Origin of the sequence: Sphingomonas caseinilytica (assembly GCF_023516455.1) — a bacterium.
Lineage (GTDB): Bacteria > Pseudomonadota > Alphaproteobacteria > Sphingomonadales > Sphingomonadaceae > Sphingomicrobium > Sphingomicrobium caseinilyticum.
Map to the genome: position 1 here is coordinate 1 of NZ_JAMGBA010000003.1, position 193,081 is coordinate 193,081.

Below are 193,081 nucleotides of genomic sequence, written 5' to 3' on the forward strand. Positions count from 1 at the left end.
ATCAATTCGCGACAAGGAAATCGCAGCGTCCACTTTCCACTCATTCCGGTCACTAGCGTCTGAGTACGATCGAGCGTCGCAACCTGGCCGATAGCGGACTGTCCGCTTTCGGGTTGGCGACGTGCCATTCCTGCCATTCGTTCAGATTGGCTTCGAAAGGCTACATCCGCCCCTTTTCGAACGGTTGTGTTACTCGTTCTGGAAAGGCAGAGCCTTGCGGCCGACTGCCAAAGTCTAGGCTCGGTTTGAAAAAACGCGGTTCGTGTGGCTAGCTGACGTTCAAGGAAACCAGTTGCCCATTTGATCGTTTGTCCGGACCGAATTGGAACCAAAGGATAACCGAAGGATAACCGAAGGATTATGTCCGCTCGCATACTTATCGTTGAGGATGAAATGCTGGTCGCTCTCGAGCTTGAATGCATTCTGGGCGACCTCGGCCATCATCCGATCGGAATCGTTCCCGATCTGGAGTCCGCGAACGCGTTTTTCGAAGAATCAATCGACTTGGCTCTGGTCGACCTAAATCTTCGCGACGGACTTACGGGCCCTGAGATCGGCCAACGGCTGGGCGCACGGGGTGTAACCGTCGTGTTCATCACTGCAAATCCACGGCTGCTAGGTCAGGGGTTAGCAGGAGCAATTGGCGTGATCGCGAAGCCGACAGATGAGGGAACGGTGAAGGCAGCCGTCGATTATGCCCTTGGCGTGCGCGACGGCCGGCAAGTTACTCCTCCACGCGGCCTCAAGCTTTTTGGTTGATCAGCGCGCAAGCCTGCTGAGCAACACGCGTACCTCAACGGCGAGGCCCTCAGGCTTCCAGTTGCGTTCGAGGCTTCCACCAAGCTGCTGGACGATGCTGAGTTCGGTAAGCTTGGTGCCGAATCCGGTCCTGCTTGGTGGACCGTGGATTCTGGGTCCGCCTGCCTCCAGCCATGACAGCACCAGTTCGTCGCCATTAATAGCAGCGACCAGCTTCACCGTTCCGTTAGAAGTAGAAAGCGCACCATATTTTGATGCGTTTGTAGCAAGCTCATGAATCAAAAGGCCGATCGGCGTTGCTCCGCGATCGTCGATCGAAACATTGTCACCGGCAATCAAGATTCGTCCATCAGCCAGTGCTGGGTAGGGCGACAGAATCTCGCGCAGGATACCTTGGAGAGTTTCAGGCAGATCGCGCGGTGCCGAATGCTCGCTATGTGGGCGCACAAATTCATGCGCCCTCCCCAACGCGGCAATCCTTTGCTGGAGCGACGCCGCAAATTGTTTTTGTCCCGAGTCGCTGCGAGCCGACATTCCAATAAGTCCACCGATGACGGCAAAAATATTCTTGATTCGGTGGCTCAGTTCACGACTTAGGATTTCATTCTGGGCCGCGTATTCCTTGGCATCATGGATATCGGTGCAGGTTCCTATCCATCTGACGATCTTTCCATCATCGTCGTGCATCGGAAGGGCCCGCCCCAGTGTCCACCGGTATTCACCGGTGTGATGACGGAGGCGATATTCAATTTCATATGGCTTTCCGGTTTTCAGGCTTTCGCGCCAAATCGTCCAAGCACGTTCTTGGTCATCGGGATGGAACATTCCGTTCCATGCCTCGCCGTCGGTTGAGCCCGCGGGAGCACCGGTAAATTCGTACCAGCGGGAATTGTAATAGTCATGATAGCCATCCGGAAGGGTCGACCAGACCATATGCGGCAGCGCATCTGCAAGAGTGCGGAATGCTGCATCACTCTCTCGAAGTGCATTCTGTGCGCTGACGAGCTCGGCTTCTATTTTCTTGATGGGAATCCTAACCTCCGGGAACCAGTTATAGCGGGACTTCAACGCTGGAAGCCGCCTCGCCAGTTGCCTCCGCAACTGCCGCTAGCAATTCGTCGATCCTGAAGGGCTTACGTAGTATTTTTCCATCCTTCCCGATCGCTCGCTCTATGGCGTCGGTGTTCGCATACCCGCTGGCGAGCACTACCGGCAGGTTGGGACAAAGTTCCCGGGCCTGTTTTGCTACTTCGGCTCCGTTCATTCCTGGCATAGCAAAATCTACAACAAGCACATCCGGTCTGGAGGAGAGGAGTTGGTTCAGTCCGCTGGGGCCATCTGCAGCGGTAACGACCTCGTATCCGAGCGAATTTAGTGCGCTAGAAACGATGCTCCGCAAGTCCTCGTCGTCATCGATCAGCAGAACTAGTCCGCCCTTGGAAGGTCCTTTATGGGCGGCAGTGTTTTCGTGCAGATGCCTCGTCGCAGCTTGGTCTGTAGCAGGGAAGAACACTCGCACGGTGGTGCCGCGTCCCAACTTGCTATCAATCCTGACAGTGCCACCCGACTGACGCGCACTTCCGTAAACTTGCGCAAGTCCGAGGCCAGTGCCCTTGCCAACAGGCTTGGTTGTAAAGAACGGGTCCAAGGCTTTCCTAAGCGTGTCCTCGTCCATACCTTGGCCAGTATCTCTGATGGTTAGTTCGATGTACTTGCCCGGCTCCAATTCCGGGTCTGCGGCAATGTGTTGAACAGCCGTACCGATAAAGAGCTGCCCCCCCTCGGGCATCGCATCCCGGGCATTTAGGGCAAGATTAAGCACCGTCATCTCCACCTGGGTGGCATCGGCAAGCACTGCTACCGGCTCCGGGTTGAGAGCCAGATCCAATTCGATGAGCGGCCCCAAGGTGCGCGCGAGAAGGTCTTCAATCTTCTCGATAACGTCGCAGACGAACAACGGCGTCAGTTCAATCCGCTGAGTCCGCGAGAAGGCCAGCAATTGCGACGTAAGCTTAGCGCCACGTTTGGCTGCCTGGATCCCGGCTTCGGCAAACCGGCTTACGCGCTCTGGGTCGTCTCCCCGCCGACGGATCATATCGAATGCGGCGACAACAGCTCCGAGCACATTGTTGAAATCGTGGGCAAGCCCTGAGACGAGCTGCCCCACGGCCTCCATCTTCTGGCTTTGCCGTAGCGCTTCTTCAGCGTCTCTTAGGCGTTCCAGGTCGCGGATCCGGTCGGTTACGTCATAGACGAATTGGTAGGCAGCGATCACACGACCATCTTCGTCTCGAAGAGAGTTATACTTCATCTCATAGTGGCGGCGATCAAGTGCGGGATCACCGAACGCAGCGATCTCGGTGAATTCCTCTCCAGCGAGGGCTCGTGACCATACGCTCTCCACGGCCGAACGATGCTCAGGCTTGTCCGCAAGGAGTGCCAGCATATTGTCGCCGACTTTCGGCCGAATGCCGAAGATGCGTTCGAACTCGTCTGCGGATGCCTTGTTGATCGCCAGGAAATTGAACTCAGGGTCGGCCATCTGAACGAAGGCGTCAGTGCTTTCGACAATGTCGGCATAGACCTGCTTGTCGGCCAGAGCCTGTGCTACGCGTTGTTCGAGCGTTAGATTCTCGTCGGCCACGCGTCGTTGTGCAATCACCTTCTCGGTCGTTTCCGCAACTGCGCAGAACATGCCGGCAATCTGGCCATCGTCGCCACGAACAGGAGAGTAGGAAAAGGTGAACCAGGTTTGCTCGTCAAAGCCTTTGCGGTTCATGACGAGCGGCAGGTCCTCCAGCCATGTTGCCTCACCTTGCAACGCGCGATGGGCCAACGGACCTACGTCGGACCAAATTTCCTTCCATATGACTTCGAAGCGGCTCCCCATTGCTTGCGGGTGCTTCGCTCCCAGGATCACGGCGTAGGCATCATTGTAGAGGAAGCCCAGTTCTGGCCCCCACGCCACAAACATCGGGAACTTCGATCCGAGCATCAGCGCTACGACCGATCGTAGCGACTGCGGCCAGTTGCATGGAGGGCCAAGCGGTGAGCGAGACCAGTCAAGCGAGCGCATCAAGGCGCCGGTTTCGCCACCATCCGACAGAAAGGCGGGGGTTTCGCTGGCCTTATCTGGGGTTTGATCGAGCAACCTACGCTTCTACCTAGTCGTCTTTGTCCAATGGGCGAAGTTTTCGCACCAAAACTTTAACGACGCCCCCACGGCGTGCAAGCTGATTACCACGACAAAAGCAGTAGCTTCGGACAGGGCGGAATACCGGCGGCTGGCGTACGAGTATGTGCACTTAAGACATGTCGAATGACGACACCAACTTCCCATTTCGCGCCAGTCTAGATTGCGCTCTCCGCCAAAACCGAAGCTCCGACAGTAGCACAAAAATCTGGCTTGCGGCTCGTTTTGGCCGAAAGCGGACCGTCCGCTTTCGGGTCCGCCAGGCGCTAATCCGGCCGTTCGTTCATAATGAGAGCGGACGACTGAATCCGACCCACGGCGGTCATTAAGTACTATTTCATCGCCGGGACCGGAATTTCCCCGGTGTACGGCGATGCCTAAGTTGCGCTTGATGCCTGTCCGTTCGCCGGCCGCAACTCCGGCGGATGCGATCAAGGATGCGCCAGGTGTCGCAATTGTCGGTGCAGCTAAGATTGGCCCATGTACTCGTCGCGTGTGCATTCTTGTGTGCCGGCGTACCTGCACTCGGGCAATCGATAACGCCGCTGCCGTTGCCGCCGGACCAGCCGGTATCGCGGCAAGGCGTGACCGATGAGGAGACGCAAGCCGCTGCTGGCAACGATGTACCAGACACGGATGTCACTCCAGATGCGGGAGAGCCACCGAAGAAGAAAAGCTTCATCAAGCGCTATTTCGTCGACGAAGAGGACGGCAAGGTCGACTTTTCCAACTTCCTGGCGAAGGGGGGTTTCATCCCCCTGCCAATCATCATCACCGAACCGGTGGTCGACGGAGGATTTGGCCTGGCCGCGGTGTTCCTGACGGTTCCGAAGGACAATCCCAATCGCGTCAGGCGGCGCATCGGCGCCGCGTTCAAGACAGGGAATGGTTCAACCGGCGGGGGCTATTTCGAGGCGGGCTATGCCTTTGATGGGCGGCTGAACTATCGCGTCGGGATTGGGCGCGGAAACTTCAGGCTGGAAGCCTTCCCAGCGTTCGCTCCGAACGGCATCAAATATACCAACCGCTATAAATATGGCATCCTTGGATCGGCGCTGTGGAGCATCGGCGATCAAGGCTGGTCCGCCGGTCCGGTGTTCGACTTCCGCAAGCTGAGCTCCGGCCTCGAAATTGCCGGCGTGCCGGAAGGCATCGCTAGGGACTTCAACAACACGCTGACGACGGGCGCATTGGGGTTCGGGGTTCATTTCGACGGCCGTAACAATTCGCTCACGCCCACCAACGGCATCAACACCTTTGTCGAAGGTAAATTCAATCGCGGCGCGTTCGGCAGCGACCGAGACTATGAGGAATATGACGCCCATTTCTATGGCTTCTCACGCTTTGGGTCATCTCTGCACGGGAGCCTGAAGCTGGAATTTGACGGGATCCGCGGCGACTATCCGTCCTACTTCGCGCCGGCGATCACGCTGCGCGGGGTCCAGGCTATCCGTTACCAGGGGCAAAATGTTGTGAGCACGGAGGCCGAACTGGCCTGGCAGCTGAGCAATCGCTGGACGTTGCTCGCTTTCGGAGGCGTCGGCGCGACGGATGCGGGAAGCCGACGAATTTTCAAGGATTCAGGCCTGATCGCGGCCGGTGGGGCTGGCTTCCGCTATCGACTGGCGCGAAAGCTTGGCCTGGATGTGGGTATTGATATTGCTTACGGTCCGGGCGGCAGGGTTTTCTACATACAGTTTGGCCATGCCTGGGCGCTGCGCATGGATTGATTGACGGGCATCCTAATGATCGCTTTCGACCCATTGCGGTCATTCCTCTGCTGCGGCCTCACCACAAAGGGAATCTATAGTCTGCACCCAATTTTTGATGGGAAGCGCGATGCGGAAGCGCGCACCCGGGCCGGTGTCGCGTTCCTCCACGCAGATAGTGCCGTGATGGCCTTCGACGATCGACTTGCAAATCGAAAGACCAAGGCCGAGCCCTGTCTCCTCGGTCGTGAACAAGGGCTCGAAGATCATTCCCGCGATGGCCGGCTCGATTCCTGGCCCATTGTCCTCGACGACAAGTGTCCAGCCTTCGGCCCCCGCCGTCGTGCTCACGCGCACGCGCCGCGGTCGATCGCTGACCCGTTGTAGCGCGCGCCCGGCGTTCTGGACGAGGTTCATGATCAATTGCTCGATCTGCAACCGGTCGCCCTGAAGGCATGTCCCCTTCTTATCCAGATGCAACTCGCAATGGACGCCCATCGAGCTCAGATCGCGCCGTGCGAGCACCACCACCTTGCTGACGATCTCGTTGAGCTCCAGCGATTTCATTGCCGCCGGCACGCGTCGTGCCTGCGCTCTGAGGCTCGCGACCAGCTCGAACGCATCGTCGACCGCGACGCGTAGTTGTTGGATCGAGGTGATCGCCTCATCCAGTTGCGACGGATCGCGCTCAAGCCAGCTCAGGGCGGCGGCGGCGTGCAATCGGATGGACGCCAAAGGCTGACCGATCTCGTGGACGATTGATCCGGCGAGCTGGCCGATGACCGACAATTTGGCAGCCGTAGCCAACTCCGCGCGGGCAGCGCTTGCCGCATTGCGTGCCTCTTCCCGCTCCTGGGTCAGGCGCTGCGTGAGCGACAGACTTTCGCACAGCATCGCCAGGTCCTGCTCGATCAGATCCCTGAACTGGATGAGAAGACGTTCGAATATCTGGCCGAAATGGTTGGGTTTGGTGTCGAGCGCGCAAAGCGTGCCGAACGGGCGTCCATCGGGCCAGTGAATGGGAAAGCCGAGATACGCGATCATCCCGAACTTGACGTCGGGATTGTCCTTCCAAAGCTCGTCGGCAAGGGCGTCCGCGACGAGCAATCGGTCTCCGGTGCACACGACCGTTTCGCAGTAAAGCCCTGACTCGGCCAAGTGCTCGGAATCGCCGACATGATAGGGATGGCTGCCCCCGCTGCTTGCCACTGCAACTTCGATTTTTTCGTCGCGCACGTGCATGATCAGGCCGGCAGGAACCCCGAGCAACACCGCAATCGTATCGACGACGCACTGCCATTTGGCAGCTACCTCTTCGGGCAGGCACTCCGGGAAACCCTCGAAAAAGCGCACCGCTCCTGCACCGGACGGGCCGTAATCTGGACGTGCAAATGTCTCGTCTGTCATTTTCCGTCCCCCGCGCGAATTGTCCGGCGCACCCCCATGGCGACTCAATGATCCTCGACGCCAAGCGTACGATTTGATCGACTGCCCAGCTTCATCTTCAGTGACACAATATTGGGGATGACGCCAAGCGCCCAAAGCCAGGCATCGAATTTCCGCCTAGTTCGGGATATTCATGCAAGGTCCGATTTCCACCCATTGCGGTCATGACCGCTTCCGACCCATTGCGGTCATTGGCGTTGAGTGGAACAATCACAGTGTAGATGTGACGCGTACGACTGGTCGTAATCCGTTTCTCCGCGAAGATAGGGGGAATAGCCATGTTTCGTGGTTTGCAACTGTTTGTCCTGGCGTTGCTGACATGGGGTGCGGCTGCACAGTCCCAGTCTATCAAAGCAGCTGACCGATATCTGTTCGTTTGGGTGGGGGACCCCGCAAAAACCGGCAACGACTTCCTGGTAGTCGTGGACGCCGATCCGGCTTCTCCGACCTACGGCAAGTTAGTGACCGGTATCGGCACTGATCAGAAAAGCTCGAAAGCCCATCATTCCGAATATGAAATGCCGGCCAGCGGAATGCTGTTTGCTAATGATCATGACGCCAATCGCACCTTGATCATGGATCTGCGCAATCCGCGTCAGCCTCGCCAGGCCGGCGCCTTCACGAGCCTTGGCGGATACAGCATGCCACATAGCTTCGTTCGCCTGCCCAACGGCAACGTGTTGGCGACCTTCCAATATCCCGATCACGGCGGCCACATGGCTATGGGCGGGAAGACCGGCGGGCTGGTGGAGATCGATGATTCCGGCAAGATGGTGCGGTCGGCGAGCAATGCCGACCCGGCGTTCGCGGATGAGGGGCTGCTGCCTTACGGCCTCGCGGTCCTGCCGAAGATCGACCGGGTGATCGTCACCAATTCGCCGATGCGCGACGATTTCCTGCTGACCAGCAACACCTATCAATTGTTCCGCCTGTCGGACCTCAAACTGCTGGGGACGCACAGGCTGGATCCAGGGCCCCGGCTCAATGGGCATATCTCTCCCGAGGAGCCGCGGATCGGAGCCGACGGGGTGGCCTATGTCCACACCCTGTCATGCGGAGTGCAGCGGGTGACTGGCATGGAAGGCCCGGCGCCCAAGGCGAAGCTGGTTTACCAATACCCGGGAAGCTGGTGCGGCGTGCCGACCATCGTCGGGCAATATATGGTGCAGAGCGTCCCCGACATCCACGGCTTCATCGTCCTCGATATTACCGACGGAGACCGACCGGTGGAGGTCTCGCGACTGGTCATGGGCTCAGATTTTGCCCCGCACTGGACAGCCTGGGACCCGAAGTCGCGGCGCCTGGCCGTTACGCCCGAAAAGCCGGGCCAGCGGATGTATTTGCTCAAGCTCGATGAGAAGAGCGGCGCGCTGACGATAGACGAAGCCTTTCGCGGGCCGGATGGCCAGGCCGGATTCAGTTTTGCCAAGCAGTCATGGCCGCACGGCTGGACTGGCGAAGGCGCGCCGCATGGAGCGGTGTTCTCGCGCTGATCACGCCGCCTGCGCCCTTCGAACGGAGCATTAAGAACGGCTCGGCCACAATGTTTCCACCCATACCGGTCATGGCCGAAACCAACCCATTGCGGTCATTAGCCCGCAGCGCCAAAAGGGCCGCGCCGGGTCGGAATAACAAGGTCACAGTAATGAACGATGCCCGTCTTGTATGCTTGCTCTCAATACTGGCAATTAGCTCTGAGCCAGCCCTGGCGCAGTTTCAATCTTCATCGGCACCTCCGATTGTAGCTGCTCCTGCGCCAGTGTTCCCAATCTACTTCGATGCCGGACGGGCGGATATGCCCGTGCAGCAGCTCCCGATGCTCCGTGAAGCCGTGGGCGGGGCCAAACGTCAGTCTGGGGCCGCGCTTGTCCTTTGTTACCGTTTCGGCGCGGATAGAGCAGACGTCCGGCTAATGAACGAACGAATGAAGAGTGTGGCGAGTGCGCTGAAACAGCAGGGTGCCGCCGTTGTATTCAAGGGAAGCCATGCCCTGTGTCAGACGATGTCCAGTAGGTCGGGTCGACCGCAGGCGAGTGTCCAGATACACCCCATTTCGCCAATAGGTTGAGCCTTCACGAGCGGCCGCTTTCGACCCATTGCGGACACTGGCTAACCCCGTAATTATATTCCGGGGGTAGAACGATGATCTTCAAGCGCGCTGTTGCGAAGCTTCGAGCCCAAGATTGGACCGCAATCGCTATTGAACTGGTGATCGTCACAGTCGGCGTGCTTATAGCACTCGCCGCGCAGCAATGGGCCGAAGACCGCAGTTGGAACGACAAGGTCGAAGCGACCAGGACGGCACTTCGCTTTGAGCTGGCCGAGCATTACGACTATGCAGTCGAGTATCGCGTGATCTACCCCTGCCTGCAGGCGCAAATTTACCGACTGCGGGACCGTGTCCTCGCCAGCGGTTCGACGCTGGACCCGGCACCGCTATATTCTGAAGAAGATGGCTCCCATTACGTGTTCCGGATGCCGGGAAAGAACTACCCGACAGACGCATGGGAGGCGGCTGTCAGCGACGGCACAATCCGAAGCTTCGACCCGGCATTGCGGCGTCAACTCGCCGGCCACTACACGCAGCTGCCGGAGATGGCAGCGATGCTAGCCGAAGTCGAGGCAAACGAGCCCGCATTTGTCGCACTGGCTCACCGACTGCCGCTCGATCCCGCAGTCCGATACTCGATCATCAAGGACATCGAACGAGTTCGCGGCCGCTTCGAATATCTGGATATGGTTCACGGCCAACTGATCGAGAATATCGAAAAGGCTGGAATGCTTCCAACGCCAGAAAATGCAGAGAGGGTAACTAAGCGCTACGGGACTTACAGGTTTTGCAAGGCGCATGGCCTGCCAATGCGGTCCTTTAAAGACGCAATGCAGGCAGTGCCGAACTAATCTGCTCTAATGACCGCTTTCCACCCATTGCGGTCATCAGATCGCTCCGATGGTGGCCATCTGTTGCTATCCAGCAAGCGCCGGCCGAGAGCCCGATGCCGATGCACCTTTGCGGAAGGGCGGCCGGCTACCATAGGTCAAATAGCGCCACAGCCATTCGACCGGACCGAAGTGGAAATGCCTGAGCCAGATCGGGCTGACGACAATCTGCACCGCCCAGACAATAAGTACGATGAAATAAAGCTCGTACCGTTCGAATTTTCCCCAATAGCCAAGCAGCACGAAGATGGTCAGCGCGACGGCCGAATGCGTCAGGTAATTCGTCAGCGCCATCCGCCCGACGGCGGCCATGGACGTCCTGAACAAGGTAAAAATGCCGGACTTGAGGAACAGCCCAAGCAGGCCAAGATGCCCGGTAGTTTGTGCCAGCCGCGCGAAATCATAGGTGATTTCGGCCTGGTGCCTGGCAAGGCCCGAGAAACCGTGGCTCATTAGCCAATTGGCCTCGTAGATGTTGAGCGGCATGCCGATCGCATAACCGCCCACCATCATCGCTAAATAGGTTCTTGTCCTTGCCTCAAGAGTCAGAACGCCCAGCTTGAACAAGGCCATGCCGATCATCATCATCCCAAAAATGTCGAAGAAATATCGGTATGCGCCCCAGGACTCGGCCTTCGCGATCCAGGGTGCCCGGGCTTGCAATGCGCTGAAGTAACCAGCCTGATTTTTCTGTTTCGCTTTGGCGACCATGGCCGGCGAAGGACCGCCGCGCGATTCATCTTTCCACTCTTCGATTGATTTCCTCTGATCGTCCGTCCGCTTGGCGGCCGGCACGCTTTGGGCGGCGAGAGCGCGTTTGTAGAGATCGAGCGAATTGTAGGTATCAAGTCCGCTCCAGGCTGCGCCGAGGACGAAGGACGCTACGCCAAGAGCAAGCAATTTCTTTCCGGGCAAGTTGCGGAAGGCAAACAGGAACAGGGCCGTCAGCCCATAGAAATAGAGAATGTCTCCGCCCCACAGCAGAATCCACGCATTGAACAGGCCAAAGGCGATGAGCCACAGATTGCGCCGGAAATAGGCATCGGTGGAATCGGGCCGGCTAGTGAAAAGGATGACGCCCGCTCCGAACAGGATCGAAAACAAGGCCCGCTGCGTACCTTCGAAGGTCACGTTGACGACGAACCATGTCCAAAGGTTGATCCCCGTGTCGCCTCCCATGATTCTTGGGTTGTCGTAGGCAGGGCCCATGCCCATGCCGACTATGTTCATGATGAGGATCCCGAAAAGTGCACAGCCTCGAATGAAGTCGAGGGACTCAAGGCGCGCGCTAGTTGGCGCGGCAGCAGCTTTGACCATGGATCGACCCCCTTATGGGATCCGATATCCGCTCATTTGGGACGGTTGAAAATTTATCTTTAGATAGCTGCCGTGTACTGCAGGCCAGCCGTTAATGGCCGTTATCGGACAGGCCGCTTGCGGGCCGCCAGGACCTTAATTCTGCCGTTCGTTCAGACCGGCGACGAATGACTGCATCCGGCCCAAAGCGGCCGACAGCAACTGCTTTCCACGGCCACGAGGTTTATCGCCTCGAATCCAGTTTGAGAGATTTCGCGATTGTCGACCACGGAACGAATTTGAAGTTTTGATTCTCGACCGGAAGCATGTTGCGCCCGTCCTGTGCGATCATGGCGCCTTGCTCGAAGCCGGGGCCCAAGTTTGCACTCGACACATCGAGGCCGTCCGTTTCGGAAATGCCGTCGATGCCCTTTGCCGGGTCAGCGACGACAGAGAATGAGCCGACATAAGCGTTATCTCCCTCGCGGCGATAAACCGCGTAGCTGTTGTTGCCTTGACTCGAGACGATCAGATAGCCACGCCCGCTGCCAAGATCGTAGAGGCCGACGCCTTCCATATCGTCCTTGAGCTTCGGATTGTCGGTGACCTTGTCGACGGAGACAGGGACGGCGGTCTTCACGGGATCGGCCGTCACTCGCCAAAGTCCGATGTCCTCTTCGGCAACATAGAGTGTGCTGTTTGCGTCATCGACGACGCACCCTTCGGTCTGGCTGCTGAACTTGATGTCGCGCACTTGCTTCGCTTGGACCTTTCCGGATCGCGTGGGAACCAGTTCCCATTGGCGGACCAGGCCGTCCGGATCGCTGATGAACACATAGGTCCGCCCACGCTTGCTGCGATACATGCACTGGCCGTAGGGATCTGACAGGCCGGTCGGTTGGATGCCGTCCGCGATGCTGGAAAGCGATCCGGTCGCAGTATCGAGCGAATAGATGGCGATTGCCTTGTTGGTTCGGTCGCTGGCCGTCACCAGGACGATATCGCGCCCGGCAAGCCGGTAGCCGGTTCTGAGATCGACATTGTTCATCTTGCCGTCGGCGGCGAAGAAGCGAGACTTGCCCTGCATGTCGTAAACATGAAGTCCACCCTGCTTGTCGGTGCCGATCACCCAGCTTGCGGCGGGATTCTCAGGATTGGCCCAGATCGCTGGATCGTCGGCCGCGTCGGCAGCGCTGGTTACTGGGTCGGACTCGATTGTGGGATGCACGATTGGAAATGTTGGTGCGACTGAAACGGTCAGCGGTTGCGGCGAACCGGCGCCGACGCCAATCGCTTGAGCGATCTTGGTGAACGGAATGACTTTGTAGTTCGACCCGTCTTCATCACCGACGACCAGAGCGCCCTGGCTGGATCCAACTGCCGAGCTTGTTGCGAACAGGCCGCCAGGTTCGCCGACCGCCTCTCCCGCCGACGAAATCGTCAATGCGCCGACATAGGCATCGTCCTTGGCATGATCGTAAACATAAAGCTGACCCGCCGATGCGTTGGAAGCGATCAGCCACCTGGCTCCTTCGCCGCCGTCGTAAAGTGCGAGTCCGCCGACTTCTTCGGTAATTTTGCCGAGCCGAACCGCGTCGACCAGTGTCGGTAGAATTTCGGTTTCAGGCTCCGCATTGAAGCGCCAGATCCCGACCGCTTGTTCCGCGACGTAAAGCTGGCCGGTCGTATCGTCGGCGACGCAATGCTCGACGGTGGAAGCCACATGGAGCCGCCGCATCAGCTTGGCATCCACGCGGCCGGCCGAGGGTTCGAACAGCAGATATTGGTCGATCTCACCCCCGTCGCCCAGCGCGAACGCGTAGAGGGAGCCGTCCTGGCTGCTAAGATAGAGGCATGCACCTTCAACTGCGATGCCAAGCGGAACCGGCCGCGCGCTAATTTCCGTGAGAGCGCCGCCCTGGGATCGATAAAAGCGAAGGCTGTTACTAGCGGCATCCGCGGCGAGCAGGACTGGAGAAGAACCAAGCCCCGGCAGCGCGCCATAACGCACATCGACACTAACCGCTTCGCCAGCGGGAGCAGAGCCAGTGCGCTTGCCCGAGCTGTCATAAATTTCGAGTCCAGCAAGCTCGGCCGTGCCGACAATCGATGCATTCTGGCCATCAGAAACGACCACCGCACGGTTCGAGCCGCCCTGCTGGGTCGCGACGGTGCTCGATGCGTCGACGGATGGAACGGCGGGTGCGTTTTGCGCCGCGACTCCAGTTCCCAAAAAGGCGATTCCGGCGATCCCGGCAAGTCCCACCCCAACCCGCATTTTGGCCGTCTCCGGTCTGTCACAGATGCCAGATAGCTAATCGCGACGACTTCGCCGTGCAAGGACAATTCCAAAATAGTTGCATTCTGGAATTTTCTGTTCAATCATGAATTTTGTCGTCACCAGAAGAAGTGAGGACAAGGGGGAGAGACTATGATGCGCAAGCTGCAAACTCTGCAGGTGCTTCTCTTTTCGACTGCCTTTCTCGCTGCCCAAACAGCGATGGCTCAACAAGCGCCGGAGCAGTCGAGTACGCCCGATCAGGAACCCGCCGCCGAAACGGCCGCGGAAGGCGATGCGAAGGTCGAAGGACAGCCAGCGGTTCCAACCAGCGAAGGCCTGGAGACAACCGATGACCGATCGCTGAGCGACATCGTCGTGGTAGGCTCGCGAATCTACCGCAATCGTACCGACACCATCGCTCCGGAGCTGACGTTCGGTCAGGAGTTCTTCCAGAAATTCGAGCCGACGTCGGTCGGCGACTCGCTGAAGCGCGTGCCCGGCGTCGCCTTCGGCAGCGACATTGGCGAATATGACGCGCCGGCTCTTCGCGGCCTCGGCGCCGGCTTCACCCAGATCCTGGTAAATGGCCGGCCGATCCCGGGCGGCGGTAACGACCGTTCGGTTTTCGTGGACCGCATTCCCGCTGAAATTATCGACCGCATTGAAATCATTCGATCGCCAACCGCGGACCTCGACAGCCAGGGCATCGGCGGCACCATCAACATTATCCTGAAGGACGGCGCGAGCCTGCCGCCGGGTATCATTACCCGCGCGGCCCTTCTCTATTACCCTGACGACAATACCATCAAGGGATCTGGAGCGGTCTCGTGGTCGGGGCGGAATGCGGCCGAAACCGTGGCATGGTCGCTGACTGTCGATGCACAGCAGCGCTACAATCCGAAACTCACGCGCGAAGAGGTGTTCGACGACAACTCGCCAGGATTCGAAGACAGTGAGAATGGACTGGACCTATTCAAGCCATTCGATCGGGACGGCTCGGTCGCGGTTGAACGCACCGAAGAACTCGACACCCGCAGAAGCTTCGACCTTTCGCTGAATGGCGACATCACTTTCGTGCTCGGCGAGCAAAGCAAGCTGCGCTTCGATGGCTTCCTGATCCGAACGCGTCGTACCGATACCGAACAGACGCTGGGACTGGAGCGCCCGGAGAATGATGATGAGGATCCGGTCTTCGATGAGGGCTGGGAAATCGATGCGACCGAGGTTGCGAAGGAGCCGTGGCGGCAGCTGAACTTCGGGCTTTCGGGACTGTATGAAACCAAGTGGGGCAACGGCATGAGCGCCGAAGCCCAGCTTCGCTACTCGCAGTTCGACGAGGAAAGCTCCAATAATACATATGAGATCGATGACGACCCGTTCGACCTGGACACGTTGGACGCTGAAGACCTTGAATTGACGGATGACGCCGAACTCTTCGAGATCGATGCGCTTGACGTGAACGACAAGGAATTCTCGGGTGACGCCGCGATCAAGAAGGATTGGGGCAATTGGAGCCTGAAGGGCGGCATCGCCGGCAAGATCAAGCGGCGCACATTCGGCCAAACGATCGGCGAGGACCTCAACGACGACGAAGACGCGTCGATCGTCGAGAGCCGGTTCAAATATAACGAAAGCCGACTCGATGGCTTCGCGCTGGCGGAATTCAAGTTCGGCGGCGGAGCAAAGCTTCAGACGGGTGTTCGCGCCGAATATACCAAATCAAAACAGAAGATCCGGCAGGATCTGACGGAAGCCGACGAGGAAAAGGCTTCGGCGAACGAGTTCCACCTCAATCCGTCGATCCACTTCCAGATTCCGTTCGGTAACGGGCCGCAGTTCAGGGCCAGCCTGGCCAAGACTGTCCGCCGGCCGAATGTGGATCAGGTGGTCCCGTTCCGCCTGACTGATGATCCCGAGGACAATGACGTTACGATCGGCAACCCGGACCTGAAATTCGAAACCTCCTGGGGCGTCGACATCGGGCTTGAACAGCGACTGCCGCGAGGCGTCGTCGGCCTGAACTTCTTCTACCGTAAGGTTCGCGACCTGATCTCGTTGGTGAATACGGGCGTACCTGTCTTCCCAGACGAAGATCCTGACAGCGACGAAGGCCGCGCCCGCATCTACAGCTTCGACAATGTCGGCAATGGCAAAGTCTATGGCCTTGAATTCGACTTGTCGGCACCGCTTGATTTTATCGGGATGCCTAACACGGGCCTGTTCGCCAACTACACCCGGATCTGGTCCGAGCGAACCGAACCCAACACCGGACAGGAAGTGCGGTTCGATGGGCAGCCCAAATATGTCTATAACTTCGGCCTGACCCAGGAAATTCCGAGCTGGGGGATGTCCGCAGGATTCAGTTTCCGCAAGCAGGGGCAGGCGACCAGCACCTTCTTCGGCGAAGAGGAATTCCAGAAGTATGAGGGTAACCTCGAAGCCTATGTCGAGAAGCGCTTTGGCAGCAATTTCGTGATGCGCCTCAGCGCCAACAACCTGCTCGATGCGCGAAGCCTGCAGTGGGAGAAGAACTACGACGGCGATACGGGCCTCGAGATCATCGAGAACCAGCAGAACGGCGACGTCGACAATTTCGAGGTCGAGCATGAGGAGACTTCGCCTCAGGTCATGCTGACCGCTCGACTAGTCTTCTGATCGGGTAAGCAGGCCAACATCATGCGAAGTAGCGTTATGAGCGGAGAAGTGAAATGAACGTACTTCTCCGCTCGTTCGCGACTGGCGCCGAGGCTCCCCGTATCGAGCAGCAATCGGAAATCGATCGACTTTTCCGGCGCAACCGGATCCGCGTGATGCTGGCTATCACGATCGGCTACGGTCTCATCTACATGTGCCGGCTTGCGATCGGCGTGGTGAAGAAGCCCTTGATCGATCAGGGCATCTTTACGCCGACCGAGCTTGGGACGATCGGCTCCGCGCTCTTCTACACATATGCGCTGGGGAAGCTCACCAACGGCTTCCTTGCCGATCACGCCAATGCGCGACGCTTCCTGACGGCAGCGTTTCTGCTCACTGCGATTTGCAATCTCTTCATGGGGTTCACGACTACGGTCCTGGCCGCGACAATCATTTGGGGGCTTAACGGCTGGTTCCAAAGCTTCGGCGCTCCTGGAGGTGTCGTGGCGATGACCGCCTGGTTTTCGAACAAGGAGCGGGGCCGGGCCTATGGCGTTTGGAGCACGGCGCATTCCATCGGCGAAGGCCTCACCTTCCTGGTGGTTGGCGGACTGGTTTCTTATCTCGGCTGGCAATGGGGCTATTGGGGCCCGGGCCTGATCGGCATCGTCACGGCCATTGGCGTGTTTGCGTTGATGCAGGACCGTCCGCAAACGCTTGGCCTTCCATCGGTCAACGAATGGAAGAAGGACCAGTATACGGAAACGAGCGAAAGCAGCGCCAGGAGCACGCTCGCTCTCCAATTCTCGATCCTGAAGATACCGGCGATCTGGGTGCTCGCCCTCGCCAGCGCCACAACCTACATCACCCGCTACGGCATCAACAGCTGGGGCATCCTCTATCTGCAGGAGGCCCGCGGCTATTCGCTTCCCATGGCCGGAACGCTTCTGATGATCAGCACCCTGGCGGGCATTGCCGGCGCGGTGGCGTTCGGTTTCACATCCGACAAACTGTTCAACGCGCGGCGTCCACCCGCCAACCTGCTGTTCGCAATCCTTGAGCTGCTAGGGCTTGCGATCATCTTCTTCGGCCCGACGAATACGCCGATGCTGATTGTCGGCATGCTGCTGTTTGGCATGGGCCTCACCGGTCTGGTAACCTCGCTCGGCGGGCTCTTCGGCGTCGATATCGCTCCCAAACGCGCGGCGGGCGCGGCGATGGGGGTAGTCGGCATCTTCAGCTACATCGGGGCTGCGATACAGGAGCAAGTTTCCGGCATCCTGATCGACCAGAATATGGCGATCGCAGGCGACGATCGCATCTATGACTTCGGGCCGGTCATCTGGTTCTGGATCGGCTCATCCGTCGTCTCGATGCTGCTTGCAGCAAGCCTCTGGCGGACCCGGCTCCGCGACTAAAACATGATTGGAAGGGCTAATCTGATGCGCGGCTATCTGTTGGGCGCGACCCTGTTCCTGGCCGGTTGCGCAAGCACGCCACCTGGCGCGGTTTCGCCACAAGGATCGCGGCCCTACGCGATGCTGCTGTTCGGAGATCACGGCTACGATCTAGATTACCTCGAAGCGGACGAGCGCAAGCCGCCCCTAACGCTTGAACAGGCGATCGCCGTCGAGCGCGAAGAATGGGCCGAGGACAAGCGGCCGCCCGCCGAATTCGCGCCATCTGCGATGATCCAGCTGCCCGATACCGGGGGTTATGTCGCCGCGAGTGGAATGATGCCGGTCGCAAAGGCGATGCGCAGCTACTGCCAGACTGCGCAATGCGATTCCGCCGTCATGCTCGGCGACAATATCTATCCCAATGGCCCGACGAGCGGCGCGGACGGCATCAGCGATGCCAAGCGCTTCAACGAGATCCTGCTAGAACCTTATAAAGATTTCGGGAGCATCGCACCCGACTTCCGGATCTACGCAACGCTCGGAAATCATGATTGGCGGACCTCGCGGGAGGCTGCGCTATCCGAAGTCCGCTATCTCGAAACGACCAAGCCCTTTTACATGGACGGGATCTTCTATCGGGTCAGTCCTCCGGGCCGACCCGACGTCGAGATCTTCGTGCTGGACACCGAAGTGCTGCTGGCCAACGAAAAGGTTTACGAAGCCGAGCTGGCGGATGACGGAAGCGAACTTCCGGGCACCACGCTCGAAGAGCCCGAGCCGTGGACAAAGCCGCAAAATGAGGGCGAGCGGAACATGGTCGCCTGGCTGGAACAGTCGCTTCGGCAATCGACCGCTCGGTGGAAAATCGTGATGGCACATCACCCCATCTGGTCCTCGGCAGGAAGCAAGTTCCAGCAGGCCCGTGTCCTTCGGCGCCTGATCCTGCCGACGATGTGCAAATATGCCGACATGTTTTTGGCGGGCCACGAACATACGCTTGAGCTTCATACCGACAGCTGCGCGGCCGCTGTGCCCGGCAGCAACCTTCCGCCACTGCCGCAGATAGTGTCAGGCGCGGCGGCGAAGCAGCGGCCGGTCAACAGCGCATTCATGGCTCACCAGGCCCGCAACAATCCGGAGTTGAAGACCAGCTACGCCAAGGGCCTGATCTGGGGATATGTCCACCTGACGATGGACGGCGACCAGGCAACCGCGCGCGTCTTCACCACGCCGAACGATGGCAGCGGCGCCAACGTGCTAGAAGCCACCGAACATTACGCGCGCCGGACAGGTATCCTGCCTCACTAGCCCTCGTCCGCTCCAAACGCTCGGCGGATGCTTAGCGTAAATATCGGGTCGGTGTTGATCCGCCTGGTTTCGATCGATTCCAGGACGTCAAACGTTCTCAGCCCGTCATATTTGTCACGCTGATCAGTCAGCTCGTCCCATGCGACGTTCTCGACTTCAGCACGGATCCGCCAGTCGGACGTCGGCCGAAACTCGACATGCACCCCTAGCGCCGTGCCGGTCCGTTCGCGCCGAACCTCGTCGAAGCGAAATTCGTGCTCCTTCTCGGACAGCGTCGCGTCCACTCCCCAGCTCCACCGCCCACCGGGAAGGTCGTGCGTGAAGCGAAGCTCGCCCTCAAACGGCTTGTCTTCCGAAATGGTGCGTTTCTCTCCGGTAATGGGATCGGTCACGCGGCTTTTCAGGAAGGTAAGATCAGCCCGAATTTCCATTCCGCTGAGGCCGATCTGATCCAGCGGCGCAGTAAGCTCGGCGCGCAAGCTTGTCCGCTTGCCTCGACCGATGTTGCCCACCGCATCGAACAGTTCGCCATCGCTTTCGACGACGACGCGGTCGATGACATCGTCGATCCGCTCGCGGCGGAATGTCAGGATGAAGGAGCCACCATCCCAGAAGCGTTGTTCGAACAACGTCGAGAAAGACCAGGTGGTAGGCGGCGTCAACGACGGCGCGCCCGCCACCACATCGTCCCGATCAAGCTCGACCGACGCAACGAAATCCTCAAAATCGAGCTGGGCGGCCTCCCTTTCCAACGTGGCCTGGATCCTCGTTCGACGGTTGTCCCATGACAGCCGAATCCGCGGTTTCCAGAACAGGAAGTCATCGTCTTGCGATGCATCCCCGGTGGACCGAATCGCGGAATATTCCGCACGCAGACTGGTCTCCAACGCCAGGCTCTTACTGGCTTGCCACGTTGCGCCAATCGCCGCCTCGGCGCGACGTTCGCTAACATCGACGTCCGATCCGGTAATTGGGATCGGTACGCCATCGCTGCTCAGTTCTGCGTCGCCGGTCAGCCTGTTGAGAGCCCCCTCGATGCTGCCGAAGTACTGCAGGCTTCCGCCCTCGTGGCGATATTCGGCCCGGGCCAGCGTTTCGCTGCTGCGTGTGCTCTCGGAGAATAGCTCATCCTCCTCCTCGGCATCGGCATCGAGCCATTCCGTCCGTTGGGTCACGAGGGCTTCCAGTTCGCCCTGGCCCAATGAGCGTTGATATTGGACGCCGATTTCGGCGCTCCATATTCTTTCCCGCTCCGGCGCTTCGACCTCGATCCCGTCCTCGGTAGAGCGAATCTTCTCGCGCGTTACGGCGCGAGCCCCGCTGAGATTGGTAACCAACTCCCCGTCGCCCAGCGTCAGGTCGTGCTCGACGCTCGCCGATAGCGTCCGCACATATTCTCTCTCGTCGCGGCCGATGACTCGCTCGACGGCCCCGTCTGGATCAGTTTCGACGATCTCGCCGGAACCAGAGTCTTCATCAATTTCCGTGGCAAGCTCGATCGCGGCGTCCAGGCGGCTACGGGTTCCGTCGCGCGAATATTCGACCCGCCCGTCTGGCTGGATACCGATTTCGTCGGCAGCGCTAATCCCGCCGAGGACAGAGCCTGAACTCGCCACCTGTTGACGCCGCACCACGTTGGCAACCAGATCAAACCCGCCGGTCGCAGCACCCTTCTTCCCGCCGCGGATCAGTTCGATCCGAAGTACCGAAGCTGCGGGAATGCGTTTCAGCATTTGCTCCAGGCTGTCCTGCTTTCCTGACGGCGTCCGGCCGTCGAAAAGGACGTTGCCGCGCGATCCGGTGTAGCCGCGAACTTCCTCGTCCACTTCGATCAGTTCGAACCCCGGCAGCTTTCGAACCATGTCGTAGGCATCGGCGGGCTTTGACGATGCAAAGAAGTCGGGCGTGAACACCTGCGTCCCAGCGGTCTCCGGAGCTTGCGCATGGAGTGCGCCACAAATCGCGACAGACAAAAGGAACAGGTATGCTTTGGGCGTAGCGCCGAGCTTAGCCATCTACCGGAGCGATCGCGTCGACCAACTCGGAATGAAGCTGCGGGACCGAAGCAAGTACGGTCCCATTGTCGAGAACCAGGGGTTGTCCGAGCGTATCAGTTACGATGCCGCCTGCCTCTTCGACGATGACTACGCCGGCTGCGATATCCCACGCGTTTATGCTTTGCTCCCAATAAGCATCGAACCGACCGCAGGCGACGTACGCCATATCGACCGCTGCCGCCCCAAGCCTGCGAATGCCGGAAACGATCGGCGTCAATCGCGCCATTTCTGCGGCAAATTGTTCGTGTCGCGGTTTACTCGCGAAGGGAATTCCGACGCCCAGGACCGCTTCGATCATTTGCTGTCGAGAGGAAATGTGGATTGGCTGGTCGTTGAGATAGGCTCCTTGGCCCCGCTCGGCCCAGAAGGTCTCATCCAGAAGCGGGATATGGGTCACCCCGGCGACTGCCCGGCCATTGGTGGCGAGTGCGATGTTCACCGCGAACAATGGCAGGCCGATGAGAAAATTCGTCGTGCCGTCGAGAGGATCGACAATCCAGACATTGTCGGGATCGTCACCCGCAACCAGCCCACCCTCTTCGCCGAGGAAACCGTATTCCGGACGGAATGAAGACAACCTTTCGCGAACGGTTTGCTCGGCGCGCAAATCCGCCTCGCTGAACATGTCGTCCAGGCCTTGCTTATGCTGAACCTGCAGCTGGGCAATGTTGGCGAAGTCGCGCTTCAGCCCTTCGCCGGCTGCGAAGGCCGCATCCAGCATCGCTGCAATGAGGGGTGAACGGTCAGCCATGCTACTTGCGCACGATCCAGTCGTGCGTCGGATCGTTACGGAAGATCCAATGGCGATCGGGCCCCGCCATGACGTTGAGATAGTAAAGGTCATAACCGTGCGGCGCGCCGGCGGGATGATAGCCGCGCGGGACCATCACCACGTCGCCGTCCTCAACGGAAATCGTCTCGTCGATTGAGCGATCGTCGGTATAGACGCGCTGGACTGCAAAGCCCTGCGGCGGATTGAGGCGGTGATAGTAGGTCTCCTCAAGCGCGGTTTCCTCGCCTTCGGTTGCGGTATCATGCTTGTGCGGCGGATAACTCGACCAATGCCCGCCGGGAGTAATTACCTCGACGACCAGCAGGCTTTCCGCAGGCTCAGTCTCAGGCAGGACATTTCGGACGAAACGCTGGTTGGTTCCCTGGCCCCTGACTTCACGGCTCATCCGCGCCGGATCGATCAGTCGCGGCTCGCCTCGGCCTTGCCCGGGGGCCGAGCCGATCGCGAGTTCGACGGGCGTTTCTGCGGTAACCTCAAACGGGACGCCCGCCGGGACATAGACCGCGGCCGGCGGGATATCGTCGAACACGCTTTCGCGCGTTCCTGCCCGTTCGAGCACCAGTTCACCGGCGCGGACAGACGCCGTTCCGGCAAGGATGACGAGGCATGCTTCGCGGTCCGGCGCGCCTCCATCGTGCCGCTGGCCCGGTTCCAGTTTCACGACCTGGAACCCGACGTGCGACCAGCCCGCGGACTCCGGGGTTACCTCGAGAACAGAGCCATCGGCCGCGGGTGCATGTGGTCTGACACGGAGCGTCATTGGACCGCCTCCAATCTTGCGAACCGGGCGTGCGTGCGGAGCGTACCCAGTCCGATCTTTGCATAGGCCCGCGGATCAGCAATCGCTGGATCCTGCTCTGCCTCTACGATCACCCAACCTGCATAGCTCATCTTTGCAAGGGCATCGAACAGGGGCTGGAAATCGAGGTTGCCGTCACCCGGGACAGTGAACATCCCTTGAAGCACTCCATCAAGAAAACTGTTCCCGCCGCTCAAAACGGATTCGAATATGCTTCGGCGAACGTCCTTGCAGTGGACATGTGCAATGCGTTGTGGGAACCGCTTCATAATCGAGACTGCATTGATCCCGCCGAGGGCGGCGTGGCCCGTATCTAGCGTAAGGCCTACCGTTTGACCCGTAACCTGCAGGAAGCGGTCCAACTCCGCGCCGCTTTCAATCACAGTCCCCAGATGATGGTGATATGCAAGACGTAGGCCCTGCCCTTCGACGAAATCAGCGACCCTGGTCATCCGTTCGCCAAAGACCTTCCATTGGTCGTCACTCAGGTCAGGCGATTGGTTGAGCGAGCGGTTCCGGTCACCGTGGATGGCGTTGCTGGTCTCCGCGATGATGAACACATTGCAGTCTTGCGACTGGAGCAGGTCGAGGTGACGCCGCAGCGCTTCGATTTCGGCATCCGCATCTCGCACCAATAGGTTCGAGCTGTACCAGCCGCCGACCAGCGCGAGCCCATATTTGTTCAGAAGTGCCCGAAGTTCCTGAGGCTCGCGCGGAAACTTGCCGCCCAGCTCCACGCCGGCGAACCCAACTTCCTGGATGTCCCGAAGCACATTTTCCAACGGCGTGTCTCCGCCGAGCTCGGGCATATCATCGTTGATCCATGCAATCGGGCTGACGCCAAAGCGGATGGTCACCGCCGTACCTTTCCAATCTGCTCATCATAGGATTTGCGCGCTTCCGCCACGCTCGCGCGCTTCGACACCTCGGCCACCGCAACGTCCCACCAGGCGCCGCCGGCTTCAGTGCTCCGTTCGGGATCGGTTTCGATCACGACCACATAGGTCTGGTCGGCCGCAAGGGCGCGCCCCAAAGCCGCTTCGAGTTCGGCAAGAGAAGCAGCCTTCTCCGCAATCGCGCCCAATGCCTTGGCGTGCGCGACAAAATCGATCCGCGACGTTGCAGGCAAGAGATTATTGAAGCGCTCGCCGGTGGTAGTCTGTTGCAAGCGATTGATGCACCCGAAACCCAGATTGTCGAGTACGACGATGATGAGCTTCGCGCCCATCATGACCGATGTCGCGATCTCGGAATTGAGCATGAGGTAGCTTCCGTCGCCCAGCATGACGACGACTTCGCGGTCCGGTGCGGCGAGCTTTACGCCAAGTCCACCGGCAATTTCGTAGCCCATGCAGGAATAACCATATTCCAGATGATAGCCGTCGCTGGCCTTTGAGCGCCAAAGCTTATGCAATTCGCCCGGAAGGCCGCCGGCGGCACCGACGACGATGGCGGTATCGGGGACTGTTCGCCAAACGGAGCCAATGACCTGGGCATCGGACGGAAGCTTCTCGTTCCCGGCCGCGGTTGCTACATCCCAAGCCGCATTCCAGTCCTCGACCGCGGAAGCATGGCGATTGCGGACCTGCGACCGCCACTCTCCAAGCTCCTCCGACAGTGCGTCGAGCGCCAGCTTGGCGTCCGCTACCAGTGCGAATGCACCCCGCTTGTGAGCATCGTGAGGCGATACGTTGATCTGGACCAAGGTCGCCCGAGGATTCTCGAAAAGAGTCCAGGAGCCGGTCGTGAAGTCCTGCAGCCTTGTCCCGATCCCGATGACAAGTTCTGCTTCGGCAGCGGCAGCGTTTGCGGCGCTGGAACCCGTGACGCCGATGCTTCCGAGCGACTGCGGATGATCCCACGGCAAGCTGCCCTTGCCGGCTTGGGTCTCGGCAACCGGTATCCCGAATGCGGAAGCGAAGCTCGCCAGCTCGTCGGATGCGATGGAATAGTGGACGCCGCCACCGGCGATCAGCAGCGGTGCCGCCGACTGCCTGATCGCGTCCGCCAGCCGCCTGATATCCTGACGCTCCGGAGCTGCCCGGCGAATGCGCCAGACGCGTCGTTGGAAGAAGCTGTCGGGATAATCGAACGCTTCCGCCTGCACGTCCTGGCAAAAGGCGAGGGTCGCCGGTCCGCAGCTTACCGGATCGAGCATGATTGCAAGCGCACGCGGAAGAGCATCGAGCAGCTGCTCCGGCCTGACAATCCTGTCGAAATAGCGAGAAACGGGACGGAAGCTGTCGTTCGCCGACACCGTGCCGTCGCCGAAATCCTCGACTTGCTGAAGCACCGGATCAGGCCTTCGGCTGGCGTAGACGTCGCCCGGCAAGAATAGCACGGGTAGCCGGTTTACATGGGCGAGCGCGGCGGCCGTGACCATGTTGGTCGCACCGGGTCCGATCGACGACGTGCAGATCATCGCCCGTCGCCGCCGCATCTGCTTGGCGTAAGCAATCGCGGCGTGTGCCATCGCCTGCTCATTATGCGCGCGGTAGGTCGGCAGCAGGTCCTGGACGTCGGTCAGAGCCTCGCCCAGGCCGGCAACATTTCCATGCCCGAAAATTGCCCAGACCCCGGCAAAATAGGGGGCTTCCGCTCCATCCAATTCGACATATTGGTTCGCCAGATAGCGGACGCATGCCTGAGCTGCCGTGAGCCGGATCGTGCTCATTGCCCAGCCCCGCTTTCGGCCCGCGCCGAACGCCACCCCTCTACAAGTGCCGAAAGCCTCGATGCCATCGTGCTTATCGCTTCTTCGTCGTCGATCCGGTCGGATAGCCAGTCCGTCGCGACGTCGTGGAATATGGAGCGTCCGACTGCAAACCCTTTGATCAACGGAAACCGGGCGGCAGCATTGAACGATGCAATGAGATCCGGGATCGGTGCCGAGAGCCCGAGCATCAAAATTCCTCGGCACAGAGGATCTCGATCCTCAATTACGCGAACAATATTGGCCCATGCCGACTGATCGCTGGACGGTTCCAGCTTCCACCAGTCCGGGCGAATGCCGATGTCGTAAAGCCGGTCGAGTGCGCGCGCGGTTGTCTCTTCATCTACCGTCAGATGCGATGGCGGGATGATTTCCAGCAGCAGTTCGTGCCCGGTTCGCCGGCAGGCGGAATAGAGGCGGAGCAACTGTCGTTCCTGTCGTTCCTTCAGTTCCGGCGGATCGTCCGGATGATAGCTCGCCAGGCATTTGACGACATGCGTCAGCGGCCAGCTATTGAGCTCCATGCCTACGTCGTCATCGCCTTCAAATTCCAACGGGCGCGACCGTGGCGTTTCGATTGGCCGTCCGATCCAATAATTACGATCGGCCAACTCCGCTAGGACGCTAAATCCGAACCGATCGTCGATCAGCATTCCGAACCTCGGGTCCCCCCCGGCGACACGGTCCAATGCACTCAGCGCCAGCTGCTTGAACTGGCTGACGCGCTCGTCCGAGCAGCCCAAGTCGCGGATCAGCTCTTCGAACTGGCTGCGATGGTCGATCGCCAGCACTGACAATTCGCCATAATGATTCAGCCGCGTCGTTGCCCAATGCAGGTGCTCCAGGTCGCGATCTTCACGAACCCGGAATGGAATGTCGGTCCGGCCAAGAAAGCTGTCGAGCTCCGCTTTCGTCGGCATTGCCGGAGCGCAGCCGTGGCGGGAAACGACGATCGCGCCGCAGGCATTGGCGAGCCGGCAGCATTCCTCGACGGGTGCGTTGCGAAGCCACCCGGACAGGAAGCCCGCCATGAACGCGTCGCCGGCGCCGAGTACATTGAATACCTCGACGGGGAGGCCCTGGACCAACAATCCATCTTCGACTTCCGACGGAATTTCTCCCAGGAAGGCGACGCAGCCTTCGGCCCCCAGCTTGCAAACCAGTAGCGCATCCGTAGTGCGCCTAACGGCCCGAATTGCACTGATCGTATCGTCGTTCCCGCCAAGGATGCGCATTTCCTCTTCGGTGCCGACGACAAGATCGCAATAGGGCAGGATAGACTGCAGCCGCTCCGAAACCGCGTTCGAAGCGACATAGCGGTTCTCACCAAGGTCTTTCCCGGTGAGCCCCCACAGTACGGGTCGATAGTCGACGTCGAATACCACTTTCCCGCCGCTGCTCTTGGCGAATTCGATTGCTTTCAACGATGCTTCGAACACCGAAACGGTCGACAGGTGCGTCCCGTTGACGAGAACGGCTCCGGCGCACGTTACAAGCCGTTCGTCGATGTCACCGATATCGATCGCCATGTCCGCGCAGTTTTCCCGGTAGAAGATCAGCGGGAACTGCTCCCGGTCTCGAATGCCCAGGATGACGAGCGCGGTCAGCCTTTCGGGGTCAGCGCCAACGGCACTGACGTCGACGCCTTCGCGTACAAGCTGCTCGGTAATGAAGCGCCCCATGTGGTCGGCACCGACACGGGTGATGAGCGCGCTCTTCAGTCCAAGCCTGGCCACGCCGATTGCCGTGTTGGTCGGGCTTCCGCCAACATATTTGGCGAACGAGCCCATGTCCTCAAGCCGTCCTCCGGCTTGCTGCCCGTAAAGGTCGACGCTCGATCGGCCAATGGCAACCAGGTCCAGCGATTTGGTCAAAGTCGTCAGACGCCCCTATCTGCTCCTTTGAAACAACTATTCCAACATTGGAATTTCCGCAATGAGCATTTCACTTTTTGCGGGCAACCTTTCGGCTGCCCTCGGCTTCGAACGCAAATCCGATCACAACCGCCTGCGCCAGGCACATCGAGGCAGCAAGCGACCGAAAGCTGCGGACTTCTGAATCATGCACTTGGAGGGCGATGTCGGCCGCCTTGGCGATCGGGCTAACGCGGCTATCGCTAATCGAAAGGATCTTCGCGCCATTGCGCGTCGCAATCTCGGTCAGCTCGACCGTCTCCGGCGCATAAGGATGGAAGCTGACGGCGATTAGAAGGTCCCTGTCATCGATCGTGTTGGCCTGTGGCCGGGCTAGGCCTCCGACGCCGTCGATGAATTGGACATGCTTGCCGAGCTGCTGAAGCGAGTAGGCCAGATAGGCGGAAATCGGAAAGGCGCGCCGGAACCCCGCGACATGGACCACGGCCGCGTTTGCGATGAGGTCGACCGCACCGCGCATTTCCTTCTCGCTGACCGTCTCGCTGAGGTTCTGGAGTGCGAGAATATTTCCTTCGACGAATTCGGTCAGGAGGCCTTCGCCCGCCGCGGTCCGGCTGACCGACTCGCTGAAACGGCGGACGCGCTCCCCATAACCAATGGCGTTGTTGGCCGAGAGCAGGCCGTCGCGGAACAGCCGTTGCATCTGGCTGGCGCCGGAAAAACCGAACGCCTGGGCGAAACGGACGATTGCAGAAGGTTGCACGCCGCAGCGCTCCGCGATCACCGCAAGCGTTTCGAGCGCGAGCTCATTTGGCTCGTCCAGGACATAGCGCGCGACTTGCTTCAGGCGCTTGCTAAGCCCGTCATAGTCTTTCAGCAGCAGAGTTCGGAACTCTTCCGCGGTTGCAGGCGGCTTGCGGATCTTGTTTCCCATTTTCCCTCGCTAGCGTTCTGGAATATTCATTCTCACCGTGGAAATCAAAAGCCATTTACGGCAATTCCAAAATTGGTATTTGTGGGAACAATCATTCCAACTCAGGCGACGGGCTAATGAAGGTACATAATGTGGCACTGGTCGGCGCCGGGCGCATGGGCGGACTCCATGCGCGTAATCTCGCCGCCAGTCCGCGCTTTCGGTTAGCGGCGATTGCCGACCACAGCGGGGAATTGGCCGGCAGCCTCGCCGACGAGCTGGGTTCGACAGCCGCAACCTATGAAGAGATTCTCGGCGACGATAGCATTGTGGCAGTGGTGGTCGCGAGTTCGACCAGCTCGCACCTCGAAAATGTTCTTCTCGCTGTGGGCGCTGGGAAATCCGTATTCTGCGAGAAACCGCTTTCGCTTGACGCCGATGCGTTGGCTGAGGCGCTGCCCCAGATTGAGCAATCTTCGAGACCAGTCTTCATCGCTTTCAATCGCCGCTTCGATCCGCATCTCACGGCCCTGAAGGCGCAATTTTCGGCCGGCTCGATCGGAAATCTCGAGACGCTTCACATCATCAACCACGACCCGGCGTCGCCACGGCTAGATTTCATTCCGCGAAGCGGTGGGTTGTTCAAGGATTTCACCATCCACGACTTCGACACGGCCCGGTGGCTCGTCGGGGAAGAATTCGTGGAACTCTACGCGGCGGGCGCCTGTCTAATCGATCCCAAGATCGGAGAGCTTGGCGACATCGATACCGCGAAGCTGATTCTAAGGAGCGCAAGCGGGGTGCTCTGCCTGATCAGCAACAGCCGGCGGACCGGCTATGGCTACGACCAGAGAGTCGAGCTGTTCGGGTCGAAAGGCGCCCTGCGCGTCGGCAATGTCGCCGGTTCCACGGTTTCGACATTTGATGAAGGCGGGGGGCATGGAGCGGCGTTCCCCTATTCCTTCGCCGAACGCTACGCCGAGGCGTATCGCGCCGAGCTCGATCATTTCGCTGATGTCCTGGACGGTGGCGCCGCGCCGTCGACAGGGCCGCGCGACACGCTTCGCGCACTGCACCTTGCGGACGCCGCGGAACGATCGTTCAGGGCCGGGGCTCCTGTCATGCTCCAGGGGGATTGAGCAGTGCATAATATCGCCGTCATCGGTGCCGGCCGCATCGGACGCATCCATGCTTCCAACGCCAAGACCGATCCGCGGATCGATCTCAAATATGTCGTGGATCCGATCGCCAGCTCGGCCGACGATCTGGCATCTTCGACGGGCGCTAAGGTTGCAGGCCTCGGAGAGGTGCTCGCAGACCCGGATGTGAGCGGCGTGGTCGTCGCCAGTTCGACGGACACCCACCTCGAATTCAGCGTGGCCGCCACAGCCGCGGGCAAGGCGGTATTTTGCGAAAAGCCGATCGATCTCGACCTGTCCAAGGCACGCGCCGCTGCCACCGCACTCGGCAGCGACGACGCCAGGCTGTTCCTGGGCTTCAATCGCCGCTTCGATCATAATTTCCGGCAGCTGCGCGATCGCATCCACTCCGGCGAAATGGGCGCATTGGAAACGTTGCACATCATCAGTCACGACCCGTCGCCGCCACCGATCGACTACGTCCGCGTGTCGGGAGGGATGTTCAAGGACATGACCATCCATGACTTCGACATGGCCAGATGGCTGCTGGGCGAAGATCCCGTAGAGGTCTATGCGGCAGCGACATCCGTCGTGGACCCGGCGATCGGCGAGGCCGGCGATGTGGATACGGCGAAAATTCTGCTTCGAACGCAAAGCGGCAAGATCTGCGTCATCAGCAACAGTCGCAGAAGCGGTTATGGCTATGATCAACGGATCGAGGCTTTCTGCGCCAAGGGGCTGCTGCGCGCCGGCAATGTGCTGTCTTCCACCGTCGAGGTCTGGGGCGAGTTCGGCTCGCAGACCGACGCGCTGCAGAACTTCTTCCTCGACCGGTATGCCGGCGCCTACCGGTCGGAGATGTCCCATTTCGCGGACATATTGGACGGCGCGACACCGGCGGTCGGATACCAGGACGGCATTTCCGCCCTCGCTATCGCCGAAGCGGCCATGGAAAGCCATTTGGGATCGAAGGCCGTCGCCATCCGCTATTAATCGGCGAGCCGTGCGGGCGAGCTAGGCCGAAACCGATCCGCTCATCAGCGCCTGCAATTCATCGGCCGTCACTTCACTCTTCGCCCGGCTGTCCAATGTTCGCCCCCGGTTGAGGACCGTGAATCGGTCTCCGACCTGAAGCGCGTGGCGTACATTGTGAGTGATGAAGACGACGCCCAGCCCCCGCGATCGAACCTCGTCTATGCATTTGAGGACCATCGCGGTCTGGGTGACACCTAGAGCTGACGTGGGCTCGTCGAGTATTAGGACCCGGGCGCCGAAATAGACCGCCCTGGCGATCGCAACGCATTGCCGTTCCCCGCCTGAAAGCGTGCCCACGGGCCGGCCGGGATCCCGAAGCGTGATCCCCATCCGTTTCATTTCATCGCGCGTGACATCCGCCGCCCGGTCGCCATCGAGCATTCGTATTGGGCCAAGGCGTTTGATCGGTTCACGACCGAGGAAGAAATTGCGGGCGACCGACATCAGCGGAATCATCGCGAGGTCCTGGAACACGGTAGCAATACCGCGGTCGAGCGCGTCACGGGGATCCCGGAATAAGGCTGGCTCGCCGTCGACAAACAGCCCGCCTTCGGACGGCTGGTGCACCCCGGACAATATCTTGATCAAGGTTGACTTGCCGGCGCCATTGTCGCCGAGCAGGCAGTGAACCTCGCCCGGTCCGACATCGAACGACACCCCGGAAAGCGCAATGACGGAGCCAAAGCGCTTGGCGACGTCGCGGGCGGAAATAAGCGGCCCGGAGCTCACGATCTTTCTCCGGCCACGCGCTTGCGGACGTAATTGTTGAACAGCACCGCCATCAGCAGCATCGCACCGAGGAAGACCTGGTACCAATCCTGGTCGATGCGGGTGTAGGTGAGGCCGATTACGACCATTCCGAATATGATCGCGCCAAAGAAAGCGCCCACGACCGATCCGAATCCCCCGGTAAGCAGGCAGCCGCCGATCACTGCGGCGATGATCGCTTCAAACTCCTTCTGAAAGCCGCGCCGCGCATCCGTCGAGCCGGAATCCAATACCGTAAGTATGGCTACAAGCGCCGCGCAGCAGGCCGTGACGATGAACAAAATGGCCTTGACGTCTGCAACCGGCACACCGGAGTTGCGCGCGGCTTCAGCGTCGCCGCCCGATGCCAATATCCAGTTCCCAAACCGAGTTCGGGCAAGGACGAAGGCGCCGATCGCCGCCACCGCCGCGAACCACAATAGCTCGATGGGAATTCCGGATACGTCGCCCGTAAACAGCGGAAGAAGCGAGCTGCCGGTCACGGACTCGCGAATGCCCCGCAACTGGGTCGAACCGCCGGTTGCCCATTTGAGGCCGACCAAACTTAAGCCCCGCAACATGAACAGCAGCGCGAGCGTGACGATGAAGGACGGCAGGCCCGTCTTCAACACGATCTGGGCATTGAGGGCACCGATGGAGATGGCGAAGGCAAAGGTGAGCAGGATGGCGACTGCAAGTGGCGCCTGCCATACGACCAGGATGGCTCCGAAGACGAAGCCGGCGAATGCCACCATCGACCCGATCGAAAGATCGAACTCACCGGAGATCATCAGAAGTGCGGCGCCAACCGCAAGGATGCCCAGCTGAGCGGCCGGGCTCATCACGTTCATCAGGCCCGCCGCCGTGAACATCGCTGGATCGGCGGTGAAAAGGAAGAAGAGGGTGACGACGAGAAGTCCGCCGACTGCTCCCAGCTCTGGTCGTTTGACCAGCTCAAGAAAGCGTTGTGCTGGCGGTGGCTGAGCCTCGGGCTCTTCTGCGCCGCCCATCAACGGATCGCCTGCTTGGAAAGCTCCAGCACCTTGGGTGCATCCGCGCGAGTGACGAAGCGCGGGCCGCTTTCGATCAGCCGGTTGGCCGGCATCAGGCCGTAGCGGACGTTGTTGGTAAGCAGCACGGTGCTCAGATAGCCCTGGAGAAAGGCTTGCGGGTCAACTGCGAACGTGGCCTCTCCGCGACCGAGCGCTTCAAGAAAGCCGGGCGAAAGGTCGAACGACGCGATCTTGACGGGTCGTTGCGCCTCCCGCACCGCCTCGACTGCAGGATCCCCGGCCAGCGGAGCGCTAAGCGTGACAAGCGCATCGATCGCTCGATCCCCTGCCAGTACCGCAGCGATTTTCGATCTGATTTCCTGATACTCGTTGGATGTCGGGAGGACAGAGACAGGGCCGGCAAAACCGTCCTTCACTCCCCTGCAGCGAGCATCAAGAGCAGTGTTGCCGACTTCATGATTGACGCAGGCGACTTTCCTGGCCCCCACCTGCTTCAACCGCTCGCCAACGCGCTTCCCGGTCTCATATTCGTCCTGGCCGATATGGATCAAGGACCCAAGTCCAGCTGCTACGTCGGATCCGGAATTGATCGATACGACTGGAATCCCTGATTGCACTGCCGCACGGATGGAAGGTCCAAGCGCCTCGGCGTCCGGGATGGTGACAATAATACCCGCCGGATGCTGATTTGTGGCCGACTGGATGAGTTCGGCCATGCGAATCATGTCGAATGTCTCCGGAGCCCGATATTCGAGCCCGACCCCCATTTGCCGGGCCGCTTCTTCGGCTCCGTTCCGGACGATATTCCAATAGGGATCCGCAGCTTGCCCATGAGAGATCATCACGATCCGTTCGTTACCCGAACCGTCGTCATGACTTGCCGTCGGCGACGCACTTTTGAATGCAGTAATGCCGAGCATCACGCCAAGTATTAATGCGACGCACGCTGCCCAGAGGAGTTTGAGCTCTGGTGACATTCTCGTCCTCCTTGGCCGCCATGCGCCCGCGCCCAACCGTGCCGACTTCAGGCTGCCTCCGCAATAGGTGTCGAAAGGCGCGAACTCGCAGCTAATGACAGTAATGGGTCGAAACCTGCCATTGGCCTGCAACATGAACCAACGGCAGCATTAGGGAATCCGCGCAAACCAGCTGGACGCCCAATTTGGGCGCAAAGCTGCCATAAACGGACAGTCTGCAAACGGCCAAATGAGGCCGGCGCCCGTACGAGATGAGCGCCGGCCGGGTAGTCACACTTCGGTGGCCTCAGCCAAGCTGAGCGCGTCTTCAACCTCCACTCCCAGATACCGGACAGTGGTCTCGATCTTCGAGTGCCCAAGCAGAATCTGCACTGCTCGCAGATTGCCGGTTTGCTTGTAGATCAGAGCAGCCTTGGTCCGTCGAAGCGAGTGGGTTCCGTAGTCTTCCTTCCGAAGCCCAATGCCACTGACCCACTCTTCAACCAGCCTCGAGTATTGGCGCGTACTCAGATGATCGAGGCGATCGACGCGGCTCGGGAAGACGTAGTTTTCCAGCGAGCCGCCACGCCGTTCCAGCCATGCGAGTAAGCTTGCACGGACGGGTTCGAGCAGCTCGAACTGAACCGGCCGTTTCGTCTTCTGCTGGATGACCATAGCGCGATTTCGAACGCGACCGCCCGATACGAGATCACCGATGCGGACCTTCACCAGATCGCAGCCGCGAAGTTTGCTATCGATCGCTAGGTCGAAGAGCGCCCGGTCTCGCAGTCGATGCTCCCGATCGAGCATGAAGCGGATCTCCCAGATCTCCTTGGGTTTGAGCGGCCGCTTGGCTCCAAGCTTCTTTCCCGCGTTCCACGCTGGTCCTTGCTCAACTGGGTCGTATGACGAGTGTCCCATCGTCGTTCTCCGTTGGCCGGAATTGGCCTGCGGAAAAACGAGCTGCACGACCACATCTGGCCGCTTTCGACTCAAAGCGGACATTAGGAGGCTGGGTCAGGGAACTGGCTACCTGATATTGTCTGCCAGCCCCTCGAGGAGGCCGACCTTTTCCAGGGTCGCGAGAAATTCCGCGACTTCCTCAACCGGAACCGAAGCGATGGTTGCGGACAGGAAGTCCCGGATATCCTGGACATTGCGGGTCCCGTCGACCAGGTTTAACGCCTCGTAGGCGAAGCTTGCCGTGTCGCCCGGACCTTCCCGGTCGAGCAGGGCAGGCCGCGGCAGGCCCTTCCCTTGTAGCTGGTCGTCCAGCCATGAGTAGCCGAAGCCAGTCATCGGGCCCTTCGGACTGGCTTTTCGCCGGTAGATCAAAGCCCCCGACCCTTGCGCAGCCGCCGCCGGAGCGATGGCCGCTCCGGCCATCCCGGTGCCATTTGCCGGTTGAAGTCCAAATCGCGATAGCGACTGCGCTTCGGAGACGTCAGCATTTTGAGAGTAACGCTCGACCAGGGCGGCGTCCGCAGGCGCCATGGCAGCTGTCTTGCGCAGTTCGGCGGCGTGGCGATCCAGCCGTTCCGCATGCATCATCCGATCAAGCAAGGGGACGTCGTTCTGGCCGAGGTTAGCAAGATACCATCCGGCACTAGCGCCGATGAAGATCGCTCGTTTGAGTTTGGTCGGGTCGAGATTCTCGGGAACGTCTCGCTGGGTGTGGATGAAGCGATCCGGCCAGTCGGCCAAGTAGATGACCGGGATGCGCCAACTGCTCTCGGCCCAGACGGTATGATCGCTGCCTTCGGTAAAGCCGCCGACTTTCGCCTGCAGTGGCCGCTTGCTTCCCTCGGAATCGAGCAGGGGCCAGTCGGCAGCGCCGGTATCCGCGTAGGCCAGCGACTGGCCGTTGACCCACCTGGCGATCGCAAAGGCTACGTCGTCCACAAAGCTCGGGAGGCTGGGAGGCGAGCCTTCGACACGGAGGATCGACTTTGTCTTTTCCGTATCGCCCCCGATCATGTCGAGGTGGATCGTGGCGAGCGTACGGCTGGCAAACTCAGGCCGCGCATTGAGCAACGAGATCGTGCATTCCACCTCGCATGGCCAGATGAAGCGGATCGTCCGTTCCGGCTTGGGTAACTTCCCTTCTGCAATCAGGCGGTTCAGGACCCGGGCGATTTCCAGTTCACCGGCACAGCCGCTGGCATTGTCGTTGGCGCCCGGCGATGGATGATCGAGGTGGCAGGAAAAGACGATCTCGTGCGCGCGGTCCTTGCCGGGAATGACAGCGGTGGGAATGAGATAGGATCCCGGCGACCTCCCAGCCTCGACGCGGGCACGCAGCCGTACCTGCTGTCCGTGGCGGAGGCGTTCCTGCCATTCATGCGCACGGGCCGGCGACACCATGAATGCGAAAGCCGGGTTCTCCCAAGTGTCGAGGTGTCCCCAGCGGATGAGGCTCTTATCTTCACCCCACCAGCCCTGTTTCTGGTTCTGGGCCCACGAGACGATTCCGGCAGCGCCATATCTATTTACCGCCAATCCGGCCACCGCTTCAGGCTGGGCCGAGACCAGGACCAGCTTTCCGCGAACGCTCTTGCCCGCATAATCCGCCTCGGTCGTACCCGTGCCGACGTCGACCAGGTCGCCACTGGCACTTCCGCTGATGCTGTCCTGGGCCAGGGTGATCGGCTGATCATTCCACGAGGCAATCCGCTCCGCGTCGGCCCAGGCGTCGCCGTTGCGACGTTGTTCCCAAAGCTCGGCAAAGCTGGCGTTCCATGCAGGCCGCGCGCGCTGCGTTCCGTAGAAGGTCTTACCGTCGGCTGGCAGGGCGATGATTTCGACCTCTTCCAGACCGTAGCCGCGAAGCCGGTCGCGGATTAGCTCGGCGGCTTGGCGATAGCCTTCGGACCCGCGCATTCGGTGACGGAGTGACAGGGACTGAACGGTCCGCTTGGCAGCCGTCCCCGAAGCTTCGGATGAGATCATCGATGCGGAAGCGGCGTCGATTAGCGGAGGCCGTTGCCGAGCAGTTGCAGGTGCCGCCATCAACGATCCAGCAAGCAGAAGCAGTTGGCGCAGCATCGACCTATCCCCCCAGTTCGCCACAACGTTAGGCTGAGCCCGGAGCGATGGCCAGCAATGTCCGCTTTCGACCCATTCCTGCCATTAGCGTTGCCAGATTGGGGCGGCAGACTGCCGCTAGCGTGGACCCAATGGGTTGGGTCGATTGAGTGATGCCCTTCAGCCTTGACCCGACACTGGGACGCGGTCGCCACCGATGAGAAGGTCGATCAACTTCTTGACGGATTCGATCAGTTCACTGTCAGTTCGATCAACGATCGCCGTATTCGCCATCATGCCGACAGCAAAAATCCTCAGGATCTCTGCCGCCTGGGTGGCATCTTTTGGTGATGGCCCTTCGGACGCTGAAGCAAGTCGCCGGAGGGCCATGGCAATCGACTGATCGAGGTCCCGCAGATTCGTTTGGAAGGTCGACCGGAGCTCAGGATGGGACAGGCTGTAGGTCCAGGCTTCCAATTCAAACCTGGAAGCTGAAACGTCTCCGTCGTGTTGAAAAGGCATAAGTCGACCAATCAGCTCATCGACCGTTTCAACCTGCGGAGAACTGCGGATTAGCTCGCCCTGCTCTCGTGCAATGGCGAGAATCAGATCGTCCTTGGACTCGAAATAGCCGTAGAAGTTGCCCTTGCTCACACCGGCTTCGGCGCAAATTTGATCCACCGACACATTGATCCCATCGCGATTGAAAGCGCAGTGAGCTGCTTTCAATATCTGCATGCGGCGCTTGGCAGCCGTCTCCGGGCGAATTTTGGGCATCGCCCTATGCTTAGAGGGCCGAGCGTTCCTTGCAATCCGCCGATTGACAAAATGACTAGTTAGTTCATTTTGTGATTCTGACAGGGGAGGGATTGCATGCAGAAGCCAACCGTTTCGTCCGTGGCAAGATTCATGGGGCGGTCGATCTTTTTGGGATCGATGGCAGCTTCGGCAGCATTTGCGCAGGATGCGCCAGCGACCGCCGAAGTTGAAAATGCCGATATCGTTGTGACCGCCACAAAGAGGGCGGAACCGGTTCGCGACATTTCCGCTTCGGTGACAGCTTTCGACGAGGCGTCGCTCGAGAACATCGGTGCTCGCAGCTTTGTAGATTATCTGACGCGGACGCCCGGCGTCGTCTTCAACCAGACGGTACCCGGCAACTCCACGGCCATCATCCGCGGCGTGGCCACCACCACCGGAATTGCGCAGGCTCAGGGCACGACGGGCTATTTCATCAACGACGTTCCCATGACCGAACCGTTCTACTCGGGCGGAATACCGGACCTCGATACGTTCGATGTCGATAATGTCGCGGTTCTGCGTGGCCCACAGGGTACGTTGTTCGGATCTGCTTCCCTCGGCGGTGCAATCAACTACCAGGCCCGCCGGCCCGACCTCAACTCAGTCGACGTACACGTTCGCGGCACTCTTGAGACGGTGGCCCACGGCGACGAAGGCTACTCGGCCAATGCAATGGTCAATGTGCCGATTGTGAATGACGCGTTGGCAGTGCGGGGTGTGCTTAGCCATCGCAGCATTGCTGGATTTGTCGACAACATCGGAACCGATGATGACAATTCAAATCGGACAACCATCAACGGTGGGCGAGTCCAGGTTACGATGAAGCCAGCGGATGGCACAGACCTGAATTATCTCTTCCTGCGTCAGGTCGAAAAGACGCGTGATGCCGGGGGCGTCGAGCCTGAACTGGGCACCTTCGAAAAGAGCACGCTAATCGCGGAGCCGTTCCGCTACGAAACCAACATTCACAACCTGAGGCTCGACCAGGACCTTGGGTTTGCGACGCTCATCGCAACTGCAACCCATCGGAAGAAGGAATTCTCGGGAACGCAGGATTTCTCTACCTTTGCCGGCGGTGCCCTATTGGACTTTGCACCAATCGCGTTTCTTGAGCCCGGAAAGATCAAAGGCGACTCGTTTGAAGTGCGCCTCGCATCACCCGTGGGAGAGCGGTTCGAGTATATTGTCGGCCTGTTCCACGATCGAACCTCTGAAAAGATCAGCAATGTGCTCGATGCTCCAGCTGCGGCCGGCGTCTTCGGGTCTTCTGTGCTGCTGGAAGCGCTGGTCGACATTGATGCAAAAGAAAGCGCCGTGTTCGGCGAAGGCAGTTTCCGGGTCTCGGATGCGTTCAAGATCACGGCTGGCGGACGATTGTTCCACACGGAGCTGGACTCCACCACCACCACTGGAGCTGGCCCATTCACCGGGCCGGTAACGACCGTTGAAGAGGGCGGTTCAAGCGAAACCGGATTTTCACCCAAGCTCGCGCTGACCTGGACGCCAAACGATGATGTGATGGTCTATGGCCTTGTATCGAAGGGCTTCCGCTTTGGTGGACCCAACATCGCCAACGACCCAGTCTTTGAAATTCCGAGCCAGTTCGATTCCGACTCTCTCTGGAATTATGAGCTTGGAACCCGCCTTACCCTGGCAGATGGCAAGCTCCTCCTGGACGGCACAATCTACTGGGTGAACTGGTCGGACATCCAGGTCACGCAAAGAAGCCCGAGCGGGTTCACCTACACGGCAAATGCCGGCAAGGCTCGGAATCGGGGTTTCGAAGCCGGGCTAACTTGGCGGCCGATCCGCGATCTCACAGTGCAAAGCTCTGTCACCTATCTAGATGGTGAACTGAGGCGCGATTTCGTCACCGGCGCCGTCGTCATCCCGGAGGGAACCACTCTTCCTGGAGCTTCCAAATGGCAGACCGCGACTTCCATTTCGTACAATGCCCGCCAAGCCAAATACGCACCACTCTTGTCGCTGAGCCATCGCTACGTCTCAAAGGCGCCGGGCGAACTTACTCCATCGCCTCAGACGCAGGGCGGGTATAATCTGTTTGATGCGCGAGCTGGTGCGACACTTGGCCATTTCGAGGCCACCCTGTTCCTTGAAAATATCGGAGACGTTCGTGGCATCTCGCAAGCCACCTTGGGTCTCGTGCGTGGGCCGATCGACTATTACGTCCGGCCGCGCACCTTCGGTCTGACGCTGGATTATCGCCTCTAATGAGAAGCGCGGTAATAGCCGCATTCGCGGCACTGCTTTTTGCTGCGCCGGCTTCTGCAAAGGACACCGCCTGCACGTCCGCAGCGATCGGCGGCGACAGCTACTGCCAGCTGAAGTCCGTCCGGCTTCACTACATCGACCATGGCGGTCAGGGTCCGGTCGTGATCTTGTTGGCGGGCTTGGGAAGCTCGGCCCATGTCTTCGATGAATTCGGACCGCTGCTGCGACAGGGGCACCGTGTTATCGCCGTCACGCGTCGTGGCTATGGCCAATCCAGCGATGCATCGAATGGTGACTATTCGAACGGGGCCTTAGTCGGCGACCTGCTCGAACTGATGGATCACCTGGGGATCCAGCGAGCCTCATTCGTTGGCCACAGCCTTGCCGGCGGCGAGCTAGCGACGCTTGGATCAAAGCACCCTGAGCGCGTCGATCGCTTGGTCTACATCGACGCCGCCTATGATCGTTCGGAAGTGCCATCGTTGATGGCTGCCCTGCCTCCGTCAGCATCGCCTTCGCCAACCGCACTCGCCACCGTCGCTTCATTTGCCGAATGGCGTCAGCAGGCGCTCGGAGTTCGCAGTAAGGCGGTCGTTGCTGATGTCGCTGCAACCATGCAGCAGGGACCCAAGAGCGTCGCTCCGAGGACGGATCAGAAAACAGCGGGTGCGGCTTTGGCCGGAGATATTGCCGCCAAGGCCAAGTGGGAGGAGATCGCCGCCCCTTCGCTTGCCTTCTACACTTCCAAGGACGTGGCAGAGCAGGTTCCACCCGAAGCGAGCGCCGAACAGCGGCAGGCGTTCATCGATTACTCTGTAAAGGCACTGCGACCGTGGATGCTTCGCCAGCAAGCCGAATTCCTGTCACGCCGGCAGTGCGGAGCGGCGTTGGAAGTGCCTCGGAGCACACATCACCTATTTCTCGAGCGCCCCGCATGGTTGGCAGCAAACATCCTGGCATTTCTTGCCAGCACCAAGCCATGCGAAAGCGTTTTCAAAACTGTTGATCCGGTGCGCTAGCCGCCGCCTTTCTAGTGGCAGCTTTCCACCCACTGCGGTCATTGGGGATTGCCGGGATGCAGGTGGCGTTTCAGCAAAAGCTCACATCTTGCTCATGACGTTGCCTTGCCGCTCATGCACGATGTGTCCTCAACAACCGGAGACGCACGGATGTGGGGCAAGTCGGCGCGAATCGCCTATCGCCTAGGTGTCGGAGCAGCGCTGGCGGCTTCCATCCTGCAGGTCTGGATGAACCTTGCGGTGGGCATCGTCGGCAGCAACGACAATCCGGTCAACCAGGGCTTCTTCGGCGTCGTCGCGACAGCGGCGGCGTGCGCCTTCGTCGCCCAACTCCGGCCCGACGGCATGGCGCGTGCCATGTTTGCGGTCGCCGGCGTGCAGCTGCTGTTGGCCATAGCCGTAGCCACCGCGCCCTCGACCGCGTCGGATCCGATGGGTGCAACAGGTGTCCTGAAGCTAAGCGGCTTCTTCGTGCTGCTCTGGCTGATCGCCGCCGCCCTCTTCCACCGAAGCGCGCGGTCGGAGGCGGCAAGTGCGGACCTTTTGCGCGAACTGCCCTAATGGCTGCTTTCCACCCATTCCGGCCATCGGACAGGAACAAGCGGACGCCAGCAAAATCCCGCTGTTGGACCGTTCGGGAGTAGTTCCGAAATTCTTTTTGGAGCGTTCAAAGGATTTGCCGGGCTGTCGCGTCTTAGGATCGGGCGGCAGCTATTCGCCTGCGGAGGAGTTTCCCATGAACATTCGGAAGTATTGCGTAATATTTGCCGCAGCGGCCGCGATTGGCCACGCTTCGCTGGCCTTGGCCCAACAGGCTCCGACAGCCAGCATTTCGGAAATGGCGAGCACGCCGTTGGTTCGCGTGAACATCGGGGAATCGTTGAGAACTCCTCCAGACGAGGCGAGCATGACGGTTGGCACGCAGGCCAAAGCGTCGACGGCAACCGAAGCGGTCGCGGCCAATAAGGTAAAGACTGAAAAGCTACTTGCGACCATTCGCGCTGCAGGCATTCGCGAGCGCGACATCCAGACTCAGGGCATTCAATTGCAACCGGACTATCGCTGGGACAACGAACCCGGTGGGCGTGGACGGCAGACTCTGATCGGTTACGTCGCGAGCAATTCGGTGCAGATCAAAACGCGCAACATCGACACGCTAACGTCCTTACTTGATGCGCTCACGACGGCCGGGGCCGATACTGTCTACGGACCAAATTTCGCAATTGCCGATCCCGGTCCGCTGCGTCGTGAGGCCCGTGTTCGTGCCATGGCGCGGGGCCAGGCAGAGGCGTTGGAATATGCACGCAACAACGATTACTCCAGCGTTCGGCTTCTGTCGGTCGAGGAAGGTGTTTCCTATCGAGGTATCGAAGTGATTGTCACCGGATCGCGGGTAAGCAACGCCTCGGCGCCTCCACCGCCGCCTCCACCGCCAGCACCTGAGCGCGATGGCGGCATTGTGGCTCCAGGTCAGTTGGAAACCGGCGTAACCCTAAACCTGCTCTACCGGATGGAACGCTAGGGCCGCGTGGTTGGTGAATTGATCTTGCGCCGACATTGTCCGCTATGGGTGGAAAGCGGACATTGCACTTCGCATTGATTCAGAATCTTTCAACAACTTGGCTTCCAGGATGCTCGAATGGAAAGTCCAGAGCCAAAAGAGGCCAATCAGGTCCGCTAGTTGCTGAGCGTCCAGTCTAAGTAGGAAACGGGCATCTCTTAGCTCCTGTCCGTCTCCATGTGCAGCCGATGTTTCGCTGCGGCGAGCATTTCCCGGAAGCGAGGAACATCGCGGATCGGATCGAAGTCTGGATCGGCGTCGAGGTGCCGCAGCTGCATCTTGCTGTCCACCCTGTCGAAATACGGGCCGAGAATTTCCAGGGCCGCCTCGCGATCTTCTATTGCGGTCACGAAGGCGCAGGCGAGGTTGTACCTCATCGCCTGATTGTCGGGATCTACGAGTAGAGCTCGTCGCGCCCAGTCGCGCGCGCGGTCACGCTCACCAAGATATGCCAGCGCGCTGCTCCCCCACGCCAGCTCCACGGCGTGCGACGGGTCATAAGCGATAGCACGCTCCGCGCGCCGAACGCACATGCTGGCTGCCTCTCGGAGCTTCTCGTCGTTTCCAAGCGCTTGGTAGCAGCTCATTAGCATGCCAGCGCTCGACGTATCGGTTTCCATCATCGATGCCGCCTTTTCGAAGAACGGAATCGCTTCGCTGTGACGGCCGTGCCGGTACAAGAATGCCGCCATTTCGCGATTGGCTTCCCAGGATTCAGGTGCAAGCTCGAGTGCTGAGCGGATGTGCCGCTCCGCTTCCCTGGATAGCCCTTCGTCCTCGAGATACCGGCCTTTGACGCAATGCGCCTCTGGTAAGTTGGGATTGAGCGCAAGCGCGCGCTCCGCCGCCGGCAAGGCGTCATCCTCGGTACCATGCCAAAATCTAAGGAGCGCCTGGGCCAATGCCATCAGCGCCCACGCCTGGGCGTAGTTCGGATCCAGCGTTGTTGCCTCACGGCATAGCCGGACGATCAACCGGTGGCGCGCAGGGTCAGTGAACCCTCCGGTAACCCACTGCTGTCTCGCCATAAGATAAAGGCTGTAGGCGTCGACGTTTGCCGTCCCACGATCTTCGATCGCCTCTCTTTCCTGTGGAAGGAGCCGAAGCTGCAGCGCGTCGACAATCGCCTTGGACATTTCGTCCTGAATTTCGAAAACGTCGGTAAGGTCCCGGTCGAAGCGATCGGCCCACAGATGCTTGCCCGTCAACCCATCGATCAGCTGGGCATTAATTCGAATACGATTGCCCGCCTTGCGCACGCTGCCTTCAAGGACGTGAGTGACCTTGAGCAACTTGGCCACCTCCTTTACATCCGGATTTTGACCCTTGAAGCCGAACGCCGTGTTGCGCGCGACGACATCGAGCGCGGAAATTTTCGACAAGTCCGTCGTGATGTCCTCGCTGATCCCGTCGCTGAAATATTCCTGCTCGGGATCGCCGCTCATGTTAGAGAAGGGCAGAACGCAAATCGACAATTTGGACTGCGCCATTCCCACAGCAGGCTGGGTGGAAAGTCCGGCATGCTCGGTTACGCAGATGCGTCCGATCGCATCCAATACTCTGTCGAGCTCTGCCGGACGGCCATTACCGTTCCAGAAGCCCAAGTCGATCGAATGAAACTGACGAAAGCCGAGTGGCGGCTTGGCAGATCGGATCGCGACGGGAACCAGACGGTCGGAGTCACGACCCTCCGCCGCTTCGTCCTGGACCCAGGCTGACTCAACCGACGCTGCGGACCAGAGCACGACGACCGCTTCCGCATTCTTCAGGGCGCGGTCTATTTCCTTTGCAAAACGCGAGCCGCCATGAAGGCGGTCATCCCACCAGACGTCATGGCCGGCTTGGGCAATGAGATCCGCGAGCCGCCTTGCTGCATCCGCGTCATCTCGAGCATAGCTCAAAAAGATCCGTGACACGGTTCCTCCCGCTCGGCTGATGTAGTTTGCGCTGATCGACCGCGACGTTCAAGCGGGACGACAAGAATGAAACTGACTACCGGTGCTTGCGCCTAGCTGCCTAATTTGCGGGGGCGGCCGGACTGGATTGATAATCGGGCGATCGGCCATTCATTGTAGTGAAGTTCTGCAAGGCCGATTTGGCACGCTCGCGGTCGATCACCAGCGCCGCTGTCTGTGTAATCAGGTTCACCAGCATGAGGTCGCGGGCGGTCGGTTCGCGCGGCTCGCGATGATACATGCCGAAAGTGCCTAAGACCTTGCGTCCGCACGTAAGGATGGGGATCGACCAGCAAGCGCGAAGACCGTACGCAAGCGGTAGGTGCTTGAAATCCGCCCAGAGCGGGTCTGTTTCGATGTCGGAAACGAATACGGCCGCACCGAGATATGCCGCGGTGCCGCACGAACCCCTGCAGTCGCCGATCGCCGCACCGTCTAATATGGCGCTGTATTCGGGAGGCAGACTGGGTGCTGCGCCGACGCGCAGGTGCACTTCGTCTGGGTCCAGCAGCAGGATAGAGCCAAGAACGCCTGTGCACGAGGTCGATTCGACCATGCGAATGAGCTCAGAAAGTGTCGATTCGAGCGGAGCGTCGGCAATCGCCAATTCCAAGACTTTATTGTGCGCCATTCGAAGCGTGTCGTTCCGCGGATCCTCGGTAAAATTGCTTCCGTGGATGAAAATGCTTGGTGCCTGACCCTCTGACGAGGCCAATGGCTGGAAAACAAAGTCAACCAACACCCTTTCTGTCGATCCGTCCGCTCGCTCTACAGTGAACGACATGCCGTGGCCGACGAATGCCTGGCCCGAGCGCGCGACTCCGTCGAGAATCTTGTCGATGCCCTGCTGTTCATAGTCCGGAAGAGCATCGGCGAGGCTTTTGCCAACTTGGGCGCGTTTCCCGACAAGATCGATGAACGCATTATTGGCGGATACGATCTTGTGATCGATGCCTTCGAGCACAGCCATTAACGATGGCGATCGCTGGAACAGCAGTTCCAGCCCTTGCTGCCCGGCGCGACCTGCGGACATTTCGACCAACATAAAGTCGTTAATACAACAATGCCGCTCCCCCGTCACATCCGATTGGTTTTGCGCCGGACACCCTAAAGACTGCAGAGGGTGGAAAGCGGCTGCTCAGCAACATCAGACTGGAGACCGGTCTTTTCTAGTTCCTGCTCGCTGCTACAATCGAGCATGGGGGGACCGATGCTGCGGAAGCTTAGCAAAGGACAGCGACGTAATATCGCCCATTGGGCCATGGAGTTCGTGGTGGTCGTGGCCGGCGTGCTTCTCGCGCTTTGGCTTCAACAAAAGGTCACAGACGCCAACAACCGAAGCGCTGCGCTAGTCTCGGAGGCGGCCATCCGGGACGAGCTAGATAACAATCTCATGATCTTGGTCATGCAGAATGTGGTGGCGGACTGCCGCCGCGAGCGCCTGGAAGTAATCGAAGGTATGCTTGAAGGTCACTCGCCCAGTCGCGTCATACCTGGCCCGTTGTTCATGACTGCACCCGCGGTGCCGAAGCATCCCACTGTTTACGGATTCTTCGCCCTTGACGTAAGCGACACCGCTTGGCGAGCTGCGATTGCGAACGGCTCTGTGAACTCAATGGAGCCGGAGCGGTACAGGTCTATCGCAGACATCTATTCAACTTTCGACCAGGTGCGGCAGGCGCTCGCAACCGATCGTGAAGCGGGCAATACGTTGCAGATCCTCTCCTACCAAGCGACGTTGACGCCGGAACTGCGCGGGCAGCTCACCAAGTCGTACTTCACTGCACGATCAAACCTTGGCCTTCTTACGGAGGGTATTTCCGCAACGGGCGTCGCCGAACAAATGCGCTCTTTGGGCTGGAACGACAGGGAACGTCTGGACGAGCTAATCGGCAAGGCGAAAGGAGACATGAAAGGCTTTGGCTTCACCCTCAAACCATGTGCAAAACCGTTCGTGAATCCATTTCTTCAGCAACAATCGTGACAGCGTAGTTTGCGACATTAATCGTAATATCTGCTTTGGGTTGAAAGCTGCCATAAGGGGACGGTCCGCTTCCGGCCAGGTTGCGACGCTCGATCATTCTCGGATGCTATTGACCGGAATGGGTAGGAAGCGGACGTCGGTTGGCCGGCTTCGAGCCTGATCGACACCTCGGTGCAGAGGAATAAAGCAGGAGTTTCAGGAGGCGCCTTCACGCCAAATGATTCCCGTGCGCCAGATCTCGGCGCAATTTTCTATCGGTGTCGCGTCACCAACTATTGCGTCGGAAGTCCGTGGCTCGATCCCAAGTCGTCCGGCAGCCTGTTCGATGGCTTCGGCCTGAACCCGCAGGCGGCGCAATTGCGAGCGGACTTGTACCCCTACGTCACGGACGGTCGCCCGATCCGCCGGCGATGGTGTCCCGAGGTCCGGATCGAGCAGCGCAAACCGTTCCCAGTCTTGTCGCATTTCGCGATAGCTATCCACAATCGCATTGGATGCGGATGAAATGCCCGCATAAGTGTCCACAGTGCGCGCGCTGTATCGGCTGCGGAAGGAGCGATCGACGTCGGGCGACAGTTCTCCCACAGTATATCCAAGGAAGCGCGGAGGGTTGATCTCGTCGGGGCTCAGTTGCCCCTCGGAAGATGCCTTGCGGATTACCTGGCTGACCCGCTCTTCAAGACACGGGGTGGCGGCCAACCATACCCGCGCATTCTGGCGCGCTCGACCGATCTCAAAACGGATTCGCTCATTTTCCTCGCGGATTGCTCGATCCTCCGCCCGATCGCTGAGCCAACTGGCCAATGCCTGGGCGGTGAACACGCCGGCCACCACGACGACAAATTCGAACAGGAACAGCCGCGTCGTAACCTTGCCACGCCCACTGCCCCACCAAAGACGCACCGCCTGGAACATGGCCCCCTCCACCGCTTCGGTGCCGTGCACGATAGCGATTACTGGCTTGTGGGAAAGTATGGCTTGGCGCGCGAGGCGGGGGCTGGCAGGAGGCCCTCGCTTCGCCTAGCGTGATTTGGGGGGAAGCATGATCCTCAAACGGCTACGGGCGGAAGCGGAGCGCCAGAACTGGTTCGGGGTGGCAGTGGACCTCGTCATCCTCATCCTTGGCGTGTTCCTGGGCATTCAGGTCAACAATTGGAACCAGGCGCGGCTCGACCGCGCTGAAGGCCGTGAATATCGTGATCGGCTCTACTTCGACCTCGAATCCGACCAGCGCGATATTGCTTTCCGCATCCAGTACTACGGCCAGGTCCTGGCGCACGCGCGAGCTGCACTGGCCGCGCTCGACAGGCCGGTCAGCGACGATCCCGGCGCGTTCATCATCCACGCCTATGAAGCCAGCAACCACATCCCCCAGGCGATCCGCCATTTCACCTATGACGAGGTCGTCGCGTCCGGGAAGGCGGAGTTCCTCGGCGACCGAATGCTTCGGGAGCGCATCGCCAACTATTATGTCGGCCAGGCGACCATGCAGCGCCTGTTCGACAATGTTCCGCCCTATCGGGAAACGATCCGGTCCGTGCTTCCGTTCTCTGCCCAGGCGCAAGTGCTTAAAGACTGTCCGGAGGTTCTTCAGACGGACAAATTTGGGAGCGTCACGCCGAGACTTTCCGATCGCTGCACGTCGACCATGGACCCGCGATCCGCCGAACGCATCGCCACCGAGGTGCGGGCAATCCCGAACCTAAAGTGGGCTCTCAATCGTGTTATTGCGGACCTCGACCAGAAGATCTGGAATGCGCGCCAACTATCGAGAGAAGCAGAGCGGCTAAAGGGTCAAATTCGCGAGGCAGGGTGAGGTCAAAGCGCCCGATGTCTGCGATTGATGGAAAGCGGTCGTTGGGCAGATTGCCGAAAGTGCGTATATTGGCACGGTGGCGGAACGAACTCCATCGCTTGGGCAGTTTTTCGAGCAGCACCGAGGTTTGCTCGGCGAGTTTGCGTTTGAACTAATCATTGTTTTCGTCGGCGTGACCGCTGCGTTCGCGCTCGAGAATTTCCGAGAAGCTCGGCAGGAGGCCTCATATTATCGAACGATGATTGGCGGGCTTCGGGCAAGCCTCGCTGACTCGGCTACGCATGGTGCTGAAATAAACAAGCGGATCACGATCCTCCTTCGCGATTTCGACGAGGCAAGAAAGCGTGGCGAGACACCGCCCCCCCCGGTCTATCGCGAGGGTGGCGGCGAGCGCCCACCGACCAGAGCCTGGGACGGCATTGTGGCGACGGGCGCGACACGTTCGCTCGATCCAGTGGTCTTTTTCCGGCTCGCGAGATTTTACAGCCGCGCGGACTCCTTCGGGGAACGTTACCTGCGTTACAACGCGTTCAGCGAGGAGCGGGTGCTCCCACATCTCGGCAATGCAGCTGCGTTTTATGACGGTGGCCAGTTGCGGCCGGAATATGCGGCATATGTGGATCGGCTTCGCGATCTTCAGCGCGAGGGCCAGGCCATGGTTGCCGAGGCCGCAACCCTTCGTGACTCCCTGCCGCGCTAATGTCCGCAATGGGTGGAAAGCGGTCATTAGGTGCCAATAGTGCTTCAGCTATTCGGCAACGCGCCTTCCGCAATGCGCCGCTCGGCATCCGTAAATGGGGCGCCTTCAGACGGCGTGCACTCCATGCCGAGTTCAGCAGCGAGAACCGCGCACATTCGAATGGCATCGTCCGCCAAGCGCAGCCGATATCGATCCCAAACAACGTGATTACGGACACTCTCGACGACACGGCTTTGGAAGCCATGATCACCACACAAAGCTTGGCGATCGAACGTAACGATCGATGGTTCCCGGGCCGAAGGGTCGTAGGCCAATGACCGTCGAGGGTCATCAAGTTGCACTGGAAGAACCATCGCCGAACGGAAAAAGCTAGTTTGGTCTTGAACCCATTTGAGCCTCGAATGGAACTTGGCCACCGCGTCTCGTACACTGGTCGAGCCGACATCCGCGAGACCACCGGCTCCAACAATCTCATCGTAAACCGAAGTTTGAACCGTGACCGAACGATACATGTTCGATGTCTCAACGGCCGCCCATTTTTCTACCGCCGGGCAGGACTTCCCCTTGGTCAGCTCCGTGGCAAAATCCATCTCAAGCTGCATCATAGCTGCGTTTGGTTGCCGGTTTCGCAGCTCGGTCACGTTGACCCGAGCCTCTTCAAACAGTCTCTTTAGCGTGTTTCGCTGCTCGTTCCTGAAATGCACCCATTCCACAGCCTGCTGCGCACCGAGAGCGATTAAAACACCGAGGACGATGACGCCGACTTCGCCGGCAAACTCGCGCCAGCCACGCAAAGGTTGCGGAAAGTGGACCTTCATGATGCGTCCCCCATTCCGGGAAGCTATCACACGCTCTTATGTCCGCAATGGGCGCAAAGCGGACATCTATGCCTGGCAATTCCAAATCAGCAATTCAGTTCAGTTGAACCAACCGAACCCTGCAGATCAAAGCCAGCCGCAAGAGATAAGATGCTGATTTATTGAGAAGAAAATGGTGGGCGTGGCAAGGATTGAACTTGCGACCCCTGCGATGTCAACACGCGTGATAGGTGCAAAAACGGCCGCTTTTCGGACTATTTGACATTTTAAAACGCCAAAAGTGCAGCAAATTCGCCCGATTCGAGCTTCAATTGCACGGGAATTGCACGGGAATCTACACACAGAGGCTTTATGTTGAGTCCGGCTCAACACCTCGCTGCCGATGACTAACGCTTCGCCCCCTTCTGATAGGCTCCAGCGACTAATTCATCGAAGGTCCTCATGGGATCGCATCCGAGCGCGATGACATAGTCGACAAACTCGAAAATATTCAGCCGACGGCGGCCGGCCTCGATATCGGTGACTGCTGAATGGCTCCACCCTAATGCCCGCGCAACCTCAACTTGCGTGAGGCCAGCGGCTTCCCGACGCGATCGCAACTGTATGCCAAGTGGCACAAAGCGTGCGGACGGCTCTGTCCTAGCCACGACGGATCAACCCTGTCGCGTCGTTGCGAAAAGGACAGCTTGCAAAATGTCGGAATTTCCGACAGAGGAGCTTCATGACCAATAAAGCCAGCAAGTCGCCCCGCGCCACTGAATTCGTCCAACTACCTAAAACGACGCTCATTGGGCCTACGCTTCAGTTCACGCACCTTCCGCCAGAACTAGCACTGCTGGAAGCGCCGGCGAACGTGACCTTAGGTCCAATCGCACGGAAGAAGCCGTGCACATAAGAAATGAACTCTTGGGATGCCGAAAACAACCTCTGGAGGCCCGTACGGTCTAGCGAATGGGAAAACGGAACAACCTTAAGAGCGTGGAAATTCAGGCGGATCGAGCGCACCGAATTTGTGCAGCTCTAGAGGCCTCAATTGCCAAATTTCAAAGGCTCCACGGCGACATGGAAAACTTGCTTCGTCGAGTTAACTCTTCGCTCGATGCATATGACGAAAGGATGCGTCGTCCGAACATCCCAACCCCCATTAGCGCAAGGCAGGTCACCCGTTCTCGTGCAGCGCCGGCAGATTCGACGGTCGCGTTGGCGCACGCACGAAGGGCGAGCGGCCGTGCTCAGTCAAAAAGCTAGCTCCGTTTCGACACAGAAGACGCTCGGTGAAGGCTAACTCTGGAGACGGCCCTTGAGATCATCGACGGAAATTCCTCCGGCGCGATGAAGCATCCGGTGACAATTGGAGCAAACGGCAGCGAGATCCTCTAGTTTGGTCTTAGCACCAGGCTGTAGCTGTGAGACTGGAATCTTGTGATGGGCTTCAATGAAATGGTGCCCGATTTCTCCGTAAGTAGTCGCAAAATCGAAAGCACAAATCGAACAAGCGTACGACGTAAGCTGTTGCTTGAAGCGGTCGATGAGAGACCTCGAACGTTCGCGCCGCAGATGCGTCCGGAGGGTGGCGGCCCCTTCTTCCGCCATGTAAGCTTCGGCTGAGTCCGCGATGCCGTCCTCATTGGCGGGATTGAGTGGGTCCATCGCTCTCAGTCCCCAGACGCCGCCACCGATCCCGTGGACGCTGTAAAAGAGGTCTCGCTTCCCCTTCCAGTTGTTAGAGTCCGACGAGCATTCTTGGATACGGGCTCTGACGCTTTGCAGCAGACTGTCGGGGTGAGGACCGGGAAACAGTCTTCTAACTTCTTCCGCTATTTCGGCAGGCCGTGCCTGCCCGCCTAAGCTGTGCAAGGCGGCAACCACCGTCTCAAAACGCGATAACGTCACGGTATTATATTTCATTTTTTCTCCGCCATGCAGTTTGACACAAATGCGGCCTTTTGCATTTATCGCTTTTCGGGGGAGCGAAAATGCTTGGGGACCTTGTAAAAGACTTCGGAGAAAAACGTGCCGAGTACGCACGCCGAAGCAAGACTTATGATGAAGAAACCATAGAAATTCCGCTCCGCTCTACAAGAGAGGCGGACGGGTGGTCAGTGCAGCGGGAGAACAAAAACTCTCTACGCATGCGACGGCCAAAACGCTTCGACGAGGTGCTCGAAAACCGTTTCTGGAATATCCTTTATCGTTTCGGATATTCGGAACTTAACAAGGGTCGGAATTTCCGGGTTGTTGTCGGTAAGGGTGAGGAAGCCACCGAGAAACAGGTCGACGTATTTGCGAAAGACGATGAAACGGTCGTCATTGCTGAGTGCAAGGCCTGCAAGCTGCCGACGAAAAGGTCCCTGCTTAAGGACTTGAACGAGTTCGCCGGCCTGATGAAGCCAATGGCGGATGCGATCCGGAAACATTACGGTGAAGCATACAAACCAAAGATCATCTGGTGCTTCGTTACCGATAATATTCGCTGGTCGAAGGAAGACCTAAAGCGAGCCGCCGACCATAACATCAAGGTGATCCAGGGCTTGGAGCTGATCTACTTCGAAGAATTCTCGAAGAAGCTTGGGCCTGCCGCTCGATACCAATTTCATGCCGAGTACCTTGAGGATCAAAAAGTGCCCGCCCTAGCCGGGCGCAAGGTGCCTGCGGTGAAGACCAAGCTTGGCGGCAAGACTGCCTATTTGTTCTCTGCGCTTGCGAAAGACATCCTCAGGATCGCTTTCGTAAACCACCGTGACCTGCGCGATCCTTCCGGCGCTCCATCATACCAGCGAATTGTGAAGCCGACGCGGCTCAAGGAAATCGGGGCGTTTCTCGATGCAGGGAAGTTTTTTCCTAACACGATCCTCCTGAACTTTCATCGCAAGCCCCTATTCGAACAAAAGGCTAAGGATGAGATCTCCTCGGTTGCCTTCGGCAATCTCATCCTTCCTGACCGGTACAAGAGTTGCTGGGTCATAGATGGCCAACACAGGCTGTACGGGACGACGTACACCACAGAGGAATATGCAACGCCGTTGTTCTTCATTGGGTTTGACTCGGTAACCGCATCGGAAGAGGCGAACATCTTTGTTGAGATCAATTCGAAGCAGGCAACCGTTCCGCCGACGCTGCTTTCGGCACTAGAGGGAGAGGTCAAATGGGACTCTGAGGTCCCGAAGGAGCGCCTAGCTGCAATTGCGTCTCGGGCAGTTGACCTGCTCAACACACGAGGTGGCGGCCCGCTAGAAGGCAAAGTAGTATCGCCCGGAATAACCGCAGGTACAGCTCAGCCGCTAAACGTACGGAGCATTCAGGATCGGATAAATCAGTCCGGACTGATTGGAACGATCAATCCGCGCAGCGGAGATATCGTTCATGGCCCGTGCTGGGACGGCACGTCCGAAGCTACCCTGCAACGTCTGGTAGCATTACTTGAACTGCATTTCGAAGAAGTGCGTCTGGCTAATCCGGAGCGATGGGAAGCTGGAAAGCCGGGACTTCTTTGCACGAACTTTGGCGTCGGAAGTCACATTCGGCTCGTTAGCGAGCTAATCGGTTATGCCTCGAAAAAGCTGGGCTTCGAGCCGCAGGCGGCTGAGATCCATGATCTGTACAACGCCATTAAGCCTCATATCGAACCGGTGCTTACGTTCATTCAGACAGCGACCGATGCTGAGTTTGAAGACAAATTTAAGGTGATCTTCGGAAGCAGCGGCTTCCATCATTACTTCTTTGGCATAGTCGACTTGGTTATCGAGTCAGCGCCCGATTTCGCTCCCGAGGGGTATTGCGACTTTAAACGCCTAACTTCTGGCGAGGTGACGGATTTAGCCGATCGACAAGTTAAGTGGATTCAGAAGGTTGTCCCTGCATTCCTCCTTGATCGGCTGCGTTCGATCTACGGAGAGGAATATTTCGACCAGGGAGTGCCAAAGGAAATCCAGAAGGCATGCCAAGCGAAAAGAATTGACGATGAAGCAGGGGAAAAGCTTCCGGTGGAAGCGTACCTCGACTGGATTCAGCTTCAGAAAATCGCGGTCCAAAAGGATGTCCGAGATGCCGTCAAAGATGCCCTTAGCATCCGACTGGATGACGAATCCGGAGGCAAGCACTTCTACAGCGGATGGTTCGACACGGTGAACAGAATCCGCCGTATCGTCGCCCATCCGAGTGGTCGCTCGTATAAGGACGATGATCTAAAGGTCCTATCGTCGGTCGTGGAGCATCTCGTGAACACCCTTCCCACAAACTATGTCGAGGGTGAGTTCGAGCCTCCTCTTTCTTGATGACTGCGTAGTTGCGTGGGCGCCTATGCTCTGGCCAGATAAATGCACTCAGCGACGGCGGCGGTAGCCTGCCCCTTTGAAGCACCCATTGTGGAATGACTATGCTGGATTTCCGTGACCAACTCAGCCTTCGAATATGTGCCCTTGAGCACCTCCAATGGGCTCAAACCGACATCATGTAGCAGGCCATTTGAAGGATAGCTTAGCACGAGATCGGCACCCGTAGATGCGACCTCTTCGACGAGCGCTTTGAACGCATCGGCCACTTTGCTTCGAAGAGAAAAATCCGTCGTGAAACGGTCCGGACGATAAAGTCCCACGCCCGTCACCACCGGATAGTCATAAAGGACCAGTGTCTCCCAGATGTGATAAAATCGCGAGTACTGATCGTCGGTATAAGGCGGGTCACAATAGACAACGCCGACATCGCCCGACTGACGAATGGTCCGAAGGAGAGAATCGCAATCAGATCGGCTCGCGAGATTGTCGCGCCGCCAGTCTGGCGTTCCGGAGGGCAGTAAAGAACCCAAGCTTGCTAGCCACTGGTCGAAGATAGAACGCCCAAACTGGTGGGTGACCCGCTTAAGGTTCTTGGCGCTCGGCCGCAGATATTGCGCAAAATGGCCCGTGGTATTTGCTAGCCGTAGCGCTGCGTGGCCCAAAGCCAGCAATCCCCAATCGAATTGCGCGGGTGTTACTTCACCACGACCCCGCAGGGCATCGAGAGCGCATCTGATCGAATCAATTTCGGCACATTGCGTCAAAGAGAAATAGGTGTTGGCGTAAATACCGGTAAAACAGCCGTATGCGTCCTTCCGATTGATCTCCTGCGCCGAGATCTTTTGATAGAGGTGGTCGAACTCATCAAACGTGACAGCCGCCGGCAGTTTTACCGCTGCCTTCCACGCTATGCGGTTTTGTTCGCGCAAACAGGCCATGTTCTGCCGGTAAACAGGGGTCGCAAGCTTACGCATCTTCGAAGCGGGCATGGGACCAATCGGATCCGTAAACCTGCAGCGGCCGGCCAGATAGGCGAAATGCTGAACATCGTTGGTCCAGACCTGTCGCTTACCCGCGTGAGCCTCGGCGACTGCGCCCATCCCGGCGAAGGCATCAAGCAGTCGCCCTGGACGACAGTCAGCGATGACCTGCGCCACGCGATCGGCGAGGTCATGCTTTGTCCCCATGTAACTAATTCGACCGGTCATCCGCTTCCCCAGCTTAATTTAAGAATCCGACGCGAGCGGATGTTTAGCAAGAGCTTATTTTCACTTTCTGAGCCGACCGATACGGCCAGCGTCGCCCATTAGGCAGCCCTCAAATAGCGCGGGAAGAGGCCCTTCCAGTGGTCCTCATTCACATGAAGGATCGGGATCGAGTTGTTCGGTGTCTTGTGGCTCAAAACGAGGAGCAGTCCGGAGTCACCGTATCCGCGCGGTCGTCGCGGATCAGCAATTGCCCCATATCGGGCTAAGGTGTCCTTTTCAGCCTGATCAAAGTTTGTGCAGGCTTCATCGAAGACATTTGCGTCTGGCCCGAGGCTATGACTGACGTGGCTGATCAACTGGGTGCGCTCTCGAATGGCGGTCTCAGCTGCGGTCGTCGCGGCCGTGAGGATCAAGTGGCAGACGGCCTCTGACGCCACTAGCTCACTAACGACCGGCCAAAGACGGCACACCTGACGGCCAGTTCCTGAGAAATCGTCGATGAAAACCACAGTGTCACTGGCCGTTAGCTTTTTGTACGGCAGATCTGACAGGTCACAGAACAAGCCATCGTACTTGGCGAGCGCCAAGTCGTTCGCAGATCGGAATGATCGGACCATTGCAGGTCCGCTCTCGCCGGCGCGTCCAAAGCCAACAAAAAACCAGCTTCCTTGCCGCACCGCTGGATCAGCAGACCAACCGGGAATTGTCTCCAATGCTGCCCGATAGCCCCTTTGAATTTCTCGTTCGGAGATGATCAGCACATGATCCAAGGCCTTCGCCGCCGTGGGCCGATCAGCTTCTTCGAAAAGTTCCAGCCACGCCTTTATGGCCCCAACCGTCGGGGGTTCAATGTAAAACCGAAAACGTTCCGCCCACTCCTCTTCGCGCGTGCGGGCTTGCGCCGCGTCGTTCATTTGGGCCGTCGGTCAGCTTCGGCGAGCTTGGAGTTGATCAGCGCATGCAGCTCTTCAAGTTCCACCCATAGGTCCTCTTCGCCGAGGAACGCTTCCGCTTCGACCTCCCTCAATTGATCCATCAGTTTGGCTAACGTGCGCACCAAAACTGATGCCCGGCGGTGAACCTTTGCGGTATCGATCTCCAGATCTTCGATATCGATGCGGTCATCCAGAATGAAGCGATGTAGGCGATCGAGGATCTGGTCCTCGTGTCCTGCGGCTCGCGCGACGCTTATGTGTTGCTTGATTTTCCTGAAGTCCGTGATCGATTTGAAACCGGACAGTTTCTCCTGATATTTCACCAAGAACCGATCGATTATCATGTCGCGGTCGTACCACTGCGCTCGTGAGACGAGCCGGTCGGTCAGGATGGGGTACAGCTCAATAAAGAAGTCGGCTTTGATGCGATCTTCCGGATCCGCGTAAAGCATCATCTCCTGATATTGCTTCGGGTACCACAGTAGTTTCTTGCATCGTGTAACGACGGCTACGTCGAGTCCGGTCAGATCGGCAAGTTGGGCATCCCGACGCTCGTCCAACTCATTCATCAAGACGCCGAGCTTCAGAGCCGTTGGCATAAGCTCCCAGTCCTTCCGGAGCTTATGGATCTGAAACATCGTCACGATGTTTTGAGCCACCGTCGGCTCTTGAACTTGATTGATTGGGACGTCTGCCAACGCAAGCCGCTGCGCACAGATCCACCGCCGCTGGCCGTCCAATATTGTATACTTTTTGGAGCCAGTCGCTTGGAAAACAGTGATCGGCACCAGGATGCCGACGCGCCGGATCGATTCCTCCAACGTTCTCAGCGGAAGCTCGTCAAATAGCACGCGCGGATTGTGAGGATTCGGGATCAACGAATCCGTCGGTACCGTACGAGGTCCAAGCGGTGTGGAGGGCGTGTTCGAAGCGGTTGCCATTCTGTTGTTCTCGGGGCTGACCTCACAGGATCGCGAGCGCAGCCGCAACGACCTTAACGATATCGGTCATCCGCTCAACACTGTTGCCCGTCGAGCCGCCCAAACCGTAGAAGTTGGCCGTTAGCTGCGATGAGATCCTTGTGGTAACAGCACAAGGGCTCCTAGTTTTCTGTAAATAAAACGCAGAAAGCGTTCCCGTTCGATTAACTATTTGAAATTGTTATGTTTTTTGCAATTTCATGCACGGGAACTGCGCCGGAATTCACGGCCCCGAAATGGTCCCGCCGGCAGAAAAAAGCTATATATTTCAATGAGTTAAAATGGTGGGCGTGGCAAGGATTGAACTTGCGACCCCTGCGATGTCAACACAGTGCTCTACCACTGAGCTACACGCCCACTCGGGGTTTCCGCCGGGATGATCCGGCGTGCATCTGGAGGGGGCCTTTAAGGGCCGATTCCCAATCCCGCAAGGGGGTTAAAGCGGCTTAGAGCCGCCCGTGCTGATCTTCGGTCTGGAACAGGCGGTCGACCTCGGCCACCAGGTCCTTCAGGTGGAACGGCTTGGACAGCAATTTCGCTTCCGGCGCCGTCCGACCACCTTGCAGCGCTACCGCCGCAAAGCCGGTGATGAACATGACGCGGATGGCCGGGTCGATCGCGCTGGCCTTCTGGGCAAGCTCGATCCCGTCCATTTCCGGCATGACGATGTCAGTCAGGAGCAGGTCGTACTTGCCGGCCTCAAGCAGCGGCATGGCTTCGGTGCCGCAGCCGACCGCTTCGACTTCATAACCGACGCGTTGCAGCGCGCGCTGCAAATATTCGCGCATCGACGTATCGTCTTCGGCGAGCAAAATCCTGATCATCGTGGTCACTCTATGCGCCTATGCCTTAAGATTTTCCAGCCGTTGCCGCATCTTGAGGCAATTGCTGTCTTCATTTGGCACGATTAGGGTGCTTGCTGTTGCATATGCGCCCCTACCCTCCTGCTACCCTGCATCCCTCGCGTGGGTCACTACCGGTCCTTTTATCGGTGCCCCATGCCGGGCGAGAATATGATGCGGTCATTCTCGCCAATGCCGCGCAAGGTCGACAATCGTTGGAAATGCTCGAGGACCCCTTCGTGGACCGACTGTGCTGGCGAGCAATTGGCGCTGGCATTGGGACCGTCGTCCAGAACGTTCCGCGCGCCGTCATCGATTGCAATCGGGAAGAGGAAGAAGTTGATCCGGCGGTTATCGAGAATGTCTCGCCGGCTCCGGTGGGCCCCCGCGCCCGTTACGGCCTCGGCCTCATTCCTTCCCGGACTCATCGGCACGGCACCTTGTGGCGTCGGAGGATCGATCGGGCCGAGCTTCAGCGGCGGATCGACGAAGTTCACCGTCCCTACCATCACCTGCTTGAAAAGGAGCTGGAAGCGCTAACCGGCCGGTTCGGGGAAGCGGTGCTGATCGATTGCCATTCCATGCCCTCGCGCGCGGGCCAGGCGGAAATGGTCATCGGCGACCGGCACGGGGCCAGCGCGGCCACATGGCTGTGCGAGGAAGCTGCGCGAATCGCGCGAAAGGCGGGATTCAGGACCGCCCTCAACGATCCATACGCCGGAGGAGCGATCGTTGCCCGGCACGGGCGACCGGCTGCTGGGGTTCACGCCATCCAGCTGGAGATCGACCGCGCGACTTACCTCGATCGTGACGGCCGAACGCCAGGAGTTGGGCTCGACCGGATCGCCGGATTTCTCGAGATGCTTGCCATTGGCCTGGGTGAGGCCCTGTTGTCGCGCGGAATCAAGGAAGCGGCTGAATAAAAAGCGGCCGCCCGGAAGGCCGGACGGCCGGAAGTCAGGGAGGAACGCACCTGAAGGTGCATGCCGCACTGCACTTCTGAAGGGGAGACAGAAGAAACGGCGCGGCGTTACCCCGATGTGGGGCGGCACCGCGCCGTTTCAATATCGCATCAGTTAATCCACCGCACGATCGCCACGCGCCGCCTAGTGACGAGCGGCGCGGGATCGCGGGTTAGGCGTCGGCAGTCGCCGGCTGACGAAGGCTGGCGGGACCCGTACCCTGCCGCATCTGCCGACCGAAGATCTCGCGGATGACCGACAAAGAGAACATGTGCGCCATAATCAGTGGCAGGGCGCCATTCTGGTTCAGCTTGCGCAGCTCGTCGCCGCGCAGATTGCGGAACTTTTCCTCGTCGACCATCTGGAAGCCGCGGTAAATGAACGGCTGGTCGCTGCCCTCGGGCTGGATGGCGACTTCGCCCTCCATCAGCAGTTCCGACTGCTTCAGCTCGGCCATGAACGCCTGGGTGCGCTGGCCGGCCTGTTCGAACTGCTCGCAAAACTGCAGGATCGCCTTGGTTGCTTCTGACGGCTCGTCGCCGGTGAACAAAGCTTCGCCTTCGTCAAACTCGCCGACGGCGCCGGAAGTCGGATCGAAGCAAAGCGAAAGCTCGTCGGTATCCTCACGCAAGCGCGCCAGAAGGAACGGGAAGCGGCGAAGATAGGCCGGAACATAGATCGACGGGTCGATCGCAATGCCCTTCTCGTCGAAGAAGGCGTTGGTGCCTTCGTGCAAGCCCATGAGGACGATCGGAACCGGATTCTCGCCCGACGAAAATACGATCGGGAAATGACGCTGGACCATGGAGAATTCGTCAACCGTCACCGGAATGGCGTGGGTCCCGGCAACGCGGTCGAGGCCGGTCTGGCGGCGGACCTTGAAATTGCCGTGCTGGTTGCGGTTGAGCGGCTCAAGACCTTGGTAAAGAAGCGGCAACATGTTCGGCGCTTGGCTCGCCATGATTATACTCCAGAAATGAGGCGGGCTGGCGGGGCTGGGCCCATTTCGCCGGCCTGCTGAGATTAAGCCGGCTGGCTCTAGTGGCTGCCCTTTCCAAGTGCAAGGCGTTTAGAGGAAGCACTTTTCTCGGCTTTGCTGACGATTGCCCGGCAGTTCACATTGCATTCAACGCTTGCCGGTAGATCGGCTTACCGCAATGGTCCCTTCTGCATGACGCTGTTCGCCCTTCTCGGATTGATCCCGGCATTGTTTGCCATGGCCGCGCAGGATTCCTCGCAACCGCAAGTCGTGCGCCGTGTCACGGTCCAGGATGAGGTGATCATCAGCATCCCGGTTCGGCCAAGGCCAAAGCGCTCGCAGAACATTGAATGGAAAGAGGAGAAGGGTCCGAAATGCGTTCGTTCGGAACGCATTGCCGGCGCCATGTGGTCCGGACCCTCATCGATCGATTTCCTGCTTCGGGACCGGACCCGGGTTCGGGCTATCATGAACGACGAATGCCCGGCGCTGGATTTCTACAAGGGCTTCTATCTTCAACCGGACGACGAACGCATTTGCGCAAAGCGGGAATCGATCCAGTCGAGGATCGGCGGAAGCTGCCGGATCGAACGCTTCCGGACCCTGGTTCCGCAGGTCAAACAGGTGCGGCGCTAGCGCCCAACTTGACATTCAACCCCTCGAACTTGTAGCGCGCCGCTGGCGCGACGCCGTTGAGCGGCGCGCTTTCCTTTATTTCCGGATTATTTGATGTCTTTTGCCGATCTCGGCCTTTCCGATCAATTGCTGCGCGCTGTCACCGACAGCGGCTATGATATTCCCACGCCTATCCAGAAAGGCGCCATTCCTTCCGTGCTCATGGGGAAGGATCTGATCGGCATTGCCCAGACCGGAACCGGCAAGACCGCAAGCTTCGTCCTGCCAATGATCGACATCCTTGCCGAAGGTCGAAGCAGGGCGCGCATGCCGCGTTCGCTGATCCTGGAGCCGACCCGGGAACTGGCCGCGCAGGTCTCCGAGAATTTCGAGAAATACGGCAAATATCACAAGCTTTCGATGGCGCTCCTGATCGGCGGCGTGCAGATGGGCGATCAGGTGAAGGCGCTGGAAAAGGGCGTGGACGTCCTGATCGCGACGCCGGGCCGGCTGATGGACCTCTTCAGCCGCGGCAAGATCATGCTCAATGACTGCAACCTGCTGGTGATCGACGAAGCGGACCGGATGCTCGACATGGGGTTCATCCCCGACATCGAGGAAATCTGCACAAAGCTTCCCAAGGCCCGGCAGACTCTGCTGTTTTCCGCGACGATGCCGCCGCCGATCAAGAAGCTGGCTGACAAGTTCCTGAGCGATCCCAAGCAGATCGAGGTCGCCCGCCCGGCCACCGCGAACGTCAACATCGACCAGCGGCTGATCGTGACACGGGGCGACAAGAAGCGCGACCTGCTTCGCACCATCCTGCGCGGAGAAGAATTCAAGACCGGCATCATCTTCTGCAACAAGAAGACTACGGTGCGCGAGCTTTATACCAGCCTCAAGCGCTCAGGGTTCGCCGTCGGCCAGATTCAGGGCGACATGGACCAGAGTGGCCGCATCGCCGAATTCGACCGGTTCAAGAAGGACGAGATCAACATTCTCGTCGCCTCCGACGTCGCGGCGCGCGGGCTCGATGTGAAGGGCGTCAGCCACGTCGTGAACTTCGACGTGCCGTGGCAGCCGGACGACTACATTCACCGCATCGGACGCACCGGCCGCGCTGGTGCCAAGGGCATCGCCATTACGTTGGCGACGCGCGAAGACGCCGAGGCAGTCGCCGCGATCGAGAAACTGACCGGAAACAAGCTCCCTCGCGCGGAAGGCGACAAGAGCGAAGCCGCTTCGACCGAAGAGCCGCGGCGTGAAGAAAGGCCGGCCAAGGGTCGGCGACCCGCGAAAGCCAAGGCGGAATCAATGCCGGAGCCGGAACCGATTGTCGCTCGGGCCAAGGAGGCTCCGAAGAAGGCAACTCGCGACGACAAGGGCGACTGGAACGGCCCGGTGCCCGGCTTCCTGCAGTTCAGCGCATTATAGCGTTAACTTCGGGAGCCTCCTGCAGTTCAGCGCCGTCTAAGCCGCCTTCTTTCCCTGCCGATAGCGGTCGAGGAAGGCTGCGGCGTGCGATGCGAAGCGGCTCTCGCGGATGGCATCGCGCATGTCCTGCATCAGCCGCTGGTAGAAGCTCAAATTATGCTCGGTCATCAGCATTGCACCGAGGATCTCGCCTGACCTGACGAGGTGATGGACATAGGCTCGGCAGTAGCTCGTGCAGGTCGGACAGGCGCATTCAGCATCCAATGGCCCCTGGTCCTCCGCAAATCGGGCATTGCGGATGTTGATCGGCCCGTCGGCGGTAAATGCCTGCCCCGTGCGGCCCGATCGGGTCGGGAGCACGCAGTCGAACATGTCGACGCCGCGCGCGACCGCGCCAACGATGTCGTCCGGCTTTCCGACGCCCATCAGATAACGGGGCCGATCGGCGGGCAACTGACCCGGCGCAAAATCCAGCACTCCGAACATCGCCTCCTGGCCTTCGCCGACGGCGAGCCCGCCGATCGCATAGCCGTCAAAGCCAATGTCGATCAGATCATCCGCCGACCTCTTGCGCAGCTTCTCGTCCAAGGCGCCTTGCTGGATCCCGAACTGCGCAGCCCGCTCCGCATGCTCCCCGCCGGACAGGAAGGCCTCGCGAGACCTCTTCGCCCAGCGCATCGACCGCTCCATCGCCTCCAGCTGAACCTTCTCCGAAGAAGTGGTCGGCACCAGCTCGTCGAACGCCATGACGATGTCACTATCGAGCAGCCGCTGGATTTCCGTGGACCGTTCGGGCGTGATCAGATGCCGGGCGCCGTCGAGATGAGACTGAAACGCAACACCTTCTTCGGTCCGCTTGGTCAGTTCGGCCAGGCTCATCACCTGATAGCCGCCGCTGTCCGTCAGGATCGGGCGGTCCCACTTCATGAACTGATGCAGGCCCCCTAGCCGAGCGACGCGCTCGGCGGATGGGCGCAACATCAGGTGGTAGGTGTTGCCCAGGATGATGTCGGCACCGGTGGCCCGGACGCTTTCCGGCTTCATTGCCTTGACCGTCGCCGCAGTCCCGACCGGCATGAACGCCGGCGTACGAATTTCGCCGCGCTGCATCGAGATAATGCCGGTGCGGGCGGCGCCGGCCGTTGCATGGATGGTGAACTGGAAGCGGGTCATTGGCCGCGCTCCCTAGCGATTTCACCGGGCTCCGGCTACCGCACGAGATGCGACGGTCCTCAAACCAGCGATGCTAGCGGCTTGTCGCTGAAGCAATCCGCCCTCCGTACAGGCCAGTCGAGCTGGCCCGCCCCGCGGGGTGGCATCTGCTCGACTATCCGAAGCCAGCGAAAGCCATGCCGCCCTTCAATGAGTTGCGCTGTCACGCAGGGACCATGTTCCAGAGGTGGAACACGGCTCTCGCCCTCAAGATCGCCTCCATCCGCCCTTTGATGGCGAAACACGGGCTTGTGCCTCCTGAACATCGTTCGTTTCGATCCGGCGACATAGGGGATAACCCGCTCAGCCTTGCCAACCGACGCGCCGGACATCGAATCCCGGGCGGCATATACATACCCCAATGAAATGGCCGCCGTCGCAACAAGCAGGAACGCGAGCATGAACGCCCGACCCGCAACGAATTGACGCGACCTCGCTACGAATTGCCAGAAGCCGATTCCGGCGACCAGAATGCCCCAAAAGAGCAACACAGCGCTTGGATCCGAGGCAACTTCGCCGGGCGCCCCCACTTCGCTCGCAAACCACGCCACGACCAGCATCAGCGGCGAGACGATCAGAAAGCCCGCATTCTTGACGACCCCGCGAAGCTCGTCCGGAACAACAAAGGAAATCGGCTGCTTCTTCCTTAGCTGCGCATAGTCTGCCGTTCGGCCGAATTCGCCAGCTCGATGAGTGAATGCGCCTCGCCGCATCGATTTATCGAAGGGATCCGTCCCGCGAGACGAAGGTACGCGATCTGACACCAGGCCCCCAATCATTCGGCCCGCCCATCAAACGCTATGTAGCGCTTCGTGACAAGTCGCGCGCGACCTGTATGGAACGAGCATGATCGAACCCTGGGTCTATGCCGCGCTGACCGCTGTTGCGGTTCTCACCGGCTTCATCGACGCCATCGCCGGTGGCGGCGGCCTGATCATGATGCCGGCGCTGCTGTCGGCGGGTGTGCCGCCCATCAATGCGCTTGCCACCAACAAGCTTCAGTCGATGTTCGGAACCGCAACCGCCTATTCGAACTACTTTCGCAAGGGCCTCGTCGACTGGCGTGCCAATATCCTCACCGTCGTCCTCGTGTTCATCGGAGCCAGCGTCGGCGTGATTGTCGTCCAAAGCATCGATACCCGGTCCCTCTCCCTGATCATCCCGCTCTTGCTGGTCGGCGTTGCCGCCTATGTCCTTATCAGCCCGCGGATGAGCGACGAAGACGCGCACCAGCGGATCAGCGGCAAGGCTTATGCCCCGGTCGGTGCCGCGATAGGGGCCTATGACGGCTTCTTCGGTCCGGGCACCGGCAGCTTCTTTACCGCCTCGCTGGTCGGCCTTCGCGGACTTGGCCTGACCCGGGCGACGGCTCTGACAAAGTTGTTCAACCTCACCAGCAACATCGCTTCGGTCCTGTTCTTCGCCATCGGCGGCAAGATGTTCTGGCTGTTGGGTCTCTGCATGGCCGCTGGCGCAATGGTCGGCGGCTGGATCGGCAGCCATACGGCGATGCGTTTCGGTGCCAGGCTGATCAGGCCGCTGCTCGTTCTCCTGTCGCTGGGCCTCACGACGCGATTGCTATGGACCTATTTTTCGGCCTGACTCCCGCCGCATTCTGTTCATAGGTGCGTGGCTCATGGACAAGCCGCTCAACCATCAGTCGCATTTCGCCTTCATCGTCGGTGCGCCGCGCTGCGGGACGACGACATTGGCGGGCTTCCTGCAGCAGCACCCCGATGTTTGCTTCTCCATCGTGAAGGAGCCCCACTTCTTCTCGCACGACGAGGTGGCGGCTTTACCGGAGGACAAGCTGGAGCGGACTGTCACAGAGGAATATTGGCAGCGCTTCTTCGGGCATTGCGAAGGCGATCCGAAGCTCTACGCCGAAGGCTCGGTGACCTATCTCTACGCGGCGGACCGGATGGCGCCAATCCTGAAGCTGTGGCCGAACGCCAAATTCGTCATCGCCCTGCGCGATCCGGTTGCCATGTTGCCCTCGCTTCATGCTCGTTTGCTGGTAACCGGCGACGAGACCATTCGCGACTTTCCTGCGGCATGGGCCAAGATCGGCGAACGCGCCAAGGGCAAGTCTATTCCCAAAAGTGCGATCGACCCCCGATGGCTTCGCTATGATTGGGCAGGACAGCTCGGTGAGAATGTCGCACGATTCATCAATGCGGTGGGCCGCGAGCGATGCCACATCGTTCTCTTCGACGATCTTTCGAGCGACCCCGAAGGAACGTACCGCAATCTTTGCGGCTTTCTTGGCCTCGAGCCTTGGGCGGCCACGAATTTCAAGCCGCAGCGCATCAATAAATCAATCCGGATCGGATGGCTGCAGCGCTTCCTGAAGCGCCCGCCGAAGGCAGTTCGCAGCGCACTCGCCGGCGAGAAATTTCACAAGCGCGAGAAGAAGGTCGGGTCGGGCGAAAGCAAGGCGCTTGCGACGATCTTTCGCGTTCGCAAGCGCTTGCTCGACTGGAACAAGATCCCTGCCAAGCGGCAGCCCCTCGATCCCGCCGTTCGCCAGCAGATCATCGACAGCTTGCGCGATGACGTGATCCTGCTTTCGAGGACGATCGACCGGGATCTCAGCCACTGGCTGGGCGGAATTCCCGAAGCGAAACCCGAGAAGGCAGGGCGCCGCGCCTAGGCGGGGAGCAGCAACGAACTATCCCCATAGCTGTAGAAGCGGTAGCCCTGTTCGATCGCGTGCGCATAGGCTGACTTCATGACGTCGAGCCCCATCAGGGCACTGACCAGCATGAACAGGGTGGACTTCGGCAGGTGGAAATTGGTCATCAGGCCGTCCACCGCCTTGAACCGATAACCGGGCGTGATGAAGATGGCGGTATCGCCGTCGAATGGCTGGATCCGCCCATCGTCGCCGGCCGCGCTTTCGATCAACCGAAGCGAAGTGGTTCCCACCGCGATCAGCCGCCCGCCTGACTGCTTTGCCTGATTGAGCCGCTCGGCGGTTTCCTGGTCGATCCGCCCCCACTCGCTGTGCATCTTGTGGTCGGTGGTATTCTCCGACTTCACCGGCAGGAACGTGCCCGCGCCGACATGCAGGGTCAGCATCTCGCGCTTGACGCCGCGCTCATCGAGGGCAGCAATCAGCCGATCGGTGAAATGCAGGGCTGCTGTCGGCGCGGCAACGGCGCCGGCCTCGCGAGCGAACATTGTCTGATAGTCGGTTTGATCGGAATGATCGGTTCCCCGCTTGCTGGCGATATAAGGCGGGAGCGGCATCTGCCCGGCCCGTTCAAGCAGTAGCTCGACAGGTTCCTCACCATGAAAATGGAGGAGGATCGCGCCCTCCGGATCCCGCGCAACTGCGCTGGCCCTCACCCCTTCGCCGAATTCGATGACGTCGCCATCGCGGACCCGCTTGGCGTTCCGAACGAATGCCCACCATTCCCGAAGCCCCTCGCGCTTGTGCAAGGTTGCGCCGATCCGCGCCTCGCCACGCATTCCTTCCAGCTGCGCCGGAATGACGCGGGTGTCATTGAACACCAGCACGTCGCCGGACCGGAGTATCGACGGTAGGTCGAGCACCGTCCGATCGGACAGTTTGGCCTCGTCGACCAGCAGCATCCGCGCGGAATCGCGCGGCCGTGCCGGGCGAAGTGCAATGCGTTCGGGCGGAAGGTCGAAGTCGAATAGGTCGACGCGCATTACTGGGGAGTCGCGGCCTCTTCTTGCGGCGGCGTTTCAGCGGCAGGCTCCGCCGGTGCCTGTTCCGTAGGTGCGGGAGCTGGCTGTGCCTGCTCTGCCGGCGGCGCTGCCTGCTCTGGGGCTGCCGGCGCGGTTTCCGCAGGAGCGGCCGGGGGACCGGACGGTGCGGACTGGGGCTGCGCGGCAGCCGTGGATTCAGCAGGCGCAGGCGCTGCGGCAGTCACGACGGGCGGTGCCGGAAGCGGGCCACCGATTGTCGCGCGAACGATCTTGGTCGGCGCTTGGGGCGGTTCGCCCACGGCGATTCCGTCAACCGCACCCATGCCCTCAATTACGCGGCCGAAGGCGCTATATTTGTGATCCAGCACGAAGCGCGGGGCCAGCATGATGAAGAATTGGCTGTTGGCACTGTTGACGTCCTCGGCCCGCGCCATCGACGCGACGCCGCGCACATGCGGGAAATCGCCGAACTCAGCCGGCACGTCGGGGAGCCGCGAGCCGCCTTCACCGGTACCCATAGGATCGCCGCCCTGGGCCATGAACCCCGGGATCACGCGGTGGAAGACCAGGCCATCGTAGAAGCCGGCCACGGTCAGCTGCTGGATCCGATAGACGTGCTGCGGTGCGATATCGGGGCGAAGCTGGATGACCACCTTGCCGCCGTTCGAAAGTTCCAGCGTCCAGCGATTGGCAGGGTCGGCCGCGACCTCGGCTGGCGCAACCATCGAGACGGGCGGCTTTACGGGTTCCGGAGCGGGCTTTGCCGCAATCATCGCAAAAGCGAGAAAAGGCAACGCAACCAAACGCTTATTCATCTTCGAAACTCCCACCCCCTGGATCGCTTCCGACTATCGCGGCAGCGCCGTCGACTCCAGTGCTATTTCAATTTTTTCGCGACATCGGCCGCCACGGCCGGGGTAACGAACTTGTTGATCGCCCCGCCATAGCGCGCGATTTCTTTCACCAGCCTTGACGCGATCGGCTGTAGCGAGACGTCCGCCATCAGGAAGACCGTTTCGATCCGGTCGTTCAGCTGCTGGTTCATGCCGGCCATCTGATACTCATATTCGAAGTCCGCGACGGCACGCAGGCCGCGAAGGATCAACGTCGCGCCTTCACGTTCCGCGAAATCCATCAGCAGGGAATCGAACTCGACGACGCTGACACCCGGAACGTCGGCGACTTCGCGGCGAACCATTTCCATTCGCTCGGCGACCGTGAACATCGGTTCCTTCGACGGATTGGTCGTGACACCGATCACCAGCCGATCGACTAGGTGAGCGCCGCGCCGGATGATGTCGAGGTGGCCGAGCGTGATCGGGTCGAACGTTCCCGGATAGACGCCGATGCGCTGCTTCGAAGCCATCAACGGTCCCTTTCCTCTACGTAGCGGGCAACAGCGCGAAGCAGGTCCGCTTCCTCGCCATGATGTTCCAGATGCTCGATCGCCTGTCCAATCAGGATCGAACATTGTTGCCGGGCGCGATCCTCGCCAAGCAAGGATACGAATGTCGCCTTTCCGGCATGTGCGTCCTTGCGCAGCCGCTTGCCGGCCACCGCTTCGTCGCCGGCATGGTCGAGCAGGTCGTCGGCAATCTGGAACGCCAGCCCGATGTCGCGTGCGAAGCCGCGATAGGGCGTGCGCGCTTCGGGCGGCAGGCGCCCCATGATGCACGCCGCCTCGACAGCGAACTCGATCAAGGCGCCGGTCTTCAGCTGCTGAAGGCGGGTGATCGATCCCATGTCCAGCACTTGGCCCTCCGCGACTAGGTCGAGCATTTGCCCCCCGGCCATGCCGTTCGGACCCGATGCGCGGGCCATTTCCAGCACGAGCTCGGCGCGGACGAACGGATCCTCATGGGTCGCGGTGTCCGCGATGATCTCAAACGCCAGGTCATGGAAACAGTCGCCGGCAAGCACCGCCGTCGACTCATCGAAAGCCCGGTGCACGGTCGGTTTGCCGCGACGCAGGTCGTCGTCATCCATGCAAGGCAGATCGTCATGGATCAGCGAATAGACGTGGATTGCCTCGATCGCTGCCCCGGCGCGAATCACCCGGTCTTCCGCAATGCCGAACAATCGGCCGGTGGCCACGGTCAGGAGCGGGCGAAGCCGCTTTCCCCCGCCCAGCCCGGCATGGCGCATGGCCTCGAACAGCCGGTCGCGCCCGTCTCCCGATCCGGCCAGGTAGCTTGAGAAAATGGATTCGACTTTGACGGCAATGCGATTGGCTTCGGCCTGAAGCTCGGCGTCGGTCACGCCACGCTCAAGCAGCATTGAAGGGGCTCGTGCCCTTTGGTTGGCCGTCCGGGCCCAGAGCAATCTGCTCGATGCGGGCCTGTGCCGCCTTCAGACGCGCTTCGCAGTGACGCTTCAGCCGGTCTCCCCGCTGATAGAGCTCAATCGACTCGTCGAGCGGAGCCTGGCCCTGCTCAAGGCTTCGGACGATCTGCTCCAGCTCGGCAAGCGCCGCCTCGAAGCTCATTTGCTCAATGTCACCCTGATCCATTGCCTAGCTTCTGGGCCTTGGGCTTCGCCAAATCAACGCTTGAAGGGATCCTTGATGCCCGGAACGATTTCGTCCGATTCCGCTGCACCTTCCAGGTCCACGTCGGCTGCTGCCAGCGCGGCTTCGGCTTCGCGGGCATGCGCTTCGCGTTCGGCGCGCAGCTGTACAATCAGCGCGTCACGATCGCTGGCCAGCCGCTCGTCGGTCGGCGCGACTGTTCCGGCGGCCTTCTGGGCCTTGGCTACGGCCGCATCCAGTTCGCGCTGCGACGTCAGGCCCAGGGTCACGGGGTCCTTCGGCTGGATATTGGCCATGTTCCAGTGGGTCCGCTCACGGATCGCGGCGATCGTCGTGCGCGTCGTGCCGATCAGCTTGGAAATCTGGCCGTCCGACACTTCCGGATGGTTGCGGATGATCCAGGCGATGCCGTCCGGCTTGTCCTGCCGCTTCGAAACCGGCGTGTAGCGCGGCCCCTTCGTGCGCGTGACCGGGTCCGGCGCCTTGTGCATTTGCAGCACATAGTCCTGGTCGGCCTGGCCCTTTTCGATTTCCTCGTGCGTCAGTTCGCCCGAACGGATCGGATCGCGGCCCGTCAATTTGGTTGCAGCCGTATCGTCGGCAATCGCCTGCACCTCGAGCACGTGCAGCCCGCAGAAATCGGCGATCTGCGAGAAGCTGAGCGAGGTGTTGTCGACCAGCCAGGCGGCGGTCGCATGCGGCATGAGCGGCTGGGCCATCTTCGTCTCCACAAACAATAAGGGCCGCCCCACCGAAGGAGCGGCCAGTCATTGGGAGCGCATCTAATCGCGACAGCCGATCAGGGCAAGCAGAGTCTGAGGAATGTCAGTCCTCTAGCCCGACATGCCCGTCCATCGTCATGATCCGCTCCATCCAGCGGATGATCTCCGGATAGGCTTCAAGGTCGAAATCGGCCTCGTCGGCGACATGGGTGTAGGCGAACAGGCAGATGTCGGCGACGCTGAACTGGTCGGCAACGAACCATTTCCGGTCCTTGAGGTGGTTGTCCATCAGGTCCAACGCGTGGAGCCCATTCTCACGCTTGCCCGTGATCTGCATCCGCTGAGCATCGTTCAATGCCTCGATTCCAATGAAACGAAGCCAGAAGCGGAGCGTGGCGATGTTGGGTTCGTGATTATACTGCTCCCAGAACATCCAGCGGAGCATGTCGGCCTGGTCGAAATGCCCGTCCGGGATCAGCTTCGAACCATTAGCCAGGAAAAAGCAGATCGCATTGCTTTCGGTAAGGAAGCGGTTCCCGTCCTGCAGCACGGGAATCCGGCCGTTGGCATTGATATTGGAGAGGAATTCCGGCGTTCGCGTCTCGCCATGCATGATGTCGTAGTTGCGGCGCTCAAGCTTGATCCCGACATGGGCCGCGGTCAGGCGGATTTTGTAGCAGTTCCCCGACCGCGCATCTTCGTGAAGGATCAGCCCGCTCATTGCCCCATTGTTAGCACGATCTTGCCGATATGGTCACCCGCTTCCATCCGCGCGTGCGCTTCAGCCGCCTGCTCCATCGGAAAACTCCGGTCCATGACCGGCTTCAATCGATTGCTTTCGACATATGGCCATACGGTTTGCGCGATTTCATCGCGGACCATCGTCTTGAAGCCGATTTCGCGGGCGCGAAGCGTTGAGCCGGTGAGGGTCAGGCGCCGGCGCATCATGTCAGGAATGGTAATCTCCGCCGTCGCTCCGCGCTGGAACGCGATTGAAATGTGCCGTCCATCATCCGCAAGACATTGGAGATTTCTCGGCAGATAGTCGCCTCCGACCATGTCGACCACCACGGCGACCCCCGCGCCTTCCGTCCAGCGCTGGACCGCGTCGACGAAATCGGTTGTCGCGTAATTGATCGCATGTGCCGCACCCAGTTCGATGGCCGCGGCGCATTTCTCGTCTGATCCGCAGGTTACGATGACCTCCAGTCCGAATAGACTGCCCAGCTTGATCGCCATGGTTCCAATCCCGCTGGTCCCGCCATGGACGAGCACCGTTTCGCCTTCGGCCGCGAAGCCTCGTTCGAACAGGTTGACCCAGACGGTGAACAGCGTTTCCGGGATTGCCGCCGCCTCGGTCAGCCGGAGTACTTCCGGGACCGGAAGACAGGTTCCGGCAGGCGCGACACAATATTCGGCATATCCGCCGCCCGCGACCAACGCGCAGACTTTCGAGCCGATCAGGTGCGTCGAGCCCTGCCCCGCCGCGACCACGGTTCCGGCGATCTCTAGACCGGGTATGTCGCTTGCGCCGGGCGGAGGCGGATAAAGACCCCTGCGCTGAAGCACGTCGGGCCGGTTTACCCCGGCCGCGGCAACCTTGACCAACAGCTCGCCCTTGCCGGGCTTGGGTGTCGGACGCGACGCCAAACGCAGCTGCTCGGGCCCGCCTGGTCCAGCAATTTCTACAACGCGCATTACGTCCGGGATAATTTCGCTCATCGACGCTCCCTGTACAGTCGGGCGCAAGCTTATTGACTTGGGTCAATCATCGGTCAACGATTCCGAACATGGACGAGGAAGACTTCTTTTCCAGCCGCCCGCAGGACCCTTTGACCCAGGTGGTGAAGCAGGATCTAGGGCCGCTTTCGCAGGACGAGCTTCAGGTTCGTATCGAGACGTTGAAGGGCGAAATCGCTCGCGTCGAAGCCCACATGGCCGCAGCCTCGGCCCATCGCTCGGCTGCCGACGAGCTATTCAAGAAGTAGCAAGCCGCCCTCAGGGACGCCGACGGGCTTCAGCTGTGGCCTTCCCACCACGCGCGCGACGAACCGATCACCTCCCCATCTCTTTGCCCCTTGATTGACTCGGCGAAGGGGCCAACATTGATGGTCGAGCCCGCCGGCTCCCCGGTGGGCATGGAGTGACCGTGAATGCCCAGTTTCGCCCGCGAACTTGAAACAACCCTGCATAATGCCCTCGGCGAGGCATCGAAGCGCCGCCACGAATATGCGACGCTGGAGCACCTGCTGATCGCGCTCATCGACGATAATCACGCCAGCCAGGTGATGACCGCCTGCGGCGTCAATCGCGACGATCTCAAGGCGACGGTAAAGCAATATCTCGACAGCGAGCTCGGGGCCCTGGTCGCGGACAGCGCGACCGACCCGACTCCGACAAGCGGTTTCCAGCGCGTCGTTCAGCGCGCCATTCTCCACGTGCAATCGTCGGGACGCGATGAGGTCACTGGTGCCAATGTGCTGGTTGCCCTGTTCAGCGAGCGCGAAAGCTATGCCGTCTACTTCCTGCAACAGCAGGACATGAGCCGCCTCGATGCGGTGACCTACATCAGCCACGGAGTTGGCAAGGGCGAGGTGGCGTCCGAGCCTTCAGCGCCCCAAGGCACCGAAGAGAAGACCGAGAGCAAGAGCGACAAGAAGGAAAGCGCGCTCCAACAGTTCACGGTCAACCTCAACGACAAGGCACGATCGGGCAAGGTCGATCCGCTAATCGGCCGAATGCCGGAAGTGGACCGGACGGTTCAGATCCTCTGCCGCCGCTCCAAGAACAACCCGCTCTACGTCGGCGATCCCGGCGTGGGAAAAACCGCGATCGCCGAAGGCCTCGCCCGCAAGATCATCGAAGGCGACGTGCCCGATGTCCTCAAGGAAGCGGTTATCTATGCGCTCGACATGGGCGCGCTGCTGGCCGGCACCCGCTATCGCGGCGACTTCGAGGAACGGCTGAAATCGGTCGTTACCGAGCTCGAAAAGATGCCCAATGCGATCCTGTTCATCGACGAAATCCACACGGTGATCGGCGCAGGTGCGACCAGCGGCGGAGCGATGGACGCCTCCAACCTGCTGAAGCCGGCGCTTTCCTCGGGCGCGATCCGCTGCATTGGCTCGACCACCTATAAGGAATTCCGCAACCACTTCGAAAAGGACCGCGCCTTGCTGCGCCGGTTCCAGAAGATCGACGTCAACGAACCGACGGTCGAGGACACGATCAAGATCATCGCCGGCCTCCGCTCCTCGTTCGAGCAGCATCACGGCGTCCGTTACACGCCCGATGCGATCAAGAGCGCCGTCGAACTTAGCGCGCGCTACATCCATGACCGCAAGCTTCCCGACAAAGCGATCGACGTGATCGACGAGGTCGGCGCGATGCAGATGCTGGTGCCGCCCAGCCGCCGCAAGAAGACCATCACCGTCAAGGAAATCGAGGCGGTGGTGGCGACAATGGCCCGGATTCCGCCGAAGTCAGTCTCGACCGACGACAAGCGGGTTCTCGAGACGCTGGAAGCGGATCTGAAGCGCGTCGTGTTTGGCCAGGATATGGCGATCGAGAAGCTCGCTAGCGCCATTAAGCTCAGCCGCGCAGGCCTGCGCGATCCCGACAAGCCGATCGGCAACTACCTCTTCTCCGGCCCGACCGGTGTCGGCAAGACCGAGGTCGCGCGTCAGCTCGCCTCGATCATGGGCATTCCGCTCCAGCGGTTCGACATGTCCGAATATATGGAGCGCCACTCGGTCAGCCGCCTGATCGGCGCGCCTCCGGGATATGTCGGCTACGATCAGGGCGGCCTGTTGACCGACGCCGTCGACCAGCATCCGCATTCGGTCCTGCTGCTCGACGAGATCGAGAAGGCCCACCCGGACCTGTTCAACATCCTTCTGCAGGTGATGGACAACGGGAAGCTCACCGATCACCACGGCAAGACCGTCGATTTCCGCAACACCATCCTCATCATGACCACCAATGCCGGCGCTGCCGACATGGCGCGTGAGAGCATCGGCTTCGGCGCGATGTCCCGCGAGGATGCGCAGGAGGATGCGGTCAAGAAGATGTTTACGCCGGAATTCCGCAACCGGCTCGATGCGGTCGTGCCGTTCGCCTACCTGCCGCCAGCGGTGGTGGCTCGCGTCGTGGACAAGTTCGTACTCCAGCTGGAGCTGCAGCTTGCCGACCGCAATGTCCACATTGAGCTGGACGACGAGGCGCGCGAATGGCTCACCACACGCGGCTACGACAAGCTCTACGGAGCCCGTCCGATGCAGCGACTGGTGCAGGAGAAGATCAAGCAGCCGCTGGCGGAGGAATTGCTTTTCGGCAAGCTGGTCGACGGCGGCGAAGTCAAGGTCCACATCAAGGACGGCCAACCCGCCTTCGAGATCACGCCGGCCCCGCCAAAGGCGCCAAAGGGCAAGCCCGCAGCTGCGCCCAAGGCGAAGGCCAAGCGCAAGACAGGCGGAAAGGCGACGGCTGCCGAATAATCGCCAAGTCGGCCGGCAAAAGCTGAATCGGCCCGGCCGGGCCCAGGATCGATCTGAGCAGCGGCCAACGAACTCACCGGTTCGGCTGCATTTAGCCTCATCACGCCAGCAGAGGCCAGAGTTGGGCGGCCGTTGACGCCTGCCAGCGTCGCCGGCGTTGCCCGCCGCACAACTCGCCGCTGCGCAGCGGGCGTCTAAAGCTGCTAAACGCACTTGCCGATGGAGCTTCGCCCAACTCTTCGCCTTTGAGATATTCGCGAGGATCATGTCGCCACGCTCCACGCGTGCCGGCAGCCGCTGAAGAATGTGTGCGACGGCCGGAAAAATCGGGGTTTTCCCCTATTTTTTGATTCAATACTTTTCAGGAGTTGCTAATTTAAATCAGCAAGTCCAAAAATGGCACATTCCGGGGCCACGATTGTGTCCGGAGGCTTCCGGATTTTTGCGCCGCATCTTCTCGGGTGATGCGCGAGAACAGGGAGTAACAGGGAATGACCGTATCTTTCCGAACGCGCCTCTTGAGCGGCGCAGCCCTCACACTTGGTTTGACGATGGTCGCGGCCTCGCCGGCGGCGGCCTCGTGCACCGCGACGCCGGCGGCGACGCCTGTCACGGGCACGATTGTCTGCGGTACCACGAACACCACCGATACGACCTATGCCGGCGTCAGCCCGGATACGGATCGTCAGTGGAACGTCGATACGGCGGCGGGTAATGTCACCACCACGGTCAGCACCGGCGCGGTTGTTGACGGCTTCGGCATGGCGGTCACGAATACAGGTGCAGGCGGCAATACGCTGAGCTTCGTCAATGACGGATCGGTGCAGATCAATACGGGCAACACTGCCACTGCCGGCGGCAACGCAGCCGTTGACCTGTCGGCGGTCGGCGCGACCAATATCACCTATTCCGGCGCAGGTTCGATCACCAACCTGTCGACAACGGGTGCGGGCCTGTCACTCGATACGGCCGGGACCGGCAATCTGACGGCCACCGTCGGCGGCAATATTTCCATTGCCACCGCTGGCAGCTACGGCATTCTGGCCGTGAATTCAGGTACTGCCGGCAACGTCTCGGTTACGACGGCGACCGGAACCACCATTCGTTCGGCCGGAGGCGGCATTGGCGCTGGCGTTACCGGAGGCGGGTCGGGCTCGACCACAATCACGAATAACGCGGCGATCGGCAGCCCCACGGCCACGCCCAACACCCTCGTGATCGGCATTACCGGCACGACCAATGGTACGGGCACGCTTACTGTCGTCAACAATGGGGCGATTGGCAGCGCAACGGACCGGCTGACCAACAGCGGCATCCAGGTCACCCAGAATAATGCGGCAAATAGCTCGGCGGTCAGCCTGACCGGTAGCGGAGCCGTTTTCTCCGCATTGAACGGCATTACGGCCGTAAACGTTGGAACCGGCACGACAACCGTCAACTATACGGGCGCCGTCAACTCCACCGGCGCCAATGGCGTTGCCGTTACCGGCGGGACCGGCGCGACGTCCGTGACCCTCGGCAACGTGACTTCCGCGACCGACGCCGTCACCGTTACGTCGACGGGCGTACAGGCCATCACGCTTAACGGCGTGACCACGGGCACGGCCGGTTCGGGCCTTGTCTCGACCACCAGCGCGGCTGACCCGGTGCTTCCGGCTACGACGCCGTTGGCCCGGTCGATCACGATCGGCACGACCGGTAACGTCACGGGCGCGACGCAGGCCATCCTGCTCAACGGGACGGCTACGACGACTCTCGTCAACAACGGCACGATCGGCGCCTTGCCAACAGGCCTGGCGATCAACGATGCCGGTGGCGGCGCTTCCAGCATTACCAACGCCGGCACCATCAACGGCCGGATGACGCTTGGCGGCGGCGACGATACGCTGACCAACAACGGCACGATGAACCTCAACGGAGCGCTCGACTTTGGCGCGGGTGCCGACCGGTTCGTCAACTCGACGACAGGTATCCTGAACATACTTGGAAACAGCTCGTTCGTTGGCCTTGAAAACCTCGGAACGGGGACGACTCAAGCCAATAACGGCCGCATCAACATGGCCAGCGGCGTAACGCTGACCGGTCCGGCGGTGATCTTCACCAACGCCGGCACGATCGACACGGCCGGCCCTGCGACGTTGGCGGGCTTCACGGCCGTCATCAACTCGGGCACGATCGACCTGGCTCCGGGCGCCTTCACGGTTCCCGCCGGTTCCTTCGCCAACACGGGCACGATCCGTGCGGATGAGGGCGCATCGAGCATCACGGGGCAGACCAGCTTCGGCAACAGCGGCGCAATCCGCCTAGACGATGGCGCCTCGGACGATGTCTTGACGATTGTCGGGCCTTATGTCGGTTCGGGCACTCCGTCACTTACGATCGACTATAGCGGCGTACTGGGCGATCGGCTGGTGACCGGCGCGATCAGCGGCACGGCAACTACGGTCAATGTCCTGGCGACGTCCGACATCATCTTCAATCCAGGCGGTGTACTGGTTGTCGATGGCACGGCGTCAACCGCCGGTGCGTTCACCCTTGGCACCACCAATCTCGGCCTGTTCGACTTCAACCTGACCCAGGTTGGCGCGGATTACTTCCTCGCCTCGACGCCGAATATTGCGGCGGTTGAAGTGGTGCGGCTTGGCGATCTAGCACGGGGGCTGTGGTATCAGTCGGCTGATATCTACAGCAACTATGCCGCCCTTCGCCGGACCGACCTTGGGGTCGAACGGACGAGCAACTGGGGCTTCTGGGGCCAGGTCTACTATAGCCAGGACAAGCTCGATGACGAAGATATCACCGTCTTCGACACCGACTATGAAATCGACCGGCTCAAAACCACCCACACTGGCATCCAGTTTGGCGTCGATTACCTGGTCAGCCCAAACTTCGTGGTCGGCCTCACCGCCGGCTGGGAGAAGTCCAAAGCCAATATCAGCAATTCGTCATCGGACTTTGATGCCGACGGCTGGAACATTGGCCTATACGGCATGTTCGGCGGAGCCATGGGCTTCTACGGCGACTTGCTCGTCAAGTGGGATACCGCGAAGGCCGACTTCGACAATGAGCTGTTCTTCGATGTCGACGAGCCTCGCCTGAAGAGCTTCGGCTTCCAGGGCCAGTTCGGGTATCGCTTCGGCGGATCGACGGTCTTCGACATCGGCGCAGGGATTGCGTTCGTGAACTCGAAGATCGACGACTTCGAAGTCGATGAGGTCGGTCTTGTCGGGTTCGACTTCGACAAGGTGAAGAGCACTCGCGGCAACCTTGGTGCCCGGGCGACCTTCGGGTCCGGCATGTGGGCGCCGTTTGTCGACGCCAGGGTCTTCCACGACTTCAGCGACGGGCCGTCGTTCGACCTGTTCGGTGGATCGTCCGTGGCCGAGGTCGAGGGTGACGGACCCGGCACCTGGTTCCGACTGGAAGCCGGCGTCGGCGCCGTCAACAGCTCAGGACCGCTTCTGGCCGTTTGGGGTGACTTCGGCGATCTCAAGGGCTGGGGCGTGAAGGCCGGATGGCGATTTGGTGGCGAACCGGTGGTTGAGGCTCCTCCGCCTCCGCCTCCTCCTCCGCCGCCGCCGCCGCCGGCAACACAGACCTGCCCGGACGGATCGGTGATCCTGGCGACGGATACTTGCCCGCCGCCGCCTCCCCCGCCGCCGCCGCCGCCGCCGCCGCCGGAGCCGGAACGCGGCTAGGGCAGACGCAATTCGGTCCCAGCGCCGATACGCGCATGAAATTGGCGGCCCCTCCTATGGGTGGGGCCGTCAATTTCATGTGCAGCTTCTGAAATGACCGTTTATGGATTTCGCGAGAGCCCCATGCGATGAAGACTTGAAGGGGGCTTTCCATGACCGACGACCTTGCCGCCGCGAACGTCAATCGATCCTATCAGCTGGCCGCGTCCTGCATCGCGATCTTCACCTTCCTGCTTTTCTTCCTCTACCCGAAGTTCCTCAGCGGCGAAGTCAATGCATGGCTGTTCCAGGCCGCACTGATCGTGATGGGCGTAGCGACTTTCTCCTTCGCATTTGCCTCATTTCATTATTACGGCGTGTCGCTGGGCGGCCGCATCGACGACGCCACCCGATCGCAATATGCCCGCCGCGCTGACCGTTTCTGGCTTCTCGGCTGTATCTTTCTCTTCCTGACGCCGTGCGTGGTGCTGTTCACGGTCGGCCTGCTTGCCGTTGCGTCCGCCTGGTTCGCGCTTTGGCTGCTCTACCTGCTGTTCGCGTTCCGTATCTTCCCCCGCATCCAGGCCGGGAGGACGGACTGAATCTGGCGAGCTACAGGCTATCGCGAAACGCCGCCTCTCCGGCATCCGACACTTCGACCCACTTCTTGTCGGGAACCGCGCCCTCGACATAGCTATCGTGCCACTTCCACCATTTGTAGGTTGGGGTCTGCGGATAGCCCTCCGGCGAATTTTCCCATTCCTCCTGGCGGCCGAGCGGTGTGATATCGAGGTAATTCCACGTCCCGCCCATCTGCTCGTCGCCGCGGCTGTTGACGAAATAGGTGCGGTAGATGCGGCTTCCGTCGCGGATAAAGACGTTGTGGCCGTGCCATTCGTCGACGCCGAAGTCCTTGTCGAAACCATCCGTGACCGTGAACCAGGGAATATGCCCCCAGCCCATCCGCGCCTGCAGCCGGGCGATGTCGGCCTGCGGCGCACGCGAGACGAAGACCAGGGTCGTGTCGCGCGCATTGAGATGCGCGAGATGGGCAACCTGGTCGGCAACCATGGAACAACCCGGGCAGGCGTGGTCGGGCCAGCCGAAGACCCCGTCCTCATGGAAGGCGCGGTAGACGATCAGCTGCCGACGCCCCCCGAACAGGTCCAGCAGGCTGGCCTTTCCTTCGGGCCCGTCGAACGCATAATCCTTCTCGACCGCCAGCCAGGGCATCCGCCGCCGTTCCGCCGCCAGCGCATCGCGGGCGCGTGTTGCCGCCTTTTCCTTCACCAGCAGCTGCTGCCACGCCTCGTCCCACTCCGCGCGACTAACGACCGGCGGATGTGAATCGGGTAACTCGGAACGCGTCTCGGTCTGTTGGTCACTCACCGTCTTCATCCTTCTGTTTGCGGCGCTTCAACGCCAGGATCAGCCCGGCAATCGCGCCGCCGCCGTTTCCAGTGCCGAGTGCAATCCAGCCCATCGTCGAAAGGCACATCGGGCACATGGCTCAGGCCCCGAAATCGGCGGGCAGGCGCTCGCCATATTCGCCGCGAAGCTCCTGCCAGCGCGGCCAGAAAGGCTTGGGCTCCCGTTCGAATGCCAGATTTTCCAGCACGTCGAGGTGCGCATGCCACCCGGCCGAATGCCCGATGAGCGCGGACCGGGTCTGGAAGCCGGCATGGGTCACGGTCAGCAGGACGCCTTCGCCGATCGGCTCAAGCTCGAAGGTGACGTTGCCGGTGTTGCTCCACGTAATGACCAGCTTTCGCGGTTCGTCGACCTCAACCACCTCGCTCGTCATGCTATGTTCCTCGGGAATATCGTCGGGCCGGCCGCCCGTCCTGACGGTGGCGAGCTCATCGTTGCGCCAGGTGAGCTCGAACGGAGCGCCCTCGACCAGTTCGATGTCGCCTGAGGCCATCCACAATTTGCGAAGCTCGCTGTCGACCAAATAGGCCCAGACCCGCTCGATCGGCCCTGGAAGCAAGCGCTGGATCTTCAGCGTATCGGGTCCGATCAGCGCGCCATAAGTGTCGATCTGCGTCAGCTCGCTCATTTCTTGCCTCCTTCGGTGGGGTTCGCCTGGCGCCCATCGTCCTGGCGGAGCAGCCGCTCGAGCTTGTCGAGGCGCTGGGACCAGAAGACAGCGTAGCGGGTCATCCATTCAAGCATCGGCTCAAGGCCCTGCGGATTGGCACGATAGAAAACCTTACGGCCTTCGGGCCGCTCGGCGACCAACCCGGCCTGTTTCAATGTCTTGAGATGCTGCGAAACCGCGCCCTGGCTGACGCCGCTACCTTCGGTGAGGTCGCCGACGGTAATTTCCCGGGCCGCGGCGACACGCTCGAACAGGCTACGGCGCGTCGGATCGGCCAACGCCCTAAGAACCGAGTCGAATTCTTTCGTCTCAAGCATGCCATCAAATTAGTATCGGCTAATGTATTAGTCAACGCTAATCTATCTGGCTGGAAGTGGGGCTTTACCAGAAGCGGCTGTAGGCGATTGCCGGTACGACCGACGAGGGTGAGCTAAGGCCCTTGGGACTGATCCAAACGCCGAGCAGCACACCGCTCGTATCGCTCCAGCTATATTCGACTGCCGGAGCAAAGCCGATGGAACGTCTCGCAGGAAGTGTTTGATCGATCGGCGACCCCGTGCCGTAGCGGCCCTTCAAACCGGTCTGGGCGGTGGATTCGCGGATGACGTCGAATGCCAGGACCCATTCTCGCGCCAGGCTATATTCGACCGCGGCGATCATCGTTGTTTTCGAACCTGGCTTGGCCCGACCGCGAAATCCCGGCTGGGTGCCATAGACGCTTCGGTCCGCGACGTCGGCGCCATGCGGAAATGACTTCAAGAAGTTGATCCTGCCGCGCAGCAGTCGGCCGTTCCTGAGCAGGAAATAGTGCTGCACATTGACCCCGACTTCCGTCGCAAAAGAGCCGGATCCGTGTCCATCCTCCCGCAAGCCGAGCTTATCATGCTTGCCGATCGGCAGCGATTCCTGGGCCACGATGGCGATCGTCGGAATCCGCTTCTCGGGCGTGAAACGAGTGAGGCGAAACTGGGTCAACAGTTTCAAGTCGCCAACGTTGAATTCGCGATTGGGCCTCCGGGTGCCAAACGCGAACTTCGGCTGGACGCCGACGGTGAACCTCTCCGCCAGTCCATATTGATAGAAACCGCTCGATCCCGGGTAGTGATTTCCCCCCGTGATGACATCGTAGAAGTAGGGTTCCGTGTAAAAATGCCCCGTCGGAAGCGTCTCGGCATTCGATGAAAGCAGGGAACCGGTCCAGCGCGCACCTTTCATCGCCGTTCGATAGCGCTCGGCCAACTCGGCATTGGCGCCTTCAAGTTCGGACGCAGACGCAGCAACGGGCATCACACTGGCAAACGCTGCCAGTGCGCCGAACAAGGCGGACTCCATTGGATACCCCTTCAGACCTCAATTCATTGGAGCGTGCTGCTAGCCGTCGGCGGATGCCGCAGCTTCCTGAAAAGACTCGTCAAACTTGGGCTACTCAACCTTCGTAACGGCGGCCCGTGTCTATTGGACGGGGATCGTTGGCTTCGACTTGAACCGTGCCGCTTCCTCGGACCCGCCGGTCGCATTGCCCTCGCTGTAGCTATGCGCTCCGGCGCCGGCCAAATGCCCGCCGTCGACGATCAGATATTCGTCGCGGATAGGCCGTCCTTCGAAGAAGCATTCCAATATTTCGCGGGTACCCGCGGCGTAACGCGCCTGCGCCGACAGCGTAGAACCGGAAATATGCGGAGTCATTCCGTGGTTCGGCATGTTGCGCCAAGGATGGTCGCGCGGCGCCGGCTGCGGGAACCAGACGTCGCCCGCATATCCTGCGAGCTGCCCGCTTTCGAGCGCATCCGCGACGGCGTTGCGATCGGCGATCTTCCCGCGCGCCGTATTCACCAGATAGGCGCCGCGCTTCATTCGCGCGATCATCGCCGCGTCGAACAAATTCTCCGTCTCAGGATGCAGCGGACAGTTGATCGTCACCACGTCGCAATGCGGAACCATGTCGGCCGCGCTCTCATGCCACGTCAGCCCAAGTTCCTGCTCGACCTCGGCAGGCAACCGGTGCCGGTCCGTGTAGTGCAGATGCACGTCGAACGGCTTCAATCGGCGCAACACGGCAGAGCCGATGCGCCCGGCCGCAACCGTACCGACATGCATTCCCTCGATATCGTAGGACCGCGCCGCGCAATCGGCGATGTTCCAGCCGCCGGCCTTCACCAGGTCCCACGACTGCAGATAGTTCCGCGCAAGGCCCAGGATCATCATCACCACATGCTCGGCAACGCTGATCGAATTGCAGTAGGTTACCTCGGCGACCGTGATCCCGCGATCGATCGCCGCCTGCAGGTCGACATGGTCCGATCCGATGCCCGCGGTGATCGCGAGCTTGAGGTTCTGCGCCTTGGCGATGCGCTCGGCGGTCAGATAGGCCGGCCAGAAAGGCTGCGAGATGACGACATCGGCGTCGACCAGCTCGCGCTCAAAATCCGAGTTCGGACCGTCCTTGTCTTCTGTGACAACCAGCTGGTGGCCGGCATCCTCCAGGAACTTGCGAAGCCCCAATTCTCCCCCGACGCTGCCCAGCAGCTGTCCGGGCTGGAAGTCGATCGCATGCGGTGTCGGCAAGGTCTGGCCGTCGGGATAGCGGTCGATATGCGGCAGATTGTCGCGCGGATAGCGGGTTGGATAGCCGTCGATCGGATCGTCGTAGAGGACGCATAGGACCTTCGCCATGAAATGCCTCTCCCTTCATCTGGGTGCGCATACTCGCGGCCATTTCCCGCCGCCTCGGCGAACCGCCACTTAGCACGAACGGCGCACCAAGCCATGATCCAATCCAGTTGCAGAACGGGACTTGTGCGATCCGTCATTTCTGCTTTGTTGCGGCGCAATTGTTCGGGAGGGATATTCGATGAAGCATTGGCGAGTAGCGCTGGCCGTCCTGGCGCTGGGAACTACTACCGCGGTGATCGCCGCGCCTTCGGATGCGCCCAATCCCATCTTCACCGGTGCGGACCTGTTCAACCTCTCTGCGGCCTCCGATCCGCAGATCAGCCCCGATGGCCGTTCGATCGCCTATGTCCGCCGCTCAAACGATGTGATGACCGACCGGGCTCGCTCGACCATCTGGCTGATCGATGTCGCGACCGGCGACGAGCGCCCGCTGGTTACCGGCACCGGAAGCCACTCCAGCCCGCGCTGGTCGCCCGACGGCAAGCGATTGGCCTATGTGTCGACGGCCGAAGGAGGCGCGTCGCAGCTCTATGTCCGCTGGATGGACAGCGGCCAGACCGCCCGAATTACCGGCCTCGCCGATAGCCCACAGGGCATCGCCTGGTCGCCTGACGGGCAGCGCATCGCCTACCTCATGAACGTGCCGGACGACGGTCCCAAGCTAGGTTCCGCCCCGGCCAAGCCCGAGGGCGCCGAATGGGCAAAGCCGCTCGAAGTGATCGACAAGGCCACCTACCGCGTCGATGGCGGCGGCTATCTGAAGCCGGGCTTCGACCATATCTTCGTCGTCGACGCGCTGGGCGGAGCGCCCCGCCAGCTGACCTTCGGCGCCTATCATGACGGCAATCCCGAATGGACCGCCGATGGTCGCGGGATCCTGTTCAGCGCTGTTCGCAAGGCCGATTGGGAGATGATTGCCAACGATAGCGAAGTCTATCGCCTTGAAGTCGCCAGCGGTGCCGTGACGGCGCTAACCGATCGTCGCGGCCCCGATGCCGCACCGGTGGCGTCTCCCGACGGCCGCCTGATCGCCTATGTCGGCTATGACGATCACAAGAAGGGCTTCGAACAGTCCGACCTCTATGTGATGAATTCGGACGGAAGTGCCCCGCGTAAGGTCGCAGCGGGCCTTGACCGGTCGATCGACCAGATGGAATGGGCGGCGGACGGCCGCTCGATCATCGCTTCCTACGAGGAAGAGGGCTCGGTCACCGTTTCGCGCATCGGCCTCAACGGCAGCGTTTCGCCGATCGTCCGCAATGTCGGCGGCGGCTCGCTCGATCGGCCCTATGCTGGCGGCAGCTTCAGCGTGTCGCGCGGCGGCACTCTCGCCTACACGACCGATAGCGCAACCCGCCCGGCCGACGTGTCGGTTTCATCGGGCGGCAAGGCCCGCCAGCTGACCCGCCTCAACGACCTCAGCCTGTCGGGCAAGTCGATGGCGCAGGTCCGCACGCTCGACGTCACCGCGCCCGACGGATCGCGCGTTCCATCCTGGATACTACTCCCGCCCGGCTATCGCGACGGCACCCGCGTGCCTGTGGTCCTCGAAATCCACGGCGGGCCTTACGCCTCCTACGGCCCGCACTTCTCGACCGATTACCAGCTCTACGCGGCGTCGGGTTACGCTGTGCTCTACACCAACCCGCGCGGCTCCACGGGCTACGGCCAGGCCTTCGCCGACGGCATCGAGAAGACCTACCCCGACAGCAACACGGCCGATCTGCTCGCCGCCGTCGACGCGGCAGTGGCAAGCGGCATCGCCGATCCGGAAAATCTGTTCGTGACGGGCGGTTCGGGCGGCGGCGTCCTCACCGCCTGGCTGGTCGGCAAGACCGATCGGTTCAAGGCGGCGGCTTCGCAAAAGCCGGTCATCAACTGGACCAGCATGGCGCTCACCGCCGACGGCATCCAGTTCTTCGGCCCCTATTGGATGGGCGGCCTGCCGTGGGAAAACCAGTCGTCCTACTGGGCCCGCTCGCCGCTCAGCCTGATCGGCAACGTCAAGACACCGACCCTGGTCGTGGTCGGCGCGGAGGATTACCGCACGCCCGTCAGCGAGTCTGAGCAGCTCTATTCGGCGCTGAAGCTGAAGGGCGTTCCGACGATGCTGGTGAAGGTCCCGAACGCCAGCCACGGCGGCATCGCGGCCCGCCCGTCGCAGTCGGCGGCCAAGGCGTCCGCCATCATCGCCTGGTTCGACAAATATCGGAAGCAGGCAGGCGCCGCGGAAACTACGGCTTCCTCGGGCAATTGATCCGCGGGTTTCGGACAAGGACCAATGCGGGATAAGTGACCCTATGCGAGTCGAAGGCGACTATAAGAAGGACGGTTACGCGACCATCAGGGGGCTGGTCCCCCCGGAGGTCGCGTCGAACCTGTTCAAGCAGCTGCAGGTCGACTTGGCCAATTCAGGAAAGTCGTTCGAGACCTTCGCCAAGCTGCACGACCTGTCGAAGCATCAGACATCGGACATTTCGGGTCACTTCTACCGGCCGCTGACCACCTTCCTGTGGGGCCTGACGCCGATCATCAGCGAGATCACGGGGGCGGATCTCCTGCCCAGCTATGACTTTTTCCGCATCTATCAGAAGGACGATATCTGCCGCGTCCATGCGGACCGCCCGTCATGCGAGCACAGCGTGTCGCTAACGCTCGCCTACAGCGACGGCGTGACCTGGCCGCTTGAGGTCGGGTCCGAACGGATCACGACCGTTGATCCTTGCGTCGAAAGCTTCGGCGACGAGCCTTATTCGTCGATCGAGATGCAGCCAGGCGACGCCGTCCTCTATCGCGGTATCGAACTGCGCCACGGGCGAACGATGCCCAATCCCAACCGCTGGTCCGCCCACCTCTTCCTCTTCTGGGTGGAACGCGACGGCGAATTCATGCAGCACGCCTTCGACGAGGAACGCCTCCGGTCGGAACTGAAACGCGTCGTCAATCTGGACGTCTGAGGAACGCCCGCCCCGCTAGGCAGTTCTCGCTGCGTCGGAGGGGTTACCACGTGGCGGCGGCTCCGTTCGACGAACGGCGGTTGCGTGGCTTGACGCGCGGCAATTCGCGCGACCAAGTTCCGCGCAATTCCACCATGTCAGGAGTCGCACTTTGCGCAATTTCGCTCGCCTTTCCGCCGTTGCCCTGCTGTTGGCCAGCGGCGCCGCTCTCGCCCAGACCGCACCGACCGCCCAAATCGATCCCGCGCGCCTCGCTCAGCACGTCCAGGTGTTGGGTTCGGACGCGTTTGAAGGGCGCGCTCCCGCAACCAATGGCGAGACCAAGACCGTAGAATATCTGTCGCAGCAGTTCGCCGGTGCGGGGCTCCAGCCGGGCGGTGACATTGTGAATGGCCAGCGGACGTGGACCCAGGCGGTCCCCCTGCTCCGCTCCGAATTCGCGGCCAATCCGCAGGTCAGCATCAACATCGCCGGCAAAGCCGCACCGCTTACCCAGGGCGAAGAGATCGCCGTCCGCGCGCCGACCAACGGCGACAAGGCGATGTCGATCGACGGCGCTGAACTGGTCTTCGTCGGTTACGGTGTGAAGGCGCCGGAACGTTCGTGGGATGATTTCAAGGGCCTCGACGCCAAGGGCAAGATCCTCGTCATGCTCGTCAACGACCCCGATTTCGAGGGCGGCGAAGGCGATTTCGGCGGCAAGGCGATGACCTATTACGGCCGCTGGACCTACAAATATGAGGAAGGTGCCCGCCAGGGAGCCAAAGGCGTCCTCGTGATCCACGAGACCGATCCGGCCAGCTACGGCTGGGCAACGGTCAAGAACAGCAACACCAACGCGATGTTCGACATCGTCCGCCAGAACCCGGCGGCCGAGCATCCGCCGCTGGAAGGCTGGATCCAGCGCGATCTCGCGGCAAAGCTGTTCGCGGCATCGGGCACCAGCTTCGACGCGATGAAGGCGGCCGCCAAGCGGAAGGACTTCAAGCCGGTTCCATTGAAGGCAAACCTCACCGTCCACGGCGATGCCAAGACCGAGGTAATCACCTCGCACAACGTCGTCGGCATTCTGCCGGGCAGCACGCGTCCGGACGAGACGGTCATCTATTCGGCGCACTGGGACCACCTCGGCATTGGCCTCCCCGACGCCAATGGCGATCGCATCTACAATGGCGCGATGGATAACGGCACCGGCCTCGCCCACATCATCGAGCAGGCGCGCGCCTTCGCCGCCGGTCCGAGGCCGCAGCGTTCGGTCGTCTTCCTCGCCGTGACCGCCGAGGAAAAGGGCCTGCTGGGCAGCGAATATTATGCCGCCAACCCGCTCTATCCGGCCGCCAAGACCGCAGGCGTGATCAACACCGACGTGATGGGCGTCCTAGGCCCGGCGCGCGATTTCACGATCCGCGGCAACCAGAAGTTCGGCCTGCTCGACATGCTGGTCATGGAAGGCGCCAAGCGCGGCCGCAACTATGTGCCCGATCCCCGTCCCGAAACCGGCGGCTTCTTCCGCTCGGATCACTTCACCTTGGCCAAGGTCGGCATCCCGGCGATGAGCTTCAGCGGCGGCCAGGACCTCATCAACGGCGGTGTCGCCCGGGCGCAGGCGTGGCAGGCAAATTATACGGCCAAAATGTATCACCAGCCCGACGACGAATATGATCCCAGCTGGGATTTCACCGGCATCGCGCAGGATGCGGAGCTGCTCCACGCCGTCGGCCTGCATCTCGCCAATAGCTGCGAATGGCCGAACTGGAGCCAGGACAGCGAATTCCGGGCCGCACGCGACCGCAGCGCGGCCGAACGGCAAGGCACCTGTGTCGCTGCTCAGCCGGTAAAGCCGGGTGAGCGTGGATGATCGCAGGCTGAAGAGATAATGACTGTGCCTGTCTCTCGGGGGCGGGCACAGACGTTCTCTTTATGTTCTCATTGTGCTAGGGCGGAGTCGGAAAGGACGGAGCGATGAGCGAGATCATTTTCTACCACAATCCGATGAGCCGGGGTCAGATCATCCGCTGGATGCTGGAAGAGGTCGGCGCGCCCTATGACACGGAAATCCTCGATTATGCCTCGTCGATGAAGGACGAGAGCTATCGCGCGATCAATCCGATGATGAAGGTCCCGGCGATCAGCCACAACGGCAAGATCGTGACGGAGTGCGCGGCAATCTGCGCCTATCTGGCCGATGTCTTCCCCGAAGCCGGGTTGGGTCCGCGCGAGAATGAGAAGGCCGACTATTACCGCTGGCTGTTCTTCGCCGCCGGTCCGCTGGAGCAGGCCGTGACCAACAAGGCGGTCGGGTTCGAACCCAGCGCCGAACGCGAACGTATGTTCGGCTACGGTAACTACGACCTCGCCGTGAACACGCTCGCCGATCATCTGGCCGGCCGCGACTATGTCTGCGGCTCCCGTTTCACCGCCGCCGACGTTTATGTCGGAAGCGCCGTCCTGTGGGGCGTCCAGTTCGGCACCATGCCGAAACTCGACAGCTTCGTCGCCTATGCCGACCGGATCGGCCAGCGCGAGGCCTACAAGCGCGGCAAGGATGAGGATAATCAGCTGATCGCGGAGATGCAGGCCGCGGGATGATTCAATCCGTCATTGCGAGGAGCGTAGCGACGCGGCAATCCATGAAACGGAAGCTGGATTGCTTCGCTACGCTCGCAATGACGACCGGGAGGTGGTGATGGACCCTAAGGCACTTCAACAAGCAATCGAGCTCTACGATCGATTTACCCACGAAGGCATGGACCGGCGCGACTTCTTCGGCCGGATGACCCTGATCGCCGGAAGCACGGCGGCGGCAACCAGCCTGATCGCGGCAATTGCCGCCTCTCCTGCAGCGGCAGTAATCGTGCCCGCTGATGATCCCCGGCTGACCACCCGGATGATGACGTTCGAAAATCCGGCAGGTTACAAGGCCTATGTCGCCGAGCCGCGCACGCGATCGTTGAAGGCGACGGTCCTGGTCGTCCATGAGAACCGCGGCCTCAATGAACACACTCGCGACGTTGCGCGCAGGTTCGCCCTCGAAGGTTTCCGCGCCGTTGCCGTCGATTTCCTGTCGCTGGCGGGCGGTACGCCTACCAATAATGACGACGCCGCTCGCGAGGCAATCGGCAAGCTCGACCTCGGCAAGACCACTACCGATGCGGTGACGATGCTGACCGAGCTGGCCAAATCCAGCCGCGCCGGCAAGGTCGGCGCGGTCGGCTTCTGCTGGGGCGGCGCGTTCGTCAATCGCCTGGCGGTCGCCGCCGGCGACAAGCTCGACGCCGGTGTCGTCTATTACGGCCCAGCCCCCGATCCGTCGGAGGCGGCCAAGGTGCAGGCGCCCTTGCTGATCCACCATGCCGGGCTGGATGCCCGGGTCGCGGCCACCCTCTTCCCCTGGGTCGACGCCCTCCGTGCAGCCAAGAAGCCGGTCACCTACCAAGGCTATGACGGCGCCAACCACGCCTTCAACAACGACACCTCGGCGGAACGCTACAACAAGGAAGCAGCCGACCTCGCCTGGGGCCGAACCGTCCGCTTCTTCAAGCGCTATTTGGGCTAGTCTCGCGACTATCCATTCCGGCGATCAGAATGTCGACCATGCGACGGGCGGCTCCGACCCAATTGGATGATGGACTGGCCGTCGCAACGCCATAAAGCGCACGCAGCAGGTCGAGGGATTCAACGCCGGGATCTGGCATCGCTCCTACGGCGATCGGATTATCCATCAATATGTCGAGCGCGGTCAGCAGCTGGGCCGTTGCATCGGCCTTGGATTCTCCCGCAGTTGCTTTCACCGCATCGCCGAGCACGATATTGTCGGCCAGGTGGTCAACGAATAGCAGCAGCCAAGCTCTGAGTGCCTCCAACGGCGTCTTGGTCGCGGCCAACAACTCCGCTTCCTGGCAAAGCCTTGCAATCTCACCCCGGTAAACTTCGACCAATAGCCCGTCCCGCGTCGGGAAATGCCGGTAAAGCGTACCGATTCCCACGCCGGCCGTGCGCGCCACTTCTTCCATGCTCACGAGCCCCCCCTGCGCGGTGAATGCGGCGCGAGCCGCGTTCAGCAGCTTCTGCCGGTTTCGCTCTGCGTCGGCGCGTGGCTTTCGGGCTTTCTCGGGGCCCAAATCGGCCGGCATGAAAATACCTCTTGATAAACGGAGGGTCCCTCCATATTTAAACGGAGGCGTCCTCCAGTTCTAGTGATTCGCTATTTGCGCCGCAACCCCTGCCGGCGAAGTCGAGGCCGTTTGCATTCAACCGATTGCCCTTGGAGATGAAAATGACGAAGCAATTTGGATCCAAATCTACCACCGACGAAGTCCTCGCCGGGATCGACCTCAGCGGAAAGCGCGCGCTGGTAACTGGCGTATCCGCCGGTCTCGGCGTCGAAACCGCCCGCGCGCTCAAAGCACATGGGGCCGATGTCGTCGGAACGGCCCGCGATCTCGCCAAGGCCGAGCGCGCCCTGCGCGAAGCCGGCGCCTGGCCGATCGAGCTGGTCGAAGTCGACCTAGCCAGCCTCGAAAGCGTTCGTGCCGGCGCTGACCGTCTCCTCGCCGATGGCCGCAATTTTGATCTCGTGATCGCGAACGCTGGCGTGATGGCCACGCCTTTCGGCCATACCGCGGACGGCTTCGAGACGCAGTTTGGAACCAATCATCTCGGTCACTTCGTACTGATCAACCGCATTGAGCCATTGATCCGCGATGGTGGACGCGTCGTGAGCCTGGCATCCGCCGGCCACCGCTTCGCGGACGTTGACTTGGACGACCCGAATTTCGAGCGCACGCCTTACGAGCCCTACGCCGCATACGGCCGCTCGAAGACGGCCAACATCCTGTTCGCGGTCGAATTCGACCGTCGTCACAAGCATCGCGGCATCCGCACCGCCGCTGTGCATCCCGGAGGCATCGACACAGAGCTTGGCCGCCACCAGAGCATGGAGCAGATCCAGGCACTTCTGGACGCGTCTGGTCTCGACCTGTCGACTTTCGAATGGAAGACGATCCCGCAGGGAGCGGCCACCTCAGTCTGGGCGGGCATCACCGCCGATGCAGATGAGGTTGGCGGACGCTATTGCGAGAATTGTCACGTGACGTCCGACGTTACGGATGCGCAGATCAGTGCCGTATCCGAAGGTGTCCGCCCCTACGCCCTCGATCCGGAGCGAGCAAAGGCACTCTGGACCAAGAGCGAGGCGATGGTCGGCGAACGCTTCTGACCCTGGCCCAGTGCAAGCAAAAGGGCCGGCGGATCGCTCCGCCGGCCCTCTTTCTCTGCCTGCTTCAGGCCATCGCGACTATTCGCGATTGCCCATGAAGCTGAGCAGGAACTGGAACATGTTGATGAAGTCGAGATAGAGGGTCAGTGCCCCCATGATCACCGTCTTTCCCATCATGTCCGTGCCCGCGACATAGGCATACATCGACTTGATCTTCTGCGTGTCATAGGCGGTGAGGCCCGCGAAAAGCAGGACACCGATGGCGCTGATCGCCAGGTGCATCGCCGTCGACTGCAGGAAGATGTTGATGATCATCGCGACCAGCAGGCCGACGACACCCATGATCAGGAACGTGCCGAAACCGCTGAGGTCCTTCTTGGTCGTGTAGCCCCACAGGCTAAGCCCCAGGAACGAGGCCGTCACGGCAAAGAAGGTCTGTGCGATCGAGACGCCGGTGAAGACCAGGAAAATGGTCGACATCGACAGGCCCATCAGCACCGCGAAGCTCCAGAACAGCGCCTGAAGCGTCGATTCCTTCATCCGGTTCACGCCGAAGCTCATCGCGAAGACGATGGCCAGCGGCGACAGGATGATCAGCCAGCGCAGCGGCGTCGCCATGACCTGGGCGGCGAAGCCCGATCCGGCGAAGACCATTGCGACAATGCCGGTAAGCAGCACGGCCGATGCCATGTAATTGTAAACCTTGAGCATGTAGGACCGAAGGCCCGCGTCGCGTGCAGCGCGCGGAACGCCGACCGCCACAGCCGGATCAAATCCGCCTGTCGTCGTGCGCGGGTCAAACTGGTTCTGCATTCTCTCTCCTCTTCTGGGGGGCCTCAACGACACATCCCCTCGTGGGGCGCAATATCGTGTCTTTGCCTATGCTGTTCAAGAAAAACCGCTCACGCTTCGACGAACGGTGGTCTAGCGCATGGGGAATGCACCGCCTGTTCGTCGCCATCCGCCCCCCTGAAACGGTGCGGGAACAGCTTCTCGACCTGATGGAGGGCATGCCGGACATGCGCTGGCAGAGCGACGATCAGCTCCATCTGACGTTGCGTTTCATTGGCGAGGTGGAGCGCCCCGCTGCGGAGGATCTGGCGACCGCGCTGCAACATGTGCGCTTCGATCGCATCTCCATGGCGCTGGATGGCGTCGGCAAGTTCGAAAAGCACCGCAACGGCGCGCTCTGGGCCGGCGTCACGCCAAGGGACCAGCTAAAGTCCCTTAACGCCAAGGTGGAACGAGCCTGCCAGTCGGCGGGTCTTGAGCCCGAGCGCCGCGCCTATCTGCCGCACATCACGCTCGCCCGCTGGAAAGGCAAGGCCCATCGGCTGGACGCCTGGCTCGAACGCCACGGCGGCCTGACGTCCGAACCGTGGGAGGCGGAGGAATTCATCCTCTACGAAAGCCAGCTCGCCCGCGAAGGCGCGCATTACGAAGCAATCGAGCGGTTTCCGCTCTCCTAGCTGCAACGACCGGCGCCAGGACCTTTCACAAACCTGCCCGGCGTCGCGCCGGTGTGCTCTCCATCGCGCAGCACCGGCACGCCGTTGACCAGAACATGCACCATTCCCACCGCATATTGCTGCGGCTGGGTGAAGGTCGCGCGGTCGGAGATCCGCGCCGGATCGAAGATCGCGATGTCGGCAAAATTGCCGGTTTTCAGCGAACCGCGATCCCTGATGCCAAGGTTTGTCGCCGGAAACGACGTCAGCCGCCTAACCGCTTCTTCCAACGGAACCCGCTTCTCATCACGCACATATTTGCCCAGCAGCCGCGCGAAATTGCCGTACGCCCGCGGATGGGTGCTCGATTTCAGGAACACGCCTTCGGACGCCATGGCCGCCGCATCGGAATCGAAGGCCATCCACGGCAAGGTCACATGCCGCGCGACATTTTCCTCGCTCATCCCGAAATAGACGACCTGGATCCGCGTCCCGTCCTCGACGATCAGGTCGGCGATCACTTCTTCCGGCGGCTTACCGCGTGTCCGCGCCACATCTCCAAGAGTCTTGCCGGTCAGCGGCTTCAGCGCCGCCGTCTTGAAACCGACCAGGATCACCTTGTCGGGCTCCTGGACCGCCAGCTTGGTGTTCTCCGAAGCGTCGGGCTTCCGCATATCGGCCAGCGCCTTCGCCCGCTGCGCCGGATCCTTCAGCCGACCGACCCATTGTTCGATCCCGCCGGCCTGGATCCACAGCGGCATCGCCGCGTCGAAACCGGTCGAGCTCGCCGGATAGGTGTACATGTCGGCTGTAATTCGAAGCCCCCGCGCCCGCGCAGCTTCGACCCGGGCGATGGCGGCGTCGATCTTGTGCCAATTGTCGCGGCCCGATTGCTTGAAGTGGTAGATCTCGGCCGGCGCCCCGGCCTTCTCGCTGATCTCGATCAATTCATCGATCGCCTCGATCAACTTCGGCCCTTCGTCGCGGATGTGGCTGATGTACATTCCCCCGCAACGGCCGGCCTCGCTTGCAAGCGCGGTCAGCTCCGGCGTCTCGGCGAAATTGGCCGGCGCGTAGATCAGTGAAGAGCCGACCCCCATCGCCCCCTCGTTCATCGCCTGCCGGACAAGCGTCCGCATCCTCGAAAGCTGCTCGGGCGTGGGATCGACGTCACCCTCGCCCAGCTCATGAACTCGAACGGTCGTCGCACCGACGAAGCTGGCGACGTTTGGCGAAACACCCTTCCTCTCCAGGAAGCTCAGATATTCGCCAAGGCTGGTCCAAGCGATGTCATATTTGATGTCGCCTTGCCGCGCGGACTCATTGGCCTTCATGGTCGCATTCCAAGGGCCCATGGACTCGCCCTCGCCCATCACTTCAAGGGTCACGCCCTGGCGGATGTCGCTCTGGCCGCGCCCGTCCGCGATCAGGCTTTCGGTGCCCCAGCTCAGCATGTTGATGAAGCCCGGCGTGACGGCGAGGCCGTTGGCGTCGATCCGCTGCGTCGCCCAGCCCGGACAATGCCCGACACAGGCGATCCGATCGCCCTTGATCGCGACATCCCCGGCAAATCCCGCGGCACCGCTGCCGTCGTAGATCGTGCCGCCGCTGATGACGGTGTCGTAGGATTGCTCGCCCTGCGTCGTTGCGCAGGATGCAAGCAGGATGGAAAGGCCGGTCAGGCCGAAATAATGTCCCCTCATGGCGCGCAGGCTAGCGCGCGCCATGAGGTTCGCAAGTCATCGGATTACCAGATGCGAACGCGCTTCTCCGGCGGGATGTAGAACTTCGTTCCCGGCTGGACATTGAACGCCGCATACCAGGCATCGAGGTTCCGGAGCGGACCGATGACGCGGTAGCGCCGCGGGCTGTGCGGGTCGGATGCGACCTGCGTCTTGATCGCGTCGGGACGCTGCTCGCCGCGCCACGCCTGGGCAAATGCCAGGAAGAAGCGCTGGTCGCCGGTCAAGCCATCGATCACCGGCGAAGGCTTGCCGCCCAGCGAGATCTTGTAGGCTTCGTAAGCGACCTCAAGGCCCGACATGTCGCCGATATTCTCGCCCATGGTGAGGTCCGGGTTGATGAACACACCCGGCGCCGCCTCATAGGAAGCATATTGCTTGCCCAGCTCGTCGGTCAGCTTCTTGAACCGCTCGCCGTCGGCCGGCGTCCACCAGTCGCGGATGGCGCCGCTGGCGTCGATCTTGCGGCCCTGGTCGTCGAAGCCGTGCATGATCTCATGGCCGATGACCGCGCCGATCGCGCCATAGTTGACCGCCGCATCCGCCTGCGGATCGAAGTAAGGCGGCTGCAGGATTCCGGCCGGGAACACGATCTTGTTTTCCAGCCCGCCGTTATAGGCATTCACCGTCGCCGGGCTCATCGCCCACTTCTTGCGATCGACCGGCTGGTTGAGATCGCTCAGCGTATAATCCCACTCGAAGGCGGAGCTGCGCTTGACGTTGCCGTAGAGGTCGTCCGCCTTCATCTCCAGCTTGGAATAGTCGCGGAACTTGTCGGGATAGCCGACCATCACGTCCATCCTGTCCAGCTTGGCGAGCGCGGCCTGCTTGGTCGCATCCTCCATCCAGCTGTTGCCCTTGATGCGGATGGCGGCTGCGGCCTTCAGGTTGGTAACCAGCTGCTCCATCATCGCCTTGGACTGCGGCGAGAAATATTGCTGGACGTAGGTCTGTCCCAGCACTTCGCCCAAACGGCCGTCGATCTGGTCGATGCCGCGGCGCCAGCGCGGCCGCAGGGTCGAGGCGCCGGTCAAGGTCTTGGTGAACTGGAACTTGTTGTCCACGAAGCGCTTCGACAGATAATCCGAAGCCTGGTTGGTCACCTTGAACCGCTGCCACAGCTTCAACGTTTCCAGCGGCGTCGCGTCATAGAGCGCTGCAAGCGCCTTCACCGCCGTATTGTCGCCGACGACGATCTTCGGCGTGCTGATCTTCAGCTCGGCAAGATAGCGGTTCCAGTCGATACCCGGCGCATAGGCGGCGAGTTCCGCAGGCGTCATCGGATTGTTGAGCTTGTCGAGGTTGCGCAAGTCCGCCTGCGTCCAGGACAGCTTGGCGATCTCCGTCTCGAACGCCAGGATCGTGTCCGCCGCTGCCGATGCGTTCGGCGTCTGGGTCAGCTCAAGCGTCCGCTGTATATAAGCGCGATAGGCGTCCCGCTGCGGCTTATACTTGTCGAGCAAATAATAGTCGCGATCGGGAAGGCCCAGGCCGCTCGTTCCGGCAAAGGCGATATTGATCGTCGGATTGGCCGGATCGGGCAGCACGCCGAGCGCGAACAGGGTCGATCCGAAGTCGGAGAAGCTGTCCACCATCTTGCTGGTGAACTGGGCCTTGGTCTTGATCGCGCTGATCTCGTCTAGGTCGGCCTTCAGCGGCGCCGCGTCGAGCTGCTCCAGCCGCGCCTCGTCCATCCAGCTTGAATAGAGCGCGCCCAGCTGGCTGTCCTTGCTGGAGCTGGTGACGATCTTCTGGAGGCGATCCTGGTTGCGGTCGTTGACCTCGGATCCGACGCTGTTCGACGGCTTGTCGGCCGGGATTTCGGTCGCGTCCATCCAGGCGCCGCTGGCGAAGCGTTCGAAGTCGTCGCCCGGATTTGCCTTGGAGTCGCGCGAAGCAAGGTCGACGCCCCAGCTTCCGAAGCGGACGCTGCCGTCGGTCGCGGCGGTTTCGGCATTTGCCGATGCGCTCAAGGCCAGCGGCGCCGAGGCGGCAACCAGCAACGCATTTCGGATCGCGCGCAGTCCGCGCTTACTTGATAGACTCATCATACACCCCCATGTCCTTGATTAGATTCATGAAAGCCGGACATGGACGTTCGCGGTTATGAATCTAACGGCCATCGACGAGCGTCCCGATCCTTTCGATGAACATGAAATTTTTGACATGGAAACCGCGCTATTGCAGCGCGTTGACCGCCCGCCTCGCCTTGTTTAATAATAGAACAAAGATGGAACGAAATTAGCCTTATGCTGACTCACATCACCGTCCGTGGCGCGCGCGAGCACAACCTCAAGGGGATCGACGTCGCGATCCCGCGCGAAAGCCTGACGGTCATCACCGGCCTCTCCGGCTCGGGCAAATCCTCCCTCGCCTTCGACACCATCTATGCCGAGGGGCAGCGCCGCTACGTCGAGAGCCTGTCTGCCTATGCGCGGCAGTTCCTGGAGATGATGCAGAAGCCGGACGTCGAGCATATCGACGGCCTCTCGCCGGCCATCTCGATCGAGCAGAAGACCACCTCGCGCAACCCGCGCTCGACGGTCGCCACTGTGACCGAGATCTACGACTATATGCGTCTTCTCTGGGCGCGCGTCGGCATCCCCTATTCGCCCGCCACCGGCCTCCCCATCGAGGCGCAGCAGGTCAGCCAGATGGTCGACCGCACCATGAAGCTGCCCGAAGGTTCGCGCCATTATCTGCTCGCCCCGGTCGTTCGCGGCCGCAAGGGCGAGTATCGGAAAGAGCTGGCCGAATGGCAGAAGGCGGGCTTCACCCGCGTACGCATCGACGGAGAATTCTACGCGATCGAGGATGCGCCCGCGCTCGACAAGAAGTACAAGCATGACATCGAAGTCGTGGTCGACCGCGTCGTCATCCGCGAAGGCATCGAAACCCGCCTCGCCGACAGCTTCGAAACCGCGCTGAAACTGGCCGAGGGCCTCGCTTATCTCGATCCGGCCGACGTCCCCCACCCGGCCGGCGCCGAGCGTACCGGCGTCGCCGCTGCGCTTGAATCCGCATCGGAGCGCGAAGGCTTCAAGCTCGACTTCGGCGCCCCCGGCCGCATCGTCTTTTCCGAGAAGTTCGCCTGCCCCGTCTCCGGCTTCACCATTGCCGAGATCGAGCCCCGCCTCTTCTCGTTCAACGCACCGCAGGGCGCCTGCCCGGCCTGCGACGGCCTCGGCGAAAAGCAGATCTTCGACGAGGATCTGGTCGTCCCCAACCATGCGCTCAGCCTGAAGAAGGGCGCGGTCGTCCCCTGGGCCAAGTCGCAGCCGCCGTCGCCCTATTATATGCAGGTGCTGGGCAGCCTCGCCCGCGCCTACGACTTCTCGCTCGAAACGCCGTGGGGCGAGCTCGACGAGCAGGCGCGCCACGTCATCCTCCACGGTACCGGCGGCAGGCCGGTCACCTTGCGCTTCGTCGACGGCAAGAAAAGCTATGAGGTGAAGAAGCCGTTCGAGGGCGTCATCGGCAATCTCGAGCGCCGAATGCTCTCCACCGAAAGCGCCTGGATGCGCGAGGAGCTCAGCAACTACCAGGCCGCCCATCCGTGCGAAACCTGCGGCGGCGCCCGCCTCCGTCCCGAGCCGCTGGCGGTGAAGATCGCCGGCGAGGATATTTCGCTCTCCTCGCGCCGCTCGGTCGCGGACGCGCTCGACTGGTTCTCCTCGCTCGACGAGAAGCTGAACCCGACCCAGCGCGAGATCGCCAAGGCGATCCTCAAGGAAATCAACGAGCGCCTCGGCTTCCTCCACAATGTCGGGCTCGACTATCTCAACCTCGACCGCACCAGCGGCACCTTGTCGGGCGGCGAGAGCCAGCGCATCCGCCTCGCCTCGCAGATCGGCTCCGGCCTCTCGGGCGTGCTCTACGTTCTCGACGAACCGTCGATCGGCCTTCACCAGAAGGACAATGACCGCCTCCTCGAAACCTTGAAGCGCCTCAAGGGCCTCGGCAACACCGTGCTGGTCGTCGAACATGACGAGGATGCGATCCGCACCGCCGACCATGTCATCGACATGGGCCCGGGCGCCGGCGTCCACGGCGGCGAAGTGGTCTGCGCCGGTACGCTGGACGAGCTGCTGGCCTGCGAGGACAGCCTCACCGCCGATTATCTCGCCGGCCGCCGCCACATCCCGATGCGGAGCGTACGCCGCAAGGGTTCGGGCAAGAAGCTGACCGTCCACGGCGCGCGGGAGAACAACCTTCGGGACGTCACCGCGTCGATCCCGCTCGGTACCTTCACCTGCATCACCGGCGTCTCGGGCAGCGGCAAGTCGTCGCTCACCATCGACACCCTCTATTCCGCCGCCGCCCGCTCGCTGAACGGCGCGCGGATCATCGCGGGGAAGCATGATAAGGTCACCGGCCTCGAACATCTCGACAAGGTGATCGACATCGACCAGTCGCCGATCGGCCGCACCCCGCGGTCCAACCCGGCGACCTACACCGGCGCCTTCACCCAGATCCGCGACTGGTTCGCAGGCCTCCCCGAAAGCCTGGCGCGCGGCTACAAGCCCGGCCGCTTCAGCTTCAACGTCAAGGGCGGCCGCTGCGAGGCCTGCCAGGGCGACGGCGTTCTGAAGATCGAAATGCACTTCCTGCCCGACGTCTATGTCACCTGCGACGTCTGCCACGGCCACCGCTACAACCGCGAAACCTTGGAGGTGAAGTTCAAGGGCAAGAGCATCGCCGACGTGCTCGACATGACGGTCGAGGATGCGGTGGAATTCTTCAAGGCGGTCCCCGGCATCCGCGACAAGATGGCGATGCTGGCCGAAGTCGGCCTCGGCTACATCAAGGTCGGGCAGCAGGCGACGACCCTGAGCGGCGGCGAAGCCCAGCGCGTCAAGCTGTCGAAGGAACTCTCCCGCCGAGCCACCGGCAACACGCTTTATATTTTGGATGAGCCGACGACGGGCCTCCACTTCGAAGACGTCCGCAAACTCCTCGACGTCCTCCACGCCCTGGTCGAGCAAGGCAACACCGTGGTGGTGATCGAACACAACCTCGACGTCATCAAAACCGCCGACTGGATCCTCGACCTGGGGCCGGGCGGCGGAGTCAACGGCGGCGAGATCGTCGCGGAGGGGACGCCGGAGGTTGTGGCGGCGAACGAGCGGAGCTTCACGGGGCAGTATCTGCGCGAGACGCTGAAGAAATCGCCGGTCAGTTCAGAGCCGGCGCTGGTGCCCAAACCCCGCAAACGGGCGAAGCGCGTGGCGGCGGACGAACCCGATTTGTTGGCTGCGAAGTAAAGAGAGAAGACACCCTAAGTAGATGTCCGCATGCGGAGGTACGGAAGATGCCCAAGAAGGAAAAAAAGGGGCGTCGACCGATTCCCAACTATCCAATTTTGGAAGGACACGTTCGAGACAAGAAAAAACTGATCCCTCCAATTTTGGGTATTCCTCAAACGACATTTATTAGCACGATCGATCTAATATTTCCTGAGATTGTCTGGGTCGGAATCCTGCTTGAGTGGTATGGGCTACGTGAGGGAATTGAAGTTATTTCTAAAATTCTCAAGAAGTTGTGGAATGCGCAAACCAATGTGAATTGGTATCGATTTTCCGAGATCGCAGCGAATGGCGACAAGCTCACCATTATTTTGAACGAGGAAGAACTCGCTAACATCTCGGTCGCGTTTGCAGCATTCAGATTGACCTATGATTGGCCAGGACTTGAATGGGCAACGTCGCACGATGAGGCTGAAGAGGCAAAACGGCGAGTGGAATTGACAGTCCGAAAATATGCCAATCGGTTCGACCAGCCATACCTTACTGTTGTCTCAACTATCATTTATGCGATGGCAATTGCGGATAAGATGAAGTTCGCAACGGGTACGGTGCCTGACATTGAAGCCATTGTAATCGACTGGGGTTCGGACAGGGCAGAAATGGCTGCATGCTCAGTTCGAGCCTGTTCAATGGCTTTCTTCCCGCATGATGGCTCCGAAGAAAGCGAGGATTGGTGCAAGCATTTTTGGCGCAAAAACTACCAAACGAGCAGCTGTGAGTGGAATGAGCACGCAATATGACGCCATAGGCCGGTTTGGGTTCCGGCTTTGCCAGAACATCTCGGACAATCTCACTGAGCGCACCGCGGATTTTCGCGGCGGAGACGGCTTTGAGACGGCGGTGAACTCAGTCCTATCGACACTCCTTGCGCGCCAGTCGGCATTGGCAATCGGACTCGCCGAAAGCCCCTTAACTTGGAGCGGGCACATTGCTCCCCTTGTTCTTCGATCCATGATCGATCTTCTTATCACGTACCGATGGATACTGCTCGACCCGCGACAGCGATCACAAGAATACATTAGCTATGGACTTGGAACTGAAAAGCTTCTGACTGCTCACTACCAACAAAAGCTAGAAGATGGATTTGAAGGAGCAGACGTAAAGCGCATTATGGAGGCAAATATGGCTTGGATTGAGAGCCAGCAATTTCAAATGTTCATCGCAGTCAACCTAGGGTCCTGGAGTGGCTCCTCGGTCCGAAAAATGTGCGATGAAATTGGTGATCCAGATTTGTACAAATTTTCGTACACGCCGTTCAGCTCCTGCGTGCATAATATGTGGAATCACGTTGGCAAGTGGAATGCCCGCACCTGTGACAATCCTCTCCACAAACAGCATGCAGTCGGAGTAATCCGTGATGTATGGCCAATTGTCGATTTCGTCTTCAGGGCCTGCAAATACTTGGAATTGGTACTGGATGAATTTGACCGATATTATGAATATTCATCGAACTTGGATACGCCTATTACGGCGTTTAACGCTGCAGTGCAGGAACTAAGCGAAGAATGGGAAAAAGAAGACGACTAAGCAAAGTTGCCACTTAGGATTGGTCTTCGCAATTAATACCTAGCGGACTCAGCCAAGCTTACTAAGATCCACGAACATAACCGGCTCGTCGCGTTCCCTATTTTCCGCTGTATCGAGCATGGTGAACCCACGCCGATCATACCACGGCACGGAGGCGCGCTTGGCATCCACCATAACAAATCGACATCCAACATTGGGGGAAACTAGGTCTCTGGCGATGCCCAAAGCGAGATTCACAAGCGCATTACCGATGCCAGCTTCCCGAATGCGCCGATCCACTGCCAGTCGAGCAATCTTCACTGCCGGATATTGCCGATAATGGTAGGCCAGCCCGTCTTCGACCACGAGCGCATTATCACCCTCTTGAATTACGACTTCGCCGCAAACGAGGGTGATGTAACCAATTAGCTTATCGTTGTTTGCAACGTCAAAAGCGCCGTACGTTCGGGCAAGGCTTTGACGTTCATATGCATGTGCATGACGTTGAGCGAATGTCTTGAGCGGTGCGAAGGCCTGGTCACCTAAAGAAAGCCCGGTGAGTCTGTCACCGGGCTTTATAAGGCGAATTTCAACCTGGGGTGCGGCCTTGGCGGCCAACAGTCTACGCCGTCGCTCTCAGCTTGAGCTTGACCGTACCGGAAGATTGAAGCTCTCGGGCCATAACGGAGCCCTTGGCCGCACCGCTTTTAGCGGCAGCCTTTGGGCGCCCATAGGTTGCTTGCGCCCGAAACTTTTTGGCATCGGCACCGGTGAGTTCCACGCGGCCGAATGCGTTCGATTTGATGCTCATTCGACCCTCCTTGGTCTAGTACGACGTATGCGTCATGTACGGGTTATATGTGTGACAAAACCCCTGAACGCAACGTTACGGTGTTACGTTTGTACTGTTTAAATCGCCATATAGCGGGAAATTACGACGATTTCGTGGTTCGTTGACAACGTTGACAACAACGAGACCGCGTTTGCGTACAATGCAGCCTCCTACACTCCCAACCTGTGGTTGCGCGTCCGCAATCACCCCACCATAATCCCCCGCGCAGCCGCCACGCACGGCTGCCGGGGCTAGTTACCCTGCACTCAAACGGTGGCCCGAACGTTATCGGTCCGCACACCTCGTCTTTTTGGTCGGGGAGCCTGCGACGTATGTCCAGGGCTCTCGGGCCTAAAGGTCGTAGGGACCGGCGTGTTCCGGTTTAACTACTCCCCGATCGCCAAGGATCGTGGTGTGAAGTCGAGAGCGGGGGCGGACCGCCATCTCGGCCACCGGGGAGCGGGTTGGTGATCTTTCCCTTCATTGTCACCGGAATGCTGCGCTGGTCGCGCGAGCGGGATTTCTTCGTCGAGGCCGATGACGGCGGGCAATGGGCGCTCGACCTCCCTTCCGCGCTGACGGAGAGGACCGACCGCCTGCTTCATCAGCGCGTGGCCGTCGAGGGCGGCCGCACCGGCCTTTCGACCGTCAGCGTCGATAGGATCGAAGAGCGCTGATCTAACGCCCTTATATTCCCGCCCAGCCGCAACCTTCGCACCTCCCCATCCATTGATCCCCCACACCATTTAGGAGGATCGGCGATGAGCATTTTCGGCAAGATCAAGGACGCGATTTTCGGGCGTAAGGCACAGGCCCAGCCCGCTCCGCAGTCGCCGCAAGCCGCCCCTGCCGGGCAGGGTCAGGCAATGCCGCAAATCAACACGCCCAGTCCCACTCCCGACCGGATAGCCGACGTCGATGTCGACGCGGTTCTCGCCGAGGCCGCTTCGCACAAGGGCGAGCAGCTCAACTACAAGAGCTCGATCGTCGACCTGATGAAACTGCTCGACCTCGATTCCAGCCTCGACAACCGCAAGGAGTTGGCGACCGAGCTTGGCTATACCGGCGAAAAGGACGGCAGCGCGGAAATGAACATCTGGCTGCACAAGGCGGTGATGACGAAGCTCGAGGAGAACGGCGGCAAGGTCTCCGCCGAGCTCAGGGATTAGGGCTTAAGCCACCGAGCAAAGCATGGAGATGGCGAAAGCCGGCCAGCGGGTCGCCCCGGACTTGATCCGGGGAGAACCCGACTGACGTCACGGAAGCGAAGCTGACCGAAGGGCAATTTACTTCGTGACGGCTTCCTGCGCTAAACTCGCCAAATGCCCCGCACCCGTGACCTGAACTACAAGACCGGCCATCTCTGCCGTTTCTGCGGGGAGCTGGTGCCGTGGGGCACGATCCTGCGACTGATCCGCGTCGATCCGGACACGCCCAGTTATGTGCTTCAGGAAAGCGCGGCCCACAGTGATTGCCTCCGCGGCGTGCTCCACCCGGATGTCGAGCTAAACTTCCACCGCCATTGGGAAGGCAAGTCGCCGCTGCCCGATGACGGCGGTGACATCGATGGCAAACCCTGCGCCATGTGCGCGAAGGACATCGCCCCCGCCGACCTCGTCCGCATCCGCGTTCAGAAGCCGGTCGGCCCCGTCAAAAAACCACTGTTCGACGAGTTCAGCTTCCCCGTTCACTTCGACTGCCTCGCCGCCGTCAGCACCTCGCGACACTTCTGACCCTCACCGCTAGCGGCAAGGCCGCAACAGGCGTATAGGCCGGCGGACGGTCCGATCAGGGGGGACGTAAATGCGCCCGATCGCCAATGACACCTGCAGCCGGTCCGGGGGATCGGCGAAGCGGTCATTCACGCTGCACTCCAACTTCGCCGCCGCGGGTCCATCGCCGGCGCCGCTTTAATTGGGAAATCAACAAGCAGGAAGGAAAGTGACATGCTGATGATGGGACTTGCCCTGGCGCTGTTCGCCCAAGCTGCTCCCGCCCCTCCGGGCAACGAGCAAATCCGTGGTTCGGTCACGCTGCCGAACCTTGAGGGGGTGCCGGCCGACGACAAGGGACAGCATCTGAAGATCGCGTCATTCACCTGGGGCAACGGCGCCACCGCGGACGCCCCGCCTGCCGAGGGCAGCGTCGTCGTGAAGGTCGAATATCCGTGGACGGCTTGCAAGGTGGGCGCCAACTATCCCTCGCTCGCCCTCTCCGGCGGCGGCAAGCGCTACGTCGTTGAAGACGTGACCGTGTCGAAATGCGGCAAGAAGGCCGAAAGCGCCACCTTCGACTATAAGAAGGTAACGGTCAGCGCGTGGGAACCGACGAAGAAGGAATAGGTCGCGGACAAGGCCAGCCCTGGCTGAACCTAGGGTCAGCGCTGGCCGTACCTTCGGAACAGGCCTATAGTTCCCTTCTAATCTTGGGGAGGACGCGATGCGCCCCACGACCAGTCTGACGATCCACGCCATTCTCGCCGCCGCGCTGGTGGCGCTCGCCGCGAGCAGCGCCGCTGCCGGCCCGGCTTATATGAAGTTCGAACCGATCAAGGGGGACAGCAACGCCAAGGAGGACCACCGCGACGAAATTGAGATACTGTCCTACTCCTGGGGTTCGTCCCAGGCCGCGGGCCGCGTGTCGAAGGTTGACGGCTTCACCGTCAAGCAGGGCGTGAAGCCGGAGCAAGGCGGCGAAAAGGGCGGCACCGAGGATATCAATATCGGCGTCGGGGAGCTTCAGGAGAATGCCGCCCGCGCCGGCAGCGGCGGCGGCCAGGGCAGCGGCAAGGTCAGCGTCCACGATATTTCGACGACAAGCGCCACGGCATCCGGCGGCGTCTCGGTTGCGGCCGGCGACATCACCGGCGACGGGGCGTCATCCGCGTCCGGCCTCCCCACCGGTAAGCGGGCCCACAAGCCGGTCACGCTGTCCAAGCCTGCCGGCAAAGGCACGGTCTGGGTCCGCGTCGCCTCGCCCTGGTCGGGCTGCCGCGTCGGCGATCGCTATCCCTCCCTCACCCTTGCGGACGGCGCAAAATCGCACGTCCTTCACGACGTCAGCGTCGCGAATTGCGGAAACGCGGCTGCGGGTGCGCCGACGGAGGAAGTCGCCTTCTATTACAACCGGATAGCGTTCAACTATTAAGCCCGAAGCTTAGATGGTGGGGTTCGCCTTGATCGCGCCCCGCTCGATCTCCTGCGCCGTCTCCCGCAGCGATCGCCCGAACGCGAAGGTGAGCAGCCAGTCGGGCGCATAGCCGAGTTTCGCCTTCTCCGTCCCGGCGAGCTCCTCGCGTACCACCTTTCCGTCGCTTTCGACCCTTGCGATCATCAGCGTTTCCTTGCCTCCATTCTCGGGCAGGAAGCGGAGGTCGATCTGGCCCGCCTCGCGGCCATTGAATTTCACATGGATAACCATGTTCCGGCCGGGGTTTCGATCGACGCTGATGCTGTAGGGAACCGGCGGCCCGCTCTCGAACTCCATGGTTCCGCTTTCCGGAGTATTGGCGAGGGCTTGGCTCACCGTCGAATAAACGAAGGCTGGCCGTTGGCGAACAATCTCGCGCGTGTCGTCGGCAAAAATACTGCCCGCGACATGGGCCGCGCCAAGTAGCGCCGGACCGATCAGAAACATCTTCACCCGAAACTACGCATGGCGCGCCCTCTCCCACTCGGCGCCGGCACTATGACGAGCCGCGCTGAAGGAAGGGTAAATCGCGGGTGACGTTAGCGCCTACTGCGCCGGTGAAATCACCGCGCAGGCGATCCGGTCGCCGCTGTTGCCGCTCGGATCGGTCTTGTAGTCATCCGGCTTGGCGTGAACGACCAGCGCCGTTCCGTCGGCATCGTTGAGCGCCCCGCCCGTCGCCAGGAAGTTGATCGCCCCGCGTCCATTGGTGCTGACCGTCAAATTGGGCAAATCGCCCGCATGCTGGCCGGCGGGGTTCAGATGGCCGTGCTGCTTGCCGGCCGGGTTCCAGTGGCCGCCGGCGCTCTGGAACGCGGGCCCGTCACAGCGACCTACGGCGTGGAGATGGAGCCCATGGTCGCCAGGCGGCAGGCCCTCTACCGCGACACGGATATAGCTTCCTCTGGTCCGCGGTTCGGCCTGTACGCCGCCAACTGTCGCTCCGGCTCCGTTGACCAGCGCGATCACGGGGCCGTCGCCGGCGGGTCCAAGCTCATCGGACGTCGCGCATCCCGCGAGAAGGGCGGTTGAAACGATCAGGATCAGCTTGCGCATGCTCACTCCCCAAATTCGATCACGACCCGCCGGTTCTGCACCTCGCGAACTCCGTCTTCGGTGGGGACCAGCGGCTGCTCCTCACCAAACGAGGCGACAGTGATCGCGTTCCGCGAAATTCCGCGCTTTTCCAGCTCGGATCGGACCAACTCGGCCCGGCTGAGTCCGGTCCGGCGGTTGGTCGCGACGCTGCCCGATCGGTCGGTGTGGCCGGAAAGTTTCAGGCGTAGGGCTGGGTTGGCGCGATAGGCTTCGGCGACCTTGTCGAGCGTGGCCGCATCGTCGCTGCGGATCTCGCCCTTGCCCCAGTCGAAGAAGACCATGAACGTGGAAGCCACAGGGCCCGGCGCCTGCTGCGCTACCGCTCCGGCCGTCATGAACAGCATCAAGGCCGCACCCGCGATCCGCATCACCTGAATTTCCCTACCCTCGGCCCGCCAAGGCTTAGGCGGTGACCCCGCCCCACGCAACGCGCAAAGCAGGGTGCCAAAGGGAACCACTCCTGCGCCGCGCAAAAAGAAACCCCGGGAAAGCCGTAGCTCGCCCGGGGTAACTTTTTCTAGCCTAGCCGTTTGGCTTAGCCGCGTTCCGGCTCCGGCGGAGGCGGCGGCGGCGGCGGCGGCGGCGGCGGCGGCGGGCACGCTTCCGTTGCCAGGATCACCGAACCGTCCGGGCACGTCTGCGTCGCCGGAGGCGGCGGAGGCGGCGGGGGCGGCGGCGGCGGCGGCGGAGGCGGCGGCGGCGCGAAGTTGTAGATCAGGCTGGCGAGCAGCGAGTGCGAACGCCACTTGCTCTGCAGTTCGTCACCATCATCGCTGTACTTGAACTTGGTGGTGTTGAAGAAGCGATACTTCAGACCCAGTTCGATGTTGGTGCTGACAGCCTTGCGAACGCCGGCAATGACCTGCCATGCGAAAGCGCCGTCGCTCTCGCTGACATCGCCGTCGCCATCGTCGTTCTCAAGGTTGTACTTGACGCTGGCCAGACCGACGCCACCGCCGATGTAGCCATTCCAGTCGCCGTCTTCACCGAAGTCCAGCAAACCGTTGACCATCGCCGACAGGACGCGCGCGTCGCCGTCTGCGTCAAGCAACTCGGTGCCAATCGTCGCCTGGTCGAGGCTGGCGCTCTTGTAACCAAGCTCGAGTTCGGCCCGGAAACCACCGAAGTCGTAACCGCCGATGAGATCGACGTCGACGCCAACGTTGTGGTCAATTTGAATTGCATCGTCGACCTGAACGTCGTTGATGGTGACGTCGAAGTTCGTATCCTCGACGATCATCGCGCCGCCTTCGACACCAACGTACCAGGCATTGTCGACCGCGAGAGCCGGCGTAGCCAAGGTGGTCGAAGCGAGCGCAGCCATAATGGCCAGCTTCCGCATAGAAATATCCCCTTTCACATGCGTTCCGTATCAGAACTGCCCGAACACCTTATGAGAGGGTCGGTTGCCGTGCAAGATTACAATTCCCCGTTCTGTTGCCCAAATGCCGCACTCTGGCCGCAACCTACATAATTTCCCGGAAATTGGCGGCTTCAGCCGATCAATCCGTGTGCCCTAAGGCCCTCCAAAACGGCCGCAACGGCGGCGCGGCATTGTTCGTCGACCACCGTCCCGCCGGCAGGGTCAGGGATGGCCGGCTGGCGTCCGCGCAACACATTTTGCCCGTCGATACGCACTTCCCGGCAGCGGGCAATTCCCGCTTCCCAGCCGCCCGAGCGCCACTGAAAAATCTCCCTACTGCTCTTGTCAGTGACGCTAAGTCCCTCCGTCGGCGCGATAAATCGCCATCCCCCGGCGGTGAAACAGGCAATCGAACCGCCCTCGCCCTGCCAATCTCCCAACGCCGCCTCCTCGATCAGATAGCAGTTGCCGATTTCCGGGTCCTCCGGCGGTTCGGCTTGCGGCGGGCCTTCGACGATAGGGCAAAGCAGCATCGCAATCCGCTCCAGCGCCTCATTGTGTGTCAGTTCCTTTTGGACCTGGCCGGGGGCCAGCAAGGGAATTTGAAAACGCGCGGTCTGCTCCATGTGATTCCTTTCAAAGGGTGATGCTGACGCCGCGCGGCCGGCTCAATGCCATTGGACCGACGGTGCGAATCTCGATTTCTATCGGCTGGCCGGCGTCGGCGTGGAGCGCTGAAGCATTGAGAATCACCTCTGGCCGGTCGCTCTCCAGTGACAGTTCGCCTTCGGGTCCGATGATGTTCACCAGATAATGTTCGGAAAATGGGTCCGCCGGCACGCCGACCCCGTCATTCCAGGACCAGCCCTGATGACTCCTGCGAACCCAACTGATGCGGACCGACTCTCCATCGCGTCGCGCGCGGAGGTGGCAAACCGACGGCGGCCGGATGGCTTCTCCGCTGACCATCCGCTGCGCTTCCGGCAGCGGTGCGACATCCCCGATGCCGTGCGCAACCGCCCTCAACACCGCACCTGCCGTGCCCGACGGCAGGTCGATCGCCGCCAGCGCCGTCGAATCAATCAGGCAGAATCGCTCTCCAACCCGGTGGTTCGCACCCGCCCATTCCGTGCCCCGCCGCCCGCGCAGCAGGCGCGATAGTCGGTACCGCCCATGCTCCAGCCGTTCCGCCCGGCCGAACTGAATCAGCTCATCCCCAACCATCGCCAGGTTCGCGCCGGCCGTCAGCGCGTCCTCATCGGCATTCAGAAGCAACTGGTCCGAATAGGCGAGCCGCACCGTCACGCTCGACAAAAGATCGAGGGTCAGAGGCATCCTATGATCGAGCATCGTCGTAGCAGTGCCCAAAACCGCGCGACGTCCAAGCGCCAAACCGGGCCGCGGCTGCTGCCCCGACCAAAGTTCCACCGGCACCGGCTTCCATCGCCCCCCACTCGATGCGGCAGCGAATAGCGTCGGCCTCGCCTCCGGCAGGTCGCCCATGGCGGGAAGCTCGATCAGCGCCATCTCGCTCCGGCCAATGGGCTCGTCACGGTCGGGAACGGTTCGTCCCGGATCGGCTGGCAGACCTGCGACTTCGGCCGCACCAGCTTCCGCTTCGATGACGACCGCCATCCCGTCGATTTCCGCGCTTGTAACCACCATGGATCGCGTCGATCCGGGCAGCCGTATCTGGTCGCCGGGTTTCATCTCCATGCGCGACGGGGGCAGCCTCAGACGTACGCCGCTTGCTGCCTGCCACTTCCGTGCTAGGCGCTGCTCTGCCCATTGCTTGGCCTCGGCAGCGACAAGCACCGCCGGGATTTCGATCCGCTCTTCTACCGCGCCGCCGCCACCGCTCGAAGCCCGCATCTGGCCGGCCTGAAAGTCCCTGTCGGCGTCATGATAGATAATGCATTGGCTAGCGGGCAGGCTTGAATCTCCCCGCCGCAGCCGTTCGACACACGGCCGATCCCTACCGTCCGCATCACACCCAAGCTCATTCGCATCCAGTTGCACCGGCTCAGACGCCGCCGCCCCGCTGAGCTTTCCGTCCCGTTCAGCAAGGGGCAGTCCATCATGCTCGACCAGCGGCCGGATAGCGTCCGCGATTGACGAACCATGCGCCGCATAACCCACAATCGCACGGCCTTCGCCCAGCTCGATCAGCCCGCCAGTAGCGTCCGCGACCACTTCGGCCGTTGAAACCGGCGCCTCGTCGGCCTCGACCTCGAACGTCATCATGCGCCCGAATAACCATCCCATCTGATTTCCCCGTAATAGTCGTCATCGCGAGGAGCGAAGCGACGTGGCGATCCAGGAAGGACTCTGGATTGCTTCGCTACGCTCGCAATGACGGAGTTCGCCTAATTGGCCGCTGTCGTTACATCACACCCATCAACCGCGGCACCTTCTCGGCCCACCATGCGGTGTTCCAAAGCGCATGCACCACCACCGCACATGGCAGATAGGCCGCGGCGAAAATCCAGTAGGCGCGGTGCACACGCCCGTTCCTCACCACGTCCCAAACGAACATCGGCGACAGGGCCAGCAACGTATAAAGATCCACCGTGATCGGATTTCCCGGCATGGTCTGCGGCAACCACGGAATGCGGTCGATTCCCGCCGGCAGCGGGATCGCCGTCGCCAGGATCATCATCCTTTTGTGAAGCCCGGCGTTCCCGCCCCGCGCCTTCAATCCGATGACAATGAACAGCGGGAACAACAGCCCGATCCGAAGCTGCAGCAGGGTAATATTGTTCCAGAACGCAAGCGCCTGCTCCGCACCTGCTTTCGCTTCCGGCGTCGGCGCATTCTGCGCTCCGTACCACAGCTGGTGATACATGGTCGGCACCAGCACGAACCCGACGATCACCACCACGACCGCAAGCACCATCCCGGCAACACCAAGCTGCATGTGAAGCGCCTTGCGCCCCGTCGCCATCAGCCAGCTTTGCGTGAGCAGCAGCAACAGGAACGCCCCCATCACCACCGCATGCATGTGCAGCACGATCGGGAACGGCGGCCGCAGCCCGGCTCGCACCATCTCGATCTTCATCAGCGAGTCCGGGACGAACCCGGCCAGCACGATGGCGATGAACCATGCCGCCATGAACACGAAGATCCATCGATCGATCGCGTGCGCGCGCGGCGTTCCAGAAAGATAATCCGGCTTCCGCTCTTCGAAGCCAACCGCCCCAGTCACAGTCGCCATGGCAAACCCCCTGCCAATCGCCCGTCGATTGGGGACGTACCACCATTCGCATCGGCAGCCTACAGCATCCGCACCCGTGGAACGCCGCTCCGCGTTTCGCTCAGCTCCTTCAATGCCCAGATGCAGGCATCGGCCCGGTCGGGCGACCGGCTCGGTCCCTCATATTTTCCGCCGACCTGAAGCCCCGAAAGCTCCGCCTCCAGTTCCGGGAAACAGCCCGCCAGGAATGCCTGCCCCTTCTCGAACCGGATCGCGATCGGCTCGGCCCGTGCCGACTTGCCGCGCGTCGCATGGACCAGCTTCACTCGAAGCGCGGGATCCGCGGCGTTGAGCACGCTCTTCACCATCGCCCCGCCCTGGTTGGCCTCGGCAATGACATGGCTTGCGCTCCATTCCGCCGACGCCCGCGCAACCGCCATTGCCCACCCCTCCGGGCTGACGCCATCGACGGTCCGATCGGCCAGCACGTAAAGCTTCCCGTCCCGCCGCCCCGCCACCACAATCCCGCAAGCATCGCCGCCCACCGAAACCGGCGGATCGACGCCGACAACGATGCGCTCAAACCCCTCTCCCTTTGAGGGAAAGGGCGACTCGCCGAAGGCGAGCGGGGTGAGGGGTTGAACCCGCGCCCCTTCCAGCAACACCCTCGGAAACAAGCTCCCCTCCGCCTCGCTCAACAGCTCTCCGTCCAGCTCCTGCCGCCCAAGCCGGGTCCCGCCATAAGTGGCCAGCATCACCTGCACGAACCTCTTCGGCAGGCAGATATTGTCCTTGGTCCGGCCATGGGTCTCGACGGTCCATTCCTGCTTTCTGATCTGTTCCAGCAGCGGCCCCGGCCGCGGCGTTGTCGTGACCAGCACCCGGGGCCGCGATCCCAGCCGCAATCCCATCTGCATGTTGTTCCAGCTTTCTTCCGCGCGACGCCATTTAGCGAGCTCATCCGCCCAGACGATGTGATGCTCCGGCCCGCGCAGCCCATCCGGATTATCGCCCGAGTAGAGCGTTGCGATGCTGCCGTTCGGCCAGGTCAGGCGATTGAGGCTCGGCTCCCATTTGACCGGCGAGCGATTGTTGCGCGCGATCGACAGAAGACCGCTCACGCCCTCGACCATCAGGTTTCGCGCCTCGTCGATCGTCGCACCGACAAGCGCGATCCGCCGAGGTCCGGCCCGGGCCAGCTTGTGGACCCATTCCGCCCCCGCCCTTGTCTTGCCGAATCCGCGCCCGGCCATCATCAGCCACACCCGCCACCCCTCGCCCGGCGGCGGCAGCTGGCTCTTGTGCGCCCACGTCTCGAACGCCACGTCGAAGTCGAGCATGTCGCTGAACGACATGGCTTCGATGCGCTTCTCCTGTTCCTCAGGGCTCAGCGCCAGGAAACGCCGGAGTTGCGCCGGCGTAATGCCAAGGCTCATGGGCGTTCGTCAGCCTCGGCATCCTGGCGCCGCTTCAATCCCTCCAGCTTTTCGAGGATGCGCTCCCTGACTTCGGTCAGTTCATCCTCGCCGGGCTGATACTGCGCCGCATCGGCCGTATCCGCGTGCCGTTTCAGGAGCGCGACGGCCAGGCTCGTCGAATATTCCCGCATGATCCGGTCGCCATTCTTCGACGATCGGACCAGCTTGGGCGTGCCGATCATCGCCCGCTCCAGCAGGATCAGCTCCAGCTTCGCATAGCCTTCGCGCACCGCCTGCGCCCAACTGTTGCGGAACGCTGCGTCCGTTTGGCGCCGACGATGGGCCCAACTAGGGTGAAAACCCGCCGCCTTGGCCGATCGCAGCACATTGCATGTCTCTGCCAGCGACGCGAAGAAGATGTCGACCTGCTTCTCGGTAATGCGCTGCCAGGACGCACGGCAGCGCCTCAGCCGCGTCTTTCCCTCGACCACCTCTTTCACCTGCATTCTCCATGCAAAAAGGGCCGGAACTTGCGTCCCGGCCCCGAATCACACTTACCGACTGTTCCGACTTTGTGGCAATTATATACTTAAGAAAGCAAGGCAATGAACCAACGAACCAAAGCGGAACAGCCTATGGTAATGAAGGTGTTTCAGGTTCTGCGCTCTGTGGAGGCGGAGGCTGATTCAGCCACTGGCAAAATACTGGTCCGGGCTCTTCCGCACGGAGGGATGCTCTAATCCATCGGCCATCTGGCAATTCGAGAATGTGGTTGTTGAGCGCCTTGGCTAGCGACGTGACCGAGTCCCGGATGAAATCTAAGCTGTAATCTTTGTTTCTCTTCTTCAGCACCGCTCGCAGGTGGCCAGTGTGAAGTCGGTCGCAGGAGGTTATGTAGACTTTACCAACGAGGTCGCGGACAACCGTATTGGTAGCCCGTGGAAGCATGACATAGACCGTCTCTGGGCTTTGCTCGTAGAACTCCACCGCCTGCGGAAACGCCTTGGGGTTGAGCTTACTCAATTCCTCCATCAAGTCTTCGGGGTTCCATTTGTCGATGAATTTCTTGGTCCGGAAATCTGGGTGTTCATTGTGCGCCACCAGGACCGCTAAGGCGATTAGTTCAGTCGATCGGCGGAGCTGCATGTAGCAAAATTCGGCAACGAAGCTCAGTTGAATGTTATCATGCCGGTATCGTTCGACAGCTTCCTCAAGCTGGCCATTGACAGACAGCAAGCGAATTTTGGCCTCGGACATAAGTGAGGCATACCAGTCCAGAATGTCATTCTCTGGGATTTGAACCATGTCAGACACCGATCAAAAGAAAGAGGACGAGGTGTTGCGGCGGATGCTGGCGACCAAGCCCGCCCCGCACAAGGCCAAGAAGGTGAGCGATGGAAAACGAGCCCAGCCAACTTCGAATGAGTGACGCCCTGCTAGGGGTTGTCGGTTCTCAGGTCCGGAAGAGTGGCTTTGAGCAGTTCTTTGGCGTGACCTTGAGCCTCTGGACTGAGGCTCGCTAGCGCGTACCGATAAAGGTCCGCGCCCTCCTGCTCAGTGATTGTTTTCTTGGCCGCAAGCAGTTCGATCAATCGCGCAACCAACCTATAGGTGAATATAGCTGTTGCGCCAGGATCAGCGTTGAACGTTGGCGTGCCCATACATTCCCTCCAATACTGCGGAAGATTCGGCTGCACGAAGCTAGCGCTCACCATCATCGTGTCCAGCGCTTACGGCGCTCACCAATTACAGGCTTTGCCTTGTAGTAATCAGGCTGCGAGCGGACCAATCCGCCGATAGGTCAGGCGCTTGCCAGCAATGCCCTTGAGGCACAGTTCGGAGCGCTCGAAATCGTTGTTGTTGCGAGTGTTGTAACGGAAGTCGAACTCCACCGTGTAGCGATGCAAATGCGCTGCGCTGAGATGGTGGTAGGTGCCGACAACGCCACGCTTGAAAATGGAGAAGAAGTTCTCTGCGGTGTTGCTGTGAATGCCGCCAGCCTTGGCGAACTCACCGGCACCATGAATGACGCGACCATGCTGTGCGAACTCACGGCCAATGCCCCAATAGAAACGGGCGTCATCGGTCATCAGGGTTGAGGCGCGATCAACGTTGGTAACCAGCGCAGAGCGGACGTTGCCACCGTGGATGTTGGCAATGTGGAAGGAACGGGCGCGACCGTCGCGCTCGACGAGTGAAAAGACCATCTTCTTGGGCGCTGGAGCGCGATAGGCGCGGCGGTGAGCCTTACCACCAACAAATGTCTCGTCGGCTTCCACGACCACGCCAGAGCCGCCCAGAGGCGAAGGGTTCTCGTCCTTCATGGCCTCGCGGATACGATGGCACATGAACCAGGCCGTCTTGTAGGTAACGCCAAGCATGCGTTCGATTTGCTTGGCGCTCATGCCCTTCTTGGAGGCGCAAAGCAGATGCGTAGCGAGCAGCCACTTGTGCAAGCCGATCTTGGAGCGCTCGAACACGGTGCCGACTGTGACAGTGAACTGCTCACGGCAGTTGTTGCACTGGTACAGGCCGGGACGGTGGTGAGATCCGGAAAGCCTGGTTGCGGCAATCAGGCCGCAGTGCGGACACTCTGCACCATCGGGCCAGCGAATAGCTTCTAGGTGCTCGCGGGCTGCATCCTCATTGGTGAAGCGGGGTGCGGTAATGTCCATGGTGCGTCTCCGTTGAGAAACACCATAGATTTCAACACTGCTTTGTCAAGTATATAATTGCCGACTTTGTGCCAAATCAGCGTGACGATGTCAAGTGTTTTTTACCGATTTGGTTAGCCACTTAAGCCAAAGGCATCCTCACCACCGCCGCAAACCCTCCGCCCTCATCGACGAATTCCAGCGTCCCCTGATGCGCCGCGACGATTGCCTCGACCAATGTCAGCCCCAGCCCGGTTCCGTGGATCGCCTCGCTTCCCGGCGCCCGGAAGAAGCGCTCGGTCAGCCGCTCCCGATGCTCGGCATCCACCCCTGGCCCGCTGTCGCGAACCGTCAGCTTCGCGGTCCGTCCCTCGACCTCCAGGTCCACACGGACGTCACCGCCCTCCGGCGCAAACTTCAGCGCATTGTCGAGCAAATTGGCGATCGCCTGGAAGATCAGGTTGCGGTCGCCCATCACGGTGCAGGGGACGACAGCCGCCCCCAGCGCATGCTTTCGCCATTCCGCTTCCGGCGCATAGAATTCGACCGCGTCGTGGACCAGTTCGTCCAGCTGGACCGGCTTGCGGATGATCCGGTGCCGTCCGGTGTCCAGCCGCGCGATCCGCAGCAGCGCGTCGAAGATCTGCTGGAGCCGATCCGCCTCGGTCCGCGCCGCCTCGACCTGGTCCGGAGTCAGTGACGATCGGTCCAGCGCGGTCCGTAGCCGCGCCAGCGGAGTCCTCAGCTCATGCGCGATATTGTCCGACACCCGGCCGAGCGATGCGACCAGTTCCTGGTTCCGGTCGAGCATCGCATTGAGGCTCATGCCCAGCTGGTCGAAATCGTCTCCCGTCCCTTTCAGCGGCACGCGGATGCCCAAATTCCCGCCCATCACCTGGCTCGCTGTCCCGGTAACGGCTTCCAGCCGCCGTGCGATGATCCAGCTGGTCAACAGTCCGCCCAATATTCCGAACAGGAGGACGGATAGCGAGCCCCACAAGGCCGCTTCGCCCATTAGCTCCCCCCGGTCGGAAAGCACATCGACATCCCGCCCGATGATCAGGCGGCGCCCATCGGCCAGGACAATGTCGCGCGACAGCGCCTCGTTGTCGGCCTCGTCGCCGTCGCTGTAGAGATCTGCCTCGATGGCGACCCACTCGTTGCGATGAACATCCGGCCATGTGGGCAAATTGCCGGTCAGCAGCGTTCCATCACGGTCCAGCAACGCGTCGAACGCCCTGTTTTCCGACTCAACCTTGCGCCGTTCGATGAGCGCAGCCGTCAGCGCCTTCTCACCGCGCGCTTCATAAATCGCCAGCAGCCGGTCAGACTCCTGCCGGACCTCCGCACGCACGGCATTCATGGGGGTCCGGACGCCGAAATAATAGATACCGGCCACCAGGCTACCGGTTGCCAGGAACGTAACGGCGATCAGCGTTCCGGTCAGGCGGATCACAAGGCTGGAGGCAAGCCGCTTCGGCATCAGCCTTTGACCCGATAACCGACACCGCGAACCGTCTCGATCACCTCGTTCGCCCCGTCGTCGCCCAGCTTCTGGCGAAGCCGGCTGACATGCTGGTCGACGATATTGGTCTGCGGATCGAACCGGTAATCCCACACCGCTTCCAGAAGCATGCTTCGGGTCACCACGCGCCCGGCATTGCGAAGGAGCACTTCAAGGATCTGGAATTCGCGGCTGGTCAACCGCACTTCCTCGCCGCGCACCAGCACGTGCCGCCGAAGCAGGTCCATCTCCAATCCGTGGGCCGCCAGCCGTTCGACCTGCTTCGCCGCCGCCGGCCGTCGGCCGAGCGCCTCGACCCGCGCGATCAGCTCCTGCAGCGAAAAGGGCTTGGACAGATAATCGTCGCCGCCCTTCCTCAAGCCTTCGACGCGATCGTCGACCTCGCCCAATGCGGTCAGGATCATGACCGGCGTCGCGTTGGCCGCGGCCCGCATGGTCTGCAGAATCGTCATCCCATCGACGCCCGGCAGCATCCGGTCCAGCACGATCACATCGTGCGCCTGTTCGGCGACCGAATAGAGGCCCGCCTTGCCGTCGCGGCAAATGTCAACGACATGGCCGCTTTCGCGAAGGCCTTTCGCGACATAATCGGCCAGCGTCCGGTCGTCCTCGATCAGAAGCACTTTCATCCAGCCCCACTGATAAGGCGCGCGCCCGGAATTCCCAGCCTTCGCGGGTCCGGGCCCCCAACATTTGCAAAATCAAACAAAACTGAAAGATCGGCGCAAAATTGGCGGCCTAAATCATCGCGCCATGAACATGGCCAGTCAGTTCCGGTGGCGTTCTGCCGCGCCGCGCATCCAGCTCTTCGTCAGCGATCTCACCGCGACCGGCGTGGTCCGCAACGCAATCGCCATCGCCAACGAAGCTGCTGCGTCGGGCTATGAGGTACGGCTCCTTACCTGCCGCCCCGACGGCGTCCTCCGGAACCAGATCCGCCCCGACGTCACAGTCGTCAGGCTCGTCAGGAGCGCCGAAAAAGGCCGGTCGCGCCGGTTCCAGCTCAAGCAGGCACTCCTCGAATATCGGCGGCACTGCCGCGAATGGCGGCCGGACATCATGTTTTCGGCCGGAAATCACGGCCATTTGCTAAGCACATTCGCCTGGTTCGGCCTGCCGGGGACGAAGCTTTTGAGGATCAGCAACGACCTCGATCACGGCGATCCCTCCCCAGTCGTCAGCTGGTGGCGCAGCCTCAAGTTCCGCCTGATTTCCAACCTGGCCGACCGATTGGTTTTCGTGTCGCGCGCCCTTGGCGATCATCCGCTGCTCGGACTCCATCTCGCCAGCGGCAAGGCGGCGGTCATACCCAACGGAGTCGATGTGGAAGGCGTATGCGCCGCTTCGCACCAGCCATGCACTCATCGCTGGGCGGCGGATCGCTCCCTGCCCTTCGTCCTGGCGGTTGGCCGCCATGTGAAGCAGAAGAATCTCGGTACGCTGCTCAGGGCCTTTGCGATCGCCCGCAAAAGCCGGCCGATGCGCCTCATCATCCTCGGCGACGGCAACATGGACGAAACGGCCCGCCTTTCCGCGCTCTCGCTCGACCTCGGCATCGCCGACGACGTCGACCTTGTTCCGGCGACCGCCAACCCCTTCCCCCTGATGGCGGCCGCCGGAACATTGGCCCTCCCTTCACTCTGGGAGGGCTCGTCGAACGTGCTGCTGGAGGCCATGGCCTGCGGCACGCCCGTCGTCGCCTCGCGCACGGCCGGCGATGCGGAACATGTTCTGGACGGCGGCAAATACGGCCTTCTCGTCGACCCCCATGAAATCGACGGGCTCGCGGCCGCTCTCGTTCGCCAGACGGGACCCGACCGGGTGCAGCCCGGCGATCGTGTGAATGCATTCTCGCGGGACAAGACGATGGCCCGCTACGTCGCCATGTTCGACGAGCTCGTCGCGAGCGCGGCCCGGCATGCGCCGATCGAACGGCTCGCCTAGCGTGCCGATTTCCGGTATCTTCGACAGTCGAGGGGTTCCGGGGGATTTGGACACCTCTCCGGTTGCTTGACCGTAGAGGGGTCGGACCGCCGAAAGCAGGTCCGGCCCTTTTATCTTATGCGTGACTTTGCCTGAGCTCACCGCACCGCGCGCAAAGCTCGTCTTGGGGCGGCGTGGTCGTCCGGATGGAAAAGGTGCGGGTTGGATAGTCCTCGCAAAGCGTATGGAAATGCCACCGCTTTTGGCGAACGCCCTTTAATATGCCACGGCGATACTCTGACACCGGTTTCCCCCAATGACGCAACCGAGCAACGAGAGATTATCCGCCTCGATCATCGGGGAGTCCAGCGCAATCGGTTCAAGGCCAAACGCAACGATTGAGGGGCCAGTTCGTTAAAGGGTCGCGGAATGACTGCCCCCCCGGTTTTCCGCTGCGTACCGGGCCCCCGACTGTCCCCAGCCGGGGGCTTTCGCGTGCCCCCTAACTTTCGATAACTTTTGTCACCGGTTTCCCGCCGATACTCGTTGCGCGTCCGTTACCCTTTGGGGAGGCGTCGGCTAGGGGGTCGCGCTTCCCCTCCTTTCGGGGGGAACCAAGCGGATGGAAAGCCCTCGACTGGCCCCCGACCGTCGAGGGCTTTTCCTTGCCCGCGCGGATCAGCCCTGTCGGCTGAGCGTCATGCACCGACCGCACAGCAAGTCGTCGGCCGGCCTTTCCTTCTGGATGATGCAATTGCTGGTCGGATAGGACTCGCACCGCTGATCCCAGTGCCAGAATTTGTCCCAGACCTTTTCCCTGAATCCACGGCGATAACTGGTCACCGAACGCCCCCACGTTACGCAACAAACAACTGGGCCCGAAGGTGACACGAAATTAAACCGAAATAAACGTGGATTTTCACCGGCCTCTGCCGACCGATCGCGGGAAATGATGCGTTTGGCTAATGACCGATTTCACCCATTGGGGTCATTCATTTACCACCCGCCGACGTGCCGGAACCGTAATGGCATTTCTGCATTCATGCGCCCGGAGGGTGCCGATGAAGCATTATCGTATCAACAAGCTGGCAAAGATTGCCGGCGTCGTGGTCCAGAGGAAGGACATCTTGGCCAGGTCCGACGCGGAGGCTGTGCGGCATGCGGCGGACGACGTCGATTGCCCGATTTGCGAAGTCTTGCGGGACGGCAAGAAGGTAGGAGCGATTGTTTAGCGAAGGCGACCTCGTCCTGCCCATTCCCGCCATCAGGCCGCATTTACTTGTCGACGGTCGATGCGTGGAAATGCGCGATGCGCCACTCTTCGCCAATCTTGCGCAGGACGATTGAGCGACGTCCAACCGCGTCACCCCAATCGAGCCCGAAGCTTACCACTGCCACATCCCCAATGATCTGAACCCGCTGATCCTGTGGTGCGATGTCGAGCGACGTCGTGCCTTGTTCCTTCAGCATCTTGAAGAAGTCGTGGAACGTTGAAAGCACCGCTTCCCTACCCTCGACCCGGGTCCTCGGATTCGATCCGCCGCCGGGGAAGAACATCGTCACGTCCGGAGCAAAGAACTCGTCGAACCGTGCTTGATCCATGGCACTGAACGCTTCGAGAAAAGCTGCCGTCGTAAGTTCCGGAGTTTTGGTTTGCGGCGGAGCGGCGGCGGCGAGCACGAAAGCGACCCAAGGAACAAGCATGATGACCCCCTGCAATTGGCTTGGGAGATTAGCGCTTTATCGTCCGCTTTCCACCCGTCCGACGCGAACGGGGGATAACGCAAACGCGCGCCACCGGAAGGCAGCGCGCGTCTCCGCGAGGAGTGGTGAAACTGTTAACGGCGGATCGTGATGAACGCGGCGCCGGCGGGCGTAGCGTTCAGCGCAAGGCTCGACTTCGCCATCGCCGCTGCGATTTGCGGCCGGGCGCCGCTCCAGGCGCCGGCGGAGCAGAAGCGATAGTCGGTGGTCATCGCATTGCTGTCGAAATTGCAGACGTTACGCACGGCCCTGCCGACCCGGCCATAAAGAGTTTTGCGATCGGCACCCGCCTGAAGGTTGAGATCGCCATAGGGGACGCGTTCGGTGTGGATTCCCGCGGACTCGCCGTAGACGACGACCGGCCGGCCGTCCTGGGCGGGCGCCTGTGTCGCGACCACAAGAGTGGCGATCGCAATCGCAGGCAAGCGCATTCCGCGGCTGGTAAACCGAGCAAACATTTGCCTTCTCCTTATTGCCCCCTCCGTCAGGGAGGATCGAAGGCATATCCGCAATCTCGCGGCCCGATGCACTTACTGTTCCGTGAGCACCGCCGGTTTCTCGTTGAGCGGTTCCCCCGTCGCCGAAACGGCATGAGTGGACGGCCAATCGTCGCGAAGCGACTTCAGCACTTCGCCGACATGACTTTTGGCAATCCGAAGCGCTTCGCCGCTCCTGACCACAGCATACCAGGCATGCCGCTGGTGACGCAGGCGAACGATCGCGTCGCGCCGGGCAACGGTGGATCTGTGGAGGCGGATGAATTCGTGCGGGTCCAGCTGTTCTACAAGCTTGGCCAGGCTCGAATTGATTAGCCAAGATCGATTGGCGCTGTGGGCACGAACATAGTCGCCCTCCGCGCAAAAACGTTCGATTTCGTCGCAATCGATGCGCGACCGCCCTCCGTTCCCGGTGACCCATAGATAATGGATGGGACCTTCCTGCTCCCTGACATAGCGGCGGCAAATGAAGTTGGCCTCATGAAGCTCGACCAGCGCGGCGAATGAGGCCGCGAATTCCTCGACCCAATCCTGATAGTCGGACATGTTGGGAAGGGACACTTCGGTGATGAAATCATAGGTGCCCGACACGTCGATGGAATGGAGCGCTCGATCGTCATCGATCAGGCGCCGCTTTAGCTTTGCCACCTCGTCGGCCGGGGCACGAGAATCGAACTTGATGCAGACAATGACACGAAGGCCGAGCGAAGCGGGACCGTCAGGGTTACTCATGGCCCGCCCCTTGGAATCAACCGCACGCAATTAACACAAAGATAACGCCGAGTCAGCAAATCGACCCGCATTTCTCCGGCTTCACCCCGGCCATTGCGAACATGGGCAGAGCGCAATTACAAGGCGCTATGGGCGTTCAGGGAAGCTGTCATTGCGGCAAGGTACGGATCGAAGTGCCGGAGAGGCCCGAATGGGTTGCGGACTGTAACTGCTCCCTCTGCCGCCTGCTCGCATGGCGGGTCGCCTATTATCCTCCCGACGAGGTGCGCATTTCCGGCGAGACGACAGCCTATGTCTGGGGCGACCGGATGATTGGCATCCACCACTGCCCGACTTGCGGCTGCGGCACCCATTGGCAGACCCTCGGACAAGACTTCGGCAAGATGGGCATCAACGCCCGCTTGCTCGACGATTTCGACGAAAGCGCCATCGAAGTCAGAAAATTCGACAACGCGGACTAGGGGTCAGAGGAAAGGCCCCGGAGCTCCCAGAAGCTTTCGAGCGCCATCGTGGAAATGGTCGGACGGCGGATTCTTCAATCGGAACTCGCGCAGCACCTGCTCTCCGGGCTCCGCCTCCAGCCTGAAATTGCCGCTCTCCAGCAGGCTGGCGATCCATTCCAGGAACTTGCCAAGCGACTCCGCAAGGACAAGCTTCATATCCTCGTCGCGCCCGTACAGGATCACCTGGCCGACGCGGCCTTGCGGCCATGGGTCGAAATCGATGCCGATATGATTTCCCGACCCGTCATGCGTCAGCGGAATCCAGCGCGGATTGATGTAGGCCGGGTCGACCGCGCCTGATGGCCATCCCCCACCCCCGATCGCGTAGCGATCGCCGCCGAAGTCCGCGAGCACGCGCTCCCAGGCCTTCCATTGGTACTCAGCATATTTCAGGGGTAGCAGCGGAAGTCCGTAGAAATGACCCCAGCGGTCGTCGTTCTCGCCGTCATGCCATCGGTATAGCTGGCGATACGACCGCGGAAGCTTGATCCCCACCGTCTGTTCGAACGCGTCCAGCTGCTCGTCGCTGGCCGGTGGATTCCACACATATTCGTCCGGCGAGAGGTGCGCCGCATACCAGGCGTCGAGGCGCGCAAGCACCGGCGTGATATCTTCTTCCAGCAACGGTTTCGGCTGGCCCGGCGGCCGCTTCATGGAGCCCCCATTGCCCTTACGGCGGGAACATGCGGCAGGAACCATCCCCGCCAGCACCATCGCTCCGGCAATACTCCCGCCGATCAACAGATTACGCCTGCTACGATCCATGGCGGAGGTTCATTGCACAAAGTTACTAACGGCAGCTTTCGACCCATTGCGGTCAGAACTAGGCTGAGGGCACTGCCTTGCACTGCGAACAAATTTCGTCGTCGAACGGCTTTTCGTCACGGATGACGACACAGGATTATTCGCAGCCAATGTCCGCTTTCCACCCATTGCAGCAATAACCGACCCACGGCCCGCTCGGAGACCAGCCGCGCCGATTTCCCCGGCCCGGCCTTCTTTTGCGCGGTCATCGCGTCCGCGAAGCCTGGGACGGCGACTGGTAAGTCGACGGCCGCTTCTGCGCCACCATCGGGAAGGTTTCACCTCCGTGGTAGGTGACGGTTCCGCACATGAAGTCGCCCTTGGCCGAAAGCTTGCCGTCGAACAGGACATCGCCCTCGCGGGAGGCGACGACTATGCGGACGTCGTTGCCGGTCAAGCTGATCTTGCGCAGGACAACGGGTGCGGTCCTCACCGGCGCCAGCGATCCGCCATATTCGGCGCCGACGAAGCCGATCGACATCAGCCCGAAACTGGGCGTGCCCCGCGGGATCATCAGGAAATCCCAATGGCCGTGAAGGTTCGGGGCCTCGCCGCCCGCCTGAGCGGTTCCCGCGTCGCATTCGAGACCCACGGTCGCAGCCTCGCTGGGAGCCGGCTGAACGGCTGCGAATGCCAAGGCCACGATAACGATAATCCGATTCATTGATTTCTCCATTTCAACACTTTGACGTTGGTGCCGGGCGGTTGCCGGGCACAGATGTCGGTCGACAATGGGGAATGTCGTGAATAGCCTCGGATAATTCGTGACCGGGGGGCCGATGCAATTGGCGATGCGTGAATGGCGGCAAATGGGGAAGTGGCGCGGCCTGATCAGTGCCTTCGCCATCGGCCTGCTGCTCGGCGTGACCGGTCCGTTCGGATCGCAAACCTCCTTGACCCCGATCGTGCGCTATTCCTTCTGGATGGTCATGGCGCTCGCCGGCTTTGGCGCCGTCGTTGCCGTCGAGCGAGTACTTCCAACAATCGCGCCCGGCAGGAAAACGGCAATGCGGTTCGTCGCGATCGCGGCGGCCTCCGCGGTGCCAATGACCTTCTTTGGGGCCTGGGCGATCGGACTGGTCCGGCCGGGCAGGACGTTCAGCCCCCTGCAACTGCTCGCGCTCTACCCATATGTCGCGCTGATCCAGCTGATCATTGCCCGCGCCATTTCGCACGACGACCAACTGCCTCAGGCTTTAACCGCGGAACAGCCACCCGCCTCTCCCGAATATCCGCGCGAGTTCGTTGCGAAGCTCCCGGTCGACCTGCGCCGCGACATCCTCGCACTCGAGGCCGAGGATCATTATCTGCGCGTCCACACGCTCCACGGATCGGCGCTGGTCCTGATGCGGCTCGCGGACGCGGCGGCGGCCATCGATCCCCGGCTGGGCCTTCGCGTGCACCGCAGCTGGTGGGTGGCCAAGGACGGCGTTCGCTCGCTGGAGAGCTCAGCCGGACGAGCGATTGCCCGGCTGGTCGACGACACGGAAGTTCCGATCAGCAGATCAAACTTGGCGGCGGCCCGGACATTATTCGGCTGACCGTTGTAACTGCCGCATCAGTCTCCGCCCAATGCCACCGCCAGGTCATGGATATGGTCAAGCCCGTCGTAGAAGCTCTTCACCGGAACCCGCTCGTCGAGGCCGTGCGCGAACATCTCCTCGGGTTTGATGAAGATGCCTGACGTGGCCCAGGTCGGAATGCCGGCCGTGCGATAGACCATTCCATCGGTACCGCCCGATTCAAGATAGGGCGTGACGGCGACCCCAGGGTAGCGCTTGTGAATGGACTGGGTAATGGCCCGCTCGATATCCGGGCGCAGTTCCGATACCGGGCTGGCGAAGGGGGCCCCGAGAACCTTCACGCTGATCTTCGGGTCCGCGACCTGCGTGGTAAGCTTCTTCTGCACGTCGTCGATCGAAACGCCGGGGAAGATGCGGCAATTGACCGTGGCCGTTGCCTTCTGCGGCAAGGCGTTTTCCGCATGGCCGCCGCTCAGCATGGTCGCGACGCAAGTTGTGCGTGTCGTGCCGACGAATTCGGGAATGCCCGCGATCGCGTCGGCCGCCGCGCTGTCCTCAGGATTGGCGGCGAAGCGTTTCAGCATCTCGCCCGCCGGACCCGGCGTGACCTTGCCGACCGCGCCCAGATAAGAGCGCGTCAGGTCGTTCGACATGGCCGGGAAGCGATATTCGTCGATCCGCGTCACCGCCCTGGCAATCTCGTAGATTGCATTGTCGGTGCGCGGCCGAGAGCTATGTCCGCCCTTGTTGGTCGCCGTCAGTTCGAACGTCGCGTAGGTCTTCTCGGCTCCCTGGACGAGGTAGATCATCGGCTTGCCGTCGGGCGCCAGCAGGCCGCCGCCGGCATCGGTGTTGATTGCAAATTCGGCGCCCTTCACCCACGGATGAGCCGCGACCTGGCGGGTCGTCCCGTCCGTCTCGTCCAGCCCCGTCTCCTCGTCCCCGATGAAGGCGAAGACCAGTGTCCGCTTCGGCTTCACGCCCGCCTTTTGCATGCGAAGGATGGTGGACATCAGGGCCACGACGCCGCCCTTGTTGTCGATCGTTCCGCGGCCGTAGAAATAGCCATTCTCTTCGATCAACTTATAGGGATCGCGCTTCCAGTCCTCGGGCCGCGCGTCGACCACGTCCATGTGCGCCGAAAAGAGGATTGGCTTGGCATTGCGGTAGCTGCCGGGCACGCGCACCAGCATGCCGACGGTCTCCGCCTTCGGCAGCTTGACGATGTTGTCGGCCGATATGCCGGCGTCGCGCAGCACGCCTTCGAGATAGGCGACCATCGGCGGCACTTGCCCCTGCCCCTGAGACGTCCGGAACGTGATGACCTTTTCATAGATCTGCCGCGCCTGGACCTGGTCCGGCCGCTGCTGCGCCAGCACTGGAATGCTGGTCGTGGCGAGTGCAAGTCCGATCGCGACGCGAATGGAACGTGTCATGCTTTCCCCCCTGTTATCAGGCGGACGGCTTAGCACAGCGCATCGCGATGTCGATTCTCGGCGGCTGTTGCTTATGCCCGCGTTCCACCCATTGCGGTCATGTGCCCCATGCCCGTCGGCACGGCAGCTTCAGCAAGGTTAAGACCAATACCCCGATTGGACTCACTAAATCCTGCCTTGGCCATCATTTGGCGTTTCCGAGAAGCCCGGAAGACGAGGCGCCCGGTATTATCGTTAGGTAACTATGCCCGGTGCTTCTCCCCATGTTAAACTGGGGGGTTCACATCAGTTCAAGTAGGGCATTCGCCAACTACAAGACATGGGGGCAACTTGGGGGAGGCGCAACAAGCCAAAACCAGCACCGTCCCGTTACCTTGGCGAAATATCGAGGAGGACGTCTGATGATGATCTCAAAAGTCGATAGCGCATTCAACTGCTTCAACTTTCCGAAAACCACAAACAATTCAGACTCTTCTCTGCGAAGAGCGCGCGTGAAGCGGCGGGGTGCCGGGATCTTGTCTATCGCCCTGCTCGCCGCCGCCTTGCATGCCAGTCCCGCTTACGCGGCGGAGAACGATGCGGTGAGCGTATGGAACGAAAGGGCCGCGGTCACGCTCGTCAACGGAAATACTGCCGCCACGCCAGGCCTCATGTTTCCGCCTCCGGTCGCGTTCATTCATCTCGCGATCGTCCAGGCCGCGGTCTACGACGCGGTCAACGCCATCAAGGGCGGGCACTATCCCTACCTGGAGGGACTGAAAGCGGCGACGAGCGCGTCCCAGGACGCGGCGGCTTCGACAGCGGCGCATCATGTCCTGATCGGCCTCATCACCCAGGCGCCGTTGACGACGACGCTGACCTCCCAGGTCAAGGCCGATATCAAAGCTCGCCTCGATACACAGTACGCCGCCTCGCTGGCCGAGATCCCGGCAGGCCAGGCAAAGGTCAAAGGCATTGAAGTCGGAGCTGCTGCGGCGTCGGCGATGCTGGCCAATCGTTTGAATGACGGCCGCTTCGGCGCGGCCGGCTTTCCGGTCGGGTCGGCCCCCGGTGAATGGCGCCCCATAAGTGCGGCTCCCGCGGCAAACGATCCGAATGGATGGGTGCGCAACGTGCGGCCGTTCGCTTTGCCGAGCTCGCATTATTTCCACACGTCAGGGCCGCCTCTCCCACTGTCAGGTGCCCAATATGCGACCGAGTTCAATGAGGTGAAGTCGTTGGGCCGGGCCACCGGATCTACGCGGACGGCTGCTCAGACCGAGCTGGCGAACTTTACTGGCGCGCACCCTGTTCCCATGCTGTACGCGGCCATGCGCCAGGTGGCGACCTCGAAGGGGCTGACCATCAGTGAACAGGCGCGGTTCCACGCCATGACCAGCATGAGCGCGGCGGACAGCCTGATCAATTGCTGGGCAGAAAAGGCCCATTGGGGCTTCTGGCGACCGACGACTGCGATTCAGCTCGCCGCCGACGACGGCAACGATGCGACCGCGGCCGATCCAGACTGGACTTCACTTCTGGCCTTGCCGCCGTACCCTGACGAACCGTCGGGTGCCAACTGCGTCTTCAGCGGGTTCATGCACGCCGCCAAGGCGTTCTTCGGCAGCGACACAGCGGAATTCGATATCGTGAGCACCGGTCCCGCCGGGACGGTGGGTTTGGGATCGACGCGGCATTACAGCCGCTTCACCGATGTCATCCCCGACATCATCGAGGCGCGGATCTACGGCGGCCTTCACTTCCGCACGGCCGACGTAAACGGCGCCGATCTCGGGCGCAGGGTCGCGGCATATGTAGATGCGAACGTCTTCAACTGCGGCCCGCCGGGCCAGTGCAAGCAGGAAAGGCGCAAGTAACGCCGGCGTAGACGCTCGACCTTCGGGAGGTGCCAGCCTGATGCGAACCTTATGGATCGGATGGATGGCGTTTGGCCTCGCGGTCGGTGTTACTGTTGTCCCCGCGTCACTTGCTCGGGATCCGCAAGTTCTGGATCATGGCAAGCTCGCGGGGACCGGCGTTCAAGTAGAAGAACCCCAGACACATGGTGAATTGTCTGGCGGGCTGAGTTCAGAGGCCCGGACGCATATGGGCGTCTCCATTGTTGCACCGATAGGCAAGGTTGGAGTGGGCTCTGCATCCGTGGAGGGCGAGCCCACCTATGTACGCCGGACAAAAGCCAGTGAGGGCATATCTGTGGTGGAAGTCTCCACTACGCCTTTCATGCCCGTTTTGGCCTCCAACGAAGCAGTCGCCAAAATGATCGCCAGACCGGATCAGCCGGCGGGTTGGTAGGCCCAACAGATCCGAGCACCGGCTCAGTTTACTTTGCGCAGACAGGCTGAGTGGTGGCGGGCGCATGCGTCCTCGCAAGATCCTCCGATTCCGAACGCAGGTCTAATGGCTGCTTTCGACCCAAAGCAGACATTAGATTCTGCGCCTGCGATAGCCACCGTCTAGGATCAATAGACGATTTTGAACGCCGCCGCGAACGGCAACGTAAAGACGGGACGACCCTGCTCATCTTCGACTTCGATTCGATGTCGGAGGTGTACTTCGCCGCGTTCGGTTATCTGGTCCGCAGCGAACTCCCGCGCCGCTCGGACGGCGGCTTCGCGCGCGATGGTCACGCTGGCGAGGTCCTGACCGTCCTCATCATGAGCGACCGCATCGCTATACACATGAAAGAAATATCGGGACACGATGTGCGATACCTCTTGGCTCGTTTTCGACCTCTGCGGGCAGCGACAAGGAAAAAGGCCCCGGGGGCAGCGCCCCGGGACCTTCAGACTCAGGCATTCTCAGGCTCAGCGTCGACGGTCTGCTCGGAGGCGGGCTTCTCCCCACCGCCAATCGCCGAACGCTGTCTGCCAATGTCAATCTTTCGCGGCTTCATCGCTTCCGGAATCTCGCGCACTAGGTCGATGGCGAGCAACCCTTCCTTGAGGTCAGCGCCGCGCACCTGGATATGGTCCGCTAGCGCAAATTTGCGCTCAAACGAGCGATTGGCGATTCCGCGATATATGTAATCCGAGCCGTGCTGCTCGGACTCGTCGGTCTTCTTGCCGGACACGATCAGAACATTCTGTTGGGCTGTGATGTCGATCTCATCGTTTTTGAAACCCGCCACCGCCAACTCAATGCGATAGTCATTATCGCCAAGCTTGATCAGATCGAACGGGGGATAACTTTCCTGCTGGCCCTGACCCAAGGAGTTGTTCTCGAGCATGTCGAACAGCCGGTCGAAGCCCACGGTGGAGCGCCGGAAGGGCGCAAAGTCGAAAGCACTACGCATGTATTATCCTCCTCTTGATGAGCAAGGCGGAAGGATGGGCCGTCGAACGGCCTCAACCGTCCCGTCACCGGACCCATGAGGCTTCCGGCGGCGATGATCTGGGATAATAGTTTCTGATTTCAAGAGTGGATTCCGGCTGCCAATCAAGTGTCCGCTTTCCACCCATTTCGGTCATAAGCACGTATGTTACGCCCCCGTAATCTTGGGGCGCAATCATGCATATCGGCCTGTCCAATCCGCTGCACCGTTTTCACCCATTGCAGTCATGTCCGCATTCCACCCATTGCGCTAATAATGAAGCGGCCATCTGGTCATAGGAACGTAACTGCCAACCTGCCGCCCTCTCCTAAGTCTCCATCCATGACTTTCCCTATGGGGACGGCGTTCTCACCACGCTAAAACGCAACCGCAGCCGGGGGCCTGTTCGGGAGCAAATTGCCTGAACGAGACAATTGGTGAAACGGCTGATTAAATTGAGTTTTCTGGCGTGCGTCGCCGCCTCGGCTTCCGCAAACCCTGTGACACACCAGAAGCTATCAGTCATGGAAAGTGCGGCTCAGCTTGGTCCTGGGCAATTTGTCTGGGAGCCGAAGGCCGCATCGACCGGCCCCCTATTCCTGGTCATCGATCTGACCAGGCAGCTCGCCTTGCTCTATCGCGGCGGCGTCCCCATTGCCGCCTCGACAATTTCGAGCGGCAGTGAAGGACGCGAGACCCCGACCGGCGAGTTCTCAATCCTGGAAAAGAAGGTCGTGCATCGGTCGCGCACGTATGACGATGCGCCGATGCCCTACATGCAAAGGCTCACCGCGAAAGGCGTCGCAATGCATGCCGGCAATTTACCTGGATACCCGGCGTCTCATGGCTGTATTCGGCTGCCCCCCGCTTTTGCCAAGCTGCTCTACGGCGTCACCGAGCTCGGCACGCCGGTCATGATCACCGACGCCGAGAAAGAACGAAGGGCCGCCGAGCAAGAGCAAATGGAAGCCGAATACCAGCGCGCCATCGAAGAAATTGCCCAACGGAAGGCTTGGCTACAGGCGGACGCTGAACGGGCAAAAGCTGAATTTGACAGCGCGATGGCCGCGCACGAGGAGACTTTGCGGCAGCACAACGCGAAGGTGGCGAAGTACAAGTCGGAAATTGCATCGAAATAAGTCCTGAGACCGCTTTCCACCCAAACCGGTCATTAGGATGGCGGCCGCTTCCGTTCGCCAACTAGGGTCAATCCGGATTTAACGGCGCGCCGCCTGCGAATATGGATTACACGAATGCAAGAGCGACTCTGTCGCGCGTTGGCAGTAGGTCGCTAGTCCGCCCTGGAGGCGCCGATGCCGTTTGCCGCTGCGCTTCGCAAATCGCTGGAAGATCGCGACAGCGATGTTTCCGCGGAGTTGAGGCGTGGGGACAGTCTGGAGGACGTCCTTAACCGCCATCTGATGACCGTCGAGCAACTGGGCGGGGACGATGCGTTTACCTGCATCCTCCTGCTCAGCCCCGACGGCAAACGACTTTCCTACGGTGCCGCTCCGACCGTTCCGGCCTCCTATTGCCGCGCCAGTAAAAGCATTGAGATCGGCCCATATGCCGGCTCTTGCGGAGCAGCGGCTTACTACGGCCGCCCAATCTACTCGACCGACATTGCGACCGATCCGGTATGGGGGAACTATCGCGCCCTCGCCTTGCAGCATGGATACCGGTCATGCTGGTCCACGCCTATCCGGAACTCGAATGGCGAAATCATCGGCACCTTTGCCATCCTCCATCGATCGACAGGCATGCCGACCCGCGAAGAGATTGATGCCATCGACCTCATTACCGGGCATGTCGCGGATGCCATCATGCGTTCTCGCGATCCCCAGTTCCTGGCGAAACGCGGTGCGGAGCGAATGGCCAGGGCGCCGCTGCTCAGGCTCGTGTCCGACAATCTGGCCTACAATGATCCGGCCAATCGGCTAAGGGCAATCGCCGAGAAGCTCCAGGCAAAGGCGGTCGAGCTCGATGGCTATGCTGATCGATCGGATCCCGACCTCCTGGTCCAGGATTTGAAAGACGCCGCCGAACTCAGCCGTAAGCTTGCTGCCGCCATCATCGCGCAGATCGACTTCATCAGCTCCGGAAGGCGCATCCCGTGAGTTCCGCGTCGGATATACGAGCCTTGATCCGCCACGATGCTCGCACGGTCGAGATCGAAATGCTGGCCGACGACTTCCTCGCCTTCGTCGATGCGTTCGAAGTCACGCTATCCGATGGCGCCGTTCCACCTGAATTCGCCGAGCGCCTGGCCAATCTGCACCAACGTGCCGACCGGCTGATTTGACCTCAAGCCAATGTCAGCCTTCCACCCATTGCAGTGATCTGATTTGAAATCGGAACTGCTTGGAAGTTCAGGAATTTAGGGCGTGGGGGGTAGGACATAACGATCCTGCTCGATCCTGAGAGGCGGAGTTCGCAATGTCCCAGTCCACGCCGAACGTCATGGCACTGGCTTCCAGTCAAGCAGCCGACCTGTCCGATGCGCATACGGATATCGAGTTGCTGCACGCGATCAGCGTCGAATTGATCGGCGAGCAGGATCGCGTCCAATTATACGGCAAGATCGTTGATGCTGCGGTCGCAATCTGTGGGTCGCAATTTGGTACGATGCAGCTGCTATGTCCGCCTGGAGATCCGTCGGGACATGGCGGTGAACTCTCCCTTTTGGCCTACCGCGGATTGCCAAGCGAGGCCGTGGAATTCTGGCAATGGGTGCCACCGGCCGCCCACAGCAGCTGTACGGCAGCGCTCAAGGCGGGCGGCCGCGCGATCATTCCGGATTTCGAGGAATGGGACGAGATCGCCGGCACCGAAGACCTTCTTGCCTTCAGGCGAACCGGAATACGCTCGGCGCAAACGACGCCGCTGAGGTCACGTGGAGGCAAGTTGCTTGGCATGATCTCGACGCACTGGAGCGAGCCCCATAACCCGTCCGAACGCGATTTGCGGCTGCTCGACATCCTTGCGCGGCAAGCGGCCGATCTCCTCGAACGCACGATCGCGGAGGAGGAGTTGCGCGATCGTGAGCAGGAGCTCGATCGCACCTGCGCGGCTCTGCGCGAAAGCGAAGGGCTGCAAAAGCTGCTCGCCGGTGAACTTAGCCACCGCGTCAAGAACATGCTTGCCACGGTCCAGGCCATCGCCACGCAGACTCTGCGCCATTGCGAGAAGCCAGGCGACTTCGTGACCAGCTTCAGCGGCCGCATCCAATCGATGTCGCGCGTCCACTCCCAGCTTAGCGCCAACGATTGGCAAGGCGCTCAGCTCAGCGAGATCATCTCGGACCAGATGAACCTCGGGCCTGCGGATGAAACAAGAATCTGCGCCTCGGGGCCGGCTGTCCTCGTCGAAGCCAATGTCGTGCCGACGATTGCCATGATGATGCACGAACTGGGGACCAACTCGCTCAAATACGGCGCGCTGTCCAAGCCCGATGGCAAGGTCGACATCTGTTGGACGGTAAGCGGCGACGCGCTGCGCTTGCGCTGGATTGAGCAGGGCGGGCCTCCGGTGAAGGCACCGGTCCGCCGCGGTTTCGGTACCGCATTGATCGAGCGAAGCGCAGGCGGCGTTGGCGGGAAGGCGGAAATGCTGCTCAAGGCCGACGGCATCGAATGGGAACTGTTGCTGCCGCTGCCCACGGAAGCGCCGCGGCATCCCATGCCCAATCCGCTTTCCAATGATCGCGCGACCGGAGCATTGCAAGTTGCGGATTCCGACGCAGGTCCGGATGCCCAACCGCTTAGGGGCAAGCGGTTGCTGGTGATCGAAGATGAGCCGCTCGTCGCAATGGAAATGGCCACGCAGCTTTCGCTCGCAGGTGCGGACATCATTGGCCAGGCCGGGAATACCTCGTCCGCATTGCAATTGATCGCAGAAGAGCGCTTCGATGCGGCATTGCTTGACGCAAATCTGGGTGGCCACGCAGTCGACGAGATCGCCGCATGCCTCACCCGCAACAACATCCCCTTCGCCTTTGTCAGTGGTTATGGCCGGGAGTCGCTTCCCAAGTCGTTCGCCAACGCTGAACTGATGTCAAAGCCCTTTGATCCTGACAGGCTATTGACCGTCGCGTGTGGGCTTGTTGATCGAAACGTGGAGGCTTTGAGGCCGAGAGGGGATGTCGCCAATCGCTAGTTGCCGAACCGATTGCCGCAACCAACTTCGCATCATTACGCGAGTGTCGCCATTAACGTTCGCCCGGCATGACCGCTTCCGCACCGGCCAAAGAGAAAGCCCGCCCATGCGTGCTGGGCGGGCTTTCGCGAAGGCTCGGTCCTCCGCGTTCAATTAACTGGCAGAAAATTGTTTCGTTCCTGCGGCGTGCGCGGAAAATTCGAAAAAACGGGGCCGGCCTCCGGCTGCAATGGAGACCGGCCCTGTGTCAGCGGGCGGCCGCTGCGAGGTGGGGTGGGGAGAGGTTTCCTCGAACGGCCGCGGTTCCCGCTTACTCCTTTCCGATTTCCAGCTTCGCGTCGATCCGGATCGCGCGGGCGAGGTTGTCGAAATTGGGTGAGGTCGCCTGCACTTCGGCATGGATTTCGGCGAACTGCTCGGGCGTTCCCTCGCCAGCGATCCGGACGACATATTCGATGCCCGGATAGCCTGGCGGCACCGTGTCGCTGAGCGCGAAGAAACCGCGCAGGTCGAGCGTGCCCTTGGTCTCGATTTCCAGCCGGTCGAGGCGGATTCCGCGCTTCGCCGCGCCGGCGACATAGCCGACCGTCATGCAGGCGTTGAGCGCCGCCATCAGCAGCTCCTGCGGGTTCGGCGCCTCGTTGCTGCCGAGGATTTCTTCCGGCTCGTCGGCCAGGATGACATGGTCGCGCGCGACCTTGTCGCCATTGCCCATGGTGATCGGGCCGGGGCGGCTTTCGCTTCGGAACTGGCCGGTCCACCGGGTGGTGACTTCGAAGCCGAGGTTCGGATTGACCGCGGCCTCCTCGACCAGTTCCGTCAGCTTGCCCAGGTCAATGTCGTTGATAATGGTCTTTTGAATGGGGCTTAACATATTCATTCTCCTTGGGATTTTTAATCAGCAGAAGCTCGGCGCGATCGTGTCGATGCGCAGCAGCTGTGCCGGTGAGATCGCGCCGATCGTCTCGCGGAACTTCGCGTGGCGAAGACCGGAGCCGAGGTAGGTGAAGCGGAGCGCGCGGCGCTGCTGCTCCAGCAGCTCGTTGCGTTCCTTCTCCGGGAGCCGGCGCTTCATCTTGCGCTCCAGCGCCTCGAGGTTGAACTGCGCCTGCTGCTTGAGGCCAGTGTCGAGGAAGGCTCCGATTTCCAGGAACCCGTCGACGGCCTCCTTGAACTGCTGCTGGCTCATGTCCTTGGCGATGTCGTGGACCATCAGCGTGTCGAGCTTCGCATGCTGCGCCTCTTCCATCCAATGGCAGCGGAGCAGGTTGACGAACGAGCCTTCCAGCCGCGTATCGCCGCGAACGCTGTCCACATAGTGACTCTGCGTCATCCACTCGATCATCAGGATGGTGATCGCGACGCTCATCGGATTATGGGCCAGCACGACCTTGGCCACCGCATCGGGCGGGCCGATCATCTCGCACTCCTGGCCGAAGCCCTCGGTGAAGGTCTCCTGGAAGCGCTTGAACAGCTGGATGTGCTTCGCCTCTTCCGCGGCGAACTGCATCATCGCTCGAACGCGATGATCGTCCGCATCGGGCAAGCTCGGCCGGATATGGTCCATCAGGAAGGGGAGGATGAACTCCTCGACCAGCCCGAAGATGCTCAGATAGTCATGAGCCCGGATATGGTTGAGCGTCAGCTTCTCCTCATCGGACAGCATGTCGAGGCCTGCGGTCTGGGCGAGGCTTTCCGGCATGAACGGCCGCGTGAAGTCGAACTCCGCACCGGGGCTGATGACTTCGTCAATCTGCCACGCGGCGCGGTTCGATGCGGCGAGGATCGCCGGATATTTGAAATCGTGAAACATCGTGGGGGTGAGCTCCTTACGCGGTGAGGACGGGCAAGAGCGCTGCCCCAAGCGACAGGCTTGCGAAGACTAGAGCCAGCGCGCCACCTGCGCAGGCCACTCCGCTTTCTTCCAACTTCGAAAACATGTGTTGCTCCTTTTTCGTGGACGATTGGTTCGTCCGCTGAAGGCCTTCTGCCCGGCCATGGTTGGAGCAAGCGTTGGAAAAAGCGTTGGAAACGACTCTCTCAACCGCTTAGGGGCGTTTCCACGTTTGCGGGGGTTGGCGATGGAATTGCGCCTGCTTGGGCCGATGGCGGTGATCGATGACGGGAAGGCCCTGCCCCTCCCCGCCAGCCGCAAGACTCGCGCCCTGCTCGGCTATCTCGCCGCCGAAGGAAAGCCGGTCCGCCGCGACCGCCTCTGCCACCTGTTCTGGGAAATCCCCGACGATCCCAAGGGCGCGCTGCGCTGGAGCCTCAGCAAGCTTCGCGGCGTCGTCGGCGATGCGATCGTCGCCGACCGCGAAACGGTCGCGCTCGATCCGTCAAAGCTCGCCATCGACTTCTCCGACCTCACCGGCGCCGCCGCCGATTTCACCGCCGCTCCTACCGAACGGATGCAGTCCATCTGCGCCGCCGCCACCGGTTCGTTCATGGAGGAACTGGACCTCCCCAATTGCGACGATTTCAACGCCTGGCGCATCGCCGTCGCGGAAGACGCCCGCGTCGCGCTCGGCCGGCTCTGCGCTGAGCTCGTCACCCGCGACCTCCCGCCCGAGCAGCTGCTCCCCCACGTCCGCGCCTGGGTCGAACGCAGCCCCTACGATCCCGAACCGGCCGAATGCCTCTGCAACCTGCTCGTCGCCGCCGACCGCGAGGAGGAAGCTGAGCAGCAGCGCGCACTCGCTATCCGCCGCCTCGCCGACGCCGGCATCCCGGCCTCTGCAGCGCTTCGCGACAGCCCGGCCATCCCGCTATCGGCGGAGCCCGAAACTTCAGCCGAAGCCGCTGAACCAGCCGCCTCGCTGCGCCAGGAAATCCAGTTCTGCACGGCCAGCGACGGCACCAGCCTTGCCTATTCCGTCACCGGTGAAGGCCCGCCGCTCGTAAAGTCCGCCAACTGGCTCAACCATCTGGAACATGACCTGCACAGCCCGATCTGGAGCCACTGGATCAGGGCCCTGACCGCGATCCGATCCGTCTGGCGCTACGACGAACGCGGCAACGGCCTTTCCGACTGGCATGCGCCGCTGAACTTCGAAGCCTTCGTCGACGATCTCGAAAGCGTGGTTGACGCCGCCGGCCTCGACCGCTTCGACCTCCTCGGCATCAGCCAGGGCGCCGCCGTCGCCATCGCCTATGCCGTCCGCCATCCCGAGCGCGTGCGGAAAATGCACCTGTGGGGCGGCTACGCCCTCGGCTGGGCCCATCGCGGCGACCCGGCGGAGATCGAGCGGCGCGAGGCGATGCTCGACCTCACCCGACACGGCTGGGCGCTCGACAACCCCGCCTACCGCCAGCTCTTCACCTCCCTCTACCTCCCCGAAGGCAGCCAGGAGCAGGAGGATTATTTCAACGAGATGCAGCGCGTCACGACCTCAGCCGAAAACGCCGTCGCCCTCCAGCGCGTCTTCGCCGACATCGACGTCACCGGCCTGCTCGGAAAGGTCACCACCCCCACCCTCGTCGGCCACTCAACCCGCGACGCCGTAGTCCCCTTCTCCACGGGTCGAGCCCTGGCCGCCAGGATCCCCGGCGCGAGGTTCATCGCCATCGAAAGCCCCAACCACCTGCTTCTGGAAAGTGATCCCGGCTGGCGAAAATATGCACGGATCGTCGAGGAGTTTCTGGAGAGTTGAGGCGCCGGCCTGGCTTATGACCGCTTTCCACCCCAACCGGCCACAGCAAACCCATTGGTCATGGCAGGACTTTGGGGGCTAGGAATTGGCGTGAACAACGACATTGAAGCCTTCGGCCGACGTTGGTGGCACAACATAGCTGTTGAACAATTCGAAATCGGCCTCGCTGACCTGATACTCATGAGCGCCAGCCGCGTTTCGCTCCGCCAGGCGTGACCTGCAGACCTCGTCGGGAACGTCGAGGACGTGCAATATGTGTTCCGCATCCGCGCGCTCGGCCACTGATCTGACCCAGGCTCGCGACGCTGGCGTGTTCGCCTGAAAGTCCAGCACGATGTTGAGTCCAGTTCGGAGAAGTTTCTCCAGGTGTGGCCCGATGGCTGCGCGCAGACGTGTCGCGACGCGAACATAATCGTCGATCGTCACGACCTCTCCGGGATAAAGGCGCGACAGCAGTTGGTCTTCACTTATCAAAATGGTCTGCGGGGCATTGGCAAGCGATGCGGCCAGCGAAGATTTGCCCGAAGCAATTTTACCGCAAAATGCATGCAGCATGCCTGATCCAGCCATGCAGATACTCCCCTCGCTTCGATTGAAATCTAGCAGCCCTCGGAGGATGGCGAAACGACCGCTTTCGACCCATTGCGGTCATTAGGTCTTCTGTTACGCTCCCGTAATCTCGGGGGAGCGTTCGTCGCATGAAAGTAGATTTGCCTAGGCCACTGCACGGCTGGCGCAAGTTCGCGGGCGAGGTGGGCATAATTGTCCTCGGCGTACTATTGGCATTGGGTGCGGAGCAGTTGGCTCAAACCGTGCACATTCGCAGCGACACGGCCGAAGCATTCGAGGCAGTAAAGTCCGAACTCGCGCTTTCCGCAGGAGTGTATGAGGAGCGGGTCGCGCAGCAGCCCTGTTTGGACCAACGACTAAAGCAACTTGGTCTGGTTGTTTCAGCTGCACGACAAAGCCACAGCTTGCCTGATGTAGGTTGGATAGGAGGGGGACCTGCGATCCGGCCGATTCAGTCGGTTGCTTGGTCGAGTGCAATGTCCGGCGGACTAGTGGAAAGATTTCCGAAGTTGGAGCGTGACCGGATGCGGCTCCACTATTCACAGTCAGAGAACTTCCACTCGGACGTCGATGATGAGAGGGTAATGTGGGCAACCCTGCGAATACTTCAGCACCAGCCCGGTCCCATTGACGGTGCGCTGCTCGCCGAGGCCGCAAGCACGCTGGAACGCCTGCGATACCGAAGTTGGCTAAACGGTGTGAATGCGGATCAACTCATGGCGGACATGAAGTCTATCGGGATCGGGACTAACTATTACATGCTTGCCGACGACGACGAAAAAATTGATCGGACTGTCATGCTTGAGAAAATCCGAGCCTCCGTGATTTGCAGGCCGCTATTGGTGGATGGCAAGGCTCTGGCAGTCTGACGTCACGCGAGGTCTGGCGGCAGCTTTCCACCCATTGCCGTCATTGCAAGCCTGGCCCAACCCAACTCCGCCAGCTAAATCGCCCGTTCAGCCAATCTGTGCGAAAGCCGTCCGGACGCGGTGGAAGGAGCCCGTTTGCAATGGTCGCCAAAATCCTGCCCATCCTGTCGGCTCTAGGCTTGGCCACCCTTCCCGCCGTGGCCGCCGGAGAGACCCTCGACGCCCCCAAGCAGGATAGCCTCACGCAGGGCCGTCCCGATACCGGCGGCGGCTCCTATGGCGACCAGAATCGCGGTGGTTCTCGCGGCTTCTACGGTTATCCCAGCCACCGCAGCATCGACGGCCGCGGCACCACCGCTTTGAACCGCAAATTCTCCCCCACCGACCCTGGCACTTCGCCCTACAGCCGCCAAACTCACGGATCGGCTTATTACGGCCGCGATTATGGCGCGCCCTATTTCGGCGGCGGATACTATGACGACGGGGTGTATTATCGGGAGCGGCGCGACTAACCCGCTCCGCACGCCTCTAAAGTATCGCCAGATGCCGGTTATCGAAGCTCTGAGGGTTTTGCTCCGCGATCGTCACCTTGCGCTCGATCGCGTCCAGGATCGGCTCGCTGAAATCGACGCCGGCCAGCCGTGAGCAGCTGCCCAAATTGCCGGGCGAGAAGACGTTCACCTCCAAAATCTTGTCGCCGACGATGTCGATGCCGACCAGGAACATGCCGTCCGCGACCAGCTTCGGGCGAATAAGCTCGGCGACGCGAAGCTCCGTCTCGCCGATCTCCACCGCCTCGGCCTTGCCGCCCGCGTGGATGTTGGATCGGATGTCGTCGGCCGACGCGACCCGGCGCAGCGCGGCATATTTGCCGCCGATCTGAAGCGGCTTTCCGTTCATCAGGAAGAAGCGGATGTCGCCCTTCTTCGCCGCCGGGACATAGGCCTGCGCGATGATGTAACCGTCGCGCCCGATCGCCTCGATGATCTGGTTGAGATTGTCCTTGGACTTGGCGTCCAGCTTGAACACGCCCGAACCGCCCGATCCCTGCAACGGCTTCAGGATGATGTTGCCGCGATGCTCCTTGGCGAAGGCCTTGATGTCGGCCGCATGCTTGCTGATCAGCGTCTCGGCCCGCGCCTCGCTTGGAAAGCTCTGGAAATAAAGCTTGTTGATCGCCCGGCCGAGGCTGTCGGGATCGTTGAGGACGATCGTCCCGCGCTTCACCGCTTCCCGCCCGAACAGGATCCCTGCCTCCATCGCCCATGGCGTTTCCGCATCGATCGACGGGTCGTTGCGCAGCATCAGCACGTCGATCTCGGCCATGTCGATCGGCTCGGCCTTGACCCGGGCGGACTTCAGCGTTTCGAAGAAATCTTCGCGATCCTTATATTTGCGCTTCGGCATACGCCGCGCATGGACCCATAGCGAGTCATCCGAACGCAGCGCGAAATCGCTCGGCGTCACATAGCAGACCTGGTGACCACGAATGGCCGCCTGATGGGCCAGCACGGTGGTCGTATAGCCGGCATGTTCCCGCTCAAGGTCGTTGATGAAGAAAGCGATTTGCAAGCGTCATGCTCCCGTCGTGATTGCCGCCAAACCCTTTGCGCCGCGCAGCGCCGCTACCCGTTCCTCGACGGCGTCATTGTCGAGGAACAAGGGAATGAACCGAGGCGCCTGAACGAGCCCGCGCTGCAACAGTTCCTCGATCGCCGGTACGTGCGCGACCGCGATCTTGCCCAGCCAGAAGGGCGCCAGCGAGGCGCCGCGCTCGACGATTTCCATCACCGCCTTGAACCCCTGCAGATAGATGGCGTCCTTCGCGAGCCCGCCCGAACGGAACACCCGCGCGGCGATCCCGAACGCGCCCTGAGAGGAGAAACCATGATCGCGGTGAAGCAGCCGATGGGTATCGATGAAGGTTGCCCCCCGCTGCATCGCATCCACCGCGACCACCCGCCCCGCCAGCAGGCGCAGCCGCGTCCGCGTCAGGCCCCCGCTCGCCCACTCCGCGAACACGCCAAGGCCTTCCTGCACCCCCTCATATCCGGCGAGCCCCGACCGGAAGATGGTGAGGCCCTGTGTCTTGCCGTTGAAATAGGTCAGCAGATGGACGCCGACTTCATGCGCCAGAAGCGCGTCCAGCCGCCGCCGCGGCATCACCGTATCGGCGCCGATGAGCAGCTTCCGCCCCGACACCAGCAGGCCCGCGACATCCTCCCGGACCTGCACGTCCGGCGTGAAATCGGGATGCTGTTCACGGTATCGCGCCGCCAGCTCCCCGGCCGCCTCGGCAATCTCCGGCGCGTTGACGGTGGGGCCGCGCGGCGGATCCTTTGCCGACGATCCCAATATGGCCTTTGCATCCGCCAACAGCGGATCGTCGACCATCCCGTAAAGGAACATGGACGCGGGCCGGAAGGCGGGCGTGTTGCGGGTCGCCAGCATCGTCAGCTGCGCATCCAGCTCATGCCTTTTCTCGCCCAGCAACCGCTCCAGCAACGGATCCTCCAGCGCCCGGAAATCGATCGCGTACAGCTCGCGCTTGGCAAGGTCGGGATCGACCGTCAGCGGCCGATAATGGAAGTGCGGCGGTTGCTGCTCATGGCCCGCCGCGAACCGGGCATAGGCCTTGGCCGTGTCGATCGGGGAGATGGACAGCAGGAAGTCGAAGCTCCGCGCCACCCGGTCCAGCTTCTTGTCGGCCTTCAGCGCCGCAGCGAGATAGGCGCTCCGACCCAGCGAGCGGTAATGCTTCGGAACCTCGGTCTTGCCGTCATCCATGAAGGCGCAGGCCGCGCGGAGCAGGGAATCGCCGATCCCCACCGATATGTCGTGGGCGATCGCCGGATACTCCCCGCCCTCCTTGCGCCGGTGGATCTGCGGCACGCGCAGCGACATACGCTCGACGCCCTCGATGCGATTCAGAAGCTTGTTGAACGGACCGGGAAGCAAAGCTTCGAACGGCACCCGTTCGACCTTGCAGTCGCGAAGGTCGATCTCGATGTCGCGCAGATCCTCCTCCAGCGCCGCGGCCGCCCTTCCGACATCGCCCTCGTCCCCCGCGCCGACCTGGGCGACGAACGGCGGCAGCTCCTGGGACCCTTCGCGATGAAACTCGACCGGCTGGTCGGCCAGGGTGACCACCAGCAGCCGCCCTTCCCGTTCGACCGCGGCCGATGCCACCGCCTCCAGTGCCGACAGTGCAACCGCATCGTCGCCGGGCGACCACAGCAGATAGGCCGGGCTGTCGACCGCGATCCGCCGCGCCAGGCTGGTTTCCGGATCGTCCGTCCGGTGCAGGATCAGGAACGGCAGCCAGCGGTCCAGGTGCACCCGCCCACTCTCGCCGACAGCCTGCCGAAGCGCACCCGTGCTCGCATATTCCGGCTTGAACCCCGGCGGCGCCTCCTTGAGGTCGGGCAGCGCGCTCATCCCAGCAGGCCTCGCGCCTTGTCGGCGGTAAAAGCGATGAACCGCCGCATCGCCTCAAGCTCCGCCGGATCGGGCTCGCCGCTCCACTCGTCCATGAAGAATTTCTTGAATTCCAGCGCGATCGCGCAGCCGCGCCCGGGGTATCGTTCGTGCACGAACCGCGTTTGCTCGCCCTTGCCCTGGAAGGCGATATTCTCGCGGACGTCGAGCGTCCGGCCGTTGAAGTCGAACCCGGCCATCGCCTCCATCAGCGGATCGAGCAGGAACGCCCACTCCTCGCGCGGCATCGAAAATGTGCCGATATTGATATCGGGCGCATCTTTCGGCGGCGTCGCTTCGGTGTCTGGCCCGTCGCGGCGATGGTTGTAGCTGTGCACATCGATCAGCACGAAGCGCCCATGCGTCGACGCGACATCGTCCAGCAGGCCCGCGAGCATCCGGTAGTAAGCGGCGTGGATCGCCAGCGACCGGTCGGCAAGACCCGCGGGAAGCGGCTGGTGCCATACCTCAAGGCCCCAACTCTGCTCCGCCGTTTCATAAACGGCCTCGACCGGGCCGCGATTAAGGTCGAATTCGAACCGCGACCGGTGGACGACGACATGGGTCGGCACATCCAGGATTGCCTGCCCCGTGAACGGATCCTCTTCGCGAAGCCGCTCGGCATCGCTTAGGCTCATCGCCGCCGCGACTTCGGGCCGAAGCCCGTGCCCGTCGTGGATCGCTGTCGCCACGATCGGCCCGCCGCCACGCTGCACCGTCCACCACGGGCCAAGGTCGCTATGCTCGCTCATCGGATGACTAAGCGTTTCGGACGCGGTTCGGTTTCCTCACAAGCTGCCGAGCGCAGCGCGGCAATTGCCCAGCAATCGCAAGCAGCGCGTGGTGACAGCGAGTGCCGCTACTCCGTCCGCTTCACCGATGACGTCTGCTGTGCATGGTAGTTGGCGGAAATCTGCACCTTCACCTGCTCGTACAGTCGCGCGGGGATTGCACCATATAGCAGCGTGTCGGAGCCCTTTGCCGCCCGAATGTCGGGCCCGGGCCAGATGAACTGATTGACCTCCGTCGTTATTATCCAGCTTCGTCCATCATCCAGGCCCAGGTGACGCTTGACCGCTTGGGGCACCTCGACGCCCCCGAAGGCCGGAGGCGCTGAGTGCGTTAAGGGTGCAACAATCAGGCGAGTGAAATCGCCTTCGACGATTCTCGCCAACACCACCACAACCGGACGATCTTTCACCCCTTCTTCCCGACCCTCGGCCGCCTCCCGCGCCCAGAGATAGGAATAACAGATGACGTCACCCGGTTCGGGAATCGTCCATGAGATTGTCGAGCGACTTTGATCGCTCGGAAGGTTCGGCGGTCCGGATGGCTTCGATGGCATTCTCGTCGAGGTCCTTTACCGACAGAACCTGGCGATCACGGCGAAGGAGTCGCTCATATTCTTTAAGCGAGAGCATCACGACGCGGGTGACGCCGTGTCGCTGGATACCGACCGGATGAAGCATCGCCTCATCGGTATAATATCCAAACTTGCCCGCAACCTCCTTGGCCGGGACCGCCAATAGCGGTTCTGTCACATTGGTCTCCTCGACTCCGCTGCTGCCGGAATAGGCAGCCTCCGTGCGCGGACGAAGTCGCTAAAAGCCGGATAAGACTGATTTTCCGAATAGTCAAGATTTATAGCGAGTTTCTGGCTCTCCGATCTATCGGTCACGCGGCTGGCGCCCCCCATCCCATTTGTTATGAAGCACCGACAACCTCGTGACGGGTGGCGGCAATCGGCAGCGAACCAGATTCCAGTCTCATCGCCGCCGCTGCCGCCGGCGATCGCGACGCGTTCGCCGCGCTGCTCGAACGCCATTACGACCGCATCCACGGCCTCGCCTGGCAGCTCACGGGATCGCGCGCCGACGCCGACGACATCGCCCAGGACGTCTGCTGCGCGTTGGTCGAGAAGATCGGCAGCTATCGCGGGGACGCCAAGTTCACCACCTGGCTCTACGGCATCACCTTTAACGCCTGCAGCGACTGGCGCCGCCGTCGCCGCAGCTTCGGTGTCTTCAGCGAGAAGCTCGCCGTCCTCGTCGGCCTCGCGGAAAAGCCCGACGGCCGCGATCTCTACGATGCCGTCTGGATCAAGAGCGCCATCGCCCGCCTGAAGCCCGCGCTTCGCGACACCGTCGTCCTCGTCGCGGGTCAGCAGCTGACCCATGCCGAGGCCGCCGAAATCCTCGGCATCGCCGAAGCCACGGTGGCCTGGAGAATGCACGAAGTCCGCCGCATCCTGTCTTCCGAAAAATAATCTTCAAAGGAAATCCCCCGCTCCCGCGTCCCAGTAATCGGGCAGGCACTTTTGCCGCCCACTCAAAAGGGAGGTTTCAAATGGGGAGCCAGCATCGTCTCATCAGCGTCGCTCTCGCCGGCCTGCTCCTCGCGTCTTGCGCGGGGCGGTCGATTGACGAACAGGCGGCAGCACCGCCCACGGACGTTATTGCAGAACCGGCGGAAGCGGAATCCGCCGCCGACAGCATCGTCGTCACCGGCCAGATTGCCATCGGAAAGGCCCGCCAGGAAAACCGCGCCAAGGCCGCCCCGGCGCCAATGATGTCGCCCTACGCGCCGCCGCCACCGCCGCCGCCCGTGATGGACGCGAGCATGTGGCCGCCCGCCTACAAGGATGTCGGCCGCGACAAGTTCGACAAGTTCGTCGAGAACAGCTTCAAGATCGTCCGCGAAGCCCCGGTCTCGACCTTCTCGATCGACGTCGACACCGCTTCCTACAGCTGGGTCCGCGCCTCGCTCAATCAGAATGTCCTGCCGCAACCGGCCGCCGTCCGGACGGAGGAGATGATCAACTATTTCCATTACGACTATGCCCCGCCGGCGACCACGGCCCAGCCGTTCGGAACCAACGTCGCCGTCTTCCCAAGTCCCTGGGCGCAGGGCCGCAAGCTCGTCCGCATCGGCATCAAGGGCTATGAGGTCGCCCGCGCCACAAGGCCGCGCGCCAACCTCGTCTTCCTGATCGACACCTCCGGCTCCATGAACTCGCCGGACAAGCTGCCACTGGTGCAGAAGTCGCTGACCATGCTGCTCGATGAGCTGGACGCGCGCGACACCGTCGCCATCGTCACCTACGCGGGCAGCGCCGGGACCGCACTCGCTCCCACGCCGGCAAACCAGAAGGCCAAGATCCGCGCGGTCATCGACCAGCTCGGCGCCGGCGGAAGCACAGCCGGCGCGGAGGGCATCCGCCAGGCCTACAGCCTCGCCGAAGCCAATCTCGACCCCAATGGCGTCAACCGCGTCATCCTGGCCACCGACGGCGACTTCAACGTCGGAATCACCAACCAGGAGGAGCTGAAGGGCTATATCGAGCGCGAGCGCGGCAAGGGCGTCTTCCTCTCCGTCCTCGGCTTCGGCATGGGCAATTACAATGACGCGCTGATGCAGGCGCTGGCCCAGAACGGCAACGGCACCGCCGCCTACATCGACACGGCGCAGGAGGCCCGCAAGACCCTGGTCGAGGAGGCCGGTTCGACCCTCTTCCCGATCGCCAAGGACGTGAAGATCCAGGTCGAGTTCAACCCTGCCACCGTCGCCGAATATCGGCTGATCGGCTACGAGACCCGCGCCCTCAACCGCGACGACTTCGACAATGACAAGGTCGACGCGGGCGACGTCGGCTCCGGCCAGTCGGTCACCGCCCTCTATGAGGTGGTGCCGGTCGGCGGCCCGACCACCATGGGAAGCTCGCGCTACGGTGCAAAACCCGCCGTAACCGCCCGCTCGGCCGAGCTCGGCTTCGTCAAGATCCGCTACAAGCTGCCCAAGTCCGACACCAGCCGGCTGATCACCACCCCGATCGATAGCCGCGCCGCCTTCGCCAGCTTCGATGCCGCTCCGCGCGACGCCCGCTTCGCCACAGCGGTCGCTGGCTTCGCCGAGCTGCTTCGCGGCGGGCGCTACAACGGGTCGCTGACCTATGACGATGTGGTGCGGATCGCCAACGCGGCGCGCGGGCCGGACGAATATGGCTATCGTTCGGAATTCGTGCAGCTGGTGCGCGCTGCCAAGGGTGCGAAGTCGCTGGCGGCGCTGGAACGCTAGCGATTTCGGGCCGCCGGGGCCGAATGCCCCCTGACCCCGGCTCCGGCGGCCGCCCGAATAAGCGCTTACCAATGATGTTATAGTCGCTATGAGTTTGGCGACGCGACCTTACGAAGGAACTTAGGGCTTGGGACAGGAAAGCGACGATATCGTCTCGCTGCCGGCCCCGCCGCCGCCCAATCCCGCCGCGCGCCGCATCGCCATCGACACGGCGATGCGCAAGTTCGATGGCATCGAGGAACCCGCCAAGCCCCGCACCCGCCCGGGCATTTTCGGTTGGGCCGCCACCCACCGCCGCGCCACCGGCGGCCTCGTCACCGCCGCGCTGATCGCCGTCGTCGGCATCCCGGCCATGCAGATCGCGATCCGCAACCAGCCGCAGGAAGTTGCATCGGAACGGGCCGAGCCCAGCCTCCCGACGGCCAACGTCCAGTCAATTGATAGCAACCCCGCGCCAGACGCCGCCGCCCTCCCGGCCGAACCAGCCCCGGAACCACCGGCGACGTCAGTCCCGCTCGCCCGCAACGAACCCATCGCCGCGCCCGAAGAAGCCCGCGCCCTCGCCAAGCAGGAACAGCCCGGCTTCACGGATGCCCGCCCGGAGCAAAAAGCCAGAGTCGCCACCACCGCGCCACTGCTAAGCGCGCGCCCGGCTTCGCCAATGGCCTCGGTCGCGCCGGCACCACCCCCGCCAGCACCACCTCCACCCCCACCGCCGCCTCCACTGGCACCGATGGCGGAACGGGAGGCGGCCGACGCAGTCGCCGCACAGTCCGAGAACATTGTCGTCACCGGAACGCTTGCTCGGCGGCAGAATATGAAGTCCGCAGCGCCCGTCGCGGAGGTCACGGCGCAAGAGGCCTACGATGATTTCAACGACAAGCTGCAATCGGCCTTCCAGGCCAACAATAGCGCCGCCATCCTCCGTCTAATCGGCTTTCCCCTGAAGGTGGATTTCAACGGAGATGTCCGCACCTACCGAACCCGAAGCGAAGTAGAACGAGACTACGACCGCATCTTCACTATCGAGGTGCGGCAGTCAGTTCTCAACGGTCAGCCAGGCCGCCACCTGACCTTCGCGCCCCAGTGCCCCCGCACCGCTTGCCCGCCGGAAGCCACCGTCAGAATTAGAGCGGTGAGGCCTTAAGCCAGCGCAAGCCAACTTCGCGCCGACACCCTTCCCCTCCCCTCGTCATCCCGGACTTGATCCGGGATCTGCCTTCTTATCCTGCTAAACCACAAAGAGGTCGAGTGGCCGTCACGAACTAAATTCGTGACGTCGGTCGGGCGAAGCTAGCTTGAAGGCTCCGGCCGGCGCGCCGGTCGGAATGCTAGCTGAGGGTGGCCTGCGGCCACCCGCCGTCCGTGGCTCCGCCTCTCTACGCGCTGGCTTCCGAATGCTCACGCATTCGCTCGCCTGCGCTCGGACGCTCGGCCTAATACCCCATCAGCGCCAAAACCTCTTTCCGGCTCCGGTCATCTTCGCGAAAAACACCCATAATCCGCGACGTGGTCATCATCACGCCCGGCGTCTGGACGCCCCGGGCGGTCATGCAGGCGTGGCTGGCTTCGATCACCACCGCGACGCCCTTGGGCTGAAGATGCTCGCAGATGCAGTCGGCGACCTGCGCGGTCAGCCGTTCCTGAACCTGCAGCCGCCTCGCATAGCCGTGAAGAACGCGGGCCAACTTGCTGATTCCAACCACTTTATCGCGCGGTAGATAGGCGATCGACGCTTTGCCGATGATCGGCGCCATATGATGCTCGCAGTGTGACTGGAACGGGATGTCCTTCAGCAGGACGATCTCGTCATAGCCGCCAACCTCATGGAAGGTCCGCGACAGGTGATGCGCCGGGTCTTCGGAATAGCCCCGGGCATATTCGCGCCAGGCCCGCGCCACCCGCTTCGGCGTATCCAATAGGCCTTCGCGGTCCGGATCGTCGCCGGCCCAGCGGATCAGCGTCTTGACCGCTTCCTCGACCTCGCTCGGCACCGCGACCTTGGGCGCGCTGCTGACCAGGTCGCCGTCCTCGGGGCTGCATTCCCTGCCCTGGCTCATCGCTTCAATTCCTCGGCTATGTCGTCCGCCACGGTCGCCACCTGCCCCCTGATATCAGGGACGGCGGTGATTTCCCAAAAGCGGCCCTTGGTCAGCGGCCCCAGCGCCCAGGCCCGCTTTGCACCCGCGATCCGCGACCGGCCATCTACGTCCAGGCCCAGGTCGAGCGAATCCGGCCGCGCGTGGCCGCCGTCGAACAGGCTGTTAAGCAACGGATCGTCGCTTTCTGAAATGGCGCCCAGCGGCCCGGTGCAGTTCACGGCGAGGCAGAAGTTCACCGACTTGGCATTCTCCATCCCGCGCCGCTGGATCGCGACCGCAAGCTGGCCTTTCTCCTCGCGCATCGCCTTGACCCGGGCCGCGACGATATGGAGCCGCCCTTCCTGCACCAGCTGCTTGATGCGGCCGGCGACTTCCGGCGCGATCCGGTGGCGGTGGACGTCCCACCATGGCCGGGCATGGCGCAGGAAGCGTAGGCGATCGGCATCGGTCAGCGCCTGCCAGATCTGGTGCGTATAGGGCCGGATGCTGTCGACCGCGGCGCGCCAGCCGACCCGCGCGCTCTGGCTCCGCAGCCATTCCCACAATGCTTTAAGCGATCCTTGCGGGACTTCCTCGATCCTGACCGGCGCCGGATTGTGCTCGGCATGGGCGCGCGGAGCGAGGCCCCGCCGAGACAGGGCGCAGATCTGGCCGCGGTGCCCGGCTTCGTCCAGGCTCAGCACCACGTCGATCATGGTGAGACCGGTCCCGATCAGCAGGACGTCGCTGTTGAGGGCCGCCGCCCGTTCGACCGCCTTCCGCCCCTCATCGCTCCACGGGTCGTTGACGAACAGCTGCTCGGAAATTCCGGTCGCCGCTTCCGGCGGATCGGGCGCCTGATTGCCGTGGGCGACGACCAGCGCCTTGGCGTTGAGCTCCGTCCCATCGCCCAGCGCGACCGTCCAGCCGCCGCCAGCGCGCGGCCCGGCCGACTGCGCATCAGCCCGGACGACCGTCACCAGCCCGCTATCCTCCGCTTCCTGCAGGATCCCGCTCAGATATTCGCCATAGCGGCGCCGGGGCACGAAATCGCCCGGCTGATAACCCTCGCCCTCGACCGTCTTGGCGAAATGTTCTGGCTCGTCGGCCCAGGCGCCCATCTTCGCCGCGACGACGTTTAGCAAATGCGCATCTTCCGGCGTCGAGTATGCGGTGCCACGCCCTTCCCGGCCGCTCCGCTCGACTAAGGTTGCCCGGATGCCGCGACGTGCCAGCTCAGCCGCCAGCATCGTTCCGGAAAAGCCGCCGCCGACGATGATTACGCCGGTGTCACCCGTCACAGGGCTCAAATCTCATAGTCCGGCCAAGCGTTCGGGTTGGCCGCGCCGGCCTTCCGCTTCACCATATGATCGTGAAGGCTCATCACCGTCTTTCCGGCGGTTTCGGTGAAGAGGGCCGGGATGACCGCATGGACCATGCAGGCAATGCCCGCTCCCACCATCCGGGCGCCGATGACGATTGCTCCAACGCCATGCTCCCACCAGCTCATACCCAGCGACTTGGGGTGATCCTGGAACAGTTGCGCGAGCATTTTTCCCTCTCTTTTCAAAAACTTCTGGTGGCCCCGACAGGACTCGAACCTGTGACCTTCGGTTTAGGAAACCGCTGCTCTATCCTGCTGAGCTACGGAGCCATCCCACTTGCCCCTTAGGAAAGCTGCCGGGCTTAATCAATTCGCCACTGGCGCTATCGGCCGGCGATGCTGGTGAACCGGGATCCGCGACCTGACGTCGGCGATGCGCGTCAGGTCCAGTTCGGCGAAGGCCAGGCCCGGCTCACCGTCCATCTCAAGGATCAGTTCGCCCCACGGGTCGGCAACCAGCGAATGGCCATAGGTCTCGCGGCCATCCTCATGCCGCCCGGCCTGGGCCGCCGCGACGATGAACAGCTCGGCCTCGATCGCCCGGGCCCGCATCAGCACTTGCCAATGCGCTTTGCCGGTCGGGACGGTGAACGCCGCCGGCACCGAGATGACGTCGGCGCCTGCCTCGCTCAGCCGCTGGAACAGTTCCGGAAAGCGGAGGTCGTAGCAAATGGTGAGGCCCAGCTTTCCGACCGGCGTGCCGGGGACGATCACGGCCGACTTGCCTGCATCATACATCGCCGACTCTCGCCAGCTTTCGCCGGTGGGCAGGTCGACGTCGAACAGGTGGATCTTGTCGTACCGTGCGCGGATCTCGCCCTGGCCATCGATCACGAACCCCCGGTTGACCAGCTTTCCGCCTTCTCCCTTGAGGGCCAGCGATCCGAGGTGCACCCAGATGCCGTGCCTCGCCGCCGCTTCCCGAACGGCGGCCAGCACCAGATCCTCTGCCTCGGGCTTCGCCTTGCCCAGCGCCCGTTCCCGATCACGGTCGAGCATTCCCGACATCTCCGGGGTGAACAGCATTTGCGCCCCGCCGGCGGCGGCATCGCTTACGGCTGACACGAGGCGCTCCGCATTGGCCGCGGGGTCGATGCCGCTCTGGGCCTGGAACAGCGCGATCCGCGTCGCCGTCATGCGGCCAGCAACTCGTCCAGCTTGCCCTGCTGCTCCAGCCACATCAGGTCGTCGCAGCCGCCGACATGACGGCCGTCGATGAAGATTTGCGGTACGGTCATTCGTCCTCCGGCCCGCTCGACCATTTCCGCCTTCTTGGCTCCGCCGAAGTCCACCGCGATTTCCTGGAACTTCACTTTCTTCATTTCGAGCAGCCGTTTCGCACGCGTGCAAAAGCCGCAGGTCATTTTCGTATAGATTTCAACTTGGGCCAACGCGGCCTCCTCACGTCCCGATTCGTCAATGGCTTAACGCATCAGCTGCGATGGGCGAACCACCCTTGCCCAACAAATCAGCTCGACGCGGACAGCACCGGCCTTTCGCAGCACCTTTGCGCAAGCCTCGGCCGTGCTTCCGCTGGTCAGCACGTCGTCGATCAGGATGACCGTCTTTCCGGCCAGCTCGCTACCGTCACCTACCTGAAACGCGCCGGCGACCGCCTTGCGCCGCTGACTGTGGCTCATGCCTTTGAGCGGTTTGGTCCGCTTGATCCGCCGAAGCGCGTTGTTCGGCGTCGGCATGCGCCAGATCCGCCCAAGCTCCCGAGCGACCAGCGTGGACTGGTTGAACCCCCTGCTCCAGATGCGCCAGCGATGAAGCGGCACCGGGATGAGCAACGCCTCGTCATCCCACGCGCCCTTCAGCGGGGCCATATAGCGCGCCATCGTCCGCGCCAGTCCAACCTTTCGGCCATATTTTAGGTTAAGCGCGATAGCGCGCGGCAACTCGTCATAGGCCACCGCGGCGCGAATTCGGTGCAGGTGCGGCGGATCGGCAAGGCAACGGCCACAAGTGTCGGCTTCGGTCGCCAGAAGCGGCAGCCCACAACGCTCGCATCCCTCGCTCCCCAGCCACTCCATCCTGTTCCAGCAGGGCGGGCAAAAGGCACCCGCCTCCTCAATCACCTCGCCGCAGCCCGCGCAGCGCGGCGGAAGCGCATAATCGACCACCGCGCGGCCAAGCGAGCGAAGCGGATCAATCAGCGAACTTGCCATAACCCACTTGTTGCCGCGGATGACCCGACGCACAAGCGCCGGCGTGACTCGTGACCTGTTCGATCGCCACCTCCGGGCCGTGCGCCGCGACCGCGCCGCTCATCTGGGCCCGGAACTGTTCCTCTATGACCGCGCGTTCGACGACTGCCTCGAGCGGCTCCGTGACATAGCACGCCCGTTTGAAAGGGCGCTGCTGATCGGTTGCCCCTCACCCAAGTGGCCAGAACCCCTGCGACAGATGGTCGGGGATATCGACGTGGTGGACCCGGGATTGCGCTTTGCCGGGACAGCCAATGGCAGGCAGGTTGAGGAGGATCGCTTCGACTTCGGCGAGGAGCGCTACGACCTCTGCATTGCGATCGGTACGCTGGATTCCGTCAATGACCTGCCGCTCGCACTCCAGCTGATCCGCCGAGCAATGCGTAGCGACGCACCCTTCATCGGCGCGATGGCGGGCGGCAATAGCCTCGCAACGCTGCGGGCCGGCCTGATCGAAGCCGGTCGCGCGGCCGGCCGCATCGTCGGTCGCGCCCATCCACGCATCGACGCCTCCTCGCTCGCCCAGCTGCTAGCCACGGCAGGTTTCAACATGCCCGTCGTCGACATCGACCGCGTGACGCTCCGCTACAATAGCCTTGGTGACCTAATCCGCGACTTGCGTGCCATGGGCGCAACCTCCGTCCTGGCCGAACGCCCGCCCATCTTCACGAAATCGGAAGCTATTCACCTGCAAAATGCATTTACCGGAGCAGGCGAAGATGGCCGGACCGAGGAAATCGTGGAAATCCTCCATTTTCTGGCCTGGAGCCAATAATCGAGGCAAGCGGCGAATTAACCTCGTTACGCCAATGAATCCTTAATCAAATTCGCGGTAAGAGGGCACAGTGGACCAGGACCAGAGGAGGGTGGCGTGTTTGCTATCCGAAGGATGCGTCGACTGCGCTCGGACAAGCGCGGCGCGACAGCAATTGAATATGGGTTGATCGCGGCCTTGATCGCCGTTGCCATCATCAGCAGCTTGCAGAAGCTCGGCGGTGGCGCGAATGGCATGTGGGGCCAGCTGGACTCAGATCTCGAAGACGCGATGCAGCAATAATCAGCTCGTTCTTCGCGGCCCGTATACCACCAGCTTGACCTTCTGGCCCGGCACCAACGGGCTATTGGCATCGATGCCGTTGATCGCAAGGAACCGATCAAGCTGGAAATCGCGATAGGCCATCCGACTTGCCAACCGTTGGATGGTATCGCCCCTCTGCACCGTCACAACATTGATGACTTTCGGCTTGATCGCCGCAGCCTCGGCAGCCGAAATCTTGCGAACCGAGTTGAACATCGATGCGAAGGGCTGACCTCCGGTTCCGGCGCGCGTCAGGGTCACGAAGTGATAAATGGTGTCCGGACTCCACTGATAGGCAATGACCCCAACATCGATCGCACCTGATTGGCTGTTCGCGCGGGCCGTGACGTAGCTTGCGGGGATGCCATTGACGGTCGTCCGCTGGATCTGCCCCATCTGGAGCTGTGTCTTGCCTCCGGTAAGCTCTTGGAGAACCTCGTAAATATAATTGTCGATGTTCCCGCTGTAGCGCCCGCCCGAAAACTGGGACTGGCCGCCCGAGCCCTGGATGCTCACTTCCCGGGTACCGTTCTGCATCAGATAGCCGGTCGGCACGGTGAACTGCATGCCAAGGTCAGGATGGGTGAAGGTCCGGCCGTCGATCACGCCCTGAGCCGGATCATCGTCGACCATCGCGCCGTTGAGCTGGGCCAGATAGGCATCGCGGTTGCGCAATCCCTGCCCGGCGCGGCCGGTTTGCCGCGCAAGCTGGCTCGCCTGCGCCATCCGGTTTTCGCTTAAGGGATGGGTGCTCGCCCACTCCGGTGTCGATCGGCTGCGATCGCCCTGGAGCCGTGCTTCAAGCGCGGACGATCTGGTCAGCTGGCCGAGCATCGTCGCGCTGGCATTGGGGTCGTATCCTGCCGCCGTAAGATAGCGGATGCCCAGCTGATCGGCCTGATACTCCTGGTCGCGGCTGAAGCTCAGCAACCGCATCTTGGAGAATTGCTGGGCGCCTTGCGAAATCAGGCCGCCGAAAGCGTTGTTGCCGACGACGGCGCCAAGCACCGAACCAAGCACTCCCCATACGGCGCTGCTTTGCTGTGCCGACTTGCGCTGCTTGTGATGGTTTGCGGCGATATGGCCGGTTTCATGCCCGACGACGAACGCCAGTTCGGCTTCGTCGTTGATGATGCCCATCAGCTGCCGGGTCAGGTAAACATAGCCGCCCGGTACCGCGAACGCATTCTCAACGGCGCTGTTGAGCGTCGTGAAGTGATAGACCTGTCCGGCATTGGCAGTGCCCGAAAATGCCGCGACCCGCCGGCCTACGCCTTCGACATAGGCGGCGCGCGGACCGGTCAAGGCGCCGCCGAATTCCTCCACGATCTCCGGATGCTGGCGGGCAGCTTCCTGGATGTCTCGCTGGTTGAGATAATTTGGCTGCTGCGGCTGGGCCTCAGCCGTCGAAAGGGCCGACAAGGCCAGCACCGAGGTCGCTGCGACCAAGAAAAGCGGCATACGCATAACCAACTCCATCGCTGATTCCGGTTTTCGCCAGAATGAACGGCAGCCGCAATTGGTTGGTTCCGTAACGATTGATCCGCTGGCGCTAGCCGATGGCCAGGAACTTCGCCCTGCGTTGTTCGAGCAGTTGGGCCCGATCGAGCTTCGCCAGCCCATCCAGTTCCTCGAGGATGGCAGCCTTCAAATTGCCGATCGCTTCCTCCGGAGCGCGGTGCGCGCCGCCCAGCGGCTCATCCACGACCCGGTCGACGACACCAAGCGCCCTGAGGTCCCCCGCCGTAACGCGCATAGCCTCCGCCGCGTCGGCGGCCTTGTCGGCAGTGCGCCAAAGAATGGAGGCGCAGCCTTCCGGCGAAATCACCGAATAGACGGCGTGTTCGAACATCAGGACGCGATTGGCCGCCGCGATCGCCACCGCTCCGCCCGAGCCGCCCTCACCGACCACCGCCGCGATCATCGGGACGCCAAGCGCAAGGCATTGCTCGGTCGACCGGGCGATTGCCTCGGCCTGGCCTCGCTCTTCCGCCTGCACGCCGGGAAAGGCGCCGGACGTATCGACCAGCGAGATGACGGGAAGTCCGAAACGGTCGGCCAGCTGCATCAGGCGGATGGCTTTGCGATATCCTTCCGGCTTGGCCATGCCGAAATTATGCTTGAGGCGAGTGGCGGTATCGTCGCCCTTCTCATGGCCGATCAGCAGGACTCGGCGGCCTTCGATCCGCGCCAGCCCGCCAATGATCGCCGGATCGTCGGCAAAGGCCCGATCCCCGGCAAGCGGCATGAAGTCGTCGGCAATTCCGGCCACATAATGCTTGAAGTGCGGGCGCTCGGGATGCCGGGCGACCTGAGTCTTCTGCCAGGGGGTCAGCTTGGAATAGGTTTCCTTGAGCAGCTTTTCTGCCTTGGCCTCGATCTTCGCGACCTCCGGCTCAATGTCGATGTCGCCCGCGGTCGCGGTCTCGCGGAGCTCAATGATCCGCTGGTCGAGCGCGGCAATCGGCTTTTCAAAATCGAGGTACGTCAGCATTGCGGCGCGGCGTAAGCGGCGGCGAACCCTACGTCAACGCCGGGGCGCATGATGCCCGCTCGCCAGCGGGTGACGGCTGTTGACCAGCTCGACGAGCCGGGCCGAGTCGACATGGGTGTAAATTTGCGTCGTGGCGATATCGGCATGGCCGAGCAGCGACTGGAGTACCCTGAGGTCCGCTCCCCCCGCCAGAAGATGGGTCGCGAAGGCGTGCCGCAACACGTGGGGGCTGACGCGATCCGGTGAAATTCCGGCCAGCGCGGCCATGCTCCGGACGAGCTGGAACAGGCGCACCCGGCTGAGATGGGACTTTCCGCTTGGAAAGAGCCACGGGCTCTCTGCCGGGACGTTCGGAAGCCACTTCTGCACGGCCTCGGTGGCGCGCTCCGAAACCGGGACAAGTCGCTCCTTGTCGCCTTTGCCGCGAAGCATCAGGAACGGCTGGCCGGATCGAACCGCGCGTTTGGGCAGCGAAACCAGCTCTGTCGCGCGGAGACCGGAGCCGTACAGCAGCTCCAGTAACGCCAGGTTGCGAAGCGCCAGCGGCTGATCGCTTGCCGCCCGCTCTTCCACGGCGGCGAACATCGCTTCAACTTCATGAGTGTCGAGGATGCGGGGAAGCGGCCTCTGCAGCTTCGGGCGCGGAAGCGACGACGAAGGGTCGTCTATCCTGATACCCTCGTCGAACAGGAACCCATAAAAGCGCCGGAGCGCCGCCGACCTCCTGGCGACCGAGGAAGACGCCAGTTCGACCCAGGCCTCGCCCAGCTTCCCGAGTTCGGCATTGCCCGCATGTTCCAATGAGCCGACGATTTCCGCCGTCGCTTCAAGGTCCCGGCGATAGGCGAGCAGCGTATTTCGAGACGCCCCCACCTCGGCCGCCATCATCTCGCAGAAGCGGTCGACCAACGCGGCGTCGGCAGGCGTCACGTCCTTGCCAGCGCCTCGGCGAGGATCATCCGGGCGAGATACTCCTGCCCGGTCCGGCGAAGCGCCGTGACCGCATGGTAGAGGTAAACGCCGCGAATATTGGAAATGTCGGTACCCTGGAGCGCGCTGGCCGTCAGAAGGATGACGGATCCGGTCTGCCGCCGCCGCATCGCGCCGTCGATCATCTCGGTCCAGCCGGTCTTCCCGCCAAGGCCCAGCTTATACTTGCGGTTCAGTTGCCCCGCCGCATCTCCGTCGATCCGGCCGAGACCCGCCAAGCCAGCGACGAGAATCGCGGTGCGCAGGGAATTCTCGCTTTCGTCCCGGTCGGCGAATTCCTCGATCCGGCTGACATCGATCCCCGGAGTCCTGCCGTCGGGCGCGCCGACCGCCAGCATCCCCCAGACCGCATCGGCGGGCTCGTCGTCCATATCGCCGACAGCCCCGCTCCACCGCGCCGCTTCCCGATCGAATCCCCCTGCGAACAGCGAGGCGACGATATCGGGCGCATCCGATTGCAGGTCGGCATTCGCCGGGACCCGCCGGGCGGCACGCGACAGCAGGACCTGTGTTGCCAGCCGGTCCCTGGGCGATTGCGAATTGCCCCAGATGGTTCGCATCGCCGACAGGCGCGCATCCAGGTCCGCTCCGACATAGGCAAGCCGGAGCTGCCAGGCATCGGTTCCGCCCAAGGCGTCCGGATCGGTGGCGTCGAAGGCCGCCGTATAAAGGTCGAGGAGAGACTGGCCCGACAGCACTCCGAGGGCAGCCGCGGTGCGAGCCATCGGCAGTTTTTGGGTCGCGGAGAACATCGGCGACCGGGCGAGCCAGGCCTGGGTCTGGATGCTCGCGGAATTGATCAGCCGCTCGGGCGGCATCATCCCTGTTGCCGTTGCAAGGCCGAAGCGCCAGCTGTTGAGATCTTCGACCGGATCCCATTCGATCGTGACCGCACGCGACGTTTCCGCCGCCGCTCCGACCACCTTGTCGGCAAGCGCGACATCGATCGCGCTGAGCCGTCCGCGACGGCGCGCCGCCTCGATATCGGCTGCGGCCCGTTCGGACTCGCCAGCCAGGGAGGCGCAAATGGCGGTGACCAGCGGGGCGACACGCGGTTCGACCTTGGAAAGGCCCGGCTCGATCGGGCACATGGCCGCGGGATCGCTGTTCGCGAGCGCCGATTGCAATGCCATCTGCCGCATTTTCGGCGTGAACTGGTCGGTGTCGACGCTGGCAACCAGCAAGCGCCCTGCATCCGCTTCCCCCATCCGGAGGAGCAACCACGATCGCTCCGCGGCCCAGTCGGCCGGATGGACGTCGAGCGGCCCGGGCGCCTTGGCCAGCAGCAGGTTGCGAAGGCCGATATGCGACCATCGCGACGCCAGCGGCGTATCCATCCGCCGCATCAATATTTGCAGCGACTTGCCGCTCGCCGCGCCCCAGGGGCGATAGCCGAACCCGGACGCAACCGGGTCCAGGGTTCCTGCAAGCCTTGGATCGCGCCTCGCGCCGGCCGGATATTCGACCTGCGGCACGGGCTCGCGCTGCGTCATCTCTTCCAACGCTTCGACAAGATCGACGATCTCGACCGCACCGCTCTCCGATGGCTGCTGCGACTGCGGCTGCTGGGATGGAGGCTGAACCCTTGGCTGGACCTCGTTGGTCTGGGCCTGTGGGGTCGGCGCGGGCTGGTTAAAGTCCGGCGGAAGAAGCGATTCCGGCCGATCCTGTGCGACCACCGGCAATGCCAGCACGGCGGCTAGCGCCGCGCTTCCGATCAGCCATTTTTTAGTTCGCGGCAGCATTGGCAGTGACGTCGGACTCGATTGTTTGGACAGGCACTTCGTCGGCGCTCTTGGAAAGGAAATAAACGCCCGCCACCAGCAGAAGGATCACCAAAATCAGGAAAATCAGGCCTCGGGGCATGGTTACTCCGCTTACGCTTCGAAAGAATGGATAAAGGCTTTTGCCCGACCTTGAGGCTCTATGTATAGCCCCGCGCAAAGGGAAACCGCGACAAAGTGCAAAAGCTGACCGAAATTCTCGACCGGCCGATCGTTCTTGTCGGCTTGATGGGCGCGGGCAAGTCCACCGTTGGACGCCGACTGGCGAGACGGCTCGGCCTTCCCTTCGTCGACAGCGACGTCGCGATCGAGGAAGCGGCGGGATCGTCGACCGCCGAATTGTTCGAGCGATATGGCGAACGCGACTTCCGCGACGGCGAGCGCCGGCTGGTTGCCCGTCTGGTCGACGGGACGGTCAGGGTGATCGCGACCGGAGGCGGCGCCTTCATCGATCCCAGGACCCGCGAATTATTGAACGAGCGGGCAATTACCGTCTGGCTCGACGCCTCCATCGAGGTATTGGCGGAGCGGACAGGGCGGCGGAACAACCGCCCACTGCTGCAAAAAGGGAATCGCGCCGAGACTCTCTCTCGCCTGTCCGAAGAGCGTCAGCCGATGTACCAGGAAGCGCAAATCCATATTCGCAGCGGCGACGGCGCCCATGGCGACGTTGTCGAGGCGATCGTCGCCGCCCTCCAAGACCATCTTGCGCAATGACCGTCATCGCGATCGATACGCCGGCGCATCGCTATGACGTGATCGTCGGGTCGGTCGAGGCCGGCCTTGACCGAATCCGCGATCTGTCTCGCGGAGCCCAACCGATAATGGTCAGCGACGTTCGGGTCTTTGCGCTCCATGGATCAAAGGTCGCGGAAGCGCTTGGTGCGGACCCGATTCTGGTGCCCGAAGGCGAAGCGGCCAAGAGTTGGGAGCAGCTGCACATATTGCTCGCCGCGCTGGCGGAACGCGGAGCTTCCCGAACCACGCCAATCATTGCGCTTGGGGGCGGAAGCGTCGGCGACCTGGCGGGGCTTGCGGCCTCCTTGTTCAAACGCGGATGCCCGATCGTCCATGTCCCGACCACCCTCCTCGCCCAGGCGGACAGCGCGGTCGGGGGCAAGACCGCTATCGATGCGTTCGGCGAGAAGAACCTGGTCGGCACCTTCCACCAGCCTTCGCTCGTGCTCGCCGATCCCGCCTATCTCGACACGCTGGACGAGCGCCAGCTTCGCGCCGGCTATGCCGAGGTGGTCAAATATGGCCTGATCGACGATCCAGCCTTTTTCGCCTGGTGCGAAGCCAACGGCCGCGGCCTCCTCGCCGGCCATCCCGATCTTCGCCAGCACGCCATCACGACGGCGATTCAGGCCAAGGCCCGGATCATTTCAGGGGACCTCGAGGATCGTTCGGGCAAGCGCGCGCTTCTCAACCTGGGTCACAGCTTCGGCCACGCCATCGAGGCGGAGACCGGCCTCGGGACTGTCCTGCATGGCGAGGCAGTTGCGCTCGGCATGGCCCTCGCCTTTCGCTTCTCTGCGGAAGCAGGCCTATGTCCGGCGGCCGATGCAGAGAAGGTCGTTGCCCATCTTGGAAATGCCGGCCTGCCGACAAAGCTGTCGGAGGTCGGACTGGCCAGCAAGGGCGGCCGCCTTACCGGCTGGATGGCCCGCGACAAGAAGAACAAGCCGGGCCGGATAGCGCTTGTGCTGGCACATGGCATTGGCCGGGCCTTCCTCGAGCCTTCGGTCGATACTCGCCGCCTTGCTCAGTTCCTCGACGCCGCGCCCTGATCCTCATCGGGAAGCGAACGATCGGGGCCGAACGACCGTTCGATCCCGGCGCGAAGGTCGCCGGTTTCGCTCTGCCGTTCCAGGCGCTCGCAATCGCGCAACCGATATTCGAAGTCGACGCGGTCGATCTCTTCCTGGTCGATGCCGACAATCTCGAGCGCGGCGCGGCCCATCTTCACCGCGCTTTCGAACAATTCGCGCTGGGCGAAGGCAACGTCCAGCCCGTCGAACTTCATCAAATGCACCCGGTCGAAGGCGCGGATCATGACCGCAGCTTGGGGGAATGCCTCCAGCACACGCCGGATCGCGTCGGGGGTTAGCCCGCCATCCGCATTGTCGTTGCAGAAGAGGATCGCCTTGGCGGTCTCCGCACCGGCCAGCCGCAGCAGGTCGAGCCGCATCCCGTCGCCATAATAGACCTTGGTCTGGAAGCGCCCGGCGACCTCGATCATCTCCGCATCGGTGTCGATCAAGGTGACGCCGATCCGCTTCGCCATCAGCATTTGCGCTGCTGTCTGCCCGAAACGGCCATAGCCAACGACGATGACGCTGGTCTCGGGCGAGTTTTCGGGGCCGTCCAGCCCTTCGGTACTGGCCGCCTCGCGCCGTTCGAGCCAATCGGTCAGCCGCATCAGGAACGGCGTCGCCGCCATCGACAGGGTCACGACCGCGCCGAACAAAGATGCGGCCTCGGGCAGGATGATCTGCGCCGCCGCCGCCTGCCCGAACAGCACGAAGCCGAATTCGCCCGCCTGGCTGAGCAGCAGCCCCAGCCTGACGCTCCTCGGCCAGCTATTCCCGAATGTCCGCGCCAGCCCCGCGATGATCAGGCCCTTGATGGCGATCAGCGCCGCCGCGATTCCAAGGACGAACAATGGCCGTTCGGCAATCGTGCCCAGGTCGAGCAGCATTCCGACCGACAGGAAGAAGAGGCCCAGCAGGATCGATCGGAACGGCTCGACGTCGCTCTCAATCTCGTGCCGGTAGGGCGATTCCGCCAGCATCACGCCGGCAACGAAAGCGCCCAGCGCCACCGACAGCCCAAGCTCGTGCATCAGCGCGGCCGACCCGATTACGGCGAACAGCCCGGCGACGATGAACAGTTCGCGTTCACCCATGCGCCCGATCAGCCGGAACAGCGGAGTCAGCACCCAATGCCCCACCGCGACCAGTCCGCCGACCGCCAGCACCGTGTAGAGCGCCAACGTCCAGCCGGCCGGGTCGCTGGGATTGGGCGCCACCCGCGACAGTGCGGCGATGATGGTGATCATCGGAACGATCGCCAGGTCCTGGAACAACAGGATCGAAAAGGCCCGTTCGCCCTGCGGCGTATTCAGCTCATTGTCCGCCCGAAGCATCGGCAGCACCTGCGCGGTCGACGAGAGCGCCAGCGGCAGCCCGATCGCCAGCGCCGCCGGTGGCGTGACGCCAAGCGCAAGGTGGATGAACAGGCTGAGCGCAATGCCGCACAGCACGACCTGGGCCAGGCCAAGTCCGAAGATGTCCTTCCGCAATCGCCAAAGCCGCTGTGGCTGCAGTTCCAGGCCGACGATGAATAGCAGCAGCGCGATCCCGATCTCGGAGATGCTGGCCAGATCCTCGGGATCTTGCACCAGCCCGAGCAAATGCGGACCGATCAGCGCCCCGCCGACGATATAGCCAAGGGTCGCGCCAAGCTTCAGCTTGCGGAACAGCAGGACGAAGAACAGCGCCGTCCCAAGCATGATCGCGCCGCTCTCGAGGATGAAGCTGGTCGTCTCGACAGCGTGCGTTTCGACCGTCATCGCGCCGCCTCGATCGCCGCGACCAGGGTCCGGAAGGGCAAGAGGATCGCCCCATGCCTGCCCTTCTTCGATCGCGCGGGCGCCAAGGCCTCAAGGCCGGGCCAGCTGGTCGGCGCGTCGCCGCCGGCCAGCCAGGCCTCCAGCTCCTTCAGCGCCGTCGCAGCTTCTTCCGAGCTCCGCCCCATCGCATGGCCGCCCATCAATGCGGCGGTCGCCTGCCCGAAGGCACAGGCCTCGACCGCCTGACGCAGCCGTACGATGCGATCCGCCCAGTCCAGCTCCACCGCCATCCGCATCCGGCTTCCGCACGTCGGCGAACGCAGCTCGATCGCGCCTTCCAGTTCCTCGAACGGCTCAAGATAAGGGATCGACGCCGCGAGGCGCAGTATTTCACGGGTATAGAGCGGCTCGGTCATTCCCTGCGCCATGTGGTGCCCGACGGCCCGTCTTCCAACAGGATACCCTCGGCCTTCAGCTCGTCCCGGATCCGGTCGGCTTCGGCAAAGTCGCGATTCTTCTTCGCGTCGGCCCTCGCCGCGATCCTTGCTTCGATATCGCCGCTGTCGCCCGCTCCCTGGAACCACTCCTCCGGCGACATAGTGAGCAGGCCAAGCAACTGTGCCGAAGCCTTCAAGCTCGCGGGATCGTCGATCGCCGTCAGGCGCGACAGGGCAAGCGGCGTATTGAGATCATCCGCAAGTGCATCGACGAACGCCGGATCGACGTCGCCCAGCTCCGCATCTCCAGCCGCGCGGTACAGCCGATCGAGCGTCGCCTTGCTCTGCGCGATCAACTGCTCGGTCCAGGGCAACGGCTGGCGATAATGCGCGGATAAAAGGGCCAGCCGCAGCGTCTCTCCCTTGTGCCCCTCCGCCAGCAGTTCGTTCGGCGTGATGACATTGCCGAGGCTCTTCGACATCTTCTCCGCGCCCATGTCGACGAAGCCGTTGTGAACCCAGAAGCGCGCCAGCGGCAGCCCGCCATGCGCGCAGCGGCTCTGAGCAATCTCATTCTCATGGTGCGGGAAGATGAGGTCGAGCCCGCCGCCATGAATGTCGATCGTCTCGCCGAGATGCGCCCGGATCATCGCCGAACATTCGATGTGCCAGCCCGGCCGCCCACGGCCCCAAGGGCTGTCCCAGCCGACCACGCCCTCATCGCTCGGCTTCCACAGAACGAAGTCGGCCGGGTCCCGCTTGTAGGGCGCCACTTCGACCCGCGCCCCGGCGATCATCTGCTCGCGGTCGCGGCGACTGAGTGCTCCGTAATCCGGGTCGCTTGGAACCGAGAACAGCACATGGCCTTCCGCCTCATAGGCGAAACCCTTGGCGATCAATTCCCCGATCAGTGCGATCATCGCCGGGATTTCCTGGGTCGCATGCGGCGCGATGTCGGGCGGCCGCACACCCAGCGCGCCCATATCCTCCAGGTAGAAGCGCTCGTACCGCTCGGTGATCACCGACGGATCGACGCCCTCTTCCTTGGCGGAATTGATGATCTTGTCGTCGACGTCGGTAACGTTGCGCGCATAGACCAGACTCTGCTCGCCGAATTCGTGCCTGATTAGCCGCGACAACGTGTCGAACACCACCGCCGGGCGCGCATTGCCGATGTGGGCGCGGCCGTAGACGGTGGGTCCGCACACATACATGGTGATCCGCTGCTTATTGAGCGGCACGAACGGCCGTTTCTCACGCGCCATCGTGTCGTACAGGCGGATCACGCCTCATCTCCTTCATTCCGCCGGGTCTCGACCCAATCGACAACTGCTCTGCCGGTCGCGTTCAGCAGCGAATAGGTCCGCGATTCCGTCATCCACTCCGGTCGGTCGGCCTCGCCGCCGTAGATCATGTCGGTAGCAAGGTTCGCCAGCAGGAAGAACAAGGTCGCCCCGGCAAGGCCCTTCACCATCCCGAACCCGCCGCCGAGCAGCCGGTCTACCGGTCCAAGCACCGACCGCCGCGCCTTTCCTCCGACCGCCCGCGCGATCAGTTTCACGCCGATATAAGCCGGCAGGAACAGCAGGGCGAAGGCCAGCACGCTCGCCCCCGCTTCGGTCCCGACCGGCTCGATCAGCTTCCCTTGCAACGGCGTATGGAACAGCTTCAGCGCCGCGATCCCCGCGACCCACGCCGCGAGCGCCAGCACCTCATGCACGAACCCCCGGACGAAACCGACCAATGCGGCGCCGCCGAGAAGCAGGATCACGAAGATATCAAGCGCAGTCATATCCGCCCCGGCTAGCCGGGGACTTTGGGAAGCGCCACCCTCATTGTGAAGGAGGTCAGCGCACAGCCTCACCTTCCACCATTGCAGATAATGCAAAGTTAAGCGACGGTAGCATTCCGCAACCGGGGGGAAGCGGGTGTTCGCTGCCGGCCGTCGCCGTGGCGCTGTTCATGCGTCCGAACATCTATGGGACAATAATATAAATGACTGCCGGGGAAATATTCGTCGATTATTACGGTATTCTGCAGGTCAGCCCAAATTGCGACGCAAAGCTGCTGGAATCCGCCTATCATCATCTCGCCAAGAGATATCATCCCGACCATTCGACTACTTCCGACGTCGCGAAATTCGGCCAGGTCGTCGAAGCTTATGGCATATTGCGTGACCCGGAAAAGCGCGCGGAATATGATCTACTCCATGCGGAGCATTGCGATGGAGAGCCGCGCGACTTTCCTTCGACCAGCGAAGACGGGATCGAAGAAACCTCCGCTCTCGACGATGCTGACGATCATGCAAGGATCTTGATGTACCTATATCGCCGAAGAAGAGAGGATGCGCGTGACGCCGGCGTCGTCGGATTTTATCTTCAGGACATGTTGCAATGCTCGCACGAGCATTTCGAGTTCCACAAATGGTATCTGAAGGAAAAAGGCTATATCGTTCTGACCGAACAGGGGACGCTGGCGATCACCATCCAGGGCGTCGATCATGTGATCTCCATTTCTCGCAGCTCGAAGGCGGAAAAATTGCTCCTTTCGCAATCAAGCGCCCCGCCGGACAGCATGGTCGACGGCAAGTAAGGCGTTGCGGGTAACCGGTTTCAAGCAATCAACGGCCAAGAATCTGGTCGACCAGCTCCTTCAGCTTACCGAACCGGCTGAGCGAGATGCCGCCCGCCCCTTCCGTACCGGCCGGTACCCAGGCACGGTCGAAGCCCAGCTTGTTCGATTCCTTGAGCCTTAGTCCTGCGTGCGCAACCGGGCGAACCTCGCCGGACAGCGCGATTTCGCCCATCACCACCGCCTCCTGCGGCACGGGCCGCTCCGACAGCGCCGACACCAGCGCGGCAGCAACCGCCAAGTCCGCCGCCGGATCGCTCAGGCGATAGCCGCCCGCGACGTTCAGATAGACTTCCGCCGTCGCGAAGCTGATCCCGCAGCGTGCTTCCAGGACCGCCAGGACCATCGCCAGCCGCCCTCCGTCCCACCCAACCGCGGCCCGCCGAGGCGTCGCGCCGCTCGCCAGCCGCACGACCAGCGCCTGGATTTCGACCAGCACCGGCCGCGTTCCTTCAAGCGCCGGGAACACGCTCGTCCCGCTGACCGGCTCGCCGCGCTGCGTCAGGAATAGCGCAGACGGGTTGGGCACCTCGACCAGCCCGCCGCCCTCCATCGCGAACACGCCGATCTCATCTGTACCGCCGAACCGGTTCTTGGCCGCGCGAAGAATCCGGTACTGGTGGCTGCGCTCGCCTTCGAAGCCGAGCACCGTGTCCACCATATGCTCGAGCACGCGTGGCCCCGCGATTGTCCCGTCCTTGGTGACATGGCCGACCAGCACCACGGCAGTGCCCCTGTCCTTCGCAAAGCGCACCAGCTCCTGCGCCGACGCCCGGACCTGGCTTACCGTACCGGGCGCGCCTTCGATCAGGTCACTGTGCATCGTCTGGATGGAGTCAATGACGAGCAATGCGGGCGGCTCGCCCTGGCTGACCGTGGTCAATATGTCGCGGACCGACGTTGCCGCGGCCAGCCGGACCGGCGCCCTACCCAGGCCCAGGCGGATGGCCCTCAGCCTGACCTGGTCGGCGGCCTCTTCCCCTGAAACATAGACCACCTCTCGGCCCGACGCCGCCAGCTTCGCCGCGACTTGCAGCAGCAGGGTCGACTTGCCGATTCCGGGATCGCCGCCCAGCAGCATCGCCGATCCGGGCACGATCCCGCCGCCGATGGCGCGGTCGAATTCGGCAATCCCCGTCCGCATCCGATCCGGCAAGGCGACGACTGCGTCCAGCCCGACCAACTCAACCGCCCGGCCGCCGCTGCTCAGATCATGCTTGGCGGAAAAAACCGTAACGCCGGATGCTTCCTGCACCAGCGTGTTCCATTCGGCGCAGTCGGGGCACTGCCCCTGCCAGCGGTGCTGCTCGGACCCGCAGGCCTGGCAAACATAACGGGTCTTGAGCTTGGCCATGCCATCAAACGTATTGGAACAAAATAGGAACTACAAGCCATTTTGGACCAGGTAACGAAACCCCTGTCCTACGCGGCTCGCATTGGCTAGGCAGCAGCCATGCCGGCGCACCGTCCTACCGTCCGATCCTCCGAAACCATAAAGTCACTAAGGTCGCACGAAATGGCGCCCGACCTTGAGACTTTTGCGACCTTAAGCCCGTGCCGTTGATCCCCGAACCGCTCCGCATACCCGACTTCCGAGCCTTCTGGCTGGCGCGGCTGACGACGACGATCGGCCAGATGGCGATGGTCATCGTCATCGGCTGGCAGGTTTATGACATCGCCCGCGAAACCATGGATATCCGCGAAGCCGCATTCCAGCTTGGGTTGATCGGTTTGGTCCAGTTCGTACCGCTCTTCGTCCTGACACCGATCAGCGGATGGACGGCGGATCGCCTCGACCGGCGGCACGTCGCCCGGGCAGTAATCTTGCTCGAACTCCTCTGCGCGCTCATCCTGTTCGCGGCCACCTTTGGCGGCTTTATCAGCCTTCCGATCCTGTTCGGGGTCGCTGCCCTTCTCGGCGTGGCCCGCGCCTTCGCCGGTCCGGCGCTTGGGGCCATGGCGCCCAACCTGGTTCCACGAGAGATTCTCCCAAACGCCATCGCGCTGAGCTCCACCGCCTGGCAATCAGGAGCAATCATCGGGCCCGCGCTCGGCGGCATTCTTTACGACGTCACTCCCCACCTGCCCTACGCGCTCAGCGCGGCTCTGTTCACCTTCTCGGCGATCTGCCTCTTCACCATCGGCCCGCTCCCGCGCACCGCGCTGAAGCCCGGCAGCCCGCTGCGCCAGATGCTCGACGGCCTCTCCTATGTCCGCCGCAATCGCCTCGTCCTCGGCGCGATCACGCTCGACCTGTTCGCAGTGCTGCTTGGCGGCGTCACCGCAATGCTGCCGCTCTATGCACGCGACATCCTGCAGGTCGGAGCTGACGGGCTCGGCCCGCTCCGCGCTGCACCGGCGGTCGGCGCCACCCTGACGGCGCTGTTCTTCTCCGTTCGCCCGCTGAAAACCAATGTCGGTGTGAAGATGCTGGCCGCCGTCGTTGTGTTCGGCGCCGCCACCGCCGTGTTCGGTTTCTCACGATCCTACTTATTGTCGCTAGCGATGCTGGCACTGCTTGGCGGTGCGGACATGTTCTCGGTCTACATTCGGCAATCGCTGATCCAGTTGCACACGCCAGACGAAATGCGCGGACGGGTTGCCGCCGCGTCGACGCTCGCAATCTCGGCCTCCAATGAGCTGGGCGAAACGCGCAGCGGCTTTTCCGCCGCCCTGCTTGGACCAGTAGCCGCGACGGTCGCGGGCGGGATCGCGGCCATCGGCGTCACCCTGCTGTGGGCGCTCCTTTTCCCCGAACTTCGCCGCGCCAAGACATTCGAACTGGCTGAAGAGCCGCCGCCCCAGGACGCGGTCATCGCCAGCGGCGTCTGACCTTGTATCGCTTCTCTCAACCCTGATTTAGAGCCGCATTGCCGCAAAGGAGATCCTTTCATGAAGGCCGCCAACATCCTCGAGACGATCGGCAACACCCCGCATATCCGCCTGAACCGCCTGTTCGACGGCAAGGCCGAAGTCTGGATCAAGTCGGAACGGTCGAACCCGGCCGCATCGATCAAGGACCGCATCGCCCTGTCGATGGTCGAGGATGCCGAACGCAGCGGCAAGCTGAAACCCGGCGGCGTGATCGTCGAGCCGACCAGCGGCAACACCGGCATCGGCCTGGCCATGGTCGCGGCAGTGAAGGGCTACCGCCTGGTCCTGGTCATGCCCGACAGCATGTCGATCGAGCGCCGCCGCTTGATGCTTGCCTATGGCGCGGAGTTCGATCTTACGCCCCGCGAAAAAGGCATGAAGGGCGCCATCGCCCGGGCCGAAGAAATCATCGCCGCCACGCCCGGTTCGTGGATGCCGCAGCAGTTCGACAACCCGGCCAATATCGACGTCCATGTGCGCACCACGGCGCAGGAAATCCTGGCCGACTTCGCGGACCAGCCTTTCGACGCGCTGATCACCGGTGTCGGAACTGGCGGCCACATCACCGGCTGCGCAAGGGTTCTCAAACAAGCTTGGCCGTCTCTGAAGGTCTTCGCGGTCGAGCCGACCTTGTCGCCCGTCATTTCCGGCGGCCAGCCCTCGCCGCACCCGATCCAGGGCATTGGCGCCGGGTTTATTCCAGTGAACCTCGATGTATCCGTGCTGGACGGAGTCATCCAGGTCGCGCCGGAAGATGCCAAGGAAATGGCTCGGCGGGCGGCGCGGGAGGAAGGGCTGCTGGTCGGCATCTCGTCCGGCGCGACCCTGGCCGCAATCGCCCAGAAGGCTCCGGAACTGGGCGGAAATCCGCGGATCCTCGGATTCAATTATGACACGGGCGAGCGCTATCTCTCGGTCCCCGATTTCCTGCCCGAAGAACAGAGTTAAGTTACTGACAATCACGTCGATTTGACGTTGCGTTAATCCTTTCGCGTTAACCCCAGACACTTGAGGGAGTGTATTAGGGGATGCGCAGGGCTCGGTTCGCCGTTTCCGACGGCGACGAATTGAATGAGCGGGCTTCGGTCCAGGACGCTCTGACATTTGATCTCAGGGCGCCGGATTCGTCCGACGACGACAATCTGGCGGCGCAGCGCGTCGCCATGTTCGAGCTCGCGCCCTTGCTTCTCGGCGCCACCCATCTCGTCTGGGGACTGGCCTGTTTCCTCGTTCACCCAATGTCGATTTTCGCGCCGCTCGAGTGCAACCCGCTCGTTCCGCTGCTGGCGGTCGGTGCGGTCGATGCGGCGGCCTATCTTGGTTTGAAGTATCGGCGCAGGCTGGGCCTCTCACCAAGGGCGATCTCCAGCGGATTATGTGGATATATTGGCGTCAGCGGCGCCCTGTGGCTGGCCTATGGCCTTACCCTCGCCTGCACTCTGGGCGCCTCAAGCATCGGCTTCATTGCCCTTTCGTTCGGGGCCGGCCTGGGCGCGGCGACGATTGTCTCCATTTCCTCTCCCCCGGTTGCAATCACCAATGCTCTGGTAGCGATCACCGGCTCATTGGCTGTCTCCGATCGTCCCGAAGTACTTGCTGGCATCGGCTTCCTGGCAATCATCAACGTTGCCTACAGCGTCGCTGGTGCCAGGACCGTGATGACGAATGCCCGGGCGCGGCTTCGCCTTGAAGCACAGGCTCGCAAGGCGCTCCAGTTCGTCGACGAATTCGAGAACAGCGGCCGGGGCTGGTTCTGGGAAACCAACAACCTCGGCACGCTCTCCTACGTGTCGCAGCAGCTGGCCGACGACTTCAAGTGCAACCCCGAGGAATTGCTCGGCCGCCAGTTCACCGATCTGCTTTCGGTTGATTCCGGATCGGCCGACAGCTTGCGCGAGGAACGCACGCTAGGCTTCCACCTCTCGGCGCGCTTCCCGTTCAGCGACGTGATCGTCCGCGCGGCGTCCGACGACGACATTCACTGGTCGCTCTCGGGCAATCCGCTGTTCGACGAGCGCGGGCGCTTCCTCGGCTTTCGCGGCATCGGTACCGACCTGACGGAGCAGCGCCGCACCGAACAGGAAGTCGCACGGCTTGCCCGGTTCGACTCCCTTACCGGCCTCCCGAACCGCGCGCTGATGCGGCAGACGCTCGACGAGGCGCTCCGTAACGCGACCAACCGTCGCAAGGGCTGCTCTCTGTTCCTGATCGACCTCGATCGATTCAAGAACGTCAATGACACGCTTGGCCATCCGATCGGCGATGCACTGTTGCGCCAGGTCGCCGACCGATTGAAGTCGGTCATGGGTGACCATGGCCAGGTTGGCCGCCTTGGCGGCGACGAGTTCAAGGCCGTTCTTCCCGGCACGGTTGAAACCGGCCTGCTCGAAAGCCTTGCGCGGACCCTCATCGACCATGTTTCGCGGCCCTACATCATCGAAGGCCATCGCGTGGTGATCGGCGCATCGGTCGGCATCGCCATCGGCGATCCGGGCAAGAGCTGCGCCGACAGCATGATCCGCAATTCCGACCTGGCACTGTACGCTGCGAAAGCGGCCGGCCGCGGCAAGCATTGCTTCTACGAACCGTCGATGCACAGCGAGGCCGCTGACCGTCAGCTGCTGGAAAATGACCTTCGGCAGGCCCTGGATCGTGGGGAAATGTGGGTTGCGTTCCAACCGATCGTGCGGGTCGCCAGCGAGGAAATCTCGGGCTTCGAATGCCTGGTTCGTTGGAACCATCAAACCCGCGGACCGATCTCTCCCGACAAATTCATCCCGCTTGCAGAAGAATGTGGGATGATCGGACGCATTGGCGAGTTCGTCCTCCAGGCGGCCATCGCGGAGGCCGCCGGTTGGCCAGACAATGTGCGCATCGCTGTCAACCTGTCGCCGATCCAGTTCAACGACCCCAACATCGTTGATGCTGTCGCAGCTCTCCTCGCAGAGCATGACTTCGAGCCGGCCAGGCTGGAGCTTGAAATCACGGAAGGCGTGTTCCTCGCCGACAGCGACGCGACCGACGGTACCTTCGCAAGGTTGAAGTCGCTGGGCGTACGGCTTGCCCTCGACGATTTCGGAACCGGCTATTCCTCGCTCGGCTATTTGAAGAAGGCACCGTTCGACAAGATCAAGATCGACCAGAGCTTCGTTCGCGGTGCGGCTTCCACGACGAAGCGCAACGGAGCCATCATCCGCGCCATCGTCTCGCTCGCCGAGAGCCTCGACATGGACACCACCGCAGAGGGCGTCGAGACCCATGACGATCTCTACCTGATCCGCGAACTGGGCGTCAGCCAGGTTCAGGGCTACATCTTCGGCAAACCCATGAAAGCCGAAGAAGCGCGTGAACTGGCCAACAGCTCGCGCGTCGAGGCCGAAGGGTTCCAGTGCATCCGCGAGCCACGCCATCGCCTGATGCGGCGCGCCATCGCGGCAGTGAATGGCGTCACAACCGAGATCCGGCTGCGCAACATTTCGGCCATGGGGGCCTTGGTCGAATGTGATGAACCTGTGGCGCCGGGCCAGACCCTGACGATCGACATCGTCGGCGTCGGCCCGGTCGTGGGTGCCGTGCGCTGGTCACATGCCGGCAAATTCGGCGTTCAATTCACGGAAACATTCGATCTCGGCCGGCTCGCTGCCAAGCGGCAGAAAGCGAACGAGGTGACCATGCTGCAGCCTTGGTACGTCGGTTCGGACCGCGACAAGGCCACAGGCTAACAGATCAGAACGCTTCGACCGGTAGTGCCATCACGCTGTTGGCACCGGCTTCCACCTTCCGGCGCAGGGCTCCAGCCGTCACCAGCTCCCGATCCGCGAAGAAGCTTGCCGTCAGCAGCTTGGCTTCGTGGAACGCCTTGTCCTCATTGGGCTGGTCCTTAAGCTTCTCCGATGCGCCCGCCATCTTGAGCCACATCCAGCCGAGGCTGACGAGCCCCATCAGCTGCATATACGCATAGGCTCCGGCCCCGGCATTGTTGGGATCGGCCATACCGTTCTGGGCCATCCACATGGTCGCCGCCTGCAGATGTTGGAGCGCTTTTTCAAGCTGATCGGCGATGCCGGCCGGATCGCCGGAAGCCTTGGCTTCGGCGATGTCGCTACCGACGGCCTCGAAGTAGGCCCGGATCGCACGTCCGCCATCCTTGCCAAGCTTGCGCCCGACCAGGTCCATCGCCTGGACCCCGTTGGTCCCTTCATAGATTTGCGCAATCCGGGCATCGCGGACGAACTGCTCCACGCCCCATTCCCGAATATAGCCGTGGCCTCCGAAAACCTGCTGCGCGTTGACCGCGGTCTCGAACCCGCGATCGGTCAGATATCCCTTGATCACCGGAGTCATCACCGAGATGAGGTCATCGGCAGCCAGCCGCTCCTCTTCGGTCTGGGCCTTGCGACTGAGATCGACCTGAAGCGCGCCCCAAAGGATCAGCGCGCGGGCCGCTTCGTTGAAGGCCTTCGCCTCCATCAGCATCCGGCGGACATCGGGGTGAACGAATAGATTGTCGGCCTTGGCCTCGGGGTCGCGATCCTCTGGCTTCAGCGCCCGGCCCTGACGGCGATCCTTCGCGTAGGCGACGGCGTTCTGATAAGCGACCTCGCCTTGCGCCAAGCCCTGCAGGCCGACGCCAAGCCGCGCCGCGTTCATCATGATGAACATGGCGGCCAGGCCCTTTTCCGCTTCGCCGACAAGCCAGCCCGTTGCCCCGTCATAATTGAGCACGCAGGTCGAATTGCCGTGGATGCCCATCTTGTGCTCGATCGAGCCGCAGGTGACGCCGTTGCGCTCGCCTAGCGACCCATCCTCGTTGACCAGGAACTTCGGCACCACGAACAAGGAAATGCCCTTCACATTGTCCGGCGCTCCAGCGATCTTGGCCAGCACCAGGTGAATGATGTTCTCCGACAGGTCATGCTCGCCCGACGAGATGAAGATCTTCGTGCCGCTGATCGAATAGCTGCCGTCAGGATTGGGATCCGCTTTGCTCTTCAGGAGGCCAAGGTCGGTACCGCAATGCGGTTCGGTCAGGTTCATCGTGCCGGTCCACTTCCCGGCGACCATGTTGGGTACGTATTTCGCCTTGATCTCGTCCGATCCCTTCACCAGCAGCGAGGCGATCGCGCCCTGTGTCAGGCCATTGTACATTTCGAAGCTGTGATTGGCCGATCCGAGATATTCGGCGATCGCGGTCGCAACGACCGAAGGAAGCCCCTGCCCGCCATATTCCTGCGGTGCATGCAGCGTCGTCCAGCCGCCGGCGACAAATTGGTCCCAGGCTTCCTTGAAGCCCGGAGGAGTTGTCACCGACCCGTCGTCGAGGCGCTTGCAGCCTTCCTCGTCGCCGACACGGTTCAGCGGTGCCAGCACTTCCTCGCAGAAGCGGCCTCCCTCCGTCAGAATTGCTTCGACCAGGTCGGGCGTCGCATCCGCGAAGCCGGGCAAGTTCGAAAAATTCTGGATGCCGACGATATGGTCGAGGACGTATTTCGTGTCGCGAATGGGTGCGGAATAGACGGGCATCGCAGCTATTTCCCTTGTGTAGATTGATCGGCGGTCTGGGACTTCACCAGCGTTATGAAGCCTTCCAGTTCCTTGATGGTCGCATCTATGTCGACGCGTTGTTGCTTGAGCTTGTCGACCTGGCCCTGGCAGCGCTCGATCGTCTTCAGGCGCTGCGTCCGACGATTGTCGCCGATGTCATAAAGGTCGAGCAGTTCCTTGATGTCGGAAAGGCTGAGGCCAACTCGCTTGCCTCTCAGGATCCAGGCCAGCCTGGCGCGGTCCCGTTCGGTATAGAGCCGCTGCGTGCCGCGCCGTTCGGGCGCGATCAGCGCTTCATCTTCGTAGAACCTGAGGGCGCGCGCCGTGACGGAGAATTCGTCGCACAGCTCGCCAATCGAATAATGCGTCTTGTGCTGAAGCATGCAGCAGTCACTACTTTACGTTTCCGTAAAGGTCAATTGCAATGTCGGGCGCTCAACATAGTGGATCGCCGGCCAAATCGGCCACCTGGCCGCCGGCATCGGACCGGTTGAATGTCTTGCCGGCCATCGCCGCGCCCGGCCCGCAATAATATGAACATGCCGCCGGCACATCGCCGATCCGGACCGCGTTGCCATCGATAGCCAGCGGGATGCGGCAGTCGCCTTCCCCCCGGGGGACCAACGCTATTGCTCCGTTCGCGGCATCGATCTTGCCGCCGGCAGAGCAATTCACATCACCGTCGGCATAGACGATCAGGCCTCCACGATAATTGCCGGGCTCTCCCGCGATGCAAAGCCGGTCGCGGCCCTCCCCTGCGAAGGTGCCGGTGGCAATTGACGGAGCTGGCTCCTGCCCCTGCGAGCAGGCGGCGAGCAGCATGAACCAAGGGAGGATGGATCGCATGACGCTACCTTGCTTCAGCTTTGAGCAAGGCGAAAGGCGACAAATGCGCGCCGCGCCACTATATGCGCCCAAACCCTTGGGGATTCGCACGAAAATCATGCTGACCACCAACCCGTTCGACGACGATAAACTCCGCGAAGAATGCGGAATCTTCGGAATCTGGGGCGCGGACACCGCCTCCAGCTTCGTAGCGCTTGGCCTTCACGCCTTGCAGCATCGTGGCCAGGAAGCCGCCGGCATCGTCAGCTTTGACGGCACCAACTATCACGCTCATCGCGCAATGGGGCATGTCGCCGGTAACTTCGACCGCGACGACATCATCCGAAAGCTGTCCGGCCCGGTCGGCATCGGCCATGTGCGCTATTCGACGACAGGCGAGACCGCGCTTCGCAACGTCCAGCCACTGTTCGCCGACTTGGCAGAGGGGGGCTTTGCGGTCGCCCACAACGGCAATCTGTCGAATGCCATGACCTTAAGGGCAGCGCTTATCCGTCGCGGTTCGATCTTCCAGTCGACCAGCGATACCGAGGTGATCATCCACCTCGTGGCGACGTCCAGCTATTCGACCCCGCTCGACCGTCTGACGGACGCGCTGAGCCAGGTCGAGGGCGCCTATTCCCTGCTTTGCCTGACGCCGGAAGGCCTTGTGGCCTGCCGCGATCCGCTGGGCATTCGCCCGCTGGTCATGGGTAAGCTTGGCGAAGCGACGTTCTTCGCATCGGAAACGGTCGCGCTTGACGTGATCGGCGCAAGCTACCTTCGCGATGTCGAGCCGGGCGAATTGATCATCGTCAACGAAACCGGCGTTCGCAGCTTCCGGCCGTTCGCCGCGGCGAAGGCCCGACCTTGCATCTTCGAGCATGTCTATTTCTCGCGGCCTGACAGCATCATCGAAGGCACTTCGGTCTACGAAGTACGCAAGAATATCGGTGCAGAACTGTCTCGTGAGTCTCCGATTGAGGCCGACTATGTGGTTCCGGTTCCAGACTCTGGAGTCCCAGCCGCTTTGGGCTTCAGCCAGGAATCCGGGATTCCGTTCGAGCTCGGGATCATCCGTTCCCACTATGTTGGACGGACGTTCATCCAGCCGAGCCAGGATGTCCGCCACCTTGGCGTGAAGTTGAAGCACAATGCCAACCGGGCGCTCATCGAAGGCAAGCGCATCGTGCTCGTCGACGACAGCATCGTGCGCGGCACGACGTCGGTGAAGATCGTGCAGATGATGCGCGATGCCGGTGCGAAGGAGGTGCACATGCGCATTGCCTCGCCGCCGACCAAATTCAGCTGCTTCTATGGCGTCGATACGCCCGAGCGTTCAAAGCTCATTGCCAGCCAGATGAATGTCGAAGAGATGGCGCGCTACATCAATGCGGACAGCCTGGCCTTCATCTCCATCGACGGGCTCTACCGCGCCTTGGGCGACCAGCGCGACGCCACCACGCCGCAGCGTTGCGACGCCTGTTTCACCGGCAACTATCCGACGACGCTGACCGACTGCGACAAGGACGGCAAGCTCAAGAAGCTTTCTCTCGTCGCCAGTCGCTAAAGGGGATTCCATGACCGACACGAAGCCGTTCGAAGGCAAGCTCGCGCTTGTCACCGGAGCAAGCCGCGGTATCGGCGCCGCGACCGCGGAAGCGCTTGCCGATGCTGGTGCGCATGTCATCCTGACTGCGCGAGGTGCAACAGCACTGGAACAGGTCGAGGAAAGAATTCATGCGGCCGGCGGCAGCGCCACGATCGCGCCGATGGATCTCAACGATTCCGAGAATATCCAGAAGCTTGCACAGGCGGTCGCCGAACGCTGGGGCAGTCTCGACATATTGGTGCTGAACGCCGCCATGCTTGGGTCATTGTCACCAGTCGAGCATCTCGACGCCAAGGAGCTGGAAAAGGTCTTCAAGCTCAACGTCCTTGCCAACCAGGCAATGATCGCAGCCTTCGATCCGCTCCTTCGCCGGGCGGAAAAGGCCGACGTGATCGGCGTGACCTCTTCGGTGGGCGGTGAGCCCCGCGCCTTTTGGGGCGGTTATGGAGCGTCGAAGGCAGCGTTCGACACGCTGCTAGGGGCTTATGCCGATGAAACGGAATATGCCGGAAAGCTGCGGGTCCAGATCGTCGATCCGGGTGCGACGCGCACCAGGATGCGCCAACTCGCATTCCCGGGTGAAGAGCCGGCAAGCCTGAAACCCCCGGAGGTCGTCGCCGCGGCGATCGTCGAGAGTCTGTCTGGCGACGCGGAAACGGGCAGCCGCCTTCGGGTGGATGGCTAGGCTTTCGCCATCGTTACCTGGGCGACGTCAATTCCGGCGCCCCGGAAACCGCCTTCGCAATACATCAGGTAATAGCGCCACAGGTTGTGGAACAGGTCGCTGAAGCCGCTTAGTCGGCCTTCGAGCACGGCCATGTCATATCGCTCGCGCCATTGCTGCAGCGTCTCGGCATAGTCGAGCCCGAAGCCGTCTCGATCCTCCCAACCGAGGCCGCGCTCCTTTGCCAGCGTCCTGAACCGGGGCTCGTCAATCAGCATGCCGCCGGGGAAAATATAGGCCTGGATGAAGTCCGCATTGCGCGAATAGCTATCGAACAGTTCGTGCCGAATGCTGATGAACTGCAACGCTGCACGCCCGCACGGCTTCAGGTTGGACGCGATGCAATCGAGATAGGCGGGCCACCAGCGTTCGCCTACCGCCTCGACCATCTCGACCGAGGCGACCGCATCGAATTGTTCGCGAATCTCCCGATAATCCTGCAGCCGGATCTCGATCAGATCCGATAATTCCGATGCGGCAATCTTTTCTTCAGCCCAACTTTTCTGCTCTGCAGACAAGGTCAGGCCAACAACCCTTACGCCCCTTTTGGCGGCTTCGATTGCCAGCGTTCCCCAGCCAGATCCAATTTCGAGCAGGCGATCGCCCGGCTTCAAATTGAGCCGATCCAGCAGCATCCTGATCTTTCGAAGCTGGGCGCGTTCAAGCGTGTCGCCGGCCGCAAATCGCGCCGACGAATAGGTCATGCTGGGGTCCAGCCACTCCGCGTAAAAGTCGTTCCCCAAATCGTAGTGCGCGGCGATATTCTCCTTCGCCTGGCCAATCCGGTTGTCGCGCAGCCGGTGCGCCAAGGCATTGATCCACCGCCGCGCACCCTTGGCGCGCGCGATCTCGCCCAGCGATCTACCGTTCCTCATGAACAGCTCGAACAGGGGAACCGGGTCGGGCGAACTCCACTCGCCCGCCGCCCATGCCCTGTACCAGCCGACGGATCCGGACGTGACCAGTCGGACGAGCGCGATCCAGCTGTGGACAGCAACGATTGCGACCGGGCCTGGACGATGAAAGCCGATCCGACGCTCGCTGCCGTCAGGCAGTGATGCCTCGATCCCGCCAGTCTCGAGCCGTTCATGCAAGTGGTCGAGGACGCGCTTGAACGCGGGGGCAGCTATACTGCCGATTATCCCTGCGCCGGTCGCAAAGCCCCGGTCGGCATGGATCAGATGTTCGCCGCGAGTAGCCATCGGCAGACCTATCGACGCGTCCATTCTGGATGGCAAGCGCCCGCTCTGGCACTCCACGTCCAACGGTTCACCGTAAATCGGCATGGTAACGGTTATAGACGGCTGGTCATTTCCGCCGCCGTCGACAAGGTGACGCAACGACCCGCGATGCGGCGCGAAAAGGGGATGTCTAAATGCGTAAAATTGTTCTGGCCGTGGCAACCGCAAGCCTGGCCGTTCCGCTCTTTCCAGCGTTCAGTCAGGCGGAAGGTCACGCCTACAATGGGCGCATCTGGCAGGATTCTCATGGCCGCTACCGTTGCAAGCGGCCTGACGGTACCGTTGGACTCATTATCGGCGGTGCCGGCGGCGCTTTGATCGGTCGCGCCATCGACACCAAGGGCGAACGTGCAACCGGGACCATCATCGGTGCGGCGGCCGGAGCCTTGGTCGGCCGCAAGATCGATCGCAGCCGCGTGAAGTGCAAATAGCAATTCGAATTCCGAGCTAGGCCGGCGTCCCCCCTTCACCCCCCTGAATGGACGCCGGCCACCCCATCTTGCTTCCCGTAACGCTGTATTGACACAATAATACACCTGTGCGACCTTAGGGGCATCAGGGAGGATATTGTCGATGTACAGCCAGAACGATCTCGACGAAGCGGTAGCCGCCGGCGCAATGAGCGCCGAGGCAGCCGCATCGCTCCGCAACTTTGTCGACCTACAGCGGCGCTCACCTGCCGTTGATGAAGAAAATTTCCGGCTCATTACCGGTTTCAACGACATCTTTGTTTCGATCGCTGCTGCGATCCTGTTGTTTGCCGTGGGCTTCATCGGTCAGTGGATCGGCATGCGCACGGGCCTGATTATTGAATCGGACGGTCCCTCCCCGATCGCACCCGCGCTGGTCGCAGCGACCAGCTGGGGCCTTGCACTCTTCTTCACCGCCAAGCGACGCATGGCGCTGCCGTCGATCCTGCTGTTGCTGACCTTCGTGTTCGGCGTGCTCGCTACCGCCGGATTCGCCTTGGTGATGGGAACCGGCCCGGCTCTCGATGACAATCCGCAACTAGGCGGCGTGATCGGTGCCATTTCGGCTGCCATCGCTGCGTCCGCTGCCTGGCTTCACTGGAAGCGCTTCCGTGTTCCCATCACGGTCGCCGCTGGGGCCGCCTCGGTTGCTGGTATCGTCCTTGCACTGCTGGTGGCGGCGCTGGGACAGACTGCCGAGCAGTCGCAGAACTTGATACTTGGCTTTGTGCTGTTCCTCGGGATCGGCATGTTCCTGTTCGCAATGTGGTGGGACGGATCGGACAGGGCCCGCCTTACCCGCCGCGCCGACGTAGCCTTCTGGCTCCACCTGCTTGCGGCACCGATGATCGTCCACCCGATCTTCACGCTGCTCGGGCTCAACAATAATACTGCGACGGTCAGCGAGGGCTTTATCGCCGTCCTGCTCTATGTCGTGCTGGGCCTGACCGCGCTCGCCGTCGATCGCCGTGCGTTGCTCGTCTCCGCGCTGGCCTATGTGCTCTATGCGCTGAACGCATTGTTCCGGGAATTTGGGGCAGTCGAGCTCAACGTTGCTCTGACTGCGCTTGTGATCGGGTCGGCACTGCTGATGCTTTCGGCCTTCTGGACCCAGGCACGCGCCCTCGTGGTGGGCCCGTTGCCGGAAAGCCTTCAGGAGCGGCTACCGCTGGTCAATCGGCCGTCGGCTAATCCCGCACAAGCCGCATAAGGCGGCGCTCAAGCGGGGCCAGGACACCGTGGAGTTCATGGCCCCGCTTCACGACCATTCCATGCTGTGAAACCAGGGCAAACGCCCCCTGCTTCAACTGGAGCTGGGGGCGTTTCTCTATCCGCACGTCCGGCTGCTCGGCGGTGCGCCGGAATGCCGCGAAGACCGCGACATCGGCGTCGAACCAAAGGCCATAGTCGCGCCAATGGCCAGCCGCGACCATTCGCCCATATAGGTCGAGGATGCGTTGCAGTTCGGCTCGATCGAATGTCGCGACAGCTCGCCGGTCCCGCGGATGCGGAAACGGCGTGATCACGCTCAAGCGCTTTTGACCTTTGGCTTTGGCTGGCTTCGCGCACGAAGCTCTGCCACTTCCCTGCGCAGCGCGTCTATTTCTTCCTCCAGCTCGACCAAACGAGCGCGCGCCGGGTCGCAATCTTCGCCGCAGGGCGTTCCATAAGGAACGAAGCCGGGGCTATAGTGGACCGTGTCGACCGGTACCGGCTTGGCCGGAATCCCGACCACCGTGCTTTGCGGGACGACGTCCTTCGTCACCACGGAATTGGCGCCCACCTTCGCGCCCTCCCCCACTTCGATAGGGCCAAGGACCTGAGCACCGGAGCCGATCACGACACCATTGCAAAGCGTCGGGTGCCGCTTGCCGCCCACACCGGTGGAAGGATTGGTCCCGCCCAGCGTCACGTTCTGGTAGATGGTGACGTCGTCCCCGATCTCGGCCGTTTCGCCAATAACGGTGAAGCCGTGGTCGATGAAGAAGCGCTCGCCGATCTTGGCGCCCGGATGGATGTCAATCGCGGTGATCGCGCGCGAGAAATGATTCACGAGCCGTGCGAGGAAATATAGCTGCCCGCCATACAGCCAGTGGGCTACGCGGTGGAGGCCAAGCGCCCAAACGCCAGGATAGATCAATATTTCCCAGCGCGACCGCGCGGCCGGATCTCTGGCCTTTACGGAATCGAGATACTCAACAAGGGTCGAAGCCAATCGTGGCGTCCTTCTGCTTTTCGCCCCTAATTTAAGCGTTCAGGCCCGTAATGAAAAGGCGAATGGCCCTTTCCATGCGCCGGGCAGTGTTGCTCCCCCGCATCAACTCGGGCAGTTAATGTCTATCAACAGGGTGGAGAACGGGCATTCCCACGGAACTGCTGGCCGATCCGGCCGTCCTCGTGACCTTCATCCTGATCGGCTTCGCCGCCCAGTTGATTGACGGCGCACTCGGCATGGCCTTCGGCCTGATCTCGAGCACGCTCCTCATCGCCACCGGCGTCCCGCCCGCGGCGGCCTCAGCTGGCGTCCATACGGCCGAAACCTTTACGACCGCCGTTTCTGGCATCAGCCACGTTGCGCATCGCAACGTCGACTGGAAACTGTTCTTCCGGATCGTCATCCCGGGCGTACTGGGAGGCGTAACGGGCGCTTACTTATTGACCCAGATACATGCGGACGTCGCGAAGCCCTTCGTCCTGACCTATCTGACGGTGCTTGGCGCCTACCTTCTCTACCGCGGTGTGATGCACAAGCATACGGAGAAGGCCCCGAAGGTAGTGGCGCCTCTTGGCCTTGCCGGCGGATTCCTGGATGCGGCTGGCGGCGGCGGCTGGGGCCCGATCGTAACCTCCAACCTGCTCGTTCAGGGCAGCAACCCCCGCAAGACGATCGGAACCGTCAACACTGCGGAATTCTTCCTGACCGTGACAATCTCGGCTACATTCATTGCGACGCTCGGCTGGGCTGCCTTCACGACTGCGACACTTGGCCTTCTGATTGGCGGGGTCGCCGCCGCGCCGTTCGGCGCCTGGATCGCCAAAAGGGTCAATGCAGACCTGCTGTTGACCTTCGTCGGCTCGGTCCTGACGATCACAAGCGCCTACGGACTATATCGAGCCCTCAGCTAGTACGCGCCTAAAGCGTGGCGTGAACCGTCGCCACCGCCTTTAGTACGGCGGCAATTCGGACCGCCGACTGAATCGCTTCGGGCTTCACGCCATGCTGCTTCAACAGCTTTTCATGACTGTCGATGCACATCCCGCACCCATTCATCGCCGAGACGGCCAGACTGAACAGTTCGAAATCGTCCTTCGCAATTCCGGGCGATCCGATGAAGTTCATCCGGAGCTTGGCCGGCATGGTCGCATATTCGGGGTTCGAAGCCAGGTGGACGAAGCGATAATAGACATTGTTCATCGCCATCACGGCAGCTGCGCCGCGCGCCGCATTGGCCGCCTCCGCGCTCAGCTTGCCGTCAACCTCGGCTTCGGCGGCAGCCACCAGGGGCCGATGGCCCGTTCCATGGGCGCAAGCGAGCAGCAGTCCATATTTGCGTTGATCGCCGAGTAGTTGATCGGACAGGATAGAGCTGAGGTTCAGCCTCAAGTCCTTGGCGTAATCGGGCAACGTGTCGGCAAAATCCTTGAGGCCATGCATGGGCCATCCTCCAGCGGGCTGGATCGGTTCAATCGATCGATTTGGGAAAGAATTGGCGGCGGGGGCATAATTTAGGGGAGAATACCCCCGCCGCCTCTGCTGCTCGCGTCGCGTTAGCAGCAGGATTCGTTGGCCGGTTAGGCCGCTGGCCTCAATACTTCTTCGCCATCATTCCAGTTGCAAGGGCAAAGCTCGTCCGTCTGCAACGCGTCAAGAACGCGAAGCGTTTCGGCCGGGTTCCGGCCTACGTTGAGTCCGTTGACGGCGACATGCTGGATCACATTGTCCGGATCGATGATGAAGGTCGCGCGATAGGCGACACCTTCGTCCGGCGCGATGATGCCCAGCGCATCAGCCAGTTCCTTCTTGTTGTCGGCGATCCACGGGAAGTCCGCCTCGGCCAGCTGCTCGTCCGACTTCCGCCAGGCGAAGTGCACATGGGCGGTGTCGGTCGAAGCGCCGATCAGGTCGGCATCGCGATCGGCGAAGTCCTGCTTCAGTTCGCCGTAGCCAACGATCTCGGTCGGGCAGACGAAGGTGAAGTCCTTCGGCCAGTAGAACAGGATTTTCCAACGTCCTCCGGTGTTGCCCAGGTCGAGAGTCTCGCCGGCAGGCAAGGCAGCGGTGCCCTGCTGAACAGGAACGGTAAGTGCGGGAAGCTTGTCCCCAACGGTCAGCATAATTTCTCCAGTTATTTGTGTTGCGGTGCACAATGACTGAGGCCGCAGGTAGAGTGCTGGCTTCAATCGTTCAAGTGCATTATAACGAGCACAGTGATTGGAATTTTCGATAAATGATCGTCCACCTTCCGACCATCAAGCAACTGCAATATTTGGTCGCCCTCCGCCGCTTCGGGCACTTCGGCAAAGCTGCTGAGGCAAGTTTCGTCACGCAGTCCACCCTATCCGCGGGGCTGCGTGAGCTGGAGGCTTTGCTGGGCATCACATTGGTTGAGCGGACCCGACGACTGGTCCGGTTCACCGCTCTGGGCGAAAAGATTGCCGACAAGGCGATCCTGGTGCTTCGAGAAGCCGAAGAACTCGCGGAGCTCGCGCGGGCCGAAGGCAAGCCGCTGCACGGCGAGCTGCGCATGGGTGTAATTCCAACCATTGCCCCCTTCCTTCTCCCAGCGATGTTGCCACGGCTTCGAACCCAATGGCCCTCGCTGAAGCTCTACCTGCGCGAAGAGACCAGTCAGGCGGCCTGCGAAGCGCTTCACCGGGGCCAACTCGATTGCGTCCTTCTGGCGCTCCCGTTCGGCTGTGGCGACGTGGATCATGCGCCACTGTTCGAAGATCGTCTTTATGTCGCTTATCCGCACGGAGAGGCGCCGAGCGATCAAATGATCGATGTCGATACGATCGACGAAAATCGTCTTCTGCTGCTTGAGGATGGCCACTGCCTGAAGGATCATGCCCTGTCGGCATGCAACCGACCCGAGCTTCGGGCCAATGCGGCGATGATGGGTACTTCGCTTCATACGCTTGTGCAGATGGTCGACAACGGGCTTGGGCTGACCTTCATTCCTGCCATGGCGATCGAGGCCGGAATCCTTGAGGGAACAGGCGTCGATGCCAAGCCATTGCGGTCGGATCACGGCTTCCGCCGCATCGCGCTGATCTGGCGACGTTCGAGCCCACGCGAGAATGAGTTCCAGTTGCTCGCGGACAGCCTTCGCGAGATCGTGCGCGAACTCGTCCCCGCGAGCTCGACCAACTAAGAGCCCACCGCGGCACCAGAGGCCGATGCCGCGGCGGATCTAAGCCCTACCTACTTGGCCAGCTCTGGCTCGCGCGATGCCGCAGAGGCCTTGGCGTTCGATCCTGCCAGATCGAAACGGTCCGCGTTCATCACCTTGGTCCAAGCCTTGACGAAGTCCTTCGCGAACTTCGCTTCGCCGCCCTTCTCGGCATAGACTTCGCAGACCGCGCGAAGCTCCGCGTTCGATCCGAAGATCAGGTCCGCGCGGGTTGCCCGCCAGGCTTCGTGGCCGCCGGCGCGGTCGGTGGCGACATATTCCTCGTCACCCGATCCATCGACCGCCTTCCACACATTGGTCATGTCGAGCAGGTTGACGAAGAAGTCGTTCGTGAGCTGGCCCGAACGCTTGGTGAGGTGTCCGTGGCCGCGCTCTCCGTGATTGGCGCCGAGCACGCGAAGACCGCCGACCAGCACCACCATCTCGGGCACCGACAGGCCGAGCAGGCTGGCGCGGTCGAGCATCATCTCCTCGGTCTTCACCGCGAGCTTCTTCTTGCCGACATAGTTGCGGAACGCGTCCGCTTCCGGCTCCATCACGGCGAAGCTGTCGGCGTCGGTCTGCTCCGCGGTCGCGTCGCCGCGGCCGCCGGTAAATGGCACGTTAGTAGCGCCCGCCTTCTCGAGGCCCACCACGCCACCGAGCACGATCGCATCGGCAAGGCTCATCGAGCCGCGCAGCCCGTTCAGCGTGTCGATCACCTTGGCGAGCAGTTGCGGTTCGTTGACATCCCAGTCCTTCTGGGGCGCCAGCGCCACCCGCGCGCCATTCGCGCCGCCTCGGTGATCGGACTTGCGGTAGGTCGAAGCCGAGGCCCACGCCGCCTTGATGAGCTGGCTGACCGTCAGGCCGCTGGCCGCGATCTTGTCCTTGACCGCCTTGACGTCCGCATCGGAAGGCATCGTGCCGGCGGGGATCGGGTCCTGCCAGATCAGGTCTTCGGCCGGGACTTCCGGCCCGAGGTAACGGACCTTGGGCCCCATGTCGCGGTGGGTCAGCTTGAACCAGGCGCGCGCGAAGGCGTCCTTGAACGCCTCATGGTCGTTCCTGAACTTCTCGCTGATCGCGCGATATGCCGGGTCACGCTTGAGCTGCATGTCGGCGGTGGTCATCATCGTCGGGACCTTCAGGTTCGGATCCCAGGCCGCAGGGGCCATGTCCTCTTCCTTCTGGTCGATCGGCTGCCACTGGTTGGCACCAGCCGGGCTCTTCACCAGCTCATAATCATAGTCGAGCAGCAAGCGGAAATAGTTCTCCGTCCACTTGTTGGGTACGTTGGTCCAGGCGCCTTCGATGCCGCTGGTCACGGTATGCTCGCCAATCCCGCCATGGGCTTCGCCACTGACCCAGCCGAAGCCTTGCGCGGCGAGATCGCTGCCGGCCGGGGCTGCACCCAGGGTCGAAGGATCACCATTGCCGTGCGCCTTGCCGAACGTATGACCGCCCGCCGTCAGCGCCACGGTCTCTTCGTCGTTCATCGCCATGCGCGCGAAGGTTTCCTTCATGTCGCGCGCCATGCCGGCGTCGTCGTGCGGGTTGCCTTGCGGCCCTTCGGGATTGACGTAGATCAGGCCCATCTGGATCGCCGCGAGCGGGCCTTCGATCTGTTGAAAGCCGTGCTCGGGCGCGATGCGGGTCTGAACGCCCTGGTTGACCCATTTGTCTTCCGAACCCCAGTAGATGTCGCGCTCGGGTTCGAACACGTCGGCGCGGCCGCCGCCGAAGCCGAACACCGGCCCGCCCATGCTCTCAATCGCGACGTTGCCGGCGAGGATGAACAGGTCGGCCCAGCTGATGTTCTTCCCATACTTCTGCTTGATCGGCCACAGCAGTCGGCGGGCCTTGTCGAGGTTGCCGTTGTCGGGCCAGCTATCCAGCGGAGCGAAGCGCTGCTGCCCGCTGTTGGCGCCGCCGCGGCCGTCGGCCGTACGGTAGGTGCCCGCCGCGTGCCAGGCCATGCGGATGAAGAACGGGCCGTAATGGCCATAGTCCGCCGGCCACCAGGGCTGGCTATCGGTCATCAGTGCGGTGAGGTCGGCCTTGAGCCCGTTGTAATCGAGCGCGTTGAAGGCCTCCGCATAGTCGAAGTCTTCGCCGTGAGGATTGGTCGAACCGTTGGGGTTGAGGATCTCGGTCGCCAGCATTTCGGGCCACCAGTCCTTGTTGGTCCGGCCAAGCAGCGCTCGTACGCCACCGTCGTGAGGCACCGGGCAGCCGCCCACGTCACCAGTCTTCGCATCCATTTTCCTGCCTCCTGTCCAAATTTTGCGCCGACGCTAGGCCGCGAGTTGAACGGGCGGAAACGAGATAAGTTCGTCAGAGAAAGTTGGAAAATCGATCAGTGGCGACCGCACAGCGACATGCCGGGCGAAATGCTCAATCCATGTGCTTCAGGCCGATCCGAAGATAGTCATAGCCAGTGACCAGCGTCAGGGCCGCCGCAGCCCACAAGCTGGCCAATCCTACATTGTGAACCCACAGTTCGCCCGGGAATGCTCCGCCAAGGATCAATGCGCCGAGTGAGACCAGCTGGAAGGTGGTCTTCCATTTCGCAAGCGCACTGACCGGCATGCTGACGTTCAGCGGTGCCAGGAATTCGCGAAGACCCGATACGATGATCTCGCGTAGCAAGATGACGAGGGCCGGAATGATGTGCAGCCCGTGGATGATCGGCTCGCCTGACATTTTCCGGCTGGCGATCAGCATGACAATGACGGCCGCAACCATGATCTTGTCGGCAATCGGGTCGAGGAACTGGCCGAGCCGCGAAATCCGCCCCTGCGCGCGCGCCAGATAGCCGTCGAAATAATCGGTGATTCCAACGACGCAGTAGAGGACGAACGTGATCCCGTAATCGATGGGAGTCGGCCGCCACAGGAGGAACACCAGAATCGGCACCGCCAGGATACGCGACAGCGTCAGCAGGTTTGGCAGCGTCAGCATCAGCCAATTCGCTAGGGCAAACGCGACGAGTTGCACAGAGTCAAAAAACCGCCGCTTGCGGGCAGTAGCAATAGCGCTATCAGGGGGCGGAAGTACGATGCAGGACAGTGCACACCTATTACGAACCCGGCGCTTCCTGCCGATTTTCGTCACTCAGTTCCTGGGCGCCTTCAACGATAATCTGTTCCGCACTGCGATGGTGATGCTTGTGATCTACGGCATCTACCAGGACCCTGAACAGGAAGCGACATTCAGCGCCATTGCCGGCGGCCTGTTTATCCTGCCCTTCTTCCTGCTCTCCGCCCTCGCCGGACAGCTCGCGGACGAGCGCGACAAGGCGAAGATCGTGCGCATCGTCAAGACGGCCGAAATCCTGATCATGATCGTCGGTGCGGGCGGGTTGCTGCTGCACAATGTCCCGCTGCTTCTTGCGGCACTGTGCGCCATGGGCGTCCACTCAACCTTCTTCGGTCCGATCAAATACGCGATTCTTCCACAGCATCTCCAATCGGATGAGGTGCTGGGCGGTACCGGCCTGGTAGAGGCCGGAACCTATATCGGCATCCTCGCCGGGACGTTGCTTGGCGGCGTGCTCGTACTGCAGCGGCCGGACGGCAGCTTCCACGCCGAATTCGCAGCCGTCGCGGTTTTGGTCGTGGCGGCGATAGGCCGGGTTTCCGGCCATTTCGTGCCCGCCGCCCCGCCGGCTCCGGATGCACCGCCGTTCCATTTCGACTGGCACATCATCCGCGCATCTCGAACGCTGGTCAGCAACACGCTGCACATTCCCCGGCTGTTCCTGGCAATCATCGCGATCAGCTTTTTCTGGGCCATGGGCGCGGTCCTCGCCGCGCAGTTCCCGCCTCTGGTCAAGAATGCCTTGGGTGCTGACCAGACGGTGGCAACGCTCTTCCTCGCCACCTTCTCGGTTGGGGTCGCAATCGGGTCGGTCGCGGTCAACCGCTTGCTGGGCGGGCAGGTATCCGCACGCTATTCACCCATTTCCGCCCTGCTGATGGGCCTGTTCGTCCTTGACCTTTATCGACGGGTCAAGGGATGGCCCGCACCTGAAGCCGAGCTTCGGGATCTCCATGCCTTCCTCGCCATGCCCAATAGCTGGATGATCGTCGTCGATTTGCTGGGTGTGGCGGTGGCGGGCGGAATGTTCGTCGTGCCGCTCTACGCTTTCCTCACGACCACCGTGCCCAAATCGGAAACCGCACGGACGATCGCGGCCAACAACATCGTCAATTCCGGTCTGATGGTCGCGGCAACGCTGATTTTGACCGCCGCCGTGCAATTGGGGGTAACCGTGGCCGATAGCTTGCTGATCGTTGCGGGAGCGACCGTGATCTCGGCCTGGCTGGGCTGGAAACTTCATCTCGCCTGCGATTGAACGCCGGCGTCGGCCCCTAGGCCAGGAAAATGGTCGTAAACAGAAACCCGCAGGCGAAGGTCATCGCGAACAATTTGGCATCGCTTAGCAGCGTAGACGGAATTTCGTCCGCTACAGCAGCGGTCGCACCGCCCAATTGTCGGACCCGCAAGACACGTTGAAGGCGATCATTAGCTTGCATTGAAGACTTCTTAACGTGATTTTTACCACGTCTTCAACGCCTCTAAATCGCGCTGCGATCCACGCGTCCCACGACGGGACATTGGCCTTCTTAGCTGGCGGCTTTTCGGTAGATGGGCGGAGCCGCTGAGGGCCCGCTCTTGCGCGAACGCAGTAGAGCCGTTGCCTGATCGCCGCTCATTGGTTTGCCGAAATACCAACCCTGCCCGACCGCGCAGCCGATTCCGGCGACCGCGGCGTGCGTGGCGGCATCCTCGATGCCCTCGACCGTGACTGGAACGCCAATGCCGTCGGCCAGCGTTGCGACCGCGCGAATGATCGCGGAACTTTCCGGATCCTTGGTCAGCGTCGAAACGAAGCTCCGATCGATCTTGATCACGTCGAACGGCAGCGAGCGAAGGTGCGCCAGCGACGAGAAGCCGGTGCCGAAATCATCTAGCGCCAGCCTGATACCCTGGTTCTTCAGGCTGGTGACGATCGTTCGTGCCAGATCGATGTCGGCGAACAGCGAACTTTCGGTGATTTCAACCACTAGCCGTTCCGCCGGAAATCCCGCTTCGGCCAGCAGACGAACAATGCGCTGGGCCAGCCAGCTATCGCTCAGCTGCATCGGGGAAATGTTGACGGACAGCTTGATCGTCGGGTCCCACGTGGCTGCTTCGGTCATTGCCGCGAGCATGATCTGCTCCGACAGCCGTCCGATCAGGCCATGCTCTTCCGCCACCGGAATGAAACGATCCGGCCCGATCATACCACTGAGCGGGTGATCCCAGCGCGCCAACACTTCGAACCCGACGATTTCGCCTGTCAGCAGTTCGACCTGCGGCTCGTAGTGAGGAAGGAATTGGCCGTGGTCCAGGCCGTAGCGGATGCCCTGCTCGATCTCGCTATGGACGAGCAGCTCACGTTCCATCCCTTCATCGAACCAGATTGGGCGAGCCGAACGGGTCGAGCTGGCACGGGTGAGTGCGATGTCGGCCCGCCGAAGCAGGTCTGGAATCTGGGCATCGGACGGTTCAGCGGCAGCGATGCCGAGGAACGCTCCGATCTGCACCAGCTTGCCTTCGATTTCCATCGGCCGGGTCACCGCCGCCAGCAGCTCCTCGGCGAGAATCCAGGCGTTCGCCACCTTCGCTCGGGGTGCGGCAAGGGCGATCGCGAACTCGTCGCCGGCCAGTCGCGCCACCAGGTTCCCGGGTCCGGCGGTCTGCTCCATTGCCGAAGCAATCATGCGCAGGACCTGGTCCCCGATGTCATAGCCGTGACGATCGTTGATCGCCTTGAACCGGTTCAGTTGCATCGAGAGGATGACAAGCTGCTCTCCCTCGGCCGCCGCGGTTTGCCGCAGATCCTCGCCCTTGTCGGCGAAGCCCTTGCGATTGAGCAATCCGGTCATGCCGTCCGTCGATGCAATAAGAGCCGCGCGGGCTTCACCCTCCTTGCGCATTTCGGTTTCGTGCTGGAGGTCGACGTAGCGCCGCCAGCCGAACAGGATCAGCGCAACGTTCAAGGTCAGCGCGATCAATGCGACCTTGAGGCCCGGACCGAGACCGGTCTCCGCCTTCGTCACTCGCGCGAAGAATTCACTTCCGTTCCAGATCAGCAGGAAGACCGCGGCAATTAGGATAGACAGAAGCAGCACGTCCCGCCGTGCATTGGCGAGCGAGCGATTAAAGTCCCGCAACGCGGACTTACTTGACGAAATACTGGTCACGATCCGCAGGTTTAACTGCGATTAATTAATATTTTCCTCAGCTATGGAGGTATCGAGCCAGAGCCACCAAGCATTGAGTTCATCAGTCCCGCGGGCTGATTGGACCACCTGCCCTGGCCTTGCTCGGAGCATTGAATTCGTCAGTCCCCCGGACTGATTGGAATTCGCCCCTCGCTTCACTCGTGATCGCTGTCCTCGGCAATCCCCCAGATTGCCTGTGGGCCCTTGCCTCGCTTCGCTCGGAGCATTGAATTCGTCAGTCCCCCGGACTGACTGGAATTCAATGCTGGTGCGGACGGCGGGACTTGAACCCGCACGCCCAATGGGCAGAAGATTTTAAGTCTCCAGCGTCTACCATTCCGCCACGTCCGCTTGTGACCCGTATGTGCCCCCGGACTTTCGGGATGGCAATCAGTCGGCAGATTCCCCGTTCAGGTTCAGCCGTTCGCGCATTTCCTTGCCGGGCTTGAAATAAGGCACCCGTTTGGCGTCCACGTCGACCGCCTCGCCAGTCCGCGGATTGCGGCCCGTGCGGGCATCGCGCTGACGGGTCGAAAAGGCGCCAAACCCGCGCAGCTCGACACGGCCGCCCTTGGACAGTTGATCGGTAATGGAATCAAAAATCGCCGACACCACATTTTCGACCTCGCGTTGGCTAAGGTCTGGAAAGTCGTTGCACAGCTTTTGCACCAGCTCGGAACGGATCATCGAGTTCCCCGCAAGAATCTAGAAATTTGGCGCCAGCTCCCCCCGGCGTTGGGGCATTGCGTATCAGCACGTTACGGAAAGGAAAAGGGCGCAGATGCATTGCTGCATCCACGCCCCTCCATTTCGTATCGTGGCGGGACAAAATGTCACACCATCAAAGGTTTACCTAGGTTTACTTCTTCTTCGAAGTAGCCTCGGCCTTTTCCTTCAGCGCGGCGCCAAGGATGTCGCCCAGCGAAGCACCGCTGTCCGACGAACCATATTGCGCAACTGCCTGCTTTTCTTCGGCAATCTGAAGCGCCTTGATCGAGAAGTTCGGCTTCTTCGAACGGTCGAAACCGGTGACGAGAGCGTCGAACTTCTGGCCGACCTGGAAGCGTTCCGGACGCTGCTCGTCGCGGTCGCGGCCGAGGTCGGTGCGCTTGATGAAGCCGGTCGCTCCGCCTTCGGCCACCTGAACATCGAGGCCGCCGTCCTTAACTTCGAGGACTTCGACGGTGACGGTTTCACCCTTGTTGACGCCGCCCGAGCCCGAAGCGACCACGCCGCCACGCTCAAGCTGCTTCATGCCAAGGCTGATGCGCTCCTTCTCGACATCGACGTCGAGCACGACGGCACTGACAGTCTCGCCCTTGCGGTGAAGCGCCAGCGCTTCCTCGCCCGACACGCCCCACGCGATGTCCGACATGTGAACCATGCCGTCGACGTCGCCGGGAAGGCCGATGAACAGGCCGAACTCGGTGGAGTTCTTGACTTCGCCCTCGACGGTCGCGCCGACCGGGAACTTCTCCGCGAAGTCGGTCCACGGGTTCGACTGGGCCTGCTTGAGGCCGAGCGAAATGCGGCGCTTCTCTTCGTCGACTTCCAGGACCTTGACGTCGACTTCCTGCGAAGTGCTGACGATCTTGCCCGGATGGACGTTCTTCTTGGTCCAGCTCATCTCGCTGACGTGGACCAGGCCTTCGATGCCCGGCTCCAGCTCGACGAACGCGCCATATTCGGTGATGTTGGTCACGCGGCCCTTGAACACGCCTTCCAGCGGATACTTGGCGGCGGCGCCTTCCCACGGATCGGACTCAAGCTGCTTCATGCCGAGGCTGATGCGCTGGGTGTCGCGATTGATGCGGATGATCTGCACCTTGACGGTATCGCCGATGGCGATGACTTCGCTCGGGTGCTGGACGCGCTTGTAGCTGATGTCGGTGACGTGCAGCAGGCCGTCGATGCCGCCCAGGTCGACGAACGCACCATAGTCGGTGATGTTCTTGACGACACCGTCGATCACCTGACCTTCGGCCAGCGACTGGATCAGGCCCGAACGCTGCTCGGCGCGGGTTTCCTCGAGGATGGCGCGGCGCGACACGACGATGTTGCCGCGGCGGCGGTCCATCTTCAGGATCTGGAACGGCTGCGGCAGGTCCATCAGCGGCTGCACATCGCGAACCGGACGGATGTCCACCTGGCTGCCCGGCAGGAACGCCACTGCGCCGCCGAGGTCGACGGTGAAGCCGCCCTTGACGCGGCCGAAGATGACGCCGTCGACACGGTTGCCGGCTTCGAATTCCTTCTCGAGCTTGTCCCAAGCAGCTTCGCGGCGCGCGCGATCGCGGCTCAGCATGGCTTCGCCCTGCGCATTCTCGACGCGGTCGACGAAGACTTCGACTTCGTCACCGACCTTCAGCTCGGCCTTCTGACCCGGCGCGGCGAATTCGCGCAGCGGGACGCGGCCTTCGCTCTTCAGTCCGACGTCGATGACGGCGAGGTCGTTTTCGATTGCGGTGATGGTGCCCTTGACGACGCGGCCTTCAAAGGCCTCGTTTTCGCCGCCCAGGCTTTCGTTGAGAAGCGCCGCGAAATCGTCGCGGCTCGGAAATGCCGTGCTGGCCATAAAATGAGTGTACTTTCGAACTTCAGATTTTCATGCCGCCGCCGGCCACCGTGGCCGGACTACCTTAAAGCGGACCTGGAAACCCAATATGCCGCCCCTCCGGCCCCATGCCGAAGGCGCATCCTGAAGGTTGCGGCCTGCGAATGCCCTTACATGCAAAACGGCGCGTGAGAGCCGGAAGGCTTCCCTCCGTACCCTACGCGCTCGCCTCAAATGACGGGCATCCGCGGGATCCACCACCCGCCGGACGGGGCGCGCATAGCCGAAAGGGTTTAGAGGGGCAAGGTAAGCACCGCTGGAGCAGTGCGATTAACGGTTTGTCTCGTTTTGGAACGGATTTGAATCTTAATTCTTGTTATCTTTAGTTAATTATCGAAAGTTAATGCCGACTTAACTTTGCCCCGAGTCGTTCGGGGCCTGTATCGGGGGCTTGGACATCATGGCTAAGAATACTGCCGCTGGCGGGCGCCAAAGATGTGCCTGTGCTCCCCTGACCTTCATGCATTTCGACGTTGCAACGGCGACCGGGACTGCCTGGATCGAGGAGTATTGAAATGGCCGATATGACCTTCACCATCAACGATCAGTCGACGGGCGGCGGGACGCCCGTGGTCCAGGTTAACATCCGTGAAAACGCCGACGGAACCGTGACCATCACGCTAACTCAGCTCCTTGGAGCAATGAACTATCTCGGCGACCTGCGCGGCTTCTTCATGGATCTGGCCAATGAGGGTCTTCTCGGAACTCTGAGTGTCTCCGGCTCGAAGATGACGCTCGCCAACGGCTCGGTCGTATCGACAACCTCGGCCTGGACAAGCGGCAACGACACGGTGTCCACTGCCGGTAGCAACAGCAACAACATGAACGGCATGCTTGGAAGCGACAAAGGCTTCGATTTCGGAATTGAAATCGGAAGCGAAGGTGTCGGCGCCAAAGGCGATGACGTTCGCGCTTACGAGTTCACCCTGGACAGCAACGCCGCCCCACTGACTCTTGCAGACTTTGCCAACGTCAATTTCGGTGTCCGCATCACGTCGGTCGGCCTCGACACCAATGGCGACGGCATCATCGACACGACACGTAATGGTTCTGTGAAGATGTTGGAACAGGGCGCAGCAACCACGGGGCCAAATGCGACTGTTTACGTCGACGACGACACCTTCCCCAATGGCGGTGCCGGCGGCACCGGCGACAACGATGACGCCCTCAATACGACGGGCATCCTGTCGCACACTTATTCAATCGGGACGGTCAAGCTTACCGGCGTCGATCTTCCATCGGATCCAACCCTGTCGGTTGTCACCCTGACACCGACGCTCATCATCATTGCGCAGAACGGGACGAACGTCCTCAAGATCGAGATCACCGATCCCGCCACCGGCGCGTATAAGGTTACGCAGTTGGCGCCGTGGCTCCATCCGCCCGGTGGTGACGAAAACGACATTGTCGTCACGGTTGGGTACGATGCCGTCAGCAGCGACGGCGATACCGCGTCTGGCGTGCTGACGATCAACGTCGACGACGACTCTGTCCTGCTCCTTGGTACGAGCGACCTTGCGGGTGCGGTCACCGAAGACGGCACGCTCGTGTCGACTGGCCATATTGATTTCAAGGCGGCCGATGGAGCGACGGCAGATACCGATGAGTCGCAAACCACGCTTTCCTATACGCCCGACGGCGGGGCCCCCTCGGCGCTACCGGCGAGCCTGGACGCTGCTGCGATCGAGGCCGCCTTTGCTATCACGAACGCGGCAACCGGGACGTGGTCGTACGATGCCTCCGCGCTAGACCTGGATGCGCTCGGCTCGGGCGATGTAATCACGCTTACTTACAAGGTTGTCGTGACCGACGCGGATGGCGATTCCGCTACTGAAACTGTCACCATCACCATCACCGGCACCAATGATGCGCCGGTGATC

The 193,081-nt window shown here is 61.6% G+C and carries 182 protein-coding genes and 3 tRNA genes; 74 read left to right on the forward strand and 111 right to left on the reverse strand.

Going from position 1 to position 193,081, the window contains the following annotated elements; translation table 11 throughout:
• The first annotated feature begins 360 nt into the window (after window positions 1–360).
• Complete coding sequence (locus LZ496_RS11995) at window positions 361–759, forward strand: response regulator (RefSeq protein ID WP_249904959.1); 399 nt, start codon at window positions 361–363, stop codon at window positions 757–759.
• Here the strand turns inward: LZ496_RS11995 and LZ496_RS12000 are convergent, their stop codons facing one another.
• Window positions 760–1,827, reverse strand: coding sequence for a sensor histidine kinase (locus tag LZ496_RS12000; protein ID WP_249904960.1), 1,068 nt, complete (start codon window positions 1,825–1,827; stop codon window positions 760–762).
• A complete protein-coding gene (locus LZ496_RS12005; protein ID WP_249904961.1) occupies window positions 1,811–3,754 on the reverse strand; it encodes a PAS domain-containing protein in 1,944 nt (647 codons plus the stop codon). The genes LZ496_RS12000 and LZ496_RS12005 overlap by 17 nt, the downstream gene beginning before the upstream one ends.
• A 623-nt stretch (window positions 3,755–4,377) precedes the next feature.
• Here LZ496_RS12005 and LZ496_RS12010 point away from each other — a divergent pair.
• A complete protein-coding gene (locus tag LZ496_RS12010) occupies window positions 4,378–5,682 on the forward strand; it encodes a BamA/TamA family outer membrane protein (protein ID WP_249904962.1) in 1,305 nt (434 codons plus the stop codon).
• A gap of 39 nt (window positions 5,683–5,721) precedes the next feature.
• On the opposite strand, the gene LZ496_RS12015 is transcribed toward LZ496_RS12010, so the two are convergent.
• Window positions 5,722–7,068, reverse strand: a complete 1,347-nt coding sequence (locus LZ496_RS12015) for an ATP-binding protein (protein WP_249904963.1) — start codon at window positions 7,066–7,068, stop codon at window positions 5,722–5,724.
• Window positions 7,069–7,385: 317 nt separating this feature from the next.
• Between LZ496_RS12015 and LZ496_RS12020 the strand changes: the two genes are divergently transcribed.
• Together LZ496_RS12020 and LZ496_RS12025 are read left to right on the forward strand one after the other, a co-directional pair.
• Window positions 7,386–8,600, forward strand: a complete 1,215-nt coding sequence (locus tag LZ496_RS12020; protein ID WP_249904964.1) for a selenium-binding family protein — start codon at window positions 7,386–7,388, stop codon at window positions 8,598–8,600.
• 649 nt (window positions 8,601–9,249) lie between these two features.
• Window positions 9,250–10,008: a hypothetical protein gene (locus LZ496_RS12025; protein WP_249904965.1), complete on the forward strand. Its 759-nt coding sequence runs from the start codon at window positions 9,250–9,252 to the stop codon at window positions 10,006–10,008.
• Between the two features lie 66 nt (window positions 10,009–10,074).
• Here LZ496_RS12025 and LZ496_RS12030 read toward each other — a convergent pair whose 3' ends face one another.
• Together LZ496_RS12030 and LZ496_RS12035 are read right to left on the reverse strand one after the other, a co-directional pair.
• The gene (locus LZ496_RS12030; protein ID WP_249904966.1) at window positions 10,075–11,277 is read right to left on the reverse strand and encodes a DUF418 domain-containing protein; all 1,203 of its coding nucleotides are present in this window, start codon (window positions 11,275–11,277) and stop codon (window positions 10,075–10,077) included.
• 310 nt (window positions 11,278–11,587) lie between these two features.
• A complete protein-coding gene (locus LZ496_RS12035; protein WP_249904967.1) occupies window positions 11,588–13,621 on the reverse strand; it encodes a phytase in 2,034 nt (677 codons plus the stop codon).
• Window positions 13,622–13,774: 153 nt separating this feature from the next.
• On the opposite strand from LZ496_RS12035, the gene LZ496_RS12040 reads away from it, so the two are divergent.
• The 3 genes from LZ496_RS12040 to LZ496_RS12050 are packed head-to-tail and all read left to right on the forward strand — an operon-like array spanning window position 13,775 to window position 18,966.
• On the forward strand, window positions 13,775–16,279 hold the full coding sequence (locus LZ496_RS12040; protein WP_249904968.1) for a TonB-dependent receptor plug domain-containing protein: 2,505 nt from the start codon (window positions 13,775–13,777) through the stop codon (window positions 16,277–16,279).
• Window positions 16,280–16,332: 53 nt separating this feature from the next.
• Window positions 16,333–17,676: an MFS transporter gene (locus LZ496_RS12045; protein ID WP_249904969.1), complete on the forward strand. Its 1,344-nt coding sequence runs from the start codon at window positions 16,333–16,335 to the stop codon at window positions 17,674–17,676.
• 24 nt (window positions 17,677–17,700) lie between these two features.
• Window positions 17,701–18,966 carry a metallophosphoesterase gene (locus tag LZ496_RS12050; protein WP_249904970.1) on the forward strand — a complete coding sequence of 422 codons (1,266 nt, stop codon included), beginning with the start codon at window positions 17,701–17,703 and terminating at the stop codon, window positions 18,964–18,966.
• Here the strand turns inward: LZ496_RS12050 and LZ496_RS12055 are convergent.
• The 7 genes from LZ496_RS12055 to LZ496_RS12085 form a co-directional block, all read right to left on the reverse strand.
• A complete protein-coding gene (locus LZ496_RS12055) occupies window positions 18,963–20,981 on the reverse strand; it encodes a TonB-dependent receptor domain-containing protein (protein ID WP_249904971.1) in 2,019 nt (672 codons plus the stop codon). The genes LZ496_RS12050 and LZ496_RS12055 overlap by 4 nt on opposite strands.
• Window positions 20,974–21,774, reverse strand: coding sequence for an inositol monophosphatase family protein (locus LZ496_RS12060; protein WP_249904972.1), 801 nt, complete (start codon window positions 21,772–21,774; stop codon window positions 20,974–20,976). Before LZ496_RS12060 ends, LZ496_RS12055 begins: the two co-directional genes overlap by 8 nt.
• A 1-nt stretch (window position 21,775) precedes the next feature.
• A complete protein-coding gene (gene iolB, locus LZ496_RS12065; RefSeq protein ID WP_249904973.1) occupies window positions 21,776–22,576 on the reverse strand; it encodes a 5-deoxy-glucuronate isomerase in 801 nt (266 codons plus the stop codon).
• Window positions 22,573–23,472 (reverse strand): myo-inosose-2 dehydratase, encoded by a 900-nt coding sequence (iolE, locus tag LZ496_RS12070; protein WP_249904974.1) that lies wholly within the window; start codon window positions 23,470–23,472, stop codon window positions 22,573–22,575. The genes iolB and iolE overlap by 4 nt, the downstream gene beginning before the upstream one ends.
• Window positions 23,469–25,289 carry a 3D-(3,5/4)-trihydroxycyclohexane-1,2-dione acylhydrolase (decyclizing) gene (gene iolD / locus LZ496_RS12075; protein ID WP_249904975.1) on the reverse strand — a complete coding sequence of 607 codons (1,821 nt, stop codon included), beginning with the start codon at window positions 25,287–25,289 and terminating at the stop codon, window positions 23,469–23,471. Before iolD ends, iolE begins: the two co-directional genes overlap by 4 nt.
• Window positions 25,286–27,202, reverse strand: a complete 1,917-nt coding sequence (locus LZ496_RS12080) for a bifunctional 5-dehydro-2-deoxygluconokinase/5-dehydro-2-deoxyphosphogluconate aldolase (protein WP_249904976.1) — start codon at window positions 27,200–27,202, stop codon at window positions 25,286–25,288. Before LZ496_RS12080 ends, iolD begins: the two co-directional genes overlap by 4 nt.
• Window positions 27,203–27,272: 70 nt before the next feature.
• Window positions 27,273–28,136, reverse strand: a complete 864-nt coding sequence (locus LZ496_RS12085; RefSeq protein ID WP_249904977.1) for a MurR/RpiR family transcriptional regulator — start codon at window positions 28,134–28,136, stop codon at window positions 27,273–27,275.
• Between the two features lie 116 nt (window positions 28,137–28,252).
• Between LZ496_RS12085 and iolG (LZ496_RS12090) the strand changes: the two genes are divergently transcribed.
• Together iolG (LZ496_RS12090) and iolG (LZ496_RS12095) are read left to right on the forward strand one after the other, a co-directional pair.
• Entirely contained in the window at window positions 28,253–29,254 is a 1,002-nt protein-coding gene (iolG, locus tag LZ496_RS12090; RefSeq protein WP_249904978.1) for an inositol 2-dehydrogenase, read from the forward strand.
• Between the two features lie 3 nt (window positions 29,255–29,257).
• Complete coding sequence (gene iolG, locus LZ496_RS12095; protein ID WP_249904979.1) at window positions 29,258–30,247, forward strand: inositol 2-dehydrogenase; 990 nt, start codon at window positions 29,258–29,260, stop codon at window positions 30,245–30,247.
• 21 nt (window positions 30,248–30,268) lie between these two features.
• Here iolG (LZ496_RS12095) and LZ496_RS12100 read toward each other — a convergent pair whose 3' ends face one another.
• The 6 genes from LZ496_RS12100 to LZ496_RS12125 form a co-directional block, all read right to left on the reverse strand.
• Window positions 30,269–31,018, reverse strand: coding sequence for an ATP-binding cassette domain-containing protein (locus LZ496_RS12100; RefSeq protein ID WP_249904980.1), 750 nt, complete (start codon window positions 31,016–31,018; stop codon window positions 30,269–30,271).
• Window positions 31,015–32,046, reverse strand: coding sequence for an ABC transporter permease (locus LZ496_RS12105; protein ID WP_249904981.1), 1,032 nt, complete (start codon window positions 32,044–32,046; stop codon window positions 31,015–31,017). Before LZ496_RS12105 ends, LZ496_RS12100 begins: the two co-directional genes overlap by 4 nt.
• Complete coding sequence (locus tag LZ496_RS12110) at window positions 32,046–33,026, reverse strand: sugar ABC transporter substrate-binding protein (protein WP_249904982.1); 981 nt, start codon at window positions 33,024–33,026, stop codon at window positions 32,046–32,048. The genes LZ496_RS12105 and LZ496_RS12110 overlap by 1 nt, the downstream gene beginning before the upstream one ends.
• A 270-nt stretch (window positions 33,027–33,296) precedes the next feature.
• On the reverse strand, window positions 33,297–33,926 hold the full coding sequence (locus tag LZ496_RS12115; RefSeq protein ID WP_249904983.1) for a tyrosine-type recombinase/integrase: 630 nt from the start codon (window positions 33,924–33,926) through the stop codon (window positions 33,297–33,299).
• A gap of 108 nt (window positions 33,927–34,034) precedes the next feature.
• Complete coding sequence (locus tag LZ496_RS12120) at window positions 34,035–36,050, reverse strand: M28 family peptidase (RefSeq protein ID WP_249904984.1); 2,016 nt, start codon at window positions 36,048–36,050, stop codon at window positions 34,035–34,037.
• A gap of 159 nt (window positions 36,051–36,209) precedes the next feature.
• On the reverse strand, window positions 36,210–36,806 hold the full coding sequence (locus LZ496_RS12125; RefSeq protein ID WP_249904985.1) for a TetR/AcrR family transcriptional regulator: 597 nt from the start codon (window positions 36,804–36,806) through the stop codon (window positions 36,210–36,212).
• Window positions 36,807–36,902: 96 nt separating this feature from the next.
• Here LZ496_RS12125 and LZ496_RS12130 point away from each other — a divergent pair, with 96 nt between their 5' ends.
• From LZ496_RS12130 to LZ496_RS12145, 4 genes are all read left to right on the forward strand, one after another.
• Window positions 36,903–39,062, forward strand: a complete 2,160-nt coding sequence (locus tag LZ496_RS12130) for a TonB-dependent receptor (protein ID WP_249904986.1) — start codon at window positions 36,903–36,905, stop codon at window positions 39,060–39,062.
• A complete protein-coding gene (locus tag LZ496_RS12135; RefSeq protein WP_249904987.1) occupies window positions 39,062–40,081 on the forward strand; it encodes an alpha/beta fold hydrolase in 1,020 nt (339 codons plus the stop codon). The genes LZ496_RS12130 and LZ496_RS12135 overlap by 1 nt, the downstream gene beginning before the upstream one ends.
• Window positions 40,082–40,204: 123 nt before the next feature.
• Window positions 40,205–40,642 (forward strand): hypothetical protein, encoded by a 438-nt coding sequence (locus tag LZ496_RS12140; RefSeq protein ID WP_249904988.1) that lies wholly within the window; start codon window positions 40,205–40,207, stop codon window positions 40,640–40,642.
• Window positions 40,614–41,603 (forward strand): SIMPL domain-containing protein, encoded by a 990-nt coding sequence (locus LZ496_RS12145; RefSeq protein WP_249904989.1) that lies wholly within the window; start codon window positions 40,614–40,616, stop codon window positions 41,601–41,603. The genes LZ496_RS12140 and LZ496_RS12145 overlap by 29 nt, the downstream gene beginning before the upstream one ends.
• 197 nt (window positions 41,604–41,800) lie before the next feature.
• Here LZ496_RS12145 and LZ496_RS12150 read toward each other — a convergent pair whose 3' ends face one another.
• Both LZ496_RS12150 and LZ496_RS12155 read right to left on the reverse strand, forming a co-directional pair.
• Window positions 41,801–43,558 carry a TIR domain-containing protein gene (locus LZ496_RS12150; RefSeq protein WP_249904990.1) on the reverse strand — a complete coding sequence of 586 codons (1,758 nt, stop codon included), beginning with the start codon at window positions 43,556–43,558 and terminating at the stop codon, window positions 41,801–41,803.
• 100 nt (window positions 43,559–43,658) lie between these two features.
• The gene (locus tag LZ496_RS12155) at window positions 43,659–44,642 is read right to left on the reverse strand and encodes a GAF domain-containing protein (RefSeq protein WP_249904991.1); all 984 of its coding nucleotides are present in this window, start codon (window positions 44,640–44,642) and stop codon (window positions 43,659–43,661) included.
• Window positions 44,643–44,807: 165 nt separating this feature from the next.
• On the opposite strand from LZ496_RS12155, the gene LZ496_RS12160 reads away from it, so the two are divergent.
• A complete protein-coding gene (locus tag LZ496_RS12160; RefSeq protein ID WP_249904992.1) occupies window positions 44,808–45,581 on the forward strand; it encodes a hypothetical protein in 774 nt (257 codons plus the stop codon).
• Window positions 45,582–45,776: 195 nt separating this feature from the next.
• Here LZ496_RS12160 and LZ496_RS12165 read toward each other — a convergent pair whose 3' ends face one another.
• Entirely contained in the window at window positions 45,777–46,526 is a 750-nt protein-coding gene (locus LZ496_RS12165) for a hypothetical protein (RefSeq protein WP_249904993.1), read from the reverse strand.
• Between the two features lie 97 nt (window positions 46,527–46,623).
• Between LZ496_RS12165 and LZ496_RS12170 the strand changes: the two genes are divergently transcribed.
• Together LZ496_RS12170 and LZ496_RS12175 are read left to right on the forward strand one after the other, a co-directional pair.
• Entirely contained in the window at window positions 46,624–47,397 is a 774-nt protein-coding gene (locus LZ496_RS12170) for a hypothetical protein (protein WP_249904994.1), read from the forward strand.
• A gap of 172 nt (window positions 47,398–47,569) precedes the next feature.
• Complete coding sequence (locus tag LZ496_RS12175; RefSeq protein ID WP_249904995.1) at window positions 47,570–48,097, forward strand: hypothetical protein; 528 nt, start codon at window positions 47,570–47,572, stop codon at window positions 48,095–48,097.
• A 44-nt stretch (window positions 48,098–48,141) separates the two neighbouring features.
• Here the strand turns inward: LZ496_RS12175 and LZ496_RS12180 are convergent, their stop codons facing one another.
• The 3 genes from LZ496_RS12180 to LZ496_RS12185 form a co-directional block, all read right to left on the reverse strand.
• On the reverse strand, window positions 48,142–48,915 hold the full coding sequence (locus LZ496_RS12180) for a hypothetical protein (protein ID WP_249904996.1): 774 nt from the start codon (window positions 48,913–48,915) through the stop codon (window positions 48,142–48,144).
• A 386-nt stretch (window positions 48,916–49,301) separates the two neighbouring features.
• Window positions 49,302–49,562 carry a helix-turn-helix domain-containing protein gene (locus LZ496_RS14095; protein WP_366516735.1) on the reverse strand — a complete coding sequence of 87 codons (261 nt, stop codon included), beginning with the start codon at window positions 49,560–49,562 and terminating at the stop codon, window positions 49,302–49,304.
• 634 nt (window positions 49,563–50,196) lie between these two features.
• On the reverse strand, window positions 50,197–50,823 hold the full coding sequence (locus LZ496_RS12185) for an HNH endonuclease (protein ID WP_249904997.1): 627 nt from the start codon (window positions 50,821–50,823) through the stop codon (window positions 50,197–50,199).
• Window positions 50,824–50,891: 68 nt separating this feature from the next.
• Between LZ496_RS12185 and LZ496_RS12190 the strand changes: the two genes are divergently transcribed.
• On the forward strand, window positions 50,892–53,189 hold the full coding sequence (locus tag LZ496_RS12190; protein ID WP_249904998.1) for a DGQHR domain-containing protein: 2,298 nt from the start codon (window positions 50,892–50,894) through the stop codon (window positions 53,187–53,189).
• Window positions 53,190–53,212: 23 nt separating this feature from the next.
• On the opposite strand, the gene LZ496_RS12195 is transcribed toward LZ496_RS12190, so the two are convergent.
• The 5 genes from LZ496_RS12195 to cpdR form a co-directional block, all read right to left on the reverse strand.
• Window positions 53,213–54,397, reverse strand: coding sequence for a DNA adenine methylase (locus tag LZ496_RS12195; RefSeq protein WP_249904999.1), 1,185 nt, complete (start codon window positions 54,395–54,397; stop codon window positions 53,213–53,215).
• 98 nt (window positions 54,398–54,495) lie between these two features.
• Complete coding sequence (locus tag LZ496_RS12200) at window positions 54,496–55,311, reverse strand: phosphoribosyltransferase-like protein (RefSeq protein ID WP_249905000.1); 816 nt, start codon at window positions 55,309–55,311, stop codon at window positions 54,496–54,498.
• A complete protein-coding gene (locus LZ496_RS12205) occupies window positions 55,308–56,273 on the reverse strand; it encodes a ParB/RepB/Spo0J family partition protein (protein ID WP_249905001.1) in 966 nt (321 codons plus the stop codon). The genes LZ496_RS12200 and LZ496_RS12205 overlap by 4 nt, the downstream gene beginning before the upstream one ends.
• Window positions 56,274–56,594: 321 nt before the next feature.
• A tRNA-Val gene (locus LZ496_RS12210) sits at window positions 56,595–56,669 on the reverse strand.
• Between the two features lie 89 nt (window positions 56,670–56,758).
• Window positions 56,759–57,136: a cell cycle two-component system response regulator CpdR gene (gene cpdR / locus LZ496_RS12215; protein ID WP_249905132.1), complete on the reverse strand. Its 378-nt coding sequence runs from the start codon at window positions 57,134–57,136 to the stop codon at window positions 56,759–56,761.
• A 104-nt stretch (window positions 57,137–57,240) separates the two neighbouring features.
• Between cpdR and LZ496_RS12220 the strand changes: the two genes are divergently transcribed.
• Window positions 57,241–58,077, forward strand: a complete 837-nt coding sequence (locus LZ496_RS12220; protein WP_249905133.1) for an N-formylglutamate amidohydrolase — start codon at window positions 57,241–57,243, stop codon at window positions 58,075–58,077.
• A 211-nt stretch (window positions 58,078–58,288) separates the two neighbouring features.
• On the opposite strand, the gene LZ496_RS12225 is transcribed toward LZ496_RS12220, so the two are convergent.
• A complete protein-coding gene (locus tag LZ496_RS12225) occupies window positions 58,289–59,077 on the reverse strand; it encodes a SapC family protein (RefSeq protein ID WP_249905002.1) in 789 nt (262 codons plus the stop codon).
• Window positions 59,078–59,287: 210 nt separating this feature from the next.
• On the opposite strand from LZ496_RS12225, the gene LZ496_RS12230 reads away from it, so the two are divergent.
• On the forward strand, window positions 59,288–59,731 hold the full coding sequence (locus tag LZ496_RS12230; RefSeq protein WP_249905003.1) for a hypothetical protein: 444 nt from the start codon (window positions 59,288–59,290) through the stop codon (window positions 59,729–59,731).
• 93 nt (window positions 59,732–59,824) lie between these two features.
• Complete coding sequence (locus tag LZ496_RS12235) at window positions 59,825–61,144, forward strand: DEAD/DEAH box helicase (RefSeq protein ID WP_249905004.1); 1,320 nt, start codon at window positions 59,825–59,827, stop codon at window positions 61,142–61,144.
• Between the two features lie 36 nt (window positions 61,145–61,180).
• On the opposite strand, the gene tgt is transcribed toward LZ496_RS12235, so the two are convergent.
• Both tgt and LZ496_RS12245 read right to left on the reverse strand, forming a co-directional pair.
• Complete coding sequence (tgt, locus tag LZ496_RS12240) at window positions 61,181–62,317, reverse strand: tRNA guanosine(34) transglycosylase Tgt (protein ID WP_249905005.1); 1,137 nt, start codon at window positions 62,315–62,317, stop codon at window positions 61,181–61,183.
• A gap of 59 nt (window positions 62,318–62,376) precedes the next feature.
• Complete coding sequence (locus LZ496_RS12245) at window positions 62,377–63,120, reverse strand: hypothetical protein (RefSeq protein WP_249905006.1); 744 nt, start codon at window positions 63,118–63,120, stop codon at window positions 62,377–62,379.
• An 82-nt stretch (window positions 63,121–63,202) separates the two neighbouring features.
• Between LZ496_RS12245 and LZ496_RS12250 the strand changes: the two genes are divergently transcribed.
• Both LZ496_RS12250 and LZ496_RS12255 read left to right on the forward strand, forming a co-directional pair.
• Complete coding sequence (locus LZ496_RS12250) at window positions 63,203–63,958, forward strand: TSUP family transporter (RefSeq protein WP_249905007.1); 756 nt, start codon at window positions 63,203–63,205, stop codon at window positions 63,956–63,958.
• Between the two features lie 34 nt (window positions 63,959–63,992).
• Window positions 63,993–65,009, forward strand: coding sequence for a sulfotransferase family protein (locus LZ496_RS12255; RefSeq protein ID WP_249905008.1), 1,017 nt, complete (start codon window positions 63,993–63,995; stop codon window positions 65,007–65,009).
• Here LZ496_RS12255 and queA read toward each other — a convergent pair.
• The 8 genes from queA to LZ496_RS12295 form a co-directional block, all read right to left on the reverse strand.
• Window positions 65,006–66,034 carry a tRNA preQ1(34) S-adenosylmethionine ribosyltransferase-isomerase QueA gene (gene queA / locus LZ496_RS12260; protein WP_249905009.1) on the reverse strand — a complete coding sequence of 343 codons (1,029 nt, stop codon included), beginning with the start codon at window positions 66,032–66,034 and terminating at the stop codon, window positions 65,006–65,008. The two genes, LZ496_RS12255 and queA, sit on opposite strands and share 4 nt — an antisense overlap.
• The gene (locus LZ496_RS12265) at window positions 66,034–66,807 is read right to left on the reverse strand and encodes a peptidylprolyl isomerase (protein ID WP_436286477.1); all 774 of its coding nucleotides are present in this window, start codon (window positions 66,805–66,807) and stop codon (window positions 66,034–66,036) included. The genes queA and LZ496_RS12265 overlap by 1 nt, the downstream gene beginning before the upstream one ends.
• A 104-nt stretch (window positions 66,808–66,911) precedes the next feature.
• On the reverse strand, window positions 66,912–67,400 hold the full coding sequence (gene coaD, locus LZ496_RS12270; RefSeq protein ID WP_249905011.1) for a pantetheine-phosphate adenylyltransferase: 489 nt from the start codon (window positions 67,398–67,400) through the stop codon (window positions 66,912–66,914).
• Window positions 67,400–68,311 carry a polyprenyl synthetase family protein gene (locus LZ496_RS12275; RefSeq protein ID WP_249905012.1) on the reverse strand — a complete coding sequence of 304 codons (912 nt, stop codon included), beginning with the start codon at window positions 68,309–68,311 and terminating at the stop codon, window positions 67,400–67,402. The genes coaD and LZ496_RS12275 overlap by 1 nt, the downstream gene beginning before the upstream one ends.
• Window positions 68,301–68,543 (reverse strand): exodeoxyribonuclease VII small subunit, encoded by a 243-nt coding sequence (locus tag LZ496_RS12280; protein WP_249905013.1) that lies wholly within the window; start codon window positions 68,541–68,543, stop codon window positions 68,301–68,303. The genes LZ496_RS12275 and LZ496_RS12280 overlap by 11 nt, the downstream gene beginning before the upstream one ends.
• 32 nt (window positions 68,544–68,575) lie before the next feature.
• Window positions 68,576–69,280, reverse strand: coding sequence for a DUF1013 domain-containing protein (locus LZ496_RS12285; protein WP_249905014.1), 705 nt, complete (start codon window positions 69,278–69,280; stop codon window positions 68,576–68,578).
• A 106-nt stretch (window positions 69,281–69,386) separates the two neighbouring features.
• Window positions 69,387–70,004, reverse strand: coding sequence for a glutathione S-transferase family protein (locus tag LZ496_RS12290; RefSeq protein ID WP_249905015.1), 618 nt, complete (start codon window positions 70,002–70,004; stop codon window positions 69,387–69,389).
• Window positions 70,001–71,005, reverse strand: a complete 1,005-nt coding sequence (locus LZ496_RS12295) for an NAD(P)H-quinone oxidoreductase (protein ID WP_249905016.1) — start codon at window positions 71,003–71,005, stop codon at window positions 70,001–70,003. Before LZ496_RS12295 ends, LZ496_RS12290 begins: the two co-directional genes overlap by 4 nt.
• Window positions 71,006–71,073: 68 nt before the next feature.
• Between LZ496_RS12295 and LZ496_RS12300 the strand changes: the two genes are divergently transcribed.
• The 4 genes from LZ496_RS12300 to LZ496_RS12320 all read left to right on the forward strand — a co-directional run bounded on the left by LZ496_RS12300 (window position 71,074) and on the right by LZ496_RS12320 (window position 78,058).
• Window positions 71,074–71,271 carry a DUF1192 domain-containing protein gene (locus LZ496_RS12300; RefSeq protein WP_249905017.1) on the forward strand — a complete coding sequence of 66 codons (198 nt, stop codon included), beginning with the start codon at window positions 71,074–71,076 and terminating at the stop codon, window positions 71,269–71,271.
• A 165-nt stretch (window positions 71,272–71,436) separates the two neighbouring features.
• The gene (clpA, locus tag LZ496_RS12305) at window positions 71,437–73,779 is read left to right on the forward strand and encodes an ATP-dependent Clp protease ATP-binding subunit ClpA (protein ID WP_249905018.1); all 2,343 of its coding nucleotides are present in this window, start codon (window positions 71,437–71,439) and stop codon (window positions 73,777–73,779) included.
• Between the two features lie 491 nt (window positions 73,780–74,270).
• Window positions 74,271–77,477: an autotransporter domain-containing protein gene (locus LZ496_RS13980; protein ID WP_283938091.1), complete on the forward strand. Its 3,207-nt coding sequence runs from the start codon at window positions 74,271–74,273 to the stop codon at window positions 77,475–77,477.
• Window positions 77,478–77,629: 152 nt separating this feature from the next.
• On the forward strand, window positions 77,630–78,058 hold the full coding sequence (locus tag LZ496_RS12320; protein WP_249905019.1) for a hypothetical protein: 429 nt from the start codon (window positions 77,630–77,632) through the stop codon (window positions 78,056–78,058).
• Window positions 78,059–78,068: 10 nt separating this feature from the next.
• Here LZ496_RS12320 and LZ496_RS12325 read toward each other — a convergent pair whose 3' ends face one another.
• The 5 genes from LZ496_RS12325 to LZ496_RS12345 all read right to left on the reverse strand — a co-directional run bounded on the left by LZ496_RS12325 (window position 78,069) and on the right by LZ496_RS12345 (window position 82,230).
• On the reverse strand, window positions 78,069–78,845 hold the full coding sequence (locus LZ496_RS12325) for a DUF899 domain-containing protein (RefSeq protein WP_249905020.1): 777 nt from the start codon (window positions 78,843–78,845) through the stop codon (window positions 78,069–78,071).
• 121 nt (window positions 78,846–78,966) lie between these two features.
• Window positions 78,967–79,515, reverse strand: coding sequence for an SRPBCC family protein (locus tag LZ496_RS12330; protein WP_249905021.1), 549 nt, complete (start codon window positions 79,513–79,515; stop codon window positions 78,967–78,969).
• Window positions 79,512–79,874: an ArsR/SmtB family transcription factor gene (locus LZ496_RS12335; RefSeq protein WP_249905022.1), complete on the reverse strand. Its 363-nt coding sequence runs from the start codon at window positions 79,872–79,874 to the stop codon at window positions 79,512–79,514. Before LZ496_RS12335 ends, LZ496_RS12330 begins: the two co-directional genes overlap by 4 nt.
• A gap of 64 nt (window positions 79,875–79,938) precedes the next feature.
• Window positions 79,939–80,889, reverse strand: a complete 951-nt coding sequence (locus LZ496_RS12340; protein ID WP_249905023.1) for a hypothetical protein — start codon at window positions 80,887–80,889, stop codon at window positions 79,939–79,941.
• A gap of 120 nt (window positions 80,890–81,009) precedes the next feature.
• Entirely contained in the window at window positions 81,010–82,230 is a 1,221-nt protein-coding gene (locus LZ496_RS12345) for an NAD-dependent formate dehydrogenase (protein WP_249905024.1), read from the reverse strand.
• 178 nt (window positions 82,231–82,408) lie between these two features.
• On the opposite strand from LZ496_RS12345, the gene LZ496_RS12350 reads away from it, so the two are divergent.
• From LZ496_RS12350 to LZ496_RS12370, 5 genes are all read left to right on the forward strand, one after another.
• Window positions 82,409–84,487, forward strand: coding sequence for an alpha/beta hydrolase family protein (locus LZ496_RS12350; RefSeq protein ID WP_249905025.1), 2,079 nt, complete (start codon window positions 82,409–82,411; stop codon window positions 84,485–84,487).
• A gap of 43 nt (window positions 84,488–84,530) precedes the next feature.
• Window positions 84,531–85,187 (forward strand): hypothetical protein, encoded by a 657-nt coding sequence (locus LZ496_RS12355; protein ID WP_249905026.1) that lies wholly within the window; start codon window positions 84,531–84,533, stop codon window positions 85,185–85,187.
• Between the two features lie 151 nt (window positions 85,188–85,338).
• Window positions 85,339–87,045 (forward strand): M28 family metallopeptidase, encoded by a 1,707-nt coding sequence (locus LZ496_RS12360; RefSeq protein ID WP_249905027.1) that lies wholly within the window; start codon window positions 85,339–85,341, stop codon window positions 87,043–87,045.
• A gap of 104 nt (window positions 87,046–87,149) precedes the next feature.
• Complete coding sequence (locus LZ496_RS12365) at window positions 87,150–87,776, forward strand: glutathione S-transferase family protein (RefSeq protein ID WP_249905028.1); 627 nt, start codon at window positions 87,150–87,152, stop codon at window positions 87,774–87,776.
• A gap of 58 nt (window positions 87,777–87,834) precedes the next feature.
• A complete protein-coding gene (locus tag LZ496_RS12370) occupies window positions 87,835–88,743 on the forward strand; it encodes a dienelactone hydrolase family protein (protein WP_249905029.1) in 909 nt (302 codons plus the stop codon).
• Here the strand turns inward: LZ496_RS12370 and LZ496_RS12375 are convergent.
• On the reverse strand, window positions 88,724–89,320 hold the full coding sequence (locus tag LZ496_RS12375; protein WP_249905030.1) for a TetR/AcrR family transcriptional regulator: 597 nt from the start codon (window positions 89,318–89,320) through the stop codon (window positions 88,724–88,726). The genes LZ496_RS12370 and LZ496_RS12375 overlap by 20 nt on opposite strands.
• Window positions 89,321–89,463: 143 nt before the next feature.
• On the opposite strand from LZ496_RS12375, the gene LZ496_RS12380 reads away from it, so the two are divergent.
• Window positions 89,464–90,405 (forward strand): SDR family NAD(P)-dependent oxidoreductase, encoded by a 942-nt coding sequence (locus LZ496_RS12380; protein ID WP_249905031.1) that lies wholly within the window; start codon window positions 89,464–89,466, stop codon window positions 90,403–90,405.
• A gap of 78 nt (window positions 90,406–90,483) precedes the next feature.
• Here LZ496_RS12380 and LZ496_RS12385 read toward each other — a convergent pair whose 3' ends face one another.
• Complete coding sequence (locus LZ496_RS12385) at window positions 90,484–91,218, reverse strand: Bax inhibitor-1/YccA family protein (protein WP_249905032.1); 735 nt, start codon at window positions 91,216–91,218, stop codon at window positions 90,484–90,486.
• Window positions 91,219–91,259: 41 nt separating this feature from the next.
• Here LZ496_RS12385 and thpR point away from each other — a divergent pair, with 41 nt between their 5' ends.
• Window positions 91,260–91,874: an RNA 2',3'-cyclic phosphodiesterase gene (gene thpR / locus LZ496_RS12390; protein WP_366516736.1), complete on the forward strand. Its 615-nt coding sequence runs from the start codon at window positions 91,260–91,262 to the stop codon at window positions 91,872–91,874.
• Here the strand turns inward: thpR and LZ496_RS12395 are convergent.
• Entirely contained in the window at window positions 91,871–93,556 is a 1,686-nt protein-coding gene (locus LZ496_RS12395) for an N-acyl-D-amino-acid deacylase family protein (protein ID WP_249905033.1), read from the reverse strand. The genes thpR and LZ496_RS12395 overlap by 4 nt on opposite strands.
• 44 nt (window positions 93,557–93,600) lie before the next feature.
• Window positions 93,601–95,643: a M13 family metallopeptidase gene (locus tag LZ496_RS12400; protein ID WP_249905034.1), complete on the reverse strand. Its 2,043-nt coding sequence runs from the start codon at window positions 95,641–95,643 to the stop codon at window positions 93,601–93,603.
• A gap of 201 nt (window positions 95,644–95,844) precedes the next feature.
• Here LZ496_RS12400 and uvrA point away from each other — a divergent pair, with 201 nt between their 5' ends.
• The 3 genes from uvrA to LZ496_RS12415 are packed head-to-tail and all read left to right on the forward strand — an operon-like array spanning window position 95,845 to window position 100,428.
• Window positions 95,845–98,859 (forward strand): excinuclease ABC subunit UvrA, encoded by a 3,015-nt coding sequence (gene uvrA, locus LZ496_RS12405; protein WP_249905035.1) that lies wholly within the window; start codon window positions 95,845–95,847, stop codon window positions 98,857–98,859.
• 47 nt (window positions 98,860–98,906) lie between these two features.
• A complete protein-coding gene (locus LZ496_RS12410; protein WP_249905036.1) occupies window positions 98,907–99,641 on the forward strand; it encodes a hypothetical protein in 735 nt (244 codons plus the stop codon).
• The gene (locus tag LZ496_RS12415; RefSeq protein ID WP_249905037.1) at window positions 99,625–100,428 is read left to right on the forward strand and encodes a DUF5677 domain-containing protein; all 804 of its coding nucleotides are present in this window, start codon (window positions 99,625–99,627) and stop codon (window positions 100,426–100,428) included. Before LZ496_RS12410 ends, LZ496_RS12415 begins: the two co-directional genes overlap by 17 nt.
• Window positions 100,429–100,476: 48 nt before the next feature.
• Here the strand turns inward: LZ496_RS12415 and LZ496_RS12420 are convergent, their stop codons facing one another.
• On the reverse strand, window positions 100,477–101,025 hold the full coding sequence (locus tag LZ496_RS12420) for a GNAT family N-acetyltransferase (protein WP_249905038.1): 549 nt from the start codon (window positions 101,023–101,025) through the stop codon (window positions 100,477–100,479).
• Between the two features lie 4 nt (window positions 101,026–101,029).
• On the reverse strand, window positions 101,030–101,218 hold the full coding sequence (locus tag LZ496_RS12425) for a hypothetical protein (protein ID WP_249905039.1): 189 nt from the start codon (window positions 101,216–101,218) through the stop codon (window positions 101,030–101,032).
• A 488-nt stretch (window positions 101,219–101,706) separates the two neighbouring features.
• Between LZ496_RS12425 and LZ496_RS12430 the strand changes: the two genes are divergently transcribed.
• The 5 genes from LZ496_RS12430 to LZ496_RS12450 all read left to right on the forward strand — a co-directional run bounded on the left by LZ496_RS12430 (window position 101,707) and on the right by LZ496_RS12450 (window position 104,386).
• The gene (locus tag LZ496_RS12430; protein WP_249905040.1) at window positions 101,707–101,916 is read left to right on the forward strand and encodes a DUF5818 domain-containing protein; all 210 of its coding nucleotides are present in this window, start codon (window positions 101,707–101,709) and stop codon (window positions 101,914–101,916) included.
• Window positions 101,917–102,000: 84 nt separating this feature from the next.
• A complete protein-coding gene (locus LZ496_RS12435) occupies window positions 102,001–102,408 on the forward strand; it encodes a DUF3597 domain-containing protein (RefSeq protein ID WP_249905041.1) in 408 nt (135 codons plus the stop codon).
• A gap of 153 nt (window positions 102,409–102,561) precedes the next feature.
• Window positions 102,562–102,972 (forward strand): hypothetical protein, encoded by a 411-nt coding sequence (locus tag LZ496_RS12440; RefSeq protein ID WP_249905042.1) that lies wholly within the window; start codon window positions 102,562–102,564, stop codon window positions 102,970–102,972.
• Window positions 102,973–103,185: 213 nt separating this feature from the next.
• Window positions 103,186–103,581 (forward strand): hypothetical protein, encoded by a 396-nt coding sequence (locus LZ496_RS12445; protein WP_249905043.1) that lies wholly within the window; start codon window positions 103,186–103,188, stop codon window positions 103,579–103,581.
• Between the two features lie 97 nt (window positions 103,582–103,678).
• A complete protein-coding gene (locus tag LZ496_RS12450) occupies window positions 103,679–104,386 on the forward strand; it encodes a type VI secretion system tube protein Hcp (RefSeq protein WP_249905044.1) in 708 nt (235 codons plus the stop codon).
• 9 nt (window positions 104,387–104,395) lie between these two features.
• On the opposite strand, the gene LZ496_RS12455 is transcribed toward LZ496_RS12450, so the two are convergent.
• The 10 genes from LZ496_RS12455 to LZ496_RS12505 form a co-directional block, all read right to left on the reverse strand.
• Window positions 104,396–104,881, reverse strand: a complete 486-nt coding sequence (locus LZ496_RS12455) for a hypothetical protein (RefSeq protein ID WP_249905045.1) — start codon at window positions 104,879–104,881, stop codon at window positions 104,396–104,398.
• A gap of 93 nt (window positions 104,882–104,974) precedes the next feature.
• Window positions 104,975–105,484 (reverse strand): superoxide dismutase family protein, encoded by a 510-nt coding sequence (locus LZ496_RS12460; RefSeq protein WP_249905046.1) that lies wholly within the window; start codon window positions 105,482–105,484, stop codon window positions 104,975–104,977.
• Between the two features lie 2 nt (window positions 105,485–105,486).
• Window positions 105,487–105,894: an OmpA family protein gene (locus LZ496_RS12465; RefSeq protein ID WP_249905135.1), complete on the reverse strand. Its 408-nt coding sequence runs from the start codon at window positions 105,892–105,894 to the stop codon at window positions 105,487–105,489.
• A 167-nt stretch (window positions 105,895–106,061) separates the two neighbouring features.
• Window positions 106,062–106,868, reverse strand: a complete 807-nt coding sequence (locus LZ496_RS12475; protein WP_283938093.1) for an outer membrane protein — start codon at window positions 106,866–106,868, stop codon at window positions 106,062–106,064.
• 152 nt (window positions 106,869–107,020) lie between these two features.
• Complete coding sequence (locus LZ496_RS12480; RefSeq protein ID WP_249905047.1) at window positions 107,021–107,515, reverse strand: DUF2793 domain-containing protein; 495 nt, start codon at window positions 107,513–107,515, stop codon at window positions 107,021–107,023.
• Window positions 107,516–107,525: 10 nt separating this feature from the next.
• On the reverse strand, window positions 107,526–109,154 hold the full coding sequence (locus tag LZ496_RS12485) for a phage tail protein (protein WP_249905048.1): 1,629 nt from the start codon (window positions 109,152–109,154) through the stop codon (window positions 107,526–107,528).
• A 118-nt stretch (window positions 109,155–109,272) separates the two neighbouring features.
• Entirely contained in the window at window positions 109,273–110,103 is an 831-nt protein-coding gene (locus LZ496_RS12490; RefSeq protein ID WP_249905049.1) for a hypothetical protein, read from the reverse strand.
• A 59-nt stretch (window positions 110,104–110,162) separates the two neighbouring features.
• Window positions 110,163–111,518, reverse strand: coding sequence for a DNA-packaging protein (locus LZ496_RS12495; protein ID WP_249905050.1), 1,356 nt, complete (start codon window positions 111,516–111,518; stop codon window positions 110,163–110,165).
• Entirely contained in the window at window positions 111,515–112,000 is a 486-nt protein-coding gene (locus LZ496_RS12500) for a hypothetical protein (RefSeq protein WP_249905051.1), read from the reverse strand. Before LZ496_RS12500 ends, LZ496_RS12495 begins: the two co-directional genes overlap by 4 nt.
• Before the next feature lie 133 nt (window positions 112,001–112,133).
• The gene (locus tag LZ496_RS12505) at window positions 112,134–112,757 is read right to left on the reverse strand and encodes a hypothetical protein (protein ID WP_249905052.1); all 624 of its coding nucleotides are present in this window, start codon (window positions 112,755–112,757) and stop codon (window positions 112,134–112,136) included.
• Between the two features lie 46 nt (window positions 112,758–112,803).
• Between LZ496_RS12505 and LZ496_RS13985 the strand changes: the two genes are divergently transcribed.
• The gene (locus LZ496_RS13985) at window positions 112,804–112,929 is read left to right on the forward strand and encodes a hypothetical protein (protein WP_283938094.1); all 126 of its coding nucleotides are present in this window, start codon (window positions 112,804–112,806) and stop codon (window positions 112,927–112,929) included.
• A 340-nt stretch (window positions 112,930–113,269) separates the two neighbouring features.
• Here the strand turns inward: LZ496_RS13985 and LZ496_RS12510 are convergent, their stop codons facing one another.
• From LZ496_RS12510 to LZ496_RS12520, 3 genes are all read right to left on the reverse strand, one after another.
• Window positions 113,270–114,175: an IS1595 family transposase gene (locus tag LZ496_RS12510; RefSeq protein WP_249905053.1), complete on the reverse strand. Its 906-nt coding sequence runs from the start codon at window positions 114,173–114,175 to the stop codon at window positions 113,270–113,272.
• Between the two features lie 121 nt (window positions 114,176–114,296).
• Window positions 114,297–115,637 carry a sensor histidine kinase gene (locus LZ496_RS12515; protein WP_249905054.1) on the reverse strand — a complete coding sequence of 447 codons (1,341 nt, stop codon included), beginning with the start codon at window positions 115,635–115,637 and terminating at the stop codon, window positions 114,297–114,299.
• Window positions 115,637–116,308, reverse strand: a complete 672-nt coding sequence (locus LZ496_RS12520; protein WP_249905055.1) for a response regulator transcription factor — start codon at window positions 116,306–116,308, stop codon at window positions 115,637–115,639. Before LZ496_RS12520 ends, LZ496_RS12515 begins: the two co-directional genes overlap by 1 nt.
• Window positions 116,309–116,438: 130 nt before the next feature.
• Between LZ496_RS12520 and LZ496_RS12525 the strand changes: the two genes are divergently transcribed.
• Window positions 116,439–117,623 carry a glycosyltransferase gene (locus LZ496_RS12525; protein WP_249905056.1) on the forward strand — a complete coding sequence of 395 codons (1,185 nt, stop codon included), beginning with the start codon at window positions 116,439–116,441 and terminating at the stop codon, window positions 117,621–117,623.
• Window positions 117,624–118,663: 1,040 nt separating this feature from the next.
• Window positions 118,664–118,834: a hypothetical protein gene (locus tag LZ496_RS12530; protein WP_249905057.1), complete on the forward strand. Its 171-nt coding sequence runs from the start codon at window positions 118,664–118,666 to the stop codon at window positions 118,832–118,834.
• A gap of 43 nt (window positions 118,835–118,877) precedes the next feature.
• Here the strand turns inward: LZ496_RS12530 and LZ496_RS12535 are convergent, their stop codons facing one another.
• The 3 genes from LZ496_RS12535 to LZ496_RS12545 all read right to left on the reverse strand — a co-directional run bounded on the left by LZ496_RS12535 (window position 118,878) and on the right by LZ496_RS12545 (window position 120,595).
• Entirely contained in the window at window positions 118,878–119,306 is a 429-nt protein-coding gene (locus LZ496_RS12535) for a nuclear transport factor 2 family protein (RefSeq protein ID WP_249905058.1), read from the reverse strand.
• A gap of 134 nt (window positions 119,307–119,440) precedes the next feature.
• Window positions 119,441–119,824, reverse strand: coding sequence for a UrcA family protein (locus tag LZ496_RS12540; RefSeq protein ID WP_249905059.1), 384 nt, complete (start codon window positions 119,822–119,824; stop codon window positions 119,441–119,443).
• Window positions 119,825–119,896: 72 nt separating this feature from the next.
• On the reverse strand, window positions 119,897–120,595 hold the full coding sequence (locus LZ496_RS12545) for a LytR/AlgR family response regulator transcription factor (RefSeq protein WP_249905060.1): 699 nt from the start codon (window positions 120,593–120,595) through the stop codon (window positions 119,897–119,899).
• A 128-nt stretch (window positions 120,596–120,723) separates the two neighbouring features.
• Here LZ496_RS12545 and LZ496_RS12550 point away from each other — a divergent pair, with 128 nt between their 5' ends.
• Complete coding sequence (locus LZ496_RS12550) at window positions 120,724–121,056, forward strand: GFA family protein (protein WP_249905061.1); 333 nt, start codon at window positions 120,724–120,726, stop codon at window positions 121,054–121,056.
• Between the two features lie 3 nt (window positions 121,057–121,059).
• Here LZ496_RS12550 and LZ496_RS12555 read toward each other — a convergent pair whose 3' ends face one another.
• On the reverse strand, window positions 121,060–121,863 hold the full coding sequence (locus LZ496_RS12555; RefSeq protein WP_249905062.1) for an SMI1/KNR4 family protein: 804 nt from the start codon (window positions 121,861–121,863) through the stop codon (window positions 121,060–121,062).
• Window positions 121,864–122,107: 244 nt separating this feature from the next.
• Window positions 122,108–122,566 carry a hypothetical protein gene (locus LZ496_RS12560; protein ID WP_249905063.1) on the reverse strand — a complete coding sequence of 153 codons (459 nt, stop codon included), beginning with the start codon at window positions 122,564–122,566 and terminating at the stop codon, window positions 122,108–122,110.
• A 100-nt stretch (window positions 122,567–122,666) separates the two neighbouring features.
• On the opposite strand from LZ496_RS12560, the gene LZ496_RS14100 reads away from it, so the two are divergent.
• The gene (locus LZ496_RS14100) at window positions 122,667–123,443 is read left to right on the forward strand and encodes a LytTR family DNA-binding domain-containing protein (protein ID WP_249905064.1); all 777 of its coding nucleotides are present in this window, start codon (window positions 122,667–122,669) and stop codon (window positions 123,441–123,443) included.
• Between the two features lie 17 nt (window positions 123,444–123,460).
• On the opposite strand, the gene LZ496_RS12570 is transcribed toward LZ496_RS14100, so the two are convergent.
• Entirely contained in the window at window positions 123,461–124,861 is a 1,401-nt protein-coding gene (locus tag LZ496_RS12570; protein ID WP_249905065.1) for a M20/M25/M40 family metallo-hydrolase, read from the reverse strand.
• A gap of 401 nt (window positions 124,862–125,262) precedes the next feature.
• Between LZ496_RS12570 and LZ496_RS12575 the strand changes: the two genes are divergently transcribed.
• Both LZ496_RS12575 and LZ496_RS12580 read left to right on the forward strand, forming a co-directional pair.
• Complete coding sequence (locus LZ496_RS12575; protein WP_249905066.1) at window positions 125,263–126,717, forward strand: vanadium-dependent haloperoxidase; 1,455 nt, start codon at window positions 125,263–125,265, stop codon at window positions 126,715–126,717.
• Window positions 126,718–126,781: 64 nt separating this feature from the next.
• The gene (locus tag LZ496_RS12580) at window positions 126,782–127,153 is read left to right on the forward strand and encodes a hypothetical protein (protein WP_249905067.1); all 372 of its coding nucleotides are present in this window, start codon (window positions 126,782–126,784) and stop codon (window positions 127,151–127,153) included.
• 167 nt (window positions 127,154–127,320) lie between these two features.
• Here LZ496_RS12580 and LZ496_RS12585 read toward each other — a convergent pair whose 3' ends face one another.
• Together LZ496_RS12585 and LZ496_RS12590 are read right to left on the reverse strand one after the other, a co-directional pair.
• Window positions 127,321–127,560 carry a DUF6894 family protein gene (locus LZ496_RS12585; RefSeq protein ID WP_249905068.1) on the reverse strand — a complete coding sequence of 80 codons (240 nt, stop codon included), beginning with the start codon at window positions 127,558–127,560 and terminating at the stop codon, window positions 127,321–127,323.
• An 89-nt stretch (window positions 127,561–127,649) separates the two neighbouring features.
• Window positions 127,650–128,153 (reverse strand): Hsp20 family protein, encoded by a 504-nt coding sequence (locus tag LZ496_RS12590; RefSeq protein ID WP_249905069.1) that lies wholly within the window; start codon window positions 128,151–128,153, stop codon window positions 127,650–127,652.
• A 455-nt stretch (window positions 128,154–128,608) separates the two neighbouring features.
• Here LZ496_RS12590 and LZ496_RS12595 point away from each other — a divergent pair, with 455 nt between their 5' ends.
• The 4 genes from LZ496_RS12595 to LZ496_RS12610 all read left to right on the forward strand — a co-directional run bounded on the left by LZ496_RS12595 (window position 128,609) and on the right by LZ496_RS12610 (window position 132,326).
• Window positions 128,609–129,310 carry a L,D-transpeptidase family protein gene (locus LZ496_RS12595; RefSeq protein WP_249905070.1) on the forward strand — a complete coding sequence of 234 codons (702 nt, stop codon included), beginning with the start codon at window positions 128,609–128,611 and terminating at the stop codon, window positions 129,308–129,310.
• Between the two features lie 174 nt (window positions 129,311–129,484).
• Window positions 129,485–130,288 carry a GAF domain-containing protein gene (locus tag LZ496_RS12600; RefSeq protein ID WP_249905071.1) on the forward strand — a complete coding sequence of 268 codons (804 nt, stop codon included), beginning with the start codon at window positions 129,485–129,487 and terminating at the stop codon, window positions 130,286–130,288.
• Window positions 130,285–130,473, forward strand: a complete 189-nt coding sequence (locus LZ496_RS12605; RefSeq protein ID WP_249905072.1) for a hypothetical protein — start codon at window positions 130,285–130,287, stop codon at window positions 130,471–130,473. The genes LZ496_RS12600 and LZ496_RS12605 overlap by 4 nt, the downstream gene beginning before the upstream one ends.
• A gap of 134 nt (window positions 130,474–130,607) precedes the next feature.
• Window positions 130,608–132,326, forward strand: a complete 1,719-nt coding sequence (locus LZ496_RS12610) for an HWE histidine kinase domain-containing protein (RefSeq protein ID WP_249905073.1) — start codon at window positions 130,608–130,610, stop codon at window positions 132,324–132,326.
• Between the two features lie 310 nt (window positions 132,327–132,636).
• On the opposite strand, the gene LZ496_RS12615 is transcribed toward LZ496_RS12610, so the two are convergent.
• On the reverse strand, window positions 132,637–133,200 hold the full coding sequence (locus LZ496_RS12615) for an OsmC family protein (protein ID WP_249905074.1): 564 nt from the start codon (window positions 133,198–133,200) through the stop codon (window positions 132,637–132,639).
• 24 nt (window positions 133,201–133,224) lie between these two features.
• Entirely contained in the window at window positions 133,225–134,139 is a 915-nt protein-coding gene (locus LZ496_RS12620; RefSeq protein ID WP_249905075.1) for a diiron oxygenase, read from the reverse strand.
• Between the two features lie 268 nt (window positions 134,140–134,407).
• Here LZ496_RS12620 and LZ496_RS12625 point away from each other — a divergent pair, with 268 nt between their 5' ends.
• Window positions 134,408–135,979, forward strand: coding sequence for a bifunctional AfsR/SARP family transcriptional regulator/alpha/beta hydrolase (locus LZ496_RS12625; protein ID WP_249905076.1), 1,572 nt, complete (start codon window positions 134,408–134,410; stop codon window positions 135,977–135,979).
• Between the two features lie 78 nt (window positions 135,980–136,057).
• On the opposite strand, the gene LZ496_RS12630 is transcribed toward LZ496_RS12625, so the two are convergent.
• Window positions 136,058–136,549 carry a P-loop nucleotide/nucleoside kinase family protein gene (locus tag LZ496_RS12630; protein ID WP_249905077.1) on the reverse strand — a complete coding sequence of 164 codons (492 nt, stop codon included), beginning with the start codon at window positions 136,547–136,549 and terminating at the stop codon, window positions 136,058–136,060.
• A 128-nt stretch (window positions 136,550–136,677) separates the two neighbouring features.
• Here LZ496_RS12630 and LZ496_RS12635 point away from each other — a divergent pair, with 128 nt between their 5' ends.
• A complete protein-coding gene (locus LZ496_RS12635) occupies window positions 136,678–137,418 on the forward strand; it encodes a hypothetical protein (RefSeq protein ID WP_249905078.1) in 741 nt (246 codons plus the stop codon).
• Between the two features lie 140 nt (window positions 137,419–137,558).
• Entirely contained in the window at window positions 137,559–137,930 is a 372-nt protein-coding gene (locus tag LZ496_RS12640; protein ID WP_249905079.1) for a hypothetical protein, read from the forward strand.
• Between the two features lie 16 nt (window positions 137,931–137,946).
• On the opposite strand, the gene LZ496_RS12645 is transcribed toward LZ496_RS12640, so the two are convergent.
• The 5 genes from LZ496_RS12645 to LZ496_RS12665 all read right to left on the reverse strand — a co-directional run bounded on the left by LZ496_RS12645 (window position 137,947) and on the right by LZ496_RS12665 (window position 142,436).
• Window positions 137,947–138,990 carry a glutathione synthetase gene (locus LZ496_RS12645; protein WP_249905080.1) on the reverse strand — a complete coding sequence of 348 codons (1,044 nt, stop codon included), beginning with the start codon at window positions 138,988–138,990 and terminating at the stop codon, window positions 137,947–137,949.
• A gap of 3 nt (window positions 138,991–138,993) precedes the next feature.
• On the reverse strand, window positions 138,994–140,856 hold the full coding sequence (locus LZ496_RS12650) for a flavohemoglobin expression-modulating QEGLA motif protein (RefSeq protein WP_249905081.1): 1,863 nt from the start codon (window positions 140,854–140,856) through the stop codon (window positions 138,994–138,996).
• Window positions 140,853–141,647: an N-formylglutamate amidohydrolase gene (locus tag LZ496_RS12655; protein ID WP_249905082.1), complete on the reverse strand. Its 795-nt coding sequence runs from the start codon at window positions 141,645–141,647 to the stop codon at window positions 140,853–140,855. Before LZ496_RS12655 ends, LZ496_RS12650 begins: the two co-directional genes overlap by 4 nt.
• Before the next feature lie 107 nt (window positions 141,648–141,754).
• The gene (locus tag LZ496_RS12660) at window positions 141,755–142,096 is read right to left on the reverse strand and encodes a hypothetical protein (protein ID WP_249905083.1); all 342 of its coding nucleotides are present in this window, start codon (window positions 142,094–142,096) and stop codon (window positions 141,755–141,757) included.
• 58 nt (window positions 142,097–142,154) lie between these two features.
• Complete coding sequence (locus LZ496_RS12665; protein ID WP_249905085.1) at window positions 142,155–142,436, reverse strand: type II toxin-antitoxin system Phd/YefM family antitoxin; 282 nt, start codon at window positions 142,434–142,436, stop codon at window positions 142,155–142,157.
• Window positions 142,437–142,627: 191 nt separating this feature from the next.
• On the opposite strand from LZ496_RS12665, the gene LZ496_RS12670 reads away from it, so the two are divergent.
• The 3 genes from LZ496_RS12670 (at window position 142,628) to LZ496_RS12680 (ending at window position 146,116) form a co-directional block, all read left to right on the forward strand.
• The gene (locus LZ496_RS12670; protein ID WP_249905086.1) at window positions 142,628–143,161 is read left to right on the forward strand and encodes an RNA polymerase sigma factor; all 534 of its coding nucleotides are present in this window, start codon (window positions 142,628–142,630) and stop codon (window positions 143,159–143,161) included.
• Window positions 143,162–143,241: 80 nt separating this feature from the next.
• A complete protein-coding gene (locus LZ496_RS12675) occupies window positions 143,242–144,969 on the forward strand; it encodes a vWA domain-containing protein (protein ID WP_249905087.1) in 1,728 nt (575 codons plus the stop codon).
• 127 nt (window positions 144,970–145,096) lie between these two features.
• Window positions 145,097–146,116, forward strand: a complete 1,020-nt coding sequence (locus tag LZ496_RS12680; protein WP_249905090.1) for a hypothetical protein — start codon at window positions 145,097–145,099, stop codon at window positions 146,114–146,116.
• A gap of 289 nt (window positions 146,117–146,405) precedes the next feature.
• Here LZ496_RS12680 and folE read toward each other — a convergent pair whose 3' ends face one another.
• The 7 genes from folE to LZ496_RS12715 form a co-directional block, all read right to left on the reverse strand.
• Complete coding sequence (folE, locus tag LZ496_RS12685) at window positions 146,406–147,029, reverse strand: GTP cyclohydrolase I FolE (RefSeq protein WP_249905091.1); 624 nt, start codon at window positions 147,027–147,029, stop codon at window positions 146,406–146,408.
• Window positions 147,026–148,351 carry an FAD/NAD(P)-binding protein gene (locus LZ496_RS12690; RefSeq protein ID WP_249905092.1) on the reverse strand — a complete coding sequence of 442 codons (1,326 nt, stop codon included), beginning with the start codon at window positions 148,349–148,351 and terminating at the stop codon, window positions 147,026–147,028. The genes folE and LZ496_RS12690 overlap by 4 nt, the downstream gene beginning before the upstream one ends.
• A gap of 5 nt (window positions 148,352–148,356) precedes the next feature.
• Window positions 148,357–148,602 (reverse strand): DUF6356 family protein, encoded by a 246-nt coding sequence (locus tag LZ496_RS12695; RefSeq protein WP_249905093.1) that lies wholly within the window; start codon window positions 148,600–148,602, stop codon window positions 148,357–148,359.
• A gap of 25 nt (window positions 148,603–148,627) precedes the next feature.
• A tRNA-Arg gene (locus tag LZ496_RS12700) sits at window positions 148,628–148,704 on the reverse strand.
• Window positions 148,705–148,740: 36 nt separating this feature from the next.
• Window positions 148,741–149,571: a carbon-nitrogen hydrolase family protein gene (locus LZ496_RS12705; protein ID WP_249905094.1), complete on the reverse strand. Its 831-nt coding sequence runs from the start codon at window positions 149,569–149,571 to the stop codon at window positions 148,741–148,743.
• Window positions 149,568–149,825: a glutaredoxin 3 gene (gene grxC, locus LZ496_RS12710; protein ID WP_249905095.1), complete on the reverse strand. Its 258-nt coding sequence runs from the start codon at window positions 149,823–149,825 to the stop codon at window positions 149,568–149,570. Before grxC ends, LZ496_RS12705 begins: the two co-directional genes overlap by 4 nt.
• Window positions 149,826–149,858: 33 nt before the next feature.
• Window positions 149,859–150,605 carry a ComF family protein gene (locus tag LZ496_RS12715; RefSeq protein ID WP_249905096.1) on the reverse strand — a complete coding sequence of 249 codons (747 nt, stop codon included), beginning with the start codon at window positions 150,603–150,605 and terminating at the stop codon, window positions 149,859–149,861.
• A gap of 19 nt (window positions 150,606–150,624) precedes the next feature.
• Between LZ496_RS12715 and LZ496_RS12720 the strand changes: the two genes are divergently transcribed.
• Both LZ496_RS12720 and LZ496_RS12725 read left to right on the forward strand, forming a co-directional pair.
• The gene (locus tag LZ496_RS12720; RefSeq protein WP_249905097.1) at window positions 150,625–151,419 is read left to right on the forward strand and encodes a methyltransferase domain-containing protein; all 795 of its coding nucleotides are present in this window, start codon (window positions 150,625–150,627) and stop codon (window positions 151,417–151,419) included.
• Between the two features lie 114 nt (window positions 151,420–151,533).
• Window positions 151,534–151,701 carry a Flp family type IVb pilin gene (locus LZ496_RS12725; RefSeq protein ID WP_283938096.1) on the forward strand — a complete coding sequence of 56 codons (168 nt, stop codon included), beginning with the start codon at window positions 151,534–151,536 and terminating at the stop codon, window positions 151,699–151,701.
• On the opposite strand, the gene LZ496_RS12730 is transcribed toward LZ496_RS12725, so the two are convergent.
• From LZ496_RS12730 to LZ496_RS12750, 5 genes are all read right to left on the reverse strand, one after another.
• Window positions 151,702–153,189, reverse strand: coding sequence for a M48 family metalloprotease (locus tag LZ496_RS12730; RefSeq protein ID WP_249905098.1), 1,488 nt, complete (start codon window positions 153,187–153,189; stop codon window positions 151,702–151,704).
• Window positions 153,190–153,274: 85 nt separating this feature from the next.
• Window positions 153,275–154,216, reverse strand: coding sequence for an acetyl-CoA carboxylase carboxyltransferase subunit alpha (locus LZ496_RS12735; RefSeq protein ID WP_249905099.1), 942 nt, complete (start codon window positions 154,214–154,216; stop codon window positions 153,275–153,277).
• A gap of 33 nt (window positions 154,217–154,249) precedes the next feature.
• Window positions 154,250–155,146 carry a tyrosine recombinase gene (locus LZ496_RS12740; RefSeq protein WP_366516737.1) on the reverse strand — a complete coding sequence of 299 codons (897 nt, stop codon included), beginning with the start codon at window positions 155,144–155,146 and terminating at the stop codon, window positions 154,250–154,252.
• Window positions 155,143–156,951 carry a hypothetical protein gene (locus LZ496_RS12745; protein ID WP_249905100.1) on the reverse strand — a complete coding sequence of 603 codons (1,809 nt, stop codon included), beginning with the start codon at window positions 156,949–156,951 and terminating at the stop codon, window positions 155,143–155,145. Before LZ496_RS12745 ends, LZ496_RS12740 begins: the two co-directional genes overlap by 4 nt.
• Entirely contained in the window at window positions 156,935–157,072 is a 138-nt protein-coding gene (locus tag LZ496_RS12750; RefSeq protein ID WP_249905101.1) for a hypothetical protein, read from the reverse strand. Before LZ496_RS12750 ends, LZ496_RS12745 begins: the two co-directional genes overlap by 17 nt.
• 95 nt (window positions 157,073–157,167) lie before the next feature.
• Here LZ496_RS12750 and LZ496_RS12755 point away from each other — a divergent pair, with 95 nt between their 5' ends.
• Window positions 157,168–157,707: a shikimate kinase gene (locus LZ496_RS12755; protein WP_249905102.1), complete on the forward strand. Its 540-nt coding sequence runs from the start codon at window positions 157,168–157,170 to the stop codon at window positions 157,705–157,707.
• A complete protein-coding gene (gene aroB / locus LZ496_RS12760; RefSeq protein ID WP_249905103.1) occupies window positions 157,704–158,780 on the forward strand; it encodes a 3-dehydroquinate synthase in 1,077 nt (358 codons plus the stop codon). Before LZ496_RS12755 ends, aroB begins: the two co-directional genes overlap by 4 nt.
• On the opposite strand, the gene LZ496_RS12765 is transcribed toward aroB, so the two are convergent.
• From LZ496_RS12765 to LZ496_RS12780, 4 genes are read right to left on the reverse strand one after another with little or no spacing between them, the layout of a single operon-like run.
• On the reverse strand, window positions 158,756–160,564 hold the full coding sequence (locus tag LZ496_RS12765; protein WP_249905104.1) for a monovalent cation:proton antiporter-2 (CPA2) family protein: 1,809 nt from the start codon (window positions 160,562–160,564) through the stop codon (window positions 158,756–158,758). The two genes, aroB and LZ496_RS12765, sit on opposite strands and share 25 nt — an antisense overlap.
• Window positions 160,561–160,980, reverse strand: coding sequence for an iron-sulfur cluster assembly scaffold protein (locus LZ496_RS12770; protein ID WP_249905105.1), 420 nt, complete (start codon window positions 160,978–160,980; stop codon window positions 160,561–160,563). Before LZ496_RS12770 ends, LZ496_RS12765 begins: the two co-directional genes overlap by 4 nt.
• Window positions 160,977–162,287 carry a cysteine--tRNA ligase gene (gene cysS / locus LZ496_RS12775; protein ID WP_249905106.1) on the reverse strand — a complete coding sequence of 437 codons (1,311 nt, stop codon included), beginning with the start codon at window positions 162,285–162,287 and terminating at the stop codon, window positions 160,977–160,979. The genes LZ496_RS12770 and cysS overlap by 4 nt, the downstream gene beginning before the upstream one ends.
• Window positions 162,284–162,793, reverse strand: coding sequence for a CvpA family protein (locus LZ496_RS12780; RefSeq protein WP_249905107.1), 510 nt, complete (start codon window positions 162,791–162,793; stop codon window positions 162,284–162,286). Before LZ496_RS12780 ends, cysS begins: the two co-directional genes overlap by 4 nt.
• Window positions 162,794–162,996: 203 nt before the next feature.
• Between LZ496_RS12780 and LZ496_RS12785 the strand changes: the two genes are divergently transcribed.
• Complete coding sequence (locus LZ496_RS12785) at window positions 162,997–163,593, forward strand: DnaJ domain-containing protein (RefSeq protein WP_249905108.1); 597 nt, start codon at window positions 162,997–162,999, stop codon at window positions 163,591–163,593.
• A gap of 28 nt (window positions 163,594–163,621) precedes the next feature.
• Here LZ496_RS12785 and radA read toward each other — a convergent pair whose 3' ends face one another.
• Window positions 163,622–164,986, reverse strand: a complete 1,365-nt coding sequence (gene radA, locus LZ496_RS12790) for a DNA repair protein RadA (RefSeq protein WP_249905109.1) — start codon at window positions 164,984–164,986, stop codon at window positions 163,622–163,624.
• A gap of 200 nt (window positions 164,987–165,186) precedes the next feature.
• Here radA and LZ496_RS12795 point away from each other — a divergent pair, with 200 nt between their 5' ends.
• The 3 genes from LZ496_RS12795 (at window position 165,187) to LZ496_RS12805 (ending at window position 170,228) form a co-directional block, all read left to right on the forward strand.
• Complete coding sequence (locus LZ496_RS12795; RefSeq protein WP_249905110.1) at window positions 165,187–166,464, forward strand: MFS transporter; 1,278 nt, start codon at window positions 165,187–165,189, stop codon at window positions 166,462–166,464.
• 60 nt (window positions 166,465–166,524) lie between these two features.
• Window positions 166,525–167,454: a cysteine synthase A gene (cysK, locus tag LZ496_RS12800; protein WP_249905111.1), complete on the forward strand. Its 930-nt coding sequence runs from the start codon at window positions 166,525–166,527 to the stop codon at window positions 167,452–167,454.
• 80 nt (window positions 167,455–167,534) lie between these two features.
• Window positions 167,535–170,228 (forward strand): putative bifunctional diguanylate cyclase/phosphodiesterase, encoded by a 2,694-nt coding sequence (locus LZ496_RS12805; protein ID WP_436286476.1) that lies wholly within the window; start codon window positions 167,535–167,537, stop codon window positions 170,226–170,228.
• Between the two features lie 4 nt (window positions 170,229–170,232).
• Here LZ496_RS12805 and LZ496_RS12810 read toward each other — a convergent pair whose 3' ends face one another.
• From LZ496_RS12810 to LZ496_RS12820, 3 genes are read right to left on the reverse strand one after another with little or no spacing between them, the layout of a single operon-like run.
• Window positions 170,233–172,029: an acyl-CoA dehydrogenase C-terminal domain-containing protein gene (locus LZ496_RS12810; protein WP_249905112.1), complete on the reverse strand. Its 1,797-nt coding sequence runs from the start codon at window positions 172,027–172,029 to the stop codon at window positions 170,233–170,235.
• Between the two features lie 5 nt (window positions 172,030–172,034).
• The gene (locus tag LZ496_RS12815; protein WP_249905113.1) at window positions 172,035–172,433 is read right to left on the reverse strand and encodes a MerR family transcriptional regulator; all 399 of its coding nucleotides are present in this window, start codon (window positions 172,431–172,433) and stop codon (window positions 172,035–172,037) included.
• A gap of 52 nt (window positions 172,434–172,485) precedes the next feature.
• Window positions 172,486–172,896, reverse strand: a complete 411-nt coding sequence (locus LZ496_RS12820) for a hypothetical protein (RefSeq protein ID WP_249905114.1) — start codon at window positions 172,894–172,896, stop codon at window positions 172,486–172,488.
• Window positions 172,897–172,993: 97 nt separating this feature from the next.
• On the opposite strand from LZ496_RS12820, the gene purF reads away from it, so the two are divergent.
• A complete protein-coding gene (gene purF, locus LZ496_RS12825; protein WP_249905115.1) occupies window positions 172,994–174,442 on the forward strand; it encodes an amidophosphoribosyltransferase in 1,449 nt (482 codons plus the stop codon).
• Window positions 174,443–174,452: 10 nt separating this feature from the next.
• Complete coding sequence (locus LZ496_RS12830) at window positions 174,453–175,169, forward strand: SDR family NAD(P)-dependent oxidoreductase (protein ID WP_249905116.1); 717 nt, start codon at window positions 174,453–174,455, stop codon at window positions 175,167–175,169.
• Here LZ496_RS12830 and LZ496_RS12835 read toward each other — a convergent pair.
• On the reverse strand, window positions 175,166–176,410 hold the full coding sequence (locus tag LZ496_RS12835; protein WP_249905117.1) for an SAM-dependent methyltransferase: 1,245 nt from the start codon (window positions 176,408–176,410) through the stop codon (window positions 175,166–175,168). The genes LZ496_RS12830 and LZ496_RS12835 overlap by 4 nt on opposite strands.
• Window positions 176,411–176,583: 173 nt before the next feature.
• Here LZ496_RS12835 and LZ496_RS12840 point away from each other — a divergent pair, with 173 nt between their 5' ends.
• Complete coding sequence (locus tag LZ496_RS12840) at window positions 176,584–176,880, forward strand: glycine zipper 2TM domain-containing protein (protein WP_249905118.1); 297 nt, start codon at window positions 176,584–176,586, stop codon at window positions 176,878–176,880.
• A 142-nt stretch (window positions 176,881–177,022) separates the two neighbouring features.
• Window positions 177,023–178,129, forward strand: a complete 1,107-nt coding sequence (locus tag LZ496_RS12845) for a hypothetical protein (RefSeq protein WP_249905119.1) — start codon at window positions 177,023–177,025, stop codon at window positions 178,127–178,129.
• Here the strand turns inward: LZ496_RS12845 and LZ496_RS12850 are convergent.
• Together LZ496_RS12850 and cysE are read right to left on the reverse strand one after the other, a co-directional pair.
• Window positions 178,107–178,451 carry a DUF2794 domain-containing protein gene (locus tag LZ496_RS12850; RefSeq protein ID WP_249905120.1) on the reverse strand — a complete coding sequence of 115 codons (345 nt, stop codon included), beginning with the start codon at window positions 178,449–178,451 and terminating at the stop codon, window positions 178,107–178,109. The two genes, LZ496_RS12845 and LZ496_RS12850, sit on opposite strands and share 23 nt — an antisense overlap.
• Window positions 178,448–179,134: a serine O-acetyltransferase gene (gene cysE / locus LZ496_RS12855; RefSeq protein WP_249905121.1), complete on the reverse strand. Its 687-nt coding sequence runs from the start codon at window positions 179,132–179,134 to the stop codon at window positions 178,448–178,450. Before cysE ends, LZ496_RS12850 begins: the two co-directional genes overlap by 4 nt.
• Before the next feature lie 146 nt (window positions 179,135–179,280).
• On the opposite strand from cysE, the gene LZ496_RS12860 reads away from it, so the two are divergent.
• Window positions 179,281–180,045, forward strand: a complete 765-nt coding sequence (locus LZ496_RS12860; RefSeq protein WP_249905139.1) for a sulfite exporter TauE/SafE family protein — start codon at window positions 179,281–179,283, stop codon at window positions 180,043–180,045.
• Between the two features lie 7 nt (window positions 180,046–180,052).
• Here the strand turns inward: LZ496_RS12860 and LZ496_RS12865 are convergent, their stop codons facing one another.
• Together LZ496_RS12865 and LZ496_RS12870 are read right to left on the reverse strand one after the other, a co-directional pair.
• Window positions 180,053–180,574, reverse strand: coding sequence for a carboxymuconolactone decarboxylase family protein (locus tag LZ496_RS12865; protein WP_249905122.1), 522 nt, complete (start codon window positions 180,572–180,574; stop codon window positions 180,053–180,055).
• A 137-nt stretch (window positions 180,575–180,711) separates the two neighbouring features.
• Window positions 180,712–181,254, reverse strand: a complete 543-nt coding sequence (locus LZ496_RS12870) for a peroxiredoxin (RefSeq protein WP_249905123.1) — start codon at window positions 181,252–181,254, stop codon at window positions 180,712–180,714.
• A 113-nt stretch (window positions 181,255–181,367) separates the two neighbouring features.
• Between LZ496_RS12870 and LZ496_RS12875 the strand changes: the two genes are divergently transcribed.
• A complete protein-coding gene (locus LZ496_RS12875; RefSeq protein WP_249905124.1) occupies window positions 181,368–182,294 on the forward strand; it encodes a hydrogen peroxide-inducible genes activator in 927 nt (308 codons plus the stop codon).
• Window positions 182,295–182,344: 50 nt separating this feature from the next.
• Here the strand turns inward: LZ496_RS12875 and katG are convergent, their stop codons facing one another.
• Together katG and pgsA are read right to left on the reverse strand one after the other, a co-directional pair.
• Window positions 182,345–184,576, reverse strand: coding sequence for a catalase/peroxidase HPI (gene katG / locus LZ496_RS12880; RefSeq protein WP_249905125.1), 2,232 nt, complete (start codon window positions 184,574–184,576; stop codon window positions 182,345–182,347).
• 133 nt (window positions 184,577–184,709) lie between these two features.
• On the reverse strand, window positions 184,710–185,276 hold the full coding sequence (gene pgsA, locus LZ496_RS12885) for a CDP-diacylglycerol--glycerol-3-phosphate 3-phosphatidyltransferase (protein WP_249905126.1): 567 nt from the start codon (window positions 185,274–185,276) through the stop codon (window positions 184,710–184,712).
• A 97-nt stretch (window positions 185,277–185,373) separates the two neighbouring features.
• On the opposite strand from pgsA, the gene LZ496_RS12890 reads away from it, so the two are divergent.
• A complete protein-coding gene (locus LZ496_RS12890; RefSeq protein ID WP_249905127.1) occupies window positions 185,374–186,672 on the forward strand; it encodes an MFS transporter in 1,299 nt (432 codons plus the stop codon).
• Window positions 186,673–186,943: 271 nt separating this feature from the next.
• On the opposite strand, the gene LZ496_RS12895 is transcribed toward LZ496_RS12890, so the two are convergent.
• The 4 genes from LZ496_RS12895 to rpsA all read right to left on the reverse strand — a co-directional run bounded on the left by LZ496_RS12895 (window position 186,944) and on the right by rpsA (window position 191,162).
• The gene (locus tag LZ496_RS12895) at window positions 186,944–188,494 is read right to left on the reverse strand and encodes a putative bifunctional diguanylate cyclase/phosphodiesterase (RefSeq protein WP_249905128.1); all 1,551 of its coding nucleotides are present in this window, start codon (window positions 188,492–188,494) and stop codon (window positions 186,944–186,946) included.
• A 359-nt stretch (window positions 188,495–188,853) separates the two neighbouring features.
• Window positions 188,854–188,938 (reverse strand) — tRNA-Leu (locus tag LZ496_RS12900).
• A 39-nt stretch (window positions 188,939–188,977) separates the two neighbouring features.
• The gene (locus LZ496_RS12905) at window positions 188,978–189,274 is read right to left on the reverse strand and encodes an integration host factor subunit beta (RefSeq protein ID WP_249905129.1); all 297 of its coding nucleotides are present in this window, start codon (window positions 189,272–189,274) and stop codon (window positions 188,978–188,980) included.
• A gap of 172 nt (window positions 189,275–189,446) precedes the next feature.
• Window positions 189,447–191,162: a 30S ribosomal protein S1 gene (gene rpsA, locus LZ496_RS12910; RefSeq protein ID WP_249905130.1), complete on the reverse strand. Its 1,716-nt coding sequence runs from the start codon at window positions 191,160–191,162 to the stop codon at window positions 189,447–189,449.
• A gap of 554 nt (window positions 191,163–191,716) precedes the next feature.
• Here rpsA and LZ496_RS12915 point away from each other — a divergent pair.
• A partial coding sequence (locus LZ496_RS12915) for a VCBS domain-containing protein (RefSeq protein WP_249905131.1) occupies window positions 191,717–193,081 on the forward strand: 1,365 nt, incomplete at its 3' end.

Coding starts and splice junctions, on each gene's coding strand:
- LZ496_RS12350 (WP_249905025.1), top strand. CDS start 82,409: ATGAAGCATTGGCGAGTAGCGCTGGCCGTCCTGGCGCTGGGAACTACT.
- LZ496_RS12250 (WP_249905007.1), top strand. CDS start 63,203: ATGATCGAACCCTGGGTCTATGCCGCGCTGACCGCTGTTGCGGTTCTC.
- LZ496_RS12375 (WP_249905030.1), bottom strand. CDS start 89,320: ATGCCGGCCGATTTGGGCCCCGAGAAAGCCCGAAAGCCACGCGCCGAC.
- LZ496_RS12865 (WP_249905122.1), bottom strand. CDS start 180,574: ATGCATGGCCTCAAGGATTTTGCCGACACGTTGCCCGATTACGCCAAG.
- LZ496_RS12820 (WP_249905114.1), bottom strand. CDS start 172,896: ATGCGATCCATCCTCCCTTGGTTCATGCTGCTCGCCGCCTGCTCGCAG.
- LZ496_RS12765 (WP_249905104.1), bottom strand. CDS start 160,564: ATGACGGTCGAAACGCACGCTGTCGAGACGACCAGCTTCATCCTCGAG.
- LZ496_RS12135 (WP_249904987.1), top strand. CDS start 39,062: ATGAGAAGCGCGGTAATAGCCGCATTCGCGGCACTGCTTTTTGCTGCG.
- LZ496_RS12810 (WP_249905112.1), bottom strand. CDS start 172,029: ATGCCCGTCTATTCCGCACCCATTCGCGACACGAAATACGTCCTCGAC.
- LZ496_RS12750 (WP_249905101.1), bottom strand. CDS start 157,072: ATGCCCCGAGGCCTGATTTTCCTGATTTTGGTGATCCTTCTGCTGGTG.
- LZ496_RS12770 (WP_249905105.1), bottom strand. CDS start 160,980: ATGACCGAGCCGCTCTATACCCGTGAAATACTGCGCCTCGCGGCGTCG.
- LZ496_RS12520 (WP_249905055.1), bottom strand. CDS start 116,308: ATGAAAGTGCTTCTGATCGAGGACGACCGGACGCTGGCCGATTATGTC.
- LZ496_RS12830 (WP_249905116.1), top strand. CDS start 174,453: ATGACCGACACGAAGCCGTTCGAAGGCAAGCTCGCGCTTGTCACCGGA.
- LZ496_RS12840 (WP_249905118.1), top strand. CDS start 176,584: ATGCGTAAAATTGTTCTGGCCGTGGCAACCGCAAGCCTGGCCGTTCCG.
- LZ496_RS12005 (WP_249904961.1), bottom strand. CDS start 3,754: ATGCTCGGATCGAAGTTCCCGATGTTTGTGGCGTGGGGGCCAGAACTG.
- LZ496_RS12815 (WP_249905113.1), bottom strand. CDS start 172,433: ATGCTTCAGCACAAGACGCATTATTCGATTGGCGAGCTGTGCGACGAA.
- LZ496_RS12230 (WP_249905003.1), top strand. CDS start 59,288: ATGACGCTGTTCGCCCTTCTCGGATTGATCCCGGCATTGTTTGCCATG.
- LZ496_RS12125 (WP_249904985.1), bottom strand. CDS start 36,806: ATGCCCAAAATTCGCCCGGAGACGGCTGCCAAGCGCCGCATGCAGATA.
- iolD (WP_249904975.1), bottom strand. CDS start 25,289: ATGAGCACGATCCGGCTCACGGCAGCTCAGGCATGCGTCCGCTATCTG.
- LZ496_RS12345 (WP_249905024.1), bottom strand. CDS start 82,230: ATGGCGAAGGTCCTATGCGTCCTCTACGACGATCCGATCGACGGCTAT.
- LZ496_RS12540 (WP_249905059.1), bottom strand. CDS start 119,824: ATGTTTGCTCGGTTTACCAGCCGCGGAATGCGCTTGCCTGCGATTGCG.
- LZ496_RS12155 (WP_249904991.1), bottom strand. CDS start 44,642: ATGTTGGTCGAAATGTCCGCAGGTCGCGCCGGGCAGCAAGGGCTGGAA.
- radA (WP_249905109.1), bottom strand. CDS start 164,986: ATGGCCAAGCTCAAGACCCGTTATGTTTGCCAGGCCTGCGGGTCCGAG.
- LZ496_RS12010 (WP_249904962.1), top strand. CDS start 4,378: ATGCGATCAAGGATGCGCCAGGTGTCGCAATTGTCGGTGCAGCTAAGA.
- LZ496_RS12380 (WP_249905031.1), top strand. CDS start 89,464: ATGACGAAGCAATTTGGATCCAAATCTACCACCGACGAAGTCCTCGCC.
- LZ496_RS12435 (WP_249905041.1), top strand. CDS start 102,001: ATGAGCATTTTCGGCAAGATCAAGGACGCGATTTTCGGGCGTAAGGCA.
- LZ496_RS12085 (WP_249904977.1), bottom strand. CDS start 28,136: ATGGGAAACAAGATCCGCAAGCCGCCTGCAACCGCGGAAGAGTTCCGA.
- cysK (WP_249905111.1), top strand. CDS start 166,525: ATGAAGGCCGCCAACATCCTCGAGACGATCGGCAACACCCCGCATATC.
- LZ496_RS12255 (WP_249905008.1), top strand. CDS start 63,993: ATGGACAAGCCGCTCAACCATCAGTCGCATTTCGCCTTCATCGTCGGT.
- LZ496_RS12505 (WP_249905052.1), bottom strand. CDS start 112,757: ATGTCCGAGGCCAAAATTCGCTTGCTGTCTGTCAATGGCCAGCTTGAG.
- LZ496_RS12195 (WP_249904999.1), bottom strand. CDS start 54,397: ATGACCGGTCGAATTAGTTACATGGGGACAAAGCATGACCTCGCCGAT.
- LZ496_RS13985 (WP_283938094.1), top strand. CDS start 112,804: ATGTCAGACACCGATCAAAAGAAAGAGGACGAGGTGTTGCGGCGGATG.
- LZ496_RS12030 (WP_249904966.1), bottom strand. CDS start 11,277: ATGAACATAGTCGGCATGGGCATGGGCCCTGCCTACGACAACCCAAGA.
- LZ496_RS12410 (WP_249905036.1), top strand. CDS start 98,907: ATGCCCAAGAAGGAAAAAAAGGGGCGTCGACCGATTCCCAACTATCCA.
- LZ496_RS12190 (WP_249904998.1), top strand. CDS start 50,892: ATGCTTGGGGACCTTGTAAAAGACTTCGGAGAAAAACGTGCCGAGTAC.
- LZ496_RS12400 (WP_249905034.1), bottom strand. CDS start 95,643: ATGAGTCTATCAAGTAAGCGCGGACTGCGCGCGATCCGAAATGCGTTG.
- LZ496_RS12535 (WP_249905058.1), bottom strand. CDS start 119,306: ATGCTTGTTCCTTGGGTCGCTTTCGTGCTCGCCGCCGCCGCTCCGCCG.
- LZ496_RS12695 (WP_249905093.1), bottom strand. CDS start 148,602: ATGCTCGCGCAACTGTTCCAGGATCACCCCAAGTCGCTGGGTATGAGC.
- LZ496_RS12630 (WP_249905077.1), bottom strand. CDS start 136,549: ATGGCTGGATCAGGCATGCTGCATGCATTTTGCGGTAAAATTGCTTCG.
- LZ496_RS12890 (WP_249905127.1), top strand. CDS start 185,374: ATGCAGGACAGTGCACACCTATTACGAACCCGGCGCTTCCTGCCGATT.
- LZ496_RS12020 (WP_249904964.1), top strand. CDS start 7,386: ATGTTTCGTGGTTTGCAACTGTTTGTCCTGGCGTTGCTGACATGGGGT.
- LZ496_RS11995 (WP_249904959.1), top strand. CDS start 361: ATGTCCGCTCGCATACTTATCGTTGAGGATGAAATGCTGGTCGCTCTC.
- LZ496_RS12715 (WP_249905096.1), bottom strand. CDS start 150,605: ATGGCAAGTTCGCTGATTGATCCGCTTCGCTCGCTTGGCCGCGCGGTG.
- LZ496_RS12610 (WP_249905073.1), top strand. CDS start 130,608: ATGTCCCAGTCCACGCCGAACGTCATGGCACTGGCTTCCAGTCAAGCA.
- uvrA (WP_249905035.1), top strand. CDS start 95,845: ATGCTGACTCACATCACCGTCCGTGGCGCGCGCGAGCACAACCTCAAG.
- LZ496_RS12330 (WP_249905021.1), bottom strand. CDS start 79,515: ATGAGCGAGCTGACGCAGATCGACACTTATGGCGCGCTGATCGGACCC.
- LZ496_RS12205 (WP_249905001.1), bottom strand. CDS start 56,273: ATGGCAACCGCTTCGAACACGCCCTCCACACCGCTTGGACCTCGTACG.
- LZ496_RS12285 (WP_249905014.1), bottom strand. CDS start 69,280: ATGGCCCAGCCGCTCATGCCGCATGCGACCGCCGCCTGGCTGGTCGAC.
- LZ496_RS12055 (WP_249904971.1), bottom strand. CDS start 20,981: ATGGCTAAGCTCGGCGCTACGCCCAAAGCATACCTGTTCCTTTTGTCT.
- LZ496_RS12450 (WP_249905044.1), top strand. CDS start 103,679: ATGCGCCCCACGACCAGTCTGACGATCCACGCCATTCTCGCCGCCGCG.
- LZ496_RS12730 (WP_249905098.1), bottom strand. CDS start 153,189: ATGCGTATGCCGCTTTTCTTGGTCGCAGCGACCTCGGTGCTGGCCTTG.
- queA (WP_249905009.1), bottom strand. CDS start 66,034: ATGCGCGTCGACCTATTCGACTTCGACCTTCCGCCCGAACGCATTGCA.
- LZ496_RS12600 (WP_249905071.1), top strand. CDS start 129,485: ATGCCGTTTGCCGCTGCGCTTCGCAAATCGCTGGAAGATCGCGACAGC.
- LZ496_RS12040 (WP_249904968.1), top strand. CDS start 13,775: ATGATGCGCAAGCTGCAAACTCTGCAGGTGCTTCTCTTTTCGACTGCC.
- LZ496_RS12050 (WP_249904970.1), top strand. CDS start 17,701: ATGCGCGGCTATCTGTTGGGCGCGACCCTGTTCCTGGCCGGTTGCGCA.
- LZ496_RS12650 (WP_249905081.1), bottom strand. CDS start 140,856: ATGAGCGCGCTGCCCGACCTCAAGGAGGCGCCGCCGGGGTTCAAGCCG.
- LZ496_RS13980 (WP_283938091.1), top strand. CDS start 74,271: ATGACCGTATCTTTCCGAACGCGCCTCTTGAGCGGCGCAGCCCTCACA.
- LZ496_RS12725 (WP_283938096.1), top strand. CDS start 151,534: ATGCGTCGACTGCGCTCGGACAAGCGCGGCGCGACAGCAATTGAATAT.
- purF (WP_249905115.1), top strand. CDS start 172,994: ATGCTGACCACCAACCCGTTCGACGACGATAAACTCCGCGAAGAATGC.
- LZ496_RS12625 (WP_249905076.1), top strand. CDS start 134,408: ATGGAATTGCGCCTGCTTGGGCCGATGGCGGTGATCGATGACGGGAAG.
- LZ496_RS12515 (WP_249905054.1), bottom strand. CDS start 115,637: ATGCCGAAGCGGCTTGCCTCCAGCCTTGTGATCCGCCTGACCGGAACG.
- LZ496_RS12115 (WP_249904983.1), bottom strand. CDS start 33,926: ATGGGACACTCGTCATACGACCCAGTTGAGCAAGGACCAGCGTGGAAC.
- LZ496_RS12425 (WP_249905039.1), bottom strand. CDS start 101,218: ATGAGCATCAAATCGAACGCATTCGGCCGCGTGGAACTCACCGGTGCC.
- clpA (WP_249905018.1), top strand. CDS start 71,437: ATGCCCAGTTTCGCCCGCGAACTTGAAACAACCCTGCATAATGCCCTC.
- LZ496_RS12415 (WP_249905037.1), top strand. CDS start 99,625: ATGAGCACGCAATATGACGCCATAGGCCGGTTTGGGTTCCGGCTTTGC.
- LZ496_RS12735 (WP_249905099.1), bottom strand. CDS start 154,216: ATGCTGACGTACCTCGATTTTGAAAAGCCGATTGCCGCGCTCGACCAG.
- LZ496_RS12655 (WP_249905082.1), bottom strand. CDS start 141,647: ATGAGCGAGCATAGCGACCTTGGCCCGTGGTGGACGGTGCAGCGTGGC.
- LZ496_RS12335 (WP_249905022.1), bottom strand. CDS start 79,874: ATGCTTGAGACGAAAGAATTCGACTCGGTTCTTAGGGCGTTGGCCGAT.
- LZ496_RS12110 (WP_249904982.1), bottom strand. CDS start 33,026: ATGTCACCAGAGCTCAAACTCCTCTGGGCAGCGTGCGTCGCATTAATA.
- katG (WP_249905125.1), bottom strand. CDS start 184,576: ATGGATGCGAAGACTGGTGACGTGGGCGGCTGCCCGGTGCCTCACGAC.
- LZ496_RS12575 (WP_249905066.1), top strand. CDS start 125,263: ATGATGATCTCAAAAGTCGATAGCGCATTCAACTGCTTCAACTTTCCG.
- LZ496_RS12580 (WP_249905067.1), top strand. CDS start 126,782: ATGGCGTTTGGCCTCGCGGTCGGTGTTACTGTTGTCCCCGCGTCACTT.
- LZ496_RS12675 (WP_249905087.1), top strand. CDS start 143,242: ATGGGGAGCCAGCATCGTCTCATCAGCGTCGCTCTCGCCGGCCTGCTC.
- LZ496_RS12120 (WP_249904984.1), bottom strand. CDS start 36,050: ATGCTGCGCCAACTGCTTCTGCTTGCTGGATCGTTGATGGCGGCACCT.
- LZ496_RS12495 (WP_249905050.1), bottom strand. CDS start 111,518: ATGAGCCTTGGCATTACGCCGGCGCAACTCCGGCGTTTCCTGGCGCTG.
- iolB (WP_249904973.1), bottom strand. CDS start 22,576: ATGACGCTCCGTGTCAGACCACATGCACCCGCGGCCGATGGCTCTGTT.
- LZ496_RS12365 (WP_249905028.1), top strand. CDS start 87,150: ATGAGCGAGATCATTTTCTACCACAATCCGATGAGCCGGGGTCAGATC.
- iolG (WP_249904978.1), top strand. CDS start 28,253: ATGAAGGTACATAATGTGGCACTGGTCGGCGCCGGGCGCATGGGCGGA.
- LZ496_RS12225 (WP_249905002.1), bottom strand. CDS start 59,077: ATGGCGAGCCAAGCGCCGAACATGTTGCCGCTTCTTTACCAAGGTCTT.
- aroB (WP_249905103.1), top strand. CDS start 157,704: ATGACCGTCATCGCGATCGATACGCCGGCGCATCGCTATGACGTGATC.
- LZ496_RS12530 (WP_249905057.1), top strand. CDS start 118,664: ATGAAGCATTATCGTATCAACAAGCTGGCAAAGATTGCCGGCGTCGTG.
- LZ496_RS12870 (WP_249905123.1), bottom strand. CDS start 181,254: ATGCTGACCGTTGGGGACAAGCTTCCCGCACTTACCGTTCCTGTTCAG.
- LZ496_RS12385 (WP_249905032.1), bottom strand. CDS start 91,218: ATGCAGAACCAGTTTGACCCGCGCACGACGACAGGCGGATTTGATCCG.
- LZ496_RS12525 (WP_249905056.1), top strand. CDS start 116,439: ATGGCCAGTCAGTTCCGGTGGCGTTCTGCCGCGCCGCGCATCCAGCTC.
- LZ496_RS12295 (WP_249905016.1), bottom strand. CDS start 71,005: ATGAGCGAAATTATCCCGGACGTAATGCGCGTTGTAGAAATTGCTGGA.
- LZ496_RS12620 (WP_249905075.1), bottom strand. CDS start 134,139: ATGTTTCACGATTTCAAATATCCGGCGATCCTCGCCGCATCGAACCGC.
- LZ496_RS12320 (WP_249905019.1), top strand. CDS start 77,630: ATGACCGACGACCTTGCCGCCGCGAACGTCAATCGATCCTATCAGCTG.
- LZ496_RS12235 (WP_249905004.1), top strand. CDS start 59,825: ATGTCTTTTGCCGATCTCGGCCTTTCCGATCAATTGCTGCGCGCTGTC.
- LZ496_RS12445 (WP_249905043.1), top strand. CDS start 103,186: ATGCTGATGATGGGACTTGCCCTGGCGCTGTTCGCCCAAGCTGCTCCC.
- LZ496_RS12275 (WP_249905012.1), bottom strand. CDS start 68,311: ATGCTGCTTGAGCGTGGCGTGACCGACGCCGAGCTTCAGGCCGAAGCC.
- pgsA (WP_249905126.1), bottom strand. CDS start 185,276: ATGCTGACGCTGCCAAACCTGCTGACGCTGTCGCGTATCCTGGCGGTG.
- LZ496_RS12460 (WP_249905046.1), bottom strand. CDS start 105,484: ATGCGCAAGCTGATCCTGATCGTTTCAACCGCCCTTCTCGCGGGATGC.
- LZ496_RS12440 (WP_249905042.1), top strand. CDS start 102,562: ATGCCCCGCACCCGTGACCTGAACTACAAGACCGGCCATCTCTGCCGT.
- LZ496_RS12705 (WP_249905094.1), bottom strand. CDS start 149,571: ATGACGGCGACGCGGATCGCGCTGTTCCAGGCCCAGAGCGGCATCGAC.
- LZ496_RS12560 (WP_249905063.1), bottom strand. CDS start 122,566: ATGAATCGGATTATCGTTATCGTGGCCTTGGCATTCGCAGCCGTTCAG.
- LZ496_RS12025 (WP_249904965.1), top strand. CDS start 9,250: ATGATCTTCAAGCGCGCTGTTGCGAAGCTTCGAGCCCAAGATTGGACC.
- LZ496_RS12475 (WP_283938093.1), bottom strand. CDS start 106,868: ATGCGGAAGCTGGCCATTATGGCTGCGCTCGCTTCGACCACCTTGGCT.
- LZ496_RS12905 (WP_249905129.1), bottom strand. CDS start 189,274: ATGATCCGTTCCGAGCTGGTGCAAAAGCTGTGCAACGACTTTCCAGAC.
- LZ496_RS12805 (WP_436286476.1), top strand. CDS start 167,535: ATGCGCAGGGCTCGGTTCGCCGTTTCCGACGGCGACGAATTGAATGAG.
- LZ496_RS12635 (WP_249905078.1), top strand. CDS start 136,678: ATGAAAGTAGATTTGCCTAGGCCACTGCACGGCTGGCGCAAGTTCGCG.
- coaD (WP_249905011.1), bottom strand. CDS start 67,400: ATGGCTTCGAAGCAGCGCATCGGCGTCTATCCGGGAACGTTCGACCCG.
- LZ496_RS12355 (WP_249905026.1), top strand. CDS start 84,531: ATGCGAGTCGAAGGCGACTATAAGAAGGACGGTTACGCGACCATCAGG.
- LZ496_RS12875 (WP_249905124.1), top strand. CDS start 181,368: ATGATCGTCCACCTTCCGACCATCAAGCAACTGCAATATTTGGTCGCC.
- LZ496_RS12280 (WP_249905013.1), bottom strand. CDS start 68,543: ATGGATCAGGGTGACATTGAGCAAATGAGCTTCGAGGCGGCGCTTGCC.
- LZ496_RS12780 (WP_249905107.1), bottom strand. CDS start 162,793: ATGACTGCGCTTGATATCTTCGTGATCCTGCTTCTCGGCGGCGCCGCA.
- LZ496_RS12480 (WP_249905047.1), bottom strand. CDS start 107,515: ATGGAGCAGACCGCGCGTTTTCAAATTCCCTTGCTGGCCCCCGGCCAG.
- LZ496_RS12130 (WP_249904986.1), top strand. CDS start 36,903: ATGCAGAAGCCAACCGTTTCGTCCGTGGCAAGATTCATGGGGCGGTCG.
- LZ496_RS12340 (WP_249905023.1), bottom strand. CDS start 80,889: ATGGAGTCCGCCTTGTTCGGCGCACTGGCAGCGTTTGCCAGTGTGATG.
- LZ496_RS12835 (WP_249905117.1), bottom strand. CDS start 176,410: ATGGCTACTCGCGGCGAACATCTGATCCATGCCGACCGGGGCTTTGCG.
- LZ496_RS12035 (WP_249904967.1), bottom strand. CDS start 13,621: ATGCGGGTTGGGGTGGGACTTGCCGGGATCGCCGGAATCGCCTTTTTG.
- LZ496_RS12015 (WP_249904963.1), bottom strand. CDS start 7,068: ATGACAGACGAGACATTTGCACGTCCAGATTACGGCCCGTCCGGTGCA.
- LZ496_RS12845 (WP_249905119.1), top strand. CDS start 177,023: ATGTACAGCCAGAACGATCTCGACGAAGCGGTAGCCGCCGGCGCAATG.
- LZ496_RS12640 (WP_249905079.1), top strand. CDS start 137,559: ATGGTCGCCAAAATCCTGCCCATCCTGTCGGCTCTAGGCTTGGCCACC.
- LZ496_RS12300 (WP_249905017.1), top strand. CDS start 71,074: ATGGACGAGGAAGACTTCTTTTCCAGCCGCCCGCAGGACCCTTTGACC.
- LZ496_RS12170 (WP_249904994.1), top strand. CDS start 46,624: ATGATCCTCAAACGGCTACGGGCGGAAGCGGAGCGCCAGAACTGGTTC.
- LZ496_RS12590 (WP_249905069.1), bottom strand. CDS start 128,153: ATGCGTAGTGCTTTCGACTTTGCGCCCTTCCGGCGCTCCACCGTGGGC.
- LZ496_RS12045 (WP_249904969.1), top strand. CDS start 16,333: ATGAACGTACTTCTCCGCTCGTTCGCGACTGGCGCCGAGGCTCCCCGT.
- LZ496_RS12570 (WP_249905065.1), bottom strand. CDS start 124,861: ATGACACGTTCCATTCGCGTCGCGATCGGACTTGCACTCGCCACGACC.
- rpsA (WP_249905130.1), bottom strand. CDS start 191,162: ATGGCCAGCACGGCATTTCCGAGCCGCGACGATTTCGCGGCGCTTCTC.
- folE (WP_249905091.1), bottom strand. CDS start 147,029: ATGAGCCAGGGCAGGGAATGCAGCCCCGAGGACGGCGACCTGGTCAGC.
- LZ496_RS12105 (WP_249904981.1), bottom strand. CDS start 32,046: ATGGGCGGCGCAGAAGAGCCCGAGGCTCAGCCACCGCCAGCACAACGC.
- LZ496_RS12290 (WP_249905015.1), bottom strand. CDS start 70,004: ATGAGCGGGCTGATCCTTCACGAAGATGCGCGGTCGGGGAACTGCTAC.
- LZ496_RS12265 (WP_436286477.1), bottom strand. CDS start 66,807: ATGATTGCGGCAAAGCCCGCTCCGGAACCCGTAAAGCCGCCCGTCTCG.
- LZ496_RS12745 (WP_249905100.1), bottom strand. CDS start 156,951: ATGCTGCCGCGAACTAAAAAATGGCTGATCGGAAGCGCGGCGCTAGCC.
- LZ496_RS12180 (WP_249904996.1), bottom strand. CDS start 48,915: ATGAAGGTCCACTTTCCGCAACCTTTGCGTGGCTGGCGCGAGTTTGCC.
- LZ496_RS12185 (WP_249904997.1), bottom strand. CDS start 50,823: ATGAAATATAATACCGTGACGTTATCGCGTTTTGAGACGGTGGTTGCC.
- LZ496_RS12395 (WP_249905033.1), bottom strand. CDS start 93,556: ATGAGGGGACATTATTTCGGCCTGACCGGCCTTTCCATCCTGCTTGCA.
- LZ496_RS12200 (WP_249905000.1), bottom strand. CDS start 55,311: ATGAACGACGCGGCGCAAGCCCGCACGCGCGAAGAGGAGTGGGCGGAA.
- LZ496_RS12160 (WP_249904992.1), top strand. CDS start 44,808: ATGCTGCGGAAGCTTAGCAAAGGACAGCGACGTAATATCGCCCATTGG.
- LZ496_RS12485 (WP_249905048.1), bottom strand. CDS start 109,154: ATGGGATGGTTATTCGGGCGCATGATGACGTTCGAGGTCGAGGCCGAC.
- LZ496_RS12550 (WP_249905061.1), top strand. CDS start 120,724: ATGGGCGTTCAGGGAAGCTGTCATTGCGGCAAGGTACGGATCGAAGTG.
- LZ496_RS12220 (WP_249905133.1), top strand. CDS start 57,241: ATGCGCCCCTACCCTCCTGCTACCCTGCATCCCTCGCGTGGGTCACTA.
- LZ496_RS12545 (WP_249905060.1), bottom strand. CDS start 120,595: ATGAGTAACCCTGACGGTCCCGCTTCGCTCGGCCTTCGTGTCATTGTC.
- LZ496_RS12510 (WP_249905053.1), bottom strand. CDS start 114,175: ATGGACATTACCGCACCCCGCTTCACCAATGAGGATGCAGCCCGCGAG.
- cpdR (WP_249905132.1), bottom strand. CDS start 57,136: ATGATCAGGATTTTGCTCGCCGAAGACGATACGTCGATGCGCGAATAT.
- LZ496_RS12785 (WP_249905108.1), top strand. CDS start 162,997: ATGACTGCCGGGGAAATATTCGTCGATTATTACGGTATTCTGCAGGTC.
- LZ496_RS12490 (WP_249905049.1), bottom strand. CDS start 110,103: ATGGCGACTGTGACTGGGGCGGTTGGCTTCGAAGAGCGGAAGCCGGAT.
- LZ496_RS12060 (WP_249904972.1), bottom strand. CDS start 21,774: ATGGCTGACCGTTCACCCCTCATTGCAGCGATGCTGGATGCGGCCTTC.
- LZ496_RS12465 (WP_249905135.1), bottom strand. CDS start 105,894: ATGCGGATCGCGGGTGCGGCCTTGATGCTGTTCATGACGGCCGGAGCG.
- LZ496_RS12615 (WP_249905074.1), bottom strand. CDS start 133,200: ATGTTAAGCCCCATTCAAAAGACCATTATCAACGACATTGACCTGGGC.
- tgt (WP_249905005.1), bottom strand. CDS start 62,317: ATGACCCGCTTCCAGTTCACCATCCATGCAACGGCCGGCGCCGCCCGC.
- LZ496_RS12720 (WP_249905097.1), top strand. CDS start 150,625: ATGACCCGACGCACAAGCGCCGGCGTGACTCGTGACCTGTTCGATCGC.
- LZ496_RS12555 (WP_249905062.1), bottom strand. CDS start 121,863: ATGGATCGTAGCAGGCGTAATCTGTTGATCGGCGGGAGTATTGCCGGA.